This is a genomic window from Mucilaginibacter pineti, from assembly GCF_900101875.1.
Taxonomy (GTDB): Bacteria; Bacteroidota; Bacteroidia; order Sphingobacteriales; family Sphingobacteriaceae; genus Mucilaginibacter; species Mucilaginibacter pineti.
Genome location: NZ_FNAI01000001.1, coordinates 403,700 through 634,385 on the forward strand (window position 1 = coordinate 403,700; position 230,686 = coordinate 634,385).

Consider the following 230,686-nt stretch of genomic DNA (forward strand, 5'->3'; position numbering starts at 1 on the left):
ATGATGGCAGTTCACTGCCTCTCTCCCGCTTTAACGTGGGCGGCGAAGAGATCCAAAGCGGGTTGAAAGGCTTTATTTATGGCGAACGTGGCGTTTGGCGTCCCGGCGACTCGATATTTACCTCTTTTATTTTAGAGGACAAATTAAAGACCCTCCCACCCGATCATCCGGTGGAGTTTGAACTGTCTGACCCTAACGGCAAGCTTTATCGCCGCATTACGCAAACCAAGTCGTTAGATGGCTTCTACAGCTTCCATACCGCTACCGAAACCTCATCACCTACAGGAAATTGGACGGCCAAGGTAAAAGTTGGCGGCGCGGTATTTGAGAAAAAGATAAAGGTGGAAACCATTATGCCAAACCGCATGAAGCTTAACCTTTCATTCGGTGGTGCTGCCGAACTTACCAAGGGTAACAACGCCAATGGCAAACTTACCGCGCAGTGGCTATTTGGTGGTGCAGCACAAAATCTTAAAGCCAAGGTCGACGCGTTTTTATCCGTACAAACCACCAGCTTTAAAAATTATAAGGATTATGTTTTTGATGATCCTACCCTTGCCTTCAATACCCAAACCCAAACCGTTTTTGATGGTAAACTAAGCGCCGACGGCACAGCTGACGTAGATGCTAATATCAATGTTGAAAAACAAGCGCCAGGCCAGCTGCGGGCTAACTTTTTAACCAAGGTTTTTGAACCGGGCGGTAACTTCAGCATTCAGCAAACTACCATGCCTTATAATGTGTATAATGGCTATGTGGGTATTAAAACACCTACCGGCAGCGAACTATCGGGCATGCTGGTTACCGATAAAAATCACGTAATTGATATCGCCGATGTTGATGTTAATGGCAATGCCTTTGCCGGCACACGCAGTGTACAACTGGAACTGTACCGCGTGCAATGGCGCTGGTGGTGGGATCAAACCGGCGACGAAACCAGCAACTTTACGCAGGATAAGTACAATAAGCTGGTTAAAACCCAAACCATCGAACTTAATAACGGCCGTGGTAAGTGGACTTTAAACATCCCGAAAGGTGATTGGGGACGCTACCTGATCAAGGTTAAAGATGAAGCAACCGGCCACTCTACCGGAAAATTCATTTATGTAGATTGGCCAAACTGGTCGGAAAGGTTACAGCAAAGTAATCCTACCGAGGCTGCTATGCTATCATTTACTTCAAACAAGCCAAGCTATAAGGTTGGCGAGCAGGCAACCATCACTATACCTACGGCTGCGGATGGCCGGGCGCTCATCAGCTTTGAAAACGGCAGCAAAGTTTTAAAAACCGAATGGATAGATACCCGCAAAGGGCAAACCCAATATAACTTTACAGTAGATGCAACGATGGCCCCTAACGTTTTTGTGAACGTTACACTATTGCAAAGGCATTCGCAAACTGTTAATGACTTACCTATACGTATGTATGGTGCCATACCATTGCAGGTTGATAACCCCGAAACCATATTAAAACCGGTCATATCTATGCCGGATAAAATAAAACCCGAAACGCAATCGGCTATTACGGTATCCGAGGCATCGGGTAAGGAAATGACTTATACTATTGCAATTGTTGATGAGGGATTGCTGGATATTACCAATTATAAAACGCCCGATCCGCATGATGCGTTTTATGCGCGTGAGGCACTGGGAGTAAAAACCTGGGATCTGTTTGATTATGTGATAGGTGCTTACGGCGGCGGCCTCGAACGGATCTTAAGTATAGGTGGCGACGGTAATTTGGGCACCAACAAAAATGTATCTGTAAACCGCTTTAAGCCGGTTGTGAAATTCATGGGACCGTTTCACCTTGCCAAGGGCGAAAAACAAACCACGCCTTTTAAACTGCCTCAATACGTGGGCTCTGTTAAAGCCATGATTATTGCCGGGCACGATGGTGGCTATGGCTTTGCCGAAAAGGCAGTGGCTGTTAAAAAGCCGCTGATGATACTGGCCACCCTGCCGCGCGTACTTGGCCCTTCAGAAAAGGTGCAGCTGCCCGTAACTGTATTCGCTATGGAACCCAATATTAAAACGGTTAACGTATCGGTACAAAGTAACGCTTTCAGCAACCTTGATGGTAATAACACTAAAACCATCAGCTTTGAAAAAACAGGCGATCAAATGGTGACTTTTGATTTGAGCGTGAAGGATTTTGTTGGCGTTGGCAAGGTGAAGATCATAGCCAAAAGCGGCTCAGAAACAGCGGCCTATGATGTGGAGCTTAATGTGCGCAACCCCAACCCGCCGGTAACCCGTATATTAGAAAAAGAGTTAAAACCGGGAGAAGCATGGGCTACACCTTATACCCCTGTCGGTATTAGTGGTACTAATAAAAACACGTTGGAGGTAGCATCTATTCCGCCGTTAAATTTAGGTAAACGGTTGGATTACCTTATCGCGTATCCGCATGGCTGTGTGGAGCAAACTACCTCTTCGGCGTTTCCGCAATTGTACCTGGGGCAGCTGCTTGACCTGTCGCCCATACAAAAGGCCGAGGCTGAGCGAAATATCAAAGCTACGATAAGCAGGTTAAATGGCTTTCAGGTGCAAGGCGGAGGTTTAAGCTACTGGCCCGATGGTGGTACAGCTGATGAATGGGGAACCAATTACGCTGGCCACTTTATGCTGGCTGCACAAGCCAAAGGTTACAGTATGCCCTTAGGTTTTATAGAACAGTGGAAAAAATACCAGAAACAAAAGGCCTTAACCTGGTCGCCGGATTCAAGGAGTTTTTATGGCGATGATCTGAACCAGGCTTACCGTTTATACCTGCTTGCATTGGCACGCTCGCCGGAATTAGGTGCTATGAACAGGCTGCGAGAATTTAAATACCTGAGCATCGAAGCCAAATGGCGCCTGGCTGCTGCTTACAAACTGGCCGGCCAGCCCGAAATGGGAATCAGGATGGTAGCCGGCTTGCCAACCACCATTAAGCCATATTACACCATGTTTGGCACCTATGGTTCCGATTTAAGGGATGAAGCCATGATCCTGGAAACCCTGACCTTATTGGGCCAGCAAGCCCGGGCAGCGGGTTTAGTACGCACCGTGGCCGCAAGGTTATCGCAGGATGATTGGTATAGTACCCAAACTACCGCCTATTCGCTTATAGCGATAGCGCAGTATTGCGGGCAAAACAAGGCGGCGGGTAAACTCTCATTCAATTTTCAATCCGGTGCGTCAAATTCAAGTGTTAATTCGGCATCGTATATGTGGCAAAACGTATTGGCTGTAAACGGTGGCAAGATTGCCATTAAAAACAACGGCACAAACCGTTTGTATGTAAGGCTGATACAAAGAGGGCAGCCATCATCGGGGCTTGATGTTAAAACTTATACTGATCCGCAAATTATGCAGATGAGGGTTGGTTACTTTACGCTTACCGGCAAACCTATAGATCCAACATCGTTAAAACAAGGAACTGATTTTGTGGCACAGGTAAACATTAAAAACCCTGGCAGGCGCGGCAGATATGATAACCTGGCCCTAACGCAGATCTTCCCATCGGGATGGGAAATATTGAACAGCCGGATGTTGAACAATGACGAGGCATTTAAATCATCGCCATCCGATTACCGCGATATCCGTGACGACCGGGTGAATACCTATTTCGCTTTAACCGAAGGTAAGGAAGTTACCTATTATGTAATGCTAAATGCGGCCTATGCAGGGCATTACTACCTGCCTGCGGTGTATTGTGAGGCCATGTATAACAACTCCATCAACAGCCTGATAAAAGGGCAATGGGTTGATGTGGTAAAATAGAGAAACCTAAATAAAAGCCTTACAAAGTGTTCGAACACTTTGTAAGGCTTTTTTATGTTCGATCTATACTTAGTTATAAGCTTACCCTAATCATCAAGCGCGTCCAAACATGAGCTACAATTTGTTATAATATCTTAGAGTCTGTCTAAAAACGAAAGTTATTCATTGCCGTTGACTAAAGTCAACGGCAATGAAAGGCATTATTACGGGCTTTAGCCCAATTATCCAAGCGACATTTGGGCTAAAGCCCTCGTTTTCTACTCATTATTCCGTTGACTAAAATCAACGGCAATGAATTTTATAGGATACTCAAATAATCCAAATCAAATTTAGACAGCTTCTTAGATCGCTATCAGAATGCCATTGCTTATGTTATAGTAAACCCGATATAAATCATCCAAACAATACCCCACAAAAAAGCCCTGCCGAAACCGGCAGGGCTTTTTGCAGTTTTATATTTAAACTGTTTCTGGTTCAAGTACAGGTTTGTGTTCCTCTTTCTTGGTACCGAAAAGTTTGTTTTTAAGGTTAACCCTTATCAGGTACATACATGGCACCAATATAAGTGTGATGATGGTTGCAAAACCAAGTCCGAAGATCATTGTCCAGGCTAATGGGCCCCAGAAAGCTACGTTATCACCACCAAAGTGAATATGCGGCGCAAAATGCGAGAACATGCCCACAAAGTCGATATTGAAACCAACGGCTAACGGTATCAAACCTAATATAGCAGCAGTAGCAGTTAATAATACCGGAGTCATACGGGTATGCCCTGCTTCTACTACTGCATCATGCACGCTTGCCCCCTGCTCTATCAGCATATCGGTAAACTCAACCAGCAGGATACCGTTACGCACCACAACACCCGCAAGGGCAATGATACCCACGCCTGTCATTACTATGGCTGTAGTCATCCCGAAGATACTGGTACCCAGCAATACACCAATGATACTAAAGAAGATCTCGCTGATGATGATAAGCGTTTTTCCTATAGAGTTAAACTGGATCATGAGGATAACCAATATCAACCCGAAAGAAATACCCAGCGCGGTTAATATAAATATAGCCGCTTCCATCTGATCTTCCTGACCGCCACCCTGACGGATAATGATATCATCAGACTTTTTAAAGTTGTTTATCGCCCTTAAAATATTATTATTTACATCGGTTGGGTTGTACGGCTTTATAACGTTTGAACCTAAGGTTAATACCCTGCGCTGTTGCTTACGTTTAATGTTGCTATAAGTATTGGTATATCTAACATCGGTAAAGGCCGAGATAGGTACCTGACGGATAGCGCCACCCGTTGCCAGGTCACGGTAGGTGATCTTCATATTACGCAATTCGTCGATATTACCACGCTGGCTTTCCAGGGCGCGTACCTTTATCTGGTAATCGTCTTCCTTGGTGTTTCTGAAATCGCCTGCTTTTGCACCAAATATGGCGGTACCAAGGTTTTGGCTTATCTGCGATGTGCTTATACCTTCGCGGTTAGCCCTTTCACGATCGATATCAAATACCACTTCGGGCTTATCGTTTTGCACGTCGGCTACCAGGTTTTCAATACCGGCAATGTTTTGTTTAGCCAGGTATACCTTTAAACGGTTACTCGTTTGCACTAATGAATCGAGGTTATCACCAATAAGCTCAATACTGATATCCTTTTGTACCGGCGGACCACTGTTTTCTTGCGCTACAGCAATTTTTGCGCCGGGAACACCCTGAACTGAAGCCCTTATCTTTTGTAAAATGGCTTTTGTATCCTTACCATTACGTTTTCCAAATTCAACAAAAGCTACAGTGATTTTACCTTTATTTTCATAATCGCCCTGGTCTTCATCAGTAGGGTCGGTTACCCCCTTAGTTACGTTTGAGATAACTGAGGATACGATGTCTTTATCGGGTTCCACAACCTCGGCTACACGTTTCTCCAGTTTCCTGGTTACCTCATTTGTAGTAGCCTGGTCGGTACCTATAGGCATGGTAACATACACGTAAGCAAAGTTAGGATCGCCCGAAGGGAAAAATTCGGGGGTTTTACCTAAAAAGTGATTGATAACCAATGCAAGCACAAACAAAACAAGGGTACCGCTTAATATGGTTACTGGCCTGCGAACAGCGCGCTCCAACCATTTGGCATACCATTTCTGGAATTTCGGCCATGCGTTATTCTGGAATCTATCAATAACCCTTAGCAGAACAAAATGGTTCAGCAGGTATAAAATAATGGCTAACACAATAAAGTTACCCATACCCATAGTCCATTTACCGGCAAAGAACATCAGGTAGCTTAGCCCTGCCAACACTGCCATAATAAGAAGCGTGCGGGTTGTTTTCTTATCAAACCTTGGGTTATCATGTTCGCCTTTATGGTGCGGCTTCATAAAATCAACCGCGAAAACCGGGTTCATGATATATGCAACAACCAATGATGCCAACAATGTAATAATAAGCGTAATAGGCAGAAAGAACATAAAGTGCCCAATAAGGCTATTCCAGAAAGCCAATGGCACAAACGGAGCCAAAGTGGTCATGGTACCAGAGAAAACAGGTAAAAATACCTCGCCTGCAGCCATTTTAGCCGCTTGCTTAATAGGCACTTTACCGTTATCAAAAATACGGTGCGTGTTTTCGATAACCACAATGGCATCATCCACCACAATACCCAGTGCCAGCAGGAACGAGAACAACACGATCATGTTGAGCGTAAAGCCAATAGCCGGCATGATAAGGAATGCGATAAAACATGATAACGGTACCGAAAGCGCAACAAATATGGCATTTGTAGTACCCATAAAAAACATCAGGATAACGGTCACCAACAAGAAACCAATGATAATGGTGTTGATCAAATCGTTAAGTGTGGTACGGGTTTTATCACTCTGATCGCCGGTTACGGTAACGGCTAAACCTTTAGGGAAAACTGTTTTCTGTTTTAGCTTTATCAGATCGTTTATTTTGTCTGATGCTTCGATAAGGTTTTCGCCGGCGCGTTTACTTACGTTAAGCGTAATTACGTTTTTGAAATTAGGATTATCTGGTGTTTTTAAACGCGCGTAACTTTCCTGCTCCAAAAATGAATCTTTGATCTCGGCAATGTCACGCAGATAAACTGCCTGTCCCTTCGGGTTCCTGATAGCCATTGCAGCTACCTCATCGGCATTTTTAAAATCCTGTTTAATATCAATGCTGCGGCGGATACCATCTGTTTTAATAGTACCGGCAGTAGTAAGGATGTTCTCGTTACCAACAGCCTGGATAATGTCATTAAAACTAACCTGCGCGGCTGTCATTTTATTAAGATCGACGTTTACCTGGATTTCGGGCGTTAAAGCACCTACTTCATCAACTTTCGAGATCTCTTTATAGCCTTCAATCTCGTCCTTTAATATATCGGCATATTCTTTTAACCTTTTCAGGTCGTAATCTCCGGAAATGTTGATGTACAGGATAGGAAGATCGGCAACGTTAATATCAGATATTACCGATTCTTTAAGGTTATTATCATTCTGTGGTAAATCCTGCTTCGCTTTATCAACCGCATCTTTAACATCAATTTTAGCATCCTTAATTTTTATGTTGGCCTGAAACTCGGCAGTAATGATAGATACATTCTGTACTGAGTTTGAGGTTACTTTTTTAAGACCTTTTAATGATTTTAATTGTTTTTCAATTTGCCTTGTAACCAGGTTCTCGATGTTTTGCGGCGATTGACCGGCAAATGTTGTAGTAACAAATACCTTTGATTGCGCTATATCCGGAAAGTTTTCCTTGGGCAAACTGTTATAGCTTACCAAACCCAATACAGTGATCAAAAATATGAGCACATATATAGCGGTTTTGTTATCAATGGCCCAGCTTGAGGGCCCAAATTCTTTATTCAGATCTTTCATAAATAACAGATCAAATGTTTAAATAAATTAATTATTAGCCTTTAAAACCTTGATCTTATCGCCGTCTTCAATATCTGTTGCACCGTCTGTTACCAGTTGATCGCCAGCTTTTAAGCCAGATAAAATTTCTGTTTGTCCGCCATAAGTATTTCCGGCTTTCACATTAACCCTTTTAGCAACACCATTCTGATCTACGAAAACAAAGTCGCCCGCCTCAGATTTTTGTATGGCTTTAACCGGTACTACAATAGTATTAGCTTTTATATAGTTAGCTATCTGTATTATGGCGGTCATGTTTGGGCGCAGGGTTTTGCGTACCGGTAGCTTAATTTCAACACCAAAGCTGCGTGATGTTGGATCAATTACTTTAGCGGCAAAAGTTACTTTGGTAACTAATGAATCTTTAGCATCGGGCACTAAAATTTTAACTTCGTTACCGGTGTTAACACTGCCAGCATATGATTCTGGTACATCGGCCTTAACTTTTAATACATCGGCATTAACAATACGGATACCAGTTTGCCCCGGAGCAGCAGCCTGACCAAGTTTAAGATCCATTTGATCAACAGTACCGCTTATTGGCGATACGATGCGGTACTGGCTGGCCTGTTGTTTTAAACCGGCCAAAGATTTTTTACTTGCCTGCAAAGTTGTTTGCGCTTGTAAAAACTGAACCTCGGTGCCAATTTTTTGATCCCAAAGGTTTTTCTGACGATCATATAAAGTTTGGTTAAGGCTTACCTGCGCTTCGCTTTGTGCAATGCTTTGTTGTAGCACACTGTTATCAAGCTGGGCCAAAACCTGTCCCCTGCTTACATGCTGACCTGGTTTAACAAACAAACCAGTAATAATAGCCTGTGCCTGCGGATAAGCAACTACGTTGTCCTGTGCATCTATTTTACCCTGTATTTGTACGTAGTTAGTAAATGTAGATGGCTGCAAAGCAACTGTGGCCACATCTGTAGTTTTGCCAGAGTCAGATGTACCAACTTCGGCTTGTAGTTTAGTAACCTTGGCGTTTATATCAGCCTGTTGCTTTTGCAAGTCGGCGAGTTCCGTCTTTTTATCTTTAGGTTTATTTGAGCAAGCTGCCAAAAAAATCAAAGCTGGTATGTATAATATTTTTTTCATGTCGTTATTTATAGTGAGTTTAGTTTTTGTTTATTGTATACGTCCGAAAGCCTGATCAAGGTCAACTTTGCTTACCAAAGCATCATATAATCCCTGAATATATTTGTTATCTGCATCTTCAAGCGCAGTTTGTGCCTGTGTAACTTCAATGCTTGAGCCTACCCCCTGCTGATATTTGATTTTTGATACTCTTAAAACCTCCTGTGCAAGAGTCTGATTGTTTTTTTGATTATTTAACGATTGTAAGCCATTGATAAAAGTGATACGTGCCTGGTTAGCCTGCAAGCTTATTTGGTTTTTGAGGTTATACAGGTCGTTTTTTGATTTTAAAACTGTAATCTGCGTCTGTCTAACTTGATTAATTCGTTGCCCACCGTTAAAAATTGGAATATTCAGGCTCAAGCCAAAATAAGTAGATGGATAGCTTGTACTATATAATTTGCTGAAACTATTATCCTGATAAGCTATTGCTGTATTTCCATTTAATGATAAAGTTGGTAAAAAGGCAGCCTTTTTACGCTTTAAATCAAGCTCATTTAATTTCACATTAGTTTCAGACAGACTGTATTCTATACGATTGTGATAAAAAGATGTATCGGAGGTCACACTCGCATCCGCAATACTGCTGTCGAGATTAATATCTTCCAATTTATCTTTCAGCGATAAACTCTCGTCTATAGGCATTCCCATTTGAAATTTTAGGACCTGATAATTAAGGGCAAGCAAACGAATTGTATTTTCGCGGGAGGTTACCAGGTTGTTATACTGAACAGAGATACGGTCAACATCAATTTTTTCAACAAAGCCCTGTTTGTTTTGAGCTGTGGTCTGATCAAATTGTTGTTTAAGCTGGGCAATGTTTGCATCAAGCAATACCAGTTGCTTGTTACTCACTAAAACCTGGTAATAGGCTTTTGTAACCGCTACTGATGCATCGATTTTAGTGCGGGTAAGTGTTTTAGTAGATAGTTCTTTGTAGGTTTTTGATGCCTTTAAACCAACCAGGTAACTACCATCAAATAAGATCTGATTTAAAGTAACACCTACATTGGAGTTATATTTTTGATATATACTAAATGGAACGGGGCCGCCTTTCTTTAAAGGTATCACATTACCATCGCCACCTTTTACACCTTCATCATGTAAAATCTGGTACAAGCCATCAGCGGTATTTGGAAATAGAATAGAAGGAGTTTTTATATAATCCTGGAATGATGCCGAACCACTGATTTGCGGTAAACCGATGCCTACGGTTTCTTTAACTTTATATTCAGCGCTTTTTACATCGAGGCCAGCATTAACTACAGCGTTTTGATGCTCATAAGCGTAGTTAACACAATCCTGTATGCTGAAATTAAAAGTTTGATTAGTGGGTGGCGCCTCCTGCGCATAGCTTTTAAAGGCTATGGAGCAAAAAACTGTTGCCGTAAAAAGTAGATATTTCATTTTTATATATTGTGGTTGTTGAGTAGTTTATTGATTATGTGTTATCGATGTTTTAAATATCACCGGCGTTAATGACAGCCGTATGTCAGCAGTGATATTTAATCTTCACTTATATTTTTGTATTTATTTAATAGCTTGTAACCTTTAAGGGTGCAAATGCCGTAATTAAAATGATCTAAAAACTGCACCTGGATTTTCCATGTATTAAATTCTGCTACCGGGAATATTGATGTATTAAATCCCAGCTCTACCGTGTTCACCCGCATGCGGGCAACTATCTTTACGTCAATTTCTGGTCGAATGTAACCTTGCTTAATACCTTTTGTTAATAATTCTTCCAGCGTGCTTACCAAAACATCAGCTTTAAACCGCTGAAACTCTTTCCATGCATCCGGATGATACTTTTGCATATCATGTACCACTATGGGGTTTATGCGCGAAAATACCTCCTCAGAACATTTGGTCATATTTATCATTTCTTCAATAACATTGGTTGATTTACTCATAAACTCAACCATTTGATCTTCATCGGCTTTCAGCTTACGCTTCACCAAGGCTATTACCAATTCATTCTTATCCTTAAAAAACTGGTAAATGGTTTTTTTTGACATACCCAGGTGTTTGGCTATATCATCCATTGTTACGCTTTTGATACCTGCTTTTAAAAACAGTTCTTCGCCGCCCTCAATTATTCTCTCTATTTGACTCATTGACTTTCCCGGTCAAAACTAAGGAAACATTTTTTGATTTCAAAGTTTCCAAAAGAATAATTAAATTATAGATGTACAGATGATAGATTTCAGATGTGCAAATGATATATCTATGATTATCTGCCTAATAACAATCAATCATCATCTTATTGGACATTGATTCTCACATATCTGAAATAATGAAGTAATCTGAAATCTATCATCTGCACATCTGAAATCAAATTTCTTATCTTTGCCAAAATTCAAAAATCATGACCCTTACACCGCTTTCAGCAATTTCGCCAATAGACGGCCGCTATCGTAATACTACTGCTGAACTTGCCGACTACTTTTCTGAATACGCCCTTATTAAATACCGTGTGTTTGTTGAGGTGGAATATTTTATTGCCCTGGTTGAATACCCACTGCCTCAGTTACAGCAGTTTGATAAAAACTTACTTGAAAAGTTACGTGACATTTACAGAAATTTTACCGAAGCCGATGCCCAAAGCGTAAAGGATATTGAGAAAACCACCAACCATGATGTAAAAGCGGTGGAGTATTTCATTAAAAAAGAATTTGATAAATTAGGTGATCTGGATGCTTTTAAGGAGTTTATCCATTTTGGCCTTACCTCGCAGGATATTAATAACACCGCCATCCCCTACACCTTTAAACTGGCCATAAACAATACTTACTACCCTGCTATTAGCGAGCTTGTTAATACGTTGAAGGTTTATGCTACCGATTGGGATGCAATCCCTTTATTGGCACATACACACGGGCAACCTGCATCACCAACACGTTTAGGTAAAGAGATCCAGGTGTTTGTGGAGCGTTTGGAGCGCCAGCTTGAATTATTGAAGGCGGTACCTTATTCGGCTAAGTTTGGCGGAGCTACCGGTAACTTTAACGCGCACCATATTGCTTATCCTGGTAAGGATTGGAAGGCTTTCGGTAACCATTTTGTAAACGATATTTTAGGATTAAGCCGTTCGCAGTTTACCACGCAGATTGAGCATTACGATAATTTTGCCGCTCAATGCGATGCCCTGAAAAGGATCAACAATATTCTTATTGACCTCGACCGCGATATGTGGACCTACATATCCATGAATTATTTTAAACAGAAAATTAAAGCTGGCGAGGTTGGTTCATCGGCTATGCCGCATAAGGTTAATCCAATTGACTTTGAAAACTCGGAAGGAAATCTGGGTATTGCCAATGCCTTGTTTGAACATCTGGCGGCTAAATTGCCAATATCGAGATTACAACGCGATTTAACCGATTCCACCGTATTAAGAAATATAGGTGTACCGGTTGCGCATACGCTCATCGCCATAAAATCAACCATTAAAGGTTTAGGTAAGTTATTGCTTAATAAAGATGCCATTACTGCCGATCTGGAAGCTAACTGGCCTGTGGTTGCCGAAGCAATACAAACTATATTAAGGCGTGAAGGCTACCCCAACCCATACGAAGCTCTTAAAGACCTTACCCGTACTAATCAACAAATTAATGCAAATACAATAGCAGAGTTTGTTGATACGTTAAATGTAAGCGACAGTGTTAAAGATGAGCTGAAAAAGATTACGCCGTTGAATTATACCGGAATATAAGTTTGATGTGCAGATTATAGATTTCAGATGTGCAAATGAATGGCCGCTTGCTTAACGTGTTTACAGTCATAATCAGGTCAAAACAAATTAATAGGTAACTTTAAAGCAAAAAGCTGTTTAGATTTGTTAATTGAAGTATTAATAAAAAGATAACGATGAATATCAACGTATATACAGAATCAACGCCAAACCCGGCAACTATGAAGTTCATTGTGAACAAGTTGCTTATTAATGGCAGTACCGATTACGCTACAAAAGAAAGTGCCGAAAAATCACCTTTCGCGAAGGAATTATATAAATTTTCATTTGTGAACGGCGTGTTCTTCGCCAGTAACTTTGTAACCATCACTAAAACTGATGACAGCGACTGGGCAGATGTGGAGCCGATAATGAAGGAGTTTGTAAAAGGCGCCGTTGAATCAGAACTTAAGATTCAGTTGGAAGAGCAATCAGAAGAAACAAATTTTGAAGGTTCAGAAACTGAGGTTAAAATACAGCAGATCCTGCATGATTATGTTCGCCCGGCTGTTGAGCAGGATGGCGGTGCTATATCATACCGTTCATTTGCCGAAGGTGTGGTAACGGTTGAACTTCGCGGTTCATGCAGCGGCTGCCCATCATCAACCATTACCCTTAAAGCCGGCATCGAAAACCTGCTTAAACGTATGGTGCCTGAAGTTACCGAAGTGGTATCTGAAGCATTATAATATTTGTATAAGCAAAAAAGGCCGATCAATTTACAAATTGATCGGCCTTTTTTATTTATAGCTTTCATTGCGAGGAACGAAGCAATCCCGTCATGAAAGTCGTTAGCCAGTCCTATGGGATTGCTTCGTTCCTCGCAATGACAAGGTTTTAGTTAAATCTACTCATTCCTGTCTATTTAAAATACTTCTGTACCATTTCCAGCAACTCTCCGGTTATTTTACCGTTTGTTGCTAACAGTTCTCTTGTTTCCAATACTTCGCTCCCACCTTTAAAGTTTACTATTTCGCCGCCAGCTTGTTTTACTATCACAATACCTGCTGCTATATCCCAGGCGTTAAGGTTGTATTCGTAAAAGGCTTCAAATCTTCCACAAGCTGTATAAGCCAGATCGACAGCGGCGGAACCTATACGACGCAGACCGTGGCAATTCCTCATCAGTTCTGTAAATAACCGGATGTAAATATCCTGCTTGCTAAAATCATAATATGGAAAACCGGTAGCTATAAGGCTTGATGCAACAGTTGGGTTATTACTTACGTGGATAACCTTGCCATTCAGATAAGCAGGTTCACCTTTGCAGGCATAAAAGCATTCGTCCTGGTTTATTTCATATACCACACCTAAAACAAGCTCATCATATTCTTTAAGCGCGATGCTTACCGAAAATGCAGGCAAGCCATGTATAAAGTTGGTGGTACCATCCAGCGGGTCAATGATCCAGTTGTAACGTTCACCAACAGTGGTGGTAGTTTTTTCTTCAGTGATGAAACCTGCTTCGGGAAGTATTTTCTTGAGGCCATCAACAATTATGCGTTCGGCATTTTTGTCAACATATGATACCAGGTCGTTAAGGCCTTTATATTCAATTTTATCAGGATCGAAGGTTTTACGTTCTTGCCTTATAAAGTCGCCGGCTTGTTTAGATACGTTAATTACCTGTTTTAATATGATGGTGAGTGCCATTTTTCTTTAGTGATAAGCTGAATGAAAATATTTTATGAATAAAGTAACTGGCAAAAAACAAACTAAGCGCCGCAGATATACGTGCCACAGTAGGATTGAAATTACAAGCCTGTATAAGTATTTTAACTACAGCCAGATTAGCAAAGAAGCCCACAAAGGCAACCAATATAAACCTAAAGAATTGCTTGCGTGGGGCCGACTTAGATGCGTTAAAAACCATAAAACGGGTAATTAAAAAATTAACAACCACGCCCATAAAAAAAGAAAGCGCTAACGATATAGTGTAATTACGTACAGCTACAGAAAATATATGGTAAGTATGTTGTGTAAGTAAATTATGATAAAAAAGAAAAAAGGCCGATACATCAACCAAAAAACCTGCACCGGCCGAAAGCACAAATCTAAAAACCTCGTTATTTAACAGTTTGTGCCTTTTTTGCGTATTAGCCATGCTTTACCGATACTGTGTTTTTACCTTTGTTTATGCCGTTTACTATTAACGCAGTGCCTCCTATTACCATCAATGTAGATATCATTTCGGCTTGGGTAAAACTAAGGCCGCCAATGGTATATTTTGTATTTACGCGGATGAGTTCAATTAAAAAACGCTCTACCCCGGCCAGTATCATATAAATACCAAACATTATCCCTGAGTATTTTATACGATCACGAATACTCCACAGAAACCAAAATAGTAATAAACCAATAATAGATTCATAAAATGAAGTTGGATAAACCGGCTGCGCCAATTCATGACAAAATTTACCAACGCAATTGGCAATTGGCACACCCTCGTCATTAACATTATGCGGAAATTTGAACGACCACACCCAATCCGGTGCCCAGCTTAACCAGCCCGGTTTTGGAGCAAGGTTGGGTATTCCCCAATCTCCATCGCCGCTCATCTGGCAGCCTACCCTGCCTAAAGCGTAGGCCAGCATCATACCGGGGCCGCCAACATCAAGCATATCAAGTGGTTTAATGCCATGCTTATTTGCAATGTAAAGCACTGCCGCGCCGCCGCATATTAAGCCACCGTAAAAGGTTAATCCGCTAAAGCCCACAAGCATCCCTACGGGGTCTTTCATAAATTCGCCCCAGTTTTCAAGTGCATTGAATAGCTTTGCTCCAGCAAAACCAAATACAGCTGCCCATAAAAGTATACTACCTAACAGCTCTTGAGGGTGCGCGGTTACTTCTTTGGTTTCGGGTTTGGCAAGTTTTTGTTTTTCGCTTTCATAATAGGCCCAGTAAGCAAATGCTGCAGCGCCTATGATACCGCCTATCCAGTTACCCCTGGTCGATAATAAAAAATCCTGCGGACTATCCAGTAATGCGCTGTAATTAAGTACAGAATCAAGTAGTTTATAACCTAATATAAAGCCAAAAATACCATTACCGGCCAGTTCATTTACCGATGCAGGTTTACCAACCGTAATTGTCTTTTTAAAGGAATGGATAACACCCAATTTCTCTTTACGCTGAAATTCCTTTGAAAAAGCCCAGTATCCGCCTATAAAAGCAATAGCCACAAAAAAGCCGAAAGTTTGTATAGGCAAGGGGATATTTATACCGAAAAGATAATGTAAAAGGTATGTTATGGTTGGAAACATAGGTTGTAATTTGAAGCGAATATAGAGTTTAATGCACTAATATTTCTTCGCTCTCTGTTATTTCAACATCACCGTCTGGTGAAATATTTGTTAATAGCACCTTTTTCAACTCGTTCACGAGTATAGGGTCGTACTTGGTTTTTACCTTTACGTAGTTGCGGGTATAACCATGCATAATGCCCTCTTTTGTTTCAGCCTCAAACAGCACTTCCTCAGTTTTACCCAGTTGTGATTCGTAAAAAGCACGGCGTTTTTTGTCGGATAGTATGTGCAGCATTTTACTGCGGTCGGCACGTGTGCTGCCGGGTACTACGCCCTTCATTTCGCTGGCCAGTGTATTTTCCCTTTCAGAGTAAGTAAATACGTGCAGGTATGAAACGTTAAGGTCGTTCAAAAAATTATAAGTGTCAATAAAATCTTCGCGGGTTTCTCCGGGGAAACCTACAATAACATCAACCCCTATGCAGCAATGGGGCATCAGTTCCTTTATTTTTTCCACACGGTTCACATATAGATCGCGTTTGTAGCGACGACGCATCAGGCTCAGGATCTTATCCGATCCGGACTGCAACGGGATATGAAAATGTGGCACAAAACGTTTTGAAACAGCCACAAAAGCAATGATCTCATCCGTAAGTAAATTTGGTTCGATAGACGAAATGCGAATCCTGTCGATGCCTTCAACCTCGTCCAACGCCTTTACAAGGTCGAAAAATTTATCTTCACGCTGGCCGTTACGAATACCAAAATCGCCCAGGTTTACACCAGTTAGCACAATTTCCTTTACGCCGGATGCTGCAATTTGATTAGCCTGTTTAATAACATTTTCAATGGTATCGCTCCTGCTGCTGCCACGAGCCAATGGGATGGTACAAAAGGTACATGAATAATCGCAGCCGTCCTGTACTTTCAGGAATGTACGGGTACGGTCGCCAAAGGAATAGGCAGGCACAAACTCGTTAGCTTCAGAAACGGGCTGATTATATACAACCGCCTTGGGTTTCTTGGTAAGGTCGTTAATATGATCTATGATCTGGAATTTCTCAGCCGCGCCCAGTACCATATCCACACCGGGAATTTCTGCAATTTCCTGCGGTTTTAGCTGGGCATAACAACCAACTATTGTTACGTAGGCATTAGGAGAAATTTTGAGGGCTTCCTTTACAATTTTTTTGCACTTTTTATCCGCGTTTTCGGTAACCGAACAGGTGTTGATCACAAAAACATCGGGGGTATTGGAAAATTCCACCGTATCATACCCGGCATTGCTGAACAGCCTGCCGATAGACGAGGTTTCGGAATAGTTGAGCTTGCAGCCCAGTGTATAAAAAGCGACTTTCTTATTCATTGCAAGGGCGCAAAGTTAAGCAATTAGTGAATAGTGAGTTAGTGATTTAATGTTTTTTACGTTGAGGTTAATTATTAGCCTAATGATTCTATAAAAAAAAGATCGTTATCTCCTTAATTAATATATTTGTTATAAGCAAAAACAACACCGCATCAAACTCATTAACAGATAAATAACTCTGATTATGGAACCTTCACAAGAACAGATCCGCGAGCAGCAGAAACAATCATGGAATAAGTTTTCGCCCGGATGGAAAAAGTGGGACACGTTTAACATGGCATTTTTAAAACCTTTTGGCGATGCTATTATTTCGGCCTTAAAAATTAAAGATGGTGATTATGTATTAGACATAGCCACAGGAACAGGTGAACCCGGGCTCATCATTGCTAAGTTAACACCTAATGGAAAAGTTATTGGCACCGATCTGTCTGAAAATATGCTCTCGGTAGCGTTGGAAAATGCCGAAACGAAAGGGATTAAAAACTATGAAACCGTTGCTGCCGATGTTAGTGAATTACCTTTTACCGATGCTACATTTAATACGGTAAGCTGCCGCATGGGTTTTATGTTTTTCCCGGATATGAATTTGGCTGCAAAAGAAATGTACCGTGTTTTGAAACCGGGTGGCAGAATTGCAACTTCGGTATGGGCCGGGGCCGATTTAAACCCCTGGGTAACCACCATTATGAGTATAATTCAAAAACACATCGAACTACCTGCACCTTTACCCGGTTCACCCGGCATGTTCAGGTGCAGCAAACCGGGGTTTATTGCCGATATTTTTAAACAAGCCGGTTTTAAAAACACCAGCGAAAAATTGATAAGTGTAAAAGTAGATTATAAAAGTTTTGACCGCTATTGGGAAATGATGCTTGATGTAGCCGCACCAATTGTAGCAGCTATGGCCAACGCCGATGATGCCACCAAAGCGACCATTAAAACGGAAACTGAAGAACTATTCCTATCGAGAAATAAAGATGGGGAGGCTATTTTAGATTACGCGGCATTTGTGGTTTATGGGGAGAAGTAGGTATATGGCAATTGGTCTATGTTGACTTATGCCCCTCTGCTAATTCAACTTCGCCTTTACATATTTTTTATTTTCTCTTCTTCCAGATCGATAAGGTAGAGCTGCTTTCTGACAATATCTTCATCTAAATCTATGTTCTTGTTTTGTTCTAAAATAAAAGTACGTTGATGTTCGAGCAGTTCTATGTAAATTCTGCGGTGTTCACCGTCCATTATTTCTTCATCAGTTACCTTCATTTTTTGTTCCCACTGATTTAAAGTACTTGCTAAAAGGGGTCTTGATAGCAATTGTTCTGTATATTTATTTTTAAGTATACCAACAGAATGAGCGTACAAACTGCGTTTTAAATCCAGCTCTATTTTTTCAGAACCATTTTCTTCATCAACGAAAAATTTAGAAGTACGTTTTAAAATATAAGGTAGCGTAAGCCCTTGCACAATCAAAGTAAGCAGTATTACTACAAATGTGATAAACAGGATAAGGCTCCTATGCGGAAACTCTAATCCATTATTTAATTGTATAGGGATTGCAAATGCCGATGCCAACGAAACCACACCTCGCATTCCCGTCCAACCCAGCATAAACGGGCGCATCCACATCCCCTTAGGGTTCATTCTTTTAAATATTTCCCGTCTGAATAAAAAAGTTGAAATCAATGCCCCAAATGATGCAATAATCCTAACCACAATTAAAATAACAGTTACGCCAACGCCATATTGAATTGCCGTAGAAAGCGGTATTCCTTTTTCTTTTAATCCGTTTACAATTTCGGGCATATCAAGCCCAATGAGCATGAACACTATTCCATTTAAAATAAAAACAAAACTTTCCCACACACTAAAACCCTTAACCCTGCTGGTACTGTTTAAAAATACCATACGACGATTAGATAAATAGAGCCCGCCGAAAACCACAGCCAGCACACCCGAGCTGTGCAATTGCTCTGCCACCCAATACAAAGCATACGGTTCAATCAGTGTGAATACTATGTCTGATGGTGCATCGGTAGGCAACCGCTTATGTGCCTGAACAAAAAGCCACGCCAATACCAAACCGATAACAGCACCGCCCAAAATCATCCAGCTAAAACTCAATATGGCGTCGCTCCAAATGAACTGTCCGGTGGCTACTGCCACCATTGCAAATCTGAAAATGATTAACGACGAAGCATCGTTGAGCAAACTTTCTCCCTCTAAAATAGATGAAGTTGATTTTGGAACTTTTACAAATTTGAGGATGGCACCGGTACTCACGGCATCAGGTGGCGATACAATTCCGCCTAATAAAAACCCCAGTGCCAGCGAAAAGCCGGGAATAAAATAATTGGTAAAAACGGCAACGGATATTGCCGTAAAAAACACTACAATAAATGCAAAGCTTCCAATAATTCTGTACCATTTTTTCAACTCCTTGAGCGAAATAGACCATGCAGCCTCAAATAAAAGTGGTGGCAGAAAAATAAAAAATATCATATTAGGATCAATATGAATGGGGGGTAATCCAGGAACGCAACTAATAGCTAATCCCGCAACTACAAGCAATATAGGATAGGCAACTTTGATTTTGCTGGCGAACATCTCTATTAAAACAACGAGGCCAATAAGCGCTAATACAAAGGGTAATAATTCGTGCATAGGTTAAAAATAACTATCCAAAAGCAGAAATCGTAATTGGCTACGGTTTTAATTTATGGAACTTCTAAGAGAAGTTAATTAAATCCCGTTCCACTGGTAACTTTCGTTTTCCAGTCCAATAAGGTCGATAATGCGGTTTACTACCGTCATGGCCAGTTCTTCGATGGTTTGAGGTTTGCTGTAGTATGATGGGATGGCTGGACAAATTACGCCGCCGGCTTCTGTAACGGTGGCCATATTACGGATATGAATCAGATTAAGCGGCGTGTCACGGGCCACAAGGATCAGTTTGCGGCGTTCTTTTAGTATAACATCCGCGGCGCGACTAATCAAATCGTCAGAGATTCCGCCAGCAATACGCCCCAGCGTACCCATGGAGCAGGGCACAATCACCATGGTATCAAACCTGGCCGAGCCAGATGCAAAAGGCGCCATGAAATCGTTCTTAGCGAAAATTTTATAATCAAAGGTTCTAAAATCGTCATTATCAAGTTCAAAACGCCAAACGTCCTTGGCGTTGTCTGACATTACAATGGCAACTTCTTCAATCTGATCTTTTAACTGGCTAAGTTTTTTTAGTAGCAGGTTGGCGTAAATAGCACCGCTGGCACCTGTAATTGCAACAACAATCTTCTTCTTCCTCATGGTATCTCCAACAACAATACAAACAGGTAAATTTAGGGGCATAAAAAAGGGTCGAATAACTTGTACCCGACCCTACATCTACCTATGAAAAACATGCCCTTGAGGGGCACTACAAATGTACTAACACTTTTTATATTATAAAACAAATTTGTAAAAATATTTTTACGTTACTAAATTATGAATTTAAATTCTTATCTATTAACGTTTGAATTATACCGTCAACCATACCTACACGGGGTACATAGATCTGTTTTATGCCTGCATTTTTCATTACTGTTAAATAAATTTCACAAGCGGGAATAATAACATCTGCCCTATCGTGGTTTAAACCAAGCACATTTATCCTGTCTTTCATCGAAAACGAATTGAGATAAGTGTACAGCGACCGTAATTTATTATACGGCATCGGCGCATCATTTTCTTCTTCGGAAAGCCTGTATAGCTTATTGATATTACCACCGGTACCTATACCCAGCAACTGTTTAAAGCCACGGGTATGCTCACGGATAAAATCCTTCATCTCATTCCAGGTTTCTTCGGTATCCTGGTTATCCAGGATGCGGATGGTACCGATATTAAATGACTTGGAAGCCATTAATTCACCTGCCGAAAACAACGAAAGCTCGGTGCTGCCACCGCCTACATCAATATACAGGTAACTTTTACTTTTATCGATAGATTGATCGGCATGGCTGGCGTAAATTACCTTTGCCTCTTTTGATCCATGGATGATCTCCAGATCAATGTTAGCTACCTCTTTAATCAATTTAACCACCTCTTCGCCATTGGTGGCCTCGCGCATGGCCGATGTTGCATAGGCCAGGTAATCGGTAACCTTGTACACATCCATCAGGTTACGAAAAGCATGCATAGATTTCACCAGGTCGGCGCTCTTTTTTTCGGAAATATAGTGCTGGATAAACGCATCATCTCCTAAACGTAAAGGCACCCTTATCAGCGTGTTTTTTTTAAAGGAAACCGAACCTGTGTTTTCAATTATATCGGCAATAAGCAGCCTTACTGCGTTTGAACCTATATCTATAGCGGCGTATCTCAATGTGGTAAAATTTTGGTTTTAAGGTAGTTATATATTTCTATCTGCGCCCGGTGCGACTCGGCCGAGTTGGTTTTATGGTACTTATTATTATTGCTGCTATTTATCTCGCGCGCCTTGGTATTATCATGCAGCTGAATATTGATAATCTCCTTTATCTCTTTTTTCAGATGCTCGTCATATATAGGAAAACCAACCTCTACCCTGTTATCAATGTTGCGGGTCATAAAATCGGCCGAAGTAAGGTAGATCAATTCGTTGCCGCCATTGCAGTAAATATGCACACGGGCATGCTCCAGGTATTTATCAACAATGCTTATCACTGTAATGTTCTCGCTGAAACCCTTTTCGCCGGGTACCAGGCAGCACATACCGCGAATGATCAACTTTATTTTAACGCCCGCATTGCTGGCCTGGTAAAGCTTACCAATCATATCCTCATCGGCAAGGCTATTCATTTTAAAGATCATGTAAGCCTTTTTGCCCGCTTTGGCATTCTTTATCTCGTTATCTATCAGCTTATAAATAGCCGGCCGCGAATCTATAGGCGACACGATAAGGTTTTTCAAGCCCTTTGGCAATATGTTTCTTTTCAACGCCCTGAAAACCACTACCAGATCGTCGGTTATTTTTTTGTTAGCCGTAAACAGCGTATGATCTGCATAAATACGGGCAGTTTTTTCGTTGAAGTTACCCGTTGACAGACAGGCATAGTTCACTATCTTTTGTTTTTCCAGGCGGCTAACCAGGCATATTTTGGAGTGTACTTTATAACCGGGTATACCGTACAATACATTTACGCCCTCTTCCTCTAACCTGTTACTCCACGAAATATTGTTTTGCTCGTCAAAACGGGCACGTAGTTCAACCAGGCAGTTCACTTTTTTACCATTTTTGGCGGCGTTCACCAGGGCATGAACTATCCGTGAATTTTCGGCAAGGCGATAAACGGCAATGCTTATCTCCTTAACTTTTGGATCGATGGCTGCCTCGCGCAAAAAGTGAATGATGTAATCATATGATTGGTAAGGCGTACTTACCATGTAATCTTTTTTGGCAATAAGCCCGATAAGGCTTTTACCAAATGACAAATCCTCGACAGCTAATGGCGGATATTTAACAAACTCCAACTCCGGCCTGCCAACGTTGGGGAACGAAATAAAAGTTTTAAAATTATGGTACCTGTTACCGGGAATAAGGCTTTCGCCATGCAGCCCCATTTTGGTTACCAGGTACTTTAACATATCCATTGGCATATCGGTATCATAAAGCAGGCGCATTGGCTTGCCTTTTTTACGCTTTTGCAGGCTTTTTGATAACGAATCGATGAATTTATCACTTACTTCCTTATCAAGGTCAAGCTCCGCGTCGCGTGTAAGCTGCAGGGAGTAAGCTTCGATGCTATCATGATCGAAAATGAAAAATATATCCTCCAAACTGTACCTGATAATATCATCTAACAAGATGATAAATTTGAGGTTATTAGTTTCGGGAAGTACCACAAACCGAGATAACGAATCCGGGAACTCGATAAGCGCAAACCTCGATTTTTTATTTTTGGTAAGCTTTACAAAAAAGTAAATGGCACGATCGCGCAGCTCAGGCAGCGGCAGGCTATCATCAAGCATAATGGGTACCAGCGTAGCCAATAGCTTTTCCCTGAAATAGGTTTTAACAAACGCGCCGCGGGTTACGTTAAGCTGCTTATCGTTAAGTAAAAAGATCTTCTCTTCGGCAAGTTGCTTTACAATAATATTCTCGTACAGGTTATTGAACTTACGCTCCTGCCTTACTACAATATTCTTGATCTGGTTAAGGATCTTTTTGGGATTATAACCTAAAATTTCTTTTGATTTTTCATTAAGGGCAGCCAGGCGGGTAAGCGTTGCTACCCGTACGCGATAAAACTCATCAAGGTTTGATGAAAATATGGCTAAAAAGCGTACACGTTCAATGAGGGGGACGGTTGGGTCGGCAGCTTCCTGCAACACCCTGTCGTTAAAATATAACCAGCTTATTTCCCTGTTTATTAATGGTACCTGTTTATCCATAAAATTACCGGCCGCGGGGCCACTTTTACAAAACTGCTTATTTATTTGTTAACTTAATATTAACTCATTGGTATGAAACCAGTTTTATTGATTTTTATTTTATTGCAGTAAATAAACAAATTAAGCCAATACACACTTAAATGTTTACAATACATTAGTTTTGTAAACATTTATTAACTTATTTACTTATGCCAACATTTGATATAGTAAGCAAAATTGACGGTCAAACGCTTGATAATGCAATCAATACCGCTAAAAAAGAGATCCTTAACCGTTACGATTTTAACGATTCGAAGAGCACGATTGACCTTGATAAAAAAACAAACCAGATAACAATAGTTACAGAAAACGATATGCGTTTAAAGGCTATTCAGGACTCCATCATTAGCCGCATGGTTAAGCAGCACCTTGATCCTAACGCACTTGATTTTGGTAAAGAACAATATGCCGCCGGCAACATGATCCGTAAGGAGATCAACCTTAAGGAAGGAATTGATAAGGAAGCCGCCAAAAAGATCGTTAAAAAGATCAAAGACAGCGGCCTAAAGGTTCAGGCTTCTATTATGGACGACCAGGTGCGTGTGCAAGCTAAAAAGATAGACGACCTGCAAGCCGTGATCAGCCTTTGCCGCAGCGACAATTTTGGTCAGCCCCTGCAGTATATTAATATGCGTGACTAATTATCAAACGCATACAGAAAGATGTCATTACTAAATGACACATTCTAAAATTGTCATTTCGATACGAGGTACGAGTGAGAAATCTTATACAAGATGCAATTGGGACTTAGTATCCCGCAGAAGATTTCTCTTTCGCCCCAAGGCTCAATCCCAGCGCCTGCTCTATCGAAATGACAATTTTTATATCGTTTTCACTTATCCAGCTACCTCAACCTCTTTCACCTCATTAGGCCTTCCATTTTTAAACGCTTTGCGCGGCGAAAGGCCAAGCAAATCAAACATAGCCATATCGGTATCAAAAGATGGATTTGGAGTAGTTAGCAATTTCTCGCCTGCAAATATAGAATTGGCGCCTGCCATAAAGCAGAAAGCCTGTTCAACAACACTCATTTCGGTACGACCTGCTGACAAACGTACAACGGTTTTGGGCATGATGATACGTGTTGTAGCAATCATACGCACCATATCCCAAACAGATACCCTCGGCTGATCGGCCAATGGTGTTCCTGCAACAGGCACCAAAGCATTAATAGGCACAGATTCTGGGTGCTTAGGCAAGTTTGATAATGTTTTCAGCATCGAGATCCTATCTGCCACGGTTTCGCCCAGGCCGATGATACCACCGCTGCATACGCTTATTTTTGCCTTACGTACGTGTTTAAGCGTATCAAGGCGCTCATCATAGGTACGGGTGGTAATAATGCGTTTATAATCTTCTTCGGATGTATCCAAATTGTGATTGTAGGCATACAGACCTGCATCGGCCAAACGTTGTGCCTGGCTCTCAGTAAGCATACCCAGTGTACAGCAAACTTCCATATCAAGGCTATTAACGGCTTTCACCATTTCAATTACCTTGTCAAAATCGCGGTTATCGCGTACTTCGCGCCAGGCTGCACCCATACACAAACGCGATGCACCACCGGCTTTCGCTTTTTCGGCAGCGGCAATCACTTCATCCTTGGGCATTATAGCGTGTACATTTACACCTGTATTATAACGGGCAGCCTGCGGACAATAAGCACAGTCTTCAGAGCAGCCACCTGTTTTTATCGAGATCAGCGAACTGATCTGTACTTCGGAATAATCCTTGTTTTCGCGGTGAATAGTTGCCGCCTGGTAAACCAGGTCAAGCAATGGGGTATGGTAAATTTCAGCTATTTCTTCTTTCGTCCAGTTGTATCTTACCTCAGTCATTTTGTGTTCAAATTTAATGGTTCAAATTTACAATAAAACCTTACTTGCCAACCATAGCGGCAATAAAAACCCAATACAATCAGTAAATGTAGTTATGATAATGGATGATGCCACGGCGGGGTCTATCCCTACCCTTTTCAGTATCAAGGGGATACCGGCCCCCGTTAATCCCGCTACAATTAAATTTCCGGTCATGGCCAAGAACAGTACAAGGCCCAGCATAGGGTTGGCATCATACCAATAAGCAAACACAAATAGTATTAAACCGTTGGCGGCACCGTTTATCATCCCTACTAAAAACTCCTTTAAAACGGTACGGTAAGCCTGCTGATCTGAAAGATCAGTTAATGAGATACGCCTTACTGTTACTGCCAGTGCTTGTGTTGCTCCGTTGCCGCCCATACCGCTAATGATACTCATATAAGCCACAATAACAGGCAGTTTTTCTTCTACAGCGCTAAAATGCCTGATAACAGCAGCGGCTAAAAACGCAGTCCCCAGGTTTATTACCAACCAGGGCAAACGGCTTTTAACAGCATCTTGCCAGTTACCGCTTAGTTCTTCATCTTCAGATACACCCGAGATCTTCAAGATATCCTCGGTGTTCTCTTCCTCCATTACGTCGATGATATCATCAACCGTAACGCGGCCAAGCAGCTTCATACCATCGTCTACAACGGGTATGCTGGTAAGGTTATATTGCGATATAAGGCGGGCAACCTCCTCCTGGTCAACATCGGCCTTTACGTATACAAAATTGGTTTGCACCAACTCGCTTACCAAGGCATCGGCCCGGGCCTTTATCAGCGTTTTTATGGATAGAATGCCTTTCAGTATCTCGTGCTCATCAACCACGTAAATGGTATAAAGCTCCTCCATTTCTTCGGATTGGTGAATGATGGCATCAAGCGCGCCCTTTTTATCAAGGCTGATGTTTACCCGGATGATCTCGGAGTTCATCAAACCACCGGCAGTATCCTCGTCGTAACTTAATAACGCGCGGATGCTGCTGGCATCTTCCTGGTCAATATCTTTTAAGATCTCATGCTGCTGATCTTCATCCAGTTGCGAAATAATGTCTGTAGCATCATCATAATCCAGTTCCTCAACAATCTCAGATCGTTTTTCGGGATGCAGGTTAACCAGGAGCTCACCGGGATGGTGCTCCTCGTCCATTTCAGATATTACTTCGGACGCAATGTCGGTAGGAAGAATGTTGATGATCCGTTCTTTGGCCTCTTGTGGAAGCTTTTCAAACAATATGGCAATCTCAGAAGCGTGGTACCCCTGCAAAACTACCTCTAAATCAGCATCATCGCCTTCAAGGGCGGTTTTAATGCGAAGCAGGTCTGTTTTATCGATTTCAAAAGATTGCATAACGCACTAAAATAGTCATTTATGCCACAAATCAGGAATTAAAAAGGCATTATTGAGCTAATATAACATTAACATAATACCACACAATCGGGCTTAAAACTACAGGCTATAGTTATACTTGGCAGTTACACCATCTAACTTACTCATCTTCAATAACGTTTGCTCAACCTGCGTTTTACGGATAGAAAGCTGGATGCTACAGTCGTTATCAAACTGCTGACTAATAATATCCAGGCTATCTTCTTTAATAATGCGCATTACGTCGTTCATTTGCAGATACTCAAACGAAAAGGTGTAAATATCATTGACCGTTTTATGGATGATAACGGCCTGTTTAAGTGCCTCTTCAGTAGCAACCTTATAGGCGTTTATTAACCCCGGAACGCCAAGCAGCGTGCCGCCAAAATAACGCACCACCACAACCAGTACATTGGTAATGTCTTTTGAAAGCAGCGTATTGAGGATAGGCCGACCGGCAGTACCAGACGGTTCGCCATCGTCATTAACCCTGAATACCGACCTGTTGATACTTAACCGCATAGCCCAGCAATGGTGATTGGCTTTGGGGTGCTCGGCTTTAAGTTTGGCTACTATGCCTTTAATATCGTTATCAGAATTTATAGGATAAGCAAAGCCCAGGAACTTACTGCCCCGATCGCGAAATATGCTCTCGGTTGGTTTTTCAATGGTTTTGTAGGTATCGTCAAAAAGCATTTTTTAAGCTAAAAGCAGAAGGCTTAAAGCACAAAGCCCTCTAATTGTACAACAATTTACAAATGCAGGAAAGCCAGCGTTTGCGGGAAATAAATAATTACGATGGCCAGTACCGCCACCGCCAAACCAATTTTATTTAGCGTGGTTAACTTCTCTTTAAATATGAGCATCCCCACCAAGGCGCCAACCACAATAACGCCAATATTCATGGCAGAAAATACGGTTGACGGATTGTTTGACAATGCTTTATGTGCCTTTAAGTAAAATAGGATATTACCGAAATTAAATAGTCCAAGCGTCCACCCGATGAGGATATGCGGCCAGGAAAATTTTGTTTTTTTTGTGGTTATCTGGTAGGCGAGCCCTATGAGCGAAAGCACAAAGGCAATAATAAATATTACAAAAATGGCCGTAGAAAAAGGCACATTGTTAACCTTGGTTATCTCTTTCAGCAATACATCAATAACACCAAAACCCAGGAATACGCAAAGCAGGTGAAGCCATGAACCTTTGGTATTTCTGTCGGCAGATGTTTTTTGCCATGGGATGGAGCAGATAATGGCAATAAATGCCAGCGCGATGCCTATAATTTTTACCGGCAATGCTACTTCGCCAAATAAAAAGAATGCCGCTATTATTGGGATGAACAACGATAAACGCTGCGCCACATCCGTACGTACAATACCTGCCGATCGTACCGATGATGCCATAATTACAAACAACAGCGGAAACAATACTCCAAGAGCCAGGTAATTAAAAACAGGCCCATCGGCCAGGTGAGTGAGTTGCGGCCTGAAGAAAAACCACGTAAGCAAAATAGCAATAGAATAATTCCAGGTAATGGCCTGAAAAACATCAATATGGTATCGCTTGGCAAGTTTCAGCATAATAGAAACTACTACGCTGCAGCAAATACTTAAAAAAACGTATAGCATTTATATAATTGGCTTGTTGTGTAATATCTGCAAACGATCGTCGCCCACAAATAAATCGTCTGCAATAATACCTGTTATTTCTGGTGATTTTATGCCGTTTGCTAAAACAGTTTTACCGGTAAATACACGGGCCTCGTCCCACAAACCGGCCTCAATAAAGGTTTGCAGGGTATGAGCACCTCCTTCTATAATAACGGATTGAATATCCTGCAGGTATAATTGGTAAAGAATATACTGGGGTACATAACGGTCAAAATCTTCTAAAGCGATGTACTTGTTCTTGCCATCTACATTAAACTCTACCTCATTAAATATCAGTGTTTCAACAGATTGATCAAAAATATTTAAATCCTTACTTAACTCCAATCGCCTGTCTATCACCACACGTTTGGGCGACCGCCCCTCCCACAAACGAACATTCAACTGAGGGTTATCAATAGCGACGGTGTTTTTACCCACCAGTATAGCATCCTCTTCGCTGCGCCATTTGTGCACCAGTATGCGCGCTTCGGGGCCGGTGATCCAGAACTGAATACCACCGTTTGGCGCAAAGAAACCGTTATTGGTTTGTGCCCATTTTAGTATGATGTAGGGTCGGTGCTTTTGCACTTTGGTAAAAAAGCGGCGGTTAAGCCATTGGCACTCCTGTTCCAATACGCCGGTTATTACCTCAATACCGGCAGCTTTTAATTTCTCAATGCCTTTACCATCCACCTGTGCAAAAGGATCGCGGGTACCTACAACCACCAGCGGAATCTGGTGTTTGATGATCAGATCAGCGCAAGGCGGGGTTTTGCCGTAATGTGCGCATGGTTCAAGTGAAACGTATATGGTGGCTTGTTTGAGCAGTTCGGTAGCGTTGGTAAACTTTTCCGTAACCAGGGCAATGGCGTTAACTTCGGCATGGGCATGACCGTATTGCCGGTGATAGCCCTCTCCTATTATTTTGCCATCATGAACAACAACCGCGCCCACCATTGGGTTAGGGCTAACAGCTCCTGCACCTAATTCGGCAAGTTGCAAACAACGCTGCATAAATATTTCATGTTGAACCATGCCACAAAAGTAGCTTTTATGTTACTTTGTTGCATGATTACTATTAAGGATGTTTTTGAAGATTACAAACAGCTGAACTATATATATACCGTTAATGAAACAGAGGCGCTTAGTCTATTGGCTATCAGTGAAATAACCCAATTATCAAAAGCATCCATCAAAGCATTCCCAGAAAGAGAAGTTAGCAACGACCAAGCCGAAAAACTAAAAAGCATCCTCGCGCAATTACAAACCGGCCAACCAATTCAATATATTTTAGGTGTTACCGAATTTTACGGTTTACCATTTAAAGTAAATCCAAACGTTTTAATTCCCCGTCCCGAAACGGAGGAACTGGTGGAATGGGTGCTTTCTGTGGCCGGAGGTGAAAGGCAAAAGGTGAAAGGCGAAAGGTTGAGTATTTTGGATATTGGCACGGGCAGCGGTTGTATTGCCATCAGCCTGAAAAAAAACTTACCTGAGGCTCTTGTATCAGCAATTGATATATCAGAAGGTGCATTACAAATTGCAAAGGAAAATGCCACTTTAAATGAAGTAGAAGTAAACTTTATCCATGCAGATATTTTAAACTATCCACCCGCACCTCGCACCTCGCTCCCCGCTCCCGAATACCAAATCATCGTCAGCAATCCCCCCTATGTTACTTTGGAGGATAAAAAGCAGATGCACACCAACGTTACCGACTTTGAACCACATACTGCCTTGTTTGTACCCGAGCATGATCCGTTGATATTTTACCGTGCCATTGCCGATTTTGCGTTGGTTAACCTAACATCAGGCGGCTATTTGTTTTTTGAGATCAATGAGAGTTATGGGCAGGAAACCGTTGATCTGCTTGTCGCCAAAGGATTCATCAATATTGAACTTAGGAAAGATATGAGCAGCAGGGACAGGATGATTAGTTCGCAGTTGGCAGTGCGCAGTTAGCACCATAGATTCCACTGATTTCGTCTGAACCGGGATTATGCGGATTTATCAGATTTTTGGATTTTGATCTGCGTAAAAAAATAATTCAATATGATAATTTAATCCTGGCAATCCCTTAATGTTAAAAATCCTGGTTCAGACAAAAATGCAAACTACCTACTTCCAACTGCGAACTCAACTGCGCGGATGAAACTGACTTATGGTACTTTTCAGGTACTCTCTATTCAGGTGGGTATAGATCTCGGTAGTGGTTATACTTTCATGCCCCAGCATTTCCTGTACGGCACGGAGGTCGGCGCCGCCTTCAACCAGATGAGTGGCAAACGAGTGCCTAAACGTATGCGGACTTACAGTTTTCTTTAAGCCGGTTAGCCCTACCAATTCCTTTATCATCAGGAATACATAAACGCGACTAAGTCTTGTCCCTCTGCGGTTTAAGAAAACAATATCTTCCTCACCTTTCTTTATGGGCACGTGTACCCGTAAATTCTCAATCCATATTTTTAAAGCTCTTATGGCTGCACCGCCAATTGGTACCAACCGCTCTTTGTTTCCTTTACCAGTCACTTTTATAAATTCAATATCGAGATAAAGGTTAGATAATTTGAGTTCGGTAAGTTCGGATACGCGCAGACCGCTGCCGTAAAGGGTTTCTAATATGGCTTTATTGCGGGTGCCTTCGGGTTTGGAAAGGTCGATAGCAGCTATCAACTTTTCAATATCTTCATAACTTAATGTATCAGGCAGCTTACGCCTTATTTGGGGAGATTCTAACAGTTCGGAGGGATCGCTTTTAATAATATCCTCCATGAGCAGGTATTTATAAAAAGCTTTTATGCCCGAGAGGATGCGGGCTTGTGAGGATGGAATCATGCCCAGCTCTGCCGCCCAGGTAATAAATTCACGCAGATCGTTTAAAGTAACACTTTCTGGTTTTAATTTAACTTCCTTATTATCAGAATATTGAAATAATTTTTCTATATCCCGGCTGTAAGCTTCAACAGAATTATCGGCCAGCGATTTCTCTAATTTTAAATAAGCCTGAAAGCCCTTTATTGCCGAACGCCAATCCAATTGATTTTAATTTTTTAATGATTTATAGTTAAGTTTGAACCAATGAAGATACAAATTATTAACGGCCCCAATTTAAACCTGCTTGGTGTTCGCGAAAAATCAATATACGGCAACACCAGTTTTGAAAGCTACCTTGAAGAGCTGCGCAAACGCTATGCAAACATCACCATTAATTATTACCAAAGTAATGTTGAAGGCGAAATTATAAACAAACTGCATGAAATTGGCTTTGAATACGATGGCATAGTTATAAATGCCGGTGCCTACACGCACACATCTATTGCTATTGCCGATGCTATAGCTGCCATAAATACGCCTGTTATTGAAGTACATATATCAAACGTTCATAAACGCGAGGAATTTAGGCATACCTCCATGCTGGCCGCCAGCTGCCGGGGTGTTATAGCCGGGTTCGGCATGGATTCATATAGGTTGGCTGTTGAGTATTTGATTGCGGGATAGCATAGCCAATATCGTGAATCTTTTCCAAACGTTTTTGCGTTATTAGTGTTAACTCATTGCTTTCAGCATATTTTAAGATGTATAAATTACCAAGGGTTGCCGCTTTCTGCTTACTGATTGTTTTGTTTTTTTCGAGCGTTGACGTGCTGGCGCAAACCAAAAAGAAAAAAACACATTCGGTAAGGGATTCCCTGCGTGCCTCCATCCTCGCCCGCGATTCGATGATGCGGTCGCTCAAACGATCTGATACATCAACAAACGACCTGCTGCAGCGGGTTGAACAATACACCGCGTCTTTTAACCAGATAAAGGCCAACCTTTCAAAAAATATTGATACCGCCGAGATCAGCAGCACATTGCCCTCGTTCGAAAAACGAATAGCGCTTATTAAATCATTAATTGATAACGATAAATCAAGCACACTACGATATTTATACACCATACGCGATATTTTAACCCGCAGCGACGATCAGCTTGATATATGGCAAGATCAGTTAGCCGATATAAACAGTAAACTTGCCCAAAACAAGGTTACGCTTGATAACATCTCGAAAGACAGTGTTTTAAAGATCCTGCCTGCCGATAGCTCGCTGGCTACAACCTTTCTCATTCAAAAAATAGCTATCGAAAGTAAATACAACAGGCTTGATACCGTTAATAAAAAGCTGATAGTAAAGGTAAGTCTGCTGCAAAATCGTACCTCATCGGTTTATATTGCCATACTTGATCTTAAAGATCAGATAGATCTTAAAATCAGGGAGTTCAGCATTCGCGCTGTATCGGCAGAGTACAGCAACATTTGGGATATGAAAGCCAGCGAAGGCAGCAACTTTGGCGAAGCTGTTTCAAAAACGGCCATCATGAACTCCAAACTATTCAGCTTTTTTGTGAGCCGCGATATTTTAATCCACCTTGCAGGCTGGGTATTGTTGCTGGGTTTTATAGCCTGGGTGTATGCAAGCCGCAGAAAAATATTAAGCGTTAATGATGCTTCAGAAAACATACTCAGCCAATCAAACTACGTGGTTAAGTACCCGGTGATCTCATCGCTGATAGTTACGTTTACGTTGCTGCCCAACTTTTATGATCACCCGCCGGCGGTAGTGCTCGAAACCTTTTTCGTTATCCTGATAAGCGCTATCCTGTTCATGGTAAAAAGGGCATGCCCTAAGGTAATGTATAACTACTTGCTGCAGCTTTATGTTATAACCATAGTTTACTGCCTGAGCAATTTGTTTATACAGGTAACCATTGCCGATAGGGTTGCTGTACTTATTCTTGGTATATTATCGATCTATATCAGTTTAAAACTAATCCCACTGGTACGTAAAACACCCGACGACTTTTTACCTTATACGGGTATTGTACTTAAGTTTTTTGTGTTATTACAAGCGGTATCGTTTATATGCAATGTGTTTGGAAGGTTTAGTCTGGCCAAAATTATAGGCGTAACTGCGGTACACAATCTTTGGCTGGCACTGGCCATGTACTACATGGTGCAGGTAATTATGGAAGCTTTATTTTTACAACTGGAAGCCAGCAAAAAAACAAATAGCTTAACATCATTCATTGATTTTAAACTGCTTAAAAACAAGTTTAAAAGCGTACTTACCGTGCTTACCGGCTTTTTGTGGCTGGTAATGCTTACGCAAAATTTAAGTGTTGAAGATGCGGTATTTACCCATGTTGAAGATTTTTTAAGCGCCAACCGCAGCATAGGCGGTACTAATACCCAGTTTACTTTTCAAAGCGTTATTATTTTTTGCGCGGTTATCTGGCTTTCGTCTATCACATCAAAAATTGTGAGCTACTTGTATGATGTATCGGCCCGGCACCAGAATGATATGGATGTGCTTAAAAAGAAGAATCGCACATCTACCCTGCTTATTCGTATAGGTGTTATAGCCGTGGGCTTTTTCCTGGCCGTTGCCGCATCTGGCGTACCATTGGATAAGATAACCATTATCATTAGTGCTTTTGGTATAGGTATCGGTTTCGGCTTGCAAAATATTGTGAACAACCTGGTATCCGGATTAATACTGGCTTTTGAGAAACCAATACAGGTGGGCGATATTATTGAGGTAGACAGCCGATCCGGAACCATTATGGATATCGGTATCCGCGCAAGCAAAATAGCTACAAGCGATGGAGCCGAAGTGATCATACCAAATGGCGACCTGATATCGCACCACGTAATAAATTGGACACTAAGCAATAACAACCGCCGTGTTGAACTGATTGTTGGCGTGGCTTATGGCTCAGACATTGAGAAGGTAAAAAGCCTGCTAATTGGTTTATTAAGTAACCATGAAGACATTATGACCGAGCCACCACCATCGGTGTTTCTGCATAGTTTAAGTCAGAGTTCTGTTGATTTTCGCTTGTTTTTTTGGGCGGCGGATATCTCTACCTGGTTGTCACTAAAAAGCCGGGTACTTACCGATGTTTACGATACGCTGAACAAAGAGGGAATAGAACTGCCATTCCAGCAGCAGGATATAAATGTGAAGTTTCCACAGGATATGCCTACGCTTAACTTTTCCGTTAAAGAAGAAATTAAAGAAGCTAAAAAAGATAAACCAGACGATACTAAGCCAGATCCCGCGGATTCAGATCAGTAAAACGGGTTATTTTTTTAACAAAGAATTGCCACACTATACTGCCATTGTAAATACCCTTTTTATTCTGAGGTCGGGGTTCTGAGGTCTGAGATCGGAGGTGTGAGGTGTGAGGTGTGAGGTGTGTAACTTCTTCCTTTTTTGATTTTTGAATTTTGATTTTTGACTTAAAAAGGCTCATTACAAACGCCTGGTGTGCCCGGCTTACCGCCCAGGCATCTTTACGCTTGCCCTCGGCTAAAAAGCGGAACAGGGCCAGCAGATCCATCCACATGCGGATATTGATAACCAGGAAGGCCCTCCAAAAAGGCAGGTTCTTTTTAAGCAGTAACAAATTATTCCTGAAGTTAAGATACGTTTTAAAAGGGTTTTCGGCGTTGAGCGTGCCGCCGCCTACGTGGTATATAGTTGATTGCGCGCAGTACATTACCTTATACCCCATGTTCTTCAACCGCCAGCAAAGGTCGATCTCTTCCATATGGGCAAAAAAGTAGTCGTCAAAGCCCCCTGCTAAATCCCAGTATTTCTTTTTAATGAACAGGGATGCACCCGAAGCCCAAAACACCTCGCCCGATTGTTCGTATTGCCCCAGGTCCTGCTCTACTTCGTAAAACATACGGCCGCGGCAAAAGGGATATCCATACGCATCTATAAATCCGCCTGCTGCTCCAGCATGTTCAAAATGGCCTTGCTGTGCGTAAGCTTTTATCTTAGGCGCGGCTATCGCTATCTGGTCGTCGCTTTGCATAAGGCTTATTACAGGTTCTATCCAGCCGGGGGTAACTTCCACGTCAGAGTTAAGCAGGATGTAATAATCGGCATCTACCTGTTGCAGTACCCTGTTGTAGCCACCTGTAAAGCCGTAATTCTCATCGTTTTGTATAATGCGGATAGATGGGTAGTTTTCCTGTAAAAAAGTTATAGAATCGTCTGTAGAGGCGTTATCGCCCACCACAATATCAAGCCCCTGCCAGGTTGAGGCCATAACAGAGGGAAGAAATTGTTTCAGATATTTAGTACCGTTCCAGTTTAAAATAACTACGGCAACTTTTGGTGTATCAATCATTTATGTATATCCTCCGGCTTGAACTTCCACCTGCGGTGCGACCATAGCCAATATTGCGGTTCCTTCCTTATCATTCCCTCCAGGTAATGCACGTGCATATCTGTAAGTTCATGCTCGGCAGTTTGCTTCGGGTTTTCGGTAAGGGGAACCAGCGTATAAGTATAATAACCGCGCTTTACGCGTTTCATGTCGTAAAATACAACGGCGGCATCAATTGTTTTTGATATTTTTTCAATACCCAAAAAAACGGCAGTGGGTTGATTTAAAAAATTGGTAAAATAAGTAACCTCATGCATTACCGGCGTTTGATCTCCTACGAGCACGCTTACGGTTAATTCCTTCCTGTACTCCACCATTTTACGCAGGGTTTGTTTCATGGCTACCGGCTGCCCGCCAAACCGCGACCGGATCTTTACAAAAAACTCATCGAACGTGTGGTTTGATAAGGGTTTGTAAACTATCATGAATCGCTTATCGGTAACAAAATTAAAATTAAGGGCCGCCATTTCCCAGTTGCAATAATGCCCTGCTACGGCAATAATGCTTTTGCCTTTTGCAAAATATTCATGCACCAGTTCGGCATTGGTGGCAACTACCCTTTTCTTGATCTGCTTTTCAGATACGGTGATCATTTTAATGGTTTCTACCATTAAATCGGCAAGGTAACGGTAATATTTGCGTTCTATATTGTGGCGTTCTCCGGCTGTTTTTTCAGGAAAGGCATTGGCAAGGTTTTCCTGTACTACATCTCGCCGGTAATGTGCAACATAGTAGATAATCAGGAACAAAACATCAGATATGAGGTACAAAAACCAAAAGGGCAATAGCGAGGTAAGGTATAAAAATAATATCCCTAACCTTAAAAACCCTTTTTTTATCATTATTTTAACCAATTTTGAACACAAACATAAAATATATGATTGAAAAAGGTGCTGTATTACCTATGTTTTATCTTCCGCCGGTTGAATACTTTGTGCAATTGAACGCATATAAGCCTGATATTGTGATAGAAAGAGAAGAACATTTCCCAAAACAAACTTACCGTAACCGGGCCAACATCTACTCGCCCGAGGGAATCCTTACGTTAACTGTGCCCGTTGCAAAAGGTTCAAAAACACATAGAAAAATTAAGGATGTTAAAATAAGTTATGAATTTGACTGGCAGCGCCTGCATTGGCAAAGCCTGGGGGCATGTTATCGCAAGTCGGCTTATTTTGAATATTATGAGGATGAATTGCAGCCATTTTATGACAGCAAGAAGCAAATCCCCTACCTGTTTGATTATAACGAGCAACTATTAAACCTACTGCTCAAGTTCATCAAAATCAAATCGGAGATAAAATACACCGACGAATATCATCCGGAATATCCGGCCGTTGCAGATTTCAGATCGTCCATCAATCCTAAAAAAGAAACCGAACTGGAACAAAAGCCCTACTTTCAGGTTTTTGAAGAGCGAAAAGGGTTTCTGAAAAATTTGAGCATTGTAGATTTGCTTTTTAACCAGGGGCCGCAAAGTATTAATTATCTATAAATGGAAAGCAGAATTAAACGCGTTCGTTATAATGCACGCCGGCATAGCGGCAATGTGGGCGATAGTCCCGGGCTGGTTGTAATACCCGATGGCGCGCTTAAGCCTATCATCAGCATATTTTCATATAATAAAGATGAGTTGGTAACCTGCGAGGGCAAAGACTTAAAAGACGTATTTAAACAGCTTAAAAAGTGCGATAACCATACCCACTGGATAAAAATAAACGGCCTGGGCGATGTGCAGCTGATTGAAGAATTAGGCACCCACCTTAACATCAACTCATTGGTACTGGAGGATATTGCCAATATTCACCAGCGGCCTAAGTTTGATGAATATGACGATTATGCCTTTAGTACCAGCCGCATTGTGCACTTTAACAGCGAAGAAGAATTGGTGAACAACCAGTTTTCGGCCATTATAAAGGATAACCTCATTATTAGCTTTGAGGAAGATCATGAAGAACGCTTTGAAGCCGTTAAAACCAGGTTAAAGGTTGGTAAAGGTGCTATCCGCACCGCTGGACCTGGCTATATGTGCTATGCGCTTACCGATACCATCATCGATACCTATTTTATGCTGCTTGCCCAAATTGGCGATCGCCTGGATGCTATTGAAGACAAGGTATATACCAGTGCCGATAAAAGTATTATGTTTAGCGCACAACAGCTTAAACGCACGCTTATCATCATCCGCAGGGCAAGCTGGCCCGAACGTGATAAGATCAATGATATGATCAGGTCTGAAAGTCCGCTGATAACACCCGAGGTTAAACTGTTCTTGCGTGATGCTTATGACCATTGCATACAGGCCATGGATTTAATTGAGAACTATAAGGAGGTAACATCAAGTATTATCGATCTGTACCTGTCTATGGTGAGCAACCGCATGAACGAGATCATGAAGGTACTTACTATTATATCGGTAATATTTATCCCCCTCACCTTCATCGCCGGCATCTACGGAATGAACTTTGCCCGGCAGGACGACAAAGGTCATGTAATTAAAGATAACATGCCCGAGCTTTACTGGAACCACGGGTATGTTTACGCGCTTGTGTTTATGTTTTTAATAGCAGTAGCGCAGGTATTTGTTTTTTGGAAAAAGGGATGGTTTAATAAATTGTAAAGAAGAATTAAGATATAAGAATCAGGAATCAAGAGAACAATATGTCATTGCGAGCGTAGCGTGGCAATCTCATAGGATGGGCAGCCAACTTTGCAGTTCCATTAGCGTGATGAGATTGCTTCATTCCTCGCAATGACATATCATATCTTGTTATTATATTACTTCTTAAACTCCGGCTTCAATTCTGCAGCCATCGCTTTCCTGAACTTCATTACTTTGGGAGTTGATACACCTGCAATGTAAGGCTGATCGAGGTGGGTTTTGTAATAGCCCTGGTGATAACCTTCGGCACCATAAAATACGCTGAATGGCACAACCTGGGTTACAATGGGATTACTGTAATGCTTTGAATCATTCACTTTTTTAATGGTAGCTGTTAAAGCTGCTTTTTCCTGCGGTGTGCGGTAAAAAGCTATCGAACGATAATCGGTACCTTCATCCGGCCCCTGGCGATTCAGCGTAGTAGGATCATGCGCAAAAAAGAAAGCGTCGGCCAGTTGATCGTAACTGATAACTTTGGGATCATAATAAACCTGCACAGTTTCTGCATGATTGGTGGTACGCGTACTTACATCTTCATAAGTCGGGTTTTTAGTGTTACCACCCGCATATCCCGAAATAACCTTATTGACGCCTTTAAGTTCAGACATCGCCTCGCTCATGCTCCAGAAACATCCGCCGCCAAAAGTGGCTACGGCTTCATTTGCTTTGGGTTTTGGTACGGCTACTAAGGCATCGCTGCCATTTTGGGCCTGGGTATTGGCACAGCCAACAAAAAGTAAGGCACCTGCAATATATAACATCAGCTTATTCATAATTTATAACGTTTTTGCTTGTTAGTCGTATATACGCAGTAAACCTTACAAGCAGTTGGTCATAAATATGTAAAGGCTAACGCTGAAAGTTGTTACCCTGCCTTAATGATTTACGCACCATGGTAAGGATCTCGCCAAGGCCGTTTGTTTTAATTTCGAAGGTGGTAGATAATAGCATCCCAATTTTATCCTTGGAAAAACCCTTGCCGGCCATCCACTCCAGGTAGTACACGGGTAAATCGGCAATAATAGTACCCTTGTATTTACCATAGGGCATTTTCATTTGTACAATTTCTATAAGTATTTTAGGATCTGGTTGTAAGTTTTCCACGTGGCAAAGTTAATGGAATTTATGCCGATGCTATTTTTTGTGTCGGATATAATTCCTAAAAAAATGAATATAAAACACAAAGCCCCCAAATCCTGTTACTTAATAAATACTAAATTATGGAACAGCAATTTGATGCCGTACTTACCGGCACCGACAGTACAATTGATGGCACTGCCGAAATTATAGCACACGGAAATTATTCAAATGCCTACCGTTTTACCTCGGTAGATGGCACCCTGGATTTGGTTATTGCTAAAAACGAGGATGGCGAATGGATAAGAATAGCAGGCACAGAGCCCTACCTATCCAGCTGGATAGACGAACTGGCAGAACAGATCAGGTAGTTGCCTTTGAGCAAAGATTTTTCGGATCAAAGATCAAGGACTTTCTGAAAAAATGAACCAACAAAAAAGCCATGCAGTTTTAATACCTTGCATGGCTTTTTTTACAATGACCAATGACCAATGACCAATGACCAATGACCAATGACCAATGACCAATGACCAATGACCAATGACCAATGACCAATGACCAATGACCTAATGACCCAAAACTACTTTAGGCCTTAGGAAATACCTGATGATCCAGGCCAGCAGATAGGCCAAACCGCAGAAAATAAATATGAGGTTATAGCCGGTGGTAATGCTGCCGGTTTTCACATAAAAATCAAGCACATAACCAATAATTATCGGGAAGAAAAAACCACCCAGCGAGCCCGCCATACTGCCTATCCCCACTACCGAGCTTACGGTATGTTTAGGGAAAACATCTGATACGGTGGTAAAAATATTGGCGCTCCAGGCCTGGTGGGCTGCTGCCGCCAAACTTATGAGCGCTACAGCCTGCCACATATTGGTTGCATAGCGGGCAGTAACAATAGGGAAAACACAAAATGCAAATATCAGCATTGCCGTACTTCGTGATTTTTGGGCGCTCCACCCCTTTTTTATAAAATATGACGACAGATAACCGCCGCCAATACTCCCTAACGTGGTTGCGGTGTAAATGATAATAAGTGGCAGCGTTGGTTTTTTAAGATCGAGGTGAAAGGTTTTGCTAAAATAATCGGGCAGCCAGGTGAGAAAAAAGTACCAGATAGGATCAGTCAAAAATTTACCAATCACAAACGACCATGTTTGCTTCAGCTTAAACAGTGAACTCCATTTTACTTTTTCCCCGGCTTCGGGCGCAGGGAGTTCGTTATCGCTTAGTATAAATTCATATTCTTTAGGATCGAGCTTTTTTTTACGGGAGGGGATCTCGTAAAATATCACCCAGAAAACCAACCATATAAAACCAAGAGCTCCCGTAATAATAAAGGCCATTTGCCAGCCGTAAGCACCCAATATCAACGGGATAAGTATAGGCGCTGCAACCGCACCAATATTGGCACCCGAATTAAAGATGCCTGTAGCCAGCGCCCGCTCGCGTTTGGGGAACCACTCTGCAACAGCCTTTATGGAGGCCGGGAAATTCCCTGATTCGCCAATACCTAATAAACTCCTTGCTCCAAAAAAGCCAAGTGTAGTTGTGGCCGCCGCGTGTAGCATTGCCGCAATACTCCAAAAAATAATGGAAATAGAAAACCCAAGTTTTGTACCAATTTTATCAATTATCCGGCCCGACAGCAGTAAACTGGCCGCATAAAACAGCTGGAAAGCGGCATTGAGGTAACCAAAGGTGGTATTATCCCAATGAAACTCCTTTTCGAGCGTTGGTTTCAGGTAACTTAACACCTGCCTGTCGAGGTAATTGATACTCGTAGCAAAAAACAGAAGCGAAACTACGGCCCACCTGTAATTTCCAACTTTAGGTTCATTCATTATTGGTTTTGGTTTTAATTGGTTATTTGCTGGTTTGCACCATTTCTAAAAGTTTCACCGTATCATTATAAAGCTGATCGTATAATTTATTTTCTAAAATATGTTTACTAATGAGTTTGCTACCCATGCCTACAGCGCAAACCCCTGCCCTAAACCAGGTGCTGATGCTGTTGATATTCAGCTCGACCCCGCCTGTAGGTATAAACAGCTGCCCCGCAAACAAGTCGCGGATGGATGATACAAACTCGGGGCCTAAAATATTGGCCGGGAATATTTTTATTAAAGCAGCACCACTTTGCTGGGCAAGGTGGATCTCTGTAGGCGTCATACAGCCCGGTATCCATAATAAACCATGTTCATGGGTTATTTTTCCAACTTGGGGATTTATTATTGGCGATACGATGAAATCGGCACCGGCAGTTATAAACGCCGCTGCTTCGGCACCTGTTTTAATGGTGCCTATACCTAAAAGCAAACCGGGCATTTCTTCCTGCTGGGCTTTTTTTAGTACTTTGAAATTCGCCAGCGCAGCAGTACCGCGATTAGTGTATTCAAATATCCGGATGCCTGCTCTGTATAACGCACGGGTTATTTCAAGGCTTACCGTTGCATCTTCATAATAAAACAAGGGTAATGTACCCTGAGTTATAATGGCATTAAGTGCCGTATCTTTTTTGCTCATGGCTTAATTGCGTTAGTGATCTGGGCTGCTGTAAGATTTGTAGCATCGCCCTCAATAAATAGTTTGGTATATGCGGCAGCGGTGGCAAATTCCAATGTTTCCTGAGCATCTAACTGATTGTAGAAACCATATATCAACCCCGCCATAAAACAATCACCGCTGCCTACCTTGTCAAGAACTTTATCGGTTTCGTATTGTTTGGAATGATGTAGTTTATCGGCAGTATACAATGCCGTATAATAATCAATACCCTTTCCTGCGTCAAAGCGGAAGGTATTGGCTACTGCTTTACATTTTGGATATTGCGCCATTATAGCTTGTGATGTTTGCAGGGCCTCTTTTAAATAGATACTTTGCTGTCCCGATTCATGAATATCCGGTGCAACGGGGATACCCAGCATGGTTTCTGCGGCCCATACATTGCCCATTATCAAATCGGCATGTTCAACCAATCCGGGCATTATATCAATGGGGTGTTTGCCATACTTCCATAAGCGGGAACGATAATTAAGATCGACAGAAATGGTAATATTCCGGGCGGAGGCTGCTTCCAAAACTTCGGAACAAACCGCAGCAACATCCTCACTTATTGCGGGGCATATCGCGCTAAAATGAAACCAGCTTACGCCATCCAACACCTTACCCCAATTAACCATATCCGGTTTAAGCCCCGCAAATGCCGAGTTTGCCCGGTCATAGATCAAGGCATTGTTCTTGATATCTTTACCACGGGTGAGGTAGTAAAGGCCTATCCTATCGCCATGTTTGTGAATAGATGAGGTATCAATGTTTTTAGCCCGTAGATAATCATCTATCTGCGTCGAGAGTTCGTTATCCGGCAAAGCCGTAAAATAGGCCGATGGTAATTGCCATAACGCCAATGCGGTAGCTACGTTTAACTCGGCTCCGCCAACAAAAAATGGCAATTGGTTATCATGCAGCCATTGCCCGCTGGCATCCGGACAAATCCTGAGCAGCAATTCGCCAAAGGAAAGTATTTTGCCTTGTGGCGATTTATTTTCAAACGCGTTAGCCATTATGCTTTATCAAAATTAAAATAGTTTTTGGCGTTATAGTAGCAGATATCCTGGATGATCTTACCCGTCCAGCCGATATCGTTGGGCAATTCGCCGTTTTCTATATCGTCGCCAAATAAATTGCAAACTATCCTACGGAAATATTCATGCCGCGGATATGATAAAAAGCTGCGCGAATCGGTAAGCATACCCACCATGCGGCTGATAAGGCCGATGTTTGATAATGCGTTCAATTGTTTTGTCATTCCATCCTTCTGATCTAAAAACCACCATGCCGAACCGAATTGAATTTTACCGGCTACCGAGCCATCGTTGAAATTTCCGGTCATCCCGGCCATCAGTTCGTTATCTGCCGGGTTTAAGTTATAGAGTATGGTTTTAGCCAATTTGTTGTTGATATCCAAGCTATTCAAAAATTTAGAGAGAGATTTTCCTTGCGTAAAATCGCCGATGGAATCCCACCCTGTATCCGGTCCGGCTTGTGTGAAGCCACGGGTATTGTTGTTGCGTAGCGCACCTAAATGGTATTGCTGTACCCAGCCTTTTTCATGATCCCAAAGGGCAAAATGAAATAACAGGGCCGATTTAAATTTCAATACCTCATCGGGCTGTAAAACTTGTTTCCCTCTTATTTTTATAAACAAGGCGGCTATTTCAGTATCGTTATAATCTTCGGCATAAATCTGCTCCAAACCATGATCTGAAAGCTGGCAACCGTTGGCCGCAAAATAATCATGGCGACTTTTCAGCGCCTGTAAATAAGCTTCAAAACTATCAATAGAAATATTGGCAACGGCCTCTAATTGATCTATATAAATATTCAGGTTGTACAGGTCATCGGCGTTCATGGCCTTATCGGGCCTGAATGTGGGCAGCACTTTTACGCCATATTCATCCTGCTTTATTTGTTGATGGTGTTTCAGACTATCCAGCGGATCATCTGTTGTGCATATCACCTCCACTTTTTTATTGAGGATAAGGTTTCGAACACTGTATTGAGGCATATTCAACTTTTCATTGCACCCGGTATAGATTTTTCCGGCAGTTGCGGGTGATAGCAGATCAATAACTCCAAAATAGCGCTGCAGTTCTAAATGCGTCCAATGATAAAGCGGGTTGCGCAATGTATATGGTACAGTGGCGGCCCATTGTTCAAATTTTTCTTTGTCGCTTTTGTCGCCGGTTATATAGGCTTCATTAACCCCGTTGGCGCGCATGGCACGCCATTTATAATGATCGCCATAGAGCCAGATGCTGGTAAGGTTTTCAAAATTAACATCGGCGGCTATCTGGTCGGGCGGTAGGTGGCAATGGTAATCAATAATGGGTAAATCGGCCGCATAGTCGTGGTATAAACGCTGCGCGGTTTTGGTTGTCAACAGAAAATTCTGGTCTAAAAAACTTTTCATGCCTTATCAAATATTGCGCGTTTAATCCCCATTTCCAGGCCCCTTAATTCGGCAAGACCCTTTAACCGGCCAATAGCCGAATAGCCATGGTAGGTTTTATATCTAAAATCGTCAAGCAATTTATGCCCATGATCGGGCCTCATGGGTATGGCTACGTCCGCTCTCCCATTGTTTTGCCGTTTTTGTTGCTCTAAAATGATTTTCTTCATCACCGCGTACATATCAGTGCTGCCGTTCAGGTGTTCGGCTTCGTAAAAACTTCCGTTGGGTTGGCGTTGTACATTACGCAGGTGCAGGAAATGAATATGTTTACCTAATCTTTCAACTATGCCCAGTAGGTCATTATCATCCCTCGCTCCTAATGAACCACTACAAAAAGTGATACCGTTGCTTGGTGAAGGACAAAAATTCACCACATCAGCCAGATCCTGCTCGGTAGATACCACCCTCGGCAAACCCAAAATAGGAAACGGTGGATCATCGGGATGGATGCACATTTTTACACCGGCTTTTTCGGCGGCAGGGATTATTGCTTTGAGGAAATAACCCAGGTTGTTTTTAAGCGCCGTAGCATCGGTATTGCTATATCTTTTCAGGTGTTCTTTAAACTCCGGAATGGTAAGCGTTTTATTTGTACCCGGTAAGCCAGCCATCAGGTTATCGATGAGCTGCGATTTTTCAGCCGGGGTGATGTGGCTAAGATAGTTTTTCGCCGCTTGTTGTTGTGCTGATGTAAAATCATTGGCGGCGCCCTCGCGTTCCAGGATATACAAATCGAACGCGGCCAGGGCATTGGCATCATATCTTAGCGCGGTACCTTTATTGGGGAGCAGAAAATCGAGATCGGTACGTGTCCAGTCTAACACGGGCATAAAGTTATAGCAGACGGTTTTTATGCCCGCAGCAGCCAGATTTTTAAGGGTGATGATATAATTTTCTATATACTTATCCCTATCGGCACCGGCAGTTTTTATGCTTTCGTGAATATTTACACTTTCCACAACAGACCAGCTTAAACCGGCAGTTTCAATCATATTTTTCCGGTCTGTTATCTCATCCAAACGCCAAACATCACCGCTTGGGATATGGTAAAGGGAGGTAACGATACCGGTTGCACCAGTTTGCCCGATAGCCGTAAGCGTAACAGGATCTGACGGACCGAACCATCGAAATGTTTGTTCTAAATTGCTCACCATAGGTTGATGGTACTATAATCAGTTTATACGTTGATGTGGCAAATTACGCATCATTACATCAAGATGAAAACCTTATTTGACAGAATATACTATAACGTTGTAGGAGTTTTACTTTAAATAGCCCCTTTTGTCATCCTGAGCGTAGTGAAAGATCTACTCGCAGACTATGCAATCGAATATCAGATTCTTCGCTACGCTCAGGATGACAATTATTACTTGAACAAAAAGAGCGGCGGGTGATAAACCCGCCGCTCTTTAGTATTCCTTAATAAATTATACTGCTACCAGAATATAGTATAAAGTGCAACAAGTATACCAGTGATGATAAGTGCACCTACAGCAAATGAATTTGTTGTACGGAACATCTTGGTATCAACTTCAAGGCCGTGTGGACGTAAGCCTTTTGAGTTTTCAATCATCGAGATGATGTACATACCAACAACGCAAACTATAAATACAAAACCCATCCTGTCAAGAAAAGGAATTTCATATAGCTTGGTAATACCATCTTTTTGAAGTACCTGTACTGAAAAACCTGTACTTTTTAACCATTCAAGATTGGTATATAAAGGCAATACTTTTAATCCTACCGACATAATAAAACCGCCGATGGTAGCAAATAAAGCCGCGTTTGAAGTTGCCTTTTTCCAGAAGAAACCAAGTATGAACATGGCAAAAATACCCGGCGATACAAAGCCTGTATATTCCTGTATAAACTGGAAACCACCTTTTTTATCGATACCTAAAAACCTGCATAGCAATACACCTAAAACCATAGCTACTACCACAGTTATTTTACCAACGTTAACCAGTTGTTTATCGGTAGCATCCGGACGGATTTTCTTTTTGAAAATATCCAGTGTAAAAATAGTGGCGATACTGTTGGCCTTACCTGCAAGTGAAGCTACAACAGCAGCCGTTAAAGCCGCGAATGATAAGCCTTTAAAGCCAGCCGGCAATAAGTTTAACAATACAGGATACGCATGATCATGATTTTCGGTAATGCTTGCTGTATTTATACTGTCAAACACATTTTGTTTGTACAATACGTAAGCTGCAATACCTGGTAACACTACTATAATAGGCATTAACAGCTTTAAGAAAGCGGCGAATAAAATACCACCACGAGCAGTTTTTAAATCGGCACCTAATGCGCGTTGCGTAATGTATTGGTTACATCCCCAGTAATTTAAGTTCACTATCCACATACCGCCAATTAATACGGTTAAGCCAGGTAAGTCTCCATAGCTTGGGTTATCCTTTTTCAGGATCATGTGGAAGTGGTCGTTGGCCTGCTGGTATAATATGGTTAAACCATTGGTAATACCTTCCTGGTGGTAATGCTCGGCTACTTTGGTAACAGCTATATAGGTAGTTACCAAACCGCCCAATATTAAAAAGAACACCTGTATTACGTCGGTATAACCAATTACCTTCATACCACCCAAAGTGATAATGACAGCAAAAAGTGCCAATAATACAAGGCATAAATTAAAATTAATGCCCGAGATACCGTTGATTGCTACTGCACCCAGGTAAATGATAGAAGTTAAGTTTACAATTACATATAACAATAACCAAAACACCGCCATGATCATTGCTACGGTGCCGTTATACCGCTGATGCAAAAACTGCGGCATTGTAAATATCTTGTTCTTTAAATATACAGGAATGAAAAATACGGCAACAATTATTAAAGTTGCAGCGGCCATCCATTCATAAGTAGATATGGCTAATCCCATTGTAAAGCCATTTCCGCTCATGGCCACAAATTGCTCTGCGGAGATGTTGGATGCAATAAGTGATGCACCTATAGCCCACCAGGTAAGTGAACCTTCTGCTAAGAAGTAATCTTTTGATGTGGCATCAGCGTTATGCTTTCGTTTGTATACCCAGTATCCATAGCAGGATACTATTAAAAAGTACACGATAAATACGATGTAATCACCGTTAGTTAATGTCCTCATTTTTTTGGTTATCGGTTAAATTTGGTTTAATATGTTAGATTGACAATTATAAACTATATATACCGATTTATCAAATTTTCTAAATATTCTTGTTTGCCGCTTGTTGCCGTCGGTTCGCCATTGGTGGCGGCATAGTTACGCAAATCTTCTAAAGAAAGCTTACCATCTTCAAAATCTTTTCCGGTACCGGCATCAAATGACGCATAACGGTCAGTACGGATCTGTTTATAATCTGATTTTTGCAGAATGTTATCGGCAATTACCAAAGCTCTTGCAAAAATGTCCATACCGCCAATGTGCGCATAGAACAAATCGGCCGGGTCTGTTGAGTTACGGCGAATTTTGGCGTCAAAATTAATACCGCCACCCTGTAAACCACCGGCTTCAAGGATGATCATCATCGATTCCGTTACCTCATTAATATCATTCGGGAACTGATCAGTATCCCATCCGTTTTGTGTATCGCCACGGTTAGCATCAATCGAGCCTAACAAACCGGCATCGGCAGCCACCTGTAACTCATGCTGAAAAGTATGACCGGCTAAAGTAGCGTGGTTAACCTCCAGGTTCAGTTTAAAATCGTCCATAAGATCATAACGCTGCAAAAAGCCAAGGCAGGTTGCGGCATCATAATCATACTGGTGCTTGGTTGGCTCGCAAGGTTTTGGTTCGATGAAAAAGTTACCGGTAAAGCCTTGTTTGCGGGCATAATCTTTTGCGGTATGCAGGAATTTTGCAAAATGTTCCTGCTCGCGTTTCATATCGGTATTCAGCAGACTCATGTACCCTTCACGACCACCCCAGAAAACATAATTCTCGCCGCCTAAAGCAATAGTAGCATCAAGGGCAAATTTAACCTGTGCGCCTGCATGGGCAAGTACCTTAAAATCGGGATTGGTTGATGCGCCGTTCATGTAACGGCGGTGACTGAACAGGTTGGATGTACCCCAAAGTAATTTTACACCACTTGCCGCCTGTTTCTCTTTGGCATACTCAACAAGGGCCTGTAAACGCCTTTCGTTTTCGTTAACGTCGTTTCCGTAATCAACTACATCCACGTCATGGAAACAGTAGTATGGCAGGTTCATTTTGGTGATGAACTCAAAAGCCGCGTCCATTTTATCTTTCGCGCGTTCAACCGCGTCGGTTTTTTCATTCCAGGGAAATATATGGGTGGCCTCGCCAAACGGATCGGCACCGTTGCCGTTAAATGAATGCCAGTAGGCGCAGGCAAAACGTAAATGTTCCTGCATGGTTTTTCCGGCAACTACCCTATCGGCATTGTACCAGCGAAAAGCCAGCGGGTTATCTGATTGCGGTCCTTCGTAATTGATCTGACCAATTTCTTTAAAATACTCTTTTTCTCCGGTGATGATGCGCATATGTATTTAATTAGTGAATTATTGACTTAGTGAATTAGTGATTATATAAATCGGTATTGTTTGAAACCTCTTTTTTGACTTTTTAATTTTGATTTTTGATTTTAGCTTCCAGCAGCTCTTTCCATTCCTGATAAATTGATTCAAATTGTTGGGTTGATGTAGGCTCAATTAATTGAATGGCTTTGGCATTGCTAAAGGCTTCCGCCGGGGATGCAAAAATGCCCGCTCCTATGCCCGCACCAAGTGCAGCGCCAACACTGCCATCGTTATTGTATAGTTCAACTGGTACGCCTGTTGCATTTACAAAGGTTTCGGTAAATAGTTCGCTTAGGAAAAGGTTGCTTTTGCCTGCACGGATCACGGTTGGATTCATTCCATTGCCGCGCATAATGTCAAGTCCGTAGCGGAAAGCACAGGCTATGCCCTCTTGCACTGCCCTGAAAATATGGGCTTGCGTGTGCAGGTTAAGGTCGATATTTTGGATATGTGCGCCTATTTGTTTGTTGTTCAGCATCCGTTCGGCGCCGTTACCAAATGGCAATATGCGCAAACCGTCGCTGCCCACGGGGGCTTTGGTGGCTTCGGCATTTAGTTGGGTATAGCTTAATCCTGCGCCGAAATTGTGTTTGGCCCACCGGTACAAACTTCCCGTGCCGTTGATACACAATAATACCCCAAGGCGTTTTTGCTCCCGGGTATAATTAACGTGAGCAAACGTATTAATGCGCGATTCCTGATCGTAGGTTAATTGATCGCTAACGCCGTAAATAACGCCTGACGTACCAGCCGTAGCCGCTACCTCGTCGGGATTAAGTACGTTTAATGACAGCGCGTTATTTGGCTGATCGCCGGATTTGTAGGTAACCGGGATGCCAGCCTTCAAGTTCAGTTTTCCGGCAACCGAGCTTAACAGCTGCCCGTGTGCCGAAAACACGGGATTAATAACCGGGAACAGGCTTTCATCAAACCCAAAATAGTTAATGATCTCTTTGGAGATGCCGTTGGTTTTAAAATCAAAGAAAACCCCTTCTGATAATGCCGATACCGATGTGGTTATATCACCGGTAAGTTTCATGGCGATGTAATCGCCCGGCAGCATGATTTTGTCTATCTTACTATATATATCGGGTTCGTTTTCCTTAACCCAGGCCAGTTTGGCGGCGGTAAAGTTCCCTGGCGAGTTAAGCAGGTGCGACAGACATTTTTCTTCGCCAATGGCAGCAAAAGCCTTATCGCCAATTTCAACGGCGCGGCTATCGCACCAGATGATGCTGTCGCGCAGCACATTCTGGTCTTTATCAACCAATACCAGGCCGTGCATTTGGTAAGCAATACCTATGGCCGCAATATGCTGCGGGTTGTACAATGCTTTGGCATGGCACCTTTGTAATGCGGTTTGTGCCTGATCCCACCACATTTGTGGCGATTGTTCGGCCCAGCCGGGGTGTAATGCTTTTATGGGCGATTCTTCATCGGGGTATTGTGCCGAGGCTACGATATTTTGTGAGGCTGCGTCAACAACGCTCACTTTTACCGACGAAGTGCCGATATCGATACCTAATAAAAGCATAAATTATAAGTGGTTAGTAGCATGAATATATGAGTAGTTTATTTTTTGGTACTTTAACGGAACGAATTTAAATAAATATTTAAAATTACAATCGATTGCGTAAAATAATTTTTCCAACTTGCACTTTTAAATGAAAAAAGTAAAACGGACCACCATTTATGATATTGCCGCAAAGCTCGGCATAACCGCGTCTTCGGTGTCGAGAGCGTTGAATAACAGCAACCAGGTTAACGAAAAAACCAGGGAGCTGATCATGAAAACCGCCGATGAACTCAACTATAAACGCAACACGCTTGCATCAAACCTGCGTAAGGGGCAATCAAAAACCATTGGTATTGTGGTGCCCCGCATTAACCAGAATTTTTTCTCGAATGTTATTGCCGGTATTGAGGAAGCCACTTATCAAAAGGGCTACAACCTGATCATTTGCCAATCGAACGAGTTGCATGATAAAGAGATCCAGTGTGTTAACACGCTGATAAACCAGCACGTAGATTGTATTGTGATATCAGTATCGGCTGATGGTAACGACTATCAGCACCTGCAAAACGTAATAGACCACGGCATCCAACTCATTCAGTTTGACCGTGTTGCCGATGAGTTGGAAACGTTAAAAGTTATAAATGATAACGAACAGGCTTCTTTTGAAGCGGTATCGCACCTTATTGAGGGCGGTTACAAGCGGATAGGATTGCTGGAGGGGCCGCAAAACCTTGCCATATTTAAGCAGCGTAAATTGGGCTATTTAAGGGCATTTAAAGCCTACAACGTTCCCGTTATTGACGAATTGATAGTTGAAAACGCCTGGACAAAAGAATTGGGCGCCGCAGGCACCCGCAAATTATTGAACCTGCCCCACCCTCCCGATGCTATATTTGCGTCTACCTCAGACTTCTCCGCGCTTGGCGTATTGGAAGTTGCCAGCGCTATGGGTATAAAAGTACCTGCTGAACTTGGTGTTTTAGGTTATGCCAATGAATCTTTCTCGGAGATCACCAGCCCATCCATCACCACTATTGATCAGTTTAGCTTTTACATGGGCAATACCGTTGCCAACCTGTTTTTCCAGGAGTTAGAAAATACCGATACCAAAACAAAACCAAAGATCATCAGCATAAAACCTGAATTGATTATCAGGGCTTCTACATCGAAGAATAAATAAATCTCATTAAACAACAAACGCCGGGTAAATTACCGGCGTTTGTTGTTTGTGTATATATTAAAAATTTTAATTGAGCACTTCTCCCGCATGGGTGGCATCGGCAACTTCTATCAATTTGCCCGATCTTACATCATAAACGTAGCCGTAAATCGGGATATGCCCTGCAACAAGGGGATGTTGCCTTATGCGTTTAACATCCTCAGTAACGCTGGCCTCCAGATTTTTGAAGGTTAAAAAAGCAATATGGTTTGCCTCGTCAGATCCTCCTTTTTCTTCGGTATTGCGCCAGCCGTTTTCATCTATAGTAGCAGTAGTTAAACTTTTAGTCAGCAGGCCGCGGATAATATCATCTGTAAATAATGCCATGCCGCAATCGGTATGGTGAATTACAAACCACTCCTTTGTACCTAACAATTTGTGCGAGATAACTAAAGACCGGATAGCATCATCACTTGCACGGCCACCCGCATTACGGATCACATGTGCGTCGCCCTCGGCAAGCCCTGCGTATTTGGCGGGATCAAGGCGGGCATCCATACAGGTAAGTATAGCAAACTGCCGCGCCGGCGGAATGGTAAGTTCTGACTTATTGCCAAAATGCTTCACATATTCTTTATTGGCCGAAAGTACCTGTTGGTGTACCTTGGTTTTTACTTTTTCAAGATCCTCTATGGCGTTTGACATGATTTTATTTAAAACTGATGAGTGAAATAATTAAGCCGATTTACGGTTATTGCCTATCAGCGATGATTCGTAAACAGCCGAAATAATGTCTGCAGATGAAAACGTGCCTAAAAAGTCCCAATCGATATGATGGTAAACCACCTGCCTAGCCGAATCGACGATATAGGTAGCCAGCAAAGGTGCGTTTTCATCAATACCCGAAAAGCGATTCCAGGCCGGGTCATTATCAGAAAATACCCTGAATACCTGGGCTACATTTTTTTCCGGATCGTGGTAAAAGTTAAGCGTAAGGCTTTGCGCCCATGCCAGTTTTTCCAGGTCGTCAGTACGTTCATCGGTAATTACCAGCAGGTTGCCGCCACTGGCTTTTATTTCCTGTTGAATACTATTAAGTTGTTTTAACAGATCGAGCCCATGATTGCGCCAGTGCTGCGAATAAAAGGCAATTACCAGCGGCTTGCTCTGTAAATTTCTTAGCGAAACAGGGCCATGTGTTTCAGAACCGTTATAAAATTGCTGCCAACGGCTATAATCAACAGAAAGTTTAAGATCGGGAACATAGTTACCGGCTTTTACAGGCTGTAATTTCTTAAAAGGTTTAAAAGGAAGATCAGCATCGGCAACAACTTCCAACAGGTCAAAAAACGGATATTTATTATTTGTATTTAACATTTTAGTAAAATAGATGGTATATGAATTGTTTTATTTAGGTAGGTGGCTATTGGCTATCTGCAACAACTGCACAATCCATAAATTACCTGGCTGTAATGCACCACCCCGCACGGCGGCGATATATTAGTTTTGTTTGGCAGATAAGTATTCATGAAAATATATTAAATAACGGGGGCTGTAAACTTTTTAATTAGTCTGGGGTTTGGTTGGGAGAAACTCAACAACAGCAGCACATACACATCATTTCTGCAGGTTTATTATCACCTGTAGAAATGCCTGAATTGCGTTTATTTATTGAGTTACCAAACATGACTTTTAATTAATGAAACAAATATACTATAATGTCTATATATTTAGTATACTATTTTAAAATTTTTATTTTCTATCTTACATCAAAAAATAACTTATGCTAAACAGGCGCAGCAGCTACCATTGTTACCTTATAATTCTTTGCATTTTCGCTGTATCCAGCTGTAAACAGGATGTCAAAAAACACCGGCAGTCCAAAGCCGATTCCCTTAAAAAGAAAGCAGTTAAAGAGTGGAATAAAACCATCCCCGGTAACTTTAGCGACCAAACCGCTCTTGTTTTTGACAGCACACAGCTAAAAACATTCCTGCAAAAGTATCCCGACTTTGCGCCGTACGCAAAAGACCTAAGTCTGTTTTATAACAAGCGCAAGTTTGCTTACGCATGGTACGCCAAAGGTTTGCTGATTGAGCAGGCAGGTAACCTGTCTGACAGGTTGAACAACCTGCAAAACGAGGGGATCTATAAAGCTATCCCCTATCCCAAACTATTAGATTCATTAATATTTGATGCGCATCCTAAAGATAAAGTCGCAAAACCAAACATCAATACCGAGCTAACACTTACAGCGCAATATTTTGTTTTCTCAAAACTGGCGTTCCAGGGTATGAAAGATTCTGTAAGCCGGGCCGTTAACTGGTACCTGCCCCGTAAAAAGGTATCATATAACGATTATCTGGATAGCCTGCTGGCAAAACCAGGCAAGCCGGGCAGCACAATTTCTGAACCGGTTTACCGCCAGTATGATCTGCTGAAAAACTTTTTGGCCAAATACCGTAAGCTGGATGCACAGGATAAATGGCTACCCATTGTAACCGGTAAAAAATTAAAACCCGGCGATTCATCAGAAGTTATTGCACAGATAAAGACCAGGCTTTATAAACTGGAGGATTTTAAAGGCGATACGTTAAGCGTTGTTTTTGATGATAGCCTTAAAACGGCACTAAAGCAATTTCAGTTAAGGCACGGCCTCACTGCCGATGGTGCGCCAGGTGCCGGTACCATCGCCGCGTTAAACGTTCCGCTGAAAACCAGGATGCGGCAGATCATCGTAAATATGGAGCGTTGCCGCTGGTTACCGGTAAGCCTTAATACCGATTACCTGGCCGTGAATATCCCCGAATTTAAGTTGCACGTTTATCATGCGGATAGCTTGCTATGGAGCTGTAATGTAGTAGTTGGCCAAAAGGTACATCAAACGGTAATTTTTTATGGCGAAATGCAGTATGTGGTATTTAGCCCGTATTGGAACCTGCCAGAGAGCATCATTCGTAATGAGGTTTTACCGGCTATAAGGCGTAACTCCAACTATGTTAACGAGCATAATATGATCATTACCGGTAAGGAAAACGGTTTGCCGGTAATAAAACAGAAACCCGGCCCGGCAAATTCATTGGGACTGGTAAAATTTCTGTTCCCCAATAATTATAGCATTTATTTGCATGATACGCCATCAAGATCTTTGTTTGGAGAAACGGAGCGCGCTTTTAGCCACGGCTGCATCCGAGTTGGCGAACCGGCAAAGCTTGCCTCCTTCCTGTTGAAATATGATACCACCTGGACAGCCGCTAAGATCAGCAAGGCCATGCACCTGGGCAAAGAGCAAACCATTACCCTCAAACATAAAACACCTGTTTTTATAGCCTACTTTACGGCATTTACCGACAGGGACAACAAACTCAACTTCCGCAAGGATATTTATAACCGAGATGAGCAACTGGCATCGATGGTTATTTCGGGTAATGGAAAGTATTAAAACATCTCTAAACAAACATGTCATCCTGAGCGAAGCGAAGTATCTATTCGCAGACTTGGTAATCGCATAATAGATACTTCGCTTCGCTCAGGATGACAAAATATCGGGTATTATTACCCTACTTACTTCAACACCGATACCGCTTTATTGGCATCGCCTACGCCCCAAACAGTACCGGGCTTGCTGCCCATTGTAATTACCAGCTCGCCGCCATTCATCACATCGGTATGTTTAAAGTAGGTTTTGGTGTAGTTAACGCCATTAAGTTTCATGGCGTTGATATACTTATTTTTAGGACCGTTGTTTTTCACTACAATGTGAAACGCTTTGTTTCCCTTTAATTTAAGTGTGGCCTCGTTAATAACCGGGCTGCCGAAAACGTATAATCCGTTGGCGGGGTTAACCGGGTAAAAGCCAAGGGCCGATAATACATACCATGCCGACATCTGGCCAACATCTTCATTACCTATGATTCCATCGGTTTTATCGGTATAAAAATTATCTAAAATAAACCGAACCTTTTCGGCTGTTTTCCAGGGCTTGCCAGAGTAATCATACAAATAGGTCATGGGATGGCCCGGTTCGTTGCCGTGCGCGTACTGCCCTATTAAACCAGATACATCCGGCGACTTGAATTTACCCATATCGCCTTCAGCAATAAACAACGAATCGAGCTTGGTGTTAAATTTATCCTGACCGCCCAACAGGTTAATTAAACCTTCCACATCCTGCGGTACCAGGAAAGTATATTCCCAGCCATTGCCTTCGGTAAAATCGCCATGCTCATGGATAGAAATAAACGGGCTATAAGGTGTACGCCATTGATTTTCTGAAAGGCGACCGCGCATAAAACCCGCTTTAGGGTCGTAATAGTTTTTATAGTTTTCTCCGCGTTTGCTGAAATAGGCGTAATCGTCCTGCTTACCCATTTTTTTGGCAACCTGTGCAATACACCAATCATCAATAGCATACTCCAATCCCATTGACACAGACTCAGCAGTACTATCAGCCGGGATATAGCCCAACTTTTTAACATATTTAATACCGCGTGCATCCTGCATGGCGGTGGTTTTCATGGCCTCGTATGCAAGGTTGGCATCAAAACCCTTATAGCCTTTCAGCAAAGCATCGGCAACAACAGGTACCGCGCTGTAACCCACCATACAATTGGTTTCATTGGCCATGAGGTGCCAAACAGGCAAGCTCCCCTGCTGCTGGTAAATGGTTAGCATGGAGTTGATCATATCGTTCACATGCTCGGGGTGGATAATGGTTGACAGCGGATTGTTTGACCTGTAGGTATCCCATAAAGAAAACGTGGTAACATTATTAAACCCAACGTTTTTATGCACTTTTTTGTCGGTTCCCCAATAATCGCCGTTAACATCATTAAATATAGATGGCGCTATCATGGTATGATAAAACGCGGTATAGAATTTTTTTAGTTGCGATAACGAATCGGTTTTAATGGTGATCTTGGCAAACTGGGTATTCCAGGCCTTATCAGCATCTTTAACCACCTTATTGAAATCCCAACCCGGGATCTCGGCTTTAATATTCAGCATGGCATTGGCCGAACTAACCGGAGAGATACCCACCTTAGCATAGACCACCTCGCCTTTGGTAGTTTCAAAACTCAATACGCCTTTAACCCTTTTACCTTTTAACTGGGTTCCCGGCTTGTTCTCTGCATCATTATATACGGCGAATGCTTTTATCGGTTTAGAGAATACGGCGGTAAAGTAAATCCGCTGCGCATCGGCCCAGCCCTTTGAGAAACGGTAGCCTTCGATGGTGTTTTTATCTACCTGCTTAATATAGGTTTCCATCGATTCGTCCCAGCCTATTCCCTCTTTCAGATCGATAACCACGTGTGCGTTTTTTGATGCCGGGAACGTGTATTTGTGCATCCCTACGCGGGTGCTGGCTGTAAGCTCAACCCCGATATCGTAACGTTTTAACTTAACTTTATAATAGCCCGGTTTTACAACCTCATCTTTATGGCTGAACAGCGAAAAGTACCCGCTTTGTGGATCTTCCAAAGTGCCCTTGATAACTTTTATAGCGCCTGTTGTTGGCATAAACGAAATATCGCCCAGATCGCCAATACCGGTACCGCTCAGGTGGGTATGTTGGAAGCCAATAATAGTAGAATCGGAAATATGATAGCCAGAGCACCAGTCCCACCCTTCAGACATGTTGGTTGGCCCCAATTGCACCGCGCCAAACGGCACGCTGGCCCCAACAAAAACATGCCCGTGAAAACCAGTACCAATATATGGATCAACATACTTTGTAAGACTTACCGCTGCCGGTTTGTGGTTTTGACCAAATGTATTTAAACTAAAAATTGCCAGCATCCCGGCCAAACAGATTTGTTTTTTCATTATGTATTTATAGAAGATAGTATTTGCTTTAACGATTTACCCGCTAAATAAACCTAAATACTTAATAGTTTATTAATAAACGCTTAATTCGGCAATAGTGATACCATTTCCTGAAATTACATGCACAGCCTCTAACTTAAAATACCGTGCATTAACCGCTTTACTTAAAACCACGGGCTGCTCAATTGGGTTTGATTTGATGTTCGCAAACTCACCAGATGCAACTTTTTCCCAGGTCTTTCCGTCATTACTCGTGTAAAAGTTATAGCTGTCGATAATACCATCGGCCTGTTTATCCTGGCGGGGCAAATAGCCAAATGCTTTTATTTGCTGCGCCTTTCCCATATCAATGCTTATTTGCTGTGGCAATGGAGATTTTTCCTTCGTGAGCGTACTGTATACCGAACGAAGATTTTCATCAAAGGCATTTTCGGCCTTGTTACCATCGTAATTTGAGGTTGTGGAATCCACAACCTTCCAATCGGTTTTGGCAAAGCCGAACGACACAAAGGAGATATCACTTACCTGGCCCTTACCCTCAAAGCTCCGTGCTTTTACTACGCCGCCATCACCAAGTAAAAAGGGTTGGGTATAAACCGGAGAGTTTAAGGTTGGTTCCTGCCCGTTTAGGGTGTAATGGATGGAATTTACAGGCGCTTCGGTACTAATGCTTATCTCTCCTTTTTTGTTCCGGGCTATGGCAGGTGCTGTTAAATGAACGGGCTCTTTAAAAATCCCGAAATCGCTTAACGCAATGGCTACCGGCGAACCGGTTATGCGTAACCTCAATTTACTGGCGGTAATATTTTGTGTTAAACGGATAAGCCGGTTACCGCCAATACTTGTTGCGCTGGCTATAGGCTGCCATTTGCCATTTAAAAAGGCATCAACTTCAACTGAATCTATCCGCTGGCCAAGTTTAATATTTTCCCTTAACCTGATAACGTTAAAAGTTTTAGGTGTGTGCATATCAACGGTTAATTGTGGTGTTGTCACCTTATCATCGGTAGCCCAGTAGGTGTACCTGTCGTTATCTACCAAAAATTGTGGCCCAAATTTGGCATTGTTGCCACCCCGTACATTGCTGGCCGTGAGTGTAGCCCCTTTTACCAGGTTTACGGCGAAGGTTTGTTTTAACAGATTGCCAAATGCCGTGAGCGATTTTACATCTATCTCATTAATAATCCCCCGTTGATCTGGCGATAAACCCAGATCAAGCGCCGCGCCGCGACCAACGCTTTTGTAATACAGATCAAGTAAAGCATAGGGTGATTTAACGCCATCGTCCTGCGTTTTATGGTAAAACCATCCCGGTCTAAGTGATACATCGCACTCGGCAGGCATCCAGAATTTACCGTTGCGGGTACCTTCGGTTCCTTCATAATCTTTTACGTAACCGTTGGCAGGTACTTTACCTTCATCCGGAGCGTGTGGTGTATAAGTGGCCCAGCAGGTTTCGCCGGCATGGCCACGCTCATTACCTACCCAGCGTACATCGGGGCCCACATCGCCAAATAAAACGGCATTGGGCTGCAATTTTCGGGTAATGGCCCAGGTAGTATTCCAACCGTAATAGGTAGACCTATCGATAGTTCTTGCTTCGCGGGCACCGCCGTAATAGCCGTCGCCACCGTTAGCGCCATCATGCCATGAAATAAACAACGGCCCGTAATTGGTATATAGTTCCCTCAATTGTTCACGGTAAATAGCCACATATTCGGGCTTGCCGTAATTGGCATTGTTCCTGTCCCAGGGCGAGCAATAAACACCCATTTTCATACCCAGTTTATCGCAGGCTTCGCGGTATTCTTTTAGCATATCGCCCTTACCGTTTTTGTAGGGAGTGTTGGCAATATTATGCTCGGTAGTTTTGGTTGGCCAAAGGCAAAGCCCATCGTGGTGTTTGGCTACTACCACTACGCCTTTAAAGCCACCTGCCTTGGCCGCCGCCACAATTTGCATAGCGCTAAATTGCGATGGATTGATAAGCTTGGGATCTTCATCACCAAAGCCCCATTCTTTATCGGTATACGTATCAACCCCATAATGAATAAGGCAATACATGCCGGTTTCCTGCCATATTAACTGCCCTTTGGTAGGCAGCGCACCGTAAGGTTTTGGCGCCTGCTGACTAAAAGCCTGCAAACCGGTAATACATAATATGGAGGCTAATGCTATAAATTTTTTCATATACAGGAGATCATTAATTTTTAAACCAGACAGCAGGTATGTCCTGCGGAACTGAACCATTTAAACTGTACTTTAATTTAAGGGTAAAACCGCCGCCGCCTTCAATAAAATTGAGTAAAAACGGATGTGTTCCCATTTTTAAGGCAATTTGCCCGCTTCTTTCACGAGCCGAATGATTACCATCATTATCTACCGTAACAGACGGGCCTATCTTTAGCACCCCGCCATCATCGCAGGTTAAATAGAAAGTGTAGCTACCATCGGCAGGTACGTCAATATACCCCTTATAGGTAATACCAAATGACGGCGCTTTTACCGTTGCAGGCACTGCAATTTCATTGGTGGTAAACACGCTATCAACCTTTGCACTGCTCATTAAGGCAGTTTCTTTAAAATAAGCTTTGTAATAGGTGCACGCCAAACCGGGGTTTGTTGCCCCAATTTTTACCGTGCCAAGCATTTGCTGTTGTGTGTACTGTAAATTATAAACATCGCCACGGGTACCCAAGGCGGTAAAAGCCGCAACCCTTATCAGTCCTGGTTTTTTAATGCTTAATGGAGATGGCAGCGCTGCCGATTTTACAGTTGGCAAAGTACCATCGGTAGTATAGCGTACGGTAAGACCAGGCAATGGCGGGTTGATACTTAATTTACCTTCGGTAGTAAATATGTAGTTATTTAATAAACCGGGCAAATCGGGCAGGCGATAATGGATTTTCATGGCATCCATCCGGTGGTAATGCTGTTCAAGCCGTTTTAAATACGATTCATATTTATCTGGTTGGTTTGTCCATAGATTTTCGGCCAAAGCGGTCATGCGCGGCATATACATATAATCGGCACGCTTTTCTGATGGGATCATCTCCGTCCATATATTAGCCTGTGCTCCTATGATCGATTTTGCTTCTTCGGCATTTAAAACCTTGGGGATGGGATTAAAATGGTAAACCTTGCTAACCGAATACTCATCGGGCTGGGCATCAAAATACAACGGTTCGCCGGGTGTCATGATAACGGTATTGCCGTTTTTAACGGCTTTAACTGGTGCATCTGGCACCCAGGTGCGCCAATACATTACAATAGCTGTGGGGCTGATACCGCCTTCAATAATTTCGTCCCAGCCTATCAGCTTGCGGCCTTTTGAGTTAAAAAACTTTTCCATGCGATTAATGAAATAGCTTTGCAAGCCGGGCAGGTCTTTAATCCCCTCGCGCTGCATCAATGCCTTGCATGAGTCTGATTTTCCCCAGCTGGTACGGTCTACCTCATCGCCGCCTATATGGATGTATTTTGACGGGAAGATCTGCATGATCTCACTGAAAATATTTTGCGCGAATTCATAAGTCGTTTCAATTCCCGGACAAATAGGCTTAGTGAAAGACTCGCCCCATGAATTTTCGCCGTTACAGGTTAAAAACGGGTACGAGTTGATAGCGGCCATCATATGTCCCGGCATATCAATTTCCGGGATTATATCAATGTGCCTTGCTGCGGCGTAAGCCACCACGCCCTTCATTTGCTCCTGGGTATAAAAGCCGCCGTACAGGGTTTTACCATCGCGCTGAATGATATGTTCCTTATCTATCACAAAATCGGGGTTGTCCTTTGAGCGCTCTATACAAGCCGAATCCTGGTTGTTAAAAGTTCGCCAAGCACCTTCTTCTGTAAGTTTAGGGTATTTTTTTATTTCGATGCGCCAGCCCTGGTCGTCGGTAAGGTGCAGGTGCAGTTTATTCATTTTGTAAAGCGCCATCCTGTCTATAAATTTCTCCAGGTAACTTATCGAAAAAAAGTGACGCGATACATCCAGGTGCATCCCCCGCCATTCATAGGCTGGTTTATCATAGATGCTAACTGCAGGTAAAACCAATTGCTTATGAACCACGCCGGTTTCTACAGAAACCGGCAACAACTGCCTTATGGTTTCAATAGCGTGAAATACGCCGGCTGCATCCTTAGCTGTTATTAATACACCGTTGGGGCCTATATTAAGTTTGTAGGCCTCCGGCGCGTTGATAGCAGCATCGTAAACCAGCTTAATACTGTTGATTTTATTTGCTTTGCCGATAGGTAAAGACACACCCAAACCCATCTTTAACAGCTGATTCAGTTGAGTGGCTTCGTTACTAAACTCACTTGCTGTAACAATATTGGTTTTACTGGTAATTATGAAAGAACCCTTTGCCACGACCAACTGGCTTGGATAAGGTATCAGCGGAAATTTAGCTGGGTTTTCCTGCGCCATGATGCCACTGCCGGTTAACACCGCTGCGAGTATCAGAAAAGTATATTTTTTAGCGAAAATCATTATTACTGTTTTTACAATTACTTATTGATCTGTATTGTCTTTTCGGCCACGTTCCAGCCGCCTAATGATATTACAAGGTTGTTTTTATCTGTTGCCGAATTATAATCTATCACCACCTTTTTCTCCTCGCCGGGTAAAACCGAAACATAATTATCGCTGTAAAAAACAGGAAGTACCCTTTGTTTGGTTTCGCTGTCAACCAACGATAAGCGGTTGAAAAATGCCAGCGGACCGTTACTTGCATTGGTTAGGGTTACCTCCACTTTATTATTGCTTAAATATTTTGCTGATGCGGTAAGGTTAGCCTGGTGCATTTTCTGCAAACCTGAATATTCGCCATCCGCATCTGCTATCCAGTAAATATTTTCTGTGATCGCTTTTTTATCCTTATCAAAAAGCTGCAAACTAAGAAATGCTCCTTTATCCTTTGCCAGTTTGGCTATCTCTTCTTTAACAGAAAAATACCGTTTGGTGGTTGATGGTGTAACATCCGAGAAAACCTGGCTCAGGATGCGTTCTTTGCCATCCATATCATAAGCCTTGGCTACCAGCAGCATATTGCTATGTGTTTTAAAAGTATTGTTGGCCACCATCACCATGCCATCTGTAGGGTCGTACATGATGTGCAGTGGTTCGCTGCCACTGTGCAGGCCGTATAAACAGGCATTAGGGTCAAGGTAGTAATCATACATCTGGCCGCGCATGGCAGTCCATGGGTTTTGGGTTTTCCAGATGATGGTACCGGTATACCAATCCCACATGTGTGAGCTGAAGCCTTCCATAAGGGCGCGGTACTGATCGTAATTTACCAGCTGGGCCTTGGTTGCAAAATCTTGTACGTTTTTTGGCTTGCCATATTTATTTATAAAATCATCATAACCTATATACTTATGGTAATCCCAAACCGAGTCTGTTTTGGTTTTGCCGGTAGCGGCATCATACTCGGGCAGTACCATATTTTGTGTTGGAATAAATCTTTTAAGCGATTCATAATCACTTACGCCTACCGAACCAACTTCGGAGTTAAACGGATAGGTTTTATGCGCCCAAAACGTTGATAAAGGCTGAATGCCGTAAGGGCCGTCGCCATTACCACCCATCACATTGCGCGACATTTCTTCGGAGTTGGAATATGGGATAAGCCAGCGTGTATTATCCAGTTTTGGCATAATGGTATCGCGCAGGGCTACAAGGATATCCTCGGGCGGGGTTATCTCGTTACCGCCGCACCAGATAGCCAGCGATGGATAATTACGGATAAGTTTTACCTGATCTTCAATTGATCTTAAATACAGACCATGATCGTCCGGGTATTTGCGGCGTGTCCATTGGTCGTCCAGTTTCATAGGATCGGTCCAGCGGCCGTTACAATCGCCAGATCCCCACATATCCTGAAAGACCAGCATCCCATATTTATCGCATGCCTCATAAAACTCTGGCCGCTCAATAAGCGCGCCCCCCCAAACCCTTATCAGGTTAAGGTTCATATCATGGTGAAAACGTACTTCGGCATCATAACGCATATCGGAAAAGCGCAGCAACTCGTCAGATACTATCCAGTTGCCACCTTTTATAAAGATCTTTTGGCCATTGATATTGATCTGCCTGCTTTCGGTTTTGGTGTTCCATTCGGTAGTGATCTGCCTCACGCCTACCTTAATATCATGCTGATCGGATATTTTATTAGCCCCGGTTACAAACTGCAGGTGCATTGGGTAAAGGTGCTGCTGCCCGTATCCGTTTGGCCACCATAGTTTTGGATTTTTCAGCGAAAGATCATTCAACTGTACATCCAAGGAGCTATTTGCTTTCAGGGTTACTTTTTTTGATACCGCGTTACCATCCAGGTTGTAGCGCAGCTCGCCTGTAATTGGCTGGCCGGTAGCATTCTCCAGCGTTGCCGATACTTTTATAATAGCCGGCTGCTGCGGGCCATCGGACTGGCGAACGCCCGGTACCAATGTAATTATATGCGGATCTTTGATGCGTACACCACCCGTTTTCTCGATAGTTACCTTATCCCAGATGCCTGTATTACGATCGCGGATGGGTTGGATCCAATCCCACCCGGCTGTGTATTGAATACCTACGTTGCGGGCAATGGTACCATCGCCACCCTGGCCACCGTTGGGGTTTCCAACAACATCTGGCGGGTAAACAATAACAGCCACACGGTTGCTGCCGTTTTTGGCAATCCATTTGGTAATGTTGTATGATTGACGCAGGAACATGCCTGTATGCGGTTTATTGGTGAGCTTATGGCCATTTAAAAACACATCGCAGCTATAATTAACCCCGCGAAAGTTCAGATAAACCTGATCTCCGGTTTTGGGTTGAGCTTCGGTAAAATCCTTTACAAACCAATAGGTGTAATAATCGCGACCGGTTTTGTAAATATCGGGGATCTTTTGGTTGTTCATCCCAAAAAACGGATCAGGCACTTTTTTATCAGCTATCAGCGTGGTTAAAACTGTACCCGGCACAACCGCTGGTAACCATGCCTGTGTACTAACCGCCGGGGTGGATAGCTCCGTACCGCTTTGCTTTACGCTGCCGATGGGCGCGCATTTCCACCCTTCGTTCAACTCGTACTTGGTTTGTGCGTTTGCATCCGTGCTTTGAAAAGCAATAAGTGCTATAACAAAAGAAACTATCGATACTTTAAAAAATGCAGCTTTGCCTGCCAGTTGGTTTTTCATTATGAGTAGCGGATTGAATGTTAATTCCACAATAATAGCAGTAACCAGCCAAACTTTTTAAAATATTTTAATAAAGGTTTACCCTGGTGGTTTAGTCCTTTTATTTTTAAATAAAATGCCTTACCATTGCTACTATAAATCTACGGTTTAAACTGTCGCTATGAAAAATATCATTTATACACTTTCGGCCTCATTACTAATACTTTGCACCGGGCAGGCTTTAAAAGCGCAACCAACTCCTATTTATAAAGATGTTTCGCAATCGATTGATTTAAGAGTAAAGGACATGCTATCCAAATTAACGCTCGAAGAAAAGATTTCCCTGCTGGGCTACCGTAGCAAAGCAGTCCCCCGCCTAGGCATCCCGGCATATAATTGGTGGAACGAGGCCCTGCATGGTGTTGCCCGCGCGGGCGAAGCCACTATATTTCCGCAGGCCATTGGTATGTCGGCAACGTTTAATGATGTGCTTTTAAAACAGGTGTCTACCGTAATTTCTACCGAGGCAAGGGCGAAATATAATTTAGCTATCGCGAAAGACAGGCAACTGCAATACATGGGCCTCACCTTTTGGACCCCCAACATTAACATTTTTCGAGACCCGCGCTGGGGCCGCGGACAGGAAACTTACGGCGAAGACCCTTACTTGACGGGCCGCATGGGCTCTGCATTTGTGCGGGGGTTACAGGGCGATGATCCTAAATATCTCAAAGCATCGGCAACCGCCAAACACTTTGCGGTACACAGCGGCCCCGAGGCTACCCGCGATCATTTTGATGCCATTGTAGATGAAAAAGACCTGCGTGAAACCTACCTGTACGCCTTTCATGAACTGGTAAGCAACGCGCATGTAGAATCGGTAATGAGTGCTTATAACCGGGTTAACGGCGTACCTAACTCTACCAATAAAATGCTGCTTACAGATATTTTAAGAAAAGAATGGGGTTTTAATGGTCACGTAGTAACCGATTGCGGCGCACTTGATGATGTTTACTCACAGCACAAAACCCTGCCCGGTCCCGTTGAAGTTGCCGCCGCCGCATTAAAGGCAGGTGTGGATCTGGATTGCTCAACCATTTTGCAAAATGATGGTTTAAAAGCGGTTCAGCTCGGATTAATAACCGAAAAAGATATCGACCTGGCATTAAGCACAACCCTGCGTACCGAGTTTAAGCTTGGCTTTTATGACGATCAATCATTAGTGCCTTATCATAGTTACGGTGCCGACAGCGTACATAATGCCGCCCACATAGCGGTTGCCCGTAAAGTGGCACAGCAAAGCATGGTACTGCTTAAAAACGACAAAAATATATTGCCATTGAACAAAGCCAACCTGTCGAGTATTATGGTGCTTGGCCCCAACGCGGCTTCCCTGGATGCCATGATTGCCAATTACCACGGGACAAGCAGTAAGGTGATAAACTTTGTAGAAGGTGTTACCGCCGCTGTTGGCCCTGGCACAAGGGTGGAGTATGATATGGGCTGCAACTATTCCGATACCACACATTTCGGCGGTACCTGGGCAGCTGGTGAAGCCGACGCTGCTATAGCTGTTATTGGCCTCTCGCCGGTATTGGAGGGCGAAGCCGGTGATGCCTTTTTATCAGAAAGCGGCGGCGATCGTAAAACGTTAAGCTTGCCGGCAAGTGAAATAGCCTTTATAAAAGAATTAAAAAAGAGTGTTAAAACCAAACCGCTTATCGTGGTGATTACAGCCGGCAGCAATGTAGATGTAGCCGCTATTGAGCCTTATGCCGATGCTATTATCTTAGCCTGGTACCCCGGTGAGCAAGGTGGTAATGCCCTTGCAGATCTGGTATTCGGTGATGTTTCGCCATCGGGCCATTTGCCGGTTACTTTTTATAAAAGCATCAGCGATTTGCCCGATTACAGCAATTACAGCATGAAAGACCGCACTTACCGGTATTACAATGGCCCTATCCAATATCCCTTTGGTTTTGGATTGAGCTACACCACATTTGCGTATAGCCTCAGCAGCAAACCAAAAAGCATTTACAAAAAAGACGAAACCATTTCCGTAGCAGTAAATGTTAAAAACACCGGCACCATTAATGCCGACGAAGTTGTACAAGCCTACATTGAATACCCCAAAATAGACAGAATGCCCATAAAAGAACTAAAAAGCTTTAAGCGCGTAACTGTTGATAAAGATGCCGAACAAACCATTACTTTGGATATCCCCGTACAGGAATTACAAAAATGGGACATGACTACACATAAATGGAAGGTTTACCCCGGCAGGTATAAATTGATATTGGGCAGCAGTTCGGCAGATGAAAAATTGAGCGCTGAGTTTGCGGTGAAATAATCGGGTCTTTTAACTTTATTCTTAATGCTTCCCTTTGGCTTTGCGTGGTTACATCTTTTAAATGAGTAACACTGCTTTTACATTGTTTGTCATTTAGGCTAAAGCCATCTTTTTGCGTGCTTTTATCCGTTGGTTAAAACCAACGGCAATGAAAAAGCTACATGAAAATTACCGGCGGATAAAAAAGGCGGCGTTAAAAAGAATTGCAATATAAGGAAGCCACCCCAAAATTCATTGCCGTCCCATTTATGGGACGGATAAAATAAGAAGCTAACTGGCTTTAGCCAAATACCAGGCACCTAGATAAACGTCCATCCGCGTCAAAGTTGCCATTATCTATAGAGTTAAAGAAGTCTTCGCCATTCACTCAACTTAAAAAATCCACACCGGTTACGCCGGTTATGTTTTTAAGCTCGGCAATAACTTTTAAAACGTTCTCGTTTTCGGTGAACTGTTTTTGAATGGTGATCAGGATCTCGTCGCTGCCATCACCGGCAGATAGGCTGAGTTCTTTGAAAGGTATATTATGCTCATTAAGCACCACTTCTATCGCATCAAAATCCACGTGTTTCTGAGCCAGCAGCATCCTTATTTTACGGTAACGGTTCTTTTTAAAGAACCGGTTCTCAAAAGGCTTAAACACAGCGAGGATGATAAAGGCTATAAGTGTAGTAGCCACCGCTTCAATATATAAACCGCCGCCAACGGCCAAACCAATGGCGGCTACCGTCCAAAGACCCGCTGCGGTGGTTAAGCCCTTTACAATTTCGTTACGCAGAAAAAATATGGTGCCTGCTCCCAGGAAACCAATTCCGCTTACAACCTGTGCAGCCACCCGCGATGGATCAAGCGAGATGCCCGGCTTGCCTATCACATCATTAAAACCATACATGGAAACAAGCATAATAAGTGCCGAACCAAGTGAAACCATCATGTGGGTTCGTAAGCCGGCTGTCCACTGGCGGCGTTCGCGCTCCCAGCCAATTATACTGCCCAGCAAGGCGGCAACAAACAACCGCAAGAGCATATCATAAGTACTTAACATCAGTGTATCGGTTTAAATGGTATAAACGTTAATCGTTCATGGTACTTATACATGAACTGTTAAAAATTTGTTTTAAATGGCGGTGGTATTTTCTAATGGTACAAAAACAAAAGTGCCCGGTTTTTGTCTTTTATATCTAAATATACACACCATGATAGTAAGCGGCGTAACATTTGGAGTAAACAAAGAAGACGGCAGTCATTTAAACATAGCTATCGACCCGGCTGGTGTTGATGCCGCAGCCAACACAAGCACCTTTAAGCTATATCATGAAATTGATAGCCCCAAAACCTTTGACAAAGGATATCTTGGTGCCATTACCCTAAACGGCGCCGACGAGGGCTATGATTATGCAGGCGGTACCGATCTTACTGATTTTGAATTGAAGCAATTAGCGCAATTTATTCGCGGTTACCATGCTACAGGCAAGGAATTTGACGATCATAAGCGCGATATCAGCACAAAATAATTCCCGATTATCAATCTATTATTACTTTGTTGAATGCCTCCAGATATTTGGCGATGTAATGCTGTTTGGTTTTTGATTTGTATTGCATAATAAACCGGGGATGCTCCAATGCTATTATCTGCTTAAAAAACTTTTGCTCGTTGTTAAGCTTACGTAAAAAGGCTTCGTTTTTACCAGTGCCGAAACAAAAACAGATATCAGTTTCAAAACCAAGCTGCAGTTGCTTCTCAATATTTTCGATGATGAACGGGTAAACGGCCTTTTGCAATTCGGGTTTATCGTAGTAATTGTAATTTACCTCTTTACCCCTATCGTTGGTGATGGTAAACCCTAACGGACAAACCGAATGGATATAAAACTGCCTGTAAAATTCACTGATACCGCCAAAAGCATTAATCATATCGTACACATATTCTGACGATGGCTCATGCGTTATCGGCCCGTTATAAGGGATATGACATTGGTTGATCATCCGCTTGGGGTCGGTAAAGCTTACGCCCGTCATGGCCGAACCAAACCTGCCGGGATTTATACCCAGTATCAAATGCCGTGGATGATTATCGCTGTAATATTTGCGGTAAAATTGCGATGATACATCGGTGGCAAAATCATTATCCTTAAAAGGATTCATAATGCTGATGCCCGCCGGCAAAGCGCCTTTGTATTCCAGCTGATTATTGAATGCGATTATCCGGTCGGCAAATGTATTCATATTGGGTGCTAACCTATTAAAAAATCGGTACAAAAATATAATGGCTTTAATGAACGGGCAACCGATTGGGTTTGTGTCTTAATTTAACCCCTTAATTGTCGTATTTAACCCTTTCTGGTTTTAATTAATCGGCGTAGCTTTACTGTACAATTAAAAACATAAATCACAAAACCTCAATTAAAATGGCAACACTTAATCCGTATTTAAACTTCCTGGGCAACACCGAAGAAGCATTTAACTTTTACAAATCTGTTTTCGGCGGCGAATTTTTAGCGCTTGTACGTTTCCGCGATATGCCTCACGCCGGTGCAACAGCTCCGGAAGATGCTGATAAATTAATGCATGTATCCCTGGCCGTTGGCAAAGGAAATGTATTGATGGGCACTGATGTAGTTGGCGATATGGCAAAGGACTTTATAGCAGGTAATGACTTCTCACTTTCGCTAAATGCGGATAGCATCAAAGAAGCCGACACTTTATTTACAGCGCTTTCTGCCGGAGGCACCATCATTGTGCCTATTGGTAACTCGCCCTGGGGAAGTTATTTTGGCATGTTAACCGATAAGTTTGGCATTAAATGGATGGTGGATATGCAATTAAGCTAAATTCTAAAAAATAAATTCTAAACTCTAAAAAGGAGAGCATTTAAATTCTAAACAATAATTTCTAAATCCTAAAGGTGGGCGTTTTACAACTCTTGCCTTTAGGTAATTAAAAATCCTAAAACATTAACCTTATACCATATAATTATGAAGATAGCTATAATCGTCATCCGGTCATTATTGGGCCTGATGTTCTTGTGGGCATCTGCGGCTTATTTTTTAAAGCTGTACCCTACTCCGGTAATGACAGGCAGCATAAAAACCTTTAACGATGGCATAGCCGCGTCTGTTTACCTGATGCCGTTTGTGAAAATTATTGAACTAATATGCGCCATTCTTTTACTGGCAGGCAGATACGTGGCGCTGGCCCTGTTGGCTTTATTTCCTATAATGCTGAACATTGTTTGTTATCATGCTTTTTTACAACCGGAGGCATTACCTTTAGTAGGAACGCTATTAATAATGCTGTTGTTTTTGGCCTATACACAACGCGCCAAATATGCCCCGTTGTTTACTTCAAAATAGTAACAATATAAACGGACTAAAAACAAACTGTATATGACGGTAGAAGTTTTTAAAACCAATGTAAGCAAACGCAAGTATGCCAACATCCTACTACTCGAGATCCATAGAACCTTTGAGGGTTATAAGGCCAACTTTGATCTGGAGGATTGCGATAACATATTGCGTGTACAATGCGCCGACGGCCACGTTAAAGCCAGCGCGCTGATTGTGTTTTTGAAAGATTTCGGCTATCATGCCGAAGTGCTGCCGGGTTAGCCCTGCATTTTCAAAAACAAAAAGCGGTTTGATTAATTATTTACTTATACAAAAGGAGGTTATGATGTTAAAAGATAGTAAAGCATTCAGCAGTTTCTCTGTAAATGATATACCGGAGGCCATTGAGTTTTATGGTAAAACGCTTGGTTTGGAGGTGGAGAAAGATCCTGAAATGGACGGTATTTTAAACCTTAAAATTGCCGGAGGCAACAGTATTTTAATATATCCGAAGCCCAATCATGAGCCGGCTACTTTTACCATTATCAATTTCCCGGTACAGGATGTAGAAAAAACAGTGGACGAGCTTACTGCCCGTGGGGTTAAATTCATCGTTTATAATGAAGAAAGCTTTAAAACCGACGAGAAAGGTATTTCAAGGGGCAATGGCGGCCCAACAATAGCCTGGTTTAAAGATCCGGCGGGTAACATTTTGTCGATTTTGGAGCCAACGAGTTGATCATCTATAAATGATCAACTATAAAAAAGTGCCTAATATTATTTTGTATAAGGCACTTTTCTTTTTTAAGGCATTTGATGCAGTTGGATATAATTGCCGCAGGTATCATCAAAAATGGCTGATGTTCCCCACTCGGTTTTTGTGGGTTGCGATATAAATGTCACTCCTAAATTTATAAGGCGTTCATATTCGGCTTGTACGTCTTTGGTGGCAAAAACTATAGCCGGGATATTTTGCTGATACAAACCGTCCTGAAACGCCTTACCTACCGGATTATCATTGGGGCTAAGCAGCAGGCTGGTTCCTTTTGGGTCTTCATCGGCAGTAACAACGGCCAGGTTATATTCGGGCATAAACGTATGCTCATTGAAGCCTAAAACCTGGGTATAAAATTTAAAAGCCTGGGTTGGGTCATTTACAATAATGCCAGTCATTCCTATTTTCATGGTAGTATTATTTAGTTAGCAGCAAGTACGGTTTTATCGGGATTCCTTTTTAATATCAAGGCGGTAATAAGCGTGATAACCAACCCCACTGGTAAAATTTCCATATACGTGAGCAGTATTATAAATACCGGATTTTTATACATCTCTTTATAAGCGCCCATTTCTTTTACCTGTTTGGCTACTTCCTGCGCGCTGGCACCGCTTGTTTTTGTTGCCTGTATCACATGCTCCGCATACTTATCCATAAAATCGGGAACAAAAAAGTGATAGTCTATAAGCCAGGCAACAACATACACTGTTGATGCGATGAGCGTAACGTACAAGCCAATCAACAATGCTTTACCAAATGATACCATGCCGCCATTATACTTATCTCGGTAATTTTTAACAGCCACAAAAATCATCGAAAATGCAATTATCATGGAGGCATAGCCAACATACATATTGCACTCGTAATTTGCGGTGTACAGCATTAAGGATGTAGTTACCATAACTATGGTAACTATAAGTCCGGCTATAAGCCCAAAAGTTAATACATTTTTTTTCATGTGTTTAAGTTTTAAAATCTATAGCCCAAAATTGGGGATTATGCTTTTGCCAACGCTCATACTTTAGGGTGATTTTATAAATATCTCAGCAATTTTACCTTAAAGTATGAACCCGCTCAGGCAATAATACTAAGCTTTTTTGCTTTATCAACAGCCTGGGTTCGTCGCTCTACCTCCATTTTTTCAAACAGTTTTGATGAATGTGTTTTTATGGTGTTTAATGATAAAAATAACCGTTCGGCAATTTCCTGGTTACTTAAGCCATCGGCCATTAGCTGTAGCACTTCCAATTCGCGCCGGCTCAGATTAAGCTGGCTTAAAGCTGCTTCATTACAAATAAAGTTACCGGTATTATTTATATATATGTTTTTTTCTACCTGCACGGTATTAACCTTGGGCCTGCTCAGCTTTAATGCAAGCCAGATCCCCAGCGCCGTGAAAATAACAGCTATAGCACCAACATACAGATCAAGGGCATTATCAATTACTATAAAACGCAGCTCGAGCCATTTCATTAAAAATAATAATGCAGCAAGCAAAATTCCATAAATAATAATATGCTTATTTTTAATCAGTCTGTTCAATTTTATGCCTTTAATTATGTTAGCAATTAATATTTAATAAATTTTCAACACGTAATATCTATTACAAATTACAATGTGCACAAATTACGCCCCAATAATGTTAATAATACCCCAGGTGGGAATAAATTCCTCATATTTATACACATCGTTATTAAGCCTCAGATTTAATCTATAATTAAATCTGAGGCTAATTCACTATATTCAACACTATTATAAAGTGTAACAGGCTTGTTAACAAATAAACTGCTGCAAGTACACATGATGTATACATTTTATATGTATTTTCGGTACAGTAATTGACTGTGTAATTTCAAATAAATATCGGGTAAAAGAAAGCTGCTTAAATTAATAAAAAGCAAACACTAAACATCATTATAACGTATACCTGATAAGTTTAGTAATAGTAAAAAACATACTTTTTAAGTAAAACGTTGAATTTGAAATCCAATCTTTGAAATCATTCGTATGAAAACTATGTTTTCGGCTGCTAATTAATGTAAATACCCCAACCCAAAAGAATGAAAAAAACTTTACTAATTGTCGATGACGATTTAAGTATATTAAAATTACTCAGCTTTATCCTTTCAAAGGATTATGCAGTTGTTGTAAAAAACAACGGCATCGACGCGTTTGGCTGGCTGGAGGAGGGCAATATGCCCGAATTGATCATCTCCGATCTTCAAATGCCCTATTTTGATGGACAGTCATTCGCCAAAAATGTAAAGATCAGTGGTTTTTATCGCGACATTCCGGTGATCCTGCTTTCGGCAGCGCATGACCTTGATGAACAGGTAAGCAAAATGCCTTTTAAAATTGATGCATACATGCACAAGCCATTTAAACCCAACGAATTAAAAGCCGCCATTAACCAACTCCTACAAATTTATGAGTCAACAAACGTCTGATTGGAACGAAAATTCGGGTTCACATATCAAGATTGCTTATGCTGGGTTGGAATTAAAAGAATTAATTTTAACGGGACTTGCCAATTTTAACATCATTGCCAACGATACCATAGCCGAGCTTGAAGAGTACCTGGGCGAACAATCTATCCTATCCATCCCCGATATTATTTTGATAGAGGTTGATAACGAAGGCAAGTGTTTTAAGCTGGTTGAGGAAATAAAAAAGAGCTTTTTACTTACTGGGGTTATCATAGTATTATTATCTACCCATAAAGATAAAACCTACAAGCAAACAGCCATGAAACTGAGGGTGCATGACTATTACAGCCAGCCCTTTGCAATTGATGATCTGCGCGAACGGTTGAACTTCCTGGTTACCTTTAAACTTATAAAACCAAGGCTGCTTGAACTTTCAAAAGAAGTTGATACAACCTATAAAATGCCATGGGGAAAACGTGCTATTGACCTGGTTATATCGGGCTCTATGCTGTTTTTTCTGTCGCCGGTATTTTTGGCGGTTGCCATAGCTATAAGGTTGGATTCAAAAGGCCCTATATTTTATACCAGCAAACGCGTAGGTACGGGTTATAAGGTATTTAATTTTTATAAATTCAGGTCGATGCGCACCGATGCAGACCAGCTGCTGGCAAAGTTATCCACAGAAAACAACCAATATGCAACCGAAGCCGGGGCCAGTAAAGCTGCCTTTGTGAAGATCAAAAATGACCCCAGGATCACCAAGCTTGGCAACTTTTTACGCAACTCCAGCCTTGACGAATTACCGCAGCTTTATAACATACTTATAGGTGATATGTCGGTAGTTGGCAACAGGCCGCTGCCTGTTTACGAGGCCGAAATGCTTACCTCAAACGAGTGGTCGATGCGCTTTTTAGGCCCTGCCGGTTTAACCGGTTTATGGCAGGTGAGCAAGCGTGGAAAAGAAGACATGAGCGAGCGCGAAAGGAAAAAGTTGGATAACTTTTATGCCCAAAAATATTCAATTTGGTTAGATTTACGGATTATAGCCGGAACCATACCTGCCTTGTTTCAAAAAGAAAAAGTATAACAATGAATAAGCGTTTAAAACTATTTTACTTTTTATTAATCATTACACTGTTTTGCAACCAATTACATGCCCAGGAAACATTTATAAACAATGTTAACATGGGTTACCTTGATAAACTGGTAGCCACCGCCAAAAGAAATTACCCCGAAGTAAAAGTGAGGCAAAGCCAGGTGAATGCCGCCCACAGCACTTATACAGCTACAAAGTTTGCATGGTTTGATGGTTTGACGGCATCATACATTTACAGTCCGCAAAATTCCATCAACCTAGCCACTCCTACTATTTTTAAAGGCTATCAACTGGCTATTTCTTTAAGCATAGGCCAGCTGTTAAAAACTCCGGCTACTACCAATGCTGCTTACGAAACCTATAAAGTAGCCCAATACCAGCAAAGCGAATATATGCTGAGCCTTGAAGCGCAGGTAAAACGCTTTTACTTTGCATACCTTGAGGCAATGGCCGAGCTAAGGCTGCGCTCCGGTGCGGTTTCTGATGCAAGCGCCGCCGTTAAACAGTTAAAATATTCTTTTCAAAAAGGAGAAACTACTTTCCAGATCTATAATGAACAGTTAAATAGTTATTACAATCAAAACTCGTTTATGGTACAGGCCGAATTAGCAACCTGGACAGCCAAAACAAATCTGGAAGAACTATTAGGAACTAAATTAGAGGATATAAAGTAGGTAATGGAGATAGGCAACTTTTTTAAGCTTTTAAGAAAATACATATTAATACTCATCTTAGTACCACTGGTAACGGTAGTTGGCTCGTTTTTCCTTGTTAAAAACCTGCCAGATACTTATGTATCCCATGCGCAGATAGCCACAGGTATTATTGATGCATCGCGCCATTTACTTGATAAGGATGCCAGCGCCAATGTGCAGGAACAACAGGTATTAAGCGAATTTAGCAACCTCATGGCCATCATGCGGTTAAAGAAAATGATAAACCAGGTTTCGTACTCGCTTATCATTCACGACCTAAGCAACCCCGGCTCTCCATTTAGCAAGCCCAGCAAATCACTGGCCGAAATGCATGAGTACGAACGCGAACATGCGCTTAAAGTTTTTCAATACAAATTTGAGCATCTTGAACCACTATCGCTTTACAATAGCGATGAAAGCAAACTGAACGATCTGCTGCGGTCCATGAAGTACGATGATGTATCGTTACGTAAAGAACTGCTGGTTTTCAGGGACGATGAAAGTGATTTTATTTCGGTAAGCTTTGAGTCTGATAATCCGCAGTTATCTGCAACCGTTGTTAACGTGTTGTGTACCCAGTTTATCCAATACTATACACAAACGGTTAAGAAAAACGAGTCGAATGCGGTTGCTTTTTTATCAGACCTGTTAGATAAAAAAAGGGATACATTAACGGCAAAAACAGCCCAGCTTCAAAAATACAAAATAGATAACGGCGTACTTAACCTCGACGAGCAGTCGAAGGCTATTTTTGCCCAGATAATGACCTATAACGATAAAAAGCAGGAAGCCGAAAAGGATATTGCATCGTACAACGGGGCCGTAAATTCCATCAACAATAAATTCTCGCCTACCGACAGGGAATACCTGGAATCGGCCATGAGCAAGTACAACCAGGTAATTGTTTCAACACAGGAGCAGCTTCATATCATTCAAAACAAATACATCCGCAGTAACTATAATCCTGTTTATAAACCTACTTTAGATTCTATCCAAAAGGCGCTGTCAGAACAAATCAACCTGTCGTCGGATGTTAACGGCAGCAGCCCTTATGCCGCAAAAGACGAACTGATTAAACAAAAAATAGCGCTTGAGGTATCGCGCGATCTGGCAAAGAATAGCGTAAAATCAATAAATGATGAACTGGCCGATCTGAACACCAAATTCAACCGGCTGGTGCCTTTTGATGCCAAGGTAAAAACGTATGGTTTTGATATTGATATTGCCAGTAAGGAATACCTGGATGTTTTAAATAAGTACAACGAAACTAACCTTAAATCAAACTTCTCCATTAAACTGATACAGGTGGAGATAGCTACACCTGAAGCCCCTCAGCCATCTAAAAAAATGCTGCTGATAGTGTTAAGCGCTTTGGTGATGTTGTTTGTTTGCGTATTTGCGCTGTTTTTGATGTTTTATCTTGATAATTCCATCAAAGAACCGGCCGAACTGGTTAATAAAACCCAGTTACCTTTATTGGGCTACGTAAATAAAATACCAGGATCGCAGCCCGACCTGAAGAAACTTTGGGATGTAGAGAACCGAGATAAGATGAAGCACTTTAAAGAGCTGTTGCGATCTGTAAGGTTTGAAATTGACCAGGAACTACGCGGCGAAAAGGTGATAGCCGTTACCAGCATGAGCGGCGGAGAGGGTAAGTCGATTATTGCTACCAGCCTGGCCTACTCCTACTCCATGATCAATAAAAAGGTACTGCTTATAGATGGTAACTTTAACAACCCTACCATCACCCATAGCGTACAGCCGCAGCTCTACGTTGAAGATTATTTTAAAAATAATCCCTACGATAACCAGGAGATAAGCAGCAGCACGGCAACCGTTTTAGGCAACCACGGCGGCGATGTTACCCTACTTGAAATTGGCAGTGAAGGTTTTGTAAAAAGCCGTTTTGATGATTTAAAGGCACGATACGATGTTATTATTATCGACACCGCGCCACTAAGTTCACTAAACACTTCAAAGGAATGGCTGCTATTCGCTAATAAAACTATAGGTGTTTTTGAGGCAAACAAAGATGTTACCAATGCGCAAAAAACGCATGTAGCCTTCTTAAAATCATTGGGCAGTAAGTTTGGTGGCTGGGTATTGAACAAAGCCACTTTTGATAAAGGAAACAGATCTTAAAAACATAAGCCCCTTGTTTACACCGGGGTTTAAGCCTTTAGCTTAATATTATGAGAATAGAACCCAGGGAACCCAAACCAGATCCGTTTGAACATTTAACAGTTCTTCAAAACAGATCACGCAAGGCAGCAATAATTGTATCATTTATTGCCGTGTTTATATGGGTTATCAAAATCCTCTTTTTATAACTATACAGTACACAAATGCTCAATGAACAAACAGGTAATGGCAATGTAAAGCAAACTTTTTGGAAAAGCATTCTTTTCAAAAAGTTTTCGAGCCCGCTGGTTATTGTTTTTTTGTTGGCAGCAGCCCTGTTTATAAGCGTTGTAGTATATAAAACCGGGTTTATAGGCATAGGGGCTATCCTTATATTAATTATTGGTTTACCCATATTGTATGGCATTGTGGTCTATCCCAAGTTTGGGATAACCGTTTTAATACTGGCCTCTTTTTTCATCAATTACGTTTCGGAAATATTGCCGGAGGAAGTACCGATTGGCACCTTGTTGGATGCTATTACGTACCTGCTTATCCTTGGCTTTTTCATCAAGCACAAAAGCGAGCAAAACTGGTCGTACTTTAAAAATCCTATTAGTAAAATCATCCTTATATGGCTTGGGTATAACTTGTTCCAGGTTATAAATCCGGTGGCATCATCAGTACTGGCCTGGGTTTACACCGTACGTACGGTAGGTTTTATCATGCTCATGTACTTTGTGTTTGTTTACCACATCCGCTCGGTAAGCTTTATAAAGTTTCTGCTCAAGCTATGGCTCGCGCTTGATGTTGTAGCCGGGATCTCGGCTTTTCAGCAGGAAAACTTCGGCTTTTTACCATTCGAACAAAAATGGCTTTATTCTGATCCCTTGCGGGTAAGCCTGCTGTTTATAGAAGGCCACATGCGTAAATTCGGGATCTTTTCAGATCCCGTGACCTTTTCTTATAACATGATCATTGGCAGCCTGCTGTGCATCGCATTAATTATGGGCAACATAGCCACCCGTAAAAAGATCATCCTGGGCTGCATGGCCGCGTTTTTTTTAACGGTGATGCTATACTCGGGCACAAGGGCCGCTTACGTTTTACTGCCTGCCTCGCTTGGCATACTGGCGGTTATCAACTTTAACAAAAAGGTACTGGCATTTACTATTGTGGCCGGTTGTATGCTGGGCGTTTTAATTGTAATGCCAACCTCAAACCCATTGATAAAAAGATTCCAAACGGCCTTTAAACCGTCCGACGATCCATCATACAACGTACGCGCTGAAAATCAAAAACGCATTCAGCCATTTATCCAGTCGCACCCATTTGGCGGCGGATTGGGCTCTGTTGGTGTTTGGGGGCGCCGCTTCTCCCCTAACTCAATGCTGGCAAAATTCCCACCCGATAGCGGTTATGTACGTGTAGCAGTAGAAATGGGCTTTGTTGGCCTCATCCTTTTTTGTACACTGTTTTTTACGGTGCTCAAAAATGGCATTAACTTTTTCTTCCGCATAAGAGATCCGCAGCTTAAAAACTATTGTATGGCCATGATACTTGTTGTTTTTGCTTTTAATATCGGCAACTTTCCGCAGCAGGCTATCGTTCAATATCCATCGAACATATTGTTTTACCTGTCTATAGCTATTTTGGTTGCCTGTATGCGGTTAGATACTGAACAGGAAGAAGCAAAGCAGAAATTAATAAATGACAGCACTTTAAAACCCGAATTAAGTTAAGCCGATGTCTGTAGTTTCAAAAATAAAATCAAACCCCGGATTAAAAAAGTTTGTCCACTGGCTGCTTATTCCAAGCGGCGAGGCAAGGCCCAGACTTTGGGTGCGCTGGTTTGTAAACCCCTTTTATCACCATAAAGGCAAAGGCGCGGTAGTGAGGTATAATGCCCGCATGGATGTATTCCCGTTCAAGAATTTTTCGTTAGGTAGCAAAAGCATAATTGAAGATTTTGCCACCATAAATAACGGTGTTGGCGATGTTATTATAGGCAATAATTGCGGCATTGGCATAGGCAATGTTATAATAGGTCCGGTTACGTTGGGTGATTATGTAATGTTTGCCCAAAATATCGTGGTATCAGGTCTTAATCATGGTTATGAAGATATCAGCACGCCCCCCCGCCTGCAAAAAGTAATAACCAAACAAATAACCATAATGGATAATGTATGGATTGGCGCAAACAGCGTGATCACTGCGGGCGTTACCATTGGCAAACATTCCATTGTGGGTGCAGGCAGCGTGGTTACTAAAAGCATCCCCGATTATTCGGTAGCGGTAGGCAACCCTGCAAAGGTTATTAAAAAGTATAATTTCACAACAAACGCCTGGGAAAAAGCGTAACAAATACTAAATGGGGTTTCTAAAAAAAGTTATAAATAAACATACGCTTTCCTTAGCCAGTAATGCCATTATGCCGGTACTGGGCATGGCCATACTATCATTAATGGCCAAATACCTCTCCCCTGCAGATTTTGGCGACTATATCTTTTTCCTGGTAATATTTACCCTTGCCGATACCTTCAGAACGGGCTTTTTACAAACCGCGCTCATCAAGTACTACGCCGGTGCCAGTCCCGAGCGGGCGGCCAACATAGCCGGCTCGGCATGGTTTGTTGGCTTCACCATAGTGGTTACCGCAGCTGTGGGTAACCTCGCACTGTATTTTTTATACTTCGGCGGCAGTGTAAATATGGTTATCACCTTAAAGTGGTTCAGTCTTATATTTTTGAGTACGCTGCCCACGGCCATTGCCGGTTGGGTGCTGCAGGCCGAAGAACGGTTCGACAAGCTGTTTATGGTGCAGCTTATTAACCAAGGCGGCTTTTTCATCCTTATTGTAGTGCTCATCATACTTCACCGGGCCAACTTCCAAAATGCTATATACTGCTATTTCATTAACAATGTTATCAGCAGTATTGTAACCACGGCTGTCGGCTGGTCTAAAATTAAAACCATCAGCAAAAAAAGCTGGACATCGGTTAATGAACTGTTCCACTTTGGCAAGTTTAGCGTTGGCACCTCCATCAGCTCGTACCTGCTGCGTAGTTCCGATACCTTTATTATTAAAATGATGTTCCCCAGTAACTTGTTGCCGGTTTATTATTTGCCGCAACGGTTAATGGAACTGTTTGAGATACCAATGCGAGCCTTTGTTGCTACGGCCTTGCCTACCATGTCGGCAGCGGTACACCGGGGCGATAAAAAGTATGTATCCTATATCATGAAAAAATACGCCGGGATGCTTACCATTGCGCTTATCCCTGTTGCTATTGTGGCATTTTTACTGGTTGATATTGTTATAGGTCTGCTTTTTAGCAAATACCAGCACTCCGAAGCGGGTAACATCTTCCGTATTTTTATGTGCTTTGTGATGCTGCTGCCTATCGACAGGTTTTTTGGCATTACGCTGGATATTATTGGCAAACCCCAGCTAAACATGATTAAGGTATTTATTATGTTAACCGTAAACGTAGTGGCCGATTTTGCTGGTATCTTCATTTTCCATAACCTTTATGGCGTGGCAATCGCCTCTATCTTTACGTTTTTCTCGGGGGCTATATTTGGCTACTGGGCGCTTAAAAAGCATTTGGAATTTTCTATCAAGGATATTTTTTACCTCGGCTATTTAGAACTCATGGAACTCATTGGTATGCTGTTTCAAAAGATGAGGAAAAAGGGGGCCGAACAGAACTAATATGGAGCTTAAAAACCGTCATATCATTATATTTTCGCAAATGCAGTTTGATGGCCGTTTGGAATCAACAAACTACATTATGGCCAAGCACCTGGCTAAGGATAACTACGTGTATTATGTTGACAGGCCCTTTACCTGGAAAGATTACATAAAATTTAAGGATACACCCGAGTATAAGATCAGGAAACCACATTTCTTTTCGGCAGATAATAGCTTTATCCAAACAGACATCCCAAACCTCAAGATCATTATATCGCCGCCGGTACCATCTATCAATATGCTGCCTGAGGGGCCGCTTTACCGCCTGGCAGTGAAATTTAATGAGGGCATTGTGGCTTCGCGGTTAAAGAAGGTTATCAAAAAACTGAACATCCGCGACTACATTTACATCAACTCTTACAACTACACCTATCCTAATTTTCACCGGCTTATAAAACCAATACTTACGGTTTACCATTGTGTAGATCCATTGGTGGAGGCCTATCAAACCCGGCATGGCCTCATATCCGAAGATATTGTAGTGAAAGATGTAGACCTGGTGATCTGCACCAGTAAGGAGCTAAGGAACAACAAGCTAAAACTTAACAGCAACTCGCATTTTATACCCAACGCGGCCAACATCAGCCATAGTCAAAAAGCACTTGACCCGGATTTACCCGTGGCCGAAATTTTATCGGGCATTAAAAACCCGTTGATAGGCTACTTTGGCAATATTGAGCGCCGTATTGATTATGCCCTGCTTACCGAAGTAATGGCGCAAAATCCCGAAAAAAACTTTGTATTTATAGGCCCCGTTGATATTGATTATGTAGACAACCCGGCGTTTAAAGCACCCAACGTTTTTGTAAAAGGCGCGGTAACTTATGAGCAGATGCCGGCGGTATTGAAAGGTTTTGATGTGGCCATTATTCCGTTTAAAAAGGATGAGGTAAGCAGTTCCATATTTCCCCTTAAATTGTTTGAATACCTGGGTTCGGGCAGGCCGGTGGTATCTACCGATTTTAACCCCGATCTGCAGGAGTTTACGGGCGATACGGTTCACTATTGCGCTACCGCCAGTGAGTTCACGCTCGCTATAAATGAATCACTCAATGATACACCGCAGTTACAACAAAAAAGACTTGCCGTAGCTGCTGAAAATACCTGGGAGCATCGCATTATTGAGATCGAAGCCCTTTTGGCATTAAATTTAGAAAAGAAAGCATAACGTGTTAAATTAGCTTGTGATGTGCTGCAGGTTAATAACGCTTTAAAACATACTACAACATGGAAATCATAAGGTTTATTGCTTCAATAATAATGAGTGTAATTTTTATATATCTTGGGGTATATAGCCTTTACCTGTTTGTATTCTCTGTATTGGGGAAATTAGTACACATTAAGCAGCCTCCCGCCGCTACATCGCTTAGTAAATTTGTGCTTTACATCTGCGCTTATAAAGAAGATGCAATTTTATTAAACTCGGCCGCCAGCGCTTTAACTATCGATTATCCGGCAGATAAATTTCATGTTTGCATTATTGCCGATTCTGTTAAGCCCGAAACCATTGAAAAACTGAAGCAAATGCCCTTGCAGGTGGTTGAGGTAGTCTTTGAAAGCAGCACTAAGTCAAAAGCGCTTAATAAAGCCATTGAAAATACCATTGAAGGTTTTGATGCCGCCGTTGTTTTTGATATTGATAACATTGCCGCCCCCGATTACCTGCACCAGATAAACCAATACCTGCAGGCAGGAGAAAAAGTAGTGCAGGGCCATCGTGTGGCGCTTAACACCAACACGCCCGTAGCGGTGCTTGATGCTGTAAGCGAAGAGATTAACAACCACATCTTCCGTAAATCGCAGCGGGTATTTGATTTTTCAGCAGCTATTATAGGTTCGGGAATGGCGCTGGAATACCAGCTTTTTAAACAAACAATGGGGCAAATTGACGCCGTAGGCGGCTTTGATAAAGAGATGGGCCTGATACTCACCCGCCAGGGCATTACCGTAGCCTACGCCGAAAAAGCCCTTGTTTATGATGAAAAGGTAAGCAACCCCGAGGTATTTAAAAAGCAGCGTAAAAGATGGTTATCGGCACAATTTAACTTATTAAAGGTTTACGGTGCCAGTGGTTTTGGTCAGCTTTTTAAGGGCAATTTTGATTATTTTAATGAGATCTATCAAATGTCTATCCTGCCCCGGATACTTATGCTGGGCTTGATGCCGTTTATGCTGTTGATATCATTTTTAACGCCCGGTATCGGTCCGCATTGGCATTTGTGGCTGGCGGCAACGGCATGTTGCTACATTGGTATTGTTGTTGCTATACCCGCATCGTTCTTTAACGGAAAACTTTTAAGCGCCGCGCTTAAGCTCCCGCTGATATTTTTTACCATGTTACTACTGTTATTCAAATTAAAAGGAGCCAATAAAAAATTTATTCATACTCCGCACGACCATACAGCAGTTTAATACGTATACAAAAAAAGAAATAATGAGGGTTGTGGCAGGATGTGTGCAAGGATGTAATAATTGAAATGAACGGCGCCCTTTTTATTTATATTGATAGCTTTAAATAATACCCCACAATGGATACTTCTAAAAAAACTGATGGTTTAATTATGCTGAACGATACCGCGGTTAACTATCCGAAAGATAAAGCGCTGCACCACCTTATAGCCGAACGGGCGCTTCAACATCCCGATAAAATTGCAATTGTTTTTGAAGAACGGTTTTTAACGTTTAAAAACGTAAACGAAGCTGCCAATAAACTCGCTAAACACCTGCTAACCTATAATATTAAAACCGGCGATATCATAGGCGTTGCCCTTGACCGTTCGCCCGAAATGGTGATTTCCCTGCTGGCCATACTTAAAACCGGTGCAGCTTATGTCCCCCTCGACCCCGAATATCCTAAAGACAGGGTTGAGTTTATGATGGAAGATTCGGCTGCAAAAGTGCTGCTTACATCTGAAAAATATAAAGGTCATTTTACATCTGTAGCGCAGGAAGTTTTAATTGAAGATGCCCTGAACAAATTCGACAGCTATTCGGCCGAAGATCCTGAAACCGTTGTTAGCGGTACCGATCTGGCATATGTGCTGTTTACATCGGGCTCAACAGGTAAGCCTAAAGGCGTACAAATAAAGCACCACAACCTGGTTAACTTTTTGCTGAGTATGCAAAAGCAACCAGGTTTAGCTGCCGAAGATAACTTATTGGCAGTAACCACCATATCATTTGATATTGCCGGGCTCGAATTATTTTTGCCACTATTAGTTGGCGCTAAACTTATAGTTACCGATGCCATTACTGCTAAAGACGGCAGGGCGTTAATTGACTTGTGTATCGCGCAGCAAATAACTGTTATGCAGGCTACCCCCTACACCTGGCGTGTAATGTTGGAAGCTGGGTGGGAGCAAAAACTGCCCCTGCGTATCCTTTGCGGCGGTGAGGCCTTACCAAAGGATCTTATCAATAAACTGAATGCCCGCAGTTCGGAGCTTTGGAACATGTATGGCCCAACCGAAACTACGGTTTGGAGCACTGTTAAGCTGATAAAGAACGATACCGACATTACCATTGGTAAACCCATTGATAATACCCAGGTTTACATTGTTGATGAACAGCTGAATAACCTTACCGATGGCTCTATAGGCGAAATATTTATCGGCGGCGACGGTGTGGCCAAAGGCTACCTGAACCGGCCCGAACTTACCGATGAAAGGTTTGTGGCAGATATATTCTCGGGTGTGGAAGGCAGTAAAATGTACCGCACCGGCGATTTGGGTAAGATTAGGGAAGACGGCGAGATCATTTGCCTGGGCCGGATAGATCACCAGGTTAAGGTACGCGGTTACCGCATTGAACTGGAAGAGATAGAACAAAACCTTTTAAAGCTTGGTAATGTAAAACAAGCGGTAGTTATAGCCCGTGAAGATGTACCCGGAAATCCGCGCCTGGTGGGTTATATTATTGTTAATGAGCCAATAAACCAACCCGACCTAAAGGCACAATATGAGTTATGGCAGCAGGGCCTGCTTGCGGTATTGCCAGAATATATGGTACCCGATGATTTTGTGCTGATGGATATAATTCCGATTACACCAAATGGTAAAATAGACCGCAAAGCACTCCCCAAGCCCGATTATAGCAACATACAGCGCACCGGCGAATTTATTGCCCCGCGCACACCAAACGAAACATTGGTTGCAGCCATTTGGCAGGAGCTGATGGACCTAAAGAGCATCAGCGTTGATGATAACTTTTTTGAATTGGGCGGTCGTTCATTGGTGGCGGTACAAATTATGGCCCGCATTGAAAAAGAAACCGGTAAACGCCTGCCCCTGGCTACCCTGTTTGAATACGCCACTGTTGAAAAACTGGCTGCCCGGTTAGAGGTTGATCCGGCCTCTATTACCTGGGAATCACTTGTGCCTATTAAGCCAAGCGGCAGTAAAATGCCTTTGTATATTGTACATGGTGCAGGCTTAAACGTGTTGTTATTTAACGCGCTGGCCATGAATATGGATATTGAGCAACCCGTTTACGGTTTACAGGCCAAAGGGTTGAACGGTATTGATGAACCTTTAGATGTAATGGAAGAAATTGCGGCCAATTACATTGCCGAAATTATAGCCAAAAACCCCGAAGGTCCTTACGCGCTTGCAGGCTATTCATTAGGTGGTATTATAGCCTACGAAATGGCCAAGCAGCTAATGGCAACAGGTAAAGAAGTTAAAATGCTGGCCATGTTTGACACTTTTGCCGAGCAATCAACCGTGAACGACAGCAAGTTGACCAAAGTGGTGAATAAATCATTACTTACCTTAAAGCAAATAGGCCACACCTTTGTGTTGCTTGCCGAAGATCCAAAACGTACCATCGAATATAAAAGCCTTATCCTTAAACGCAGGCTTATCAAACTATTCTGGAAGCTATCGCCTGGCAACGACGAAAAGAAAGAAGGCTTTTTTGCTTACGACAATGAGATTGACGAAGCCAGTGAAAAAGCATTACGCAACTACGTATTAACGCCGCTCAATATAGCTATTGAATTGTTCCGTGCCAAAAAACGCACATTTTATATGGCCGATTTTGATTTCCTGGGCTGGCGGCCGTTTGCCAAAAAAGGTGTAAACGTACACGAGATTCCCGGCGAACACAATACCATATTTGCACCACCAAATGATAAAGAATTTGCTGTTGTGTTACAGCAATGTCTTGATAACGTATCTAAAAGTTAAAAACTTTCGTATAAGTTATTAGTGATAATGAATTTATTGTTTTGTTGCCCAAACTGAATAATTAATGTCGAGTACACCACTGCGTGAAGTATCTGATAAAATAAAAACTAAAGTTTTCTTTCCTAATTTAAATGGGGTAAGGGCATTGGCTGCCCTTATGGTTGTGGTATCGCATGTTGAACTTCACAAGGTTATTTTTCACGTAAGGCGCATTCCCGATACCAATCTGCTTAATTTTGGCAAGGCTGGGGTTACCATATTTTTTTCGTTAAGTGGTTTCCTGATCACCTACCTCCTGCTTGAAGAAAAACGGAATTTTACTACTATCAATTTCAAAGGTTTTTATATGCGCCGCATCCTGCGCATCTGGCCGTTGTATTACCTGGTGGTGCTTTTCGGGTTCTTTGTGTATCCCGGCGGTACCGGTCACGCGTTTTGGCTGTCGGTATTTTTTTTGCCCAATCTGGCATTCTGCCTGCAAATGCTGCCCGCCATTTTCGACCCAATATGGTCAATCGGAACCGAGGAGCAGTTTTATATTTTTCATCCCCATTTTTTCAGGATAAAAAAGCTGCAACATATCTTGTATGCCCTGCTTGCTTTTATTGTATTGCTTTGGGCGGCTCAACTTGCTGTCGATCATCTGTTTGTACATCATCCCATGTATACCTCTTTGCATAAAGTAATGTACTATTCCCGGTTTGATAACATGATGATAGGTGCCGTTGTTGCAGTTTTGTATTACAATACCAAACATCCAGAGTTTAACTTCAGGTTTCAAAAAGTGTTTAATGCCATATTCAGAAAAAAGGTGCAACTCGTCATCCTCAATATATTTTTAATATACTTGGTTTGCTATTTACTTTATGATATCCCGCATGGCGATGTATTGATAGCTGCACTGGCCTCGCTGCTTATCGTTAATTTATGCGAAGCCAAAACCAGCATTTATTCGCTCAATAATAAGTACTTGGGTTACATAGGGCAAATTTCATACAGTATATACCTGCTGCATAAATTTGTTTTGTTTTTGGTATTATACCTGATTAGCAAATATCTGGCGCAGGGCAGCCTTGTTATCGAAAACATAATTATCTATACATCAATCATAACATTGTCGATTGCTTTGGCCTCGCTATCCTATTATGGATACGAAAGGCCTTTTTTAAATATCAAGAAACGATTTCAAAAAATCACTCAATAATGGCCGCTATTCAGTTAGTTTTAAACCTTCAACATTTGGCGCAGTTAATTCGTAAAATCAACGCCAGCACATTATCAGCATAAATGAAAAAAGTATCTGTTATTACCGTAAACTTTAACCAGCCTGCTGTTACCGAAGATATGCTGTTGTCGATAGAAAACACTAACGACTACACAAACCTGGAGATAATTGTGGTTGATAATGCAAGCAGGGAAAACCCTGTTCCCGAATGGCAGGTAAAATATCCGCAGATAAAATTCATCCGGTCGGATGTTAACCTGGGTTTTGCGGGCGGTAATAACCTGGGCATAAAACAAGCCACCGGCAATTACCTTTTCCTGGTAAATAACGATACGGAATTCACCTCCGGTCTGGTTGAAAAACTGGTTGCCGTACTTGATAATAAAGCAGATGTGGGCATGATATCGCCCATGATAAAATATTACACAGATAAACAGCTCATTCAATATGCGGGTTATACGCCTATGAATTATTACACCTGCCGCAACAGTTGTATCGGTCTGCGCCAAAAAGACGAGGGACAGTTCAGCAATATTAATGGCCCTACCGCCTATTGCCACGGTGCCGCCATGATGATAAAAAAGGAAGCCGTTGCCAAAGCCGGATTAATGGCTGAAAACTTTTTTTTATACTACGAGGAAGTGGATTGGTGCGAGCATATTCTGCGGGCAGGTTATAAGGCCTGGGTTAATACCAACGCCCTCATTTATCATAAAGAATCGGTATCGGTAGGTAAAAAGAGCAAGCTGAAGGAGTATTTCATGAACCGCAACCGCATCCTGTTTATCCGCCGCAACGCGCCGCTGTTTAAAAAGCTGTTCTTTTACTTTTACTTTTTGCTGCTGGTTGTGCCACGAAATGTAATTACCTACATCAAAAACAAAAACTACGATTTTATACCGATGCTTTTTAAAGCAGTATGGTGGAATTTTACCCACTCAAAAAACAGCACCAACTTAGGTTATCCCATAAAAACAATTGCATGAAAATCATTTTAATAATAAGCCTCGTTATTGTTTTTTACACTTTTGCAGGATACGGGATCCTGCTGTATTTTATTATCAAAATAAAAAGGGCCGTGCGTGGCCGCAAACCTCCTATAGCCGAAGATCTGGATAACCTGCCCACCTGTACCCTTGTGGTGGCCGCCTATAACGAAGCTGATTTTATACAGGAGAAGATCAATAATAGTCTATTGCTAAACTATCCGCAAGGCAAACTAAAGTTGCTATTCATTACTGATGGATCATCAGACAACACGCCCGATATTATTGCCCGGTATCCGCAGATCCAACTGCTGCACCAGCCACAGCGTGCCGGTAAAATTGCCGCTGTACACCGTGCCATGGAGTTTGTTGATACTGATGCCGTTGTTTTTACCGATGCCAATACGTTTTTGAATAAAGACGCGCTGATCAAGATCTGCCGCCACTATAGTGACGCCACCGTTGGCGCGGTTGCCGGTGAAAAGCGCGTTCACTTTGATGAAAATGCCGATGCCAGTGCCGCCGGTGAGGGTTTTTACTGGAAATACGAATCGGCGCTAAAGAAATGGGATTCGGAGCTGTACTCTGTTGTGGGTGCTGCGGGCGAATTGTTCAGCGTGCGCCGTTCGTTGTACCTGCCTGTTCATGCCGACACCGTGCTGGATGATTTTATGATCTCGATGCTGATTGCTGAAAAGGGCTATCGCATTGTTTATGAGCCCGAAGCCTACGCAACAGAAACCGCGTCAGAAAACGTATCGGAAGAATTGAAACGGAAAATAAGGATAGCAGCCGGTGGTATACAATCCATACTAAGGTTAAAAAGCTTATTCAACCCGTTCCCCTATCCCATATTATCATTCCAGTACATCAGTCACCGCGTTTTACGGTGGACGGTTACCCCCTTCCTACTTATCCTGTCGTTCATTTTAAACGTGATACTGGCGTTGCAACCCGGTGCTACCGGCTTACAGGTACTGTTAGCATCCCAGGTGTTATTTTACCTGCTGGCCATTTTAGGTTTTATAATGGAAAAGAGGCAACTGCGCATAAAAATTTTGTTTATCCCCTACTATTTCTGCGTAATGAATTACGCGGTAATGGCGGGCATTTTGCGCTATTTTACCACAACCCAAAGTGCCGTTTGGGAAAAAGCACAGCGTAAACAATAAATAAAAAGGTGTTTCATTTAATCATTAGTTTAATATTGCTTATCAATTTTAAACGGGTGGTTTTTATAAATAACTAATAAGTATGAATTAAAATATATTGCCTTAAAATGAACTTTAAAGCCGTTTGCAACATAAAAAAACGCTATCTTGAACTGCTTTAAATAACCTGCAAATTATTTAAATAAACCTGTTATAATAAGTGATCAGGCCAGTGTGAATATAGCTAACCTCATCAAGTTTAATGAATATTAACCCTGTTAACATAATTGAAAAAGGTATAATTAATACCATTTTAGTACACCAGTTATTTGAGCAGCAGCAAAACAAAACCCCTCACGTTTTAGCTGTTACCTACGGTAGCAAGCAACTCACGTACAATCAACTTAACCAGCAGGCCAATAACCTTGCTGCAGAGATCTTACGCGTATCGCCCACGTCTGAAATAATTGGCGTAAGCACATTTCGGAGTGTAGAAACCATTATAAGTGTACTGGCTATTTTAAAAGCCGGCAAAGCCTACTTACCGCTCGATCCCGATTACCCGAAGGACAGGCTTGAACAGATCATTACCGATTCGGGGATTGATACCTGCCTCATAACCAATTCACAAAAACATTTATTTGAAGGCTTACCGGTAGGTGTTTTATTTTCTGACGCGGCCCACCCGCAGCAGGAGCAGCAAATATCTGCCGTAAATGCCAATGGCGCTTACGTGCTATACACGTCAGGTTCCACAGGTACACCCAAGGGTGTGGTTATGGGTCATGCGGCGCTGGTAAACCTACTTTTATGGCAAAAAGATAATTCGGTTTCAACCACGGGTATTAATACTTTGCAGTTTGCGCCACTTAGTTTTGATGTTTCTTTCCACGAGATCTTTGCCACGCTTAGCACGGGTGGCACGTTGGTGCTCGTAGCCGACGACTTGCGCGTAGATCCGGTAAAACTGCTGCTATACATAGAGCAGCAAGCCATAAATCGCATCTTTTTACCCTTTGTGGTGCTACAATACATAACAGAAGCAGCAATTGCCAATAAACATATTCCCGATTGCCTGCTGGAGGTAATGACCGCCGGTGAGCAATTAAAAATTACCCCGCAGATAACCGCTTTTTTCAAAGCCTTGCCCAACTGCGTGTTATACAATCAATATGGGCCTACCGAAACGCATGTAGTAACCGAGTTAAAGTTAACCGGCGATGAATCGTTGTGGCCAGCCCTGCCATCGATTGGGATACCGATTGATGCTACGGAGATTATCATTCTTGACGAAAACCTGAATATATTGCCACACGGCGAAACCGGCGAACTTTGCGTTGCGGGTGTAAGTCTTGCAAACGGCTACCTGAACAAGCCCGAGCTTACCGCCGAAAAGTTTTTGAACTGGCAGGAATCCGATACCAAAACCACCCGCATTTATCGCACCGGCGATCTTGCCCGCTACCTGCCCGATGGCAACATCGAATACTTGGGCCGCAAGGATACGCAGGTGAAAATCCGCGGTAATCGTGTGGAACTGGGCGAGATAGAGGTTTTACTGAATCAATTAGATAATATACGACAGGCTGTTGTAATTGCGCGCGAAGATGCCGCCGGGCAAAAACGCTTATTAGCATATTTGGTATCTGCCGATCAGCAGCAAAACACCGCCGGAGTGCGTAAAAGCCTGGAGCAGCAACTGCCCGATTTTATGCTACCATCGGCATACGTTTGGCTTACCGAACTGCCCAAAACCACCAGTGGCAAAGTGGATAGGAAAGCCCTGCCCAGCCCCGGCCTGGAACGGCCCGATCTTGCCGTGCTATTCAAAGCGCCATCAACCCCAACAGAAAAAAACATCACTGCCGTTTGGATGCGCTTGCTGCAACTGGATAAAATTGGGATCGACGATGATTTCTTCCTGCTTGGCGGTAATTCGCTGCTAGCATTAAAAACCGTTGCCACGCTTAAGCAGGAACTTAATTTAGATGTACCAATTACCAAACTTTACCAATACCCAACTATCACTGGCCTGGTAAACTTTTTAAGCGGAAACAGTAAAACAACCCCGCTCCTTTCAAAAAAGAAAATAAAGACAGATAACACCAACCAGGATATTGCCATTATTGGCATGGCTGGCCGTTTCCCGGGTGCCAATACCATTGATGAATTTTGGGAGCTGCTAAGCGAAGGCCGCGAATCTACCAGTTTTTTTACTGCCGATGAACTGGACAAATCCATCCCAGCAAGCCTCCGCAACGACCCTGCCTACATTAAAGCAAGGGGCGTAATTGATAAGGCCGATGAGTTTGATGCCGCTTTCTTTGGCTTTAACCCGCGTAACGCCGAGCTGATGGATCCGCAGCACCGTGTATTTTTGGAAATAGCATGGGAAGTGCTGGAAAAAACCGGTTACCTGCCGCAAAAATATAACGGACTGGTTGGCGTTTTTGCAGGCTGCGGCTACAATACCTATTACAATAACAACGTACTTACCAATCCCCAAATCGTTGACCGCACCGGCCATTTCCAGGTGAGGTTACTTAACGAGAAGGATTATATAGCTACGCGCACCGCTTTCCAGTTAAACTTAGAGGGCCCTGCCGTAGCGGTGTATGCGGCATGTTCTACCTCATTATTGGCCGTAGCGCAGGCGGTAAGCAGTATCCGTAACGGACAATGTTCGGTGGCTATAGCAGGAGCTGTATCCATTACATCGCCGTTAAAAAGCGGGCATATTTACGAGGAAGGTTCTATCATGAGCAGCGATGGCCATTGCCGCCCCTTTGATGCCGAAGCTACCGGAACCGTATTTAGCGATGGCGCAGGTGTAGTACTCTTAAAATCATTAGCAGATGCCCGGCGCGATGGCGATACCATACACGCAATTATAAAAGGTATCGGTGTAAATAACGACGGCGCTGCCAAAAGCAGTTTTAGCGGCCCAAGCGCGCACGGACAGGCCGGAGCCATTGCTATGGCTATTGACGATGCCGGTATCGAAGCATCGGCCATAAGCTATGTGGAAGCCCACGGCACCGCCACTCCGCTTGGCGATCCTATTGAAATTGAAGGTCTTAGTCTTGCATTCGGTGAGCAGGATAAAAAACAGTTTTGTGCCATTGGCTCGGTAAAAAGCAATATGGGGCACCTTACGGCGGCATCGGGCGTTGCAGGGCTTATAAAAACCGCGCTGGCTATGCGCCATAAACAGATCCCACCGTCGCTATTCTACAAAAACATCAACCCCAATATTAATATTACTGATAGTCCCTTTTACGTCAACGCCCAATTAACCGATTGGAAATCTGATGGTGCGAGGCTTGCAGGTGTAAGTTCCTTTGGCGTTGGTGGTACTAATGTACATGTGGTGATTGAAGAGTTTATTGACGAGCCTGCTGCAGCCAGCGAAAGCAAGCCTTTAAAGCTCATTACATGGTCGGCAAAAACGGCAGGCAGTGTAAATAATTACGCGCAGAAATTGGGCGATTTTATTACAAAGTATCCCACCACTAATCTTGCCGATGCTGCCTATACCCTGCAAACAACCCGTGCCGATTTTAATTACCGCAGGTTTATAATAGCGGCAAATAATGAAGAATTAGCTGCCAAATTAATTACTACGGAAACTGATCCAACCGCATCAAAGGAGTTAAAAACCAAGGTTTCGGGCGTTGTATTTATGTTCCCGGGACAGGGTTCGCAATACGCCGGTATGGGGCTGGAATTGTATAAAACCGAGCCCGTTTTTACCGCTGCTGTCGACGAATGTATCGCATTATTAAAGGGTACTATACATGAACATATACTTGAGGTAATATATCCTAATACACATGACAGTCAATCGACTGAAAAAATAAAACAAACATTATATGCTCAGCCCGCGATATTCATTTTAGAGTATGCAATGGCTAAACTATGGATGAGTTTTGGCATCCAGCCAGAGGTACTAACCGGCCATAGCATAGGCGAATTTGTAGCCGCACACCTTGCAGGAGTATTCAGTTTGGCTGAGGCGCTGAAGCTGATCTCTGAACGTGCAAGATTGGTGAACAGCGTAGACACCGGCAGTATGTTATCGGTAAGGTTAGAGGCAGAAAAGCTCCGGGCGTTATTACCTGCAAGCCTATCCATTGCTGCCATTAATACCCGCAAACTTTGCGTTGTGGCCGGCCCTGTTGATGAAGTTGCCGCCTTTGCAGAGCAACTGGCATCACAAGGCATCCCGGCAAGGTTGTTATTAACCAGCCATGCTTTCCACTCATCTATGATGGATAGCGTTGTGCATCCTTTTGAGGATGTGGTACGATCTGTAAAGTTAAATATCCCTGTAAAACCACTGGTATCTACAGTAACGGGTAACTGGATGAGCGGCGCCGAAGCTACCGACCCAACCTATTGGTCGCACCATTTGCGCAATACCGTTCGTTTTGCTGATGCTTTGGATGTTTTACACGAGGACGGCGGCAGGATGTTCCTGGAAGTTGGCCCGGGTAATATTTTGGCCACGCTTACCCGCCAGCACATTGCCGATAGATCGGTACCTGTAGCTTCGGGATTTGAAAAAAATGAAACCCAATCAGAATACTATTCCGTATTAAAGGCGCTGGGGCAATTGTGGCTAAACGGCGTCGAACCGCATTGGCAGGCTGTTTACGCCAATGAAAACCGCAGCCGGATAGATTTGCCTACCTACGCCTTTGATCATAAACGGTACTGGCTTGAGCCTGCCGTAATTGTAAATACCATTGAAACCACCGGCGATACTTTTGCGCCGCCGCCAGAAACTATTATTCCGCAAATTATGCAGACAAGGAAAGACATATTAATTGATAAACTGAAAGATATATTTGAGGACGCGTCCGGTATAGAAATTGATCCGGCGGGTACTGGTTTAAGCTTTATTGAAATAGGGTTCGATTCCCTTTCGCTAACGCAGATAGCTACCAACCTCAAAAAAACCTTCAATATACCTATCACTTTCAGAAAGTTATTTGAAGAATATAACAGCCTTGTTTTGCTGGCCTCTTATTTGGATGCCAACCTTGCTGCCGATATTTTGAAACCCGAGGCTGTAGCCCCTGCACCTGTAGCGGCTTCGCAACAACCCGCTATTGCCTTTTCAACGCCAGTAAATACAGGTTCAGGTGTTGGTAATAATGATTTAATAATCAGCTTAATATCGCAGCAACTTCAACTATTAACTAACCAGCTTTCGCTGATACAAACAGGTGCGGCTATAACAAACACACCTTTAGTTACCGCACCGGTTTATAGTGCTGCAGCCCCTGCTATCACCCCTGCAAAAACAAACCAGGTAGTATATGAGCTTACTGCTGAAGAACAAATAGAAGTTAAAAAACCTTTTGGCGCAACAGCCCGTATCGAAAAGCAAACGCTGGTGCTTGATGAAAAGCAGTCGGCATTTTTGAATGACCTTACGGCCAAATACAACGCCAAAACCAAAGGCAGCAAAGCCCAAACCCAAAAAGACCGCCCCTATATGGCCGATCCGCGGGTGGTAAGCGGTTTTAGGCCTTTAACAAAGGAGGTTGTTTATCCGTTGGTGGTTAACCGCTCAAAAGGCAGCCACGTTTGGGATATCGACGGTAACGAATATGTAGACGCGCTGAACGGTTTTGGATCGAATCTGTTAGGTTACCAGGTTGATGTGCTTAAAAAAGCCGTGTTGGAGCAGGTAGAAAAAGGCTACGAAATAGGTCCGCAGCATGAGCTGGCAGGCGATGTTTGCAAGCTGATATGTGAGTTTACTAATTTCGACAGGGCTGCACTTTGCAATACCGGATCGGAAGCGGTTTTGGGTGCCATGCGCATTGCGCGTACCGTTACAGGGCGTTCAACAATCGTTGCATTTAGCGGATCCTATCATGGTATAAATGATGAAGTTATAGTTCGTGGAACCAAGAAATTAAAGACAGTTCCTGCCGCCCCCGGCATTATGCCCGAGGTAGTACAAAACATGCTGATCCTTGATTACGGTACCGAAGAATCACTCAAAATAATAGCCGAACGCGCGCATGAATTTGCCGCCGTACTGGTTGAGCCGGTACAAAGTCGCCGCCCCGAATTTCAGCCGGTGGAGTTCCTGAAAAAAGTAAGGGAAATAACCCAGCGGTCAGAAACCGTTTTGATCTTCGACGAAGTAATATCCGGTTTCCGGATGCACCCGGGCGGTGCCCAGGCCATGTTTGATATAAAAGCCGACTTGGGTACCTACGGAAAAGTTATTGGTGGCGGGATGCCAATTGGCGCTATAGCCGGGATCAGCAAGTATATGGACGCGTTGGATGGAGGTACCTGGCAATACGGTGATGATTCATCGCCAGAGGCTGGTGTAACCTATTTTGCCGGTACATTTGTACGTCATCCGCTGGCGCTTGCAGCTGGCAAGGCTACCCTGCTTTACATGAAAGAAAAAGGCCCGGCCTTACAGGAAGAGCTTAATGCCCGCACCAAACGTTTATCAGATGCCATTAATACCATTTGCGAAAAAGAGGGTGTTCCGTTATACTCTCCATCTTTCGGTTCTTTGTGGAAGATCAAGTTTAAATATGAACTGGCCTACGGCGAACTACTGTTTACGCTGATGCGTTACAAGGGCATCCATATATGGGATCTTTTCCCATGTTTTGTAACGGCATCGCATACAGATAATGAAATAGATCAGATAGTTACAGCGTTTAAAGAAAGCGTTACTGAACTTATAGAATCGGGCTTTATGCCATCTGAAAAACCGGAAACGGCCGCACAGCAGGTTAGTCTGGCTACCGAGCCACCGGTGCCCGGCGCAAAGCTTGGCCGCGATAAAGATGGTAACCCCGGCTGGTTTATCAGCGATACCGCCAACCCCGGAAAATTTTTACAGGTAAAAATATAGCACTATAACCAACCTTGGACACCTTATACACATACGAAACCACTCCTGTAGAATTTGACCCCTTTGCCGGGCCGGAGCTTCAGTTGATTGCCCCTGCAACGGCATCACAACTGGAGATCTGGACATCATGCCTTATTGGCGGCGACGGGGCCAACTGCGCTTATAATGAATCCTTTTCGCTTGAATTAACGGGCACGCTTAACCACGATGCCATGCTTCATGCCCTGCAACAGATCAGTAACAGGCATGAGGCCCTTCGATCGTCATTTAGCGCCGATGGTAAATACATCTGCATTTATAATGAGCTGCAGCTTGAAATTGATTACCATGATCTTTCTGCGCAATCGGCTGTACAGCAGCGGCTTTTTATAGACGAGCATAACCGGCAGGCCGCCCTTATACCTTTTGATCTGGTAAACGGTCCGCTGTTTAAAACCACCTTGCTTAAACTGGGCGATCATCAGCATCACCTAACCTTTACGGCCCATCATATTATTTGCGATGGCTGGTCGATAGGTATTATGATGCAGGATCTGAGTAAATTTTATTCTGCCTATACCAATAACGAGCCTTTGCATCTGCCTGCCGCCCCGCTTTTCAGTGAATATGCGGTTGAGCAACTGGCCTTTGAAAAAAGCGCCGAATATAAAGAAACCGAAAGCTACTGGCTCGATCAGTTTAAGGGAAGCAGCCATGCGCTGCACCTGCCTGCCGACCTGCCCCGCCCCGCCGTACGCACCTTCAAAAGTCACCGCGACGATTTTGATCTTGATGCCGAATTAGCATCGGCATTAAAAAAACTGGCCAAGGCCAACGGCACCAGCTTTGTTACCACCCTGCTCGCGGCATTTGAGTTGTTTTTGCAACGCATCAGCGGACAGGAAGAGATAATTCTTGGGCTGCCTGCCGCCGGGCAATCCGCAACGGGCAATTACAGGCTTATTGGGCATTGCGTTAACCTGTTGGCCCTGCGCAGCTACCCAAAAGGCGAACAATCGTTTAAAACCTATTTAAAGGCCCGCACATCGGCCATACTTGATGCTTACGACCATCAGCTGTACACATTTGGGAGTCTGCTAAAAAAACTAAACATCTCCCGCGATGCCTCAAGGATCCCGCTGGTGCCCGTGATGTTTAACATTGATATGGGAATGGATGATGATGTGGCTTTCTCGGGCTTAAAACATCACCTGATAAGTAATCCGCGTGAGTATGAAAGCTTCGAGATCTTTGTGAATATATCTGGTCGGGATGAAGCTTTGGTTTTGGAGTGGTCATATAACACACAACTATTCCGCGCAACTACCATCCGCAATATGATGGATGAGTTTGAGTTTTTACTGCGCCAGTTAGTTGCTGATCCTGATGTGCTCATCGAAAACATCCCCCATAAAAATGCCGAGGCCCTTATCAGCCAGCTAAAAATATGGAATAATACCGAAGTTGATTACCCAAAAGATAAAGCCCTTCACCAGCTCATTAGCGTTCAGGCGCAGCAATATGCCGATAGCATAGCCATAAAATTTAATGATACTGCTTTAACTTACAAACAGCTAAATGAGCAGGCAAACCGATTTGCCAATTTACTGATAGCGCAAGGCGTTAAAAAAGGCGATAAAGTAGGCTTTGCGCTTGATAGATCGGCCGAAATAGTGGTGGTAATGCTGGGTATCATGAAAACCGGCGCTATCTACGTGCCACTTGATCCACAATTTCCGTTAGGACGCATTAACCATATGCTCAGCGATTCGGCAGCCGTGGTATTGATCACCTCGCTTGAATACAAGGCCCGCTATATCTCCAACGCCAAAGAACTGGTACTGGAAAACGAATGGCCATCACTTAACCAATATCCGGCTACAGACCCCAATATTGATGTTACCGGCGATGACCTGGTTTACATTTTGTATACATCTGGCTCAACCGGGTTGCCAAAAGGCGTGCAGATAGCGCACAACGGCCTCATTAACTTTTTATACAGCATGCAAAAAGCACCGGGCCTTACTGCTGCCGATAAGCTGCTGGCCGTTACCACGGTAAGTTTTGATATCTCGGGCCTGGAACTGTTTTTACCGCTGATAAGCGGTGCGCAGGTGATATTGGCCGATAGCGAAAGCGCCAAGGATGGCCGCGCCCTGCTGGATATTATTAAAAAAGAAGGCGTTACCGTAATGCAGGCCACCCCCTACACCTGGCGTATTATGCTGGAGGCCGGCTGGGACGAAACCACGCCGCTTAAAGTGATTTGCGGTGGAGAAGCTTTACCCAAGGAGCTGTCTGACAGGATAGTTAGCCGTGCGGCAAGCCTTTGGAATGTTTATGGGCCTACAGAAACCACGGTATGGTCTACCATAAAACAAATTATGCCCGATGATAAGCTGATTACCGTTGGCCGACCGATAGATAACACTTCCATCTATATTTTAGATAAATTTCTGAACCCGCTACCGGCCGGTACCCCCGGCGAAATTTACATTGGCGGCGATGGCGTTGCCAAAGGCTACCTCAACCAGCCGGTGTTAACTGCCGAAAGGTTTATTGCCGACCCGTTTGCTGGCGTACCATCGGCAAAAATGTACCGCACCGGCGATCTTGGCAAATTTATGCCCGATGGCGAGATAGAATGCCTTGGCCGTGTGGATGCGCAGATAAAGATTCGCGGTTACCGCATTGAGGCTGGTGAAATTGAATACAACCTGGCCAACGAATACAATGTAAAAGAAGCCGTAGTTATCGCTCGCGCCGATAAAAGCGGCGTAGCCAAACTGGTGGCTTACGTAGTGATAAATGACAATTACCAAAGCGAAAGCGATGCTGCGCAGATAAAAGGCTGGCGCACCGGTTTGAGGGCCCAACTACCTGATTATATGGTGCCCGATGATTTCCTTATCATTCCGGCTATGCCCTTAACACCAAACGGCAAGGTTGATAAAAAGGCGCTTGCCGACCAGACGACCAAACTGGCCGAAAGCATCAACCTGTTTATTGCACCGCGTACCGATATTGAAAAATTAGTGGCCGATATATGGTCGGAATTTTTGGAGATAAAAAACATTGGCATTTACGATAACTTTTTTGAGCTCGGCGGTCACTCGCTGATAGCCGTACAGGTGATGACCCGCATTGAAAAGCTCACCGGGAAACGCCTGCCGCTTGCCGCATTGTTTGAGAACTCCACTGTAGAAAAACTGGCGCTGATGCTGGAAATGGATGGCAAATCCATTGTTTGGGATTCGCTGGTTCCCATTAAACCTACCGGCACAAAAATGCCGCTGTACATCGTTCATGGTGCAGGCCTAAACGTACTGTTATTTAACACCCTTGCATCTGGCATGGACGATGATCAGCCGGTATATGGCTTGCAGGCTAAGGGCTTAAACGGCATTGAGGAACCCCTGAGCGACATTAAAGATATTGCGGCACACTACAACGCCTCCATAATGGAACAAAACCCTACGGGCCCCTACGCGCTTGCTGGCTATTCATTTGGCGGCATCATAGCCTTTGAAATGGCCAAACAATTTGAGGCTATGGGCAAGGAAGTAAAAATGCTGGCTATGTTTGATACCTATGCCTACCGCTCACCTTATTACGATGGTTTAGTGCCCATGTATGTAAAGCGTGGAAAATTCTTTATGCGGAAGGTAAAATACGCCCTGGAGTTTCATGACGGCTTTTTTAAAACTATTGCGCACAATACCACCGCTATAAAACGCAGGATCACTAAAGTTATCTGGAAACTGTCCAAGGATGAGGAGCAGGAGGGCTTTTTCGGCTACTCCAATAAGATAGACGAAATGAATATCCTTGCAGAAAAACGCTACCAGTTACAGCCATACCCTATTGCTGTTGAATTATTCAGGGCCGAGAACCGTACCTTTTATATGGACGATTTTGAGTTCCTGGGCTGGAAACCCTACGCGTTGAAAGGCGTTAATGTACACAAGATTCCCGGCGGCCATAACTCTATATTTAAGGCACCTAATGATAAGATCTTTGCGAGTATCCTTCAGAATTGTTTGAACGAAGCCGCTAACAGGTAATTAAGTAATGAGCAAAGTTGAGGTAAGTATTCAATTTTTAAATGCTGTTGAATGGCATACCAGGGCAGCATGTGATTTTACCCTAACCAGCGGCGTTGATGTTTGGCGGATCGATATCAACGCAAACGCGCGCTATATCGACAAGCTGCTTACCACATTACAGCCCGACGAAGTTGCACGCGCCAACCGCTACCTGCAAGAAAGGGATAGGACTCGTTTTATAGTGAGCAGGGCATCATTGCGGCATATTATAGGCAAATACACCAATCAGCCTGAGGCGGCCATCACATTTACCGTGGGTGCTAATAAAAAACCTTATGTAGATGGGCATAGCTTAAAATACAATGTATCGCACTCAGGCAATTGGGTAGTTATAGCCGTGGCCAACAGCGATATTGGCGCCGATACTGAAACAATTGACCACACCTTTCCCTATCAGTCTATTTTATCAGATAATTTCAGTGATGCCGAAGCAGATTTCATTGGTCAGTCTGCAGAAAAGTTTTATTTATTATGGACGCGTAAAGAGGCACTTACCAAAGCCACCGGCCAGGGTTTGGATGATAACCTGCAGCATATCCCTTGTCTTGATGGCCAGCAAACTGCAGATAACCGTTTACTGCTAACCGAGAAAAACTGGCAAGTGAAGAGCTTTAACCTTGATAATAAAAATATAGCAAGCGTGGTTGCGGAGGCTGATGCAGCGGGGATGAGCTTTTTTGAGATGGGATTTATGTAGAGACGCAATATTTTGCGTCTCCTGCATGCAAATAGAAAATGCAAATGACTCTGTATAGTTGGAGACGTAAAATATTGCGTCTCTACAGATTCACAGTCAATCCTATTTAGCCTTAAACAACCCGTATTTCAAAATACAGTAAATAGCCCTTACGCCATCCTTCCATCCTATTTTCTTGCCCTCTTCATAAGTACGACCATAGTACGATATGCCTACTTCGTAAATCCTGATCTTAGGGATGCGGGAGATTTTTTGGGTTATCTCCGGCTCAAAGCCAAAGCGTTTTTCAGTTAATGAAATTCCCTGTATCACTTTGGTATCAAACAATTTATAACAGGTTTCCATATCCGTAAGGTTTAGGTTACTGAACATGTTTGATGCAAACGTAAGCCACCTGTTACCTATGGTATGCCAGAAAAACAGGATACGGTGCGGGTTACTACCCATAAACCGCGATCCGTAAACTACATCGGCAAAACCATTTATTACGGGTTTTAAAAGATCATTATATTCTTCAGGATCATATTCCAGATCGGCATCCTGGATGATCAGGTACTCGCCGGTTGCTTTTGAAATGCCGGTATGCAGCGCGGCGCCTTTACCCTTATTAATTTCGTGCTTAAAATACTGAATATTAAAGTCGGGATTGGCTTGCTGGTAAGCTATTATAGCCTGTTCGGTATTATCCTTTGAGCAATCGTTTACAATAATTACTTCCTTATCAATATTATTTGTGAGGCTTACTAATTTAATTTTATCTAAAATTAAATGTATCGTGTTACCTTCGTTATAAGCGGGAATAATTATTGATAGTTTTTGTAGTATCATTATTGTGTTTCATCAAATTAATACAGCTGTTGTATAGGATAGCTATATTTAGCTTATTATATCATATACATTGATGCAGGCTGTACTTAAACGCGCAAAAAGTTATTTTAAAAAACCAAAAGTAATACTTCTGCTTGTATTCTTACTTGTTTTAACCTCACTGTTTTGGTTTTGTTTACCAAGCCCGCTGTTTAAAAGTCCAACATCCTACGTTATCGACGATGACCAGGGCCAGCTTTTGGGCGCATCTATTGCTACCGACGGACAATGGCGTTTCCCCTATAACGATAGCGTGCCCGCCAAATTTAAGCAGTGCATCATCGCTTTTGAAGATAAACGCTTTGAACATCATCCCGGATTTGACGCACTGGCTTTCGGGAGGGCCATACGGCAAAACCTAAGATCGAGCAAGGTGACAAGCGGCGGCAGTACGCTCACTATGCAGGTGATACGCCTGGCTACCAAACACAAGCGCAATATCTGGTATAAAATGCTGGAAATATTTATGGCCATGCGCTTGGAACTCACCTACAACAAAGCCCAAATACTGGCACTTTACAGCAGTAACGCCCCTTTCGGCACTAACGTAATTGGTTTGGATGCCGCTTCATGGCGGTATTTTGGGCGCAGCCCGGATAAACTTTCCTGGGGCGAAACGGCGGCAATGGCGGTTTTGCCAAATTCACCATCATTGGTGCATCCCGGCAAGAACCGCGCCATCCTGTTAAAAAAACGCAACCTGCTGCTGAACCGTCTGCACAAACAGGGCATTATTGACAGTGCCACCTGCGCCCTTGCCGAATTAGAACCTGTACCCGACAGGCCAATGCCCTTACCGCAGCTTGCCCCTCACCTGCTGCAACGCTTCAAGAATGACCACCAGGCCAGGCCACTGGGCGATACGCGTATCGAAACCAGCATAAAATCATCATTACAGGAGCAGGTGAACGATATTTTGGAGCAACACCACCAGGTTTTAAAGGCTAATGATATCAATAACATAGCGGCCATTGTTTTAGATGTGGAAACCGGGGCAACGCTGGCCTACGCCGGTAATATATCGCACCGCGAAGACCCGCAAATGGAAAGTGATGTGGATGTGATAGACGCACCACGTAGTCCGGGTAGTACGCTAAAACCCTTGCTATATGCCTCTATGCTGCATGGCGGTTTAATATTACCCAATAGTTTACTGCCCGATGTGCCCACGCTGATAGCCGGTTACCATCCCGAGAACTTTGACCTGGGGTACGATGGCGCTGTACCTGCGTCAAGGGCCTTATCGCGCTCGTTGAATGTGCCCGCTGTAAAAATGCTGCAGCAATTCAAGTACGAACGTTTTTACGACTTTTTGCACAAGGCCGGCATTACCACCCTCACCAAACCAGCCGACCATTACGGGCTTTCGCTGATCCTTGGCGGTGGCGAAAATACCCTTTGGGAACTAAGCGGCGCTTACGCGGATATGGCGCGGGTGCTAAATCATTACAACAAGTATAACGGGCAATATGATCCGGCAGATTTTCATAGTCCGGTTTACACTGTGCCTCAAGAAACAAAACCGGTTTTGGAAAAGTCGGGCTTGCTGGATGCGGCATCAATCTATTATACCTTTCAGGCGATGGAAGAGGTTATGCGTCCCGGCGAAGAAATGCTTTGGCAGCAATTCAGCTCAACCCAGCGGGTGGCCTGGAAAACCGGTACAAGCTTTGGTTTTCGCGATGGATGGGCCATTGGCATTACCCCTAAATACGTAGTTGGCGTGTGGGTGGGCAATACCGATGGCGAAGGCCGGCCGGGCCTAACTGGGATCAACACAGCTGCCCCTGCCCTGTTCGAGATCTTCAGGCTGCTGCCCGTATCGCGCGATTGGTTTGATATGCCCACCGGCGAAATGGTGAAAATTAACGTATGCCACCAAAGCGGCTACCGCGCTGGGCAATACTGCGAGGATGTGGACGAAATGCTGGTGCCTAAAAGTGGTTTAAAAGCTCCGGTTTGTCCGTATCACCAGCTTATCCACCTATCAGCCGATGGTAAGTATCAGGTGAACGGTAATTGTGAGTCGCCGGATAAAATACTGAACAAAAAATGGTTTGTGCTGCCGCCTTCAATGGAGTATTATTACAAGGCCCGCAATTACCAGTACCATGTGCTGCCGCCATTTAGGGATGGCTGTACCCAGGCCGAAAACAACAACGCCATGGAAGTCATATACCCGAAGGATGGCGCAAAAATATATGTGCCGCTGGAAGCAGATGGGTCCCGCGGGCGGATGATTTGCAATGCCGCCCATCGCCTGCCCGGGATGAAAATTTTTTGGCACCTGGATGATCAATATGTTGGCGAAACGCAGGACTTTCACCAGATGGCACTGAACCCGCCGCCGGGTAAACATATCCTCACACTGGTTGACGGAAATGGCAACACCATCAACATAGGCTTTGAAATTTTGAGCAAAGACCGTTAAAAGCAGCTGACGCGTGCTGACGAGGTACTGACGGCTGCTGACGCCGGCTTATAAAATATTGATAAACAATACCCAACGTTTGCCTTAATTGATACGATGATGCAATAAAGAGATCATTAATTAATCAATTAAAAACATGAAAAATTTCACCTACACTATCCTTGCCATGGTACTGGCATTTTTTCTGATTCAAAGCTGCAACAAAATGAACGACCCGGCCAACAACGGAAAAATTGTGGCAACCAAAACCCTGGTAAAAATCTACGAGCTCGATTCGCTGTCGCTGGTTGGTACCACAACCCAGGATTCAGTTCAATGGAGCGTTTCACCTTCCGGTTTTAACGGCCTTTCTCATCAAGGTGGCAGGGCTCGTGTTCTTTTCACAAAAGCAGGAAGCTACACAGTAACAGCGAGTAAAATTGGCGGTATACCAGCCAGTATTGTTATTAAAGTAAGCGCCGATTCTGTATCAAACCCAACACACCCTATCGATACCCCGGTAATACCTATTGATTCAGTGAAGATCACCCAATTAACCGGCGATCAGATCACCTTACACCCTTCTATTTATCAAAAAACCGATAGCGTGGGTGTTCAGTTTAATGCCATCACAACAAACCTATACTGCTCAAGAGGTACGCTGCAATACAATGCTACCGTTTCTCCGAGCAAGAGCTTTGTATTTGATTTTCTGAACGTTCGCGGGCCAATTATTTGTACCGGCACAAGTGATATCCCAATGGTTATATCTCCATTACCTTTATGGAAAATATACATGGGCAATGGCACTTACCCGCTTAAAGCTACTTTAAACGGCACTACCTACACCGGCAGCATAATAGTATCGGCCACAACCGTAACTTTCGATTGGAACTATACTTCGGGAATTGTAATAGCGCCCAAGGTATTTAACAGGTAATGTTTTAGATTTGACCTAAAGGAAACCGGTTATTTATGGCCGGTTTCCTTTAAAATTTAATAAATTATACCTGCTTTGATAAATTGTAAAAAATATTTTTGTTTTTACCCAACGTTTGATAACCGGTATACGAAGAGGAGTTTACAGGCACTTATGTGCGTATATTTTTAAATGAATCTTTCCAAAAAGCAGGCAGAAAAGCTGGTAAAAGGATGTATAAATAACGACCGCACGGCACAGGAAGCCTTGTACGGGCTATTTCATGCCGAAATGCTGCGTGTATGCTACAACTATTTGCCCGATAAAGAGCTGGCTAAAGAAGCTTTTAATTCGGGTTTTCTAAAAGTATTTCAATCAATAAAAAGCTTTGATATTGAAAAAGGTGTATTGGGTGGCTGGATCAGGAAGATCATGATCTACACATCAATAGACCTATGCCGCAAAGAACTGAAATTTAATACGGTAAGTATTGATACGCAGGATACGGAAGACTATTTCATAGCACCACAGGTATTAGAGAAGCTTTATTTTGAGGACATCCTCCAAAACATCCGCACGCTGCCTTTTGCCACCCAAACCGTATTTAACCTATCGGTGATGGATGGGTTTACGCACAAAGAAATAGGCGAACAATTAAACATAAGCGAAGGAACATCGCGCTGGCATTTGGCCGAAGCAAAAAGAAAATTAAGGGAGTTACTGGAAACATTAGCAAATACCGGTACCCAGCCAAAAGAAAGGAGTGAAAAAAACAAATGAAAAATTCATTAAACTACCTTGATCTTTGGCAAAAAAAGAGAAATGAACTCCCTGTAACAGATGAACCAAAACAGGATTGGCTGGCTATGCAGGCACTTTTAAATGTGCACTTGCCAAGCCCTGTTGTAAAGCCTTCCATTGGTTCGAAAGTGATAAAGGTTGTAAAAGGATTAAAAACCGGATCAATAATAACTGCTTCATTATCAGCAGCGGCATTTATTGGTGTTTTGGCCTATATTTATGTAGCTAAAATTAAACCACATCATCCGCAGAATAATAACAGCAAGAAGCATGGTGTGGTAGTTGATAAAGACAGCCTGTTGAATACCTTGAAAGCCGATTCATTAAATTTAGCTGATAGCGTAAAATATGAAGATAGCTTGTCGGTTAAAAAGGATAGCTTATCTCAAACAACACCGCCTGATAACGTCAGCGGTGCTGATTCTGCTGCAAATACAGATGCCAAAGACGCTGTAAATAAAAACACATCAGCAAATAATAAGCTTAATGGTAGTGCTGGAGGCGGCAATAACGGGAACAACCCCAGTGCGGGCATATCAAACGGAAGAAATTTACCTGGTAACCTATTGGGCGGAAATGGGCGAACGGGAAACAAACCTGGTAAAAACAATGCTTTGCTTACAGGTGGGCATAATGCAGGGCCTAAAAACAGTTCGGGAACCGATCAGGATAGTAAGGTTAACAATAGCAATCCCTTGAACCAAACGGCGGTTATGGGGGCAAACAGTTACCTGTCGCAGCGTTTGATATGGAATGCCGATAGTTTGCAGAATGATCTGAATAATTTCTTGCAGCCGCAATCAAACCAGGCTACACCCAATTATATAGGAAGTTTTGGACAATCTGCAGCTATAGCAAATAAGATTGGTATGGGCTTGAACAAACCCATAAATAAGCCATCGGATGTAATCCAAAAGGTAAAAAAAGAAAAAGCACCTAAGGTAACTAAACCGTCTAAAAACAAGACCGGCTCATCGTCGTTATCAAATATAGATTTTGGGATCATGGCAGGTGTAAATGCCTCAAATAGCTTTACCCAGAAGGCACAAAACAGTAATTTCTACGGAAGTTTCCCTGTCGATCTTTATTTGGGATTGTTCGGCACCTATAACTTCAACAGTAAATTTGCGGTAAACGTGCAGGTAAAGGGCCTCAATCCGCTGAAATTAAGCGGTGCATATACCCATGCCAACGCCAGCAAAACAGATACCGGATTGGTAGACTCGGGCGAAACCCTGCGGATAAAGGATTCACGAAAAGCCTATTTTATAAACGTGCCTGTGCATTTTGTGTACAAGATCAACAAATATGTAGGCGTTAAGGCAGGTCCGGTTATTAATATTCCGGTGAAGCAGGTGAACGGCAATGCAGTATTACAGCCTGTAAAGATCATGACAGATACGCCATACTTTAAAAATATAAACAAGCAGTTAAGCGCCACCCAATACCAGCAAAAGATAAATTTCGGGCTCTCGGGAGGGGTAACGTTGCAGTATCAGCGTTTTTTACTGGAGGCAACCTACAATAAAAGTTTTAGCAGTTACCGGGTGGTATCTGATTTGGGGAGCTATAGCCAAAATCCAGGATCGGTACAAATATCCATCGGTTTTCAGCTTAATAAACCTAAAAAATAGTACGATAAAAATTACATCCATATAACTTAAAACACACCATACAAAACAGCCGTAAGCTAAACATTCCCTATATTGGCTCAATAAATTTAATTTTGCATGCTTGAACAGTATGATCTGCATAATTTATTGGTGATTGATATTGAAACTGTACCCCAATACAGCAGCCACGAACAACTGCCCGAAAATTTGCAAAAGCTTTGGGAGCTGAAAACGCAAAATATGCGAAAAGAGGAAACTCCAGACAGCTTTTATGAACGCGCCGGCATCTGGGCCGAATTTGGTAAGATAGTTTGCATATCGGTAGGCTTATTTACGGGCAATAAAAGCAACATCGGCTTACGCATAAAATCTTTTGCCGGGCACGATGAAAAGGAACTACTAAGCAACTTTTCGGCATTGTTATTTAGCCAGCCGCCTAATTTGGTATTGTGTGCGCATAACGGGAAGGAATTTGATTTCCCTTACCTCTGCCGCAGACTGCTTATTAATGGATTACCGTTCCCTCCGCAGCTACAACTGGCGGGTAAAAAGCCCTGGGAGATCATCCACCTGGATACGATGGAGCTATGGAAATTTGGCGATTATAAAAACTACACTTCGCTAAACCTGCTCACAGCCATTTTTGATATCCCTACCCCAAAAGATGATATAGACGGCAGCATGGTTGGTCATGTTTACTGGAATGAGAACCAGCTTGATCGTATTTCCACTTACTGCCAGAAAGATGTTGTAGCCACCGCCCAATTGCTAAGACGATACCGCGGCGAGGAGTTAATTAAAGACGAAATGATAACCATAGTTGGGCAATAATGCTTAAAGTAAATAACCTGTCGGTTAGTTTTAAAACGGATAAAGGCTTATTTCAGGCAGTAAAAAATGTGTCATTCACTTTAAAAAAGGGTGAAACAATAGGTATAGTGGGCGAATCCGGCTCAGGAAAATCGGTAACATCCCTTGCTTTGATGCGTTTGCTCAATAAAAATGAAACCGTACTCGGCGGCCAGGCATTGTTGAACGGGGCAAGTCTTTGCCAACTGCCAGAAGACGCCATGCGCAAGATTCGTGGTAACCGCATGGCCATGATATTCCAGGAACCCATGACCTCGCTTAATCCAGTGCTTACCTGCGGTTTTCAAATAACAGAAGCAATTCAGCTGCACCTGGGCGTAAGTAAGAGTGAGGCGAAAAAACAAACGCTGGCATTATTTAATGAAGTGCAACTTCCCCGACCAGCGGTTATATTTGATAGTTATCCGCACCAAATTTCGGGCGGGCAAAAGCAAAGGGTGATGATTGCTATGGCGCTTTCCTGCAACCCGGAGATCCTTATTGCAGATGAGCCTACCACAGCGCTTGATGTTACGGTGCAAAAGGCCATCATTGAGCTTTTACTCAGCCTCAAAGCCATCAGGCAGATGAGCCTGCTGTTTATATCGCATGACCTGGGCGTTATTAAAGAAATTGCCGACCGCGTGATGGTGATGTACAAAGGCGAAATTGTAGAAGAGGCATCGGTAAGTGAATTGTTTGCCCATCCCAAACATCCTTACACCAAGGGCTTGCTGGCTTGCAGGCCATCGCCTAAACAACACCTGAAGAAATTACCCGTGGTGGCCGATTTTTTTGATGCTGATAAAACTGAAAGCGCCCTGTCAACAACTATAGAAACCATAAGGGCACGCTATAACTATACCGAAAAGGAAATAACTGAAAGGCGAACCAAACTCTATCAGCAACAGCCACTGCTAAAGGTAGATCATCTATCTACCTGGTTCCCGGGCCGCGCGGGATTATTCGGACAGTCGGGTAAAGCTGTTAAGGCGGTGAACAATGTAAGTTTTGATGTTTATCCCGGCGAAACACTGGGGCTTGTTGGCGAATCGGGCTGCGGCAAAACAACGCTTGGTCGTACTATTTTACGCTTGATAGAACCCACGGCCGGGCAGGTTAGTTTTGACGGTACCGATCTGGGTAAACTTAAAAAGAACGACCTGCGCGAAATTCGCCGCGATATTCAGATCATTTTCCAGGATCCTTACTCCTCTTTAAATCCGCGATTAACCGTTGGGCAATCTATCATGGAACCTTTGCAGGTACACGGGTTTTACAGTAATAATACCAAGCGCAAGCAAAAAGTACTGGAACTGCTGCAAAGAGTAAACCTGCAGCCCGAACATTTCGACAGGTACCCGCATGAGTTTTCTGGTGGCCAAAGGCAGCGGATCGTAATTGCAAGGGCGCTGGCGCTTCAGCCTAAATTTATTATCTGCGATGAATCTGTTTCGGCGCTTGACGTATCGGTGCAGGCGCAGGTGCTTAACCTTATCAGGGAGCTACAGGAGGAATTTAAGCTTACCTATATCTTTATATCGCATGATCTGGCTGTAATTAAACATATCTCCGACAGGATGATGGTGATGAATAAGGGTGAAATTGTAGAAACAGGTTATCCCGATGATATTTACTATCACCCTAAACAGGAATATACAAAAAGACTGATAGCATCTATACCGCAAGGTTGATAGAATAGCGGTTGTTAACTACATGTTTCACCCCCTATCCATGCTAACAGCTAAATTCCGTATCTTTACACAAATACATTTGTATGTCTAAAAAGAAAAACAATTCTTCTATAGTTCAGGTACTTACTCAAATGGTACTTGATATATTTGAACAAAACGGCAATACGCCGCTAAATTATAAACAAGTTTCTGCCAAATTAAACGTGCGCGATCCTGAATCGCGCGAGATCATATTCGATATATTAAAGGACGAAGCCAAGAAATCAGTGATGAAAGAGCTTTCGCCCGGCAAATTCCAACTGCTTGAATTAAAAACATTTGTTGAAGGTAAGGTCGATCTGACCAATGATGGTTCGGCATTTATAGTTACCGATGATGAGTTTGAAAGTGATATTTTTATCGCCCCGCGCAAACTGCGCAATGCACTTAACGGCGACAGGGTAAAAGTTTACGTATACGCAAAAAGTAAGGGTAAACGCAAGGAAGGTGAAGTAATTGAGATCATCCAGCGTTTAAAAATGGAGTTTACGGGTATCGTTAAATTATCTGAACGCTTCGCTTTTTTTATTCCCGACGATCGTAAGATGATGCATGATATTTTTATCCCCATAAGCGAACTGAACGGGGCTAAAAATGGCATTAAAGCCGTGGCCGAAATTACCGACTGGCCTGCCGACGCTAAAAACCCCATAGGCCGGATAAAACATATCCTTGGCGCGCAGGGTGAGAATGATACAGAGATGAACGCCATCTTGGCCGAGTATGGCTTCCCACTATCGTTCCCGGCTGAGGTTGAGCACGAAGCTGAAGAAATATCTGACATTATTACGCCACAAGAAATTGCAAAACGACGGGACTTCAGGGATATCACCACGTTTACTATCGACCCATTTGATGCCAAGGATTTTGACGATGCACTATCCTACAAAATACTCGAAAACGGTAATTACGAAGTTGGTGTACACATTGCCGATGTATCGTACTATATAGTTCCCGATTCTGCTTTGGATAAGGAAGCGTTAGAACGTGCTACTTCGGTTTACCTGGTAGACAGGGTTATCCCGATGCTGCCCGAGCGTTTATCTAACGGGTTGTGTTCGTTACGCCCTAAAGAGGAAAAACTTTGTTTCTCCGCCGTGTTTGAGCTGGATGAGAATGCCTATATCATTAATGAATGGTACGGCAAAACCATTATATACTCAGACAGACGCTTTACCTATGAGGAAGTGCAGGAAGTAATAGAAACCCAGGAAGGTGATTTTAAAGATGAGATTTTAAAGCTCAACGCCTTAGCTTATAAATTGCGCGAGCGCAAATTCAAGAACGGCGCCATCAGTTTTGAAACCACCGAAGTTAAGTTTAAGCTTGATGAAAACGGAAAGCCTACCGGTGTATATGTTAAGGAACGCAAAGATGCCCATAAGCTCATTGAAGATTTTATGCTGCTGGCTAACCGCAAAGTGGCCGAGCATGTGAGCAAAATGGGTAAGGGCAAACATAAATACACCTTTGTATACCGCGCACACGATTCGCCTAAGCCAGATGCTTTGGCCAATTTCGCGCAGTTTGCAGCCAGGTTTGGTTACAAGATCAACACAAAATCTGACAAGGAAACGGCCAAATCGCTCAACTTTTTAATGGAAGATGTGGAAGGCAAAAAGGAGCAAAACGTACTTACACACCTGGCTATCAGATCAATGGCTAAGGCTATTTATACTACAAAAACCAGCAGCCACTACGGTTTGGCTTTTGACCATTATACGCACTTTACCTCTCCTATCCGCCGCTATCCGGATGTGATGGTTCACCGTTTATTGTTTCATTACTTAAACGGCGGTCAGTCTGCCAATGCCGAGCATTACGAAAAGCTTTGCAGCCATAGTTCGCAAATGGAGAAAAAAGCAGCCGATGCCGAGCGTTCGTCTGTTAAATACAAACAGGCCGAATACCTTAAGGATCAGGTTGGTAATATATTTACAGGCATCATTTCGGGTGTTACCGAATGGGGTATGTATGTAGAGATCATAGAAAATAAATGCGAAGGCATGATTCGTCTGCGTGATATATCTGATGATTTTTATACTTTGGACGAGAAAAATTATTGTATCATCGGTCAGCGTAAAAAGAAAATTTATCAACTGGGCGATGAGGTGAGTATACGGGTTAAAAATGTAGACCTTACCAAAAAACAAATTGATTTTTCATTAGTACAGGATTGATATATTGGTGAATGGTTGATTGAGTGAGTGGTTGATTAGGTTGACCTTATTAAGAACCACTCAATCAATCAACCACTCACCACTTAACTAATAAAATGAAACAACTTTCAGAACTGCAGGAATTAATAACAGATGCGGTTGATAATTTAAAATTCCCTGCCCAGCCGGCTGATTTGTACGAACCAATAAGCTACATACTGGCCCTGGGTGGTAAACGCCTGCGCCCTGCCCTGCTGCTGATGGCTTGCGATCTTTTTGGTGGCGATGTGGAGAGCGCTATTGAACCCGCCATGGCTATTGAGGTATTCCATAATTTCACGCTAATGCATGACGATATTATGGATAAAGCCCCCCTGCGTCGCGGAAAGGTTACCGTTCATGAAAAGTGGAACTCAAACGTAGCGATACTATCTGGTGATGCCATGATGGTGGAGGCCAACCGGCTGATGATGAAGGTTGATAATGCCATTTTACGCCCGGTGCTTGATATTTTTAATGATACCGCCACCGGCGTTTGCGAAGGACAACAAATTGACATGACCTTTGAGCAGCAAGCCAATGTAAGTATCGACGAGTACCTGAATATGATAAAGCTTAAAACAGCTGTGTTATTGGGTGGTACATTAAAAATAGGTGCTATTATAGGTGGCGCTGCAACGGCAGATGCGCAGCTATTATACGATTTCGGTGTGAACCTGGGTATCGCTTTTCAACTTCAGGATGATATACTTGATGTTTATGGCGACCCTTATAAATTTGGCAAGCAAGTTGGCGGCGACATTTTATCCAATAAAAAAACCTACCTGCTCATCAAGGCAATAGAACTGGCTACAGGCAGCCAGGCCGATGAGCTTAACCATTGGCTTACTGTACAAGAGTTTGATGCTACAGAAAAGGTAAAAGCCGTTACAAGCATTTACAACCAGCTTGACGTAAGACAGTACGCCGATGAAGCCATGCAAACCTTCGCCGAAAAAGCATTTACGGCCCTGGACACTATAAACCTACCTGAAGACCGCCGACAGTATTTAAGGCAGTTTGCCGATAATTTGCTGGTGAGGGAGTATTGATTATATGTAGGGTATGAAGAAAGGCATCCTGATTATAATCATCATTTTGTTAGGTGCGAATATTCAGGCCCAAACAAAACGGCGCATTATTCCAGTAAATGACACTACGGTATACGAATATGCCATTGAAAAACAAATAGCTCAATTTAAAGGCGGTACAACTGCTTTTTTTAAATTTGTCGGAAGAAACCTTAAATGGCCTCAAAACGGCAGCGATGTTAGTGGTAAAGTGCTTATATCTTTTATAGTAGAAAAAGACGGCATCTTAACACATTTTAAAGTTGAAAGAGGGATAGAATCGGCTTTTGATGCAGAGGCACTTCGGGTAGTTAAACGCTCTCCAAAGTGGGTTCCAGCAAAAATAAATGGGAAACGAATACGATCAAGATACATTGTACCGATAAGTTTTACAATTACAGATAATGGTTAATACATGAAATATTATCTTGAATCGGCCATTTAATAATTTGTGAAAGCATGAATTAAGCTTCCAGCTTAATCTGCTAAAAGCCTGCACCAGTTAATAGATGAAAACCTTATCAAAATAGCATGAAAAAAATTATACCAATTACTTTTCTAACCCTAAGTTCTCTGCTGGTTAAAGCTCAAAAGCAAGACTCCTTAAATAATGCAGCTCCGGCCGATTCAATCTTTCGATCAATGGAACAAGTGCCGGAATTCCCCGGGGGAACAGCGCTTTTTTACGAACTTATAGCCACGAAGATCCGTTATCCAAAAAATTCAATGGAAAATGGTGTTCAGGGTAAGGTGTTTGTACAAATGACCGTTAAAAGCACCGGAGAACTTGATAATATTAAAGCTATTGGTGGACCTAATAAAGAACTGAACGATGAAGCCGTCAGGGTAGTTAAGCTTTCACCGCGCTGGAAGCCAGGTATGAAAAACGGAAAACCGATAACAATTAAGTATGTTGTACCAATAACTTTTGCGTTGCCTAAAGACGACGATAAACAGGATGAACAACAACCCGAGTTCCTTGGAGGAAACCATAGTTTTGGTGAGTTTTTAGCCATGAACGTTCGTTATCCCCAATATTCAAGGCAAAATAGAATTCAGGGAAAGGTAATTTTACAAATGATAATTAGAGATACGGGGAAACTTGATAGTATTAAAGTTATTAGCGGCCCCGGCAAAGAACTGAACGATGAGGCCATCAGGGTAGTTAAACTTTCACCTCCCTGGAAGCCGGGTATGAAAAACGGGAAACCAGTAACAGTTAGGTATTCTTTTCCAATAACTTTTAATCTGGACTAAGACGACAATAAAAGGAAGGATAAACAACAATAGATCACAAAAAAGCCCCGATCAAATAATGACCGGGGCTTTTTATATTTTGTAAAGCTTAGCTAATTACTCAGCTGCTGCTTCTTCAGTTGTTTCTGTATCAGCTTTCTTTGCTTTTGGAGCTGCTGCTTTCTTTGCTTTTGGAGCTTCTTCAGTTGCAACTTCTGCAACCGGAGCAGCTTCAACTGCTTTAGGTGCTGCTTTTACTTTTGGAGCTGGTGCTGCAACTTCTGCAACAGGTTCAACTGCAAAAGGAACTACAGATACGTATGAACGGTTATCAGCTTTCTTTCTGAAAACTACGTTACCAGCTACTAAAGCAAATAATGTGTGATCCCTGCCTATACCTACGTTAACACCTGGATTGTGTTTAGTACCACGCTGACGAACGATGATGTTACCTGCAATAGCTGGCTGACCACCGAAAATCTTGATACCTAAACGTTTGCTATGCGACTCGCGGCCGTTTCTGGAACTACCGGCCCCTTTTTTGTGTGCCATTTTTAATATCTTTTATGAGCTGATAAAATCGGCTCGGTTTAAACTTTAATTATAATGTAATACCAGTGATCTCTATCTTGGTAAATTGTTGGCGGTGACCATTTTTCTTTTTGTAACCTTTTCTTCTTTTCTTTTTGAAAATGATCACTTTATCACCTTTTAAATGAGACACGATCTTAGCTGAAACTTTAGCACCTTTCAAATCAGAACCTAATTTGAATTTACCTTCGTTTTCTGCTAACAATACACTGTCAAATTCAATACTAGCGCCTTCATCACCCTGTAACCTGTGTACAAAGATCTGCTGGTCTTTTGCAACCTTAAATTGCTGTCCGGCTATACTTACTATTGCGTACATGTTTGTTAATTATTGTTTTAAAATTCGAGGTGCAAATATAGGGATTGGTTATTTAATAAACAACTCCCATTTTGCTTTATTTTTTCTGCCTGCTTTCGGCGGCTATTAAACTTTGGCGTATTTCTTTTATCAGCGTGTTGTTGGCATCTATCAATTTAGGGTCGCCTACAAAGTCGCTGTCAAATACTACTCTTTTACTTTTTTGCTTGTATTTAAACTCAATAATGTAACGCACACCATTTTTACGTGCGTTGGCCGTGGTATCGCCGGTTTCGTTTTTTGGAAAATCCCAGAAACCCAGATCAGCAGCCTTGCGGTGCAGGTAAATCAAATCGATATCCTTAACTAAATGCAAATGCGTTTTAATCAGCGAATCGCGCTTGTTCAAATATTGATAATCTCCCGTTTTTGAATCATATTTATTAACCAGGTTATCCTTATTACCATATTGGAACGACATCGACTCGAAATCAGAAAAACGGTACGGCGCGTTTTTTATCATCATACCATAATAATACACACAGTAAGCCAAAAAAGGCACCACAATGGTTAAAGTGAAAAATATTTTCTTTTGACGATCAGACATTTTAATTATTGAATTATTGAATTATTGAATTATTGAATTATTGAATTATTGAATTATTGAATTATTGAATTAATTTATTTTTTTAATGAAACCGTTTTTCTTGATGCAGAAACAATTTTTAAAATTTGATTTGCTTCATCTAACAGCAGCTCTAAATCAAGTCGTTTTACAATTTCGGCATCAATGAGTACTTCCATCCAAAAAGCAGCTTCATCAGCTTCTTCAACAACAATTGATAGCTTGGCGTGAAACTCGGCCTGTGACCTCGCCCTGCATGCTGCACGATAATTGGCACCTACTGATGATGCCGACCTTAATAACTGCCTTCCAATGATCTTAGCCTCCTCGGTTTTAGGTAGTGTTTTAAAGAAACTAATATTATCAACCACAAATTTCTTTGTGCGTTTTTTGAACATTTCGGCAAACTCGATCCTTTCGTTACTTTCCATTTTTTAATCAATAATTCATTAATTCAGTAAATCAATAATTATTGCAGTTCTCCCTCCCATTTGCTTACCACAGCCGTAGCAACAGTGTTACCAAGTACGTTAGTAGCAGACCTGCCCATATCCAGCAACGGATCGATACCTATCAGCAGGAACAACCCAGCCTCGGGTATATTAAACATGGATAGCGTACCCGCTATCACCACCAGCGAAGCCCTTGGCACCCCGGCAACGCCCTTACTCGTAAGCATCAACACCAATAACATGGAAAGCTGGTGCCCGAACGATAAATGAATATCATAAGATTGCGCCAGGAACAGCGACGCAAAGGTCATATACATCATGCTTCCATCCAAATTAAAAGAATAACCAAGCGGTAAAACAAAGCTTACAATTTTATTGCTGCAGCCAAAACGCTCCAGTTCTATGAGTACCTTGGGATATGCTGCTTCGCTGGTTGATGTGCTGAACGCTATCAGCATGGCATCTTTAATGTTGTTGATGAGCTTAAAGATACGCCCGCGCAGTACCACAAAGCCCGCCAATATAATAATGAGCCACAGCATCACCAGCGAAAAATAAAACTCACCTATAAAAATACCATAGGTTGATAGCACACCCAAGCCCTGTTTTGCAATTACAGCCGTTATGGCGCCAAATACAGCCAGCGGTGCAACATTCATTACATAGCCGGTTATCTTTAATATTACGTGAGCAATAGAGTCCATTGCTTTAATAACAATAAGGCCTTTTTCGCCAATGGCGGCAGTGCCTACACCAAAAAATATACTGAATACCACTATTTGCAGTATCTCGTTATTGGTCATGGCCTCAAAAATACTCCTGGGGAAAATATGACTGATAAAATCTTTTAATGATAATGCCGTCTTTTTAATATCGGTAGTTAAATGGCTGTCGGGCAAGGGCAGGTGCATTGCAGTTCCCGGTTCAAAAATATTTACCAGCAGCATACCCAGCAACAACGAAACCAGCGTGGCACTCAAAAACCATAACAATGTTTTGCCGCCAATACGGCCCACGGCTTTAATATCCCCTACCTTGGCTACACCTACCACCAGCGTGGTAAATACAAGTGGGGCCACTATCATTTTTATGAGTCTTAAAAATATATCGCTCAGGATGGTAAAACCTTCCAGTTTATCCTCGCGGATAGAATTATTATCTTTACTGATCTTAATTTGTTGTACTTTTTGCGCTTTAAGGGCTATATAATTTGCAGTGGTACTATCTTTCAATAAAACCATTTTGGTGTTTATGGCTTTTACAGTAGCATCGGCGGTGTTTATATTTACGTTGATGGCGTTAATTACGCGGGCATTGTAAATATATCCGGTTATTACACCCACTATAAGTGCAATAAAAATATAGAGCGTCAGTTTGCTTTTTTGCATAGATTAGTTTGCAGGCCGCTAAACTACAACTATTTAATATTTTGCTAAAATTTTTAAACACACATGAGTACTACCACATACGGACTTCAGCATATAAAAAAAGAAATTCAGCACCTGCCGCATGAACAGCTTGCCGAATTACTGCTGCGTTTGGCCCGTTATAAAAAGGAGAACAAAGAACTGCTGGCCTATTTGCTATTTGAGGCTTATGACGAAGCGGCCTTTATTGAAAAAGTTAAAGCCGAAGCCGGTTTTATGTTTAGTCAGCTGCCGGCACTAAGTTATCATGCGGCAAAGGGGATGCGCAAAATATTAAGGCTGATAACCAAGTACACCAAATTTATGGGATCGAAAGCGGCCGAGATTGAATTACTGCTTAATTTTTGCGATAATTACCTCGAATATGCCGACAGGCGTACATCATACAAACCCATAAGGCTGATATTGATACGGCAGGTTGAAAAGATACGTACACTGATAAGCAAGCTGCACGAGGATTTGCAGTTTGACCATGCCGAAAGCTATAATACTTTATTGGCTAATGCCGAAAGTAAGCTGGCCTGGTTTAAAAAGAATGATTACCTGTTGTAACATATTTAGGCGGCAAGCATCTAAAATTAAAAATCTATTAACACAGTGGCCAACAAAGAAGCAGCGTTCAAGCAAATATATGAAGCTAATTCTAAAAAGATATTCCATTTATGCTATGGTTATACCGGCGATGATGACGCCGCGAACGACCTTTTGCAGGAAACCTTTTTAAAAGTATGGCAAAACCTGGAGAAGTTTAGGAATCAGGCTATGATCTCCACCTGGATCTACCGTATTGCAGTAAACACTTGTTTAACTTATTTACGGTCGGAAAAAAGACAGGCGAAAGATGAGCTTACCCCGCTGATTGCCGAAACCAAACGCGAAGAGCTATCGGATAAAAACGAAAAGGTGGCTTTACTGTATAAGTGTATATCAAAACTCGAAGAATCGGAAAGAATTATTATAACCCTTGTGCTTGATGAATTGCCCTACCCCGAAATTGCCGAGGTATCGGGCATATCAGAAGGAAATCTGAGGGTTAAAATTTATCGTATAAAACAGAAATTAACAGAATTATATAACCAGTATGAAAGACTTTGATCATTTGATGTCGGTTTGGCAGGGACAGCCAAAACCAGATCAGCTTTCAGTGGATGATGTGCTGAAGCAGGTTAAGAAGGGGATTCGCAGCATAACTACTAAGTTATACTGGAGCATTGTGGCCATGGTGGCTATAACGGCGTTCGCGTTTATTGTTACATTTTTCCTGGCCTTTAAATCGGCCATTACTACCGTAGGGATTTTAATAGTATTGGTAACTTTACTCATGTATCTTTCGCTGATAGTAAGGCATTACCATATTTTAAGCAAGCACGATGCAACGCTTAACCCTGCCGAATACCTCGACAGCCTTAAAGAATATCAGAAAACCCGCACTAAGGTTATTGGTTGGTTTTATTATATATACATACTGCTTATCAGCGCTGGTCTTGCACTCTATTTTATAGAGGTGCTGGAAAATTCGTCGCTTACATTTAAACTGGTTACTTATGGATCGATATTGCTTTGGTTTGTATTCACCACGTTTTATTTAAAACCGCGTATGTTTAAAAACGAGGAAGAGAAACTTAACCTAATGATTGACAGATTGGTGCGCCTCAAAGAGCAATTTGATTGAATATTTTTGATTTAATGGCTAACGATAATGTTATCATACAAAAGGTTACCATAGCCGATGCTGATGTGCTGTTAACCTTTAGCAGGAAAACGTTTTATGACTTCTTTGCGCATTTAAATGATGCTGCCAATATGGACGCTTATGCCTCGGTCGCGTTTACGCTGCAAAAAATACAGGATGAACTGAACAATCCCGACTCCGAATTTTATTTCGCCATCCTTAACGATCAAGTTACCGGATATTTAAAAATAAACTTCGACACGGCACAAACTGAGCTCAACCAGCCCAACTCACTTGAAGTAGAACGCATTTATGTTTCGGCCGAGCATCATGGTAAAAAAATTGGTCACCGTTTATTAAATTTCGCTTTACAAACCGCAAAAGATAAAGGCCTGCAATACGTTTGGCTTGGCGTTTGGGAGCATAACCATAAAGCCTTAACCTTTTACAAAAAGCACGGCTTTACAACTTTTGGCAGCCACCCATTTATGTTAGGAAACGATAAGCAAACCGATTTGCTGATGAGGAAGGAAATTGAGTAAAGGAATCTTCTTAGTTGATTGTTACCTTTTTCCTTTAACCTTTAATCTTTCGCCTATCTTCTTTCCTACCTTTCGCCTTTAACCTTTTCCCTTTCACCTCCTTTCCTACCTTTTCCTTTTCGCCTCTCTCTTACAATCACCCCTTCAAAAACGGGTTAAAATTCCTTGTACCTATTTCCATTCCGGCGGCCCGGCAAACGGTTTTATCACCATATCTTCCATTGATATTGTCCATAGCCTGATACAGGCGGATGCGCTCCTCATTGTCTTCAAAAAGATTGATCTGATACCGGCCCGTTGTTAGGTTACTTAGCCTAACCCCTATCAGCCTTATCGGCCGGTGTTGATTCCAGGCTTTTTTGAGCAGGTTTTTAACGCCGGGAAGCAAAATATGCTCTGCCGCTGTAAGGGCTATTTTTTGTTGCTGTGTATGCGTTTCAAAGTTGGCATACCTTATTTTAATAGCCAGGCACGAGGCAAGCTTATCTTCACGACGGAGCTTTGAAGCCAGTTCCTCGGTCATGGATACCAGGATGGTTTCCAGCGTGCGCTGGTCGTTCACGTTTACATCAAAAGTATGTTCGGTAGATATAGATTTCCGGTCGCTATACGGTACAATCTCGCTATGATCAATCCCGTGGGCTTTTTCCCAAAGGTAGGTACCGGCTTTACCAAAAACCGTTTCCAGGAATCGGATATTGGTGCGCTGCAGATCGCCAATTTTTTCAATGCCGTATTGATAAAGCTTTTGGCTGGTACTTTCGCCAAGACCGGGGATTTTACTGATGGAAAGCGGTGCTAAAAAAGCAAGCTCTTCGCCGGGTTTAATCCACAATTGCCCATTAGGTTTCGAGGCATTGGTAGCCATTTTTGCCACCGTTTTACCAGATGCCATGCCGAAGGATATAGGCAGACCGGTTTCCCTGATCACGCGCTGCCGTAGGTTTGATGCTATCTGGTAGCAATCATAAAAACGCTCCATCCCGGTCAAATCGATATAGAATTCATCTACCGATGTTTTTTGGTACAGCGGCACCGAGTCATGAATTATCTCTGTTACCTCGCGTGAGGCGTCGGAATAGCGGCCGTGCGTACCACGAACAATAATAGCATGCGGACAAAGTTTCATAGCCTGCTTCATGGGCATGGCCGAGTGGATGCCAAATTTACGCGCCTCATAACTACAGGAAGCCACCACACCCCTATCTGCCGAACCACCGATAAGCACAGGCTTGCCAATAAGTGCCGGGTTAAACTTGCGTTCAACCGATACAAAGAACGAATCGAGGTCGATATGTACAATATGGCGCTTTTGATCCATGTACAAATATCAAAATAAATTTGATATTTTACTAAAAATATTAGCATTTTTGATGGAATTAAAAGTATAAGGAAATGACAGCCTACGAGGATTATTTAATGCTGCTTTCACCACCGGATGCGGTAAAACAGGAGATAGCGCGCTATAAAAAGGCGTCGGCAAGGCTTATTGGCGATTACCAGAGCATGGATTCGCCGGCGCATATCTCCATCCTCCACCTCGAACGTCAGAAACCTTTTATGGCCGATAGAAATATCGACTTGATAGAAAAAAGTTTAAACGCCCTTCCTGCTGTTTTACTGCATATAGATGGTTTCCGATATTTTAGTCACCTGCATAACCGGATGACCATTTATGCACACATCCGCAGCACCCCGGCCGTTGAAGAATGGTTTAAGCGCTTAAAGAAAAGCCTCAACATAAAAAAAGCATTGGTACCGCATATTACCGTCACCAGAAATATTCCCGGCGAAGATTTCACCCTCCTTTGGCCACATTTTCAGCATAAGAAACTGGTTGAGCCATTTTGGGTAAAAGAATTAAAAATTGTTAAACGCGAAACCTTTGCCGAAGCCCCTAAATGGCAATCATTCAAAGTTTTTGAATTTAAAAACGTCGCCGGCTTGGGGAACAGAGCGAATGTACCTTTAGATAAACCGGCTCAAACGGATATGCCGCCTGTTAACCAGATCGATCTTTTTTAGCTGGTAAACATCAAATATAGCTAAGCCACCATTGGTGATGCGATTTTTTGTATTTGCTATACCACCTGCAGGGCCAGTACAGCGTAAACACAACAACAAACCATATGATGTAAACCTCTAACAAATTAAAACCAAATTTTTGCGGACTAAACAAAAACGGAAACTGGGGATTGACAATATCGCTGGTTTTAAAGCCCATCACAAAAAACAGGATGATATGGAATGACTGAATAAGATACCAATGGCATATATAGTAAAAGAAAGGCACGTTGCCATATACTATAGCCAGGGATGCAAACCTGTTTTTCAGTCCTTCGGTTTGGGAGAGGATGACCAGGGAAGTGCCCAGAGTCATCCCGAGGTAAAGCAGCGAGCAGGGATATTTGGTTACGTTAAAAAACGAAATTATGCTGAGTGCCGTAGTTTTTTGAACCGACCATGGGGATGGATCGCCATAAATATTAAGGGCCCTGAAAACAAAAAATAACGCCAGCAGTCCCAGACCAGAAAACAGCAATACCTTTTTCCGTTTAACCGCGCTAACAGATGTTTTATATAATGACCCAAAGGCATAGCCAACGAACATTACGCCCGTCCACGGTAAAAGTGCATAGGCCAGTAAGAAGAAATGGTTATTACCAACATTCACCATAGCACTGAAGCCATTGGTTGAAACCAGCAATTTCCAGATAAATGTATTACCAATAGTTCCCGGGCTCACGATATCAAATATATTATGACCAAAGAATATAAGAACGCCAATTACACCAATAACAGTTACCGAAGCACGTAACCGTACCAGCAAACCCAGTAAAACCATACTGCCGCCAATGGCCCATATTACCTGAAATATTAGTATGTTATAGAATGGGTTTAACGTTATTGCGAAGCTTATAAACACAAACTCAACAGCTATGAGCCATAAGCCACGCTTTATTAAAAAGGTACTTAGCTGATTTTGCGTTCGCCGGGCACCTGCTAAATGAGCCGAAATACCGCTCAGGAATACAAACGTAGGGGCGCAAAAATGGGTGATCCACCTGGTGAAAAACAGGATGGGTGTGGTTATTGCCAGATTCGTGGGGTCGGGCTGCCCTAAATGAAAAACATCGCGCACGTGGTCAATAGCCATAATTAGCATAACCAACCCTCTCAAAATATCAATCGACTCAATACGATATTTTACTGCCAGAGCATTTGGTGTTGTCATTTATAATTGATTAAGGTTCTTAATGTTAAATATACATGATTTTTCAAATACAACAATATGGTTAACAATACATTAAGCCGCAAGCTGCCATCGACATGATACTTCGATATTAAAATCACTTATTTCACCTTTTAAAAACAGGCAAAAAACAGGTCCTGATTCCAAAAAACGCATAATTGCGCATTTTTGGCGATAAAAAACAGTGCGGGTATTGCCCGTAATAGCCCGTCAATGTTAAAATTAGCAAGCTATCAACTTATCTATCAGTCAGTAAACCTTTTTTAACAATTTATTAACCATAAACAAACCTTTTTCTATATTTGCGCCGGGGTAAGTCTTTTACGGCCAGCTCCTCTTGAACTCCCCCAGGGTGGGAACACAGCAAGGGTAGAGAGTTGAGCGGCGCGATAAAAGTAGCTTACCCTTTTTTATGCCCAAATTTTTTTGGGCACCCTTTCCTATCCCCATAATCACCAGCTCCATCACACTTTTGATAATATCGAATTTACCGTAATAACATTGTTAAATATCCTTGCAGAACAGTACATTTAACCAAGCTTATAAAATATCAATTGTGTAAATATGCTGGCTTTTTTTCCGGAACAATAACACCCATCAACCAAATTATGGAAAACATGATACCACTGTTAGCTAAAACATTTACAGGAATAGTAGCTATTGAACATCTTTTTATTTTATGGATGGAGATGTTTGCCTGGGAAACAACAGGTAAAAAAGTGTTTAAACAGGTCCTGCCCGAAGAGCTATTCAAACCTACGAAGGGTTTAGCAGCCAACCAGGGATTATATAACGGCTTTTTGGCTGAAGGTTTAATCTGGAGTTTTTTTATTTCGGATTTGGTGTGGCAAAAAAACGTAGCCTGTTTCTTTTTAATTTGCGTAATTGTGGCGGGGTTATATGGTGCAATCTCCGCTTCAAAAAAAATATTCTTCACTCAGGCCCTGCCTGCAATTATTGCATTAATTTTCGTTGCTTTAACTTAGCGCTACTGCATGTTCAAGCGCAGACACTCCCGTAAAGCATAGTTCAAGCGTAGACGCATAAACTTACGAAAGTTCGACATTCAAGTACATTATTCGATATTACTTCTCCCTAAACTGCCTATCTTCGCCTTATGCTCGATATACTCATTATAGGCGGCGGCCCTATTGGTTTAGCCTGCGGACTTGCAGCGCAAAAAGCCGGTTTAAGTTTTATTATTGTTGAAAAAGGCTGCCTGGTAAACTCGTTGTACAACTACCCAGCTACCATGACTTTCTTCTCCACTTCGGAGAAACTGGAAATTGGCGGTGTACCTTTTGTAACCGTGCATAACAAGCCTACCCGTAACGATGCTTTAGAGTATTATCGCCGGGTTGCATTATCCAATAACCTGCCGCTTAATTTATTTGAGGAAGTTACCAATGTAAAAGCCGAAGGTAATGGCTATATAATAACCACCAGCAAAGCTACTTACCAGGCAAGAAAAGTGATTCTCTCAACCGGTTTTTATGATATTGCCGTTAATCTTGATATTCCCGGCGAAGACCTGCCCAAAGTAAAACACTATTACCAGGACCCGCATTATTACACATCGCAAAAGGTTGTGGTTGTGGGTTCCAGCAATTCGGCCATTGATGTGGCACTGGAAACTTACCGCAAAGGTGCCGAAGTTACATTGGTAGTACGCGGCCCCGAGATCAGCAACAGGGTTAAATACTGGGTTCGTCCTGATATTATTAACCGGATAAAAGAAGGCAGTATTAAGGCTTATTTCAACTCTAACCTGGAAGCGGTCCGTGAGCATGAGGTGGATATACAAACGCCCGATGGCCTGCTTACCATCCCCAATGATTTTGTAATGGCCATGACGGGTTATAAACCCAATTTCAATTTCCTTAAAAAGTTGGGCATCATACTATCCGAAGATAAATTTATACCACAGTACAACCCCGAAACCATGGAAACTAACTTACCCGGCCTGTACCTCGCCGGCGTGGTATGCGGCGGAATGGATACGCACCTGTGGTTCATCGAAAACTCCCGCATTCATGCAGATATGATTTTGGGTGACATTGTTTCGAAAAGGTGAATGGTTGATTAAGTTGGTTAAGAGAATGGTTGTTAAGCCCGATTTGTGCAGTTAGCGTTAGGGACGTGGATACCGGCCTGTGGCTAATGCCTGAGCAGTATGAGCAGAAAGCCTGGCCGCAGGCAACGCCATGATATTTGTCTGAACCGCGATTAAGCTGATTTATCAGATTATTGGATTTTTATAAAAGAATCCTATTCATCCTTTAATCTTATAAATCCCGGTTCAGACAAAATCCTGTTCATCCTATAATCCCGCTAATCCCGGTTCAGACAAAATTCAACTTGTCATCCCACTATAACTAAATAATTTTTTTCTTGTATAAGTAAAAATTTATGGCCTAATTTGCACCCAAATTAAAAACACAGTAATACCTCAAAAAAATGAATCAACCAAGCTTAAATAAGCCCGCAATAAGAGCAACATTTGCTCCGGTTGCCGCTGCTTTGGGTTCAACTGTTTTTTTATGCGGCTCTCCCCGACGAAGGCCCTATATGCCACGGGTTTGAATTAGTTTCCTGTACTAACCCCTCATAAAAGAGTTTTAAACTCTTTTATAAAAAAACCATCTAATTATTAAGGCCTCAAAAGCCAATTAATTTAACGGTAATCACCTATTTAAATGACAATACAAGATTTTGATATTCAGGTTGCTACAGCACAGCATGTAGACTATGCCCCACTTATTTGCGATGAAATGGCCGAATCGGCCAAAGCACGCGGTACCGGCATTGCTCAACGCTCGCCCGAATATGTTGCCAACAAAATGCTGGAAGGCAAGGCAGTTATAGCCGTGCATAAAGACGGTACCTGGGCCGGCTTTTGTTATATTGAAACCTGGAGCCACGGCGATTTTGTTGCCAACTCGGGTCTTATTGTTAACCCCCACTATCGTAAGGTAGGGTTGGCAAAGGCTATTAAACACGCTATTTTTCAACTTTCCCGCAAAAAATATCCCGATGCTAAAATATTCGGATTAACAACCGGTCTGGCCGTTATGCGTATCAATTCAGAAATTGGTTACGAACCTGTCACCTACTCTGAACTTACCCAGGACGAAAACTTTTGGGCGGGCTGCAAAAGCTGCGTAAACTACGACATACTGATGAGCAAAGACCGCAAAAACTGCATGTGCACTGCCATGCTGTTTGATCCGGCCGAAAAGCTTAAACAGGATGAGGAAAAAATGAAACGCATTACCCATAAAGCAACCCTCCTTGAACGTATTGAAAACGCCATTAAGAAACGCATACACCACGAATAGGAGGTTAAAGGTCAAAGGCGAAAGGTTAAAGGTAGAAATTTAGGTAACATGAGAGATTATAAGAAACTTGACATCTGGAAAAAATCACACTTGCTTACAAAGCAGGTGTATGCCGAAGTTTTGCCTATTATGCCCGTTGAAGAACGTTTTGCTTTAACCAATCAGCTTCGAACCTATTCAATCCCTTTAAATATCGTTGAAGGATGCGGTAAAAACACCGATAAAGATTTTGTTCATTACCTTGATAACGCATTAGGTTCGGCTCATGAAGTAGAGTACACTTGCTATTTAATTTACGATCTGGGACTTATTCCAAAAGAAATATACAACAAAATACACACAATAATTAACGAAGTAAAAGCCATGTTAATTGGCTTTATAAAATTTTTACGCGGCGAAACCTTTAACCTTTCGCCTTTAACCTTTTACCCCAAATGAAGAAAGTAGTATTAGCATACAGCGGCGGATTAGATACCTCATTTTGCTGTATATATTTAACACAGGATCTTGGTTACGAAGTTCACTCGGTTATTGTAAACACCGGTGGCTTTAGCGACGAGGAATTGAAAGGTGTGGAAGAACGCGCCTACAAAATGGGCGTAACATCACACCACGTTGTTGACGAAACTGAGAATTTTTATAACACCTGCGTTCGCTTTTTGATTTATGGGAACGTGTTAAAAAACAACACCTACCCGCTTTCGGTTAGTGCCGAACGTGTAAGTCAGGCTACCGCCATCGCAAATTACGCTAAAGAAATTGGTGCCGAGTATGTTGCCCACGGCAGTACCGGTGCCGGTAACGATCAGGTGCGTTTTGATATGATCTTTAATATCCTGGTGCCCGAAGTAAAGATCATCACCCCTATCCGCGATTTAAAACTTAGTCGCGAGGCCGAGATCCAATACCTGAAAGATCATGGTGTGGATATGAACTTCGAGAAAGCTAAATACTCTATTAACAAGGGTATCTGGGGAACATCTGTTGGTGGTAAAGAAACACTTACATCAAACCTGGGCTTACCAGAAGAGGCATGGCCAACACAGGTTACCGAAACCGAAGTAAGAGATATTGTTCTTGAATTTGAAAAAGGCGAACTTGTAGGCATCGACGGTGAAAAATACGATCATCCTACAAAAGCTATCCAGGCTTTACAGGCCATTGCGCAGCCTTACGGCATTGGCAGGGATATTCACGTGGGCGATACCATTATTGGCATTAAAGGCCGCGTTGGCTTTGAAGCTGCTGCTCCTATGGTAATTATTAAAGCTCACCATACTTTAGAGAAACACACCCTAACCAAATGGCAGTTAACCTGGAAAGATCAGCTTTCGATGTTCTACGGTAACTGGCTTCATGAAGGGCAGTTTCATGACCCTATTATGCGTAATATGGAGGCTTTCCTGAGCGACACACAGACCAACGTAAGCGGCAAGGTATTTGTACAGCTGCACCCGTATCGTTTCCAGGTGATAGGTATCGAGTCGGATCATGACCTGATGAGCAACAAGTTTGGCAGCTATGGCGAAATGAACAACTCATGGAGCGGCGAAGATGTTAAAGGTTTCTCTAAGATATTCGGTAACCAGGTTATGATATATCACAAGGTTAATCAGGACGCAAAATGATTAACACAGCTTTTTCAAAAGGAGAATGTTTAAAGCATTATAACTGGGGCGATGATTGCCACGGATGGACTTTCATTGATACCGAAGCACTATCTGTTAAACAGGAGCTGATGCCGCCGGATACTGCCGAACAATTACATTATCACGAAAAAGCTACGCAGGTATTTTTCATTTTAAAGGGACGGGCAACGTTTTCTATAGATGGAGAAACCACGGTATTAAAGCCAGAACAGGGCATCGAGATATTACCGGGTCAAAAGCACTTCATCAGTAATAACGACCGGAGTGACCTGGAGTTTATTTTATATTCATATCCATCAACAAATAATGACAGGATTAACATCAAATAAAATTAAAGCAGGAATCATTGGCGGTGCGGGATACACAGGCGGCGAAATGCTGCGTATCCTGATAAACCACCCCAATGTGGATATTGCTTTTGTGCACAGCAACAGCAACGCCGGTAATTATGTTTACGAAGTACACACCGACCTGTTTGGCGATACCGACCTTAAATTCGCGGCCGAACTATCAACTGGTATTGACGTGCTTTTCCTTTGCGTTGGTCATGGCGATGCCAAGAAGTTTTTGGAGGCGAACGAAATTCCCGATTCGGTAAAGATTATCGACCTAAGCCAGGATTTTAGGTTAAGTCAGAACTCAAAATTAAAAAGTAAAAACTTTGTTTACGGCTTGCCCGAGCTTAACCGCGAGGCTATTAAAACTGCTGATAATATTGCCAATCCGGGTTGTTTCGCTACCTGTTTACAGTTGGGCTTATTGCCTTTGGCTTCAAAAGGTCTGTTAAATAGCGAAGTACATATTACGGCTACAACTGGCTCAACGGGTGCCGGTCAAAGTTTGGCGGCTACCTCCCACTTTACTTGGAGAAATGATAACCTATCTGTTTATAAGGCTTTTAACCACCAGCATTTAAACGAAATTGGGCAATCCTTAAAACAGTTGCAGTCGGGTTTTGATAAGGCTATTAACTTTATCCCATATCGCGGCGACTTTACCCGTGGCATCATCGCGTCGATGTATACCGAGAGTGACCTGAGTGAAGAAGATGCTTTAGCATTGTACCAAGTTTATTATGAAGGTCACCCTTTTACGCATGTAACCAATCGTAATATCGATTTGAAACAGATTGTTAATACCAACAAATGTTTTATCCAGGTTAAAAAACACGATAATAAAATATTCATTATCAGCATAATGGACAATTTACTTAAAGGCGCTTCGGGCCAGGCAGTACAGAACATGAACCTCCTGTTTGGCCTCGATGAGCGCGCAGGACTACGACTCAAGGCGACTGCTTTTTAAGCTGAAGGCTAAAAGCCCAAAGCAAAAAGCCTTTTTAAGCTGAAAGCTAAAGGCCCAAAGCAAAAAGCAGTTGCCATTATATGATTATAATTGTAACGATAAAATAATTAGAAAAGTAAAGCTTTTTGCTTTAGGCTTTTAGCTTTAGGCTCACAATATGAGGGATTATAGGAAATATGAAGTATGGAAAAAAGCACATGAACTAAATATGTTCATCTATTTAACTGTACTTCCTAAATTCCCTAAAAGTGAACAATATGATTTAATGAGTCAAACAAAGCGTGCCTCTTACTCTATTCCGCTAAATATTGTGGAAGGATGCGGAAGAAATACAGAGCGTGATTTTGCTCACTTTTTAGATCAGGCTTTAGGCTCGTCACACGAATTAGAATATTGCTTGTTAATGTGTCGAGATTTGAGTTATGTTGACGAACACTTGTATGAGCAAACTAATAAAACAATTAATGAAGTAAAGGCCATGCTGATAGGCCTTATTAAAACACTTAGAAAGTAAAAAGCTTTTTGCCTTGAGCCTTTAGCTTTAAACTTTATACAACATTTAGAAAATAAAAGCTTTTTGCCTTAGGCCTTTAGCTTTAAGCCTTAATAATATGAAACTGTTCGACGTATACCCCATCAACCCAATAAATATAGTTAAAGGTCAGGGCAGCCTTGTTTATGATGCCCATGGCACAGAATATCTTGATATGTATGGCGGTCACGCTGTTATATCTATCGGTCATACCCACCCCCATTACGTAAAACGTTTGGAGGATCAATTGCACCAATTGGGTTTTTACTCCAACTCTATAGAAATTCCAATTCAAAAGGAATTGGCAACCTTGTTAGGTAAGGTATCGGGCAAGGATGATTATCAGCTGTTTATGTGTAATTCTGGTGCCGAGGCAAACGAGAACGCGCTTAAACTGGCTTCGTTTTATAATGGTAAAAAGAAAGTTATTGCTTTCAGGAAATCGTTTCACGGTCGTACATCATTAGCCGTTGCGGTTACCGATAACCCTAAAATTGTTGCCCCCATCAATGAAACAGATAATGTTATCTTTTTGCCATGGGCAGATGAAGCAGCATTAGCGCAGGCTTTTGCCGATAACGAAATTTCATCTGTTATCATTGAAGGTATCCAGGGTGTTGGCGGCATCCAGGTAGCGCCAGAAAGCTTCCTGCAAAAGATCCGTTCACTATGCGATGAGCATAACGCCGTTTTTATTGCCGATTCTGTTCAATGCGGATACGGCCGTACAGGTAAGTTCTTCTCACAAGATTTTGCCGGTGTTAATGCCGATATTTATACAATGGCCAAGGGAATGGGGAATGGTTTCCCGGTTGGAGGTATCATCATATCGCCAAAAATACAGCCTGCTTATGGTATGCTGGGCACTACTTTCGGCGGTAATCACCTGGCTTGCGCTGCCGGTTTGGCTGTTTTGGAAATCATGGAGCAGGATAACCTGATGCTAAATGCCGCTACTATTGGCGAGTACCTGATAAAGGAACTTAAAAAACTGGAGCAGGTAAAAGAAGTAAGGGGCCGCGGATTAATGATTGGTATTGAACTGCCCGAAGAATTAGCCCATGTCCGTAAAGAGCTTTTATTTAAGCACCACATTTTTACCGGCGAAGCAAAACCAAACGTGGTAAGGCTCCTCCCCGCATTAAACCTCACAAAAGCTCACGCTGACAGGTTCCTGGAAGCTTTTGTAAATGTTCTGAATCAATAAAAGCCCCCTCTAATCTCCCCCAAAGGGGGAGACTTTATAATTTTGTTACAATTATTAAGTAAGTCTATGAAACTGTTTTCCTCTGTAAATGATGTTACTGATATCAACGCCCTTGTAAAAGAGGCTTTGGCGCTTAAGCAAAACCCATTTGAACACCAGCAACTTGGTAAAAATAAAACACTTGCTTTGGTGTTTTTAAATCCAAGTTTGCGTACCCGTATGAGTACCCAAAAGGCGGCCCTTAACCTGGGTATGAACGTTATGGTGCTTAATATTGATAAAGAAGGCTGGGCTTTGGAACTGCGCGACGGCGTGATCATGGACGGAACCACTGTTGAGCACATTCGCGAAGCAGCAGGTGTTATGGGCCAATATGCCGATATTATCGGTGTACGCTCTTTCCCGGGTTTGAGGAACCGTGAAGAGGATTACAGCGAAATGATCTTTAACAAGTTTGTGGAGTTTTGTAAAGTACCCGTAGTGAGCCTTGAATCGGCCACGCGCCACCCACTGCAAAGTCTTGCCGATTTGGTAACTATTGAGGAATTAAAGAAAACCGCGCGCCCTAAGGTTGTATTAACCTGGGCACCGCATATAAAACCATTACCGCAGGCCGTACCCAATTCATTTTCGGAGTGGATGTGCAAGGCCGATGTTGACTTTACCATTGTACAGCCAAAGGGCTACGAACTTTGTGCCGATTTTACCCAGGGCGCTAAGATCAGTTACGACCAGGATGAAGCTTTGGCCGGGGCCGATTTTATTTACGTAAAAAACTGGTCGGCCTACGAGCCTTATGGAAATATCCTCGGTAAAAATGAGGAATGGATGCTCACCAATGAAAAGCTGAAAGCAACCAACGATGCCCGTGTAATGCACTGCCTGCCCGTTCGCCGTAACCTGGAACTATCAGATGAAATACTCGATGGGCCAAATGCTATTGTAGTACATGAAGCCGGTAACCGTGTTTGGGCCGCACAAGCGGTGTTAAAGCAGATGCTGGAAGCGTTGTAAAGTAATTGGGCCACTAATACAAAAAGGGGTCATGCTGAGCTTGTCGAAGCATAGCGGGTAAAGGCTGCTGCTGCGCGCGACCCTTCGACAAGCTCAGGGTGACAGGCCTTTATCTAACACCTCATTTCTTAGAGTAATGACAGTGGTTTTATAGATTTCTTGATTAAACACCATGTACATACCCAAGCACTTCCAATTAGCAGATCAGCAGCAGGCCGTCAGCTTTATGCAACGGTATAGCTTTGCAACTATAATTACTTCGGAGGGTGATGTGCCAGTAGCTACCCATCTCCCCTTTTTGGTGGAACTGCGCGATGATAAAATTGTGTTGTGCTCACATTTCGCCAGGGCAAACCCGCAGGCTAATGATATGGTTGGTAAAACAGTGCTGGTAATTTTTACCGAACCGCATGCCTATGTCTCACCCCAGCATTACGAAAAGGAAACAAACGTACCTACCTGGAATTATATGGCCGTACACGCTTATGGCAAAGCCACACTGGTACCCGAAGGTGCAGACACCGCCCTGTTACTGGCAAAAACCATCAATAACTACGAGGAAGCCTATCAGCAACAATGGAACAGCCTGCCCTATGAATACAAGCAAAAGATGATGAAGGGCATAGTAGCCTTCGAAATTGTAGTAGATGACCTGCAAGGCAAACAGAAACTCAGCCAAAACCGCACAGCCGTCGAACGGGAAAATATTATTAGTGCCCTCGGCAAAAGCGACGACACCAATGAGCAGGATATCGCCAAATATATGGACGGCTTAAAATAACCTATTCAATTGATTTTGATGTGCGGTTGATCATGGCATTTAGTGTTAGTCCCTGCACAATTACCGAGAATATCACGATAAAATAACTGCCCGAAAGTATCAAATGCCGGTATGGCGTAATAGGCAACGTTAGCGCCAATGCTATGGAAATGCCGCCCCTTAAACCAGCCCAGGTCATGATATTGATATTACTGTAGTTTACCTGTAAGCTGCGCCGCAAAAAGGTAAGCGGCAGCATAATGCTCAGCCACCTGGCTACCAATATGAGCACGATAGAAATACTCCCCGTAACCCAATAGTTGTTTACAAATGGCAGGTTGATAAGCTGTAAACCTATCATTACAAACAAAATGGTGTTCAGCATTTCATCTACCAGCTGCCAGAATTTCTCCAATGCCTCATGCGATTTTTCTTTGTTATCCTGGTTAATGGAATGACTGCCGGCAAACAGTCCCGCAGTAACTACCGACAATGGTATAGAGAATTCAAAAATGGTTGCCAGTACAGATAAACCCATCACCAATGCCAGCGAGATCAATACTATGGTTTGAAAATCTTTTACAGATTTCATCAATCGCTGGGCAAGATATCCTAATATAGCTCCGGCCAAAATACCACCCAACACCTCCTTTATAATCAGCATTAACACCTTTGATGCTTCAATATTGTGCTCTCCCACTCTTGTTATTTCCAGTATAATTACAAATAGCACCAAACCCAAACCATCGTTAAAAAGCGATTCGCCGGAGATAATGGTTTCCAGGTGTGCAGGCAGTTTGGAGTTTTTTACAATGGCCGATACCGCTACCGGGTCTGTTGGCGATACCAATGCTCCAAACAACAAACAATACAGCAGCGGCATGTGGATATGAAACAGTGGCGCGAGGTAAAAAAGCAGTAAACCAAAAATGGCTGTTGATAGTATTACCCCAAATGTACTCAGTACGAAAACCGGTCGCATTTCGCGCTTTAGTTTTTTACCGTCGAGGTTAAAGGCGCTGGAAAAAAGCAGGAAGCCCAGCATAATGTTAAGCACCGCCTTTGAAAAGTCGATATTCTTGGATAACGTGGTAAGATACTGCGCGGTTGCGGGGCTTACCCTATCAATCACCAGTATAATTATAGATGCTATAGTAGCTATCAAAACCGTTCCGATGGTGGGCGGAAGTTTAAAAAATCGTGCGTTTATGTACGAAAAAACAGCACTTACAATAACCAATAAAGCAATTATAACAAACAGATCCATAAGCAATTACCCTATAGTAATAAAACTAAGGGCACAATGTTTTAAAACATTTGCATCTTTTTATTTCGATTCGGAACTGCTCTTTCTGGTTTCCAGGTCAAAATATCTTACTATCAAACGGTTATCGCTGTTTTTGGTAAAGTAGTTTATGGCCCAGCTAAAAAATATAATACCCTTATTGGTAAAACCTGCCAACGACATTAAATGTACAAAGCCCCACAACAGCCAGGCAAAAAATCCCTGGAAATGCAGTTTGCCCAAATCGGCCACCGCCTTATTACGACCGATGGTAGCCAATGAGCCCTTATCCTTATACTTAAACGGCACTGTAGCATCGCCATTAATAATGCGGATAAGATTTTTAGCCAGCCACTCGCCCTGTTGCATGGCGGCCGGTGCTACGCCGGGGTGCCCGTTTGGCGTTTCGGGAGTTATCATGGCTGCTACATCGCCTACCGCAAAAATATTGGTGTAGCCGTGTACCCTGCTCACTTCATCAACCAGTATGCGGTAGCCTTTGGTAATGGAGGTTTCGGGCATACCTGCGGGTACTTCGCCTTTTACGCCTGCGGCCCATAGTACATTACGCGTTAATATGGTGGTACCATCATCAATTTTTAATTCAACACCGTTATAACTTTGCACGTGTACGCTGTTAAATATGGTTACATCCATATCCTGCAGAAACTTTTTAGCCTTTGATGATGCGCCTTCAGAAAACGATGCCAGCAATTCGGCCTTGCCTTCAACCAGGTACACTTTCATGCTATGTTTACGCAAACCGTGATAATCCTTCATGAGTATCAGCTCGCGCATTTCGGCAAGTGCACCAGAGAGTTCTACGCCGGTTGGCCCGCCGCCTACTACCACAAAAGTCATCAGCGCTGCCTTCTCCTCGGGATCCTTACTCACCAGCGACATTTCCAGGTTTTGCAGGATAAGGCTGCGCAGGTTAAGCGCCTCAGGAATATTTTTCATCGGCATGGCAAAATGCTCAATTTCGGCATTACCGAAAAAGTTGGTGTTTGATCCCGTAGCGATGATCAGGTAGTCATAATATATAGTGCCAATATTGGTATCAATCGTATTACTTTCCGGGTGAATCTGCTGAACCTCGGCCAGTGCAAACCTGAAATTATCCTGTTTGGTAAAAATACGACGAATGGGAAAGCCAATAGAATCTGCGGCTATGGAACCCGCCGCCACCTGGTAAAGCAAAGGCTGAAAAGTGTGGTAATTATGTTTATCCAGCATCAGTACATCTACCGGTGCGTTTTTAAGGTTTTTTGCTAATTGCAGGCCGCCAAATCCCCCGCCTATTATAACAACACGTGGCTTGGTACTCTTCTTTTGATCCATAGGTAAATTTTATAGCAAGTTTAATGCCTTAAAATTTCAATTATACTAATTATTTCATAATCAATTTGTAAAGTTATTCCTCAATATATAATTAATCATTTTAAGGCCATTTTAACAATAAATACATGATAATTTCATATTTTTATCAGATTTCTATTTAAAATGATAGTAAATTGGCAACAACTGGGTTATATTATTGTTAAGAATGAATAAAAGCGAGGCAGTTTCGGTAAAATCCACCCAAATGGAGGGCAATAAAAGTCTGTACATAATAAAAATAGGCGGAAACGTTATTGATAACTCAGAAAACCTGTATCATTTTTTAAAAGATTTTACAGCGCTTGATGGTTATAAAATATTAGTGCACGGCGGCGGTAAAGTTGCAACACAAGTTGCTGAAGATATGGGCATTGAAGCCAAGCTGGTAGATGGCAGGCGCATTACCGATATTGAAACCCTGCGCGTGGTTACCATGGTGTATGGCGGCCTTATCAACAAGAATATTGTGGCCCAGCTGCAGCGTTTTGGTACCAATGCTATTGGTCTTACCGGTGCCGACGGTAATTTTATCCAGGCAATAAAACGCCCGGTAAAAACCATAGATTATGGTTTTGTAGGCGATATACACGAAAAATCAATAAATCCGGATAATATAAGTCGCTTGATGGAAGCCGGCTTCACCCCTGCTTTCTGCGCGTTAACGCATGATGGCGAGGGGCAATTGCTTAACACCAATGCCGATACCATTGCATCGGCGCTGGCGGTATCGTTATCGTCATTATATGATACCACGCTTATTTACTGTTTTGAGAAAAAGGGCGTATTGCAGGATATTGATGATGAAGATTCGCTGATACGGGAGATAAACCCGGAGCATTACGAGGAATTAAAAATAAAGAAAATAATACACAGCGGCATGCTGCCCAAGCTTGACAACGCCTTTACCGCCATTGCCTGCGGTGTAAAAGCAGTTATCATTGGTAAAAGCGACGACCTGGGAAATTTAAAGAATAACAAACCATTTGGAACACGTTTAAGTAAAAACGCATGAACGCATCACAGCAATTAGCCATATTAGGCTCTGGTAACATTGGGCTGTCATTAGCCAAAGGGTTGGTTAAAGCAGGTATTTGCAAGCCCCAGCAAATTACCCTTACACGCAGAAATGTTAACGCCCTGGCAGAGTATGCCCTGGAAGGTTACCACACTACGGATAACAACATGAAATCGGTACGCAAGGCCGATATTATAGTACTGGCAGTATTGCCGCATCAGCTTAATAAACTGCTGGACGAGATACGCCCATCTATTAAGCCAGATAAACAGCTGTTGATATCGGTAATATCCGGCGTTAGCTGTAATGATATCCGCCAGCAGCTTGATCTGAACGTGCAAGTGGTACGTGCCATGCCAAACACCGCCATAGCCATAGGCCATTCCATGACCTGTATTGCTACCGATACCGGCACCAATAAAAATATCAACCTGGTAAAATCACTTTTTGATACTGTTGGCGTAAGCATCCAGATCAACGAAGAACTGATGACCTCGGCCACGGCGCTTTGTGCCTGCGGTATCGCCTTTTTCCTGCGCTCTATCCGTGCGGCCTCACAAGGCGGCACCGAAATCGGTTTCCATGCACACGATGCATTAAAAATGGCCGCGCAGACAGCCAAAGGTGCTGCCGATTTGCTGTTGCAGTTATCATCGCACCCCGAGCAGGAAATTGACAAGGTTACATCGCCGAGCGGTTGTACCATTGCCGGGTTAAACGAAATGGAGCACAACGGTTTCAGCTCGGCCATGATAAAGGGCATCAAGCTCTCTGCCGAAAAGGCCGGTGATCTTTACAAAAAGGAAAGTTAACCACCCTGTTTGCGAAAATTAACCTTCCGTTTTGATAAGGTTTAGCCTCAGCAGAATTGGCCTTGTAAAAGATCAGATAAACACAAAACCCTAATAACCAATTATATTTAGGCGATATTTAAACTAAACTATACCCGCACCCGTGTTGGTATAGTTTTTATCGCATACGCGTAAAGCGTTTATTTTTTAAAATGTTAACAGTAGAAAAAATTGGCGGTACATCCATGACCGCGTTAAATGATGTTATTAAAAACATCATTTTGTTTGAGCGTAGCGGGCAACAAGTGTACAACCGCATATTTGTAGTATCGGCATTTTCGGGGGTAACCAACCTCCTGCTCGAGAATAAAAAGACCAAGGCGCCCGGCGTTTATCACCGCCTGGCCAGCTATAAGGATTTTCATAAGCCGCTGGCGGCCCTTATTGTTAAGCTAAAACAGATCAACAAAAGCTACGAAAGCTTAGGATTAAACCTAACCGAAGCCGACGCGTTTATTGAAACCCGTATAAAAGATGCGCAGGTTTACCTGGAAAACATGGCCAACATCCTGGCATCGGGCTATGTAAGTAAAGATGGTATTTTACTGGCAGCACGCGAGATCCTGGCCTCCATCGGTGAAACCCATTCGGCTTATGTGTTTACAAACATACTCCTGAGCATGGGCATCAATGCCACACTTGTTGATTTGAGTGGTTTTCATGACCATCGCTCGCTTACTATAGATCAACGTATAAAGAAAGACCTGCAGCATATCGATTTTGAAAACACCGTTACCATTGTAACCGGCTATGCAAAAGGTACAGAAGGCATCATGCGCGAGTTTGATCGTGGTTATTCGGAAGTTACCTTCAGCAAGATAGCCGTGGCTGTAAAACCACAGGAAGCCATCATCCATAAAGAATACCATTTATGCACCGCCGATCCTGAATTGGTGGGCGTTGATAACTGTTTCCCGGTGGGCAATACCAATTATGATGTGGCCGATCAGCTGGCAGATGTGGGTATGGAAGCCATCCACCCCAAGGCCTCAAAACCGTTGGAGATAAACGGTATCGACCTCAGGATTAAAAACACCTTTCAGCCCGAGCATCCCGGCACACTTATAACCCGCGAATACATCTGCAATAAAAAGCGCGTTGAGGTAATTACCGGCACCGAAAGGGTAACCATGATTGATATTTACGATCCATCGATGGTGGGCAACGTTGGTACCGATTTTCATATCATGCAGCTGTTCTTCAAGTTTGGCGTTAGCTACTCATTTAAAGCTACCAGCGCCAACAGTATTTCGATAGTGATATGGGATAAGGATTTCAACAAAAAACTTATCCAGGAGCTGGAGGACGATTACGAAAAGGTTACTGTAGAGAAAATGGCTATGGTTTGCCTTATCGGTTCAAATATGGATCAGCCTGGTTTACTGGCGCGGTCGGCAACCGCATTGGCGCAAAAAGGCATCAACATAAAAAGCTGCGGTTTTGCCCTGCGCAAAGTGAATATCCAATTCCTGATAGCCCGCGAAGATTTTGCCGAAGCCATTAAAGCGCTTAATAAGGCGATGATTTAATTTAAAGATACAGATAAGCAAACAACGCTACAGGTGTTTGCTTATCTGATCATACAATATTTGTTTATCGCTGGGGCGGGCGGCATCTTTTTCAATAATTACCCCATCCTTCACCAGCACGTACCGCGGAATAGAATAGCCTTTACCATCCCAGAATTTTATCAGCAGATCTTTTAGCAGGGTGTTGTTTACCCTTGCGTGGTTGCCGCTTAGGTTATAAAACTTTATCATATCCCGCCATTGCTTATCCGCACCATCGTTATCCATTGAAATAAAAAGCGATTCGACATTCTTATCTTTTAAATACTTCCTCACATCTGCGGCATATTGAAATTCATCTTTACAAGGCCCGCACCAGGTTGCCCACATATCTACATAAACGGTTTTGCCCTTAAATGTCGCCATTAGCTGGTCGAAAGTGCTTATACCATCTGTTGGCAGTATAATTTGTTCGGCGCTTAATGCCTGCGCGGCTCGTTTATGGTAGGCTGTAATCTCGTTAATAAGCTGGGTAAGGTAAGTTGTGAAATTACTTTTGGGATAGTCTTTTATAAACCGGTTATACAACGTTACAAGTTGCGGCTGATACTGTTTTTCCATGGCCTCGTCAAAAATGAAGCGGGCTTGCAGGTATTCCAGGTTTTTACCGGTAAAATTGGCTTTAAAGCTGTCGTAAAATCTATTAAAATAATTACTGCCATCAAGGGGCTCATTATAGGTGCCGTTTTTTTTTGCGAGATAAATTAATTTATACCAGGTAGCATAATCTTTAGCATAGTAAAAAAACTCCGGGGCACCTGTGGCAAACTGATTGTTAGGTGGGGTTGTTTTATATATTTCAGGCCAGGCATCTTCCAAGTCCTTATTAAAAACCGCTTTATAATCGGGCCGATTATGGTCGTAAGTTGTCCTAATATACTGAACAAAAATTGCAGACGATAATACAGCAGCATAATAATAGCGGATATCCCGCTCGGTAAAGCGGTAAAATTCTTCACTTACCTTCTTAACCTTAAGCAGCGAATCAAACCGATGAAGTTCCTTGGTAATATCCAGGTCTATAGCCTTTTTCAGTCCGGCTGCTGTTGTATCATTACTATAATAAAACCGCGCTTTTAACTGATAAGATGGGTGATTCAAATTATTATAAAGTACAATACCATCGGCGTTGGGGCCTTTTACCGTTAAGGTTTGTTTTTTGTCGTTAACAGTAAGGTCTATTTGCAGGCTTTTCCCAGGTGTTATAAAAACAGGGGTAAGCTTGCCATTGTTTGATATATAAATAAAGTTGCCCGCTTTCAGGGTATTAGGAAACTGTATGGTATTTTTGGAATCAAGCCGGTACGTTTTCTGATTTTGCCAGTAATTGTAGTTTATGCCGTCAACCGGGTAATTTATCTTCACCACGGTATCGGGACTGCCGGTAATGTTGATGGTTATGTTTTGCGCCTTAACATAATTACAGCACAACATGGCCATTAAAAACAGGATCTTTTTCATGCAGGTTATTTAGGTATGATGTTTTCTATTTGCCCTCCAATTCAAGGGATGGAATACTATAGTCATTTAGCAGACTGAATAGTTTATTATGACTGCCTTTTACATACGTCAGATCAATAGTGTACATGTTATTCTTTTTTGCGTAAACAAAATAGCGGATAAGCGCATTTTTATCCTTCACCGGGGATATGGCTTTATCGTACATTTTTATGTAGATCGTATTATCCGCCGGTTCAATTTCATCGATATCTGACCAGTAGTATTTAACATTGTAAACATGGTGATGAATATATTCTTCGGTGATCTCCAACAAAGACCGTCTTAAAATTGCCAGCCGCACCATATTAAAATTTCTGAAAGTATAAATTATAAGCAAAACGATACATGCCAGCCCCAGGAAAAAGCTCCAGCTAAGTACAGCCAAATGTTTGTTAAAGAAATTGGCAGTTTGTATAAATCCGTAAACGAACAGCAAAAACGGTAACGCCACCAGGTGCTTATCAAATTTAAAGTAATATTTCATAGCTAATAAGTGCCCCTAATTTAGCAGATATATTTGATAATACTTGTCGCCTGTTATCCGTAATACCAGTTCCAAAAAATCACCGCTGTTAGATAGTCCTTATTCTTTGCTCCAAAAGTCCTTACTCTCTCTTTGTAACTTTCCCGTGGCTAATTTTAAAACACGGCCTATTTTAAGCATATTTAATTCTTACTTAATTTAATATGCGTAAACTTTTACTTATCATCTGTTTATCCTTTGTCAGTGTTAGCTTGTTTGCCCAAAAAGCAAGTAAAAAACCGCTGGATCAGTCTGTATTTGATGGCTGGCAAAGTATCAGCGACCAGCGCATCAGCAACGATGGTAAATGGGTACTATATGTAGTAAAGCCCCAGCAAGGCGATGCCGAACTGGTGATAACCAATCCTAAAAATAACACCAAAATAAAAATACCAAGGGCCGATACCGCCAGGTTCAGCAGCGACTCGAAATTTGTGGTATTCCAGATAAGGGCGTTTTATAAGGATGTGCGCCAGGCTAAAATAAAGAAGAAAAAACAAGCCGATTTTCCTAAAGATACACTGGGCATAATTTCATTAGCCACACACGCTACTACCAAAGTGCCAGCCATAAGATCATTTAAAATAGCCGAATCTGCCAATGTGGTGGCATACCTTACCATTTCAGATACCATTAAAAAGCCTGCACCGGGCGATACCTCTAAAAAAGCCATCAGCACAACCATAGCCCCACCTACCCACGAAGGGGCCGATTTAACCACCGGCAAACTGGGCGATAAAACAACTCATACCTTTAAATACGTTACCGATTATCAGCTGAGCAAAAACGGAAAGCTGCTGGCGTTTGCCGTAACTGCACCTGCTAAGCAAAAGGAGATACTATCGGGCATGTACGTTTATGACTTCGATAAAAATTCTGTAAAAACTATAAGCACCGGCAGGGGTAATTATAAAAACATCAGCATTGATGATTACGGCAGGCAACTTGCCTTCGCCGCCGAAAAGAACCCGGAGAAAGCTTTGGTAAAACCCTTTAAACTATATTATTACAACACCACAAAAGACAGTGCTAACGTAATTGCCGCCGCCGGTCTGATTGGCATGCCCGATAAATGGGCCGTGAGCGGCGATGGTAAAATATCCTTTAGCAAAAGTGGCGCAAAGTTATTCTTCAGCACCGCTCCTATCCCAAAACCGGCCGACACTACCATTGTTGATTTTGAAGTAGCTAAACTGGATATCTGGAACTATAAAGACGATTATCTGCAGCCGCAGCAGTTAAAAAACCTGCAAACCGAGTTAAAACGCAGCTATCTTGCTGTTATTCGCCTGCAGGATGCGCAAACCAGTCCGGTTCAATTGGGGAGCAAAGCTATCCAGGAAATACAGGTGGCCGAAAACAAGGATGCCCGTTATGTATTGGGCGTAACCGATACCGGTGCCCGTATCCAGGCACAATGGGAAGGCGATACCCGGCAGCAGGCTATTTTGGTTGATACCAAAAGCGGTAATAAACGTTTGATAAGTGAAGGGCTTAAAGCCCGCTACCGGATTTCGCCGGATGGGCAATATGTGGTTTGGTTTAACCTGGCCGATCAAAACTGGTACAGCTATACCATTGCTACGGGTTCAAAAATTAACCTCACCAAATCCATAGGTACAAAATTTGGCGATGAACTGAACGATGTACCCAACTACGCTTCCGACTATGGTATTGCCGGATGGACGCAAAACGATAAAGCGGTTTTAATTTATGACAGGTACGATATCTGGAGTATCGACCCAGCTACAGGCACCGCTAAAAATTTCACTAACGGTATTGGTCGCAAAAACAAACTGATCATCAGGTACGATGCTACTGATCCGGAACAAAAGTTCATACCATCAAAACAAGTAATGTGGCTGTCGACACAGAACGAGGAAACCAAACAATGGGGATATTTTACCAAAATGCCCGAAAGCAATGGCATCCCCGAAAAGATAAACATGGGTAAATTAACCTATGGCGATCTAACCCGCGCAAAAAACTCGCCTGTTTATATTTACACCAAAAGCAATTATGAACTGCCGCCAGATCTGTATGTATCTGCCGATCTGAAAAAAGAAGTTAAGTTAAGCGACATTAACCCGCAGCAGGCCCAATACAATTGGGGCACCGCCAATTTAGTGGCATGGACGACCCCAAAAGGCTATAAATCAAAAGGTATTTTATACAAGCCCGAGGATTTTGATCCGGCTAAAAAATACCCAATGATCGTTTATTTTTATGAAAAACTGTCAGACGGGCTGTATAACTATATCCCGCCCGCCCCTACGCCATCACGCTTGCCTATCTCCTATTTTGTGAGTAACGGTTACCTCGTTTTCGCGCCGGATATCAGCTACCAGAACGGGCATCCGGGTGCCTCAGCTGTTGAATTTATCAACTCCGGTGTTGAGTCCTTAAAGAAAAACAGTTGGGTAGATGCCGCGCATATTGCCATTCAGGGCCAAAGCTGGGGCGGCTACCAGGTTGCCTATTTAATAACCCAAACCAATATGTACGCCGCCGCATGGGCCGGAGCCCCGGTAGTTAACATGACATCAGCCTATGGCGGTATCCGATGGGAATCGGGCGTTAACAGGCAGTTTCAATACGAAAAAACACAAAGCCGCATTGGCGCAACCCTTTGGGAAAAACCCGAATTATATATCGAAAACTCGCCTTTATTCCAACTGCCGAAAGTGCAAACCCCGGTAATGATCATGAGCAACGATGCCGATGGTGCGGTGCCATGGTACCAGGGAATTGAGATGTTTACGGCATTACGCCGCTTAGGTAAACCAGTTTGGCTGCTGCAATACAACGGCGAGGCACATAACCTTGTTCAGCGCCAGAACCGTAAGGATATTACCATACGCGAGCAGCAGTTTTTCGACCATTTTTTAAAGGGCGCCCCTCTGCCTGTTTGGATGGCCAAGGGTGTACCCGCTGTTGATAAGGGCAAGGATTGGGGTTTTGAATTGGTGAAGTAAGCAAATACTCGCACGGGTTTAGCGCAGCTAATGGTGTTCACGTTTGGGATAAATAAAAAAGTTGTCATTCGAGAGAGGTACGAGGAGAAATCTTATACGATATGCAATTGGACTTAGCATTCCGTAGAAGATTTCTCTTTCGCCCATACGCTCTCGCCCAGCTTGCTCTATCGAAATGACAACTTTTTTAAAAATTCAATCTTCCGAACACTTGTGGCTGAAAGCCCGCGCCAGTGGTGTTAACAAACAGAAAGAGCCGGGTAATTTTACCCGGCTCTTTCTGTTAAGTATGATTAGGATTATATAACCCTGTTCGGATCCCATTTTTCAAGATAATCAGCAACGCGTCTTACAAATGAACCGCCGAGCGCTCCATCAACCACGCGATGATCGTAGGATAACGACAGGAACATCATATGCCTTATGGCTATTGCGTCGCCCTCCGGGGTTTCAATTACAGCTGGTTTCTTTTTGATTGCGCCAACGGCCAATATAGCAACCTGCGGCTGGTTAATGATAGGCGTACCCATCACGTTACCAAAAGAGCCTACGTTGGTAATGGTAAATGTACCATCGCGCACGTCATCTGGTAGCAGCTTGCCTATGCGGGCGCGGTTTGCCAGGTCATTTACAGCTTTGGTTATGCCTAACAGACTTAGCTCATCGGCTTTTTTAATTACCGGTACAATGAGGTTGCCGCTTGGCAGGGCGGTAGCCATGCTAATGTTGATATTGGCTTTCTTGATGATCTGTGTACCGTTAACAGTTACGTTTATCATCGGAAAATCTTTAATAGCTTTTACAACTGCTTCAATAAATATGGGCGTAAAAGTTATTTTTTCACCTTCACGTTTTTCGAAGCTATTTTTCACCTTTTCGCGCCATAAAACAAGCGAGGTTACATCGGCCTCAACAAATGAAGTTACGTGCGGCGAGGTTTGCTTGCTCATCACCATATGATCGGCAATAAGGCGGCGCATCCTGTCCATCTCAATAATTTCATCGCCTCCGGATACTGAAGTTCCAGGCTGGCTTGCAGTTGGCTGCGGGGCTGCGGCTTTTTCAGCAATTGGCGCTTTACCTTCGGCGGCTTCAACAGCAGCGGGTTCGGCATCGGTTAATGGTACCGGAACCGGTACAGCTGCAGGTTCGGCTGTATTTTGGGCAACGGGTGCCTTAATTTGTTCTTCAAATACAGGAGGTTTGGCCGCTGTCGGGTTTTGTCTGTTTTGCAAATAGCTTAACAAATCATCCTTGGTTAAACGTCCTTCTGCTCCAGTGCCGGGGATAGTGTCCAGCTCTGCTACCCTAATGCCCTCCTGGCTGGCAATATTGCGTACCAGCGGCGAATAAAAACGACCTTCGCTTTTAAATGCTTCCTGAACGGGCTGGGCAGTTTGCTCCAGTTGTGCTAATCCGGGAATATCTACAGGGGCAGGTGTATCGGGTTCTTGTTCGGTTATTTCCGGAGCGGTAACCGCAGATGCTTCTTCAACAACAGGTGGCTGTTCTTCTATTTTTTCTTCGGTTGCGGGTGCTGCCACTGTAACAGGTGCTACTTCCACGGCTTCTTCTTCGGCAGTTTCAATGATGGCTATTACAGCTCCTACCTGAACTACATCGTTTTCCTTATAAAGCTGCTCAATCAATTTACCGGCAACGGGCGATGGTACATCTGAGTCAACTTTATCGGTCGCGATTTCCATTACTGCTTCATCGGCATCTACATGATCTCCCGGATTTTTGGTCCATTTGATGATAGTTGCTTCTGCAACACTTTCCCCCATTTTCGGCAATAATAGTTGGTATTTGGCCATGCGCAAAATATAGTTTTGGATTCAAAATTATGAAATCCGGCCGTTAATTCGCAATGTCTGTGAGTAAAGTATTCAACATTGATAAAGCCATTACAGCACTCCTTTCGATGTTTTGCTGTCTTTTATTACCAAATGTGTATTTCTTTATCAACATTTTCTCACTTCCTGCAACTGCAATCCACACAGTACCAACAGGTTTGTCTGGCGTACCTCCGTCGGGGCCGGCAATACCTGTTATGGCAATTGCAAAATCCGACTTGAAATTTTTTATTGCTCCCTGCACCATTTCTTTTACACATTGCTCGCTCACGGCACCAAAACTTTTAATAGTTTGCGGCTTTACTCCCAAAATATGCTCCTTTAGCGTGTTGGCGTAAACAACTCCACCGCCCAAAAACACTTTTGACGAACCCGGATGCTGGGTAAATAAATGCGACAGATAACCACCCGTACAGCTTTCGGCAACAGATACCGTGAGGTCCGCTGCTTCCATTTTATTCATGATGGCCTTTTCAAGTTCTATATCTTCGGCAACAACAAAAACATTGCCTATGCGCTCAATTATGCGGGCTGCAAACTGTTCAACTTGTGGCAAAAGCAGGGCTTCATCTTCGCCAAATCCACTCAGGCGCAAACGTACCTGGCCAAGTTTAGGCAGATAAGCCAGTTTAATATACGGCGGCAAATCGTTCTCAATATCGGCAATATGCTCGGCCAGGAAAGATTCGCCCTCGCCTACGGTTAAAATGGTTTTATGAATTATTACAGGCAGTTTTAAGGTGGCTTTAATTTTAGGAATTACCTGCTCCTCCATCATATATTTCATTTCAAAAGGCACACCCGGCATCGATATATAAATTATCCCGTTATGGTTAAACCACATACCCGGCGCTGTGCCATTTTTATTTAAAATAATGTCGCAATTGGCGGGTACCTGTGCCTGCAGGCGGTTCACCTCAAGCAGGGGTCGGTTGTATTTGGCAAAAATACGTTCTACATTTTCTAATGCTTCCTGGTTTTCAACAAGCCCTACATTAAAATAAGTGGCCAGCGTTTTTTTTGTGATATCGTCTTTAGTGGGGCCTAACCCACCGGTTATAAAAACAATTTTTGCCCTCCCTGCGGCTTCTGCAAGTGCCTGTAAAATATGCTCGCTATCGTCAGATACTGATGATATTTGCTTTACCCTTACGCCTATATGGTTAAGCTGCGTAGCCATCCAGGCCGAATTGGTATCAACAATTTGTCCGATGAGGATCTCATCGCCTATGGTAATAATTTCTGCCAGCATTATTTATTGATAAAAGGAACTGTTGCTTGTGTAATCGTTTCTCTTGCTCAGTTTAAGATCCTGCAATATGGTTGATTTAACCTTTAAGGTAACGTTATACGATTTCAAATAACCGAAAGGTACCCATTGGAACGACAGATCCCAGCAATGCAAATCGCGATAAATAGAGAACGATGTGGCACTGGCCAGTTTTGCCGCCTTAATATCATAAGTGGTAGCATACTGAATTTTCCATTTTTGGGTAAGATTTACATCGCCGCTTATCATAAGCGTGTTACTTGTAGAGATAACGTTATAAGAGTTATTATAGCTGTAACTATAGTTTAAGGAGATATTCCAGGGCACATTAAAATCAACATAGGCATTAGGGTCGCTGTTAACCAGTGCCAGCCGTTGTGCCTGCTGGGCACCAATGTTCTGTAATGTGTTTACGTTTGGCGTACCTGGCGCGTGCGCCCTGGTGGAGTTTAAGCTTGCACTGGCAGAAATACTTAACGAGTTAAGCGCCGGAAGCTTACCATCCTGCCAGGTATAGCGGTTAATATAGGTGCTATAACGCTTAATGGTGTTATTGCTGATGGAGTCATGAACGCTTAGTACATACGGGTTAAAAATACCACTAAAACTAATGTTAACCTTTTGATTAAAAACAGCAGTGTGCCCCGAGAAGGAAATTGGCGTTAGCTTCATGGAATCGGCCGCGAAGTTGTAAAAGGTAGAGAATGATAAACCCTGTAAAATGGTTATTTTCCTGGGGGTACCCGATGTATCTGTACTTTTGGGCTTCACTTTGGCCTCTATGGTATTATCCAGCGAGAAACTTAAACCAGCCTGTTTACCGCCTGATGGCGAGCCATATACCGAGCCTTCAAAAATAGAATATTTGGTGTATGTATATGGATAAGGAATAGTTGCGCTACTTACCGCCGTTTTGTAATATCCATAACTTGGATCCGAAAAATCTGGTGTGTAACCAAAGCTGATAGAAGGCGTCATTACGTGCCTTATGGCGATTAAGTTACCGCGTTTAAAGTTTATCTGCCCGTATAATTTGGTTGATAAACCCGAGCTTAGGCTATAGTTACCGGCACGTTTAAAGCCAAGCACGGTATCAATCAATAACTGATCGCCGCTGGAGATACTTCCACGCTCAAACCTTTTATTAATGCTTTGGAAATACCAGCGTTCGGTATAATTCACGCTGCTGTTAAACTGAAAGTATTTGAGCACATTTAAACCCAAACTCACCGGAATCTGGTGCTGAAAACCGTTTTGTAACCGTTTTATGGTAGATGCTTTGAATAACTGCGATTCGGGCACATCGTTAGCGCGGTTGGTGGCCGTCATGTTATAGCTAACAGTAAGTTTTTGATACCATTTTTGCTCGCCCACCCTATCCTTTGAATCAAACGGGTTTATGGACGACATACCAAACGCAATTGTTGGCAGCTCAATGGTAATGGATTTACGGGCGATATCCTGGCTATGCGAAATACCCACCGTTAAGTTAAAAGGTGTACCAGCCCAGGTTTTACCGTAGGAGATACTGGAACGTAAGCTACTTTGCGCCGCGGTTACCACGTTATAATTGGTTGCAGCCGGGTTATTGGCAAAAAAACCCGAGGTACCGGCATTTACCGATGCGCTAAAGGTTGAGCCCGGATTGGCATTGGCATCCTGCGAGTGTGTCCAGTCGATGTGGATATCTTTAAGGGATGGATCGCCGGGCAAACCGTAATTGTGCGAGCCGAAACTGAGCGACAAGTTACCTGTATATTTATACCGCTTTAAATAACGGGTCATGGCATTTACCTCAAACGATCCTTTTGAGTATACCGTGGCTGTTGTTGTTAGATCAACATAATCGCTTATGCCCAGGTAATACCCGAAGTTGGAGAGCTTAAAACCAAGTTTTTGATCCTCGCCAAAGGTGGGCAATATAAATCCCGACGTTCGTTGATTGGGCTTGGGGAAAAACCCGAACGGAATAGCCAGGGGCAGCGGCACCCCCTCAATTTCAAGATAGGCCGGGCCCGATATGATCCTGTTTTTTTCACCTATACCCCTTGTTATTACAATACCAAAGTGCGTATCCGGATAAGGCAGATCGCAGGTACTGAATATTACGTTGCGGTAAGCTACCTCGGTTTCGTTAAGTTTTTTTGCCTGTCCGCCAGATATAAAGTTACCCTCCTGCTCAGATGCCGGGTTATATAACTTACCCTTTTTTGTTTCGTAATTAAAAACCAGCGAATCTGACGACAGGGGCTTATCGTTTTTTTGCTTGGATATTGGCCTGCCGATGTAACGGTGCGTACGCGGATCGATACTTCCGCGGGCAAACACCAGGTGGTTTTTCTGATCAACACGTATATAATCGGCATCCAGCTCAAAATCCTCGTAGGTTACACGGGCGCGGCCATACAGGTATAAAATATTATGTTCGTTATCGGTAATCGTCGAATCTTCGGCTACCGCTTTAACCTCAGATTGAATTCCGTCTTTATCTTTTTGTGTTTTTTGTGTAGTATCGGGTTTAAGGCCAAACTTATTGCCGGGTACTATTGCCGGCTTTAAACCATTTTTCTTTGTAGTGTCTAACTTTACAGTGGTATCGGTGATGGCTTTTACGGATAAATCCTTGTTTGAACCGTTATTTTCGGCAGCGGTGCCATTTAAAGCTGGCGTGGCTCGTTTAGTTTTCTTAATTTTAAGAAGTTTCCGGTCCCGCACCGAATCGAGTTTTATAATAGTATCAGCAACAGGCCTGCTGCTACGACCCTTATATGTACCTTTGCTTTCGGCAAACAGTACATTTACTATTAAAATAATTGCAAGTAGAAAAAAAAGTGTTGTGAATTTCAAAATTGATTATGAATAGTATTTTTGCAGATATAGTTAACAGCGTTCAAAAATAATGAAAAATAAGGCATTGAAAAGATTGATTTATAGTTTATCGGTATTGTTGATACTCCTTTCATTTTTCCCCCTCTCATCTTTTGGTTTTACGCAGAAAGATACCGTAATAAACAGCCCCGGTTTTAAAATTAAAACAATTATTGTTGATGCAGGTCATGGCGGTAAACCTTCCAGTTCAGAAGGGCATTATTCGCATGGTGCATCGGGTTCATTTTCATCAGAAAGAAATGTAACGCTTGCAATTGCACTAAAATTGCAAACCGCAATAGAAAAAGATATGGAAGGTGTTAAGGCCGTTTTAACCCGATCTACCGAGGATGATGTATCATTTGAGCGCCGCGCCCAAATAGCCAATGAGAACAAAGGAAATATTTTTGTATCCATACATTGCAACTCATTATCAGACAGGGTTGTACGTGAAAGAGTAGGTACTAAACGCCATAAACCCGTTTACCGTACCGTTAGCGTGCCCGACAGATCTGGCAAGGGTGTATTAATGCTGGTTTATGTACTACGCCGCTCCAAAGAAGCAGAGAATGCCATTAAGGGAAACCAGATTGAAGGTGAGGACTCGGGCATGGATGCCGGCTTGGATCCTAATGATCCCCTTACTATAATCTTAACCAACGAGTATAACAGAAAATTCAGACGGCAAAGTGTTAAGCTGGCCAGTTTACTTAATAATGAATTTACACAAACCGATAACAGGCCAAGCGAAGGGATCAGGGAACAGGGTGTTTATGTGTTGTGCCACGCTGCAATGCCATCAGTTTTGGTTGAAACCGGCTATATTAACAATCCGCAGGATGAACAATATTTAAATTCTGAAGATGGGCAAAACGAAATAGTGGCTTCTATTGTACGCGCTTTAAAAACCTACAAAAATGAGGTTGAACAGGTATCGCAATAATAAAATAGCAGATAATGTTACCTGCAAAAACTAAATGGGCGTGTAAACGTATATATAAAAAACAAAATTAAATTTGCCTGTAAAACAAGCTTTAGCTCAAAAATAGATAACTATAATCACTACTGAATGAAAATCTCTAACGAAACAAAAATAGGCGCGCTTACCGCTATCACCATCACTGTACTTATTTTGGGCTATAGCTTTTTAAGCGGAAATGATGTTTTTGCGGGCTCCAACAAATATTACGCTATTTATAATAGTGTTGAAGGTTTAACGGTATCAAAACCTGTACTGGTAAACGGTTTCCAGATTGGCCGTATCTCAAAAATGCAATTACAGCCAGACGGACGGACAACTGTTGAATTTAAAATAGACCCTAAATATGATATCCCCAACAATACGCTGGCTAAACTGGAAAGTACCGACCTTTTAGGCGGCAAAGCCATTGTTTTTCAATTAGGTAACAGCAAGGTATTTGCCGAAGATCAGGATACGCTGAAAGCAGACATCCAGGGCAGCCTGGCCGAAAGCCTGCAGCCTATCCAGAAAAAGGCCGAGCAGCTGATCTCTAAAATGGATTCGTCATTGGCGGCTATCAATAAGATCCTGAATCCTAACTTCCAAAAAAATATTGATCGTAGCTTTATGAGCATTGCCAACTCGTTGGAAACGCTTGAAGGCACTACCAAAAAGATCGACAAACTGGTGGGTTCGCAAACAGGCCATATTGATGCTATTCTTTCAAATGCCGAAGTGGTATCAGGAAGCCTGAAAAACAGCACCGCGCACATTAATGGTATGAGCGCCAACTTTGAAAAAGTGAGCAACGATATTGCCAATTCAAACATCAAACAAACACTGGATAACGCTAACAAGGCTATGGCCGATCTGCAAGCTACCATCAGTAAAATAAACAACAGCCAGGGTTCATTGGGCTTATTACTTAACGATGATAAGATGTATAAAAACCTTGCCGACGCCTCAAATAACCTCAACAACCTGTTTATCGACTTAAAAGCGCATCCAAAACGCTACGTAAGCTTCTCTGTTTTTGGCGGAAAGAAAGATTAAGATTTTTATGAGAATCAAGATATAAGAGTCAAGATTTAAGATAAATACACAAAAGGCCGGTGATCATTAGATCATCGGCCTTTTGCTTTTTAATTATCCTGTCAATCTGAGCATAGCGAAGAATCTATTATGCGGCTTGTATGTCGGCGATTAGATTCTTCGCTACGCTCAGATTGACAAAGCTTTTTATCATCTGCACATCTGTAATCTAAAATCTGCACATCTGAAAATTATTCTATTACAAACGTACGGCCTTCAAGGGCAAGCTCAGTATTGGGGAAAGCAGTTTTTGCTTCGTCAAGCAATTCGCCAAGGGTCTTATAACGGGCCGAAAAATGGCCTATTATGAGCTTCTTAGCATTGGTTTTCAAAGCTATTTCGCCGGCCTGTAAAGCGGTGGTGTGGTGCGTATCGTTAGCGCGATCCAGCATTTCGTGTAAAAATGTGGCTTCGTGATAAAGCAGCGTGGCGTTACTTATCTGCTCAAAATACTGCTCGTTGTACATTGTGTCAGAACAATAAGCATAAGTTTTAGGCGCGTCGGAATCAATGGTGAGGGTATCGTTTTTATAAACCTGTCCGCTATTGGTGGTATAATCCTTACCCTTTTTTATCGCAGTATAATATTCAATAGGAATTTCAAGCGCTTCTACCCTTTCTTTGATCAGCTTGCGTAAACGCTTTTTCTGCCTGAAAATAAATCCTGTACAATCAATACGATGATCAAGCGGGATGGTTTCGATAATGATATCGTTGTTATTTACAATCTCCTGCGCTTTTAGGGTATTGGTTTGGGTAAATACCAACGGGAAATGCAGCGTGGTTTCGGAGTATTTTAATTGCAGCTCAATGATCTCCATTAAATGCGGCGGCCCGTACAGGTAAAGCGCCTTTTTGCGCCCGTTAAGGTGCATGGATGATAGCAAGCCTACCAGGCCAAGGTAATGATCGCCGTGAAGGTGGCTGATAAAAATATAGTCTATGCGGCTGGCCTTTACATCAAACCGCAACATTTGCTGCTGGGTGCCTTCGGCGCAGTCAATTAAGTACAGGTGCTCATTTATGTTGAGCACCTGCGCTGTAGGATTTCTGTTGAAAATGGGGGTTGCAGAACTGCTCCCGAGTATTGTTACCTCGAATTTCATAATAGGTAAACAATATTTGGGTTATCGTGATGATTCTTTTTTCAGTTCTTTCTCTATCTCTTCCATGAAAATAAGGTCGATGCCTTCTTCGGAAGTAGGAACAATGGTTAATACGTTATCCAGCTGAGATATGGTTATTAAACGCGAAACCGATTCATTTAAGCCGGCCAGGATAAATACACCCGAAGCATTTTTACATAAACGGTGCCCAACCAGCAAACTGCTTAAGCCTGATGAATCGGCAAACTTTATCTGCGAAAGATCAAGAATGATATTCCGCTGACCTTCGGTATTGATCAGTATCAGTTCGGATTTTAGCTGCGGCGTAACCAATGAATTTAATTTAGATTCATTTAGCTTAACTAAAATATATTTCTCGTGTTTATCGACAGTAAATTTCATTCTTGTTAATAATTATAAAGCTAAGATAAGATTAATTTATGTGTAATTAAAACCTACAACTTGCTAAGTGCATTCCTAATAGCTATTTCAACACGGCTTAGTACGCTACCTTCTTCGGGTTTCACAAAAGCCTGTCCGGTTATTTGCTCATAAAGCTCAATATAACGTTCAGATATGGATAGCACAATATCAGTGGTCATCTCCGGCACTACCTGTCCCTCTTTTCCCTGGAAACCGTTTTCAATAAGCCATCTTCTTACAAATTCCTTTGAAAGCTGCTTTTGCTGCTCGCCTTTTTGCTGGCGTTCCTCGTAACCTTCTTTATAAAAGTACCTTGATGAATCTGGGGTGTGGATTTCATCTATGAGGTAAATCTGCCCGTCAGCCTTACCAAACTCGTATTTGGTATCAACCAGTATAAGTCCTTGTTTTGCAGCAATTTCTGTACCGCGTTTGTATAAAGCCCGGGTATAGGCTTCTAATTGTACATAATCTTCTTCGGTAACAATACCTTGTGCCAGGATCTGCTCCCTTGAAATATCCTCATCGTGCCCTACCGATGCTTTGGTAGTTGGGGTAATGATAGGTTCTGGCAGGATATCATTTTCTTTCAGTCCATCGGGCAGGCTTACACCACAAACCTGTTTACGACCAGCGGCATATTCGCGTGCCGAATGGCCTGCCAAATAACCACGGATCACCATCTCTACCTTAAACGGTTCGCAAATGCGACCGATGGTAACGCTTGGATCAGGAACCGAAATTACCCAGTTGGGTACAATATCGGCAGTGGCCTCTAAAAAGCGGGCGGCTATCTGGTTAAGCACCTGTCCCTTGTACGGGATAGGCTCGGGCAATACCACGTCAAAGGCCGATATCCGGTCTGACACTACCATGGCCAGGTATTTATTATCTATCGTATAAACATCGCGTACCTTTCCTTTATAGTATGCGGTTTGTTTAGGAAAGTTAAAATGTGTTTCTTTTATTGCGTTCATTGTTTGATTTAGATGTGAGATTTGAGATATGAGACTAAAAACCGTTCAAAACACATATTCCATATCTCAATTAGATATGAGATATTAGATTTATACAAGCACTCCGCAGAGTGTCTCATATCTCAAATCTAATAGCTCACATCTACTACTGTATATCCCCGTAAGCTTCTAATATTTTGCGTACCAGTTTGTGGCGTACAACGTCTTCTCCGCTTAGGTAAACTATTTCAATTCCTTTAATGTCTGTTAATATGCGCAGGGCAGTGTGCAGGCCCGATTGCTGTTTCTTGGGCAAATCTATCTGCGTAACATCGCCCGTAACAATAAACTTAGCAGATGGGCCCATACGTGTCAGGAACATTTTTAATTGCATATCGGTGGCGTTTTGGGCCTCATCCAATATCACAAAGCAATTGTCCAAGGTACGGCCACGCATAAACGCCAGCGGTGCTATTTCAATGGTACGATTTTCCAGGTAAAGCTTTAACTTTTCGGCTGGTATCATATCATCAAGCGCATCGTACAGCGGCCTTAAGTATGGGTCAATCTTTTCTTTTAAATCGCCGGGCAAAAAGCCAAGGTTCTCCCCTGCTTCAACGGCCGGGCGGGTTAAAATAATCCGTTTAATTTCCTTATTCTTAAGCGCGCGTACAGCTAAAGCTACAGCGGTATAGGTTTTACCGGTACCTGCGGGGCCAATGGCAAAAAGTATATCGCTTTTGTTAATACAATCAACCATTTTACGTTGGTTGGCTGTACGGGCTTTAACCATTACACCGTTGGGCCCAAACACAATAACTTCGCCACTGGCAAATTTATCGGTAACCTGGTCTGTAGATGGTGCGGTTGTTACTTTCGATCCAAGTATCCTTTCAAGATCGGTAATGTTCAGGTTTTCAAATTTTTCTACATGCTCAAGCAAGTGGCTGAATTTTTCCTGGAAAACATTTAGTTCATGGTCATCACCCAAAATTTTAACTTCGCTGCCACGGGCAACTATTTTAAGCTTTGGATATTGTTTCTTAATGATCTCAAAATGATCATTATTAGGCCCCCATAATACGGCTGGATTTACGTTCTCAATTGATAGCTTTAGCTCGTTCAATACTAATTGATTTTTTAGTTACGGATTTTTATGAATTAAAAATTGAATATTTGTAGCTTCAAATGCTACTACAAGATTAGCAATAAATATTTATAAAATTAATGGCAATTATAACATTAACTACTGATTTGGGCGACAAGGATATTTACCAGGCCGCACTAAAAGGCAGTATCTATAAATTGATGCCAACAGTTAATATTGTTGATATTACCAACAGCGTTGCCGCCTTTAATGTGCAGCAGGCTGCGTTTATTTTAAAGAACAGTTTTTACTACTTTCCTGAAGATACCGTACACCTTATAGGTATTGATACCGTTTATAACGATCATACAAAGTACCTTGCCGTAAGGTACAAAAAACATTACTTTGTTGGGGCTGATAATGGTATTTTTTCGCTGATGTTTGATACCGAGCCCGAAGAGATAGTGGAGATAAACATTATGCAGGATCTGAAGTTTTTACACTTCCCCCTGGCAGATATTTTTGTGAAAACTGCCTGCCATTTGGCAAAGGGCGGCGCACTTAATGAAATTGGCCTGCCGGTGAGCGATATTGAAAACAAAATGAACCTGCAGCCCGTTATTGAAAAAAACCTGATAAAGGGTGTGGTGATCTATATAGATTCGTTTCAAAACGTGATCACCAATATTACCAAGGAGTTTTTTAACAGTGTGCAGCAAGGCAGGCAGTTTGTGCTTAACTTTAAGCGTAACGAAACCATTAACCATTTAAGCTGGCACTACAACGAGGTGCCCGTTGGCGAAAAGCTTTGCCTGTTTGGCATAAGCGATCACCTGGAGATAGCTATAAATAAGGGTAACGCCAGCGGACTATTAGGTTTAAATCTTAACGATAAGGTGATCATTGAATTTCAATAACTGAATATGAAACCATCATGAGCTACCGCTCACAAACGGGAATGTATAAACCTGCTCATGATAGCTTCATCACCATAAAAAAACAAATTATATAGATGAAAAAACTGGTACTGCTTTGTGTGTTTTGTTTTTTATGTATTGGCGATATCTGCGCACAATCGCAGTTTAATGCCGACTCTGTGGCTTACCAGTTGCAGCGAAAAAAAATAAACGACATGCTGGCCAACCGCAAGCTTAAATTTGGGCAGTACAGCCAAAGTTTGAACGAGCATACCGGTATTTTTGGCTTTCAAACAAAAAGCGACATTCGCCGGTCGAACGATATTTTAATGGATATTGCAAAAACCGACGACAATATTTACAAGGAATTAAAAATACTACTGGAGTACCACGCATTCCAGGAAAGGCAGATTGAGAGCCATAGTAAAGAGGCCGAGAGTATTAATGAAAACTACCTAAAAACCATTCGCCTGCTCAGGCAATCAAACCTTAAGCTAAAAGCCGACCTCTCTGCATCGCAGCAGCATAAATCTACAGCACATATTATTTATATTTTTATAATTCTCCTCATGCTTGCGTCAATTTTATACCTTATCGGCAAAAAAAGTAAAGTTTAAGGTGTAATTTAGCGCCTTTAACTATCTAAAAGCATACATGGCACGAGGACGACTGAATAGTGGCGCTAAAACTGAAACCGAACTTCCCAAAGCAAAAATAAACAGGCAGAGCATCCAGAATATCCGTAAACTGCTCAATTACATAAAACCTTATCGCGGCAAATTTATAGCAGGTATGATATTCCTGTTTATATCAAGCTTTGTTGGTCTTGCCTTTCCTAAAATATTGGGTTCGCTTATTGATGCCGCGCAGGGCAAGTATGTAAGCAAATATTTGCCGCATAGCTTAAATGGAATAGCCGTTTTCGGGTTTGTTTTATTATTCGGTCAGGCTTTTGTATCATTTTTCAGGGTAGTTTGGTTTGTGCAGGTTGCAGAAAAATCGTTGGCCGATATCAGGCGCGACACTTACTTTAAGCTCATTACCCTCCCCATGAACTTTTTTGCCAACCGCCGTGTTGGTGAACTCAACAGCCGTATCTCTGCCGATCTTTCGCAGATCCAGGATACGCTAACCACCACCATTGCCGAAATCATAAGGCAACTGGTAATTATGGTGGGCAGCGTTATTTTGCTGGCTGTTGTATCCATAAAACTAACGCTGGCTTTGTTGGCCATCCTACCTTTTTTAGTAGCTTTTGCTGTATTTTTCGGACGCTACATCCGCAAACTATCCCGCCAGGCGCAGGATAAACTGGCCGAATCAAATACCATTGTTGAAGAAACCCTGCAAGGCATAGCCAATGTAAAGGCTTTTGTTAATGAGGCTTATGAAGCCACCCGTTATGATAAAATATTACGCAACGTGGTTGATATTGCAGTAAAGGGCGCAAAATTCAGGGGGATATTTGCATCATTCATTGTATTTTGTCTGTTTGGTACTTTTGTGGGCGTAATATGGTATGGCTCGGTGCTGGTTAGTCACCATGAAATTATGGTGGGCGATTTAACCACCTTTATCATGTACTCGATATTTGTTGGCGCGGCTATGGGCAGCTTTCCTGACCTGTATGCCAACTTACAAAAAGCGGTAGGCGCAAGCGAGCGTGTACTGGAAATACTGGCCGAACACGGCGAAGACATATCAATGGTTGACACCAATAACCAGATAGACCAACACATTAAAGGCGACCTTGCTTTTGAGAACGTGGTATTTGCCTACCCTTCCCGTTCGGAGTTAACCGTTTTAAAGGGTATTTCCTTTGATGCAGCTGCCGGACAAAAGGTAGCCATTGTAGGGCCAAGCGGTTCCGGAAAATCTACCATGGCATCGCTCATACTCCAGTTTTATCATCCGCAAAACGGCACCATTTTATTTGATGGCCGGCCGGCAAATGATTACTCCATTACCGATATCCGTAACCAGGTTGCTATTGTACCGCAGGATGTGTTACTGTTTGGCGGCACTATTTTAGAGAACATTGCCTACGGCAGATTAAACGCATCAAAAGAAGATATTATACAGGCCGCTAAACGTGCCAACGCGCACCAGTTCATCACCTCCTTCCCCGAAGGTTACGAAACTATTGTGGGCGAGCGCGGTGTTAAATTATCGGGCGGTCAGCGTCAGCGTATTGCCATTGCCAGGGCTTTGCTTAAAAATCCTTCTATTTTAATTTTAGATGAGGCTACCTCGTCGTTAGATTCAGAATCGGAACGTTTGGTGCAGGAAGCTTTGGAAGAGCTGATGAAAGACCGTACTTCTATCATCATCGCCCACCGTTTGTCAACCATCCGCGAGGCCGATAAGATCATTGTACTTGAAAAAGGCGAGATCATTGAAAGCGGCAGCCATGCTGAACTTATTGGCAACGAGCAAGGGCTTTACCGTTATTTAAGCCAATTGCAATTTGAAACACAAAGTAACTAATTAGTTATATGTGCGGCGGGATTGCCGTTATTTGAATAAAAGTTCGGATATTAAACCAGAAACCTAATAGGGTATTAAGCGGGCACGAGATATCGGTTGTGCCTCATCTACTTATAACATGAAATTAACCATACACGGGGCGGCCCGGCAGGTTACCGGAAGCATGCATTTGCTTGAGGTTGACCAATATAAGATTTTAGTGGACTGCGGATTAGATTACGAGAAGGATCGCAGCATACAAACCAACGAAGATTTCCCGTTTAACCCCGGCGATATTGACGTGGTGATACTTACACACGCGCACATTGATCACTCGGGTAATTTACCTACGCTCATCAGACTGGGCTTCAACGGCCAGATCCTATGCACCCCTCCCACCGCCGACCTTACCGAACTGCTTTTGCTTGATTCTGTAAATATTTTTATGCGGAAAGCCCATAAAGGCAGCAACAAGCGCGGCAAAGGAAAATTCAATACCGGCGCACAACCGTTATACCTGCAAAAGCATGTAATGGATACCGTAGAGCGGTTTGTGACTATAGGCTTTAACAGGCCGTTCCGTATAAACGGTAATGTGGAACTTACTTTTATACCTGTTGGGCATTTGTTGGGCGCGGCTTCGGCGGTACTTAAAGTAACCGAACACGGTGAAGAAAAATCCATAGCCTTTACCGGCGATATAGGCCGCAAAAACTATCCGGTACTTAACGATCCAGAAGAATTGCCGCAGGTTGATTACCTGGTGTCGGAATCTACCTACGGCGGCCGTTATCATACCAAAGATAAATCGGTAGAGGAAACACTGATAGAGGTTATTGATAAGGCCTGCGTTAAGGAACAGGGCCGGTTAATTATCCCGGCGTTCAGCATCGGGCGTACGCAATCATTAGTATATGCGCTCAATAAGATCTTTACCGAAGGCAAGCTTCCGCAGGTTAAGGTTTTTGTTGATAGCCCTATGGCTACTATGGCGACAGGTATTTTCCGCAAATACCACAGCCTGGTGAACCAGGAAGCCCAGGCATTTTACAAAGATAAAGGCGACGAATTTGAGTTTGATAACCTTACCTATGTAGAAACGCTGAAGGATAGTCGGCAGATCTCTAACTATTATGAACCCTGCATCATCATATCATCGGCAGGGATGCTGGAGGGTGGCCGCATCCAGGATCACCTTTTTTATAATATCCAGAATTATTATTGCACCATCCTTTTTATTGGCTATTGTGCCAAGGGAACGTTGGGTTTCCGCCTGCTCAGGGGCGATCCTATCGTACATATTAAAGACCGTGAACTGGCCGTTTACGCCACCATCAAAAAAACCGACGTACTAAGCGCCCACGGCGATCATGATGATCTGCTCAACAACATAAAGCACCAGGATAAAACAAAGCTCAAAAAGGTTTTCCTGGTACACGGCGAAGGTGAAAGCATGAAACTGCTGGCCGATGCCTGCGAAGATGCCGGCTACAGCGTTACCATTCCCGAAAAGGATGTGGTGTATGATTTGTAGGTGAGTTAAAGACTTGTAACTTCCCTTGCGCTCGTTTGTAACGAGCGCTTAAAGTGTTTTTGCGTCTGCGACGCTTCTTCGCGATGCAATCGCGTAACCGTGTTAAGCACTCGTTACAAACGAGCGCAAGTGGAGTTATAAAACCCTCAAACTCCGAAATGGAAAACTGACAAAGAGGCGAAAGACTTACGAAGTTTTAAAAACTTCGTAAGTCTGAGATTTACCATATGTAATGGATGAACCTACCTACTTAGCCGAAAAAACTAAAGGCTTTTCCATCCTGTTTTTGAAATACTTACGTATGGGAATATCCAGCCAAATCATAATTAAATAAGCTAACGCGATTAACAAAACCACGCCGGTAATCATCACTATTATCATTTCGTTCATAGCGGGCTTTTTGCTTTCTACATAGCTCATGAACAGCCATATAAACGGATAATGGATCATATAGAGCGGGTAAGAGATCTCGCCTGAAAACTTGCATAGCTTATGTAAGTTCGGCCTCAAATACGCACCCGCGCCAAGCGCAACCAAAAATGGGAAATAAAGTATTACGATCACGGGATCTATAATAAAATTGAGCTTGTCGGAAAAAGGGATAAGAAAAGCGGCCAGCAACAGCACGCCCACCAAAGTGAATCCGATGCGGGATTTGATGATCCAGTTTGAACGGTAAACCAATATGCCTGCAATAAATGAATAGAAAACCCTTACACCGCCGCCGGTAATATTATCGCCGCCCCATCCTACACCTAAATAACCGGATTTAAAGGATTCATAAGCGAGAGCTATAGCGCCAACAAGGAGTAAAACCCACATCGTTTTATTGCGTAACTTAACCAATACCAATGCATACCCAACATTGGCAATATACTCCCAAAACAACGACCACGTAGGCGGGTTAAGGTGAAACAAATTAAAATATCGCTCATGAACAAGCGGATAAGGTACCATGAAGCAGGAAGCCAGGAAAAGCATCAGCGTTTTGCCTGTATAAGCCGCATAAAGGTTACTGAACGGATCAAAAATAAACATGGCCAAGCCAATCAATGAACCGATTATCACCAGGGGATGCAAACGGATCAGTCGTAATTTCAAAAAGGTAGCCAGTCCTATGTTCTTTAGTTTTTGGTCATAAGCGTAGGCAATTACAAAACCCGATAAGCAAAAGAAAAAATCAACAGCGAGGTAAGCATGTGCAATAAAGCTGTTATTGTAATCGGGTACGGCTATTTCCATAAAGTGGAAGATCACCACGGCCACGGCCGCTATTCCCCGCAGGCCATCCAGTATTTCAAAGTGCTGTTTAGACTTTAGCGGACTTGGCGACGTAGTTGTTTTATACATGTTGGTAAAATTGGATCCTAAATCAGGCTCCAAAGATGCCGGTAAAAAGAGAGTTCAACTCCGCAAAACGTATCAATGTTTCGAGGTTTAGTATCAAAGAAAGTTTTTACTCTTACCGCAATGGTTTCTGAAGGTTAAAATGGCTATGGGAAATTATAAGGAAATGGCTGTGTCATGCTGTAAAATAGATGCTTCACTACGTTCAGCATGACAAGAGTTTTTTTAAGCCAATTGCCACAAACAAAAAACGGCGCGAACCTTTTGGGCACGCACCGTTTGTATTTATTATTTTATTTAGGGCTTGGGAATTAAGCTTTCTTAAAATGATCAATGATCAGATTAGCAAGCTCTACACCTATTCTTTCCTGGGCCTCGTTGGTGGCAGCACCAATGTGCGGCGTTAATGAAATTTTAGGGTGAGTTAATATTTCCTGACGAGGAGTTGGTTCGTTGTCAAACACATCCAAAGCTGCAAATGCAACCTGACCGCTGTTAAGCGCGTCAACTAAAGCCAGTTCGTCAATTAAACCGCCACGGGAGATGTTTACCAGACCAACACCTTTTTTAGTTTGCGCTAATTCCTCGGCGCCAAAAAGGGCTTTGTCAATGAATGGTGTGTGCAGAGTAATAAAATCGGCTGTTTTAATGATCTCGTCTAAAGTTGAAGTTTTAACACTTACCTTAACGGTTGTTCCGCCGCCCAAAACGATATCCAGCTCGGGGTTAAACGGAAACAGGTCATAAGCTAAAACTTCCATACCAACACCAATAGCTATCTTGGCAACTTCTTTACCTATACGACCAAAGCCTACAATACCAAGGGTTTTGCCACGCAGTTCAATACCTTTAGCATAAGCTTTTTTAAGGTCATTGAACTTGGTACCACCTTCAACCGGCATTTTACGGTTACTATCGGCCAGGAAACGAACGCTCCCAAACAAACTGGCAAATACCAATTCGGCAACTGATAATGATGATGAAGCAGGTGTGTTATAAACGCTAAGGCCTTTTTCACGGGCGTACTCAACATCTATATTATCCATTCCAACACCACCACGGCCAATCACTTTAAGATTAGGACAAGCGTCTATCAAAGCTTTACGAACCTTTGTTGCACTACGAACGGTAATGGCATCGTACTCTTGTAATTTTACAGGTAATTCATCCTGTGGTATATTATTGGTATCAACAAAAAAACCGGCTTCTTCTAAAAGCTGTTTTCCAATTGGATCGATACCGTCATTAGCTAATATTTTGATCATCTCTTTTTAGTCATTGTGTCATTAGTCATTGGTCTAACCGCCATCCAAAAATGACTAATGACCAATGCCTAATGACTAAATTATTTATTTGATTCTGCAAATTCCTGCATTACGTCTATCAGTGCGTAAACACTGGTTATAGGCAATGCGTTGTATATTGATGCACGGAAACCGCCTACACTTCTGTGGCCTTTGATACCTACTATACCTCTTTCGTCGCATAGTTTAAGGAAAGGTTTTTCCAGTTCGGCATTTTCCATTACAAAGGTAACGTTCATGTGCGAACGATCTTCAGTAGCGCAAACAGGTTTAAACAATGGGTTGCGTTCAATTTCATCATACAATACCCTTGCTTTGGTTATGTTTTCCTGCTCAATAACTTCAACACCGCCTTTGGCTTTTAACCACCTAAGCGTAAGCATTGATACGTATATGGCAAAACATGGCGGCGTATTGTACATTGAGCCACCCTCTATCTGCACCTGGTAATTGAACATGGCAGGGATCTTACGATCAACCTTGCCCAGGATCTCGTCCTTAACAATTACTAAGGTAACACCAGCGGGGCCCATGTTTTTTTGCGCACCGGCGTAAATTAAACCAAAATCGGCAACGTTAACTTTGCGGCTGAAAATATCTGACGACATATCGCAAACCAACGGAATTGGCGATTTAGGAAACTCCTGTAACTGTGTACCGTAAATGGTGTTATTTGAGGTGATGTGGAAGTAAGCCGCATCTGCAGGGATGGTATAATCTTTAGGAATGTAGGTAAAGTTGCTTTCTTTTGATGATGCAACAATTTCTACTTCGCCAAAAAACTTGGCTTCTTTTAAAGCTTTATTTGCCCAAACGCCTGTTTCCAGGTAAGCCGCTTTACCGGTTGACGGTAACAGGTTATATGGAGCCAATGCAAATTGCGTGCTGGCACCTCCCTGTAAAAATAATACCGAATAACCTTCTGGTACGCCAAATAATTCTTTAACTAATAAAACAGCTTCGTCTAAAACTGCTTCAAACTCTTTTGAACGGTGCGAGATCTCTAATAAGGATAATCCTGTACCATTAAAATCAATAACCGCCTCTGAAGCTTGTTTTAAAACTTCGTGAGGTAAAATGCCTGGTCCGGCACCAAAATTATGTTTCATATAATTAACGAATTGTAGGTTCTGAATACTTGATTAGGAACTTTGTATTTAGTTGGGCCGAAGTTAATTAATTTGACAAAATATATAGAGTTTATTTACATATTTTGAAAAAATATACAATTAATCAACAAAAGGCTTTTTGATTGCAAATTTGAAAATTAGTACTACTTAGCAGGTAGTATATATTGCAATTGTTATAACTATTTGGGATTTTTAAGATTTGCGATAGCCTCCGGCTGATTGGCCGACGAGAATACCGAATTACCGGCAACCAGCACATTTGCGCCGGCAGCTACCAATTGTTGGATATTTGACTGGTCTACCCCGCCATCAACTTCAATTAACAGGTTTGGATTTTTGCGGGCGCTTAACTCCTTTATGTCCTGCAGTTTTTTATAAGTATTGGGGATAAATTTTTGCCCGCCAAAACCCGGATTTACCGACATGATGAGCACCATATCCAAATCGGCAATAATATCTTCCAGCAGCGCTACCGGGGTATGGGGATTAAGGGCTACCCCTGCCCTGCAACCCAGCTCTTTAATAGCTTGTATAGTGCGGTGTAAGTGCGGACAGGCCTCGTAATGAACGGTCATGCCATCGGCCCCGGCATCTTTAAATGCTTTAAGGTAACGATCGGGTTCAACAATCATTAAATGTACATCAAGCGGTTTTGTAGCATGTTTTTTTGTAGCCGCCACAACCGGGAAGCCAAAAGAGATGTTGGGCACAAACATGCCATCCATAATATCAACATGCACCCAATCGGCTTCGCTGTTGTTGATCATTTCCAGATCGCGTTGCAGGTTGGCAAAATCGGCAGCTAAAATTGATGGTGCTATTAAGTGGCTCATATGCAAATATAGAAAAGCCTAACAATCGTATCCGCAATTTTTTGTAAAGTTTTTCGGGGAAGGAAGGTGCGTATACTTATATTCTCCCCCTTGTCATTCTGAGGAACGAAGAATCTATTCGTTGACTTTGTATAACCAGCATTACTTACCACCCAACAGATACTTCACTCCATTCAGCATGACAACTCTATATTAATATAAAATCAAGGAATCCTTAGATCCTAAAAATCATAATTCAGACAAAATCATCTGCACATCTGAAATCTAAAATCTGCACATCCGCAGCTTAATCGCAGTTAAGCAACAGATCGTAGTACTTTTTCATGAGTACGGTATCGTAATTTACGAGGGAATTGTAGGCTTCTGAAACAAGCTCATTTAGTATAGAAGAACCGAGCTGACCGCCTCCATTGGGAATGGAATCGTAATAGGTTATGAGCTCTTTAACCCTTATTATTTCATACAACAGTACCTGTATCAAATCCGTATGCGGACCCGATGGCACCCCAGGCTGACTGTTATTCAGAAAATCTAAAGGATCATTAGTAGCAGGGGTCATGTTTTATCAAGCAGGATCGAAACTTTACGGTTTTAACAACTATCTGTTAAGTATTATAAAGTTCAAATAAGCAGGTTTTGTTTTAATTTTTTGAAAAAAAGTGTAAATAAAACAAACAAAATAGCAAAACCCTCATTACGAGGGTTTTGCTTATATAACAAGTGTGTTATTATTTTGATTCTGGGCGGGGTAGTAATGCCTTGCGGGAAAGTTTTAATTTGCCTTGTTTGTCAACATCAAGCAACTTAACCCTTACCTCATCACCTATCTGGAAAATACCGTCCATTGTTTCAATGCGGCGGTGATCAATTTCAGATATGTGCAGTAAACCATCTTTACCCGGCATAATTTCAACAAATGCACCAAATGGCATAATTGATTTCACCTTGCCTTCGTAAATTTCACCAACCTCAGGTTTTGAAGCGATGTTACGGATGCGGGTTAAAGCCTGGTCAATAGATTCTTTGTTATCAGCAAAGATCTGAACGATACCCTGGTTGTCTTTTTCTTCGATAGAGATGGTTGCACCTGTTTCGCGTTGCATTTCCTGGATGATTTTACCACCGGGTCCGATAACTGCACCAATAAATTCTTTGTCAATTCTGATGGTAACAATTCGCGGAGCGTGTGGTTTGTAATCCTCCCGTGGCTGGGTAATGGTTTTAGCCATTTCGCCAAGGATATGTAAACGACCATCTTTAGCCTGGTTTAAAGCGTTTGTTAACACTTCGTATGATAAGCCATTGATTTTCAAGTCCATTTGCACAGCAACAATACCATTAACAGTACCGGTTACTTTAAAGTCCATATCGCCCAGGTGATCTTCATCACCAAGGATATCAGAAAGGATAGCGTATTTTGTACCCATTTCGTTGGTGATTAAACCCATTGCAATACCAGATACCGGGTTGGTGATCTTGATACCTGCATCCATCAAAGCCAATGTACCGGCACAAACTGTAGCCATTGATGATGAACCGTTTGACTCCAGGATATCAGAAACGATACGGATAGTGTAAGGATTTTCATCCTCGGCAGGCAATACACGTTTTAATGAACGCATAGCCAGGTTACCATGACCAATTTCACGACGACCAGCACCCCTGTTAGGACGAACTTCGCCGGTTGAGAAACCTGGGAAGTTGTAGTGCAACAGGAATTTTTGGTATCCGTTGATGAAAGCACCATCAATCATTTGCTCATCGTCCTTAGCGCCTAAGGTAACGGTGGTTAATGACTGTGTTTCGCCACGGGTAAATACAGCCGAACCGTGAGCTGATGGTAAATAACCAACTTCGCTCCATATTGGGCGTATTTGTGTAGTTGTACGACCATCTAAACGTTTGCCTTCGTCTAAAACAAGGTTACGGATAGCATCATACTCTACATCATGGTAGTATTTTTTAGCTAAAAATTTAGTAACGTCATCAATTTCGCCTAAAGTGGCAATGTATTCGTCACGTACTGCTTTAAATTTAGCACCACGCTCGTCTTTACCAGATGCCTCACCAGCAATAGCGTAAACCTGATCATAAGTAGCAGCGTAGATAGCTTTTTTCAAATCTTCGTTGCTGTGCTCATGGCTGTAAACGCGTTTTTCGGTTTTGCCAACTTCAATAGTCAGCTCTTTTTGAGCTAAACACTGAATTTTGATAGCTGTGTGAGCAAATTTAATGGCTTCAACCAATTCAGCTTCCTGAATTTCTTTTGATTCGCCTTCAACCATGTTAATGTCATGCTCGCTACCTGCTACAATAAATTCTAAAGTAGCACGCTGAAGCTGGCTTAAAGTTGGGTTGATAACTAATTCGCCATCAACTTTAGCTACACGAACTTCAGAGATAGGGCCATTGAAAGGAATATCAGAAACAGACAATGCTGCTGATGCTGCTAAACCGGCAAGGCAATCAGGCATGATATCTTTATCTGCAGAAATAAGAGAGATCATCACTTGTGTATCTGCGTGATAATCTTCCGGAAACATTGGGCGTAAAGCACGGTCAACCAAACGGGAGATCAAAACCTCATAGTCTGATAAACGTGCCTCGCGGCGTAAAAAACCACCCGGGATACGACCGGTGGCAGCGTATTTTTCCTGGTAGTCAACAGAAAGGGGTAAAAAATCAACTCCCTCTTTCGCTTCTTGCGATGATACTACGGTAGCTAATAACATGGTATCACCCATTTTAATAACTACAGAGCCATCGGCTTGTTTGGCCAATTTACCGGTTTCGATCTCAATGGTGCGGCCGTCACCTAAATCAATAACCTTTTTAATTACGTTTAAACTCATCTTTTTTTGTTTGTGGCACGCTTTTCATCTTTCGGAGCGCACCGGTTTTTTATGTGTGTGTAATATTTGTTTTTCAATCAAATAATTTGCCTTGTTAAGGGCAACTGGGCGATCATGAGTTTGTTGTTATTTATCAGAAAACTTATGATAGTTAAAGTAAAAAAGCCATCCCCTAAATCCGGAATGGCTTTTTATAAAAAAATAAGAAAAGTTATTTGATGATATCCCTAAGCTGTAAAGCTTTGATGATAGCACGATATCTTCCAATGTCTTTTTTGTACAGGTAAGCCAGCAATCCGCGGCGTTTACCTACTAATTTTTGCAGTGATAACTGGGTTGAAAAATCATGTTTGTTTTTTTTCAGGTGACCAGTTAAGTGTGCGATGCGGTAAGTGAATAATGCTACCTGACCTTCTGTTGAACCAGTGTCTGTAGCACCGTTACCATGTTTTGCAAAGATCTCTGCCTTTGCTTCTTTACCTAAATACATTACGTGAATAATATTAAAGCGTTAATAAATTTTGTTATTTGTGGGTGCAAAGATAGTGATTTAAGTCAAAATTCAAAAGTAAAAATTCAAAAGGATTGAGGCGATTAAGCCATCAATTTACACCACTATATTGATGGCTTACTGACGCGTGCTGACGACCTACTGACGATTGCTGACGAAGTACTGACGACTGCTGACGGCATACTGACGCGCACTGATAAAATATTGATTTTAAGCGAAATTCATCGGTTATTTAAAATAAAATCGTCCAGATTTCATCAAAAAAATCACGAAAACAAAAACCGGCATTGCCAACAAAAATGCAAATTTTTACTTTTGAATTTTTACTTTTGACTTATATGTATTCTACCTTCGAAACTGAATTTCGCGTACGCCCCGATGATATAGATATGTTTCAGCATGTGCATAACAGCAAGTATTTTGACTATGTGCTTGCTGCCCGGTATGATCAGATGGAGCGCTGCTATGGTATGGCAATGGAAAAATTTATGGAACGAGGCTTTGGCTGGGTAGTACGTACTGCCCATGTTGATTACAAACGCGCCCTTGCCATGGGCGATTATTTTATAGTAAAAACAGGCATAGAAAGCATTGACGATAAGGGCTGTAGGGTAATATTTTCACTAAGAAATAAGGCCAACAACAAGGTATGCTGCGACGGATATTTCGACTATGTAATGATTGATATGGCCACCGGCCGCGGTGCTAAAATACCCCAGGATGTGATTGATCAGTACGGCATATAGCCTCACTCCTTTTTCACCATTCCCTCGCTTTGGTAATAATTATTGTACATTAACAAGTAGGCTATCAGCATATTAACCGGTATTAACAGCCATAGCAAATGGAACATAATTATCCAGAATAACAGCATAAACAGGCCCATAATCCACTGCAGATACCTGTCCATATTTATACCAAACCAATAGAGTAAACTATGCAACAGCATGACTGTACTCAGACCAAACAGTAATAACTCAATGGCCATTAACGGGTTAAACCTGCTGAACAACCACACGCATTCAGGCAGTAACAATACCCCATATACACCTATAAAATTCACAAATAACTGCAACCGGGTGTAAGGTAAATTACGAGAAAAACTAAGTCGGGTTTCTTCAAAACGGCGTTCCTCAAATATCAGTACCACATGGGCGGTTATAACAGCAAGCACTGCTATACCGGCCACCCGTAAGTCAGTGCTTACATCGGCAAAAAGGTAAAAAACAGCTGTAATAATTAGCCACGATAAAACCTTGGTTACAAAATACTGCACCTTCAGCTTATCAAAAACATGATAGATGTATACGCTAAAGTAAGGTTTACGCCAATTGCGGCTCAACTTTAACAATACCGACTGGCTACTACCATCAACCAATCGATTCAAGGCATTGGTATATATGACTGAGCTGCAATAAATTAAAGCGATCAAAAAAAGCAGAATAACAGCGGGCAGCAGGTAATAATGGTTACTTAAACCAACACCAACAGTAAGTAACCCGTAAATAATAATGGGCATCAATATAATTGCCTGTGTGTATTGCCAACTCCGTAATTGCACCACCCGGGGGAACGAAGTACTACTGTAAAACAGGAATTGCTTATCGGGAGCAGCTATTTGGGTTATTACATAATGCCAGCTTTTTATAATGTAGATAAACCAGCCGCAAAACACAAGTCCCAGCATTATGGGGATGCTCACCATGCCCATCATCAATGATTTATGATAGCTGATAAGCATATTTCCGGGAACGCAGCCAACCATTATAAAAAACACAAAAAAAAGTATGGGTATATGAACCTCGTAAAAACCTTTAGCAAATACTTTTAATAATACTACGGTTAGCGGCTGCTTCATTACGCTATAAATTTAAGCGTTTGCTCCTCTACCAGTAATTCATGTGCCGCAGGTAATTCGTTGTGTTCCAGTGCCTGGTGCGATGACAGCAGAAAGCTTGTACTCTCTTGATTATAGCGTTCGGCTATCCAACCGTTCAGGATCTTTAATGACGCGGTATCGATAGTTATCAGCGGCTCATCCAGCAAAATAAGTTTAGGTGTACCGAGGAAAGCAAGCACTAACGACAGCTTCTTTAACATCCCGCTGGAATAGGTACCAACAGGCTGGTTTACATAGGCCTGCATTTGCATGGTTTCCAGATAATGCTGCTCCTGCCCTGCCGGCGCGTCTTTGGCTTTGGCAAACAGGGCTATCATTTCACTGCCGGTTAAAAATTCCGGAAATAAAGGCTCTGCTTCAGCAAAATTTACCAACTTACGGTAAGCTACAGGCTGTTTTTTTATGCTGATATTACTATCGAGTTTAATATCGCCATCAAAAGACAAGATCCCCGCAATGGACTTTAACAAGGTGCTTTTACCCGAGCCGTTTACCCCTTTGATCCAGTAGATTCCCGGTTGTATCGTCAGCTCTTCTATCTTCAGGGCCGGAAAACCTCCGTATAGTTTTTTGAATTTTATAAACTGTAGCATTACCCGTTTAATTTAGATGCCATATTCATTGTTACAGACAAAGGCGCAAATATGCGCCTCTACCAATTATTCTTACAAATCCGAAATCGAAATTTCAAATTCTGAAATCAAATAGCTCCTTCAATCAAAGCGCCATAAAACTCACCTAGATCCATTCCCGTGGCCCTTACCTGCTGCGGAATGAGGCTATTGGCGGATTGCCCCGGCGTTGTATTTATCTCGATAAAATAAAACTCCTTAGTATCTTCAAGCAAAATAAAATCGACCCTAACCATTCCCTTGCAATTAAGACGAATGTATACCTCCGTCACAATTTCTGCTATCTGCTCATTTTGCTGCGCCGATAGGTCGGCGGGGGTTACTTCTTCGGTTACACCGGGGGTATATTTGGCTTCGTAATCAAAAAAGTCCTTTGAGCTGATGATCTCCGTAGCTGGGAGCACCGTTATTTTTCCGTTAAGGCGGGCAATGCCAATACTAAATTCGCGGCCTTTTATAAATTCTTCTACCAATATCTGTTCATCCTCATGGAAGGCTTTCTTCAGTGCATCGGGCAAACCGGCAACATTATAAACCTTGCTCATTCCCACGCTGCTGCCGCCATTGTTGGGTTTAATAAATAGCGGAAATTTAAGCGTTGCCGCTATAATGGCAACATCATGCATATCTTTTTCAAACAAGCGCATAGAGTGTGCAGTATGCAGGCCATGAATACCGTTAACTATGGTTTTTGTGTAAGCCTTATTCATGGTAATGGCCGATGTAGTAGTATCGCAGGTGTTATACGGAATGCTTAGCATATCAAAGTAGCCTTGTAGCTTACCGTCCTCGCCCGGTGTACCGTGAACGGTTATAAAGGCAAAATCGAACTTTATTTTTTCGCCATTAACGGTAATACTAAAATCATTTTTATCCACATCAACAACGCCGTTATCGGCTTCGTGAAACCAGCGGTCGCGGTTTATATATATGGTGTAAACCTTGTATTTATCAGCTTTTAAGCTGGCGGCTATATTTTTGGCGCTATTTACAGATACTTCGTATTCGCCGGTAAAACCACCGGCCAAAAGGGCTATGTTTTTCATATTATGTAGTCAGCAAGTCCGGAAGTCGGTAAAGTCCGGAAGTAAATTTCTCAAATTTAATAATAAATAGATGCAGCCATAAAATTTATGAAAATGTATCATCTTTTACATTTGTAAGAACTTTCCCGACTTACGGACTTCCGGACTTTTCTGACTTCCCGACCACTGAAATCCGAAATAATCACTATGTTTGATACTTATTTGACTGTAATTATCCTTACATATACCGATGAGCAAATTTGGGGCTTACTTAAAAACAAAATCATTTCGAAATAACATTATAGGGGCTATTGTAACCGTAATTGCTGTCGTGTTAATTGCTTTTTACAGCCTTGGCTATTACACTAATCATGGATCGGGCATACCTGTGCCTAAGCTCAAAGGTGAATTGATTGACAAGGCCATGTCTATACTAAAAGAACAAGGTTTTGGCTATAAAATAGATTCTGTTTATGTACAGGACGTGGCGCCGGGAACTATTGTTGAACAGGATCCGGATGCGGGTACAAACGTAAAAGAAGGTCGCGTTATATATTTAACAATGGTTACCTTATTAGCGCCCAACATCGCACTGCCCGATCTGGAGCAAAGCAGCTATCGTGAAGCTATTGCCACACTGCAAAATTATGGGTTAAAAATTGGCGATACTACTTACCGGTCAGACATTGCCCGCGACCGCATACTTGAAGTGCGTTTTAAAGGAGAGGTTATTAAACCGGGTACAAAATTGGCCAAAGGATCAATGGTCGATCTTGTTTTGGGTGATGGTGAAGGTGCCAGCGAAGTAGAAATACCTCAGCTGATAAACCTTGATCTGGACGCGGCACGTTTTGCTATAAAAGGGGCCGGCTTAAGCGTTGGTATAGTTACTTACCAGGGCAGCATTACCGATTCTACTAACGTGGTTGTGGTATCGCAATATCCAATGAAAACAGATTCGCTAAGCAAAACCAGCATCGGTACACGCATAAACCTTACAGTAACCCAAGGCACAAAAACAGATGTCCCTGCAAATTAATGCCACGGAGCTTATAATCCGGATAAACAATAAAGAGGATCTGAACCTGATAGATGTGCGCGGTGCGATGGAATATCATACTTACAATATTGGCGGTCATAACATTCCCCTTGAGGATATTGTTGATGGGATAGATGAACTCGGCTACAACAAAACAGACGAGATAATCGTTATTTGCAAAGTTGGTTTACGGAGTAAAACTGCGCAAACCATATTGAGGCAAAATGGTTACCTCAATGTTAAAAACTTAACGGGCGGATTAATCGCCATTCAAAAACTAAAGTAATTACTACACATATCATTTAATCATGACCGAACAAAAGGCAAAATCTGGCCTGTTAAAAAAATTTATCATAGCCCTGGTACTTGTTATAATTGTAGGGCTGGGTTTTACCGCCGCAAATTATTACTTCAAATATTTTGGCCCCAACGTTACCGATAAACAGGAATACCTGTACATACCTACCGGCGCAAAATATGAGGATGTTTTTAAAACCATAAGGGAGCAGGATTTGGTAAAGGACAGCGTTTCATTTAATTGGGCTGCCACCAATATGAATTACAAAACCCGTGTAAAGCCAGGTAAATACCGTTTACACGCGGGCATGAGCAACCGCAAACTTATAAACATGCTGGCATCTGGCACGCAAGAACCTGTTAAGCTGGAGTTTCACGGCTTACGTATGAAAGAACAATTTGCAGGCTTTGTTTCAAAAAAGATAGAGCCCGATTCTTTATCCATAATCCGCTTGCTGGATTCTGCAAGTTATGTAGCGCAATATGGTTTCACTACCGATAATGTGTATGTCGTGTTCATGCCTAACTCCTACCAACTGTACTGGAATACGTCACCAGATAAATTTTTCAAAAAGATGTACGCCAACTACGAAAAATTCTGGACGCCCGAGCGCAAACAACAAGCTGCGTCATTAAATCTATCTATACAGGAAGTATCTATTTTAGCCTCTATAGTTGATGCGGAGGCCCTTCATGATGATGAAATGCCCGCAGTAGCCGGCTTGTACCTTAACCGCCTTAAAAAAGGCATGAAATTGGAGGCAGACCCTACAGTGATCTTTGCGCTAAATGATTTCACGATAAAAAGGGTGCTTACACGGTACCTTTCATACAATTCGCCATATAATACTTACCTTAATAAGGGCCTGCCGCCGGGGCCAATTATGATGCCATCTGTTAATGCAGTAAAAGCGGTATTGAACTATCAAAAAAGCGATTACATTTATATGTGCGCCAAGGCCGATTTCTCGGGCTATCATGCCTTTGCCAATAATGTTGCCGACCACTTGGTGAATGCCCACAAATTTCAACAGGCCCTTAACGAGCGTAATATCAAAAGGTAAATGTTTGAACATACCACTAAAATAAGGGTACGTTACGGTGAAACCGACCAGATGGGCTACATGTACTACGGCAATTACGCCGAGTTTTACGAGGTTGGTCGCGTGGAGATGCTGCGTAGTTTGGGATTAACCTATAGCGGCATGGAACAATCGGGCATTATGATGCCTGTACTTGAGCTAAAATGTAAATACCTGAAGCCTGCGTTATATGACGAAGAAATCAGCATAAGGGTTATCATGGATAAAATGCCGGGCATCCGTATCCATTTCAGGTATGAGTTAAGTAACGAAAAAGGCGAACTCATTAATATCGGGGAGACCCTGCTGGTTTTCATCAACATGAAAACAAACCGCCCCTGCCTGCCCAACCAGGATTTTATAGATAAATTAGTGCCGTTTTTTGAGTAAGTTTGATTAAATGAAATGGCTTCATCATTTTTTGCTCCGGTTTGCATTTTATCGATACATTATAGACTGGACAAGATACATCATACTCCCTGGCTTCAGGCCTCTGCCCCTTTATACCGTTGTCGACTTTTTCATTAAAGAAATAAGCAATAGCTCGCTGGTTAACAGGGCATCGTCATTGGCTTATAACTTTATGCTGGCGCTTTTTCCGGCAACCATATTTTTGTGCACACTTATCCCTTATATCCCGATAGCACACTTCCAGATAGAGTTATTACGGGTATTGGAGAACATTATGCCCACAAACACCTATCTGGCACTAAAGGAAACCATTATAGATATTATCAGGAACCAAAATGGCAAACTATTGTCGTTCGGTTTTTTAACCACTATATATTTTGCCACCAATGGTGTTATGAACCTTATTAAAGCATTTAATAAGTCGTCATTGATTACCGATAAGCGCAGCTGGTTAAAGCGGCGTGGCGTGGCTTTAACACTTACTGTTGCTATTAGCTTTGCATTTGTTATTGCTATAGGCATTTTGGTAACTGCGCAAGCCGTTATAAAATTCATTAAACGTCACCTCGCAAGCAAAAGCATTTTTTGGGTTTATGCGTTATTAAGTTCATTAGTTAGCTGGATAGTTATCATCATTATATTTTTTGTAACGATATCAATTTTATACCGGTATGGCCCGGCACATAAAAAAAGATGGAAATTCATAAACCCAGGATCTATATTGGCAACAGGGCTGGCGATATTAACATCCATTGGTTTTTCCTACTACATCAATAACTTTTCGTCATACAATAAAGTTTATGGATCGTTAGGAACTGTCATCGTGGCTATGCTTTGGATGTACGTAAATTCGCTTATTTTGCTCATCGGATTTGAATTAAACGCTTCCGTTGAGCTCTCAAAACGCAATTTAAGGATCGTAAAACCTAAATATAATAGCTTCAAAAGCAAAAAAAGAGAGCCACACGCAAATTAAGCAACTGACTTTCAAATGCTTATTGACAATTGTTAAAAAAGTGAAAAAAAATCACTTTCAGATTTGTCAATCCGCTCCGGATTTGTACTTTTGTCCCCGGAGAGCTGGCAGAGTGGTCGATTGCGGCAGTCTTGAAAACTGTTGAACTGTGAAAGGTTCCTGGGGTTCGAATCCCTAGCTCTCCGCCATAAGGCAAAACAATAGAAACTGCGTCATTCGTAGAGTACTATTGAAAAAATAGCCAAAAACAGCGTCAGTAAAGCGTAGAGGGACATGGTTCTGAACCCTAACTCTCCGCTGAAAGCATTAAAAAAGTGATTTAAGCCCTTTAATTGAAAAATTAAAGGGCTTTTTCTTTGCCATTACCTACCAAAACTCGCATACAATCGCAAAACTCTTTTGCGTCATTCGTAGAGTCTTTTCAAAATCAGACAAAAAAATAAAAAGACTCTACGAATGGCTTGTAACAAACTGTATAACAGCATGTTTACGCCATGGACATCTTGTGATACAGCACACACAAACGTAATTTTGTTTAACTTTTTATTAATGTGTTATGTTGGAAAAAAGCTTTGGATTAATGTTTTTCTTAAAACAACCAAAAAATCAAAAAGAGACTTTAAGATCTATTTATGTAAAGATCACCGTAGACGGCAAAGCTACCGAGCTGTCTACAAAAAGAAAATGCGAATTATCGCGCTGGAATACTGCTGCTGGAAGGGAATCAGGGACTAAAGAGTCAACTAAAGAACTCAATTACTACCTGGATACTTTAGAGCAAATGATTTATCAGGCTAAAAGATCCTTAAATGATTCTGATAAAATAGTATCAGCTCAAGCAATTAAAGATGTCATTAATGGGGTCACTGAAAAACCACGAATGATACTGGATGTATTTCAGCATCATAATAATCAGATGAAGGCGCTTGAAGGAATAGATTTTGCTCCCGGAACTATTGGCCGGTATCAAATTTCTATGCAACATACAAGAGATTTTATTAAATGGATGTATAAGGTAAATGATAAGCCAATCAAAGAACTCGATCATGAGTTTATTTCGCAGTACGCTTTCTGGTTGAAGACCGTAAGAAAGTGCAATCATAATTCTACAATGAAATATCTTGCTAATTTTAAAAAAGTTGTTTTGATCTGCGTAAAAAACAGGTGGTTGCCTGGAGACCCTTTTGCAAACTTTAAGCTGACAAAAAAAGCGGTTGAAAAAATTGCGTTAACAGAATCGGAGCTAAAACGGGTGATCGAAAAGAAATTCGATACGGAACGCCTAAGCTTGGTAAGGGATATCTTCGTATTTAGCTGCTACACCGGACTGGCTTATGCCGACGTAAAGAACTTGAAAAGGTCAGATATTAAAGATGGCGTAGATGGTAAGGAATGGATATTTATTAACCGTCAAAAAACAAACTCAGCTTCTCACCTACCGCTTTTAGGCCAAGCAAAAACGATATTAGCAAGATACCAAGACCATAGTAGATGCAGCGATTCAGGCTATGCGTTACCCGTGTTGACCAATCAAAAAATGAACGCTTATTTGAAAGAGATTGCCGATACCTGTAATATAGATTCGGAACTCACTTTCCACATTGCCCGGCATACATTTGCAACAACCGTTACCCTTAATAATGGCGTTTCGATGGAATCCGTATCTAAAATGCTTGGCCATTCTTCGATCAGGCAAACCCAACACTATGCTAAATTGCAAAACTACAAAGTAAGCCAGGATATGCTGTTGCTGGAAGACGCCTTATCGGCTAAAAGCTATTAAAAATAGAACATAGGGTCAGCAATATCAAACTGACCCTATAATTTAATTTCAATGAGACTACCTTGATAGGAGTCATAATTTGGCAGGTAAGTTATGTAACCTAGTTTAATAAGGTGATCAATACATTTATGGTAGGTAGTTATGCTTTTAAAGTGAGCTTTCTTCATCAAAAGTGCGCGAGTGATCTTGAATTGTTTTTGAAAGTCAGAAAGACGACAGGTAACGGGCAAAGGAAGGCAAACAGCATTCAAGCTGATTGCTTTCGCATTGCCGTTTATTTTAATCCTGCTGCTGGAGGTCATATTAAGGTTATCTGGCTATGGCCATGATCTTGCTCTTTTTATCCCGGATGAAGATCATCCCGGCAGCCTGGTCATGAATAGGTATGTATCTGAACGGTATTTCACTGATGGAGCCAATGCAACAATCGGCAATTTTGAACTCTTTAAAATCCGGAAAGCTAAAAACACCATACGGCTGTTTGTGCTGGGCGAGTCGACAACCATCGGATATCCATATATGCATAACGGGTCGTTCCATCGGTGGTTAAGCTACAGGCTTGCACAAATGTATCCTGATTGGAATTTTGAGATAATCAATCTTTCGTTAACGGCTGTTAACTCTTACACAGTGCTGGATTTGGCAAAGGAACTGCCGAATTATGAGCCGGACGGCATCCTCATTTATAGCGGCCATAATGAATATTACGGTGCGCTTGGTGTCGGGTCAACCAGTAAATTAGGTAATTCGCCCTGGCTTATTCAAACACTTATAGGCCTGAAACATCTTCGTGTGGTACAACTGATCTTTAATACTATGCGGGGCTTAAGCGGCAAAGGCAAAACAGACACCAGCCAAACACTGATGGAACGCATGGCAGCCGATCAGCATATTCCCTACGGGTCAGAAAAGTTTAACAATGGCATAGCTCAGTTTAAAACGAACATTAATGAAGTGTGCCGCCTGTTTTCTGTCAAAGAAATCCCGGTGTTCATCAGCAACCTGGTAAGCAATGAAAAAGATCTGCAGCCGCTAAACAGCTATATGAAAGAAGCCGAAACTTCGGCAAAAAGCTATTACGATAAAGGTGCGGCGGCTTATCGCATATCGGATACACTTGCCGCCAAACGCTTATTTATTAAAGCCGCAGCGCATGACCAGTTACGATTCAGGGCGCCCGAGCAAATGAATGAGATCATCAGTAATGCGGCATCCAGATATGCCGGTGTTTACCTGGTAGATACACGCAAGATCTTTGAAGAACACTCACAGGGACATATCCTCGGGAATGAAACTATTTTAGAGCACGTTCATCCCAATTTATTGGGCTACTCGCTCATGAGCGAAGTTTTTTTTTCTGCACTGAAAATCCACCACATTTTACCTGCCGATCCACAATTCCAAATGTCGCTTCGTCAGTTACAGGACCAAATGCCTTTAACAGCGGTAGATTCTTTGTTTGGTACATATAGCGTTGTAGAACTGAAAAAAGCATGGCCTTTTCAGGAAACCACCATAAAGCATCCCATACCAAACACCTTTGAGGGTGAAATTGCCATGGCCATGATCAAAAAACGTTTACCCTGGAACGAAGCGATGGACAGGCTAATGAACTTTTACGAGCATAAGAAAGATCAAAAGCATGAATTAAAGGTTGCCGAAGCGGTTGTGTTAGAGTATCCCCAAGATGCAGGGTTTTGCGCGGCAGCCGGTAAACTTTACGCACTGCAATCAAACTTAAATAAAGCCATTAACTATTTTCACCGGGCATTTGTACTTGAACCATCGATGGATTTGGCCAGGGTATTATTTGCACTCGAAATAAAAAACCGGCAGCCGGAAAAAGCTGAAAACTACATCAATTACGCGCTCACCGTGAACCCGGATAACCAGATATTGTTAAACGCGCAGGCAATTGTTAAGCAATTGATACACTTGGAGCAGGCACGCAGAACCGCGCCTGCAGATAGCGAAATCAGCAAACAATTAAACGACACCTACGCAAGTCTTCAACAAAATTAATCGATAACTAAAATGAAGTACCATGAGTAATTTAACTTATAAAAAAGAACGCAGGTTTGGCTTGCTAATGGGTAGTTTTATTCTCTGCCTTTGCCTGTATAAGTTACTAAGGACCGACAGCTTCAATTATTACCTTAGTGTATGTGGGCTTAGTTTACTGCTGCCTGCTATAGTTAAGCCTAAATGGCTTGTTTATCCGCGTATTTATTGGGAGAAACTGACTTACTACCTGGCAATTGTAAATACCACAATTTGGTTAACGCTTATTTATATTATCATTTTCATCCCTTTGGGGCTTCTGTTCAAGCTTATCGGGCGCGATGCACTGGCAGTAACATCGGCTGGCAATAAACGATCTTACTGGCAGTTGGCAGAGCAACGTGAACAATCATCATTAAAAAATCAATTTTAAACATATGCAGGTAATATTAGAGTTTCTTGCCTTTTTAAGGTACAGGCGTAGGTATTGGTTATGGCCGCTTTTCATACTGTTTATTATTATTGGCTTAATCGTGGTAGCAGCACAGTCAACCGTATTAGGTCCCCTGTTATACACTTTATTTTAAGATGTATATCCTGGGAATCTCCGCCTATTTTCATGATAGCGCAGCCTGTTTGCTCAAAGACGATACAATCATAGCAGCAGCGCAGGAAGAACGCTTTTCCCGCATAAAAAATGACGAAGCCTTCCCGATACAAGCTATAACATATTGCCTGCGTGAAGCTGGAATAAAGTTAACACAGGTAGATTATGTGGTATTTTATGAAAAGCCCTTCCTGAAATTTGAACGCCTTATAGAAACTTATCTGGCCACCGCTCCCTGGGGATTATTTTCCTATCTGAAAGCCATTCCTTTATGGATCAAGGATAAGATCTTTATGAAAAAGCAGATCATCCTCGCGCTGAAAAACATAGCACCAAATTGGGAATATAACGGCGGAAATCTGTTATTTACCGAACATCACCAGGCACATGCCGCATCGGCATTTTTTCCATCTCCATATCAAAAAGCCATTGTTTTAACCGTAGATGGTGTGGGAGAATGGGCAACAACATCTGTCTGGCGTGGCAACGGCAATTCCATCGAATTGATCAAGGAAATTAAATTCCCGCATTCGGTCGGTCTGCTTTATGCTGCTTTCACCTACTACCTGGGCTTTAAGGTAAACAGTGATGAATATAAGGTAATGGGACTGGCTCCCTATGGTGAACCCCGGTACGAACAGCTGATATATGACCAGTTGATCGATTTAAAACACGATGGCTCATTCAGGCTGCAAATGGCATACTTCAATTATATGAGCGGTTTAACCATGACCAATACGAAGTTTGAAAAACTCTTCGGCCATAAGACTCGGAAAAAGGACGAAGAGATAACCCGATTCCATATGGACATAGCCAGTTCCATTCAAAAGGTTACTGAAACCATTATGCGGCGGATGGTAAAGCATATTAAGCAGGAATATCAGGCTGATAAATTATGCCTGGCCGGCGGCGTGGCGCTTAATTGCGTTGCAAATGGAAAACTGCTGGAAGAATTTCCCTTTAACAGTTTATGGATCCAGCCGGCAGCAGGGGATGCGGGAGGCGCGTTAGGCGCTGCTTATTTTACCTATTATCATCACCTGAAACATGAACGACTGGTATCTAAAAGTGATAAGATGCAGAATGCCTTGCTGGGTCCTTCTTATTCAACAGCCACAGTAGCCGCCTTTTTAACCGAAAGAAAGATAAAATTCAGGGTATATAATGATGAAGCCTATTTTCAAACAGTGGCAGGATTGATCAATCAGGGTAAGGTGATTGGCTGGTTTAACGGCCGTATGGAGTTTGGTCCACGTGCCCTTGGTGCGAGGAGCATTATCGCGGACAGTCGGAACGAAAATATGCAGGCAACAATCAATCAAAAGATCAAGTTCAGGGAATCGTTTCGCCCCTTTGCTCCCGCCGTACTGGAGGAACATGCCGATACCATTTTCCAACTGACCCAAAAGAGTCCTTACATGCTGCTTGTCGCTCCTGTTAAACATAAATACCGACTCATCTCTACTTCAGATACGGAGGAAAGAGGATTCGGAATGCTGGCGCGGAAAAGATCGGTCTTACCCGCCGTAACACATGTGGATTTTTCGGCGCGGATTCAAACAGTAAGCGACGCCGAGCACCCCGTCTTCTACCATTTGATCAACACTTTCTTTAAGCTAACTGGCTGCCCCGTGATTGTAAACACCTCTTTTAATGTAAAAGATGAGCCCATAGTTTGCACGCCCCAAGATGCCTTGAACTGCTTTTTACAAACTGAAATGGATATCCTGGCTATAGAAAATATCATTATCGACAAAGGAGAACTTACCGCTGCCGATTTAAATACAACACAATCTTTTAAATGAATAATATAAAAAACAGCTATAAACTTTTAGTGGCCCTGTTGGTTATCTCGCTTCATGCAATCGCCCAGAAAAAACGGAAACATGGTAGAACCTCCCCTGCCGATGCATGTCAGCACCTTTATGAGCGCCTTAATATAATAAATGTGATCACAGTTTCTCATATCAGACTGAGAGTAGTCTTTCAAATTCTCCAATGAACCCCAGAAAAAGTTCGGGTAATCCATTATTTATAAAAGACATTTTATATAAGTATCTTACAAGGTTAGGGGTATATTAAAACACAATCTGGATATTCCGGGACGCTGATGGGCAATTCTGCGTCTTATAACATATTATGGTACTGAAACAAAGCTTACATTTGAAAAAACAAGATATATGCCCATAGCACCCAATCCTAAGCGGCCCAAAAAGGGGTTAATGAAATGGTTTACCTTATTGGGGCCTGGCCTTACTACGGGAGCAGCGGATGACGACCCATCGGGAATAGCAACCTATTCTCAAACCGGAGCGCAATTTGGTTATGGACAGTTATGGACGGCGCTTTATATGCTGCCCTTTATGACAGCCGTTCAGGAGGCTTGCGCAAGGATCGGCCTGGTTACCGGTAAGGGAATAGCCGCAGTTGTCAAAGACCACTACAGCAAACCGGTACTTTATGCGGTTGTGACGTTAGTAGTGATCGCAAACACGATAAACATCGGTGCGGATATTGGCGCAATGGCAGCGGCAGCGCAACTACTGATTCCTGCACCGTTCGTTATTTTAACATTACTATTTACCGTATTCATCCTGGTGCTGGAAATTTTCACAAACTATAGAACGTATTCAAAAATACTCAAATGGCTCGCACTGGCATTATTATCTTACCCTATCACAGTTTTCATAGTGCATCAGCCTTGGCTCACAGTACTAAAAGCAACTGTAACACCCCATATCGAGTTTAATTTCGCTTATTTGTTTATCATCACCGGTGTCTTCGGCACTACCATTACGCCTTATATGTTCTTTTGGCAGGCATCTCAGGAAGTGGAGGAGGAAAAAGCAAAAGGATTAATTAAAAATGGTAAGCCGCAAATCACCTGGCAGCATATCAAGGATATGCGGGCAGATAACACAGCAGGTATGGTTATTTCAGAAATAACTACCTGGTGTATTTTGTTAGTAGCAGCTACCGTATTGCATAACAGCGGTGTAAAAGACGTTAAAAATGCAGCAGATGCCGCAAAGGCCTTAGAGCCGCTGGTACATTCTTTTCCTAATTCAGGTTTTTTGGCTAAGCTAATTTTTTCAATCGGTATTATTGGGTTGGGGTTATTAGCAGTGCCTGTATTATCAGGTTCGGCCGCATATGCCGTTTCAGAAGCTTTTAGCTGGAACGCGAGTTTAAACCTTAAACTTAAAAAAGCACATGGTTTTTACGGTGTAATTACTATCGCTACGTTGATTGGTCTAATCATCAATTTTGTAGGAATTGATCCAGTAAAGGCATTGGTATATACCGCGGTACTAAATGGTGTTGCAGCGGTTCCCCTTTTATTCCTGATCGTAAAAATTGCTGCAAGTGAAAAAATCATGGGTGAATATAAAAGTGGCTGGTTGTCTAAAACCTTACTGTGGTTTACTTTCATAGCCATGGGAGCTGCTTCCATGGCTATGTTCTTTGCGATTTGAACAAACACAAATTACAAAATTGGGTTATCGCTTAAATGAACAATTCAAGCATCTACTCAATTAAAGTTTCTGGCGGCTTTTGCTTTGGGCTGTACTATTTGTTTTGATAGAGAATAGATGAAAGGCGCTTTAGGTGTAGATGCACAGCACATTAACAGATTACTCCTAAGCTGCTCATTAATCTGTATACGCATATCAAAATTTGTCTATTAATTCTTTGAAACCGCAGTAGTGACAACGAAAAAAAATCGCCGACTTGTACGCTATCGAACGGTAAAGTGTAACATTTCCGAACAATCATTTAGCTAAAATTTATTTAAATTACTGACAATCAACATCATAATTAACAGGCATACTATTGGTACATCTTTAACCAAACCTGAAAAACTGAATGTATGTTTAAAAATTACTTACAGGTTATCTGGCGAAACCTGGCCAGAAACAAAGCCTTTTCATTTATCAACATTAGTGGGTTGGCGATTGGGCTGGCCAGCTTTATTATTATACTGCTTTACCTCAATTACCAGCTCAGCTATGATCAATGGAGCCCGGAATTAAAGAAAGTTTATCGGGTGTCCATGAAGGAGGGGGATGATTTCTCAGATCGTACGCCTGCGCCCTTAAGTGCATTGCTGGTACAAAAATATCCTAATGCGGAAGCTGCTACGGCTTTGCAATCTGCCGGCGATTTTGAAATATTACTGAGTGCTGGGGATAAAAAGATCTATCAAAAGAACATTGTAACGGTCGATTCCAATTTCCTAAAGGTTTTTCCTTACCAATTAACCAAAGGCGATGCCCTGACTGCATTGAACAAACCTAATGCGATTTTGATCACCGAAGAACTAAGTAAAAAATTATTTGGCGATGCTGACCCTATAGGCCAGCCGGTTAAAGTTTACAATGCGGTAAATTGCATGGTAACGGGCGTTATAAAAAAACCGGCCGGCCCGGCCCATATGCCCGTTGAAATGCTGATGCGTGATCCTTACGGCAAACAAAATAACTTTTGGGGAAACTTATCCTTTCAAACTTACATCAAAGTCAGACACACAGAAACAGATGCCCGGATTGAAAATACGATCAACCGGATATTTTACAGCGAACGCTTAAAAAAAGACAATAGGTCTTTCGAAGCTTATCAAAGAAGCGCGCAGGCTACATCACTGTTTATAGATGCTGTGCCCAGCATCTATAATTTTCCTAAACATGGCAGCAGCAACTTTACGGTGGCATCAGTGTTGCTGGCATTAGCGGTTTTATTACTGCTTGCGGGGGCAATCAACTTCAGTAATTTATCCATTGCTCAATCTATGAAAAGAGCAAAGGAGGTTGGTGTACGTAAGGTATTAGGCTCTGCCAGGGGGCAATTGGTTGTTCAGTTTATGATGGAAACGGGGGTACAATGCCTAATCAGTTTGAGTATCGCCATCTTGTTGGTTTACATAAGCCTTCCTTATATTAACAGTTCATTTAATCTGCAACTCGGATTCTGGCACAAGGATGGTTCGGCGAGTTTAGTTATACAGATTGCCCTCTGTCTGTTAATCGTTACCCTGCTATCTGGCTTATACCCTTCCTTATTCCTTTCGCGGTATAACACTACCAACGTTTTAAAAGGTGATTATTCGAGCGGCACCAAGGGTACGCTATTGCGTAATGTATTGATCGTGGTACAGTTCATGGTGGCGGTATTCTTTATCACGGCAATAATCGCGATCAGGTCACAGATGTTATATATGCAAAGCAGGGATAAGGGTTTCTCAGGCGAACAGGTAATGCGCATACAAGCTGGCCAGCAAACCCGTGAAAATGGCTTTGAAAGTATGCGACAGGCAATGCTAAGGCTGCCAGGAGTAAGCTATGTAGCCAAAACCACTAAGGTACCTGGTGATCACCTGTTTACGGATACAAGTACCGTAGGCTTTAAATACTCAGGTACAATATACCGTATGGCCTCAGTAAAAATCAGTAAAGATTATTTCAATACACTACAGATACCACTGATGCAAGGTCGCGGATTTACGGACGCCCCTCCTGACCAAAACACTCGCTCGGCTATCCTGAATGAATCGGCGGTTAAAAAACTTAAACTGTCAGATCCTGTAGGAAAAACCATTTTTTTTCCCTCCTGCGATAGTATACCCGTTCAGGTGGTCGGCGTTGTGAAAGACTTTCATGAATTCGGTTTCGAGATGGCCGTTCAGCCGGAAGTTTACACAATGGGCAATCAAGCCTGTATGTTCCAATCCGGAGGCGGAATAATTGTTAAAATTAATGGCAAACAGCTGCAGTCGTCCGTAGTCGCCATTGAGAAAGCCTGGAAAACGATAGAGCCAGAGTTTCCTATTCGATACAGCTTTGTTGATGACAATTTTCAACTGCTATTCAATTCCTATAGCCAGCTGCAAACCATCATTACTTTTTTTGGCATTGTCGCCCTGGTAATCTCAATCGTCGGATTATTTGCATTGACCGCGTTCTTTACACGCCAGCGTACCAAGGAAATCGGCGTTCGCAAGGTACTTGGTGCCAGTGTAGTGCAGTTAACCGCATTGCTTAGCTGGCAGTTCGTGTACTTAGTGGGTATTTCTATTTTATTGACAACACCTATAGCTTGGTGGGCTGTGCACAAATGGCTGCAAACCTTTGTCTACCGCATTGAAACAAGCTGGTGGATGTTTTTGGTATCGGGAATAACAGCCCTGCTGATTGCTGTTATTACAATTAGCTTTCAATCTATTAAAGCAGCATTAGCCAACCCCGTCAAAAGTTTAAGAAGTGAATAGTATAATCCAGATCGATCATCATATTAAACGCCTCCCGGAGAGCCCGCGAGGCGTTTAATATTTTCATTATAATCCCCTCTCAACCAATCTTATAAGCATTATCCCAGCTACAGATCTTTTTGCTATATAAAGCCTGATTAGCCAGGTGCACACTAATAGCGGTACGCGCTCCGGTGAATACATTGCTATCCGGCAATTCCTTACGTAGTATCTTCTGATAGAAGTCGTTAAACGCATACCAGGTTCCGTCTTTGGTGGCTTCTGGCAATATAGGCGTCCCTCCTTCCTTGTTCCAAACAATACGCGTTGCGCCTGTCACTCCATCTACTGTCCCCTTTTCACTCAATAGCTTTTTTTCGGGATAGAACATCCCCTGATCTGTCAGCAGGGAAACCGTACCCAAAGTACCTTTGATCTTAAAAAGATACCCATCATGCGCATTACCACACATCGCGCCAAAATTCCCGATCAGGCCCAGGTCAGGATAACGTAGCATCACCTGTATGTTATCAGAGGTTTCCCGCCCGTCTTTAAAAACATCTATCCCTCCCGTGGCAAAAAACTCCTGCGGATGGGTATCAAAAGCCCAGTTGATAAAATCGATCTGGTGCGAAAGCAGCTCAGCGGCCAATCCGCCAGAATATTCCTTATACATCCGCCAGTTAATAGCCCGTTCAAGGGAAGGATCGGGCACCGGACGGCGCCAGTTACCATTCCTGTCCCAGCGACAATCCACTTGTGTTACCTTGCCCAGGTAGCCTTTATTAATCATCTCTTTAACCCGGTAATATAAAGGTGAATACCTGTACTGATGCCCTACCTGTAACACCTGATTGTTACGGCCATGCATTAGGTTCACCAGTTCAAGCGCCTGTTCAATTGTGTAGGTCATCGTTTTTTCCAGGTATAAATGCTTGCCCGAGCGGATGACATCGGCAGCTACCGGGTAATGCAGATATAGCGGCACAGCAACAATTACCGCATCTACTTCCTTATCATCTAACAGTTTGCGATAGTCGGTATAAGTTTTAAATGCCCCGGTTTTACTCATCTTTTGCGCCGCGGCCAGCCTGAAATCAAGCACATCGCATACAGAGGTTATGCGGAACTGATCTGGCATCCCATTGAGGATGTTCATAATGCCGGTACCACGGTCGCCGCAGCCTATCACCGCTATTTTCACCGGCTCGCCAGTTGGTTGCAGAGCGCTCAATTGGTTACTAAGAAGTAGCCCGCCGCTGAGCAGACCTGTGTTTTTCAAGAAAGTTCTTCTCACCATCTTTTCAGTTTTGTTTTTGATATCCCTTAAAAAAAGCAGTTACAGTATCCGTAATAACCCCGTCAGGCTTTCGGTACACAATATAAGCACCCATATCTTTCTGTTTTGATAAAAAGGCCATTGTACGTTTCAAACCCATCGCCATAAAACCATTATCATATCCATCCGCAGTTATAGCATCCTTAGCGTAAACCGTAACACTGATCATCTCGTTCTGCACAGGATAACCAGTCAACGGGTTCATCAGGTGCGAAATCTGTTTGCCGCCAGATGCGTGATGCTTCCGATAATTACCTGATGTGGTAATAGCACCGTTCCCAGGTTCAATCACTTTACGCATAGGGGCCGGATCCAGATCATCACCACTGATCCCTTCAATACCTATCTTAAAAAGTTCATTGCCAGCCTTACTTCCTTTAACGCGCAGTTCGCCGCCCAATTCCACCAGGTAGTTTTGAATGTGATGTTGTTCCAATAACGATGCCAACAAATCGACTGAATAACCCTGGGCAATACCGTTCAAATCCAATTGTACGCCGGGTTTTGTTTTAAATAAAAAATCCCCTCGCAGGCCTATCTTATCCGCACCTACATTGAGTAGCAATACTTTAACTTCCTCTTTACCAGGATCATGACCAGGTTTCAGCACACCGAAACCCCATGCGTCAACCAAAGGTTTTACCGTCGGATCCACTAATCCACCTGTAGCACGGCTAATCTGCAGGGCACGGGTAATCAGCACCTTGAAAGGTTCATCGATCCGGATGCCTTTTGCCGAACGGTTGAACCGGCAGATCAGCGAATTAGGTTGATAAAGTGATACAGACCTATCAAAGCGTTGCAGCAGGCTATCCGTTTGTCGCTGACTAATAAAGCTGTCGGCCGCGTAATACACGATACTATAAGTGGTACCCTGTGCATAACCATTCAGCTCAAAGCGCTGAAAACGTTCCTGACGGCCAAAAGCGCAAAGCAACAATACGAAGAAACAGGCAACCGGCCACAAATTCTTTTTCATAGTTCGATAGCCAAATGTAAGGATTCGATTGCTTCTTTATCCGGGTTTGTGCAGCACTTTGAAGAAATCAAATCACTGCTGACATAGGGTTGTCATTACGCGTGGTTTAATTTGTGGCATTAAACATTTAAAACAACCATTATGAATTTTACATCAGTCCGCATCATCACGAAAGAAATACAGCCGCTTGTGCGGTTTTATGAAAAAGTTTTAGGAAGCACCGCAATACAGTATACCGAAGATTTTGCCGAATTGCGAACACCTTTAGCCACACTGGCTATTGCAAGTACCAGGACGCTGGCATTGTTCGGCGGAGATGATATCGCCCGGCCTGCAGAGAACCGCTCGGTCATTATTGAATTCAGAATAGATGACGTAGACAGTACCTACCAGGCTCTGACCGGGTTTCTTGGAAACAGTTTGGTGCAGAAGCCGGTAACGATGCCCTGGGGCAACCGTTCCTTATTATTCAAAGACCCGGATGGCAACCTGGTCAACTTTTTCACGCCAGTTACCGATGATGCAAAGCAACGCGCTGGCACCATTTAAAAACTGGCAATTTAAATGCCGGGCGGCTACCAATTGCAGATTAATCTGAAGCAATAGTTTAAGCAGACTTTTTTATTACAAAAAATAAATATTTTAAAATTATTTTTTGCCCCAATCGTCTTATCTGTAATACATATTGATAAAGAATGATGAATTTAATTAAAAATAAAAAAATTGCTATCGTGGGCGGCGGCCCCGGTGGATTGACCCTTGCAAGGCTTTTGCAAATGAACGGTGCCGATGTAAAGATTTATGAACGGGATTTAAACAAAGATGCAAGGGCAAAAGGCGCTACGCTCGACTTGCACGAAGAATCTGGTTTAAAAGCGCTCGGAGAAGCCGGACTGATCAGCGCATTTAAGGCCAACTACCGCCCGGGCGCTGAACTGGTGCGCATTATAGATAAATACGCTACTATCCTTACGGAAGATCTTGCAACACCTGAAGAAGAAATTGGCAGACCTGAAATTGACCGAGGGCCGTTACAGCAGCTTTTACTGGATTCATTACAACCTGGTACGGTTATCTGGGGCAGCCATTTTGAAGCCCTTTCACAACAGGACAATGGGTGGAAACTGAGTTTCAAAGACGGGACATCAGCCTTTGCCGATTTGGTTATTGCGGCGGATGGGGCAAATTCAAAGCTTCGACCTTATGTCACGCCTATAAAACCTTTTTATTCGGGAATTATGGTTGTGGAAGGATCAGTTTACCATTCGGAAACTGCAAGCCCAAGAATGCATAAATTGTTAAACGGAGGGAAAATATTTGCCTTTGGTGACAGTAAAACTTTGATTGTAAGTTCCAAAGGTGATGGTAGCCTGGTATTTTACACCGGGGTTAAAACCGGCGAGGACTGGATTAAAAAAAGCGGGATAAATTTCAGTGATAAGGCCCAGCTACTGGATTGGTTTAAGGCTGAATATGAAGACTGGGACCCCATATGGCAGGAGTTATTTGAAAATGCTGCCGTCCCTTTTGTTACACGCCCCATATATTGTATGCCCGTGGATCAAACATGGGAAGCCCAACCTAATCTAACTTTACTTGGCGATGCCGCGCACCTTATGCCTCCGTTTGCGGGTGAAGGCGTTAACATGGCTATGCTGGATGCACTTGAACTATCCAAATGTCTTTTGGGCGATGATTTTGATAATTTACAATCAGCTATTACCGATTATGAAAAAGATATGCGCACCAGGGCTTCCGAAGCTGCACAAGAATCGCTTGACTCAGGTGAATTACTTCATTCGCCCGGCGCAATTTCTTTTATGACGAACTTGGGTAGCCCTTGCGACGGCCCAATTAGTTAAACGCAGCTATTGATCTGATTGGCTTATTTAGTCACCAAAGCCGTCCCATCAAAAACCACTCCAAGCCAGCCATGCGCTATAAATTGGCGGATATTCTGATGATCGGTTGCATCCGGATGGGCCAATACTGATCTGTAATGTTCTGCAAATAAGTAAAGTGTATCTGTCGCGCTTAAATTATGAAGCTGGGCGAAAGCGAAAACCTTTGCACTGCCTTGGTTTTGGGTAGCCTCATTATATGCCTCGCCGTTTTTAAAGGCCGTAGGTTGGTGCTGATAGTAGGTTTCTATAAAGGTAATAACCTCATTAAACGCTATGTTACCTTCCTTTAAAGCGGCCATTAAAGCCGGTAATTGTTCATTCATACAGGTTATTTTTCCGCAAAAATAAAATTAAAAAGATTATAGTCGCTATATCAGGTTATTTTACCATGATGCTTATCTACTATTGAGGCTCTTTATAAAATCAACTAATTCTTTTTTTTCCTTGTTGGTCAAATGCAATTGATCAGTAGATAAGGTTTGATTACTGATTTTTATCCCGAGCCCTATCCCACCGCCTTTTTCATAAAAGTCGATCACCTCTTCCAAAGTACGGAATACGCCGTTGTGCATATAGGGCGCTGTACGTGCGGCGTTGCGAACGGTTGTTGTTTTAAAAGCATGGCGGTTAAATGCTTCCGGAATTAGCCCATAAATACCGGGATCAGCGTCAATAAGCTTGCTCTTTCTGAACTTTGGTACGCCGATCACCTCAGCTTCCATTTGCATATAGCGTGGCGGTAACGCCCCATTAAACAAGGGCAGATAATGGCAAGTGCTACACTTTGCTTTACCCATAAATAAATTAAAACCGTTTATCTCAGTTGGTTTCAATGTTTTGTTATCTTTCTGCATATAACTATCAAAGCGGCTATTGAGTGCCGTCAAGCTGCGTACATAAGCGGCCAGCGCATTCATCACTTCAAAAGTGTCGATAGCTACGCGCACTTGTTGCGGATAAGCCAGACTGAACAATTTCCGGTAGCCGCTGTCGCACCAAAGTTTACCTGTAGCTAATTTCATATCGCCGTGCATTTCATCCCGGTTCTGCAGCACGTCCCTGGCCTGATCTTCCAGCGAAGATGACCGCAGGTCATAGAACTGTGCGGGCTGCAAAGCGGCATTTATCAACGTTGGTGTGTTACGCGCAATCATCTTTTTACCAGTAACATCCAAATTTTTAACCAATCCATCGGTAAAAGCTCTATCCGGCCGGTGGCAGGAAGCACAGCTGCGTTTACCACTGCCGGAAAGTATGGGATCGAAGAACAGTTTTTTTCCTAAAATGATCTTTTCGACAGTTGCTGAATCTCCTGGTTCAGCGGTGTAAGCATTACGGTTAAAGGCGTCCGCATCAAATAGCGTGGCGGCATCCTGGCTAAGCAACCGGTTATAACGCACATCGGGCAGCTTTAATCTAACCCTTAAAGCCTGTATTGATGTGGTTAGCGGATTTGCGTAACGGGTAATAAAGATGGCACGATCGAAACGGTTAAATGTTACCGGGTATCGTAAATACCGAATCGCCGGCGCAAAATTAACACCCGTATCGTAAATGCTGATCACCGACCGAATGCTTTGTAATGCAGCGGCCGACTCGGCAAAGCAGTTTTTTGTTAGAGGGTCGTCAAAATCGTTAAGCCCAAGTGTTTCCACCCTAAAAACTTCCAGTTTAACCGCGTCCAGAATCTGCCAATCCTGCAGATCTGCCCGCTGAAAATAATTCCGAAATTCCGCAGCATTGACTTCCAGACGATTTAATAAACCTTTCAATTCCAGCTTCCTGCCCGGGACAAACCGTGGAAAAACCTCCTGCTCAATCACTTGCAAACCGTCGGGCTGAATTACCAGCCCGTTGAGTTCGGTTTCCGGCACCGGTGGTCCGTTCACCTGCCGGGCTGTAAGCGGGTCAAAATATTCCGTTGCCCATTCCAACCGCTTGTATGCCAGCCGCACCTGCCGGAAAGATTGTTGCAGTCTGGCGCTGTTTGCAATGGTTACTGGTATCGCCCGCAGTAGTTGTATTGCGTTCAACAAACTATCGGTTTGGCGAAGAAGTTCCTGATTAACCAAACCCGCAGGCGTATCCACTGGTCGCAGAGAAACCAGGGTAACGGCTGACAGCGCTAAAATACCGAAGGTGGTAACCTTAAAAGTTGAACGCATGGCTCAGCGGGTCGGCTTTTTTGTCGCGGTCATTGAGTGGCTTCAAGCCCCAACGTTTCTCAATAAAGGAAAGGATGCTCACGGTTTCATAGATGGTATGGTCAACATAGCCTTTTTTAGCAAAGGGGGAAATGATCAGCGCCGGGATACGCGAGCCAGGTCCCCATTTATCGATCACAGGCGGAGCCACATGGTCCCAGAAGCCACCGTTCTCATCATAGGTCAGGATAATGACAGCATCCTTTCCGTTCGGACCGTTAAGCACCGCGTTGATTAATTCTACTGCGTGACTTTCGCCTCCTTTGATGGATGACTGACCCGGGTGCTCGTTCTCCAGCCCGATGGGTTTGATAAAAGAAACGGCCGGGAGTGTACCTTTTTTGGCTGCTTCTAAAAATTCTATCTCATCTTTGAGGTGTTCCTTTCTACCCGAAGTACCTTCAGCATAGCGGCTGAAATAAGCAAAAGGCTGGTGATGATATGTAAAGGACGGAGCCGGTTTACCGGCCATAATATTGTTCCATCCGCCCGAATACCAAGCCCAGGAAATACCTTTATCCGACAACCGGTCGCCTATATTTGCACCAGTTTGTATAGGCACCAGGTTAGCCGGATGATCTGTTTTAGGATGCAGGTTTACAGAATTAGACGTATTGACTGCATAGCCATCCGGAGTAACGGCACCATCCTTGATCAGTTTACCCGAGGCATCGAGCTGCGCTTTAATATTTTCAGGCGCGTTCGGAAATACCGGCGTGGCAGAAGCGATCAGCCATTGATGATTAAGGAAAGAACCACCGAAGGCACTGTGAAAAAAATGGTCACATAAAGTATATTTCCTGGCAAGTTCATATAAAGGAATCTGGTCGGTTTTATAATACCCCATTGTAAAACCTTTGGTATAATTATATTGAACAAAACGGTCCATTTTACCACCATCTATCTGCAACTGTTCCTGGTAAAACTGATGGGTCACATCAGGGGTCACCTGGTCGGCGGGCACATATTGATCGATGTTAAAAATATTATTAGGCAGGTTGGTTGGGAATGCACTACTGTGAGGGATAGGCGGCAGCGTGGTATAAGGTTGACCAGCCGCATCCAACTGGATGATGTTTTCTTTTTTGGCCTGCTCCAGCCCGTCTGCACCGGGAAACTGACCATATAGGTTATCAAAGCTGTGGTTCTCCATGTAAATCACCACAACATGTTTTACTTTACTGATTTGCGCCTTGACGGGAATGTGGGTTAAACAAATAGCGCTTAATAAAAGAAACGGCGTTTTTAAGATTGATTTCATAAGAATAGATAGAAAACGAATATAAGATTAAATGATTATTTACTTGGTTAAAGAAGGGCTTGCCTTCGGGCGTTTTATCTGCCGGTAAGCTTCATCCAGCACTTGTCTGAAGGTAGGCACCCAAATTGTTTTATTGTGCTGTCGCAGGTAACGGATCAATTCGCGGTGCGCTTCGCGGGAAACAGTAATGTAATCGCCCCCGATGCCATGAAACATGATCACGCCCAGGCCGCCCTTTTCTTCTACACTTTTCACGAAGGCAACGAGCTGTTTGCCGCTCTCGCCACCATCCAGCCCATAGGACGGTACCCGTAATGTATCCAGTTTGCGAAAATCAGTGATCACCGCACTGCTGTCCCCACCTACGCGGGCATATTTTACAAGGGTATACTTACGAAGCGAATCGACATAATCCTTGCCACCCACAAATGTTTCGGCGCAGGGATATGCAAAAGTACGTTTAGTTTTGCCATCCACTGCAAACAGAAAACGGTCCATCACCTCAATCTCCCGTATAATCCGGTAAGCCGAATATGGTTCGGAAGGTACCGGATTGTCATCGATCCCTGCGCAGGGATGAAACACCGTATGATTACCCAGTTCGAAACCTGCTGCAGCCAACTTGCGCCAGCGCGGGATGCTTAGACTGTCGATATCGCTTGTCAGGAAAAAAGTTGCCTTTAAACCGGCCCTTTTAAGTTCAGGTACTGCATTGTTCAGCTGCGAAGGTAACGCATCGTCATAGGTTAACACAATAGCCGCTTTTTTATGCTCAGGCCATTTGACTTGCTGCTGCGCCTGTACGCAAAGGTTGGATAGTAAGAAAATGATAATCAGTTTTTTCATAAGCTGAGTTGAATTTATGATGGTCAGGATTGCCGATAAACCACATACACCCTCCAATAAAACGGCGACGATACTGGCCCAGACGCCGCTGGATAACACAGGAAATTGTACATGATTTAAATATGGATCAAATAAAAAAGGGACAAAAACAATAGTGTGTCCGGATTAGATCCTCAATTGAGCAAAAAGAAGATAATCCTTGTCAGCGTAAGGCCTGAAAATATGGGAAGTAATGGCAATAAAATGCTTACTTGCAGGAGCAAGAGCAAGCAATAGCTGTGTAATAAATAAAAAACGGATAGGTAGAATCTGGCCAGTTTTTGGCTGCTGAACGGCGATGAGATCATTATCCGCCAGTGCGTGGTGCTCGTCTTTTTTCTTGATCAATCTTTGTAAAAGGCTATTCGCTTTTACCGGATCTTTAGCCATATCAGACCTCCTGGCAATACGGTAAGCGGCATAGGGCCGCAACAATACCACCAACAAAGCGAAGGAGAAAACCAATACCTGAAAATGACGTTGCCTGTTCATGACATCTATTTTTACATAGAAAGTACTAAATTAATAAAAATGGCCAGGTTTGTATTTATTAAACAATTCTCTTTTTTGCCTCTCGCTATTCTGGAAATGCCATCACTGGCTAACAACCACAATGATGGACCGATCTTGGCTTCGGTGATACAACCACTATAGCACCTGTTTCCGTAAGCGGCCAAATCACCGCAAATCAGCTCTTATCTCTAAGTATTTAAATAGGATGCTTGGGATTATAGGTAGGCAACCAATCGTCGACTGTAAAATCTTTAATTATCAACTCATAAGCTATTTTAACCCATATCAAAATACAAGGCCAGGCCTTTATTGCATAGTTCTGCATCCACACACGCATAAACCGGGGAAAAGCGTCAGACGGGCCAAGTCCTGTGACTACCACCAATAATACCAAAAACACTATATTTAAAGGTGTAAAAGGTTTTTTTTGCATCATGATATATATTACCGCACCGGCTGTGGCAATAATAAATGTAGGATGCTCAGATCCTGTGCTGAAAATAACCACCATAAGTAAAGCCGAGCACAATACCTGCAGCTGAAATTTTTGCGACGCGTATTGCTTAAACCGGAGTAAAGGGATGGCGAAAATAATAGTCCCCCCAAGTAAAAATGGCCAGTTTGGAATTGCTGTATTTTGTAGCAAACGCCTGACTACTCCCATAACACACCAATCCTGGCCGCTGGTAAGGCTTTCGTTAATGATGTTTTTTGAAGTAAGAGCGGTAAACCAATCATGGTAAGATTGGATTAAGAATGACGGACCCGATATAATGGCCGGTAAGCAAAAACATACAACAGTCCATACTATGGTCCAACCGATAAACTTTCCTTTATTTTTAGAGAAGACAAAAAAAGCGAACCCGGCGATAGGGTATAATTTCATTAAAGTACCCATTACTATAAGTAAGGTTGCCCAATTATCTTTGCCTTTGTTAACCAATATATAGCTCAGGATTATTATTGCCGAAATTGTGGGATTAAACTGCATATAATGTACTGAGTTGGCAAACTCAACAGCACAAAAGAGCAGTATAAGCATTTTAACCTTGTTGGTGAAGGGCAACAAGTATACCGCATATAAAAAGCTGACCGTATTAATGATCTCCCAAAGAAAGAAACCCCAGCTTTCTGGCAGCAAGGACATTGGCGCTATAAAAACTGTAAATAATGGCCCGTAAATAAACACATCGTAATACTCTTTAGGATAAAGCTCATATAAATTAACATGCGCTTTGATATGGTAAAACGAGGCGCGAAAAATGAGAAAGTTATTATCAATATGCCTGAAGTATTTAAAAGCCCAGCAATATATAGCTACGGCAAGATATAAAACACAAGTCCATTGAAAACCATTAAGCTTAATTTTTTTAACCGGCATTTGTAAAATTGGGGGAAAATGTGCAGATGACTGTAATAGTTTGGGGGTTGATCTCGTAAGGTTTAATATAGTATTATCATTACAATAACATAAAGTTGCAAAGTAACACTTTCATATGGCAAAATTATAAATTTTGAACAGTAAATATTTACATTTGTAACATTTTAATTACAATATTATCTTAGTATAAACCCTGCGATATTCCCCTAAATCAATGCGCAAAATCTCTATAGTTATCCCCGCTCATAACGAAGAGCGTAACATTAGTTATATGGTTAGTGAGCTTCAAAAGCTTTTTAGCGATATTAATTATGATTACGAATGTATTTTTGTTGACGACGGGAGCACCGATAATACTTTGAATGAAATCAAGATACAGCGTGAGATGAACCCCCATGTATACTTTGTTGAGCTATCCAGAAATTTTGGTAAAGACCAAGCACTGCAAGCTGGTATTGAATTAGCCAATGGTGATGCCGTGATTACAATGGATGCAGATATGCAACATCCGCCACGTTTAATAATTGAAATGATAAAGCTTTGGGAAAGCGACTATGATGTTGTTTACACCTATCGCGAAAAAGCAAATGAGCACGTTAAATCATTTCAAAAACTAACATCTAAATTATTTTATAAGGGCATTAATATGCTGTCGGAAATTCAGATGGAAAATGGCATTGCCGATTTCAGACTGATAGATAAAAAAGTTGTTACCCAGCTAAAACTGATAAACGAATATGATATATTTTTCAGGGGTATGGTAAAATGGGTAGGCTTTAAACAAATAGGTATTCCTTATAACCCAGCTCCGCGATTTTCCGGCGAAGCCAGCTATTCTGTTTACAAGTTATTTAAATTAGGGCTCAATAGCACCATGTCTTTTAGCGTGCGCCCATTGTATGCGGCCACATTTTTAGGTCTTATATTTTCGCTGGCATCCTTGTTATATATTCCTTACGTACTCATAAGTTATTTTTTCGGTTTAATAGAGGTTTCCGGATGGGCATCGCTTATTGCCACCATAGCTTTTTTTGGAGGGTTACAATTATTTGTATTAGGCATAATAGGTATGTACCTGGGCAAACTATTTATGCAGGCAAAACAGCGGCCCAATTACATTATCCGTACAGCCAGTTATATCAATATAGACAATGATCTTATTAAGCTTTGATGTAGAAGAGTTTGATTTACCAATGGAATATGGTAAATCATTACCGTTCTCAGAACAACTATCGGTTTCCACACAAGGCACCATAATTATACTTGATTTACTTAAAGCGGTTAATATAAAGGCTACTTTTTTTGTCACAGCCAATTATGCCATCAATCAGCCGGACATTATTAACCGGATAATTGCTGAAGGACATGAACTGGCATCTCATGGTTATTACCATTCCAGTTTTACAAACAGCCATTTGCTGGGGTCTAAAACAACGCTGGAAAAACTTTCCGGAGCTACTGTTAATGGCTTCCGCATGGCCCGTATGATGCCGGTTGACCTTATCGAGTTAAAACAAAGCGGTTATAAATACAACTCGTCGCTCAACCCTACATGGATTCCGGGCAGGTATAACCATTTTGATAAGCCCCGTACATGGTATATTGAAGAGAGTACCATACAACTGCCATCATCAGTATCCCCATTACTGCGTTTCCCGCTTTTTTGGCTAAGTTTTCATAACTTGCCTATGACATTTTTGAAATGGCTGAGTTTTAAAACCTATAAAAAAGATAAATACCTCAATATTTATTTCCATCCCTGGGAATTTACTGATCTTAAACTGCCTGCATTTGGCTTACCTGCCTACATAACTAAAAACTCGGGCGATGCGTTTACAGCGCGCCTTCACAACTTTATCCTGTCTGCCCAAAGCAAAGAGATAGCCTTTGGTACGATCACTCAGTTTTTGGATAAAGTCACGTTGGTTAAAGTGCTTCAATAACCTTCCTGCCAGGCATCTTACCAAGAAAAAATTCAAATACAGAACAGAATAATCTATTCATGATAGCTATTTTATTGTTAAAGCACCATTTCCCACCTTTTTCTGGTAGGCCCAATAAAAAACTATTGGGAAAATAAAAAGATTAAAAAGCGTATTGGTGATCAACCCACCGATAACTACAATAGCCAGAGGTTTAGAGGCCTCTGAACCTATCCCGGTAGAAAGCGCGGCTGGCAACAGCCCGATAGCCGCCATCATGGCGGTCATAATGACCGGCCTCATACGATCAGCAACACCGGCTTTCAAAGCATCTGGAAAAGAAAGAAAAAGCCCGTGTTTCATATCTTTAATATTGGCTTTGAACCTGGTAATAAGGATTACACCATTTTGAACGCATATCCCAAATAAGGCAATAAAACCAATTCCCGCAGAAATGTTAAAGTTTACCCCAGTGATCAATAAAGCCAGAATACCGCCCATGATTGCAAAAGGTACGTTGTTTAATACCAGCAGCGAATCGCGGAAATTACCGAACAGGATAAAGAGAATAAAGAAGATGATCAGTAAACTTACCGGTACTGCCTGGGAAAGGCGCTGTGTGGCCCGCTGCTGATTTTCAAAATCACCGGCCCATTCCAGCCGATAGCCTTTTGGGAGGGAGAGTTGGTTATTTACTTTTTCCTGTGCCTCTGCAATGGTGCCGCCCATATCCCTGCCGCGAATAGAAAATTTAATTGCACCGTAGCGCTTATTCTTATCCCGGTATATGATACTCACCCCGGTGATGCGTTTGATCTCAGCAATCTCCCGCAATGGCACTCGACCGCCGTTCAATGTGGGTACCCGGAGGTCACCAATTTCAGTAGCATTGTTCCTGAAATCCTCAGGATAACGAATGCGCAAGTCGAATTTCTTCTCGCCTTCATAAATCTGTGTAGCTGCCCGCCCCCCTATTGCCGTTTCAATCACAGCATTGGCGTCGGCCGCTGTTACACCGTACTGAGCCATTTTATCCTGGTCGAGGTTGATCTGGAGCTCGGGCTGCCCCATATTTCGCAGGATACCCAGATCTTCTATTCCTTTTACTTTTTTTAATATATTATAAATTTTTTCCTCCTGCGTTTCTATGAATGGATAGTCCTCGCCAAACATTTTAACAACAATAGACCCCTTAACGCCAGAAACGGCTTCCTCCACATTATCCGAGATCGGTTGAGAGAAATTGAGATCAATACCGGGGTAAAATTTCAGCTTATCCTGCATTCGGGCAATAAGCTCCGCTTTGGTTTCTTTCCTTTTCCATTGATCCTGCGGATAGATATCAACGTGAAACTCAATATTGTAAAAGCCCGTTGCGTCGGTACCGTCATTAGGTCTGCCGGTTTGGGAGATCACCTGCTTTACTTCGTCAAAGCTCAGGAAATTCCGGCGAATCTCGTTCGCAAGTTTAACCGATTCATCCAGCGACGTACTCAGCGGCCCTGTTGCCCGTACATAAATAGAGCCTTCATTCAATTCGGGCAAAAATTCGGTACCCAAAAGGGTGAAGCAGCCCAGGCTGATTACCAGTGCAACCAGCGCTACCGGAAACACCAGTTTCCGCCTTTTAAAGCACACACTATAAAAACGAAGGGCATTACGGGTGATCCATTCCACCACAACATTGTGTCTTTCCCGCACATTTTTCTTTAATAAGATACTGGAGAGTGCAGGAACCAGTGTAAAAGTGAGCAATAAAGCGCCCAGCAGGGCGAAACTCAGCGTCCAGGCCAATGGTGTAAACATCTTGCCTTCAACTTTTTGGAAACTAAAAATTGGCAGCAGGCCCGTAATAATGATAGCCTTTGCAAAAAAAATACCTTTTCCGTTAACCTGACACGCCTCACGGATCAGCCCCAGCTTACTGAGTTTATTGAACTTTTCCATCCCCACCTCTTTTGCCTTGTGGTCCAGCAACACAAAGATCCCCTCAACCATCACAACGGCCCCGTCAATGATGATACCAAAATCAATAGCCCCCATGGAAAGCAGGTTTGCAGACATACCTTTAAGTTTAAGGCACAGGAAAGCAAACAACAATGCCAGAGGAATGATGATCGCTACAATCAGCGTAGTTCGCCAATCGGCCATAAAGAGCATTACGATGACCGTAACAAAGATTATCCCCTCTGCCATATTGTGCAGTACGGTATGCGTAGCAAAGTCAACCAGGTTTTCCCTGTCATAAAAGGTATTAACCTTCACACCATCCGGCAGGATACTGGAATTAAGTTCTGCAACCTTTGCCTTTAACCCTGCTATAACTTCACCAGGATTTTCACCCTTCCGCATAACCACAATGCCTTCCACTACATCCGGATCGAGATCACGTCCAACCTGACCAAGGCGCGGAAGTGACGCTTCCGTTACTTCCGCTATGGTCTTTATATAAATTGGGGAACCTTTAATATTACTGATGACGATATTCTTGATCTCACTGATATTATTCAGCAGGCCGATGCCGCGCACTACATAAGCCTGCCCGCTTTGCTGGATCACATCTCCACCTACATTGATATTGCTTTTGGATACCGCATCAAACAATTGCTGCGGAGTAATATCATACTGAACCGCTTTCTGAGGATTAATCGTGATCTGGTAGGTCTTCACTTCCCCCCCAAAGCTATTGACGTCCGCAACACCGGGTACAGAACGTATTTCCCTACTCACCACCCAATCCTGGATCGTTTTCAGTTCACGAACTGATTGTTTGTTGCCGGTAAGCGTATACCTGAATATTTCCCCGGTAGGGCCGTATGGCGGCTCTATCTCAGGACTGAGGCCTTCGGGCAAACTCGCTTCATCAATATGGTTATTGATCTGCATACGGGCAAATGCGTAATCTACATCATCATCAAAAGTGATCTTTACTACAGATAAACCAAAAAGGGAAGACGAGCGTACGCTTGATTTTTTTTCGGCGGGGTTCATGGCCAGCTCGATAGGGCGCGTCACGAACTTTTCCACTTCCTCTGCGGAGCGCCCGGGCCACTGCGTAATGATGGTTACCGACGTATTTGTTACGTCGGGAAATGCATCTATCGGAATGTTTTTAAAACTTATATAACCTGCAACCGCCAGTAACAGGGTAACAAAAAATACGAAAAACCTGTTCTTAAGGGCGAAGGATAATACGCCTTTGATAAATTTATTCATGCTAATGCTTAAATGACCGTTAATGAAATATTAATCCTTAAGTGCTTCATAAAGGTAAACCTGGCGAGAAGCCACAATCCGTTCGCCGGGTTTCAGGCCTTTGCTGATATAGGCTATGTCTTCCACCCGTTTGGCAATTTCCACCGGCTGTATATGTACACTGGCTTTTCCGTCTACCACCACAACGTAATTCCGGTTATTATCAAAAACAATAGCATCGGTATGGATGGCCGGCAGGTTGACACCAGAACTTGCCCGGATCTTCACATTGGCATACATTTCAGGTTTTAACAAATTATCCGGGTTTTCAATTCTGACCCGTGCACGCATCACCTTATTGTCGGGATCAAGCACATCCATCAGTTTATCTATTTTACCCGAAAATACCTTATCGGGATAAGTTAGTGTTGTGATCTTAACAGCATCGCCCAGGTGTACGCTGGCTATATCGGATTCGTACATATTCACCATCACGTAAACAGAAGATAAGTCGGCAATGATAAAAAGGGCCTGGCTGTTATCGGCCCTAACCTGCATGTCGCTGGTAAGGTTCTTTTCTATCACATATCCATTTAGTGTTGACCGGATTTCGTAGCCTTGCTTATTTGTGCGGTTGATAGACAATACAGATCCGGCTCTGTTAATTTCTGCTTGCGCCTTCTGGTCGTCTGCCTTGGCCTGTTCCAGATCCTTTTCAGATGCCAGGCCGCTTTTATACAGGTCCTGGGTAGATTCCAGCGTACGCCTGGCACTACGGGCATCGGCCTGTGATGTAACCATGTCTTTGGTGAATCCTGCGATCTCAGCACTTCTAAGTGTGGCTAAAACCTGACCTTTGCTAACCCGGTCACCTAATTGTATTTGTACAGACTGGGCTATACCACTAACCATAGGGTATATTTTAACCAGCTTATTTTCGTCCGGTGCTACACTGCCGGTAAGTGAAATCTCTGACTGCTCGTCTGCCGCCTTCACTGTATCAATCAGCAGGCTCCTGAGTAAGGTATCTGTGACAACAAAACGCCCGTCATGGGTTTCCGCTGCTTTATCCTGGTGATTACAAGCCGTCATAAGGCAGCTTGAAAAAATAACTATTAATAACAGAACTGTCCGGGTATTTTGCGACATGGTCTTGAATGAATTACTGGTTAAAGAATGGGGTTCCGGTTACAAAATTGATCTGCTCCAATGCGGTAAGCCGGTTTAATTGTAACATATTAAATTGCAGGGTATTGGTTTTGTACGATTCATAAAAATCGAGGAATTCCAGCAGGCTGATATTGTGTCTTTGGTAATTTTTAAAAACTTCACCGATCAGCTGATTAAAATCAGCTTTGAATTTAGGGTCAAAACTGCTGTCAAGACGTTCCAGGCGTAGCGCACTTTTATAACTATTGTCCAATTCGCTTTCCACCTGCTCCCGCTGGCTTTGTAACTGCACCTTGTTTTCGTCAACAGCTATCCTTGCCTGCCGGATGGCACCTTGATTACGGTTAAAAAACGGCAACGAAAATGCAATGCCCGCGCTGGTATAATTCCTAATATAACTTCCCTGCTTATCATAAGCCAGCGAAATGCTGACATCTGGTATGGCCATTGATTTCTGAAGCTGCAGGTTGAGTTTGCTATATTCCAGGCCTAAGCCTGCCGACTTCAAGTCTGCACGATGTGTATAAGCGGAGTCCAACAAACGCTGATAGACTATATTTTCCAAAACCGGTTTGCTGTCAGAACCCGTACTTATTTGAGGTTGAATGGTTAGTCCGGGCGACACGCGGATCAGTAATTTTAATTCACTTTGAACGTCATCCATAGCGTCCCTGAGGTCGTTTTGCTCAGTTTGCAGTGCATATAATTGCGACTGGATACGTAGTACTTCTTTCTGGGCGATATTCCCTTTTTTGTACTGTTCTTTAAATACAGCTAATGTAGATGACAGGGAATTGATCTCTTCCTGATAAAGGCCAGCCGATTGTTGCTGGAAATAAATTTTGTAAAAATCGCTGCGCAGCGTATACTTTAAGGTTCGCATCAGGTCATAAAACTGGTATGTTGCCTGTTCTGCGTTGATGCGGGCCAATTGTATGTTTTTGTTGCGTTTTCCCGCGGTTAGGATAAGCTGTGAAAGTTCAGCGGAGTATTCTCCGCCGTTCCGGCTCATATCAAAATACTTTTTCGTTTCCGGGTTGTATAATCCATTGGCTATATTGAAGTCCGGATTATTGAATAGCCTCGCGGTGATGATCTGCGCCTGGGCCTGGCTAATTTCGTAACGCTGGATGATCAAAGCCAGGTTGTTATTAACAAATCTTTCTTCCGTTTCTTTTAAGCTCAGCTTTAGTGTATCGTTACCAGGGGTTTGTGCGTGTGCACTTCCCCCGGTAACCATACACCACATTAGTTGAATTGAAAAAAGAACGGTAACAAATTTTCGGTGCATAGTATCATTTGTTTGATACAAAACTATACCCCGGAAATTAGAACGGTATTAGGCTGACATTAGATCGGCATTAGAAAATAGGGCCAAAAACAATGGTAAAGGTTGTCCCCTGCCCTTCTTTAGATTCCACCTGTATTTTACCATGATAAAGTTGGATGATCTTATTGGCAATATATAGCCCAACCCCGCTTCCCTGGTAAACACGTCCTTTCTGACTGCGGAAAAATGGTTTAAAGATCTTGTCTATATCTGCTAAGGGAATCCCGATCCCCTGATCGATAATATTAATGACGAGGGATTGAGTATCAGCTGCCAGTTTCAATATGACCGGTCCGTTGCCCGAAAACTTAAATGCGTTGGCAATAATGTTATTAAGGGCCAGGGTCATCAGTGTCCTGTCTGCAGGTATTACCAGGCGCTGCTGGTCATCCGGCAGGCTGCTGATCTGCACTGTTAATACGCCCGATAAAGATACCCCCTCCCAATGCTCCTGTAACTCCCAGATAAGTTCGTCAATACGCAACGGCTCCCGCCTGCCCTGTGTATAGCTCATATCTGTTTGAGCAAGTTCCATCAGGCTGCTGATCGTAGTGGTAAGACGTTCCGCATCGGCCAGTAACGACAACATAGACGTACGGTATGAATCAGTATCGCGATCCTTCTGAAGGGATACTTCAATCTCGCCGATGATACTGGTTACAGGAGTTCTTAATTCATGCGAAGCACTGGCGATGAAAGTTTGCTGCAGCTCAAACGAATTCTGAAGATGTTCCAGCAGTTGGTTAAAACTTCCTGCAAGTATTCCGATCTCGTCGGCATTATTACCTTTATCCAACCGCAAGTGCAGGTTACTGGCTGTAATACGCCTTATCTGACTAATCAACTGATCTATAGGCGATAAAGAACGCTTTGCGAACCATCGCCCGATAAAGAAAAACCCACCGATAACCGCCATGAATATAATCACCAAAGTTTCCAGGATCATCTTTAACCGGCTGTGCCCTTGCATATCGTACGCGGATGCCAGGATTACAAAGTTGCCTTGGTTGTCAGGATAGTATATTCCAATAGTCTGCCTGCTACCTTCCGAAAAACTGGCGTACTTCTCTTTTCGTACCTGCTCAATAATTGTACTGCCCCAGTATTGCTGACGATCCTTTATAAAGGAAGCCATATTGTGCGCATTATAAATTCTGATCACTTCATCTGGCAGGCGTTCAATCATTCGTTCCCTTACATGGTCAAGCGAATCCATGGAGATTTCATCTGCTTCCAAGTATAATTGTGCAGCCAGTTTTGCGCGATCATTTAATCGATTATAAAAATCTGCCCGAAAAATCCCCATAAACAACAAGTACATCACCATCATAATAAGCAGCAGCGTGCCAGAGCTTAGCAGGGTGTAATAAAGTGCCAGGCGGTTTTTGATCTTCATCTCGACAGGTTATTGTTTTTTAAAATATAACCCATGCCGATTACGGTGTGAATAAGCTTACTTTGATTACTTGTATCGATCTTCCTGCGTAAATAATTTACATATACGTCAATAAAATTGGTACCGGTATCAAATTGAATGCTCCATACTTTCTCTGCTATAAAATCCCTTGATAGAATCCGGTTAGGATGCCGCATAAACAATTCCAGCAAACCGAATTCCTTACTTGTTAATATGATTTCTTTTCCTGCACGAAATGCTGTTTTACTTTGCAGATCAAGTTTCAGATCACTAAAAACAAGCTCTTCTGCATCAATTGTGCTTTTTCTGTTACGGCGGAGGAGCGCCTCGACACGGGCAACGAATTCGCTGAAATGGAACGGCTTAACCAGGTAATCATCTGCCCCAGAGCGAAGGCCTTCTACCTTTTCCTGTATGCTGTTCAAGGCGGTTAGCATCAGAATCGGGATATTCGGGCTTATTCTGCGAACTTGTCTGCAAAGATCAAATCCATGAATATCTGGTAGCATCAAGTCCATGATAACCAAGTCATACGTTTCCTGCAGAAGTGATTGTTCAGCCGCAATTCCCTCACTGAATACCGTGACCTGGTATTGTAGTTCCTGCAATCCGCGGCTAATAAATCCCGCCACTTTTTCTTCATCTTCGATCAGGCAGACATGTACCATAAATGATTATAAATTTGCTTGATAACTACAATTCTCTCAAGTATTATTTTGCAGTATCGTCACAAATTTAAGTTTATCCAGCAAATATAAATTGCTTTTTTATATCTCCTTATCATTAGCAATCAGTATTAAAATGTTGGTACACCGAAAAACAGTAGCCAACGCCTCGTCTTTGCATCCATACTGCATATAAAAATGTACCAGTAGATCTATCGCCCTCGTTTGCAGAATCTATTATATCCTTTTAAAAAATATTTTTTAAATTACTCACTCAATAATCTGTCATGAAGAGGCTAACTACTTTTTTTATCTGCATTATATTTATGCAGGCTGCAACCGTTAAAGCACAAAGCTTAAATCCCGATAGTGCAGTGCTGGCGCTGGCAAACCTAAGAAAACAGCAGAGTGAAATCAGTAATGAACCTATAGCTAAAGGGCGGGCAGCACTTGTTGCACAAATTAACAGGATGCTAAAACTGGGGGTTTGGGATAAGGCCTGGCAGCTATTGAAACCGTTACCCGATGTTGGAGATTACGCACTTTTAAAGGCTGATTACCTTATTATGAACAACAATTATTTCAATGCGGAAACATTGGTTAATAAGGTGTTAAAGAAAGATGCAACAAACGAAAAAAGCCTGCAATTGCGGGCAACATTACAAATACAGGCATGGAGGCTGCCACAGGCCATTAATACCTGTAATTTAATATTAAAGATGCATCCCCGGTCGGCGGCCACTCAGCTAATTAAGGGGAGAGCTTTATTACTGGAGAAAAAATACGCCGAAGCATTGGCCATAGCCAAAAAACTGCAATTGCAAAGCCCGGATAATGCAGGTGCATATATGCTGGAGGCCGATTGTTATTTCTGGAACCAGCATCCCGAATTGGCAGAGGCGCCGTTAAAAAAGTCATTAATGCTTGATCCATATAGTGCAGATGCGCGGTTTAGTTACGGTTATGCTATATGGCGAAGGGTTGATGCCACCCAGTTAAATGCAATGGCGGCCCAATGGGATATTGCGCTGGCAGTAAATCCTTTGCACTTTTCAACCAACTGGCATTGGGGCAATGGCCATACCAATTTAACCTATGCGGATTATGCCGAAAAAGATGATGAGGAAGTAAGAAAAGTTTTGGCCCGGGCCGATACGTTATTCTCGGCTAATAAGGTGGCTGAAGCAATTGCTTATACCCACGAGATCCAAAAAAGATACCCAGTGTCGGTATTGCCGCTTATGCACCGCGCTTCGCTTTATTACAGCGCGTTTGATATGGACCGAAAGCTGCGACTGGATTCGGCAGAAAGTATCTTCAGGCAAATACTGGCACGTAAAAAGCACTATGGCCCGGCTCATAATGGGCTGGCCTCTGTTATAAAATGGAAACGCATGCCCTACCTGCGTACCTTTGATTCCATTACCACAACGCTCAAAAACCTGAAAATAAATGACATGAAGAACTTCGAGGCGGTATTCCCGGATATGTCTTATTATCCGGGCGATATGGTTAAGAAAATGGTGTGGAGCCAATTGTATACAACCACCGTTTATTTTCCTTTTTTAGCTAAGCAGGGCCACTCCTTCCGCGTTTCGCCGTTACATATCGATTTGGCAATTACCATGAAATCGCCCGGTTTCAGGTATTCCACCACCTTTGATAACCGCCAGTGGATGGACATCAGGGGCGTTGGCAGCGGCTGTGCTGATATTGAGTACGTAGATCGCGGCGCTTACCAGGAACGTAACGTTGTATTACATGAATACACACACTTGTATCATGGAACCGTATTTACCGATAAAGAAGCCCGGGAAGTGCGCAAACATTATTACAAGGCCATGGCCGAACACCGTACACTTGATTATTATTCCCAAAACAACGAATCGGAATACCTGGCCCAAACTTTCCCGGCCTACTGGGAAAGTGTAAAAGTGCACCCGGTTGATTTTAAATCAATGAATACCACGCATGACTTAAAGACAAAAGATCCGGAAATGTATGATTGGATTGATAACCTGGTAAAAAAACAAAAGGCTTATTTGGCCGGCGATAAAAGTGCTATGGCCGATAACTGGGCACAGGTATATTTAAATTTAAGCTGGCGTGGCAACGGGGCAGCATATTTAGACACTGCATTAAGTTACGACAGCAAATATCTTCCTGTTTTTCTGGCTTATTCACACTTAAAATCAAACCAGGGCGATTTTGTTGCGGCAGAAGACTGGCTAAAAAAGGCACAGGCAATTGATGCTAAATACGCGCCTATTTATGTGGCTTACGCGGATTTAGTGCAGACTAAGTTTGCTGCCAAACAAATAGAGCAGGCACCAGCCATAAGTCAGCAAATTGATTATCTCCGGCAGTCGTTAGCGTTAGAAGATGACTACCAGGAACGCGCCGCTGTAAGTAACCAGCTACGCGAAACCTATATAAAAAGCGGGCAAATTGCCGAAGCCATTGCCGTAGCTGATGATTACGCCAAAAATGGTCCGGCGGTATCAACCTATTTACGCGACCAACGCGACTACGCACAGGCAACGGGCGCTTCGTTAAAAGCCGAACTTGGTTACGCCGAACCACTAACAATTTTGCAGCATCTTGTGGAACAAAAGCCTCAGAATTTTGAATTCAGGACAATGTATGCCGATGCACTTGCTGCAAATAAACGATATGACGAAGCTATAAAAACCTTGCAGCAAATACAGCGTATTTTAAAAGCAAGCGGTAATGGCCGGGCAAGCTATAACCTGCAGATTGCAGAATATTACAATGCCTTGGGTAAAAAAGATTCGGTAATTAAATACCTCCCGGCTATTAATGTTGTAAGGCAACGCGATGGCGGCACAAATAACTTACGCTATATACGGCTGCTGGCTGCAACTGGTAAAGCAACTGAGGCCTTAGCTATGTTAAAAAACTTACCCTCGACCGGAGATAGCGCTTATTTAAGCGAATATGCTTACACGCAAGGCAAAATACAGGAACATGACAACCCTGAACTGGCCGCCGCCAGTTATGAAACTGCGTTAACCAACAATCCTTATTTTTTTAAGGTATACCCCTGGTTAATGGATTATTATAATAAGCACAATCAACCCCAAAAAGGCCTCGCACTCAAAAGCAATGTTCAATCATTAAAAATACCGCCCGGTGAAAACCTGATTGCGGTGCAATAGATATTCGGCCAAATTAGTTAAACGATTGCCGAAACTCCAGTGGGGACTGCTCGGTTTTTTGTTTGAACAACTTATTGAATGATTGTGGATGCTCAAAGCCCAACCCGTAGGCAATTTCGGCTATTGTACTATCACTACGGGCCAGCAGGTCTTTTGCTCTCTCAACCAATTTGTTATGAATGTGCTGCTGTGTGCTTTGACCAGTAAGAGATTTGAGCATATCTGATAAGTACCTTGGCGATACATTCAATCGATCAGCAACCTCCTGTACCGAGGGCAGTATTGTATTTTCATTTTGAAAGCGATTTATAAGCCAGGCTTCCATCTGCCCGATCAGATCATGGTAAACTGCTTTGCGTGTAAGAAATTGGCGGTGATAGAAACGGTTACTATGGTTAAGCAACAATTCAATTTGGGAAACCAATACATCCTGACTATAATAATCAATGTTATTGCCCAACTCTCTTTCAATCGCTTCAAAAATCGCTGCAATTACTTGTTTCTCTTTATCTGACAAACAAAGCGCCTCCGTAATAGCATAGGAGAAAAAACCATATTGATGAATGGTATTACTAAGAGGATAAGGCCGGATCAAATCTGGATGAAAAAACAGTGAATATCCTTCGTAATTGGCTTCATCGGCAGACATGGTTACCATTTGGTTGGGTGCCAGAAAAGCCAGCCCGCCTTCTTCAAAATCATAATAACCCTGCCCGTATTTTACCTGTCCCTTAAAACTGCTTTTAAAAGAGATCTTATAAAAGTCAAGCGAAAAATTCCTGCCCGCATCCGTTAGCCCGATCTTCACGTCGGAATAATTGATCAGGGCGATCAAAGGATGTAGGGGCTTCGGTTGGCCCAGCCTCCTCAACAACTCCGAAATACTATGAATGATCAATGGTTGCCGGTTCATGATAAACAAATATACCTAATCTTGTGCGGTGGGACGTATCACTATATCGCCCACATCTACAAACGCGGGTTGCCCAATGGCAAAGGCAACCGCACTGGCAATAGCAGACGGTGGAATAGCCATCTGCGCGGCTTTTTCTTTAATAACCGTCTTTATTTTTTCGTCCTTAATTCCTTCAGCAAGCTCCGACTGTACAAAACCTGGTGATATTCCCGTAACCCGCAAATTAGCACCTGATTCTTGGCGCAAAGCTTCTGTAATAGTTCGCACTGCGTTTTTGGTACCCGCGTAAACAGCCTGCATCGGTACTATCTTTATCCCCGAAGTTGAAATGATATTGATCACATGGCCAAAGCCCTGTATTTTAAAAACCGGTAATGCCGCGGCGATACCGTACAAAGTACCTTTAAGATTCACATCGATCATTTCTTCCCAACCCTCAATATCCAGTTCATCCATACGCGACAACTGGCTCACCCCTGCGTTGTTAACAATTACATCCAGTTTGCCATAAGTAGTGCAGGCAAGTTTTACTAATTCAGTCAGATCTTCTTTTTGCCTTACATCAGTCACCGCATACACCCCTTCTCCTCCTTCGGCACTAATTCTTTTAACCAGTTCTTCAAGCCTATCTGAACGACGCGCGCCTAAAACAACTTTTGCTCCCTGCTTTGCCAGCAATATAGCTATTGCTTCGCCAATGCCGCTGCTGGCACCAGTGATGGCAACAACCTTTCCTTTTATTTCGCTTTCCATATCTTTTTATTTAGCAAAGCAAAATTTGGAATTAAACGTTGTTAAAAGGTATCCAAAAAGGTATAAGATGTAGCCGAAATAACTTCTTAATCTTTTATAAAATATTGATACATTTCAATATTTCTATTTACATTTGCATATCATGGAAGCAAAACAGTTTGAAAAAATCTCCAGGGCACTGAGCGATGCGCATCGCATAGAAATCCTGCAGGCTTTTAAAAACAGGAAAGAATGCCTGCCCTGTACCGAGGTGCACGACTTTATTGACTTGGCGCAACCCTCCATATCGCACCACTTAAAACAACTGGTAGATGCAGACCTGCTGCTGCCGGAAAAAGAAGGGCGCAACATCAGGTACCGCCTCAATGAACAGGTACTGGATAACTATATCCGCTTTATCCAGAGTTTCAAAACTAATCTGTAGTACTGGTCAATAACGGCTTAACAATTCATTTAATTAAAAACATCGAAATATTTAAATAAATCTATATATGAAAAAATCTATCTATATCATGGCTTTAGGCGCCTTCGGTATCATCACTACCGAGTTTGGGGTTATCGGTATACTGCCTATGATCGCCAGAGATATGAATATATCTATTGAAACAGCGGGCTGGCTCCTAAGCGGTTTCGCTTTAACAATTGCACTTACAGGTCCTTTCACCGTATTGGCTACAGCTTCGGTTAACCGTCGCACCATGATGTCGCTGGTGCTGTTCATTTTTGTTATTTCCAACATCCTATCGGCTGTATCACACAGTTTTACTATGCTGATGGTGGCCAGGATATTACCCGCCATACTGCACCCGGTATTTTGGTCGGTAGCTACGGTGGCGGCGGCTAAACAGGTTGAACCTAAGGATGCTCCAAAAGCAATTTCGGTTGTACTGGCGGGATTAAGCACAGCCACCGTACTTGGCGTGCCGTTAACCACCTACGTTGCCGACCTGGCAGGCTGGCGCTATGCCTTTGTGGTTTCGGGTGTAATAAACCTGGTGGCTTGTATTGCTTTACTTACAATGGTTCCTTCTATGCCTGTAAAAGAAAAACCTTCTGTGAAAAAACAATTGAAGGCATTAAACAGCAAACAATTGTGGCTCAACCTAACAGCCACTATGCTCATGATAGCCGGGATGTTTTCCAGTTATAGTTACCTTGCCGAATTTTTGGAAAAGATCACCCACATGAACGGTGCACAAGTGAGTCTGATGCTATTGGTGTTCGGTGGTGCGGGTATAGCAGGTAACTGGCTTACCGGCATTGCTTTAAGTAAAAATGTGCTGCTCACCGCAAGAACTTTTATACTGTCGCTGGCTGCCGTTCACGTTATGGCGTATATTTTTGGCGGCTGGTTTGGGCCAATGGCCGGTATCCTGGCCATATGGGGATTTATCCACACCGGCGGCTTTTTAATCGGCCAGATCCGCACAACCACCGAAGCGCCTGACGCTTTAGAACTGGCATCCAGCTTAATGGTATCTTTTGGCAATGCGGGCGTAACCTTAGGCACGATGCTCGGCGGCGTGGCTATTGCAGCCTGGGGCGTACATGAGTTGGTTTGGATGAGCATACCCTTGCTCGGAAGTGCATATCTCCTGACCTTTGTGAGATTTGCGGATGCAAAAAGTACCGAGGCCGTGCCGTTAGAAGCCATGCAGCTACATTAATAACGATATATTGCCTTGTATACTTCGCCGCGTATTTAATAATACATGGCGAAGTATTGTAATGATATATAAATGTTAATGTGCATCTGGGATCTCTACCTTGCCGGTTTTCACTACCGCTCTCTTTTTAATGGTAATGATCACCAAAGGGATACAGCAGGCATTTAAAACAGCCAATAGCAGGAAAGCATCCATATAGCTAAGCAGGAAGGTTTGTCGGGCAACCGTATTTTCAAGAGCCCCGATAGATTGTTGCAGCGCACGCAGATAACTGGCACCATGAGCCATAAAGTTGTTGACGAAGGACTGACGTCGGGCAATTGTCAGCGGATCAGAAGCTGTTACGTGTGTGATCAACGACATGCGGTTGTTTGCCGCACGGTGAGCGATGTAGGTGTTGATAAGGGCAATACCGAACGACCCGCCCATTTGCCGCATCATGTTATTAAGGGCCGCTCCCTGCGGAATATCTGCCGGTTTTAATTCTGATACAGCCAGCGCAGTTAAGGGTACAATAAGCAATGCTGCGCCTAATCCCCTAAATATTAATGGGATGAAAAAATAAGCGCCACCTGTTTCCAGATTTGACCCTGACATCATAAAGCCGAAAATGGCCGACAAGCCAAAACCCAGGATGATGAGGTATTGCGGCCGGATCCCGCTTTGCAGCATCTTCCCTAAAAATGGCGAGATCATGGCGGCCATCAGCGTACCCGGCAAAAGCATTGTTCCCGTTTGAAAAGCTGAATAGCCAATTATCCTTTGCGCATATAACGGAAAAACAAACACAGCGCTGAATAAGCCGAAACCCAATACAAAGGTCATGATGGCGGAGATGGACAAGGTGGTACTCTTTAAAACACGGAGATTGATCACCGGATATTTGATCCTTAGCTCCCACCATATCAATATCGACAAGGAAATGACAGTGATGATTGTAAGCGCTATAATATAGCCTGCCGAAAACCAGTCGTCGGTTTCGCCTCTTTCCAGTACTACTTGTAATGAACCCACACCTATCGCCAACAAAAAGATCCCGAGCCAATCAATAGTTCGCCCGTCTGCAGAGCGTTTGGTAGGTTTGAGGTAGATATAAGACAATAAAGCCGCTAAAAGCCCAATGGGAATATTTACATAAAAGATCCACTGCCAGGATAAGTTATCCACTATATAACCGCCCATTACCGGGCCGATAGATGGACCGATAATAATACCCAGACTAAAAATTCCACTGGCCGTGGCCCGCTCCTTCACCGGAAAGGTTTCAAACAGGATAGATTGTGAGGTGGACAATAAAGCACCGCCGCCAATTCCCTGAAAAAAGCGAAATGCTACTAACTCCCAAAGATTATGTGAGAAACCACATAGCGCCGAAGCCAGTGTAAATAAAAGGATAGAGCCGATATAATATTGTTTCCGACCTATTTTTTCGGCCAGGAAACTGGTCATAGGGATAATGATGACATTCGCAATAGCATATGAAGTAATAACCCAGGCCGTGTCCTCCAACGAGGCTCCCAAATTGCCGCTCATGGTATTAATAGATACGTTTACAATTGTAGTATCTATAAGTTCGATGATGGTTGAGGTGATGATCGTTACTACGATGATCCATTTTCTGAAACCGGTTTCCATGCAACAAAAGTAGCTGCGGCTTTCTTTTTACTGCTTATAGTATTCAAACAGAAATTTATAACAATCAAATAACGGATACTTTTTTAATCATCAAAAAGTCATAAGTACTTATAATAATCAAATAAGTATTAACTTCGTTTATGCAAGAGATCGAAACCCTCGAAGAATTTTATCGGCGCCACCCGACCGACAATCAAAAGGTATTTGCCGAGAACAATACCGGGCAGGGGCATTTTAACGTGTTCATGCGCAAAGCTTGTATGGTAAGAACGCCTTTTAGCCGCCGCGATTTTTATAAAATAGCGCTGGTAATTGGCAATGGAAAAATGCACTATACCGATAAACAAGTGGTTATAGACCGGCCCGCCCTGGTGTTTTCCAGCCCATCCGTAACTGCTTCCTGGGAATGTGGCCCCGGAGCGCAAACCGGCTGGTTCTGTTTGTTTACCCAGGCCTTTATTGATTCGCCCCAGCAAAAAGGCGCTATTCAGAATTTTCCACTCTTTAAGGCAGGTAGCAGCCATATTGTTTTTTTAACAGACAGCCAATTGGTATTTCTCTCAGCCTTGTTAAGAAAAATGATGGAAGAGATGGATTCGGAATATCCCGGCAAATACGATCTGCTACGTAATTACCTACGAATCCTGATGCACGAAGCATTAAAGATAGCACCAGAAAGCTCGCAGGAAATCAACGCCGGAGCCGCCGCGAGGATCACCAACCAGTTTATGGAGTTACTGGAAAGGCAATTCCCGATAGATTCACCCGGTCAGTTTCTAAAGCTAAAGACGGCCAACGACTTTGCAAAAAACCTTGCAGTACATACCAATCACCTAAACCGCTCGGTAAAAGAGGTAACGTATAAAACCACTACACAGCATATCTCCGAACGTGTTTTGAAAGAAGCGCAGGCTTTACTGAAACATACCGACTGGAGCATTGCACAAATAGCCGCCGGATTGGGTTTTGAAGAGCCTGCCTACTTCACCAACTTCTTTAAAAAACACACCGGCTCTTCTCCCGCTATGTCGCGCCCGGTAAATATTTAAGATTAGCGCCTGCAAAGGCGGCGGCGCTAAATAATTCAAATTATTAAAAAAAACAATTGGTGCATTTATTTATTGTTTAACCATGATCACAGTAATAGGAATTTTTGAAGCGCGGGAGCTGGCAGACGAAGCCGCCTCGTATTTATTAGCCAATGAATTTAAAAGCGAAGATGTGGATGTGCACCAGGCGGAGGCTCCGGAAAAGGTGGCAAAGTTTTTCGATCACCTGTTTGAAGATCGTTCAGCAGCAGCATCGCACACTGCAGCGGCAATTAACGGAACTATAGTTACTATTCACGCCCAATCTACCCGGGAAGCACAGGAAGCTGTAGATGTATTGAATAATTATGGCGGAATTGATGTTAGCATACCCGGCAGCGAGGAGGTACTTAGCCGTATTGTGGAACGCGCGGTAAATTCAAGTGTCCGGTTAAGGTGAATTTAAATTGATGAAAAAACTTTATTAAATACTTAATGGTGTTTGATAACGTGTGCGCCATTTGCACGACCAACAAAATAACCGATAATAAGTGCTATTAAGATTAACACCCACCAGATATATTGCCTTGTTTTTAAGTTATCAATTGACTTTTGAAGTTTATTGATCTCACCTGCGTTTGCCAATTTCTCGTTTTGCAGGCGCATGTTTTGCTGCTGTAATTTGGCCAGCGTTCCACCTACTTCCACCGGCTTTTGCTGCTCCATTTGATAGCGCCGGCTAAAACCACCTTCTTTCAGGAATTTTTCGCCTTTGGGTTTCAAGACCAGTTTCTCCGGCAACTCGTAATCGCCATGCTTGCCCGATTCGGCAACTAAGCCCTCCCGGGTGAGTGCCTGCACCATGGCAAATGCCGTCGCTTCGTCCTGGTCAAAAAGACTCATTAGCTGCAAGCGCGTAAGGCTGTCCGGAACGCCAAAGGCTTCCAGCATTAAGTCAAGCATTTCACATTCGTATTCATTCAAATCCGTCATCATTACAAATTTAGTAATATCCACGCAACTATTTTGTTTTGCTGCACAGGCAAAAGTTTTTCATTTCCAATCTTTTCAATATTTAATTAACAGACTTATGGCCTGAATTGTATAATTTATGTCCTTTGAGACAGGTTTACTATTATATAATTTTGAGTATGGATAAGAAGAAGATCGCTATAGTGGTGATGTCTGGTAACTTCTTGATGGATTTCGCAGGCCCTGCCGATGTTTTCGGCCATGCAAACCAGCTCCGGGATATGTACGAGGTAGTATTGATATCGCCAGATGGCAGAACAGTGAATAGTGCCGGTGGGCTACAGATCAACAGTGAAAGGTTGGAAAATCTGGGCAGCATCGATACTTTGCTGATCGTCGGCAACGACCAGGAATCGAATTACGATGAATTTTATACATGGCTGGCCGGCGCGCATAACCGCATTCGCAGGATCGGTACCATAGGCGTTGGCGCTGCCATTGTGGAAAAGGCTGGTCTGCTGTTAGACAGTAACTATTTTCATACACGGGACGGCCAGCTGTACACTTCAGGCGGGGTATCTTCCGGGATAGACCTTGCATTAGCTATGGTGGAAGAAGATTGCGGGCGGGGTGTTGCAGCCGCTATAGCACGAAAATTAATCTTCTTTTACCTGAACAGACAGGCTTACCAGGTACAGTTCGGCACCCTGGTCGACACATCACCTATCGCCGTACAGTTAAAGGAATGGTTGGCAGAACACCTACACGAATCCTTAGATGTTGGCCGCTTAGCTGAAAAAATGAATATGAGCCCCCGAAACTTCACGCGAGTATTTACCCGGCAAACCGGAATTTCCCCGGCAAAGTTCATTGAAAAGCTCCGCGTTGAAGCGGCACGGCTTCGCCTGGATGAAATAGATGAGCCGCTTGAACAGATCGCCTTACGCTGCGGTTTGGGGGGATTGGTATCCATGCGGCGGTTATTTTTAAGACACCTGATGGTTACACCATCAGATTACAGGAGATTTTTAAAACTACAGAAATATGAAAATTGCAATTAATGGATTTGGCCGTATCGGCCGAATGACGCTTCGGGCTTTACAAAACAAGGATATAGAGGTTGTTGCCATCAACGACCTAACAGATCTGCAAACGTTGATCCACCTGTTGAAATATGACAGCGCGCATGGGCGTTTTCCGGGAACTGTTGCCGAAGAGGATGGCACCATGCTGGTAAACGGCAAAAAAATAAAACTATTGAGCGAAAAAGACCCCAAAAACCTGCCATGGGGAGATCTGGGAATTGATGTGGTCATTGAATCAACCGGGCGTTTTACCGACAGGGCGGCAGCACAAGGCCACATAGACGCGGGTGCTAAAAAAGTATTGATCACCGCTCCTGCAACCGGCGGGATAAAAACAATTGTGCACGGTGTAAACAATAACCTGATAGGCGGCGATCAGATCTATTCAACAGCATCTTGCACCACAGGTAGCATTGCCCCGGTATTATTCATATTGGATAAGGAGTTTGGGATCGAATCGGGCTTTATGGCCACCGTTCATGCTTTCACCGCCGACCAACATTTACAGGATGCGCCGCATAAAGATCTGCGCAGGGCACGTTCTGCACCGCATTCCATTATACCTACAACAACCGGGGCTGCAAAAGCCATTGGCGACGTATTGCCGGAACTAAAAGGCAAGCTGGACGGATTCTCCTACCGCGTCCCGGTGATTGACGGATCTATTGTTGATCTTTCTATCAACCTAAAAAAGGAAGTTTCAGCCAAAGACCTCAACGCCGTTTTAAAAAGTTATGCAGATAGCGCGTTGAAAGGAATTTTGGAATATACAGAAGAACAATTTGTTTCTGCTGATATACTTGGCAATACCCATAGCTCTATTGTTGATGGCAATCTCACCAAATCTATAGGTAAATTTGTGAAAGTTGTTGCCTGGTATGATAACGAGGTCGGCATCTCCAACCGCATAGCCGAACTTGTATCTGTATTGTAAATTTTGCCAGCCATATTCTTAATTTGCTGTTTTCGGATTAAGAATATGGCTTTGTTATTTGTCATTCACCCATTTGTGCTATAACTTTACCTATCAAAAAATAAAGCTATATGAATACGGAAAAAGCAATATTGGCCGGCGGTTGTTTTTGGGGAGTTGAAGAGTTGATACGTCATTACCCTGGTGTTATTTCAACAGTAGTTGGCTATACCGGCGGAGATGTACCTAATGCTACTTACCGGAATCATGGTACACATGCCGAAGGTATAGCCGTGACGTTTGATCCGGCCCAGCTATCTTATCGCAAACTCCTTGAATATTTTTTCCAGATCCACGATCCAACAACCCGCAACAGGCAGGGGAATGACATAGGCACATCTTATCGCTCTGCCATTTTTTTTCAGGATGAAAGCCAGCGTGAAGTTGCAAATGAATTGATAGCAGAAATGGATACCTCTGGTGTATGGCCCGGGAAGATAATAACTGAAGTAGTACCGGCAACCGACTTTTGGAACGCTGAAGCCGAACACCAGAATTATTTGCAGAAAAACCCATATGGGTACACCTGCCACTTTGAAAGACCAGACTGGAAACTGGATCAATAATAAAACTGTTTAGGTTTCAGTTTTTGAGCTGCAAGTGCTGCTATTTCTTCAATTCGTTTTTGTCGGGTTTCTGGTCGCTTGGCCAAAACAAGCCATTGTAAAATTGCTTTTCTGACAGACTTGCTTAAACCCATAAAAAACATCTCTGAACCTGGCTGGATCTTAAAAGCATCTTCCAGCTCTTTAGGTATCAACAATTCCTCTACATGATCTAAAATCATCCAGGAACCATTTTGCTTTGCAGTTTCTATACTTTTGTGCCCTGCTTCGGTAATAAGTCCCTCAACAATTAATCGTTGAACCTTTCCTTTGTTGATTTTTGACCAAACACTGGTTGGTTTTCGTGTGCAGAAAAACTGCATAAAGGTTTCATTGTCAACCGACTTTTTTATACTGTCTATCCAGCCAAAACAAAGTGCTTCTTCAACCGCCTCACTCCAGGTGAGTGTTGGCAAATTCGCCTCCTTTTTGTAGTAAATGAGCCAAATTGATTGCTTTTTATCGTGATGCTCTTGCAACCATTGCCTCCACTCCTGTCGGCTTGCCGGGCAAAAGGTTTCAATATCTTTTTTTATAGTATTCGTCATAATTCGATACGGTAAAATTTAGAATTTATAACCAAACATAAGCCAGCCGGATGACAGCCTTATGTCAGGAGTAAAAAATAATTGATAATAATGATTAAACCAACAAATCTTGCCCGATAAAAAAATTTTAATAAAAATACGCATGAGATAAAGCAACAAAACCACGTTTCTGAATCAGAAACGTGGTTTTGTTGCTAAGGAAAAGTCTAATATATATAATAATTAGTCTAATACCAGTTCGCCAAGCGCTGCTTTGGTAAAGCCTTTTAGCTCATCTGTACGATCCTCACGGATTTTTTTCGGCCAAAAAGGATCGGCCAATAGTGGCCGACCTACACCTACCAAATCAAAATCGCCCCGGTCCATACGTCTCATTAATTCATCAAGTGAACTCGGTTGTGAACTTTCGCCGGCAAAAGCTGCCAGGAACTCGCCGGTAAGCCCTACTGAGCCTACGGTAATTGTTGCTTTACCTGTTATTTTTTTTGCCCAGCCTGCAAAATTAAGATCAGAACCTTCAAATTCAGGCTCCCAAAAACGGCGTTGCGAGCAATGAAAAATATCAACACCGGCATCTGCCATCGGATTGAGCCAGGCTTCCAATTCTTGTGGGTTTGTGGCCAGTTGATTGGTGTAATCAGCCGGTTTCCACTGGGATAAACGTATGATAACTGCAAAATCTTCTCCTACTCTTTTTCTCACTTCTTTGATCACCTCCAAAGCAAACAGACTACGCTCAGGCAAGGTTTTACCACCATAAATATCGGTACGCTCGTTCGTGCCATCCCAAAAGAACTGGTCAATCAGGTAGCCATGAGCACCATGGACCTCCACACAGTCGAATCCCAGGTTTTTAGCATCTGCTGCAGCCTGCCCAAAGGCGGCGATGGTATCGCCAATATCACTTTCTGTCATAGTTTTACCGTTGTTAGAGCCGGGGCGGTTTAAACCAGATGGACCTTCAAAAGGTTCAGCCGGTAACCAGCCGGAATGATGGTTGTCCATAATGCCCATATGCCATATCTGCGGTCCCATTGCGCCGCCTGCCTGGTGCACACCATCTATCACGTTCTTCCAGCCGGCCAAGGCTGCATCTCCATAAAAATGTGGGATATTACCATCGTTGGAAGAAGATACACGGTTAATAACCGTTCCCTCTGATAAGATCAACCCAGCCTCACCTTCAGCCCTTTTACGATAATAAGCCGCCACATCTGCAGTGGGTACACCATTCGGGGAAAATGATCGGGTCATGGGCGCCATCACAATGCGGTTTTTAATATTTAATGATTTCAAGCTAAATGGCTTGAACAAATTATCTGTGTTCATATTTATAGTTGTGTTTATTAAATTTCTGTTTGAATAAGTTTACTTAGCATGGCAAATGCCTCTTCATTTCTTTGATAATAAGTCCATTGTCCCTTACGTACCGATTTAACGAGCCCTGCACGCTGCAAAGTGGATAAGTATTCTGAAACGGTAGACTGGGTAAGACCTGTTTTTTGCTGTATCTGACCAACGCAAACGCCATCCGAGAAACCGTAAACAGCCTGATCGGGAAAGCTGAGCTCAGGTTCTTTAAGCCAATTGAGGATCTGCAGCCTGGTTTTGTTGGAAAGTGCTTTGAAAATTTCTACCTGGTCCATACGTCAAAGATATATCGACTTTTCCCGATATACCAATTAAAGTAATTAAATGACTTTTTGCAGATGATTTATTGGAACGTCTATCAATTTTTTAGAACCCGGTAATGACTATGGTTACCTATAGCTTATACAAGAAAAGATGCTTTTGATAGCCACAAAAGGCAGTTATCAAAAAAGAAAAAGTTTTATTGGAGATAAAATTAATCCTCGAAGAGATAGCCGCTATAAGCCAAACCCTTGGCCACACTTTTAAAGTTATCGCCCGAGTTTAAATTAACATGAGGAAATCTGTTTTTGAATAGTTTTTGAATACTGCTCACCATAGAAGTACCACCGGTTAAAAAAAGGCTGTCGATATTTTTGGGGTCTATATCATTCTGCAACATAAATTCGTCCAGGTAGTTTGCAATTTTAGTTACATCCTTTGCTATAATTTGTTCATAAATAGGCAAGGGAATCTCCTCGTTAATGTTGATGCCCATTTTGCGATAGTTGAACATCGAAGTATCCACATTTGATAACTCAATTTTTGTTTTTTCGATGGATTGAAAGACCGAATAGCCGAGGTTGTTTTCAATGAGTGTTATCAGGTTTTTAAATTTTCGGTCGTTGCCCGAGAAATAATAGTAATCTTCAATATCCTTTTTAATGCGCTGACCATTAAAAAAGTTCATTTGTTCCCAGGAGCAAATATTCACAAATAGTGATTTTGGCACATCCAACACCTTCCCGGGTGTTGCCTCATATTGCGCATACTTGCCAAAATATGGTGTACCTTTTTCCCACATAAATGCCGAATCCAGGCTATCACCACCCACGTAGATCCCACCGCGGGCCATCATATCATTTTTCCTGTCCTTACTGCCAACATTTTTAGGGTCGAGCACCAGGTAAGTAAAATCTGTGGTACCTCCACCTAAATCGGCAACCAATACGTTTTCCCTTTTTATAAGTTCCTTTTCATAGGCAAAGGCAGCACCAATAGGCTCAAATTGAAAACGCACATCTTCAAAACCTGCAAGTTGTGCAGCTTTATTTAGCCTTGTTTGCGCCAATGTGTCTTTTTGCACATCATCGTCATCAAAAAAAACAGGCCGGCCAATTACCGCTTTACGACAGTCCTGCCCAATTAATTCATCTGCCCTTTGTTTCAACTCCTTTAAGATGATAGCCACCAAATGAGAAGCATTGTACCGCTTATTATGAATAAGGGTTTCTGTAAAACTGCTTCTTGATAGTATCTGCTTAACAGATTTAATGAACCGCCCTTTCATCCCATCGTTAAGATAGGCAGTAATAGCCTCTTCGCCTACAACATAGTTCTGCACACTCCCTGCCTTTTGCTGGTGATAAAAATAAATGAGCGAGGGTATAATGATAGTGCTATATATTTCCTTCGTGTCTTCGTCATAAATTGCCAAAGCCGAGTTGGTTGTTCCGAAATCAATTCCGTATAAAAACTTATTCATAACGAGGGATGTAAACAGTAAAATTTTTAAGGGCGGCGAAAGTATTAAAAAAATAGCTAATGAACAAAATCGATGTTTAAAAAGACAGTTTTTCACTTAAATACTACCTGCATTTACCAATCTACTATTTCACCTCTGATATAATCTTAATAGAATGATAAGGTGGTATTACTAATCCGAGCACTAAAGTATCAGATATAATAAACCCCATAACTATCTGCATATCAAATAACAATGTTTTTTTATAACTAATTCACCGATGTTATTTGTAATCATTCTAAATAAAACTATATTTGTCCAGGCAAAAAAATAGCCGTACAGCGGGAACTGTACGGCTTAACCGGGCAAGCCGGTTGCTCTTCAACTTCAATCAAAAAGCAATGCAATTTAGAAAAATTTTGCTATCGGCCCTGCTATGCGCCCATAGTATTTTTACGAATGCACAAGGCCCAGTATCCATCCGGGGTCAAGTGAAAAATTCGGCCGGCCAACCTATTAGCGCGGCAACTGTCCAACTGCAAAACACTGGCATAGGTACTATGACCAATGAAGAAGGCTCCTTCTTCATTAAAGGCCTAAAGCCAGGGCCCTACACACTTGCTATCAGCGCGGTTGGTTTTAAAACCGAACACCGACAGGTTATAGTTAAAGCCGACAAAGAAAGCGAAGCGCATATTACCTTGAAAGATGCCTTGGTTGATATGGAAACGGTTACCGTTACCGGCCGAAGCGCAGTAAAGGAGAGTAACCGGCAAGCTTTCAACGTAACTGCTATAGACGCCAAAAAACTTTATAACACCACGCTTGACCTGGCCGGGGCGCTTGACCGCGTGGCGGGGATACGTGTGCGGGAGTCTGGCGGTGTGGGATCGAATTTTAATCTCTCGCTGAACGGGTTTTCAGGTAACCATGTAAAGTATTTTATTGATGGAATACCGATGGACAATTTCGGTTCGTCTTTCCAGATCAATAATATCCCGATCAATATTGCTGATCGTTTAGAGGTTTACAAGGGCGTAGTGCCCATTTGGCTGGGTTCAGATGCGCTGGGCGGGGCAATTAACATCATCACCGGCGACCGTTACCGCAATTATGTAGATGCCTCTTACTCCTATGGCTCCTTTAATACGCACCGCAGTGTCATCAATGCAGCGGCAACCACAAAAAATGGTTTCACCATACAGCTTAACGCTTTTCAAAACTATTCAGACAATGATTATAAGGTAAAAGTAGATGCCGCAGATATCAATACCGGTGCTTACACGCCGGGTGCTTACCTGCGCCGTTTCCACGATAAATACCATAACGAAACACTGATTGCAAATGTTGGTGTGGTAGATAAAAGCTATGCCGATAAATTACTCTTCGGGATTACGCTGGGTAAAAACTACAAAGAGATCCAAACCGGCGCGCGAATGGTATCAGTATTTGGCGGCTGGCATAGCAGAGGCGACATTGTGATGCCCACCCTGAAGTATAAAAAAACGGACCTTGTTAAAGGTTTGGATGTAACAGTTAATGCTAACTATAACCTGGGCAGTGAGCGAAATATTGATACAATGAATGTTCGTTATGACTGGTTCGGCAACAGCAAACCCAATGGTTCTAATGGAGAACGCGCGAGAAGCCTTTACAAATACAAAAATAATAACGGTATCGCCACCACCATGCTAAACTACCGTATGGACGAGCGGCAGGGTATTGCGTTAAGCAATGTGTTTACCACTTTTAACCGCAAAGGAACCGACCCTTTGAATCCTTCCATAGCTGATGAAACACCCAAGAAAACGCAAAAAAATGTTTTGGGCCTTGGTTATAGCTACGACATTAAGGATAAATGGAGCACATCGTTATTTGGAAAATACATCTACCAAAACAATTCTACCGGAACTAACGGCAATAGCGCGGCAACCAACAAATTGGGATACGGTATAGCAACCACATACTTCCTAACTCCTAATTTACAGATCAAATCCTCATACGAATTAACCAACCGTATGCCAGAGGCACAGGAAATTTTTGGCGACGTGGAGAACCAGGAAGGCAACCCCAGCCTGAAACCTGAACAAAGCAATAACGTGAACCTGGGTATCAGTTATGCATTTGCCATTAATCCGGATAATAAATTCATGGTTAATGCCAATGCTATATATCGTCAGTCTACCAATTTTATTTATAACCGGTTAAACAATAACCAATCGAAACTGGTAGCGGATAACCGTGATGGTGTAAGAACAGTAGGCGGCGATGGCGAGATCAGGTATTCATATAAAAACTGGTTGAGTATGGGAACAACACTAACCTACCAGTATCTGCAAAACCTGCAAAAGTATGAACCTGGTTATACCGGGATAAGCCCGGTTTATAAAGACCAGATGCCGAATATCCCCTACCTGTTTGGGAACGCCGATGCTTCCGTATCACTAAAAAATATTGGGGTTAAAGGCAATAACCTGAATATAGGTTATAACCTCCTATATGTACATGCATTTTACCTATACTGGCCAAGCCGGGGTGGCGACAAGCTGGACATTCCACAACAACTGAGCCATGACGTAAACATGGTTTACAGTATAGCCAACGGCCGGTACAACATTGGGCTCGAAGGCCGCAATATCGCCAACGCCTTGTTATATGACAACTTTAGTCTGCAAAAGCCTGGTCGCGGCTTTTACCTTAACCTGCGCTACTTCATTAATAAATCATAATAAAAATCAAATCACATGAACTTTAAATCTACCATCGCGGCCCTGTGCGTTGCCGCCGCATTCGCATCCTGCTCTAAAAACAACAATGATAACAAAGTACCTGACAATCCGGGCAATTACATCTTAACCGTTACCCCTGCCGCCTCTACTGGTGTAGCCGATTACCTGCTAACTGCCGGAAGCCTGGAAGCAGGTACAATCTCCACCGCTGGTAACGGTATTGAACAGGATGGTACTTACCGTTACTATGTAACCACCAATAACAAATTTTTCAGTATGTTGTATGGCCAGGGAAACCCAGGTGCCGTTACAGCTTATAACGTAAAAGACGGAAAGCTGAATAAACTTACCAATTTTCAAACTGAAACAGTCCAGGCTTTTGCCCCTGTTAATGACGATCTGCTCCTATTCAAAATAGCCCGAAACCCGGCTACACCAACCTCAAGCTGGTACAAGGTTAATACTAACAGCCTGCTGATCACTTCGGAAGGAACTGTTAATACCTTAGACCTGACAGGCTTGGGTGAACTGGCCCATTTCAGCTGGATTAAACAAGTTGGTGATAAAGTATACGCTCCTTATTTCACTATTCTGAACAACACATTTTCAACTAACCACCCGGACGGAGCCTGGATCGCTATTTTCAATTATGCCGATATGAAACTGGAAAAAGTAATTACCGATAGCCGCACCAGCTTTATCGGCCGTTATTTTACAGATGGTTTGGCGCTTACCGAAAACAATGATATTTATGCGTTCTCGGCTTCAGTAGGCGTTACCGATAAAGTACTCACTTCTACAAAGCCATCAGCAATTACCCGCATCAAGGCAGGAACTACTGAGTTCGACCAATCTTATTACTTCAATTTTGAGGAAGCCAGCGGGGGGATGAACATTACCAACTGGGTGTACCTGGGCAATAACACATTTATAGTAAATGCCAGTGCCAAAGCTGAAAAAGGAGCGTATACAACAGGCAGTACAGTAGGTATTGTTAACGTAGCCAATAAAACCTTTAAAAAAGTTACCGGCCTGCCTGCAACTACTGATATCCAAAGTTTAACCACCAACAACTACACGCCAAAAGATGGAAAAACAGGCTACATAGGTGTTAACTTAAAGGATGGTACCAGCTATGTATACAAGGTAGACGCTGCTACAACAACCGCTACTAAAGGATTAAAAGTTGAAGGCGGAACCATTACTGCCATACAGTTCCTTAATTAATCTTCAAACAAACAATACCAACACAATGAAACCCGACAAAGGCACTTTAAAAAAGTCAAAAGACACGCGTTTAAAAAAAATCAATAACTGGCTGCACTTATGGCTGGGGCTGGGCTCGGGACTAATTGTGTTCATCGTTTGTCTTACCGGCTGTATCTGGGTGTTTAATGAAGAAATCACCAGCATCTTTGAACCGGAAAACAATATCGCATACCAGGCAAAACCGGTACTTAGTCCTGCAGTATTGGCAACAATAGGTGCAAATGCTTATCCGGAAATGATACCCGCTTATGCCAGTTACCAACAGGGTAAAGTTGTAAACCTCTCTTTGCGCAAACCCGGAAAAATTGTTCGCCGGGGCGGCGGCGGGGTAATGCTAAAGATCAACCCTTATACAGGGCAGGTAATAGGCCGGGAGATCAGCAAAAAGGGTGAAACCGATTTCTTTCGATTTATATTAAATGGACACCGCGCGCTTTGGCTTCCCTATGATATCGGTCGCCCGATTGTTGATTACGCAACCTTGATTTTTGTATTAATTTTGATCACAGGACTTATCTGGTGGTATCCCAAAAAGTGGAACAAATCTACCCGGGATAAGAGCTTTAAGATAAAATGGGGCGCATCATTTAAACGTGTGAACCTGGATCTGCATAATGTATTTGGCTTTTATGCCATGGTATTCCTATTGTTTATCGCCCTAACAGGTTTAGTATTCGGGTTAAGATGGTTTAGTGACGGGCTATACTGGGTAACTACGGGCGGAGAAAAACTAAAAGAATCTCGCCGAATGAAGTCAGACAGCCTGCAAGCTGTTGGTGCAAAAGACTCAAAAGTGGCTATGAACATACTTTGGCAAAAAGTGTTGTCAGAAAATCCAAAGTCGATGGGGTTTTATTACAACTACCCGGATATGACGAGCGCGGCCTCTACCATCAATATAACTGTTTACCCAACAGCCGGTCAGTTTTACAACAGCCGAAGTTATACATTTGACCAGTACACACTAAAGCAAATGAATCGCCAAGACCCCTATTGGGTACCTTATGAAAAAGCGGGCTTTGGTCAAAAAGTGCGAAAAATGAATTACGATATACATATCGGAGCCATACTTGGTCTGCCCGGAAAAGTAATGGCATTTTTAGCATCGCTGATTGGTGCCAGTTTACCGGTAACCGGTTTTCTGGTTTGGTGGGGTAAGCGGAACAAAAAGCCAAAGAAGCCTACCGATATTAATCGGATAGAAAAAAACACATCCCAAACCGGCGAGCTAACAAGCAAGCCCCGTTTTAGGGTGCAGGTAAAAATGGAACAATCCTGATAAGGCAAAGTATTTAAAAAGCTCCGCGAGGGGCTTTTTTTATTGGATACTTGGCAATGACCTTGCTAACTGATTAATATTTGCGTGTGTTGTTGTCATGATATTTAATTTATCATGCAAAGCTCTGCTTAAAAGTGATAGCGCGTTTTGTTTAAAAGACCATTTTACTATCAAAAAAACGCAATTCGTCCATTTATTCCAATTCGTTGATATAGATCAATACATACACCAAAGATTCTGATCAGTTTTGTAAAAAATAATTATGGATTCAATTTCAACCATCAATCAAAATATAGTTTCACAAGAATCGGTTGCTCCATACGGAATGACTCGAAATTTAGGAGTCATCTTCGGTATGGTGTTTACCGAGTTCATGATAATGGGTATTTCATTGGGCGTATTACCTGCTTTTATCCACCAAACACTCGGCCTCAGCAATATTTGGGTAGGTGTTGTAATTGGTACGCAATACGTGACCACACTGGCCACGCGCCAGTTTGCCGGTAAAATGGCCGATCATAAAGGCGGTAAACGCTCGGTGCTAACCGGCATTATTACCTCTGCCTTTTCAGGAATCCTTCTGTTTATGGCTACATCCTTGGTGCACCCACCCTTTCTTAGTTTAGGTTTAGTGCTGGCAGGTCGAATCTTGTTGGGGATTGGGGAAAGTTTTTTAGTGGTTGGCATATTTGCCTGGGGTTTCGCACTGGTAGGTCATAATAACACCGGCAAAGTAATGGTCTGGAACGGGATGGGCATGTATTCAGGAATGGCCTGCGGAGCGCCCGCCGGTATGCTGCTGCAAACGCTGTTTGGATTAAACTGGTTATTTAGCCTTACCATTATCTTACCCTGTATCATTTACCTGATCATGCGTTTGCTCCCACCTGTACCACTGCCAAAATCAACAACCCGGCTGCCGTTTTATAAGGCGGTTGGCTTGGTTTGGACCTCGGGAAGCGCACTGGCACTGGCCAGTATCGGTTTTGGCGGCATCGCCTCCTTTATTTCTCTTTACTTTTTGCAAAACCATTGGCAAAATGCTTCATTCGCACTTACCGCTTTTGGCCTTTGTTATGTTATCGTTCGGATTTTTTTGTCTGGTGCACCCGATAAATTTGGTGGCGCCAGAATAGCGCTGATTTCTCTGCTCATTGAGATTGCCGGACAACTACTGATCTGGGCAGGTATCAGCGGAACGTTTACCATTTTAGGCGCAGCTTTAACCGGCATAGGAATGTCGCTGATATTTCCTTCATTGGGCCAGATAGCCATGAAGAAAGTGCCGCCTGCTAACCGTGGAATGGCTATTGCAGCTTATAACGCCTTTTTC

The 230,686-nt window shown here is 42.6% G+C and carries 191 protein-coding genes, 1 tRNA gene and 1 other RNA gene (2 of these 193 cut by a window edge); 102 read left to right on the forward strand and 91 right to left on the reverse strand.

The features are described from left to right. Positions 1 to 3,767, forward strand: the 3' portion of a protein-coding gene (locus BLS59_RS01605; protein ID WP_091143153.1) for an alpha-2-macroglobulin family protein. Its footprint begins 1,831 nt before the window's first position; only the last 3,767 of its 5,598 coding nucleotides appear in the window; its start codon lies off the left edge, out of view; it ends in the stop codon at positions 3,765 to 3,767. Positions 3,768 to 4,225: 458 nt separating this feature from the next. Here the strand turns inward: BLS59_RS01605 and BLS59_RS01610 are convergent, their stop codons facing one another. The 4 genes from BLS59_RS01610 to BLS59_RS01625 form a co-directional block, all read right to left on the reverse strand. Further along, positions 4,226 to 7,660 (reverse strand): efflux RND transporter permease subunit, encoded by a 3,435-nt coding sequence (locus BLS59_RS01610; RefSeq protein ID WP_091143155.1) that lies wholly within the window; start codon positions 7,658 to 7,660, stop codon positions 4,226 to 4,228. Positions 7,661 to 7,687: 27 nt separating this feature from the next. Beyond that, a complete protein-coding gene (locus BLS59_RS01615) occupies positions 7,688 to 8,791 on the reverse strand; it encodes an efflux RND transporter periplasmic adaptor subunit (protein ID WP_091143159.1) in 1,104 nt (367 codons plus the stop codon). A gap of 30 nt (positions 8,792 to 8,821) precedes the next feature. Beyond that, a complete protein-coding gene (locus BLS59_RS01620; RefSeq protein WP_091143162.1) occupies positions 8,822 to 10,237 on the reverse strand; it encodes a TolC family protein in 1,416 nt (471 codons plus the stop codon). A gap of 98 nt (positions 10,238 to 10,335) precedes the next feature. After that, a complete protein-coding gene (locus tag BLS59_RS01625) occupies positions 10,336 to 10,947 on the reverse strand; it encodes a TetR/AcrR family transcriptional regulator (protein ID WP_091143165.1) in 612 nt (203 codons plus the stop codon). A 251-nt stretch (positions 10,948 to 11,198) separates the two neighbouring features. On the opposite strand from BLS59_RS01625, the gene purB reads away from it, so the two are divergent. Then, positions 11,199 to 12,545, forward strand: coding sequence for an adenylosuccinate lyase (gene purB / locus BLS59_RS01630; protein WP_091143169.1), 1,347 nt, complete (start codon positions 11,199 to 11,201; stop codon positions 12,543 to 12,545). A gap of 155 nt (positions 12,546 to 12,700) precedes the next feature. After that, the gene (locus BLS59_RS01635) at positions 12,701 to 13,252 is read left to right on the forward strand and encodes a NifU family protein (protein ID WP_091143172.1); all 552 of its coding nucleotides are present in this window, start codon (positions 12,701 to 12,703) and stop codon (positions 13,250 to 13,252) included. Between the two features lie 172 nt (positions 13,253 to 13,424). On the opposite strand, the gene BLS59_RS01640 is transcribed toward BLS59_RS01635, so the two are convergent. Genes BLS59_RS01640 through mtaB form a run of 4 tightly spaced genes read right to left on the reverse strand, consistent with a single transcriptional unit; the run spans position 13,425 to position 17,177 of the window. Next, on the reverse strand, positions 13,425 to 14,216 hold the full coding sequence (locus BLS59_RS01640) for an inositol monophosphatase family protein (protein ID WP_091143175.1): 792 nt from the start codon (positions 14,214 to 14,216) through the stop codon (positions 13,425 to 13,427). After that, a complete protein-coding gene (locus BLS59_RS01645) occupies positions 14,182 to 14,667 on the reverse strand; it encodes a GtrA family protein (protein ID WP_091143177.1) in 486 nt (161 codons plus the stop codon). The genes BLS59_RS01640 and BLS59_RS01645 overlap by 35 nt, the downstream gene beginning before the upstream one ends. After that, positions 14,660 to 15,829 carry a prolipoprotein diacylglyceryl transferase gene (locus tag BLS59_RS01650; protein WP_091143180.1) on the reverse strand — a complete coding sequence of 390 codons (1,170 nt, stop codon included), beginning with the start codon at positions 15,827 to 15,829 and terminating at the stop codon, positions 14,660 to 14,662. Before BLS59_RS01650 ends, BLS59_RS01645 begins: the two co-directional genes overlap by 8 nt. A 28-nt stretch (positions 15,830 to 15,857) precedes the next feature. Continuing rightward, on the reverse strand, positions 15,858 to 17,177 hold the full coding sequence (mtaB, locus tag BLS59_RS01655; RefSeq protein ID WP_091143184.1) for a tRNA (N(6)-L-threonylcarbamoyladenosine(37)-C(2))-methylthiotransferase MtaB: 1,320 nt from the start codon (positions 17,175 to 17,177) through the stop codon (positions 15,858 to 15,860). 184 nt (positions 17,178 to 17,361) lie between these two features. On the opposite strand from mtaB, the gene BLS59_RS01660 reads away from it, so the two are divergent. Beyond that, on the forward strand, positions 17,362 to 18,207 hold the full coding sequence (locus tag BLS59_RS01660; protein ID WP_091143187.1) for a class I SAM-dependent methyltransferase: 846 nt from the start codon (positions 17,362 to 17,364) through the stop codon (positions 18,205 to 18,207). 56 nt (positions 18,208 to 18,263) lie between these two features. Here the strand turns inward: BLS59_RS01660 and BLS59_RS01665 are convergent, their stop codons facing one another. The 4 genes from BLS59_RS01665 to ppk1 form a co-directional block, all read right to left on the reverse strand. Next, positions 18,264 to 19,841, reverse strand: a complete 1,578-nt coding sequence (locus tag BLS59_RS01665) for a Na+/H+ antiporter (protein ID WP_091143190.1) — start codon at positions 19,839 to 19,841, stop codon at positions 18,264 to 18,266. Between the two features lie 78 nt (positions 19,842 to 19,919). After that, entirely contained in the window at positions 19,920 to 20,486 is a 567-nt protein-coding gene (locus BLS59_RS01670) for a UbiX family flavin prenyltransferase (protein ID WP_091143194.1), read from the reverse strand. 175 nt (positions 20,487 to 20,661) lie between these two features. Then, positions 20,662 to 21,543: a Ppx/GppA phosphatase family protein gene (locus tag BLS59_RS01675; protein ID WP_091143197.1), complete on the reverse strand. Its 882-nt coding sequence runs from the start codon at positions 21,541 to 21,543 to the stop codon at positions 20,662 to 20,664. Beyond that, positions 21,540 to 23,591 carry a polyphosphate kinase 1 gene (gene ppk1, locus BLS59_RS01680; protein WP_091143200.1) on the reverse strand — a complete coding sequence of 684 codons (2,052 nt, stop codon included), beginning with the start codon at positions 23,589 to 23,591 and terminating at the stop codon, positions 21,540 to 21,542. Before ppk1 ends, BLS59_RS01675 begins: the two co-directional genes overlap by 4 nt. A 188-nt stretch (positions 23,592 to 23,779) precedes the next feature. Between ppk1 and BLS59_RS01685 the strand changes: the two genes are divergently transcribed. Next, complete coding sequence (locus BLS59_RS01685; RefSeq protein ID WP_091143207.1) at positions 23,780 to 24,271, forward strand: YajQ family cyclic di-GMP-binding protein; 492 nt, start codon at positions 23,780 to 23,782, stop codon at positions 24,269 to 24,271. Positions 24,272 to 24,466: 195 nt separating this feature from the next. Here the strand turns inward: BLS59_RS01685 and bioB are convergent, their stop codons facing one another. From bioB to ribD, 5 genes are all read right to left on the reverse strand, one after another. After that, entirely contained in the window at positions 24,467 to 25,468 is a 1,002-nt protein-coding gene (gene bioB, locus BLS59_RS01690) for a biotin synthase BioB (RefSeq protein WP_091143210.1), read from the reverse strand. A 27-nt stretch (positions 25,469 to 25,495) separates the two neighbouring features. After that, positions 25,496 to 26,845 carry a magnesium transporter gene (mgtE, locus tag BLS59_RS01695; protein WP_091143213.1) on the reverse strand — a complete coding sequence of 450 codons (1,350 nt, stop codon included), beginning with the start codon at positions 26,843 to 26,845 and terminating at the stop codon, positions 25,496 to 25,498. A 99-nt stretch (positions 26,846 to 26,944) separates the two neighbouring features. Then, positions 26,945 to 27,559: an IMPACT family protein gene (locus tag BLS59_RS01700; RefSeq protein ID WP_091143217.1), complete on the reverse strand. Its 615-nt coding sequence runs from the start codon at positions 27,557 to 27,559 to the stop codon at positions 26,945 to 26,947. 56 nt (positions 27,560 to 27,615) lie between these two features. Next, positions 27,616 to 28,494, reverse strand: coding sequence for a DMT family transporter (locus BLS59_RS01705; protein WP_091143221.1), 879 nt, complete (start codon positions 28,492 to 28,494; stop codon positions 27,616 to 27,618). Next, on the reverse strand, positions 28,495 to 29,550 hold the full coding sequence (ribD, locus tag BLS59_RS01710) for a bifunctional diaminohydroxyphosphoribosylaminopyrimidine deaminase/5-amino-6-(5-phosphoribosylamino)uracil reductase RibD (RefSeq protein ID WP_091143224.1): 1,056 nt from the start codon (positions 29,548 to 29,550) through the stop codon (positions 28,495 to 28,497). Positions 29,551 to 29,583: 33 nt separating this feature from the next. Between ribD and prmC the strand changes: the two genes are divergently transcribed. Then, positions 29,584 to 30,477: a peptide chain release factor N(5)-glutamine methyltransferase gene (gene prmC, locus BLS59_RS01715; protein ID WP_091143227.1), complete on the forward strand. Its 894-nt coding sequence runs from the start codon at positions 29,584 to 29,586 to the stop codon at positions 30,475 to 30,477. Between the two features lie 174 nt (positions 30,478 to 30,651). Here the strand turns inward: prmC and xerD are convergent, their stop codons facing one another. Beyond that, complete coding sequence (gene xerD, locus BLS59_RS01720; RefSeq protein WP_091143230.1) at positions 30,652 to 31,551, reverse strand: site-specific tyrosine recombinase XerD; 900 nt, start codon at positions 31,549 to 31,551, stop codon at positions 30,652 to 30,654. Positions 31,552 to 31,593: 42 nt separating this feature from the next. On the opposite strand from xerD, the gene aroQ reads away from it, so the two are divergent. Beyond that, positions 31,594 to 32,013: a type II 3-dehydroquinate dehydratase gene (gene aroQ / locus BLS59_RS01725; protein ID WP_091143233.1), complete on the forward strand. Its 420-nt coding sequence runs from the start codon at positions 31,594 to 31,596 to the stop codon at positions 32,011 to 32,013. Between the two features lie 77 nt (positions 32,014 to 32,090). Continuing rightward, a complete protein-coding gene (locus tag BLS59_RS01730) occupies positions 32,091 to 34,634 on the forward strand; it encodes a mechanosensitive ion channel family protein (RefSeq protein ID WP_091143236.1) in 2,544 nt (847 codons plus the stop codon). On the opposite strand, the gene BLS59_RS01735 is transcribed toward BLS59_RS01730, so the two are convergent. Together BLS59_RS01735 and BLS59_RS01740 are read right to left on the reverse strand one after the other, a co-directional pair. Next, the gene (locus BLS59_RS01735; protein WP_091143238.1) at positions 34,603 to 35,697 is read right to left on the reverse strand and encodes a glycosyltransferase family 2 protein; all 1,095 of its coding nucleotides are present in this window, start codon (positions 35,695 to 35,697) and stop codon (positions 34,603 to 34,605) included. The genes BLS59_RS01730 and BLS59_RS01735 overlap by 32 nt on opposite strands. Continuing rightward, positions 35,694 to 36,578 carry a lysophospholipid acyltransferase family protein gene (locus BLS59_RS01740; RefSeq protein ID WP_091143243.1) on the reverse strand — a complete coding sequence of 295 codons (885 nt, stop codon included), beginning with the start codon at positions 36,576 to 36,578 and terminating at the stop codon, positions 35,694 to 35,696. The genes BLS59_RS01735 and BLS59_RS01740 overlap by 4 nt, the downstream gene beginning before the upstream one ends. Before the next feature lie 14 nt (positions 36,579 to 36,592). Here BLS59_RS01740 and BLS59_RS01745 point away from each other — a divergent pair, with 14 nt between their 5' ends. Both BLS59_RS01745 and corA read left to right on the forward strand, forming a co-directional pair. Beyond that, a complete protein-coding gene (locus BLS59_RS01745; RefSeq protein ID WP_317039728.1) occupies positions 36,593 to 37,231 on the forward strand; it encodes a WbqC family protein in 639 nt (212 codons plus the stop codon). Continuing rightward, the gene (gene corA, locus BLS59_RS01750) at positions 37,232 to 38,356 is read left to right on the forward strand and encodes a magnesium/cobalt transporter CorA (protein ID WP_091143250.1); all 1,125 of its coding nucleotides are present in this window, start codon (positions 37,232 to 37,234) and stop codon (positions 38,354 to 38,356) included. Positions 38,357 to 38,514: 158 nt separating this feature from the next. On the opposite strand, the gene msrA (BLS59_RS01755) is transcribed toward corA, so the two are convergent. After that, the gene (gene msrA / locus BLS59_RS01755) at positions 38,515 to 39,171 is read right to left on the reverse strand and encodes a peptide-methionine (S)-S-oxide reductase MsrA (RefSeq protein WP_091143253.1); all 657 of its coding nucleotides are present in this window, start codon (positions 39,169 to 39,171) and stop codon (positions 38,515 to 38,517) included. 76 nt (positions 39,172 to 39,247) lie between these two features. Continuing rightward, on the reverse strand, positions 39,248 to 39,502 hold the full coding sequence (locus BLS59_RS01760) for a DUF3820 family protein (protein ID WP_091143256.1): 255 nt from the start codon (positions 39,500 to 39,502) through the stop codon (positions 39,248 to 39,250). 116 nt (positions 39,503 to 39,618) lie between these two features. Here BLS59_RS01760 and BLS59_RS01765 point away from each other — a divergent pair, with 116 nt between their 5' ends. After that, on the forward strand, positions 39,619 to 39,846 hold the full coding sequence (locus BLS59_RS01765) for a hypothetical protein (protein ID WP_091143259.1): 228 nt from the start codon (positions 39,619 to 39,621) through the stop codon (positions 39,844 to 39,846). Positions 39,847 to 40,041: 195 nt separating this feature from the next. Here BLS59_RS01765 and BLS59_RS01770 read toward each other — a convergent pair whose 3' ends face one another. From BLS59_RS01770 to BLS59_RS01805, 8 genes are all read right to left on the reverse strand, one after another. Beyond that, positions 40,042 to 41,325 (reverse strand): MFS transporter, encoded by a 1,284-nt coding sequence (locus tag BLS59_RS01770; RefSeq protein ID WP_091143264.1) that lies wholly within the window; start codon positions 41,323 to 41,325, stop codon positions 40,042 to 40,044. A gap of 22 nt (positions 41,326 to 41,347) precedes the next feature. Next, positions 41,348 to 42,007, reverse strand: a complete 660-nt coding sequence (locus tag BLS59_RS01775; RefSeq protein WP_091143267.1) for a beta/alpha barrel domain-containing protein — start codon at positions 42,005 to 42,007, stop codon at positions 41,348 to 41,350. Further along, entirely contained in the window at positions 42,004 to 43,044 is a 1,041-nt protein-coding gene (locus BLS59_RS01780) for a sugar kinase (protein WP_091143270.1), read from the reverse strand. The genes BLS59_RS01775 and BLS59_RS01780 overlap by 4 nt, the downstream gene beginning before the upstream one ends. Then, positions 43,044 to 44,453: a glucuronate isomerase gene (gene uxaC, locus BLS59_RS01785; RefSeq protein ID WP_091143274.1), complete on the reverse strand. Its 1,410-nt coding sequence runs from the start codon at positions 44,451 to 44,453 to the stop codon at positions 43,044 to 43,046. Before uxaC ends, BLS59_RS01780 begins: the two co-directional genes overlap by 1 nt. Next, complete coding sequence (gene uxuA, locus BLS59_RS01790; RefSeq protein WP_091143277.1) at positions 44,450 to 45,649, reverse strand: mannonate dehydratase; 1,200 nt, start codon at positions 45,647 to 45,649, stop codon at positions 44,450 to 44,452. The genes uxaC and uxuA overlap by 4 nt, the downstream gene beginning before the upstream one ends. A 281-nt stretch (positions 45,650 to 45,930) precedes the next feature. Continuing rightward, positions 45,931 to 47,616, reverse strand: a complete 1,686-nt coding sequence (locus tag BLS59_RS01795; protein WP_091143281.1) for a sodium/sugar symporter — start codon at positions 47,614 to 47,616, stop codon at positions 45,931 to 45,933. Between the two features lie 53 nt (positions 47,617 to 47,669). After that, the gene (xylA, locus tag BLS59_RS01800; protein WP_091143283.1) at positions 47,670 to 48,998 is read right to left on the reverse strand and encodes a xylose isomerase; all 1,329 of its coding nucleotides are present in this window, start codon (positions 48,996 to 48,998) and stop codon (positions 47,670 to 47,672) included. Positions 48,999 to 49,080: 82 nt separating this feature from the next. Then, positions 49,081 to 50,568: a xylulokinase gene (locus BLS59_RS01805; RefSeq protein WP_091143286.1), complete on the reverse strand. Its 1,488-nt coding sequence runs from the start codon at positions 50,566 to 50,568 to the stop codon at positions 49,081 to 49,083. 130 nt (positions 50,569 to 50,698) lie between these two features. Here BLS59_RS01805 and BLS59_RS01810 point away from each other — a divergent pair, with 130 nt between their 5' ends. Then, positions 50,699 to 51,730: a LacI family DNA-binding transcriptional regulator gene (locus tag BLS59_RS01810; protein WP_091143290.1), complete on the forward strand. Its 1,032-nt coding sequence runs from the start codon at positions 50,699 to 50,701 to the stop codon at positions 51,728 to 51,730. A gap of 66 nt (positions 51,731 to 51,796) precedes the next feature. Here the strand turns inward: BLS59_RS01810 and BLS59_RS01815 are convergent, their stop codons facing one another. Continuing rightward, entirely contained in the window at positions 51,797 to 52,414 is a 618-nt protein-coding gene (locus BLS59_RS01815; protein ID WP_091143293.1) for a beta-class carbonic anhydrase, read from the reverse strand. Positions 52,415 to 52,444: 30 nt separating this feature from the next. After that, complete coding sequence (locus tag BLS59_RS01820; protein WP_091143296.1) at positions 52,445 to 53,086, reverse strand: redoxin domain-containing protein; 642 nt, start codon at positions 53,084 to 53,086, stop codon at positions 52,445 to 52,447. Positions 53,087 to 53,492: 406 nt separating this feature from the next. Between BLS59_RS01820 and BLS59_RS01825 the strand changes: the two genes are divergently transcribed. Further along, positions 53,493 to 55,151, forward strand: a complete 1,659-nt coding sequence (locus tag BLS59_RS01825; RefSeq protein WP_091143299.1) for a L,D-transpeptidase family protein — start codon at positions 53,493 to 53,495, stop codon at positions 55,149 to 55,151. A 122-nt stretch (positions 55,152 to 55,273) separates the two neighbouring features. On the opposite strand, the gene BLS59_RS01830 is transcribed toward BLS59_RS01825, so the two are convergent. From BLS59_RS01830 to BLS59_RS01845, 4 genes are all read right to left on the reverse strand, one after another. After that, entirely contained in the window at positions 55,274 to 57,538 is a 2,265-nt protein-coding gene (locus BLS59_RS01830) for a GH92 family glycosyl hydrolase (protein WP_091143303.1), read from the reverse strand. A gap of 72 nt (positions 57,539 to 57,610) precedes the next feature. Then, a complete protein-coding gene (locus tag BLS59_RS01835) occupies positions 57,611 to 59,728 on the reverse strand; it encodes a discoidin domain-containing protein (RefSeq protein WP_091144982.1) in 2,118 nt (705 codons plus the stop codon). 13 nt (positions 59,729 to 59,741) lie between these two features. Next, on the reverse strand, positions 59,742 to 62,036 hold the full coding sequence (locus BLS59_RS01840) for a family 20 glycosylhydrolase (RefSeq protein WP_091143307.1): 2,295 nt from the start codon (positions 62,034 to 62,036) through the stop codon (positions 59,742 to 59,744). Between the two features lie 17 nt (positions 62,037 to 62,053). After that, a complete protein-coding gene (locus tag BLS59_RS01845) occupies positions 62,054 to 64,735 on the reverse strand; it encodes a glycoside hydrolase family 2 protein (RefSeq protein WP_091143310.1) in 2,682 nt (893 codons plus the stop codon). A gap of 160 nt (positions 64,736 to 64,895) precedes the next feature. Here BLS59_RS01845 and BLS59_RS01850 point away from each other — a divergent pair, with 160 nt between their 5' ends. Further along, a complete protein-coding gene (locus BLS59_RS01850) occupies positions 64,896 to 67,064 on the forward strand; it encodes a glycoside hydrolase family 3 N-terminal domain-containing protein (RefSeq protein ID WP_091143314.1) in 2,169 nt (722 codons plus the stop codon). A 367-nt stretch (positions 67,065 to 67,431) separates the two neighbouring features. Here BLS59_RS01850 and BLS59_RS01855 read toward each other — a convergent pair whose 3' ends face one another. Continuing rightward, positions 67,432 to 68,109 carry an MgtC/SapB family protein gene (locus BLS59_RS01855; RefSeq protein WP_091143320.1) on the reverse strand — a complete coding sequence of 226 codons (678 nt, stop codon included), beginning with the start codon at positions 68,107 to 68,109 and terminating at the stop codon, positions 67,432 to 67,434. A 76-nt stretch (positions 68,110 to 68,185) separates the two neighbouring features. Between BLS59_RS01855 and BLS59_RS01860 the strand changes: the two genes are divergently transcribed. After that, positions 68,186 to 68,578 carry a hypothetical protein gene (locus BLS59_RS01860; RefSeq protein WP_091143323.1) on the forward strand — a complete coding sequence of 131 codons (393 nt, stop codon included), beginning with the start codon at positions 68,186 to 68,188 and terminating at the stop codon, positions 68,576 to 68,578. A gap of 10 nt (positions 68,579 to 68,588) precedes the next feature. Here the strand turns inward: BLS59_RS01860 and BLS59_RS01865 are convergent, their stop codons facing one another. Then, positions 68,589 to 69,290, reverse strand: coding sequence for a uracil-DNA glycosylase family protein (locus BLS59_RS01865; RefSeq protein ID WP_091143329.1), 702 nt, complete (start codon positions 69,288 to 69,290; stop codon positions 68,589 to 68,591). A 182-nt stretch (positions 69,291 to 69,472) separates the two neighbouring features. Here BLS59_RS01865 and BLS59_RS01870 point away from each other — a divergent pair, with 182 nt between their 5' ends. The 4 genes from BLS59_RS01870 to BLS59_RS01885 all read left to right on the forward strand — a co-directional run bounded on the left by BLS59_RS01870 (position 69,473) and on the right by BLS59_RS01885 (position 71,129). Continuing rightward, positions 69,473 to 69,895, forward strand: coding sequence for a VOC family protein (locus BLS59_RS01870; RefSeq protein WP_091143333.1), 423 nt, complete (start codon positions 69,473 to 69,475; stop codon positions 69,893 to 69,895). Positions 69,896 to 70,039: 144 nt separating this feature from the next. Further along, positions 70,040 to 70,417: a DoxX family protein gene (locus tag BLS59_RS01875; protein ID WP_091143337.1), complete on the forward strand. Its 378-nt coding sequence runs from the start codon at positions 70,040 to 70,042 to the stop codon at positions 70,415 to 70,417. Between the two features lie 33 nt (positions 70,418 to 70,450). Beyond that, positions 70,451 to 70,672: a hypothetical protein gene (locus tag BLS59_RS01880; protein ID WP_091143340.1), complete on the forward strand. Its 222-nt coding sequence runs from the start codon at positions 70,451 to 70,453 to the stop codon at positions 70,670 to 70,672. Positions 70,673 to 70,733: 61 nt separating this feature from the next. Continuing rightward, positions 70,734 to 71,129 (forward strand): VOC family protein, encoded by a 396-nt coding sequence (locus BLS59_RS01885; RefSeq protein WP_240315122.1) that lies wholly within the window; start codon positions 70,734 to 70,736, stop codon positions 71,127 to 71,129. Positions 71,130 to 71,194: 65 nt separating this feature from the next. Here the strand turns inward: BLS59_RS01885 and BLS59_RS01890 are convergent, their stop codons facing one another. The 3 genes from BLS59_RS01890 to BLS59_RS01900 all read right to left on the reverse strand — a co-directional run bounded on the left by BLS59_RS01890 (position 71,195) and on the right by BLS59_RS01900 (position 72,638). Beyond that, positions 71,195 to 71,575, reverse strand: a complete 381-nt coding sequence (locus tag BLS59_RS01890) for a VOC family protein (protein WP_091143344.1) — start codon at positions 71,573 to 71,575, stop codon at positions 71,195 to 71,197. Between the two features lie 11 nt (positions 71,576 to 71,586). After that, a complete protein-coding gene (locus BLS59_RS01895) occupies positions 71,587 to 72,123 on the reverse strand; it encodes a DUF4199 domain-containing protein (protein WP_091143347.1) in 537 nt (178 codons plus the stop codon). A 116-nt stretch (positions 72,124 to 72,239) separates the two neighbouring features. After that, positions 72,240 to 72,638, reverse strand: a complete 399-nt coding sequence (locus BLS59_RS01900; protein WP_091144989.1) for a response regulator transcription factor — start codon at positions 72,636 to 72,638, stop codon at positions 72,240 to 72,242. Between the two features lie 587 nt (positions 72,639 to 73,225). Here BLS59_RS01900 and BLS59_RS01905 point away from each other — a divergent pair. From BLS59_RS01905 to BLS59_RS01980, 16 genes are all read left to right on the forward strand, one after another. Then, entirely contained in the window at positions 73,226 to 73,612 is a 387-nt protein-coding gene (locus BLS59_RS01905; protein WP_091143351.1) for a response regulator transcription factor, read from the forward strand. Next, positions 73,593 to 74,678 carry a sugar transferase gene (locus BLS59_RS01910; RefSeq protein ID WP_091143354.1) on the forward strand — a complete coding sequence of 362 codons (1,086 nt, stop codon included), beginning with the start codon at positions 73,593 to 73,595 and terminating at the stop codon, positions 74,676 to 74,678. Before BLS59_RS01905 ends, BLS59_RS01910 begins: the two co-directional genes overlap by 20 nt. Positions 74,679 to 74,680: 2 nt before the next feature. Beyond that, on the forward strand, positions 74,681 to 75,361 hold the full coding sequence (locus tag BLS59_RS01915) for a TolC family protein (RefSeq protein ID WP_091143357.1): 681 nt from the start codon (positions 74,681 to 74,683) through the stop codon (positions 75,359 to 75,361). A 3-nt stretch (positions 75,362 to 75,364) separates the two neighbouring features. After that, positions 75,365 to 77,527, forward strand: coding sequence for an exopolysaccharide transport family protein (locus BLS59_RS01920; RefSeq protein WP_091143359.1), 2,163 nt, complete (start codon positions 75,365 to 75,367; stop codon positions 77,525 to 77,527). Positions 77,528 to 77,730: 203 nt separating this feature from the next. After that, the gene (locus BLS59_RS01925; protein ID WP_091143362.1) at positions 77,731 to 79,248 is read left to right on the forward strand and encodes an O-antigen ligase family protein; all 1,518 of its coding nucleotides are present in this window, start codon (positions 77,731 to 77,733) and stop codon (positions 79,246 to 79,248) included. Between the two features lie 4 nt (positions 79,249 to 79,252). Beyond that, positions 79,253 to 79,867, forward strand: coding sequence for an acyltransferase (locus tag BLS59_RS01930; RefSeq protein ID WP_091143366.1), 615 nt, complete (start codon positions 79,253 to 79,255; stop codon positions 79,865 to 79,867). 10 nt (positions 79,868 to 79,877) lie between these two features. Beyond that, positions 79,878 to 81,221: an oligosaccharide flippase family protein gene (locus tag BLS59_RS01935; RefSeq protein ID WP_091143369.1), complete on the forward strand. Its 1,344-nt coding sequence runs from the start codon at positions 79,878 to 79,880 to the stop codon at positions 81,219 to 81,221. Between the two features lies 1 nt (position 81,222). Beyond that, positions 81,223 to 82,428, forward strand: coding sequence for a glycosyltransferase (locus tag BLS59_RS01940; RefSeq protein ID WP_091143372.1), 1,206 nt, complete (start codon positions 81,223 to 81,225; stop codon positions 82,426 to 82,428). A gap of 59 nt (positions 82,429 to 82,487) precedes the next feature. After that, on the forward strand, positions 82,488 to 83,672 hold the full coding sequence (locus tag BLS59_RS01945) for a glycosyltransferase family 2 protein (protein ID WP_091143376.1): 1,185 nt from the start codon (positions 82,488 to 82,490) through the stop codon (positions 83,670 to 83,672). A 116-nt stretch (positions 83,673 to 83,788) separates the two neighbouring features. Further along, positions 83,789 to 86,446: a non-ribosomal peptide synthetase gene (locus BLS59_RS01950; protein WP_091143379.1), complete on the forward strand. Its 2,658-nt coding sequence runs from the start codon at positions 83,789 to 83,791 to the stop codon at positions 86,444 to 86,446. A 64-nt stretch (positions 86,447 to 86,510) separates the two neighbouring features. Continuing rightward, on the forward strand, positions 86,511 to 87,650 hold the full coding sequence (locus BLS59_RS01955; RefSeq protein ID WP_091143383.1) for an acyltransferase family protein: 1,140 nt from the start codon (positions 86,511 to 86,513) through the stop codon (positions 87,648 to 87,650). Between the two features lie 83 nt (positions 87,651 to 87,733). After that, complete coding sequence (locus BLS59_RS01960) at positions 87,734 to 88,657, forward strand: glycosyltransferase family 2 protein (RefSeq protein ID WP_091143386.1); 924 nt, start codon at positions 87,734 to 87,736, stop codon at positions 88,655 to 88,657. Next, entirely contained in the window at positions 88,654 to 89,829 is a 1,176-nt protein-coding gene (locus BLS59_RS01965; protein WP_091143390.1) for a glycosyltransferase family 2 protein, read from the forward strand. Before BLS59_RS01960 ends, BLS59_RS01965 begins: the two co-directional genes overlap by 4 nt. 241 nt (positions 89,830 to 90,070) lie before the next feature. Continuing rightward, on the forward strand, positions 90,071 to 96,706 hold the full coding sequence (locus BLS59_RS01970; RefSeq protein WP_091143394.1) for a type I polyketide synthase: 6,636 nt from the start codon (positions 90,071 to 90,073) through the stop codon (positions 96,704 to 96,706). A gap of 14 nt (positions 96,707 to 96,720) precedes the next feature. Beyond that, positions 96,721 to 100,749: a non-ribosomal peptide synthetase gene (locus tag BLS59_RS32600; RefSeq protein ID WP_091143398.1), complete on the forward strand. Its 4,029-nt coding sequence runs from the start codon at positions 96,721 to 96,723 to the stop codon at positions 100,747 to 100,749. Positions 100,750 to 100,756: 7 nt separating this feature from the next. Continuing rightward, entirely contained in the window at positions 100,757 to 101,488 is a 732-nt protein-coding gene (locus BLS59_RS01980; protein ID WP_091143401.1) for a 4'-phosphopantetheinyl transferase family protein, read from the forward strand. 102 nt (positions 101,489 to 101,590) lie between these two features. On the opposite strand, the gene BLS59_RS01985 is transcribed toward BLS59_RS01980, so the two are convergent. Beyond that, complete coding sequence (locus BLS59_RS01985) at positions 101,591 to 102,316, reverse strand: glycosyltransferase family 2 protein (protein ID WP_091143404.1); 726 nt, start codon at positions 102,314 to 102,316, stop codon at positions 101,591 to 101,593. 73 nt (positions 102,317 to 102,389) lie between these two features. Here BLS59_RS01985 and pbpC point away from each other — a divergent pair, with 73 nt between their 5' ends. From pbpC to BLS59_RS02035, 10 genes are all read left to right on the forward strand, one after another. Continuing rightward, complete coding sequence (gene pbpC / locus BLS59_RS01990; RefSeq protein WP_091143408.1) at positions 102,390 to 104,786, forward strand: penicillin-binding protein 1C; 2,397 nt, start codon at positions 102,390 to 102,392, stop codon at positions 104,784 to 104,786. 136 nt (positions 104,787 to 104,922) lie between these two features. Continuing rightward, entirely contained in the window at positions 104,923 to 105,705 is a 783-nt protein-coding gene (locus tag BLS59_RS01995; RefSeq protein WP_091143411.1) for a hypothetical protein, read from the forward strand. A gap of 171 nt (positions 105,706 to 105,876) precedes the next feature. After that, entirely contained in the window at positions 105,877 to 106,464 is a 588-nt protein-coding gene (locus BLS59_RS02000; RefSeq protein ID WP_091143414.1) for an RNA polymerase sigma factor, read from the forward strand. Further along, positions 106,461 to 108,119 carry an outer membrane beta-barrel protein gene (locus tag BLS59_RS02005; RefSeq protein ID WP_091143416.1) on the forward strand — a complete coding sequence of 553 codons (1,659 nt, stop codon included), beginning with the start codon at positions 106,461 to 106,463 and terminating at the stop codon, positions 108,117 to 108,119. The genes BLS59_RS02000 and BLS59_RS02005 overlap by 4 nt, the downstream gene beginning before the upstream one ends. Positions 108,120 to 108,215: 96 nt before the next feature. Next, positions 108,216 to 108,929 (forward strand): 3'-5' exonuclease, encoded by a 714-nt coding sequence (locus tag BLS59_RS02010; RefSeq protein ID WP_091143417.1) that lies wholly within the window; start codon positions 108,216 to 108,218, stop codon positions 108,927 to 108,929. Continuing rightward, a complete protein-coding gene (locus tag BLS59_RS02015) occupies positions 108,929 to 110,641 on the forward strand; it encodes an ABC transporter ATP-binding protein (RefSeq protein WP_091143421.1) in 1,713 nt (570 codons plus the stop codon). The genes BLS59_RS02010 and BLS59_RS02015 overlap by 1 nt, the downstream gene beginning before the upstream one ends. An 83-nt stretch (positions 110,642 to 110,724) precedes the next feature. Further along, positions 110,725 to 112,860, forward strand: a complete 2,136-nt coding sequence (rnr, locus tag BLS59_RS02020; RefSeq protein WP_091143425.1) for a ribonuclease R — start codon at positions 110,725 to 110,727, stop codon at positions 112,858 to 112,860. A 95-nt stretch (positions 112,861 to 112,955) separates the two neighbouring features. Beyond that, positions 112,956 to 113,930: a polyprenyl synthetase family protein gene (locus BLS59_RS02025; protein WP_091143428.1), complete on the forward strand. Its 975-nt coding sequence runs from the start codon at positions 112,956 to 112,958 to the stop codon at positions 113,928 to 113,930. A 13-nt stretch (positions 113,931 to 113,943) separates the two neighbouring features. Beyond that, positions 113,944 to 114,360, forward strand: coding sequence for an energy transducer TonB (locus BLS59_RS02030; protein WP_091143431.1), 417 nt, complete (start codon positions 113,944 to 113,946; stop codon positions 114,358 to 114,360). Between the two features lie 119 nt (positions 114,361 to 114,479). After that, positions 114,480 to 115,205, forward strand: coding sequence for an energy transducer TonB (locus tag BLS59_RS02035; protein WP_091143434.1), 726 nt, complete (start codon positions 114,480 to 114,482; stop codon positions 115,203 to 115,205). Positions 115,206 to 115,301: 96 nt separating this feature from the next. Here the strand turns inward: BLS59_RS02035 and rpmA are convergent, their stop codons facing one another. The 5 genes from rpmA to BLS59_RS02060 form a co-directional block, all read right to left on the reverse strand. Continuing rightward, positions 115,302 to 115,736 (reverse strand): 50S ribosomal protein L27, encoded by a 435-nt coding sequence (gene rpmA, locus BLS59_RS02040; RefSeq protein WP_091143438.1) that lies wholly within the window; start codon positions 115,734 to 115,736, stop codon positions 115,302 to 115,304. A gap of 49 nt (positions 115,737 to 115,785) precedes the next feature. After that, positions 115,786 to 116,094, reverse strand: a complete 309-nt coding sequence (gene rplU / locus BLS59_RS02045) for a 50S ribosomal protein L21 (RefSeq protein WP_090467954.1) — start codon at positions 116,092 to 116,094, stop codon at positions 115,786 to 115,788. Between the two features lie 76 nt (positions 116,095 to 116,170). After that, entirely contained in the window at positions 116,171 to 116,680 is a 510-nt protein-coding gene (locus tag BLS59_RS02050) for a hypothetical protein (RefSeq protein ID WP_205411160.1), read from the reverse strand. A 74-nt stretch (positions 116,681 to 116,754) separates the two neighbouring features. Beyond that, positions 116,755 to 117,129, reverse strand: coding sequence for a four helix bundle protein (locus tag BLS59_RS02055; protein WP_091143441.1), 375 nt, complete (start codon positions 117,127 to 117,129; stop codon positions 116,755 to 116,757). Positions 117,130 to 117,167: 38 nt separating this feature from the next. Then, the gene (locus BLS59_RS02060) at positions 117,168 to 118,538 is read right to left on the reverse strand and encodes a dicarboxylate/amino acid:cation symporter (protein ID WP_091143444.1); all 1,371 of its coding nucleotides are present in this window, start codon (positions 118,536 to 118,538) and stop codon (positions 117,168 to 117,170) included. Positions 118,539 to 118,601: 63 nt separating this feature from the next. Here BLS59_RS02060 and BLS59_RS02065 point away from each other — a divergent pair, with 63 nt between their 5' ends. Genes BLS59_RS02065 through BLS59_RS02080 form a run of 4 tightly spaced genes read left to right on the forward strand, consistent with a single transcriptional unit; the run spans position 118,602 to position 120,791 of the window. Next, entirely contained in the window at positions 118,602 to 119,129 is a 528-nt protein-coding gene (locus BLS59_RS02065; protein ID WP_091143448.1) for a hypothetical protein, read from the forward strand. A 45-nt stretch (positions 119,130 to 119,174) separates the two neighbouring features. After that, positions 119,175 to 119,672, forward strand: coding sequence for an RNA polymerase sigma factor (locus tag BLS59_RS02070; protein ID WP_091143452.1), 498 nt, complete (start codon positions 119,175 to 119,177; stop codon positions 119,670 to 119,672). Beyond that, complete coding sequence (locus BLS59_RS02075; RefSeq protein ID WP_091143456.1) at positions 119,659 to 120,249, forward strand: hypothetical protein; 591 nt, start codon at positions 119,659 to 119,661, stop codon at positions 120,247 to 120,249. The genes BLS59_RS02070 and BLS59_RS02075 overlap by 14 nt, the downstream gene beginning before the upstream one ends. Before the next feature lie 14 nt (positions 120,250 to 120,263). Next, positions 120,264 to 120,791 carry a GNAT family N-acetyltransferase gene (locus BLS59_RS02080; protein ID WP_091143460.1) on the forward strand — a complete coding sequence of 176 codons (528 nt, stop codon included), beginning with the start codon at positions 120,264 to 120,266 and terminating at the stop codon, positions 120,789 to 120,791. Between the two features lie 136 nt (positions 120,792 to 120,927). Here the strand turns inward: BLS59_RS02080 and dinB are convergent, their stop codons facing one another. Continuing rightward, entirely contained in the window at positions 120,928 to 122,112 is a 1,185-nt protein-coding gene (gene dinB, locus BLS59_RS02085; protein ID WP_091143464.1) for a DNA polymerase IV, read from the reverse strand. Positions 122,113 to 122,186: 74 nt separating this feature from the next. On the opposite strand from dinB, the gene BLS59_RS02090 reads away from it, so the two are divergent. Beyond that, positions 122,187 to 122,816, forward strand: a complete 630-nt coding sequence (locus BLS59_RS02090; protein ID WP_091143468.1) for a 2'-5' RNA ligase family protein — start codon at positions 122,187 to 122,189, stop codon at positions 122,814 to 122,816. 10 nt (positions 122,817 to 122,826) lie between these two features. Here BLS59_RS02090 and BLS59_RS02095 read toward each other — a convergent pair whose 3' ends face one another. After that, positions 122,827 to 124,026: an acetyltransferase domain-containing protein gene (locus BLS59_RS02095; RefSeq protein WP_091143471.1), complete on the reverse strand. Its 1,200-nt coding sequence runs from the start codon at positions 124,024 to 124,026 to the stop codon at positions 122,827 to 122,829. Positions 124,027 to 124,354: 328 nt separating this feature from the next. Between BLS59_RS02095 and ffs the strand changes: the two genes are divergently transcribed. From ffs to BLS59_RS02155, 12 genes are all read left to right on the forward strand, one after another. Continuing rightward, positions 124,355 to 124,453, forward strand: an RNA gene (gene ffs, locus BLS59_RS02100) — signal recognition particle sRNA small type. A 199-nt stretch (positions 124,454 to 124,652) separates the two neighbouring features. Continuing rightward, positions 124,653 to 125,030, forward strand: coding sequence for a DUF1304 domain-containing protein (locus BLS59_RS02105; RefSeq protein ID WP_240315123.1), 378 nt, complete (start codon positions 124,653 to 124,655; stop codon positions 125,028 to 125,030). Positions 125,031 to 125,161: 131 nt separating this feature from the next. Further along, positions 125,162 to 126,118 (forward strand): YpdA family putative bacillithiol disulfide reductase, encoded by a 957-nt coding sequence (locus tag BLS59_RS02110; RefSeq protein WP_091143474.1) that lies wholly within the window; start codon positions 125,162 to 125,164, stop codon positions 126,116 to 126,118. A 622-nt stretch (positions 126,119 to 126,740) separates the two neighbouring features. After that, entirely contained in the window at positions 126,741 to 127,382 is a 642-nt protein-coding gene (locus BLS59_RS02115) for an N-acetyltransferase (protein ID WP_091143477.1), read from the forward strand. A gap of 48 nt (positions 127,383 to 127,430) precedes the next feature. Continuing rightward, the gene (locus BLS59_RS02120) at positions 127,431 to 127,820 is read left to right on the forward strand and encodes a four helix bundle protein (RefSeq protein ID WP_091143481.1); all 390 of its coding nucleotides are present in this window, start codon (positions 127,431 to 127,433) and stop codon (positions 127,818 to 127,820) included. Continuing rightward, the gene (argG, locus tag BLS59_RS02125; protein WP_091143484.1) at positions 127,817 to 129,010 is read left to right on the forward strand and encodes an argininosuccinate synthase; all 1,194 of its coding nucleotides are present in this window, start codon (positions 127,817 to 127,819) and stop codon (positions 129,008 to 129,010) included. The genes BLS59_RS02120 and argG overlap by 4 nt, the downstream gene beginning before the upstream one ends. Further along, complete coding sequence (locus BLS59_RS02130; RefSeq protein WP_091143488.1) at positions 129,007 to 129,360, forward strand: cupin domain-containing protein; 354 nt, start codon at positions 129,007 to 129,009, stop codon at positions 129,358 to 129,360. The genes argG and BLS59_RS02130 overlap by 4 nt, the downstream gene beginning before the upstream one ends. After that, positions 129,338 to 130,336 carry an N-acetyl-gamma-glutamyl-phosphate reductase gene (argC, locus tag BLS59_RS02135; RefSeq protein WP_091143491.1) on the forward strand — a complete coding sequence of 333 codons (999 nt, stop codon included), beginning with the start codon at positions 129,338 to 129,340 and terminating at the stop codon, positions 130,334 to 130,336. The genes BLS59_RS02130 and argC overlap by 23 nt, the downstream gene beginning before the upstream one ends. A gap of 157 nt (positions 130,337 to 130,493) precedes the next feature. Beyond that, positions 130,494 to 130,850, forward strand: coding sequence for a four helix bundle protein (locus BLS59_RS02140; RefSeq protein ID WP_091143495.1), 357 nt, complete (start codon positions 130,494 to 130,496; stop codon positions 130,848 to 130,850). 97 nt (positions 130,851 to 130,947) lie between these two features. Beyond that, positions 130,948 to 132,075, forward strand: a complete 1,128-nt coding sequence (locus tag BLS59_RS02145; RefSeq protein ID WP_091143498.1) for an aspartate aminotransferase family protein — start codon at positions 130,948 to 130,950, stop codon at positions 132,073 to 132,075. Positions 132,076 to 132,141: 66 nt separating this feature from the next. Continuing rightward, entirely contained in the window at positions 132,142 to 133,089 is a 948-nt protein-coding gene (locus tag BLS59_RS02150) for an N-acetylornithine carbamoyltransferase (protein ID WP_091143502.1), read from the forward strand. 172 nt (positions 133,090 to 133,261) lie between these two features. After that, positions 133,262 to 133,870 carry an FMN-binding negative transcriptional regulator gene (locus BLS59_RS02155; RefSeq protein ID WP_091143505.1) on the forward strand — a complete coding sequence of 203 codons (609 nt, stop codon included), beginning with the start codon at positions 133,262 to 133,264 and terminating at the stop codon, positions 133,868 to 133,870. Between the two features lies 1 nt (position 133,871). Here the strand turns inward: BLS59_RS02155 and BLS59_RS02160 are convergent, their stop codons facing one another. Both BLS59_RS02160 and BLS59_RS02165 read right to left on the reverse strand, forming a co-directional pair. Then, positions 133,872 to 135,116 carry a cation:proton antiporter gene (locus BLS59_RS02160; protein WP_091143508.1) on the reverse strand — a complete coding sequence of 415 codons (1,245 nt, stop codon included), beginning with the start codon at positions 135,114 to 135,116 and terminating at the stop codon, positions 133,872 to 133,874. Positions 135,117 to 135,176: 60 nt separating this feature from the next. Continuing rightward, positions 135,177 to 136,475 carry an NAD(P)/FAD-dependent oxidoreductase gene (locus tag BLS59_RS02165; protein WP_091143513.1) on the reverse strand — a complete coding sequence of 433 codons (1,299 nt, stop codon included), beginning with the start codon at positions 136,473 to 136,475 and terminating at the stop codon, positions 135,177 to 135,179. Positions 136,476 to 136,680: 205 nt separating this feature from the next. On the opposite strand from BLS59_RS02165, the gene argB reads away from it, so the two are divergent. From argB to BLS59_RS02180, 3 genes are all read left to right on the forward strand, one after another. Continuing rightward, a complete protein-coding gene (gene argB / locus BLS59_RS02170; protein WP_240315125.1) occupies positions 136,681 to 137,526 on the forward strand; it encodes an acetylglutamate kinase in 846 nt (281 codons plus the stop codon). Continuing rightward, positions 137,523 to 138,341: a pyrroline-5-carboxylate reductase gene (gene proC, locus BLS59_RS02175; RefSeq protein WP_091143517.1), complete on the forward strand. Its 819-nt coding sequence runs from the start codon at positions 137,523 to 137,525 to the stop codon at positions 138,339 to 138,341. The genes argB and proC overlap by 4 nt, the downstream gene beginning before the upstream one ends. A gap of 191 nt (positions 138,342 to 138,532) precedes the next feature. Further along, positions 138,533 to 139,909, forward strand: coding sequence for an aspartate kinase (locus BLS59_RS02180; protein WP_091143520.1), 1,377 nt, complete (start codon positions 138,533 to 138,535; stop codon positions 139,907 to 139,909). Between the two features lie 27 nt (positions 139,910 to 139,936). Here BLS59_RS02180 and BLS59_RS02185 read toward each other — a convergent pair whose 3' ends face one another. Further along, positions 139,937 to 141,409 carry a TlpA family protein disulfide reductase gene (locus BLS59_RS02185; RefSeq protein WP_091143525.1) on the reverse strand — a complete coding sequence of 491 codons (1,473 nt, stop codon included), beginning with the start codon at positions 141,407 to 141,409 and terminating at the stop codon, positions 139,937 to 139,939. Between the two features lie 25 nt (positions 141,410 to 141,434). Beyond that, a complete protein-coding gene (locus BLS59_RS02190; RefSeq protein WP_091143528.1) occupies positions 141,435 to 141,932 on the reverse strand; it encodes a hypothetical protein in 498 nt (165 codons plus the stop codon). 203 nt (positions 141,933 to 142,135) lie between these two features. On the opposite strand from BLS59_RS02190, the gene BLS59_RS02195 reads away from it, so the two are divergent. Further along, positions 142,136 to 144,946 (forward strand): S9 family peptidase, encoded by a 2,811-nt coding sequence (locus BLS59_RS02195; RefSeq protein ID WP_091143531.1) that lies wholly within the window; start codon positions 142,136 to 142,138, stop codon positions 144,944 to 144,946. 299 nt (positions 144,947 to 145,245) lie between these two features. Here BLS59_RS02195 and BLS59_RS02200 read toward each other — a convergent pair whose 3' ends face one another. The 3 genes from BLS59_RS02200 to BLS59_RS02210 are packed head-to-tail and all read right to left on the reverse strand — an operon-like array spanning position 145,246 to position 150,919. Beyond that, positions 145,246 to 146,763: a dihydrolipoamide acetyltransferase family protein gene (locus BLS59_RS02200; protein WP_091143535.1), complete on the reverse strand. Its 1,518-nt coding sequence runs from the start codon at positions 146,761 to 146,763 to the stop codon at positions 145,246 to 145,248. 43 nt (positions 146,764 to 146,806) lie between these two features. Next, on the reverse strand, positions 146,807 to 148,054 hold the full coding sequence (locus tag BLS59_RS02205; RefSeq protein ID WP_091143539.1) for a competence/damage-inducible protein A: 1,248 nt from the start codon (positions 148,052 to 148,054) through the stop codon (positions 146,807 to 146,809). A gap of 3 nt (positions 148,055 to 148,057) precedes the next feature. Next, positions 148,058 to 150,919, reverse strand: coding sequence for a putative LPS assembly protein LptD (locus BLS59_RS02210; RefSeq protein WP_091143542.1), 2,862 nt, complete (start codon positions 150,917 to 150,919; stop codon positions 148,058 to 148,060). A gap of 52 nt (positions 150,920 to 150,971) precedes the next feature. Here BLS59_RS02210 and BLS59_RS02215 point away from each other — a divergent pair, with 52 nt between their 5' ends. Next, on the forward strand, positions 150,972 to 151,883 hold the full coding sequence (locus tag BLS59_RS02215) for an N-acetylmuramoyl-L-alanine amidase family protein (RefSeq protein ID WP_091143546.1): 912 nt from the start codon (positions 150,972 to 150,974) through the stop codon (positions 151,881 to 151,883). A 126-nt stretch (positions 151,884 to 152,009) separates the two neighbouring features. Further along, positions 152,010 to 152,954, forward strand: a complete 945-nt coding sequence (locus BLS59_RS02220) for an MlaD family protein (RefSeq protein WP_091143548.1) — start codon at positions 152,010 to 152,012, stop codon at positions 152,952 to 152,954. A 230-nt stretch (positions 152,955 to 153,184) separates the two neighbouring features. Here BLS59_RS02220 and BLS59_RS02225 read toward each other — a convergent pair whose 3' ends face one another. The 4 genes from BLS59_RS02225 to BLS59_RS02240 form a co-directional block, all read right to left on the reverse strand. Next, positions 153,185 to 154,099: a ribonuclease Z gene (locus tag BLS59_RS02225; RefSeq protein ID WP_091143551.1), complete on the reverse strand. Its 915-nt coding sequence runs from the start codon at positions 154,097 to 154,099 to the stop codon at positions 153,185 to 153,187. A gap of 21 nt (positions 154,100 to 154,120) precedes the next feature. Further along, on the reverse strand, positions 154,121 to 154,501 hold the full coding sequence (locus tag BLS59_RS02230; protein WP_091143554.1) for an STAS domain-containing protein: 381 nt from the start codon (positions 154,499 to 154,501) through the stop codon (positions 154,121 to 154,123). A gap of 53 nt (positions 154,502 to 154,554) precedes the next feature. Then, the gene (locus tag BLS59_RS02235) at positions 154,555 to 155,499 is read right to left on the reverse strand and encodes a phosphoribosylaminoimidazolesuccinocarboxamide synthase (protein ID WP_091143558.1); all 945 of its coding nucleotides are present in this window, start codon (positions 155,497 to 155,499) and stop codon (positions 154,555 to 154,557) included. Between the two features lie 145 nt (positions 155,500 to 155,644). Then, positions 155,645 to 156,604, reverse strand: coding sequence for a PhoH family protein (locus BLS59_RS02240; protein WP_091143563.1), 960 nt, complete (start codon positions 156,602 to 156,604; stop codon positions 155,645 to 155,647). 101 nt (positions 156,605 to 156,705) lie between these two features. Between BLS59_RS02240 and BLS59_RS02245 the strand changes: the two genes are divergently transcribed. The 4 genes from BLS59_RS02245 (at position 156,706) to BLS59_RS02260 (ending at position 161,482) form a co-directional block, all read left to right on the forward strand. After that, positions 156,706 to 157,482: an SAM hydrolase/SAM-dependent halogenase family protein gene (locus BLS59_RS02245; RefSeq protein ID WP_091143566.1), complete on the forward strand. Its 777-nt coding sequence runs from the start codon at positions 156,706 to 156,708 to the stop codon at positions 157,480 to 157,482. Between the two features lie 95 nt (positions 157,483 to 157,577). Further along, complete coding sequence (locus tag BLS59_RS02250) at positions 157,578 to 158,099, forward strand: hypothetical protein (RefSeq protein ID WP_240315126.1); 522 nt, start codon at positions 157,578 to 157,580, stop codon at positions 158,097 to 158,099. Between the two features lie 37 nt (positions 158,100 to 158,136). Beyond that, positions 158,137 to 159,969, forward strand: a complete 1,833-nt coding sequence (locus BLS59_RS02255) for an ABC transporter ATP-binding protein (RefSeq protein ID WP_091143570.1) — start codon at positions 158,137 to 158,139, stop codon at positions 159,967 to 159,969. A gap of 118 nt (positions 159,970 to 160,087) precedes the next feature. Further along, positions 160,088 to 161,482 carry an MBL fold metallo-hydrolase gene (locus tag BLS59_RS02260; protein WP_091143573.1) on the forward strand — a complete coding sequence of 465 codons (1,395 nt, stop codon included), beginning with the start codon at positions 160,088 to 160,090 and terminating at the stop codon, positions 161,480 to 161,482. Between the two features lie 246 nt (positions 161,483 to 161,728). On the opposite strand, the gene BLS59_RS02265 is transcribed toward BLS59_RS02260, so the two are convergent. The 7 genes from BLS59_RS02265 to rpsO form a co-directional block, all read right to left on the reverse strand. Next, the gene (locus tag BLS59_RS02265; RefSeq protein ID WP_091143576.1) at positions 161,729 to 162,832 is read right to left on the reverse strand and encodes an acyltransferase family protein; all 1,104 of its coding nucleotides are present in this window, start codon (positions 162,830 to 162,832) and stop codon (positions 161,729 to 161,731) included. Positions 162,833 to 163,140: 308 nt separating this feature from the next. Continuing rightward, positions 163,141 to 164,094 (reverse strand): D-2-hydroxyacid dehydrogenase, encoded by a 954-nt coding sequence (locus BLS59_RS02270; protein WP_205411161.1) that lies wholly within the window; start codon positions 164,092 to 164,094, stop codon positions 163,141 to 163,143. 80 nt (positions 164,095 to 164,174) lie between these two features. Continuing rightward, positions 164,175 to 165,242 carry a 3-phosphoserine/phosphohydroxythreonine transaminase gene (serC, locus tag BLS59_RS02275; RefSeq protein WP_091143580.1) on the reverse strand — a complete coding sequence of 356 codons (1,068 nt, stop codon included), beginning with the start codon at positions 165,240 to 165,242 and terminating at the stop codon, positions 164,175 to 164,177. 200 nt (positions 165,243 to 165,442) lie between these two features. Further along, a complete protein-coding gene (rpe, locus tag BLS59_RS02280) occupies positions 165,443 to 166,096 on the reverse strand; it encodes a ribulose-phosphate 3-epimerase (protein WP_091143583.1) in 654 nt (217 codons plus the stop codon). Between the two features lie 286 nt (positions 166,097 to 166,382). Next, positions 166,383 to 166,655, reverse strand: a complete 273-nt coding sequence (locus BLS59_RS02285; RefSeq protein WP_091143587.1) for a hypothetical protein — start codon at positions 166,653 to 166,655, stop codon at positions 166,383 to 166,385. A gap of 169 nt (positions 166,656 to 166,824) precedes the next feature. Beyond that, complete coding sequence (gene pnp / locus BLS59_RS02290) at positions 166,825 to 168,948, reverse strand: polyribonucleotide nucleotidyltransferase (protein WP_091143591.1); 2,124 nt, start codon at positions 168,946 to 168,948, stop codon at positions 166,825 to 166,827. A gap of 211 nt (positions 168,949 to 169,159) precedes the next feature. Further along, positions 169,160 to 169,438 (reverse strand): 30S ribosomal protein S15, encoded by a 279-nt coding sequence (gene rpsO, locus BLS59_RS02295; RefSeq protein ID WP_091143595.1) that lies wholly within the window; start codon positions 169,436 to 169,438, stop codon positions 169,160 to 169,162. Between the two features lie 359 nt (positions 169,439 to 169,797). Between rpsO and BLS59_RS02300 the strand changes: the two genes are divergently transcribed. Then, entirely contained in the window at positions 169,798 to 170,205 is a 408-nt protein-coding gene (locus BLS59_RS02300) for an acyl-CoA thioesterase (RefSeq protein ID WP_091145011.1), read from the forward strand. 2 nt (positions 170,206 to 170,207) lie between these two features. Here BLS59_RS02300 and BLS59_RS02305 read toward each other — a convergent pair whose 3' ends face one another. The 3 genes from BLS59_RS02305 to BLS59_RS02315 all read right to left on the reverse strand — a co-directional run bounded on the left by BLS59_RS02305 (position 170,208) and on the right by BLS59_RS02315 (position 173,037). Further along, on the reverse strand, positions 170,208 to 171,317 hold the full coding sequence (locus BLS59_RS02305; RefSeq protein WP_091143599.1) for a hypothetical protein: 1,110 nt from the start codon (positions 171,315 to 171,317) through the stop codon (positions 170,208 to 170,210). After that, positions 171,317 to 171,952 (reverse strand): ABC transporter ATP-binding protein, encoded by a 636-nt coding sequence (locus tag BLS59_RS02310; RefSeq protein WP_091143602.1) that lies wholly within the window; start codon positions 171,950 to 171,952, stop codon positions 171,317 to 171,319. The genes BLS59_RS02305 and BLS59_RS02310 overlap by 1 nt, the downstream gene beginning before the upstream one ends. Before the next feature lie 107 nt (positions 171,953 to 172,059). Next, positions 172,060 to 173,037 carry a D-alanine--D-alanine ligase gene (locus BLS59_RS02315; protein WP_091143606.1) on the reverse strand — a complete coding sequence of 326 codons (978 nt, stop codon included), beginning with the start codon at positions 173,035 to 173,037 and terminating at the stop codon, positions 172,060 to 172,062. A gap of 229 nt (positions 173,038 to 173,266) precedes the next feature. Here BLS59_RS02315 and BLS59_RS02320 point away from each other — a divergent pair, with 229 nt between their 5' ends. From BLS59_RS02320 to BLS59_RS02385, 13 genes are all read left to right on the forward strand, one after another. After that, the gene (locus BLS59_RS02320; protein WP_091143608.1) at positions 173,267 to 174,055 is read left to right on the forward strand and encodes a PASTA domain-containing protein; all 789 of its coding nucleotides are present in this window, start codon (positions 173,267 to 173,269) and stop codon (positions 174,053 to 174,055) included. Continuing rightward, positions 174,039 to 174,341 (forward strand): rhodanese-like domain-containing protein, encoded by a 303-nt coding sequence (locus BLS59_RS02325; RefSeq protein ID WP_240315127.1) that lies wholly within the window; start codon positions 174,039 to 174,041, stop codon positions 174,339 to 174,341. Before BLS59_RS02320 ends, BLS59_RS02325 begins: the two co-directional genes overlap by 17 nt. A 22-nt stretch (positions 174,342 to 174,363) precedes the next feature. After that, positions 174,364 to 175,416 (forward strand): endolytic transglycosylase MltG, encoded by a 1,053-nt coding sequence (gene mltG / locus BLS59_RS02330; protein WP_091143611.1) that lies wholly within the window; start codon positions 174,364 to 174,366, stop codon positions 175,414 to 175,416. Continuing rightward, entirely contained in the window at positions 175,417 to 175,824 is a 408-nt protein-coding gene (locus BLS59_RS02335) for an acyl-CoA thioesterase (protein ID WP_091143614.1), read from the forward strand. Positions 175,825 to 175,834: 10 nt separating this feature from the next. Beyond that, positions 175,835 to 176,821 (forward strand): YihY/virulence factor BrkB family protein, encoded by a 987-nt coding sequence (locus BLS59_RS02340; protein ID WP_091143618.1) that lies wholly within the window; start codon positions 175,835 to 175,837, stop codon positions 176,819 to 176,821. Between the two features lie 98 nt (positions 176,822 to 176,919). Next, positions 176,920 to 177,009: transfer RNA gene (locus tag BLS59_RS02345), tRNA-Ser, on the forward strand. Positions 177,010 to 177,377: 368 nt separating this feature from the next. Beyond that, positions 177,378 to 178,604 (forward strand): site-specific integrase, encoded by a 1,227-nt coding sequence (locus BLS59_RS02350; protein WP_091143621.1) that lies wholly within the window; start codon positions 177,378 to 177,380, stop codon positions 178,602 to 178,604. Between the two features lie 267 nt (positions 178,605 to 178,871). Further along, positions 178,872 to 180,626, forward strand: a complete 1,755-nt coding sequence (locus BLS59_RS02355; protein ID WP_091143624.1) for an SGNH/GDSL hydrolase family protein — start codon at positions 178,872 to 178,874, stop codon at positions 180,624 to 180,626. A gap of 22 nt (positions 180,627 to 180,648) precedes the next feature. Then, entirely contained in the window at positions 180,649 to 181,038 is a 390-nt protein-coding gene (locus BLS59_RS02360; protein ID WP_091143627.1) for an SxtJ family membrane protein, read from the forward strand. A gap of 4 nt (positions 181,039 to 181,042) precedes the next feature. Further along, positions 181,043 to 181,192, forward strand: coding sequence for a DUF5989 family protein (locus BLS59_RS32655; protein ID WP_091143631.1), 150 nt, complete (start codon positions 181,043 to 181,045; stop codon positions 181,190 to 181,192). Position 181,193: 1 nt separating this feature from the next. Beyond that, the gene (locus tag BLS59_RS02370) at positions 181,194 to 183,017 is read left to right on the forward strand and encodes a carbamoyltransferase family protein (RefSeq protein WP_091143634.1); all 1,824 of its coding nucleotides are present in this window, start codon (positions 181,194 to 181,196) and stop codon (positions 183,015 to 183,017) included. A 417-nt stretch (positions 183,018 to 183,434) separates the two neighbouring features. Further along, the gene (locus BLS59_RS02380) at positions 183,435 to 184,688 is read left to right on the forward strand and encodes an NRAMP family divalent metal transporter (protein ID WP_240315145.1); all 1,254 of its coding nucleotides are present in this window, start codon (positions 183,435 to 183,437) and stop codon (positions 184,686 to 184,688) included. Positions 184,689 to 185,083: 395 nt separating this feature from the next. After that, positions 185,084 to 187,477 carry an ABC transporter permease gene (locus tag BLS59_RS02385; RefSeq protein ID WP_091143645.1) on the forward strand — a complete coding sequence of 798 codons (2,394 nt, stop codon included), beginning with the start codon at positions 185,084 to 185,086 and terminating at the stop codon, positions 187,475 to 187,477. Between the two features lie 79 nt (positions 187,478 to 187,556). On the opposite strand, the gene BLS59_RS02390 is transcribed toward BLS59_RS02385, so the two are convergent. Both BLS59_RS02390 and BLS59_RS02395 read right to left on the reverse strand, forming a co-directional pair. Then, positions 187,557 to 188,756, reverse strand: a complete 1,200-nt coding sequence (locus tag BLS59_RS02390) for a Gfo/Idh/MocA family protein (protein ID WP_091143649.1) — start codon at positions 188,754 to 188,756, stop codon at positions 187,557 to 187,559. Positions 188,757 to 188,760: 4 nt separating this feature from the next. Next, entirely contained in the window at positions 188,761 to 189,774 is a 1,014-nt protein-coding gene (locus BLS59_RS02395; protein WP_091143652.1) for an FAD:protein FMN transferase, read from the reverse strand. 141 nt (positions 189,775 to 189,915) lie between these two features. Here BLS59_RS02395 and BLS59_RS02400 point away from each other — a divergent pair, with 141 nt between their 5' ends. Then, complete coding sequence (locus BLS59_RS02400) at positions 189,916 to 190,323, forward strand: VOC family protein (RefSeq protein ID WP_091143653.1); 408 nt, start codon at positions 189,916 to 189,918, stop codon at positions 190,321 to 190,323. Between the two features lie 146 nt (positions 190,324 to 190,469). Further along, on the forward strand, positions 190,470 to 191,636 hold the full coding sequence (locus tag BLS59_RS02405; RefSeq protein WP_205411162.1) for an FAD-dependent oxidoreductase: 1,167 nt from the start codon (positions 190,470 to 190,472) through the stop codon (positions 191,634 to 191,636). Positions 191,637 to 191,659: 23 nt separating this feature from the next. Here the strand turns inward: BLS59_RS02405 and BLS59_RS02410 are convergent, their stop codons facing one another. From BLS59_RS02410 to BLS59_RS02435, 6 genes are all read right to left on the reverse strand, one after another. Next, entirely contained in the window at positions 191,660 to 192,001 is a 342-nt protein-coding gene (locus BLS59_RS02410) for a HopJ type III effector protein (RefSeq protein WP_091143660.1), read from the reverse strand. Between the two features lie 72 nt (positions 192,002 to 192,073). Further along, positions 192,074 to 193,843, reverse strand: coding sequence for a cytochrome-c peroxidase (locus tag BLS59_RS02415; protein ID WP_091143664.1), 1,770 nt, complete (start codon positions 193,841 to 193,843; stop codon positions 192,074 to 192,076). Then, positions 193,827 to 195,143 (reverse strand): alkaline phosphatase family protein, encoded by a 1,317-nt coding sequence (locus BLS59_RS02420; RefSeq protein WP_091143667.1) that lies wholly within the window; start codon positions 195,141 to 195,143, stop codon positions 193,827 to 193,829. Before BLS59_RS02420 ends, BLS59_RS02415 begins: the two co-directional genes overlap by 17 nt. Positions 195,144 to 195,182: 39 nt before the next feature. Then, positions 195,183 to 195,989 (reverse strand): polysaccharide deacetylase family protein, encoded by an 807-nt coding sequence (locus tag BLS59_RS02425; RefSeq protein WP_143014034.1) that lies wholly within the window; start codon positions 195,987 to 195,989, stop codon positions 195,183 to 195,185. Between the two features lie 165 nt (positions 195,990 to 196,154). After that, positions 196,155 to 196,520: a hypothetical protein gene (locus tag BLS59_RS02430; protein WP_091143674.1), complete on the reverse strand. Its 366-nt coding sequence runs from the start codon at positions 196,518 to 196,520 to the stop codon at positions 196,155 to 196,157. Between the two features lie 217 nt (positions 196,521 to 196,737). Further along, complete coding sequence (locus BLS59_RS02435) at positions 196,738 to 197,922, reverse strand: glycosyltransferase family 87 protein (protein WP_091143676.1); 1,185 nt, start codon at positions 197,920 to 197,922, stop codon at positions 196,738 to 196,740. Positions 197,923 to 198,136: 214 nt separating this feature from the next. On the opposite strand from BLS59_RS02435, the gene BLS59_RS02440 reads away from it, so the two are divergent. Continuing rightward, positions 198,137 to 199,093 (forward strand): glycosyltransferase family 2 protein, encoded by a 957-nt coding sequence (locus tag BLS59_RS02440; RefSeq protein WP_091143680.1) that lies wholly within the window; start codon positions 198,137 to 198,139, stop codon positions 199,091 to 199,093. Next, positions 199,074 to 199,865, forward strand: a complete 792-nt coding sequence (locus BLS59_RS02445) for a polysaccharide deacetylase family protein (protein ID WP_091143685.1) — start codon at positions 199,074 to 199,076, stop codon at positions 199,863 to 199,865. Before BLS59_RS02440 ends, BLS59_RS02445 begins: the two co-directional genes overlap by 20 nt. 66 nt (positions 199,866 to 199,931) lie before the next feature. Here BLS59_RS02445 and BLS59_RS02450 read toward each other — a convergent pair whose 3' ends face one another. The 5 genes from BLS59_RS02450 to BLS59_RS02470 all read right to left on the reverse strand — a co-directional run bounded on the left by BLS59_RS02450 (position 199,932) and on the right by BLS59_RS02470 (position 207,624). After that, on the reverse strand, positions 199,932 to 203,060 hold the full coding sequence (locus BLS59_RS02450) for an efflux RND transporter permease subunit (RefSeq protein WP_091143689.1): 3,129 nt from the start codon (positions 203,058 to 203,060) through the stop codon (positions 199,932 to 199,934). Between the two features lie 30 nt (positions 203,061 to 203,090). Then, complete coding sequence (locus BLS59_RS02455; RefSeq protein WP_240315128.1) at positions 203,091 to 204,131, reverse strand: efflux RND transporter periplasmic adaptor subunit; 1,041 nt, start codon at positions 204,129 to 204,131, stop codon at positions 203,091 to 203,093. Positions 204,132 to 204,201: 70 nt separating this feature from the next. Continuing rightward, positions 204,202 to 205,500 (reverse strand): TolC family protein, encoded by a 1,299-nt coding sequence (locus BLS59_RS02460; protein WP_091143696.1) that lies wholly within the window; start codon positions 205,498 to 205,500, stop codon positions 204,202 to 204,204. 70 nt (positions 205,501 to 205,570) lie between these two features. Beyond that, the gene (locus BLS59_RS02465; RefSeq protein ID WP_091143699.1) at positions 205,571 to 206,935 is read right to left on the reverse strand and encodes a HAMP domain-containing sensor histidine kinase; all 1,365 of its coding nucleotides are present in this window, start codon (positions 206,933 to 206,935) and stop codon (positions 205,571 to 205,573) included. Further along, on the reverse strand, positions 206,932 to 207,624 hold the full coding sequence (locus BLS59_RS02470; RefSeq protein ID WP_091143703.1) for a response regulator transcription factor: 693 nt from the start codon (positions 207,622 to 207,624) through the stop codon (positions 206,932 to 206,934). The genes BLS59_RS02465 and BLS59_RS02470 overlap by 4 nt, the downstream gene beginning before the upstream one ends. A 284-nt stretch (positions 207,625 to 207,908) precedes the next feature. Here BLS59_RS02470 and BLS59_RS02475 point away from each other — a divergent pair, with 284 nt between their 5' ends. Next, positions 207,909 to 210,800, forward strand: a complete 2,892-nt coding sequence (locus BLS59_RS02475; RefSeq protein WP_091143707.1) for a tetratricopeptide repeat protein — start codon at positions 207,909 to 207,911, stop codon at positions 210,798 to 210,800. Between the two features lie 13 nt (positions 210,801 to 210,813). Here the strand turns inward: BLS59_RS02475 and BLS59_RS02480 are convergent, their stop codons facing one another. Together BLS59_RS02480 and BLS59_RS02485 are read right to left on the reverse strand one after the other, a co-directional pair. Further along, positions 210,814 to 211,713 (reverse strand): helix-turn-helix domain-containing protein, encoded by a 900-nt coding sequence (locus BLS59_RS02480; protein ID WP_091143709.1) that lies wholly within the window; start codon positions 211,711 to 211,713, stop codon positions 210,814 to 210,816. A 15-nt stretch (positions 211,714 to 211,728) separates the two neighbouring features. Further along, the gene (locus BLS59_RS02485; RefSeq protein WP_091143713.1) at positions 211,729 to 212,469 is read right to left on the reverse strand and encodes an SDR family oxidoreductase; all 741 of its coding nucleotides are present in this window, start codon (positions 212,467 to 212,469) and stop codon (positions 211,729 to 211,731) included. Positions 212,470 to 212,611: 142 nt separating this feature from the next. Between BLS59_RS02485 and BLS59_RS02490 the strand changes: the two genes are divergently transcribed. Both BLS59_RS02490 and BLS59_RS02495 read left to right on the forward strand, forming a co-directional pair. After that, positions 212,612 to 212,893 carry an ArsR/SmtB family transcription factor gene (locus BLS59_RS02490; protein ID WP_091143716.1) on the forward strand — a complete coding sequence of 94 codons (282 nt, stop codon included), beginning with the start codon at positions 212,612 to 212,614 and terminating at the stop codon, positions 212,891 to 212,893. A gap of 67 nt (positions 212,894 to 212,960) precedes the next feature. Next, positions 212,961 to 214,136, forward strand: a complete 1,176-nt coding sequence (locus BLS59_RS02495) for an MFS transporter (RefSeq protein ID WP_091143720.1) — start codon at positions 212,961 to 212,963, stop codon at positions 214,134 to 214,136. 75 nt (positions 214,137 to 214,211) lie between these two features. On the opposite strand, the gene BLS59_RS02500 is transcribed toward BLS59_RS02495, so the two are convergent. Then, entirely contained in the window at positions 214,212 to 215,771 is a 1,560-nt protein-coding gene (locus BLS59_RS02500) for a DHA2 family efflux MFS transporter permease subunit (protein ID WP_091143723.1), read from the reverse strand. A gap of 140 nt (positions 215,772 to 215,911) precedes the next feature. On the opposite strand from BLS59_RS02500, the gene BLS59_RS02505 reads away from it, so the two are divergent. Both BLS59_RS02505 and BLS59_RS02510 read left to right on the forward strand, forming a co-directional pair. Continuing rightward, the gene (locus BLS59_RS02505) at positions 215,912 to 216,820 is read left to right on the forward strand and encodes a helix-turn-helix domain-containing protein (protein WP_091143727.1); all 909 of its coding nucleotides are present in this window, start codon (positions 215,912 to 215,914) and stop codon (positions 216,818 to 216,820) included. An 82-nt stretch (positions 216,821 to 216,902) separates the two neighbouring features. Next, positions 216,903 to 217,259 carry a hypothetical protein gene (locus tag BLS59_RS02510; protein WP_091143730.1) on the forward strand — a complete coding sequence of 119 codons (357 nt, stop codon included), beginning with the start codon at positions 216,903 to 216,905 and terminating at the stop codon, positions 217,257 to 217,259. Between the two features lie 32 nt (positions 217,260 to 217,291). Here the strand turns inward: BLS59_RS02510 and BLS59_RS02515 are convergent, their stop codons facing one another. After that, positions 217,292 to 217,816 carry a hypothetical protein gene (locus BLS59_RS02515; protein WP_143014035.1) on the reverse strand — a complete coding sequence of 175 codons (525 nt, stop codon included), beginning with the start codon at positions 217,814 to 217,816 and terminating at the stop codon, positions 217,292 to 217,294. A 134-nt stretch (positions 217,817 to 217,950) separates the two neighbouring features. On the opposite strand from BLS59_RS02515, the gene BLS59_RS02520 reads away from it, so the two are divergent. The 3 genes from BLS59_RS02520 (at position 217,951) to msrA (BLS59_RS02530) (ending at position 220,395) form a co-directional block, all read left to right on the forward strand. Next, on the forward strand, positions 217,951 to 218,832 hold the full coding sequence (locus tag BLS59_RS02520; protein ID WP_091143739.1) for a GlxA family transcriptional regulator: 882 nt from the start codon (positions 217,951 to 217,953) through the stop codon (positions 218,830 to 218,832). After that, positions 218,816 to 219,790, forward strand: a complete 975-nt coding sequence (gene gap / locus BLS59_RS02525; RefSeq protein ID WP_091143742.1) for a type I glyceraldehyde-3-phosphate dehydrogenase — start codon at positions 218,816 to 218,818, stop codon at positions 219,788 to 219,790. The genes BLS59_RS02520 and gap overlap by 17 nt, the downstream gene beginning before the upstream one ends. Before the next feature lie 110 nt (positions 219,791 to 219,900). Further along, a complete protein-coding gene (gene msrA, locus BLS59_RS02530) occupies positions 219,901 to 220,395 on the forward strand; it encodes a peptide-methionine (S)-S-oxide reductase MsrA (protein ID WP_091143745.1) in 495 nt (164 codons plus the stop codon). Here msrA (BLS59_RS02530) and BLS59_RS02535 read toward each other — a convergent pair. From BLS59_RS02535 to BLS59_RS02550, 4 genes are all read right to left on the reverse strand, one after another. Further along, complete coding sequence (locus tag BLS59_RS02535; RefSeq protein ID WP_240315129.1) at positions 220,389 to 220,850, reverse strand: YdeI/OmpD-associated family protein; 462 nt, start codon at positions 220,848 to 220,850, stop codon at positions 220,389 to 220,391. The two genes, msrA (BLS59_RS02530) and BLS59_RS02535, sit on opposite strands and share 7 nt — an antisense overlap. Before the next feature lie 354 nt (positions 220,851 to 221,204). Next, the gene (locus BLS59_RS02540; RefSeq protein ID WP_091143752.1) at positions 221,205 to 222,311 is read right to left on the reverse strand and encodes an NADH:flavin oxidoreductase; all 1,107 of its coding nucleotides are present in this window, start codon (positions 222,309 to 222,311) and stop codon (positions 221,205 to 221,207) included. A gap of 17 nt (positions 222,312 to 222,328) precedes the next feature. Continuing rightward, complete coding sequence (locus BLS59_RS02545; protein WP_091143755.1) at positions 222,329 to 222,628, reverse strand: ArsR/SmtB family transcription factor; 300 nt, start codon at positions 222,626 to 222,628, stop codon at positions 222,329 to 222,331. A 200-nt stretch (positions 222,629 to 222,828) separates the two neighbouring features. Continuing rightward, the gene (locus BLS59_RS02550) at positions 222,829 to 224,097 is read right to left on the reverse strand and encodes an Hsp70 family protein (protein WP_091143761.1); all 1,269 of its coding nucleotides are present in this window, start codon (positions 224,095 to 224,097) and stop codon (positions 222,829 to 222,831) included. A 380-nt stretch (positions 224,098 to 224,477) separates the two neighbouring features. Here BLS59_RS02550 and BLS59_RS02555 point away from each other — a divergent pair, with 380 nt between their 5' ends. The 4 genes from BLS59_RS02555 to BLS59_RS02570 form a co-directional block, all read left to right on the forward strand. Then, positions 224,478 to 226,805, forward strand: a complete 2,328-nt coding sequence (locus BLS59_RS02555) for a TonB-dependent receptor (RefSeq protein WP_091145018.1) — start codon at positions 224,478 to 224,480, stop codon at positions 226,803 to 226,805. A gap of 15 nt (positions 226,806 to 226,820) precedes the next feature. Next, positions 226,821 to 228,032, forward strand: coding sequence for a DUF4374 domain-containing protein (locus tag BLS59_RS02560; protein ID WP_091143764.1), 1,212 nt, complete (start codon positions 226,821 to 226,823; stop codon positions 228,030 to 228,032). Positions 228,033 to 228,057: 25 nt separating this feature from the next. Next, a complete protein-coding gene (locus BLS59_RS02565; RefSeq protein WP_091143768.1) occupies positions 228,058 to 229,353 on the forward strand; it encodes a PepSY-associated TM helix domain-containing protein in 1,296 nt (431 codons plus the stop codon). A 262-nt stretch (positions 229,354 to 229,615) separates the two neighbouring features. Further along, positions 229,616 to 230,686, forward strand: partial view of an MFS transporter gene (locus BLS59_RS02570; protein ID WP_091143772.1) — the 5' portion only. Its footprint extends 147 nt past the window's final position; only the first 1,071 of its 1,218 coding nucleotides appear in the window; the start codon lies at positions 229,616 to 229,618; its stop codon lies beyond the right edge, outside the window.

Excerpts from the sequence above, each read along its gene's own strand:
- BLS59_RS01610 (WP_091143155.1), bottom strand. The coding sequence starts at position 7,660 with ATGAAAGATCTGAATAAAGAATTTGGGCCCTCAAGCTGGGCCATTGAT.
- BLS59_RS01615 (WP_091143159.1), bottom strand. The coding sequence starts at position 8,791 with ATGAAAAAAATATTATACATACCAGCTTTGATTTTTTTGGCAGCTTGC.
- BLS59_RS01620 (WP_091143162.1), bottom strand. The coding sequence starts at position 10,237 with ATGAAATATCTACTTTTTACGGCAACAGTTTTTTGCTCCATAGCCTTT.
- BLS59_RS01625 (WP_091143165.1), bottom strand. The coding sequence starts at position 10,947 with ATGAGTCAAATAGAGAGAATAATTGAGGGCGGCGAAGAACTGTTTTTA.
- purB (WP_091143169.1), top strand. The coding sequence starts at position 11,199 with ATGACCCTTACACCGCTTTCAGCAATTTCGCCAATAGACGGCCGCTAT.
- BLS59_RS01635 (WP_091143172.1), top strand. The coding sequence starts at position 12,701 with ATGAATATCAACGTATATACAGAATCAACGCCAAACCCGGCAACTATG.
- BLS59_RS01640 (WP_091143175.1), bottom strand. The coding sequence starts at position 14,216 with ATGGCACTCACCATCATATTAAAACAGGTAATTAACGTATCTAAACAA.
- BLS59_RS01645 (WP_091143177.1), bottom strand. The coding sequence starts at position 14,667 with ATGGCTAATACGCAAAAAAGGCACAAACTGTTAAATAACGAGGTTTTT.
- BLS59_RS01650 (WP_091143180.1), bottom strand. The coding sequence starts at position 15,829 with ATGTTTCCAACCATAACATACCTTTTACATTATCTTTTCGGTATAAAT.
- mtaB (WP_091143184.1), bottom strand. The coding sequence starts at position 17,177 with ATGAATAAGAAAGTCGCTTTTTATACACTGGGCTGCAAGCTCAACTAT.
- BLS59_RS01660 (WP_091143187.1), top strand. The coding sequence starts at position 17,362 with ATGGAACCTTCACAAGAACAGATCCGCGAGCAGCAGAAACAATCATGG.
- BLS59_RS01665 (WP_091143190.1), bottom strand. The coding sequence starts at position 19,841 with ATGCACGAATTATTACCCTTTGTATTAGCGCTTATTGGCCTCGTTGTT.
- BLS59_RS01670 (WP_091143194.1), bottom strand. The coding sequence starts at position 20,486 with ATGAGGAAGAAGAAGATTGTTGTTGCAATTACAGGTGCCAGCGGTGCT.
- ppk1 (WP_091143200.1), bottom strand. The coding sequence starts at position 23,591 with ATGGATAAACAGGTACCATTAATAAACAGGGAAATAAGCTGGTTATAT.
- BLS59_RS01685 (WP_091143207.1), top strand. The coding sequence starts at position 23,780 with ATGCCAACATTTGATATAGTAAGCAAAATTGACGGTCAAACGCTTGAT.
- bioB (WP_091143210.1), bottom strand. The coding sequence starts at position 25,468 with ATGACTGAGGTAAGATACAACTGGACGAAAGAAGAAATAGCTGAAATT.
- mgtE (WP_091143213.1), bottom strand. The coding sequence starts at position 26,845 with ATGCAATCTTTTGAAATCGATAAAACAGACCTGCTTCGCATTAAAACC.
- BLS59_RS01700 (WP_091143217.1), bottom strand. The coding sequence starts at position 27,559 with ATGCTTTTTGACGATACCTACAAAACCATTGAAAAACCAACCGAGAGC.
- BLS59_RS01705 (WP_091143221.1), bottom strand. The coding sequence starts at position 28,494 with ATGCTATACGTTTTTTTAAGTATTTGCTGCAGCGTAGTAGTTTCTATT.
- ribD (WP_091143224.1), bottom strand. The coding sequence starts at position 29,550 with ATGGTTCAACATGAAATATTTATGCAGCGTTGTTTGCAACTTGCCGAA.
- prmC (WP_091143227.1), top strand. The coding sequence starts at position 29,584 with ATGATTACTATTAAGGATGTTTTTGAAGATTACAAACAGCTGAACTAT.
- aroQ (WP_091143233.1), top strand. The coding sequence starts at position 31,594 with ATGAAGATACAAATTATTAACGGCCCCAATTTAAACCTGCTTGGTGTT.
- BLS59_RS01730 (WP_091143236.1), top strand. The coding sequence starts at position 32,091 with ATGTATAAATTACCAAGGGTTGCCGCTTTCTGCTTACTGATTGTTTTG.
- BLS59_RS01735 (WP_091143238.1), bottom strand. The coding sequence starts at position 35,697 with ATGATTGATACACCAAAAGTTGCCGTAGTTATTTTAAACTGGAACGGT.
- BLS59_RS01740 (WP_091143243.1), bottom strand. The coding sequence starts at position 36,578 with ATGATAAAAAAAGGGTTTTTAAGGTTAGGGATATTATTTTTATACCTT.
- corA (WP_091143250.1), top strand. The coding sequence starts at position 37,232 with ATGGAAAGCAGAATTAAACGCGTTCGTTATAATGCACGCCGGCATAGC.
- msrA (WP_091143253.1), bottom strand. The coding sequence starts at position 39,171 with ATGAATAAGCTGATGTTATATATTGCAGGTGCCTTACTTTTTGTTGGC.
- BLS59_RS01765 (WP_091143259.1), top strand. The coding sequence starts at position 39,619 with ATGGAACAGCAATTTGATGCCGTACTTACCGGCACCGACAGTACAATT.
- BLS59_RS01770 (WP_091143264.1), bottom strand. The coding sequence starts at position 41,325 with ATGAATGAACCTAAAGTTGGAAATTACAGGTGGGCCGTAGTTTCGCTT.
- BLS59_RS01775 (WP_091143267.1), bottom strand. The coding sequence starts at position 42,007 with ATGAGCAAAAAAGATACGGCACTTAATGCCATTATAACTCAGGGTACA.
- BLS59_RS01780 (WP_091143270.1), bottom strand. The coding sequence starts at position 43,044 with ATGGCTAACGCGTTTGAAAATAAATCGCCACAAGGCAAAATACTTTCC.
- uxaC (WP_091143274.1), bottom strand. The coding sequence starts at position 44,453 with ATGAAAAGTTTTTTAGACCAGAATTTTCTGTTGACAACCAAAACCGCG.
- uxuA (WP_091143277.1), bottom strand. The coding sequence starts at position 45,649 with ATGGTGAGCAATTTAGAACAAACATTTCGATGGTTCGGTCCGTCAGAT.
- BLS59_RS01795 (WP_091143281.1), bottom strand. The coding sequence starts at position 47,616 with ATGAGGACATTAACTAACGGTGATTACATCGTATTTATCGTGTACTTT.
- xylA (WP_091143283.1), bottom strand. The coding sequence starts at position 48,998 with ATGCGCATCATCACCGGAGAAAAAGAGTATTTTAAAGAAATTGGTCAG.
- BLS59_RS01805 (WP_091143286.1), bottom strand. The coding sequence starts at position 50,568 with ATGCTTTTATTAGGTATCGATATCGGCACTTCGTCGGTAAAAGTGAGC.
- BLS59_RS01810 (WP_091143290.1), top strand. The coding sequence starts at position 50,699 with ATGAAAAAAGTAAAACGGACCACCATTTATGATATTGCCGCAAAGCTC.
- BLS59_RS01815 (WP_091143293.1), bottom strand. The coding sequence starts at position 52,414 with ATGTCAAACGCCATAGAGGATCTTGAAAAAGTAAAAACCAAGGTACAC.
- BLS59_RS01820 (WP_091143296.1), bottom strand. The coding sequence starts at position 53,086 with ATGTTAAATACAAATAATAAATATCCGTTTTTTGACCTGTTGGAAGTT.
- BLS59_RS01825 (WP_091143299.1), top strand. The coding sequence starts at position 53,493 with ATGCTAAACAGGCGCAGCAGCTACCATTGTTACCTTATAATTCTTTGC.
- BLS59_RS01830 (WP_091143303.1), bottom strand. The coding sequence starts at position 57,538 with ATGAAAAAACAAATCTGTTTGGCCGGGATGCTGGCAATTTTTAGTTTA.
- BLS59_RS01835 (WP_091144982.1), bottom strand. The coding sequence starts at position 59,728 with ATGAAAAAATTTATAGCATTAGCCTCCATATTATGTATTACCGGTTTG.
- BLS59_RS01840 (WP_091143307.1), bottom strand. The coding sequence starts at position 62,036 with ATGATTTTCGCTAAAAAATATACTTTTCTGATACTCGCAGCGGTGTTA.
- BLS59_RS01845 (WP_091143310.1), bottom strand. The coding sequence starts at position 64,735 with ATGAAAAACCAACTGGCAGGCAAAGCTGCATTTTTTAAAGTATCGATA.
- BLS59_RS01850 (WP_091143314.1), top strand. The coding sequence starts at position 64,896 with ATGAAAAATATCATTTATACACTTTCGGCCTCATTACTAATACTTTGC.
- BLS59_RS01855 (WP_091143320.1), bottom strand. The coding sequence starts at position 68,109 with ATGTTAAGTACTTATGATATGCTCTTGCGGTTGTTTGTTGCCGCCTTG.
- BLS59_RS01860 (WP_091143323.1), top strand. The coding sequence starts at position 68,186 with ATGGCGGTGGTATTTTCTAATGGTACAAAAACAAAAGTGCCCGGTTTT.
- BLS59_RS01865 (WP_091143329.1), bottom strand. The coding sequence starts at position 69,290 with ATGAATACATTTGCCGACCGGATAATCGCATTCAATAATCAGCTGGAA.
- BLS59_RS01870 (WP_091143333.1), top strand. The coding sequence starts at position 69,473 with ATGGCAACACTTAATCCGTATTTAAACTTCCTGGGCAACACCGAAGAA.
- BLS59_RS01875 (WP_091143337.1), top strand. The coding sequence starts at position 70,040 with ATGAAGATAGCTATAATCGTCATCCGGTCATTATTGGGCCTGATGTTC.
- BLS59_RS01880 (WP_091143340.1), top strand. The coding sequence starts at position 70,451 with ATGACGGTAGAAGTTTTTAAAACCAATGTAAGCAAACGCAAGTATGCC.
- BLS59_RS01885 (WP_240315122.1), top strand. The coding sequence starts at position 70,734 with ATGATGTTAAAAGATAGTAAAGCATTCAGCAGTTTCTCTGTAAATGAT.
- BLS59_RS01890 (WP_091143344.1), bottom strand. The coding sequence starts at position 71,575 with ATGAAAATAGGAATGACTGGCATTATTGTAAATGACCCAACCCAGGCT.
- BLS59_RS01895 (WP_091143347.1), bottom strand. The coding sequence starts at position 72,123 with ATGAAAAAAAATGTATTAACTTTTGGGCTTATAGCCGGACTTATAGTT.
- BLS59_RS01900 (WP_091144989.1), bottom strand. The coding sequence starts at position 72,638 with ATGAAATGGCTCGAGCTGCGTTTTATAGTAATTGATAATGCCCTTGAT.
- BLS59_RS01905 (WP_091143351.1), top strand. The coding sequence starts at position 73,226 with ATGAAAAAAACTTTACTAATTGTCGATGACGATTTAAGTATATTAAAA.
- BLS59_RS01910 (WP_091143354.1), top strand. The coding sequence starts at position 73,593 with ATGAGTCAACAAACGTCTGATTGGAACGAAAATTCGGGTTCACATATC.
- BLS59_RS01915 (WP_091143357.1), top strand. The coding sequence starts at position 74,681 with ATGAATAAGCGTTTAAAACTATTTTACTTTTTATTAATCATTACACTG.
- BLS59_RS01920 (WP_091143359.1), top strand. The coding sequence starts at position 75,365 with ATGGAGATAGGCAACTTTTTTAAGCTTTTAAGAAAATACATATTAATA.
- BLS59_RS01925 (WP_091143362.1), top strand. The coding sequence starts at position 77,731 with ATGCTCAATGAACAAACAGGTAATGGCAATGTAAAGCAAACTTTTTGG.
- BLS59_RS01930 (WP_091143366.1), top strand. The coding sequence starts at position 79,253 with ATGTCTGTAGTTTCAAAAATAAAATCAAACCCCGGATTAAAAAAGTTT.
- BLS59_RS01935 (WP_091143369.1), top strand. The coding sequence starts at position 79,878 with ATGGGGTTTCTAAAAAAAGTTATAAATAAACATACGCTTTCCTTAGCC.
- BLS59_RS01940 (WP_091143372.1), top strand. The coding sequence starts at position 81,223 with ATGGAGCTTAAAAACCGTCATATCATTATATTTTCGCAAATGCAGTTT.
- BLS59_RS01945 (WP_091143376.1), top strand. The coding sequence starts at position 82,488 with ATGGAAATCATAAGGTTTATTGCTTCAATAATAATGAGTGTAATTTTT.
- BLS59_RS01950 (WP_091143379.1), top strand. The coding sequence starts at position 83,789 with ATGGATACTTCTAAAAAAACTGATGGTTTAATTATGCTGAACGATACC.
- BLS59_RS01955 (WP_091143383.1), top strand. The coding sequence starts at position 86,511 with ATGTCGAGTACACCACTGCGTGAAGTATCTGATAAAATAAAAACTAAA.
- BLS59_RS01960 (WP_091143386.1), top strand. The coding sequence starts at position 87,734 with ATGAAAAAAGTATCTGTTATTACCGTAAACTTTAACCAGCCTGCTGTT.
- BLS59_RS01965 (WP_091143390.1), top strand. The coding sequence starts at position 88,654 with ATGAAAATCATTTTAATAATAAGCCTCGTTATTGTTTTTTACACTTTT.
- BLS59_RS01970 (WP_091143394.1), top strand. The coding sequence starts at position 90,071 with ATGAATATTAACCCTGTTAACATAATTGAAAAAGGTATAATTAATACC.
- BLS59_RS01980 (WP_091143401.1), top strand. The coding sequence starts at position 100,757 with ATGAGCAAAGTTGAGGTAAGTATTCAATTTTTAAATGCTGTTGAATGG.
- BLS59_RS01985 (WP_091143404.1), bottom strand. The coding sequence starts at position 102,316 with ATGATACTACAAAAACTATCAATAATTATTCCCGCTTATAACGAAGGT.
- pbpC (WP_091143408.1), top strand. The coding sequence starts at position 102,390 with ATGCAGGCTGTACTTAAACGCGCAAAAAGTTATTTTAAAAAACCAAAA.
- BLS59_RS01995 (WP_091143411.1), top strand. The coding sequence starts at position 104,923 with ATGAAAAATTTCACCTACACTATCCTTGCCATGGTACTGGCATTTTTT.
- BLS59_RS02000 (WP_091143414.1), top strand. The coding sequence starts at position 105,877 with ATGAATCTTTCCAAAAAGCAGGCAGAAAAGCTGGTAAAAGGATGTATA.
- BLS59_RS02005 (WP_091143416.1), top strand. The coding sequence starts at position 106,461 with ATGAAAAATTCATTAAACTACCTTGATCTTTGGCAAAAAAAGAGAAAT.
- BLS59_RS02010 (WP_091143417.1), top strand. The coding sequence starts at position 108,216 with ATGCTTGAACAGTATGATCTGCATAATTTATTGGTGATTGATATTGAA.
- BLS59_RS02015 (WP_091143421.1), top strand. The coding sequence starts at position 108,929 with ATGCTTAAAGTAAATAACCTGTCGGTTAGTTTTAAAACGGATAAAGGC.
- rnr (WP_091143425.1), top strand. The coding sequence starts at position 110,725 with ATGTCTAAAAAGAAAAACAATTCTTCTATAGTTCAGGTACTTACTCAA.
- BLS59_RS02025 (WP_091143428.1), top strand. The coding sequence starts at position 112,956 with ATGAAACAACTTTCAGAACTGCAGGAATTAATAACAGATGCGGTTGAT.
- BLS59_RS02030 (WP_091143431.1), top strand. The coding sequence starts at position 113,944 with ATGAAGAAAGGCATCCTGATTATAATCATCATTTTGTTAGGTGCGAAT.
- BLS59_RS02035 (WP_091143434.1), top strand. The coding sequence starts at position 114,480 with ATGAAAAAAATTATACCAATTACTTTTCTAACCCTAAGTTCTCTGCTG.
- rpmA (WP_091143438.1), bottom strand. The coding sequence starts at position 115,736 with ATGGCACACAAAAAAGGGGCCGGTAGTTCCAGAAACGGCCGCGAGTCG.
- rplU (WP_090467954.1), bottom strand. The coding sequence starts at position 116,094 with ATGTACGCAATAGTAAGTATAGCCGGACAGCAATTTAAGGTTGCAAAA.
- BLS59_RS02050 (WP_205411160.1), bottom strand. The coding sequence starts at position 116,680 with ATGTCTGATCGTCAAAAGAAAATATTTTTCACTTTAACCATTGTGGTG.
- BLS59_RS02055 (WP_091143441.1), bottom strand. The coding sequence starts at position 117,129 with ATGGAAAGTAACGAAAGGATCGAGTTTGCCGAAATGTTCAAAAAACGC.
- BLS59_RS02060 (WP_091143444.1), bottom strand. The coding sequence starts at position 118,538 with ATGCAAAAAAGCAAACTGACGCTCTATATTTTTATTGCACTTATAGTG.
- BLS59_RS02065 (WP_091143448.1), top strand. The coding sequence starts at position 118,602 with ATGAGTACTACCACATACGGACTTCAGCATATAAAAAAAGAAATTCAG.
- BLS59_RS02075 (WP_091143456.1), top strand. The coding sequence starts at position 119,659 with ATGAAAGACTTTGATCATTTGATGTCGGTTTGGCAGGGACAGCCAAAA.
- BLS59_RS02080 (WP_091143460.1), top strand. The coding sequence starts at position 120,264 with ATGGCTAACGATAATGTTATCATACAAAAGGTTACCATAGCCGATGCT.
- dinB (WP_091143464.1), bottom strand. The coding sequence starts at position 122,112 with ATGGATCAAAAGCGCCATATTGTACATATCGACCTCGATTCGTTCTTT.
- BLS59_RS02090 (WP_091143468.1), top strand. The coding sequence starts at position 122,187 with ATGACAGCCTACGAGGATTATTTAATGCTGCTTTCACCACCGGATGCG.
- BLS59_RS02095 (WP_091143471.1), bottom strand. The coding sequence starts at position 124,026 with ATGACAACACCAAATGCTCTGGCAGTAAAATATCGTATTGAGTCGATT.
- BLS59_RS02105 (WP_240315123.1), top strand. The coding sequence starts at position 124,653 with ATGGAAAACATGATACCACTGTTAGCTAAAACATTTACAGGAATAGTA.
- BLS59_RS02110 (WP_091143474.1), top strand. The coding sequence starts at position 125,162 with ATGCTCGATATACTCATTATAGGCGGCGGCCCTATTGGTTTAGCCTGC.
- BLS59_RS02115 (WP_091143477.1), top strand. The coding sequence starts at position 126,741 with ATGACAATACAAGATTTTGATATTCAGGTTGCTACAGCACAGCATGTA.
- BLS59_RS02120 (WP_091143481.1), top strand. The coding sequence starts at position 127,431 with ATGAGAGATTATAAGAAACTTGACATCTGGAAAAAATCACACTTGCTT.
- argG (WP_091143484.1), top strand. The coding sequence starts at position 127,817 with ATGAAGAAAGTAGTATTAGCATACAGCGGCGGATTAGATACCTCATTT.
- BLS59_RS02130 (WP_091143488.1), top strand. The coding sequence starts at position 129,007 with ATGATTAACACAGCTTTTTCAAAAGGAGAATGTTTAAAGCATTATAAC.
- argC (WP_091143491.1), top strand. The coding sequence starts at position 129,338 with ATGACAGGATTAACATCAAATAAAATTAAAGCAGGAATCATTGGCGGT.
- BLS59_RS02140 (WP_091143495.1), top strand. The coding sequence starts at position 130,494 with ATGAGGGATTATAGGAAATATGAAGTATGGAAAAAAGCACATGAACTA.
- BLS59_RS02145 (WP_091143498.1), top strand. The coding sequence starts at position 130,948 with ATGAAACTGTTCGACGTATACCCCATCAACCCAATAAATATAGTTAAA.
- BLS59_RS02150 (WP_091143502.1), top strand. The coding sequence starts at position 132,142 with ATGAAACTGTTTTCCTCTGTAAATGATGTTACTGATATCAACGCCCTT.
- BLS59_RS02155 (WP_091143505.1), top strand. The coding sequence starts at position 133,262 with ATGTACATACCCAAGCACTTCCAATTAGCAGATCAGCAGCAGGCCGTC.
- BLS59_RS02160 (WP_091143508.1), bottom strand. The coding sequence starts at position 135,116 with ATGGATCTGTTTGTTATAATTGCTTTATTGGTTATTGTAAGTGCTGTT.
- BLS59_RS02165 (WP_091143513.1), bottom strand. The coding sequence starts at position 136,475 with ATGGATCAAAAGAAGAGTACCAAGCCACGTGTTGTTATAATAGGCGGG.
- argB (WP_240315125.1), top strand. The coding sequence starts at position 136,681 with ATGAATAAAAGCGAGGCAGTTTCGGTAAAATCCACCCAAATGGAGGGC.
- proC (WP_091143517.1), top strand. The coding sequence starts at position 137,523 with ATGAACGCATCACAGCAATTAGCCATATTAGGCTCTGGTAACATTGGG.
- BLS59_RS02180 (WP_091143520.1), top strand. The coding sequence starts at position 138,533 with ATGTTAACAGTAGAAAAAATTGGCGGTACATCCATGACCGCGTTAAAT.
- BLS59_RS02185 (WP_091143525.1), bottom strand. The coding sequence starts at position 141,409 with ATGAAAAAGATCCTGTTTTTAATGGCCATGTTGTGCTGTAATTATGTT.
- BLS59_RS02190 (WP_091143528.1), bottom strand. The coding sequence starts at position 141,932 with ATGAAATATTACTTTAAATTTGATAAGCACCTGGTGGCGTTACCGTTT.
- BLS59_RS02195 (WP_091143531.1), top strand. The coding sequence starts at position 142,136 with ATGCGTAAACTTTTACTTATCATCTGTTTATCCTTTGTCAGTGTTAGC.
- BLS59_RS02200 (WP_091143535.1), bottom strand. The coding sequence starts at position 146,763 with ATGGCCAAATACCAACTATTATTGCCGAAAATGGGGGAAAGTGTTGCA.
- BLS59_RS02205 (WP_091143539.1), bottom strand. The coding sequence starts at position 148,054 with ATGCTGGCAGAAATTATTACCATAGGCGATGAGATCCTCATCGGACAA.
- BLS59_RS02215 (WP_091143546.1), top strand. The coding sequence starts at position 150,972 with ATGAAAAATAAGGCATTGAAAAGATTGATTTATAGTTTATCGGTATTG.
- BLS59_RS02220 (WP_091143548.1), top strand. The coding sequence starts at position 152,010 with ATGAAAATCTCTAACGAAACAAAAATAGGCGCGCTTACCGCTATCACC.
- BLS59_RS02225 (WP_091143551.1), bottom strand. The coding sequence starts at position 154,099 with ATGAAATTCGAGGTAACAATACTCGGGAGCAGTTCTGCAACCCCCATT.
- BLS59_RS02230 (WP_091143554.1), bottom strand. The coding sequence starts at position 154,501 with ATGAAATTTACTGTCGATAAACACGAGAAATATATTTTAGTTAAGCTA.
- BLS59_RS02235 (WP_091143558.1), bottom strand. The coding sequence starts at position 155,499 with ATGAACGCAATAAAAGAAACACATTTTAACTTTCCTAAACAAACCGCA.
- BLS59_RS02245 (WP_091143566.1), top strand. The coding sequence starts at position 156,706 with ATGGCAATTATAACATTAACTACTGATTTGGGCGACAAGGATATTTAC.
- BLS59_RS02250 (WP_240315126.1), top strand. The coding sequence starts at position 157,578 with ATGAAAAAACTGGTACTGCTTTGTGTGTTTTGTTTTTTATGTATTGGC.
- BLS59_RS02255 (WP_091143570.1), top strand. The coding sequence starts at position 158,137 with ATGGCACGAGGACGACTGAATAGTGGCGCTAAAACTGAAACCGAACTT.
- BLS59_RS02260 (WP_091143573.1), top strand. The coding sequence starts at position 160,088 with ATGAAATTAACCATACACGGGGCGGCCCGGCAGGTTACCGGAAGCATG.
- BLS59_RS02265 (WP_091143576.1), bottom strand. The coding sequence starts at position 162,832 with ATGTATAAAACAACTACGTCGCCAAGTCCGCTAAAGTCTAAACAGCAC.
- BLS59_RS02270 (WP_205411161.1), bottom strand. The coding sequence starts at position 164,094 with ATGATCAAAATATTAGCTAATGACGGTATCGATCCAATTGGAAAACAG.
- serC (WP_091143580.1), bottom strand. The coding sequence starts at position 165,242 with ATGAAACATAATTTTGGTGCCGGACCAGGCATTTTACCTCACGAAGTT.
- rpe (WP_091143583.1), bottom strand. The coding sequence starts at position 166,096 with ATGAGCCACTTAATAGCACCATCAATTTTAGCTGCCGATTTTGCCAAC.
- BLS59_RS02285 (WP_091143587.1), bottom strand. The coding sequence starts at position 166,655 with ATGACCCCTGCTACTAATGATCCTTTAGATTTTCTGAATAACAGTCAG.
- pnp (WP_091143591.1), bottom strand. The coding sequence starts at position 168,948 with ATGAGTTTAAACGTAATTAAAAAGGTTATTGATTTAGGTGACGGCCGC.
- rpsO (WP_091143595.1), bottom strand. The coding sequence starts at position 169,438 with ATGTATTTAGGTAAAGAAGCAAAGGCAGAGATCTTTGCAAAACATGGT.
- BLS59_RS02300 (WP_091145011.1), top strand. The coding sequence starts at position 169,798 with ATGTATTCTACCTTCGAAACTGAATTTCGCGTACGCCCCGATGATATA.
- BLS59_RS02305 (WP_091143599.1), bottom strand. The coding sequence starts at position 171,317 with ATGAAGCAGCCGCTAACCGTAGTATTATTAAAAGTATTTGCTAAAGGT.
- BLS59_RS02310 (WP_091143602.1), bottom strand. The coding sequence starts at position 171,952 with ATGCTACAGTTTATAAAATTCAAAAAACTATACGGAGGTTTTCCGGCC.
- BLS59_RS02315 (WP_091143606.1), bottom strand. The coding sequence starts at position 173,037 with ATGAAAAACATAGCCCTTTTGGCCGGTGGTTTTACCGGCGAATACGAA.
- BLS59_RS02320 (WP_091143608.1), top strand. The coding sequence starts at position 173,267 with ATGAGCAAATTTGGGGCTTACTTAAAAACAAAATCATTTCGAAATAAC.
- BLS59_RS02325 (WP_240315127.1), top strand. The coding sequence starts at position 174,039 with ATGTCCCTGCAAATTAATGCCACGGAGCTTATAATCCGGATAAACAAT.
- mltG (WP_091143611.1), top strand. The coding sequence starts at position 174,364 with ATGACCGAACAAAAGGCAAAATCTGGCCTGTTAAAAAAATTTATCATA.
- BLS59_RS02335 (WP_091143614.1), top strand. The coding sequence starts at position 175,417 with ATGTTTGAACATACCACTAAAATAAGGGTACGTTACGGTGAAACCGAC.
- BLS59_RS02340 (WP_091143618.1), top strand. The coding sequence starts at position 175,835 with ATGAAATGGCTTCATCATTTTTTGCTCCGGTTTGCATTTTATCGATAC.
- BLS59_RS02350 (WP_091143621.1), top strand. The coding sequence starts at position 177,378 with ATGTTGGAAAAAAGCTTTGGATTAATGTTTTTCTTAAAACAACCAAAA.
- BLS59_RS02360 (WP_091143627.1), top strand. The coding sequence starts at position 180,649 with ATGAGTAATTTAACTTATAAAAAAGAACGCAGGTTTGGCTTGCTAATG.
- BLS59_RS32655 (WP_091143631.1), top strand. The coding sequence starts at position 181,043 with ATGCAGGTAATATTAGAGTTTCTTGCCTTTTTAAGGTACAGGCGTAGG.
- BLS59_RS02370 (WP_091143634.1), top strand. The coding sequence starts at position 181,194 with ATGTATATCCTGGGAATCTCCGCCTATTTTCATGATAGCGCAGCCTGT.
- BLS59_RS02380 (WP_240315145.1), top strand. The coding sequence starts at position 183,435 with ATGAAATGGTTTACCTTATTGGGGCCTGGCCTTACTACGGGAGCAGCG.
- BLS59_RS02385 (WP_091143645.1), top strand. The coding sequence starts at position 185,084 with ATGTTTAAAAATTACTTACAGGTTATCTGGCGAAACCTGGCCAGAAAC.
- BLS59_RS02390 (WP_091143649.1), bottom strand. The coding sequence starts at position 188,756 with ATGGTGAGAAGAACTTTCTTGAAAAACACAGGTCTGCTCAGCGGCGGG.
- BLS59_RS02395 (WP_091143652.1), bottom strand. The coding sequence starts at position 189,774 with ATGAAAAAGAATTTGTGGCCGGTTGCCTGTTTCTTCGTATTGTTGCTT.
- BLS59_RS02400 (WP_091143653.1), top strand. The coding sequence starts at position 189,916 with ATGAATTTTACATCAGTCCGCATCATCACGAAAGAAATACAGCCGCTT.
- BLS59_RS02405 (WP_205411162.1), top strand. The coding sequence starts at position 190,470 with ATGATGAATTTAATTAAAAATAAAAAAATTGCTATCGTGGGCGGCGGC.
- BLS59_RS02410 (WP_091143660.1), bottom strand. The coding sequence starts at position 192,001 with ATGAATGAACAATTACCGGCTTTAATGGCCGCTTTAAAGGAAGGTAAC.
- BLS59_RS02415 (WP_091143664.1), bottom strand. The coding sequence starts at position 193,843 with ATGCGTTCAACTTTTAAGGTTACCACCTTCGGTATTTTAGCGCTGTCA.
- BLS59_RS02420 (WP_091143667.1), bottom strand. The coding sequence starts at position 195,143 with ATGAAATCAATCTTAAAAACGCCGTTTCTTTTATTAAGCGCTATTTGT.
- BLS59_RS02425 (WP_143014034.1), bottom strand. The coding sequence starts at position 195,989 with ATGAAAAAACTGATTATCATTTTCTTACTATCCAACCTTTGCGTACAG.
- BLS59_RS02430 (WP_091143674.1), bottom strand. The coding sequence starts at position 196,520 with ATGAACAGGCAACGTCATTTTCAGGTATTGGTTTTCTCCTTCGCTTTG.
- BLS59_RS02435 (WP_091143676.1), bottom strand. The coding sequence starts at position 197,922 with ATGCCGGTTAAAAAAATTAAGCTTAATGGTTTTCAATGGACTTGTGTT.
- BLS59_RS02440 (WP_091143680.1), top strand. The coding sequence starts at position 198,137 with ATGCGCAAAATCTCTATAGTTATCCCCGCTCATAACGAAGAGCGTAAC.
- BLS59_RS02445 (WP_091143685.1), top strand. The coding sequence starts at position 199,074 with ATGATCTTATTAAGCTTTGATGTAGAAGAGTTTGATTTACCAATGGAA.
- BLS59_RS02450 (WP_091143689.1), bottom strand. The coding sequence starts at position 203,060 with ATGAATAAATTTATCAAAGGCGTATTATCCTTCGCCCTTAAGAACAGG.
- BLS59_RS02455 (WP_240315128.1), bottom strand. The coding sequence starts at position 204,131 with ATGACGGCTTGTAATCACCAGGATAAAGCAGCGGAAACCCATGACGGG.
- BLS59_RS02460 (WP_091143696.1), bottom strand. The coding sequence starts at position 205,500 with ATGCACCGAAAATTTGTTACCGTTCTTTTTTCAATTCAACTAATGTGG.
- BLS59_RS02465 (WP_091143699.1), bottom strand. The coding sequence starts at position 206,935 with ATGAAGATCAAAAACCGCCTGGCACTTTATTACACCCTGCTAAGCTCT.
- BLS59_RS02470 (WP_091143703.1), bottom strand. The coding sequence starts at position 207,624 with ATGGTACATGTCTGCCTGATCGAAGATGAAGAAAAAGTGGCGGGATTT.
- BLS59_RS02475 (WP_091143707.1), top strand. The coding sequence starts at position 207,909 with ATGAAGAGGCTAACTACTTTTTTTATCTGCATTATATTTATGCAGGCT.
- BLS59_RS02480 (WP_091143709.1), bottom strand. The coding sequence starts at position 211,713 with ATGAACCGGCAACCATTGATCATTCATAGTATTTCGGAGTTGTTGAGG.
- BLS59_RS02485 (WP_091143713.1), bottom strand. The coding sequence starts at position 212,469 with ATGGAAAGCGAAATAAAAGGAAAGGTTGTTGCCATCACTGGTGCCAGC.
- BLS59_RS02490 (WP_091143716.1), top strand. The coding sequence starts at position 212,612 with ATGGAAGCAAAACAGTTTGAAAAAATCTCCAGGGCACTGAGCGATGCG.
- BLS59_RS02495 (WP_091143720.1), top strand. The coding sequence starts at position 212,961 with ATGAAAAAATCTATCTATATCATGGCTTTAGGCGCCTTCGGTATCATC.
- BLS59_RS02500 (WP_091143723.1), bottom strand. The coding sequence starts at position 215,771 with ATGGAAACCGGTTTCAGAAAATGGATCATCGTAGTAACGATCATCACC.
- BLS59_RS02505 (WP_091143727.1), top strand. The coding sequence starts at position 215,912 with ATGCAAGAGATCGAAACCCTCGAAGAATTTTATCGGCGCCACCCGACC.
- BLS59_RS02510 (WP_091143730.1), top strand. The coding sequence starts at position 216,903 with ATGATCACAGTAATAGGAATTTTTGAAGCGCGGGAGCTGGCAGACGAA.
- BLS59_RS02520 (WP_091143739.1), top strand. The coding sequence starts at position 217,951 with ATGGATAAGAAGAAGATCGCTATAGTGGTGATGTCTGGTAACTTCTTG.
- gap (WP_091143742.1), top strand. The coding sequence starts at position 218,816 with ATGAAAATTGCAATTAATGGATTTGGCCGTATCGGCCGAATGACGCTT.
- msrA (WP_091143745.1), top strand. The coding sequence starts at position 219,901 with ATGAATACGGAAAAAGCAATATTGGCCGGCGGTTGTTTTTGGGGAGTT.
- BLS59_RS02540 (WP_091143752.1), bottom strand. The coding sequence starts at position 222,311 with ATGAACACAGATAATTTGTTCAAGCCATTTAGCTTGAAATCATTAAAT.
- BLS59_RS02545 (WP_091143755.1), bottom strand. The coding sequence starts at position 222,628 with ATGGACCAGGTAGAAATTTTCAAAGCACTTTCCAACAAAACCAGGCTG.
- BLS59_RS02550 (WP_091143761.1), bottom strand. The coding sequence starts at position 224,097 with ATGAATAAGTTTTTATACGGAATTGATTTCGGAACAACCAACTCGGCT.
- BLS59_RS02555 (WP_091145018.1), top strand. The coding sequence starts at position 224,478 with ATGCAATTTAGAAAAATTTTGCTATCGGCCCTGCTATGCGCCCATAGT.
- BLS59_RS02560 (WP_091143764.1), top strand. The coding sequence starts at position 226,821 with ATGAACTTTAAATCTACCATCGCGGCCCTGTGCGTTGCCGCCGCATTC.
- BLS59_RS02565 (WP_091143768.1), top strand. The coding sequence starts at position 228,058 with ATGAAACCCGACAAAGGCACTTTAAAAAAGTCAAAAGACACGCGTTTA.